197 protein-coding genes, 3 tRNA genes, 1 pseudogene and 2 riboswitches are annotated in these 205,896 nt (G+C 62.6%); of the genes and pseudogenes, 108 read left to right on the top strand and 93 right to left on the bottom strand.

The window, feature by feature from the left end:
• Together ACR0NB_RS13230 and ACR0NB_RS13225 are read right to left on the bottom strand one after the other, a co-directional pair.
• Positions 1-227: pseudogene (locus tag ACR0NB_RS13230) on the bottom strand (hypothetical protein); the annotation flags it as partial.
• A 53-nt stretch (positions 228-280) separates the two neighbouring features.
• On the bottom strand, positions 281-1,072 hold the full coding sequence (locus tag ACR0NB_RS13225; protein WP_480775912.1) for a uroporphyrinogen-III synthase: 792 nt from the start codon (positions 1,070-1,072) through the stop codon (positions 281-283).
• 19 nt (positions 1,073-1,091) lie between these two features.
• Between ACR0NB_RS13225 and tsaD the strand changes: the two genes are divergently transcribed.
• Genes tsaD through ACR0NB_RS13205 form a run of 4 tightly spaced genes read left to right on the top strand, consistent with a single transcriptional unit; the run spans position 1,092 to position 3,841 of the window.
• Entirely contained in the window at positions 1,092-2,189 is a 1,098-nt protein-coding gene (gene tsaD, locus ACR0NB_RS13220; RefSeq protein WP_480775911.1) for a tRNA (adenosine(37)-N6)-threonylcarbamoyltransferase complex transferase subunit TsaD, read from the top strand.
• Positions 2,186-3,148: an NAD(P)H-dependent glycerol-3-phosphate dehydrogenase gene (locus ACR0NB_RS13215; protein ID WP_480775910.1), complete on the top strand. Its 963-nt coding sequence runs from the start codon at positions 2,186-2,188 to the stop codon at positions 3,146-3,148. The genes tsaD and ACR0NB_RS13215 overlap by 4 nt, the downstream gene beginning before the upstream one ends.
• Position 3,149: 1 nt before the next feature.
• Positions 3,150-3,419, top strand: a complete 270-nt coding sequence (locus ACR0NB_RS13210; protein WP_170405519.1) for a YciI family protein — start codon at positions 3,150-3,152, stop codon at positions 3,417-3,419.
• Positions 3,419-3,841: an EVE domain-containing protein gene (locus ACR0NB_RS13205; protein WP_480636921.1), complete on the top strand. Its 423-nt coding sequence runs from the start codon at positions 3,419-3,421 to the stop codon at positions 3,839-3,841. The genes ACR0NB_RS13210 and ACR0NB_RS13205 overlap by 1 nt, the downstream gene beginning before the upstream one ends.
• A gap of 217 nt (positions 3,842-4,058) precedes the next feature.
• On the opposite strand, the gene ACR0NB_RS13200 is transcribed toward ACR0NB_RS13205, so the two are convergent.
• Positions 4,059-4,400 (bottom strand): DUF2853 family protein, encoded by a 342-nt coding sequence (locus tag ACR0NB_RS13200; RefSeq protein WP_480775909.1) that lies wholly within the window; start codon positions 4,398-4,400, stop codon positions 4,059-4,061.
• 188 nt (positions 4,401-4,588) lie between these two features.
• On the opposite strand from ACR0NB_RS13200, the gene ACR0NB_RS13195 reads away from it, so the two are divergent.
• On the top strand, positions 4,589-5,236 hold the full coding sequence (locus ACR0NB_RS13195; protein ID WP_170340633.1) for a DUF899 family protein: 648 nt from the start codon (positions 4,589-4,591) through the stop codon (positions 5,234-5,236).
• 54 nt (positions 5,237-5,290) lie between these two features.
• Here the strand turns inward: ACR0NB_RS13195 and ahcY are convergent, their stop codons facing one another.
• Both ahcY and ACR0NB_RS13185 read right to left on the bottom strand, forming a co-directional pair.
• Entirely contained in the window at positions 5,291-6,679 is a 1,389-nt protein-coding gene (gene ahcY, locus ACR0NB_RS13190; RefSeq protein ID WP_480775908.1) for an adenosylhomocysteinase, read from the bottom strand.
• A 99-nt stretch (positions 6,680-6,778) separates the two neighbouring features.
• Positions 6,779-7,093 carry a hypothetical protein gene (locus ACR0NB_RS13185; RefSeq protein WP_170361060.1) on the bottom strand — a complete coding sequence of 105 codons (315 nt, stop codon included), beginning with the start codon at positions 7,091-7,093 and terminating at the stop codon, positions 6,779-6,781.
• 204 nt (positions 7,094-7,297) lie between these two features.
• Here ACR0NB_RS13185 and ACR0NB_RS13180 point away from each other — a divergent pair, with 204 nt between their 5' ends.
• Positions 7,298-7,891 (top strand): HD domain-containing protein, encoded by a 594-nt coding sequence (locus tag ACR0NB_RS13180; protein WP_170368976.1) that lies wholly within the window; start codon positions 7,298-7,300, stop codon positions 7,889-7,891.
• A 294-nt stretch (positions 7,892-8,185) separates the two neighbouring features.
• Positions 8,186-9,259, top strand: coding sequence for an alpha/beta hydrolase (locus ACR0NB_RS13175; RefSeq protein WP_480775907.1), 1,074 nt, complete (start codon positions 8,186-8,188; stop codon positions 9,257-9,259).
• A gap of 50 nt (positions 9,260-9,309) precedes the next feature.
• Here ACR0NB_RS13175 and ACR0NB_RS13170 read toward each other — a convergent pair whose 3' ends face one another.
• Positions 9,310-9,864 (bottom strand): ActR/PrrA/RegA family redox response regulator transcription factor, encoded by a 555-nt coding sequence (locus ACR0NB_RS13170; protein ID WP_170368977.1) that lies wholly within the window; start codon positions 9,862-9,864, stop codon positions 9,310-9,312.
• 80 nt (positions 9,865-9,944) lie between these two features.
• Entirely contained in the window at positions 9,945-10,571 is a 627-nt protein-coding gene (locus tag ACR0NB_RS13165) for an SCO family protein (protein WP_170340640.1), read from the bottom strand.
• Positions 10,572-10,661: 90 nt separating this feature from the next.
• Here ACR0NB_RS13165 and regB point away from each other — a divergent pair, with 90 nt between their 5' ends.
• From regB to trxA, 8 genes are all read left to right on the top strand, one after another.
• Positions 10,662-12,059, top strand: coding sequence for a sensor histidine kinase RegB (regB, locus tag ACR0NB_RS13160; RefSeq protein WP_093963869.1), 1,398 nt, complete (start codon positions 10,662-10,664; stop codon positions 12,057-12,059).
• A gap of 66 nt (positions 12,060-12,125) precedes the next feature.
• Positions 12,126-13,634: a PAS-domain containing protein gene (locus ACR0NB_RS13155; protein WP_480775906.1), complete on the top strand. Its 1,509-nt coding sequence runs from the start codon at positions 12,126-12,128 to the stop codon at positions 13,632-13,634.
• 41 nt (positions 13,635-13,675) lie between these two features.
• Positions 13,676-14,146 carry a tRNA (adenosine(37)-N6)-threonylcarbamoyltransferase complex ATPase subunit type 1 TsaE gene (tsaE, locus tag ACR0NB_RS13150; protein ID WP_170456966.1) on the top strand — a complete coding sequence of 157 codons (471 nt, stop codon included), beginning with the start codon at positions 13,676-13,678 and terminating at the stop codon, positions 14,144-14,146.
• Positions 14,143-15,147, top strand: a complete 1,005-nt coding sequence (locus tag ACR0NB_RS13145; protein ID WP_480775905.1) for an aminoglycoside phosphotransferase family protein — start codon at positions 14,143-14,145, stop codon at positions 15,145-15,147. The genes tsaE and ACR0NB_RS13145 overlap by 4 nt, the downstream gene beginning before the upstream one ends.
• Positions 15,144-15,830: a nucleotidyltransferase family protein gene (locus ACR0NB_RS13140; protein ID WP_170391400.1), complete on the top strand. Its 687-nt coding sequence runs from the start codon at positions 15,144-15,146 to the stop codon at positions 15,828-15,830. The genes ACR0NB_RS13145 and ACR0NB_RS13140 overlap by 4 nt, the downstream gene beginning before the upstream one ends.
• On the top strand, positions 15,823-18,750 hold the full coding sequence (addB, locus tag ACR0NB_RS13135; RefSeq protein ID WP_480775904.1) for a double-strand break repair protein AddB: 2,928 nt from the start codon (positions 15,823-15,825) through the stop codon (positions 18,748-18,750). The genes ACR0NB_RS13140 and addB overlap by 8 nt, the downstream gene beginning before the upstream one ends.
• Positions 18,747-22,106, top strand: a complete 3,360-nt coding sequence (gene addA / locus ACR0NB_RS13130; protein ID WP_480775903.1) for a double-strand break repair helicase AddA — start codon at positions 18,747-18,749, stop codon at positions 22,104-22,106. The genes addB and addA overlap by 4 nt, the downstream gene beginning before the upstream one ends.
• Before the next feature lie 60 nt (positions 22,107-22,166).
• On the top strand, positions 22,167-22,487 hold the full coding sequence (trxA, locus tag ACR0NB_RS13125) for a thioredoxin (protein ID WP_093963876.1): 321 nt from the start codon (positions 22,167-22,169) through the stop codon (positions 22,485-22,487).
• A gap of 129 nt (positions 22,488-22,616) precedes the next feature.
• Here the strand turns inward: trxA and ACR0NB_RS13120 are convergent, their stop codons facing one another.
• Positions 22,617-22,811, bottom strand: coding sequence for a DUF1127 domain-containing protein (locus tag ACR0NB_RS13120; protein WP_093963877.1), 195 nt, complete (start codon positions 22,809-22,811; stop codon positions 22,617-22,619).
• A gap of 195 nt (positions 22,812-23,006) precedes the next feature.
• Between ACR0NB_RS13120 and hslV the strand changes: the two genes are divergently transcribed.
• Positions 23,007-23,564, top strand: coding sequence for an ATP-dependent protease subunit HslV (hslV, locus tag ACR0NB_RS13115; RefSeq protein WP_093963878.1), 558 nt, complete (start codon positions 23,007-23,009; stop codon positions 23,562-23,564).
• 3 nt (positions 23,565-23,567) lie between these two features.
• Here hslV and ACR0NB_RS13110 read toward each other — a convergent pair whose 3' ends face one another.
• Positions 23,568-24,809 carry an MFS transporter gene (locus ACR0NB_RS13110; protein WP_170361080.1) on the bottom strand — a complete coding sequence of 414 codons (1,242 nt, stop codon included), beginning with the start codon at positions 24,807-24,809 and terminating at the stop codon, positions 23,568-23,570.
• Positions 24,810-25,009: 200 nt separating this feature from the next.
• On the opposite strand from ACR0NB_RS13110, the gene hslU reads away from it, so the two are divergent.
• The 3 genes from hslU (at position 25,010) to ACR0NB_RS13095 (ending at position 28,732) form a co-directional block, all read left to right on the top strand.
• A complete protein-coding gene (gene hslU, locus ACR0NB_RS13105; RefSeq protein WP_480775902.1) occupies positions 25,010-26,317 on the top strand; it encodes an ATP-dependent protease ATPase subunit HslU in 1,308 nt (435 codons plus the stop codon).
• A 100-nt stretch (positions 26,318-26,417) separates the two neighbouring features.
• Positions 26,418-27,515, top strand: a complete 1,098-nt coding sequence (locus ACR0NB_RS13100) for an alpha/beta hydrolase (RefSeq protein ID WP_480775901.1) — start codon at positions 26,418-26,420, stop codon at positions 27,513-27,515.
• Between the two features lie 71 nt (positions 27,516-27,586).
• Positions 27,587-28,732 carry an MFS transporter gene (locus tag ACR0NB_RS13095; RefSeq protein WP_480775900.1) on the top strand — a complete coding sequence of 382 codons (1,146 nt, stop codon included), beginning with the start codon at positions 27,587-27,589 and terminating at the stop codon, positions 28,730-28,732.
• Here the strand turns inward: ACR0NB_RS13095 and ACR0NB_RS13090 are convergent.
• Genes ACR0NB_RS13090 through ACR0NB_RS13080 form a run of 3 tightly spaced genes read right to left on the bottom strand, consistent with a single transcriptional unit; the run spans position 28,729 to position 31,012 of the window.
• The gene (locus tag ACR0NB_RS13090) at positions 28,729-29,316 is read right to left on the bottom strand and encodes a Smr/MutS family protein (RefSeq protein ID WP_170600768.1); all 588 of its coding nucleotides are present in this window, start codon (positions 29,314-29,316) and stop codon (positions 28,729-28,731) included. The two genes, ACR0NB_RS13095 and ACR0NB_RS13090, sit on opposite strands and share 4 nt — an antisense overlap.
• Positions 29,316-30,356 (bottom strand): murein transglycosylase A, encoded by a 1,041-nt coding sequence (mltA, locus tag ACR0NB_RS13085; RefSeq protein WP_480763909.1) that lies wholly within the window; start codon positions 30,354-30,356, stop codon positions 29,316-29,318. The genes ACR0NB_RS13090 and mltA overlap by 1 nt, the downstream gene beginning before the upstream one ends.
• Positions 30,353-31,012: a Tim44/TimA family putative adaptor protein gene (locus ACR0NB_RS13080; RefSeq protein WP_170340666.1), complete on the bottom strand. Its 660-nt coding sequence runs from the start codon at positions 31,010-31,012 to the stop codon at positions 30,353-30,355. Before ACR0NB_RS13080 ends, mltA begins: the two co-directional genes overlap by 4 nt.
• A 108-nt stretch (positions 31,013-31,120) precedes the next feature.
• On the opposite strand from ACR0NB_RS13080, the gene ACR0NB_RS13075 reads away from it, so the two are divergent.
• Both ACR0NB_RS13075 and secB read left to right on the top strand, forming a co-directional pair.
• Positions 31,121-31,615, top strand: coding sequence for an FxsA family protein (locus ACR0NB_RS13075; protein ID WP_170342605.1), 495 nt, complete (start codon positions 31,121-31,123; stop codon positions 31,613-31,615).
• A gap of 54 nt (positions 31,616-31,669) precedes the next feature.
• A complete protein-coding gene (gene secB, locus ACR0NB_RS13070; RefSeq protein WP_170342607.1) occupies positions 31,670-32,170 on the top strand; it encodes a protein-export chaperone SecB in 501 nt (166 codons plus the stop codon).
• A gap of 25 nt (positions 32,171-32,195) precedes the next feature.
• On the opposite strand, the gene dnaQ is transcribed toward secB, so the two are convergent.
• From dnaQ to ACR0NB_RS13050, 4 genes are read right to left on the bottom strand one after another with little or no spacing between them, the layout of a single operon-like run.
• Positions 32,196-32,918: a DNA polymerase III subunit epsilon gene (gene dnaQ / locus ACR0NB_RS13065; protein WP_480775899.1), complete on the bottom strand. Its 723-nt coding sequence runs from the start codon at positions 32,916-32,918 to the stop codon at positions 32,196-32,198.
• Positions 32,911-33,504 carry a dephospho-CoA kinase gene (coaE, locus tag ACR0NB_RS13060; RefSeq protein ID WP_170529497.1) on the bottom strand — a complete coding sequence of 198 codons (594 nt, stop codon included), beginning with the start codon at positions 33,502-33,504 and terminating at the stop codon, positions 32,911-32,913. The genes dnaQ and coaE overlap by 8 nt, the downstream gene beginning before the upstream one ends.
• On the bottom strand, positions 33,501-34,334 hold the full coding sequence (locus ACR0NB_RS13055) for a shikimate dehydrogenase (protein WP_170433534.1): 834 nt from the start codon (positions 34,332-34,334) through the stop codon (positions 33,501-33,503). The genes coaE and ACR0NB_RS13055 overlap by 4 nt, the downstream gene beginning before the upstream one ends.
• Positions 34,331-34,930, bottom strand: a complete 600-nt coding sequence (locus ACR0NB_RS13050; protein ID WP_480775898.1) for a Maf family protein — start codon at positions 34,928-34,930, stop codon at positions 34,331-34,333. Before ACR0NB_RS13050 ends, ACR0NB_RS13055 begins: the two co-directional genes overlap by 4 nt.
• A 403-nt stretch (positions 34,931-35,333) precedes the next feature.
• Between ACR0NB_RS13050 and ACR0NB_RS13045 the strand changes: the two genes are divergently transcribed.
• From ACR0NB_RS13045 to ACR0NB_RS13015, 7 genes are all read left to right on the top strand, one after another.
• Positions 35,334-35,783: a CopD family protein gene (locus ACR0NB_RS13045; RefSeq protein ID WP_170342619.1), complete on the top strand. Its 450-nt coding sequence runs from the start codon at positions 35,334-35,336 to the stop codon at positions 35,781-35,783.
• 135 nt (positions 35,784-35,918) lie between these two features.
• Complete coding sequence (gene rho, locus ACR0NB_RS13040; protein WP_093963893.1) at positions 35,919-37,190, top strand: transcription termination factor Rho; 1,272 nt, start codon at positions 35,919-35,921, stop codon at positions 37,188-37,190.
• 31 nt (positions 37,191-37,221) lie between these two features.
• The gene (mnmE, locus tag ACR0NB_RS13035; RefSeq protein WP_480775897.1) at positions 37,222-38,508 is read left to right on the top strand and encodes a tRNA uridine-5-carboxymethylaminomethyl(34) synthesis GTPase MnmE; all 1,287 of its coding nucleotides are present in this window, start codon (positions 37,222-37,224) and stop codon (positions 38,506-38,508) included.
• A 3-nt stretch (positions 38,509-38,511) separates the two neighbouring features.
• A complete protein-coding gene (gene mnmG / locus ACR0NB_RS13030; protein WP_480775896.1) occupies positions 38,512-40,389 on the top strand; it encodes a tRNA uridine-5-carboxymethylaminomethyl(34) synthesis enzyme MnmG in 1,878 nt (625 codons plus the stop codon).
• Complete coding sequence (gene rsmG / locus ACR0NB_RS13025; RefSeq protein ID WP_480775895.1) at positions 40,386-41,009, top strand: 16S rRNA (guanine(527)-N(7))-methyltransferase RsmG; 624 nt, start codon at positions 40,386-40,388, stop codon at positions 41,007-41,009. The genes mnmG and rsmG overlap by 4 nt, the downstream gene beginning before the upstream one ends.
• The gene (locus tag ACR0NB_RS13020) at positions 41,002-41,805 is read left to right on the top strand and encodes a ParA family protein (protein WP_315901682.1); all 804 of its coding nucleotides are present in this window, start codon (positions 41,002-41,004) and stop codon (positions 41,803-41,805) included. The genes rsmG and ACR0NB_RS13020 overlap by 8 nt, the downstream gene beginning before the upstream one ends.
• A 20-nt stretch (positions 41,806-41,825) precedes the next feature.
• On the top strand, positions 41,826-42,722 hold the full coding sequence (locus tag ACR0NB_RS13015) for a ParB/RepB/Spo0J family partition protein (RefSeq protein WP_480633842.1): 897 nt from the start codon (positions 41,826-41,828) through the stop codon (positions 42,720-42,722).
• Here the strand turns inward: ACR0NB_RS13015 and ACR0NB_RS13010 are convergent.
• The 4 genes from ACR0NB_RS13010 to rph are packed head-to-tail and all read right to left on the bottom strand — an operon-like array spanning position 42,712 to position 45,536.
• On the bottom strand, positions 42,712-43,065 hold the full coding sequence (locus tag ACR0NB_RS13010; RefSeq protein ID WP_170370392.1) for a YbaN family protein: 354 nt from the start codon (positions 43,063-43,065) through the stop codon (positions 42,712-42,714). The genes ACR0NB_RS13015 and ACR0NB_RS13010 overlap by 11 nt on opposite strands.
• Positions 43,066-43,067: 2 nt before the next feature.
• Complete coding sequence (gene hemW, locus ACR0NB_RS13005) at positions 43,068-44,222, bottom strand: radical SAM family heme chaperone HemW (RefSeq protein WP_480775894.1); 1,155 nt, start codon at positions 44,220-44,222, stop codon at positions 43,068-43,070.
• On the bottom strand, positions 44,212-44,826 hold the full coding sequence (gene rdgB / locus ACR0NB_RS13000; protein ID WP_170391381.1) for an RdgB/HAM1 family non-canonical purine NTP pyrophosphatase: 615 nt from the start codon (positions 44,824-44,826) through the stop codon (positions 44,212-44,214). The genes hemW and rdgB overlap by 11 nt, the downstream gene beginning before the upstream one ends.
• Complete coding sequence (gene rph / locus ACR0NB_RS12995; RefSeq protein WP_170433554.1) at positions 44,823-45,536, bottom strand: ribonuclease PH; 714 nt, start codon at positions 45,534-45,536, stop codon at positions 44,823-44,825. Before rph ends, rdgB begins: the two co-directional genes overlap by 4 nt.
• Before the next feature lie 113 nt (positions 45,537-45,649).
• On the opposite strand from rph, the gene hrcA reads away from it, so the two are divergent.
• A complete protein-coding gene (gene hrcA / locus ACR0NB_RS12990; protein ID WP_170342649.1) occupies positions 45,650-46,714 on the top strand; it encodes a heat-inducible transcriptional repressor HrcA in 1,065 nt (354 codons plus the stop codon).
• A 10-nt stretch (positions 46,715-46,724) separates the two neighbouring features.
• On the top strand, positions 46,725-47,288 hold the full coding sequence (locus ACR0NB_RS12985; RefSeq protein ID WP_093963902.1) for a nucleotide exchange factor GrpE: 564 nt from the start codon (positions 46,725-46,727) through the stop codon (positions 47,286-47,288).
• 35 nt (positions 47,289-47,323) lie between these two features.
• On the opposite strand, the gene mutS is transcribed toward ACR0NB_RS12985, so the two are convergent.
• Positions 47,324-49,939 (bottom strand): DNA mismatch repair protein MutS, encoded by a 2,616-nt coding sequence (gene mutS / locus ACR0NB_RS12980; protein WP_480775920.1) that lies wholly within the window; start codon positions 49,937-49,939, stop codon positions 47,324-47,326.
• Between the two features lie 160 nt (positions 49,940-50,099).
• Between mutS and ACR0NB_RS12975 the strand changes: the two genes are divergently transcribed.
• Positions 50,100-52,355, top strand: a complete 2,256-nt coding sequence (locus ACR0NB_RS12975) for an NADP-dependent malic enzyme (RefSeq protein WP_170342651.1) — start codon at positions 50,100-50,102, stop codon at positions 52,353-52,355.
• A gap of 4 nt (positions 52,356-52,359) precedes the next feature.
• Positions 52,360-53,232, top strand: a complete 873-nt coding sequence (locus ACR0NB_RS12970; RefSeq protein ID WP_480775893.1) for a ribokinase — start codon at positions 52,360-52,362, stop codon at positions 53,230-53,232.
• Here ACR0NB_RS12970 and msrA read toward each other — a convergent pair.
• The 4 genes from msrA to ACR0NB_RS12950 form a co-directional block, all read right to left on the bottom strand.
• Entirely contained in the window at positions 53,229-53,894 is a 666-nt protein-coding gene (msrA, locus tag ACR0NB_RS12965) for a peptide-methionine (S)-S-oxide reductase MsrA (protein WP_480775892.1), read from the bottom strand. The genes ACR0NB_RS12970 and msrA overlap by 4 nt on opposite strands.
• A 95-nt stretch (positions 53,895-53,989) precedes the next feature.
• On the bottom strand, positions 53,990-54,271 hold the full coding sequence (locus ACR0NB_RS12960; protein WP_005979840.1) for an SCP2 sterol-binding domain-containing protein: 282 nt from the start codon (positions 54,269-54,271) through the stop codon (positions 53,990-53,992).
• A gap of 80 nt (positions 54,272-54,351) precedes the next feature.
• Entirely contained in the window at positions 54,352-54,750 is a 399-nt protein-coding gene (locus ACR0NB_RS12955; RefSeq protein WP_480775919.1) for a DUF1810 domain-containing protein, read from the bottom strand.
• A 32-nt stretch (positions 54,751-54,782) separates the two neighbouring features.
• On the bottom strand, positions 54,783-56,009 hold the full coding sequence (locus ACR0NB_RS12950) for an argininosuccinate synthase (RefSeq protein WP_480775891.1): 1,227 nt from the start codon (positions 56,007-56,009) through the stop codon (positions 54,783-54,785).
• 134 nt (positions 56,010-56,143) lie between these two features.
• Between ACR0NB_RS12950 and ACR0NB_RS12945 the strand changes: the two genes are divergently transcribed.
• Both ACR0NB_RS12945 and ilvA read left to right on the top strand, forming a co-directional pair.
• On the top strand, positions 56,144-56,911 hold the full coding sequence (locus ACR0NB_RS12945; RefSeq protein WP_480775890.1) for a hypothetical protein: 768 nt from the start codon (positions 56,144-56,146) through the stop codon (positions 56,909-56,911).
• A 59-nt stretch (positions 56,912-56,970) separates the two neighbouring features.
• Entirely contained in the window at positions 56,971-58,197 is a 1,227-nt protein-coding gene (ilvA, locus tag ACR0NB_RS12940; RefSeq protein WP_480775889.1) for a threonine ammonia-lyase IlvA, read from the top strand.
• 4 nt (positions 58,198-58,201) lie between these two features.
• On the opposite strand, the gene ACR0NB_RS12935 is transcribed toward ilvA, so the two are convergent.
• Positions 58,202-58,528: an Hpt domain-containing protein gene (locus ACR0NB_RS12935; protein ID WP_170370385.1), complete on the bottom strand. Its 327-nt coding sequence runs from the start codon at positions 58,526-58,528 to the stop codon at positions 58,202-58,204.
• Positions 58,529-58,685: 157 nt separating this feature from the next.
• Here ACR0NB_RS12935 and ACR0NB_RS12930 point away from each other — a divergent pair, with 157 nt between their 5' ends.
• Positions 58,686-59,951: a PP2C family protein-serine/threonine phosphatase gene (locus ACR0NB_RS12930; RefSeq protein ID WP_480636970.1), complete on the top strand. Its 1,266-nt coding sequence runs from the start codon at positions 58,686-58,688 to the stop codon at positions 59,949-59,951.
• On the opposite strand, the gene ACR0NB_RS12925 is transcribed toward ACR0NB_RS12930, so the two are convergent.
• Positions 59,948-60,391: an NUDIX hydrolase gene (locus ACR0NB_RS12925; RefSeq protein ID WP_170340705.1), complete on the bottom strand. Its 444-nt coding sequence runs from the start codon at positions 60,389-60,391 to the stop codon at positions 59,948-59,950. The genes ACR0NB_RS12930 and ACR0NB_RS12925 overlap by 4 nt on opposite strands.
• 76 nt (positions 60,392-60,467) lie before the next feature.
• On the opposite strand from ACR0NB_RS12925, the gene hslO reads away from it, so the two are divergent.
• The 8 genes from hslO to ACR0NB_RS12885 all read left to right on the top strand — a co-directional run bounded on the left by hslO (position 60,468) and on the right by ACR0NB_RS12885 (position 69,715).
• Positions 60,468-61,454: an Hsp33 family molecular chaperone HslO gene (gene hslO, locus ACR0NB_RS12920; RefSeq protein WP_093963913.1), complete on the top strand. Its 987-nt coding sequence runs from the start codon at positions 60,468-60,470 to the stop codon at positions 61,452-61,454.
• Positions 61,444-62,043, top strand: coding sequence for a CoA pyrophosphatase (locus tag ACR0NB_RS12915; RefSeq protein WP_480775888.1), 600 nt, complete (start codon positions 61,444-61,446; stop codon positions 62,041-62,043). Before hslO ends, ACR0NB_RS12915 begins: the two co-directional genes overlap by 11 nt.
• Entirely contained in the window at positions 62,040-63,194 is a 1,155-nt protein-coding gene (locus ACR0NB_RS12910; protein ID WP_480775887.1) for a CCA tRNA nucleotidyltransferase, read from the top strand. Before ACR0NB_RS12915 ends, ACR0NB_RS12910 begins: the two co-directional genes overlap by 4 nt.
• Before the next feature lie 191 nt (positions 63,195-63,385).
• Entirely contained in the window at positions 63,386-65,236 is a 1,851-nt protein-coding gene (locus tag ACR0NB_RS12905) for an ABC transporter ATP-binding protein (RefSeq protein ID WP_480775886.1), read from the top strand.
• The gene (locus ACR0NB_RS12900) at positions 65,233-67,065 is read left to right on the top strand and encodes an ABC transporter ATP-binding protein (RefSeq protein ID WP_480775885.1); all 1,833 of its coding nucleotides are present in this window, start codon (positions 65,233-65,235) and stop codon (positions 67,063-67,065) included. Before ACR0NB_RS12905 ends, ACR0NB_RS12900 begins: the two co-directional genes overlap by 4 nt.
• 39 nt (positions 67,066-67,104) lie before the next feature.
• The gene (locus ACR0NB_RS12895) at positions 67,105-68,334 is read left to right on the top strand and encodes a class I SAM-dependent RNA methyltransferase (protein ID WP_480775884.1); all 1,230 of its coding nucleotides are present in this window, start codon (positions 67,105-67,107) and stop codon (positions 68,332-68,334) included.
• 20 nt (positions 68,335-68,354) lie between these two features.
• Positions 68,355-69,140: an ion transporter gene (locus ACR0NB_RS12890; protein WP_170364389.1), complete on the top strand. Its 786-nt coding sequence runs from the start codon at positions 68,355-68,357 to the stop codon at positions 69,138-69,140.
• Positions 69,141-69,196: 56 nt separating this feature from the next.
• Positions 69,197-69,715 carry a L,D-transpeptidase family protein gene (locus ACR0NB_RS12885; RefSeq protein WP_093963918.1) on the top strand — a complete coding sequence of 173 codons (519 nt, stop codon included), beginning with the start codon at positions 69,197-69,199 and terminating at the stop codon, positions 69,713-69,715.
• Here ACR0NB_RS12885 and ACR0NB_RS12880 read toward each other — a convergent pair.
• From ACR0NB_RS12880 to cysQ, 7 genes are all read right to left on the bottom strand, one after another.
• Positions 69,699-71,135 carry a nodulation protein NodH gene (locus tag ACR0NB_RS12880; protein WP_480775883.1) on the bottom strand — a complete coding sequence of 479 codons (1,437 nt, stop codon included), beginning with the start codon at positions 71,133-71,135 and terminating at the stop codon, positions 69,699-69,701. The two genes, ACR0NB_RS12885 and ACR0NB_RS12880, sit on opposite strands and share 17 nt — an antisense overlap.
• Before the next feature lie 6 nt (positions 71,136-71,141).
• On the bottom strand, positions 71,142-72,845 hold the full coding sequence (locus tag ACR0NB_RS12875) for a DUF5927 domain-containing protein (RefSeq protein ID WP_480775882.1): 1,704 nt from the start codon (positions 72,843-72,845) through the stop codon (positions 71,142-71,144).
• A complete protein-coding gene (locus tag ACR0NB_RS12870) occupies positions 72,842-73,828 on the bottom strand; it encodes a glycosyltransferase family 2 protein (protein ID WP_480775881.1) in 987 nt (328 codons plus the stop codon). Before ACR0NB_RS12870 ends, ACR0NB_RS12875 begins: the two co-directional genes overlap by 4 nt.
• A gap of 185 nt (positions 73,829-74,013) precedes the next feature.
• Positions 74,014-75,057: a glycosyltransferase family 2 protein gene (locus ACR0NB_RS12865; protein WP_480634033.1), complete on the bottom strand. Its 1,044-nt coding sequence runs from the start codon at positions 75,055-75,057 to the stop codon at positions 74,014-74,016.
• A 7-nt stretch (positions 75,058-75,064) separates the two neighbouring features.
• Positions 75,065-76,048, bottom strand: a complete 984-nt coding sequence (gene galE, locus ACR0NB_RS12860) for a UDP-glucose 4-epimerase GalE (RefSeq protein ID WP_480775880.1) — start codon at positions 76,046-76,048, stop codon at positions 75,065-75,067.
• Positions 76,049-76,121: 73 nt separating this feature from the next.
• Complete coding sequence (locus ACR0NB_RS12855) at positions 76,122-76,922, bottom strand: 3-deoxy-manno-octulosonate cytidylyltransferase family protein (RefSeq protein WP_480775879.1); 801 nt, start codon at positions 76,920-76,922, stop codon at positions 76,122-76,124.
• Positions 76,922-77,719: a 3'(2'),5'-bisphosphate nucleotidase CysQ gene (gene cysQ / locus ACR0NB_RS12850; RefSeq protein ID WP_480775878.1), complete on the bottom strand. Its 798-nt coding sequence runs from the start codon at positions 77,717-77,719 to the stop codon at positions 76,922-76,924. Before cysQ ends, ACR0NB_RS12855 begins: the two co-directional genes overlap by 1 nt.
• A gap of 122 nt (positions 77,720-77,841) precedes the next feature.
• Here cysQ and ACR0NB_RS12845 point away from each other — a divergent pair, with 122 nt between their 5' ends.
• Positions 77,842-78,663 (top strand): ABC transporter permease, encoded by an 822-nt coding sequence (locus ACR0NB_RS12845; RefSeq protein ID WP_093963926.1) that lies wholly within the window; start codon positions 77,842-77,844, stop codon positions 78,661-78,663.
• On the opposite strand, the gene ACR0NB_RS12840 is transcribed toward ACR0NB_RS12845, so the two are convergent.
• Positions 78,660-79,262, bottom strand: coding sequence for an alpha-ketoglutarate-dependent dioxygenase AlkB family protein (locus tag ACR0NB_RS12840; RefSeq protein WP_170342689.1), 603 nt, complete (start codon positions 79,260-79,262; stop codon positions 78,660-78,662). The genes ACR0NB_RS12845 and ACR0NB_RS12840 overlap by 4 nt on opposite strands.
• Positions 79,263-79,475: 213 nt before the next feature.
• On the opposite strand from ACR0NB_RS12840, the gene dnaK reads away from it, so the two are divergent.
• The 13 genes from dnaK (at position 79,476) to radC (ending at position 91,031) form a co-directional block, all read left to right on the top strand.
• A complete protein-coding gene (gene dnaK / locus ACR0NB_RS12835) occupies positions 79,476-81,383 on the top strand; it encodes a molecular chaperone DnaK (RefSeq protein ID WP_170342692.1) in 1,908 nt (635 codons plus the stop codon).
• A 74-nt stretch (positions 81,384-81,457) separates the two neighbouring features.
• Positions 81,458-82,600 (top strand): molecular chaperone DnaJ, encoded by a 1,143-nt coding sequence (gene dnaJ / locus ACR0NB_RS12830; protein ID WP_170361153.1) that lies wholly within the window; start codon positions 81,458-81,460, stop codon positions 82,598-82,600.
• Positions 82,601-82,726: 126 nt separating this feature from the next.
• Positions 82,727-82,829, top strand: a riboswitch (TPP riboswitch).
• Between the two features lie 46 nt (positions 82,830-82,875).
• Entirely contained in the window at positions 82,876-83,679 is an 804-nt protein-coding gene (gene thiD, locus ACR0NB_RS12825) for a bifunctional hydroxymethylpyrimidine kinase/phosphomethylpyrimidine kinase (protein ID WP_170600940.1), read from the top strand.
• Positions 83,676-84,653, top strand: coding sequence for an FAD-dependent oxidoreductase (locus ACR0NB_RS12820; RefSeq protein ID WP_480775877.1), 978 nt, complete (start codon positions 83,676-83,678; stop codon positions 84,651-84,653). The genes thiD and ACR0NB_RS12820 overlap by 4 nt, the downstream gene beginning before the upstream one ends.
• Entirely contained in the window at positions 84,637-84,831 is a 195-nt protein-coding gene (gene thiS / locus ACR0NB_RS12815; protein WP_170342698.1) for a sulfur carrier protein ThiS, read from the top strand. Before ACR0NB_RS12820 ends, thiS begins: the two co-directional genes overlap by 17 nt.
• A 2-nt stretch (positions 84,832-84,833) precedes the next feature.
• Complete coding sequence (locus ACR0NB_RS12810) at positions 84,834-85,604, top strand: thiazole synthase (RefSeq protein ID WP_480775876.1); 771 nt, start codon at positions 84,834-84,836, stop codon at positions 85,602-85,604.
• Positions 85,601-86,197, top strand: coding sequence for a thiamine phosphate synthase (locus ACR0NB_RS12805; protein ID WP_480775875.1), 597 nt, complete (start codon positions 85,601-85,603; stop codon positions 86,195-86,197). Before ACR0NB_RS12810 ends, ACR0NB_RS12805 begins: the two co-directional genes overlap by 4 nt.
• Positions 86,194-87,156: a ThiF family adenylyltransferase gene (locus ACR0NB_RS12800; protein WP_480775874.1), complete on the top strand. Its 963-nt coding sequence runs from the start codon at positions 86,194-86,196 to the stop codon at positions 87,154-87,156. The genes ACR0NB_RS12805 and ACR0NB_RS12800 overlap by 4 nt, the downstream gene beginning before the upstream one ends.
• 20 nt (positions 87,157-87,176) lie before the next feature.
• Positions 87,177-88,112, top strand: coding sequence for an ABC transporter substrate-binding protein (locus tag ACR0NB_RS12795; protein WP_170370370.1), 936 nt, complete (start codon positions 87,177-87,179; stop codon positions 88,110-88,112).
• Positions 88,109-88,783, top strand: a complete 675-nt coding sequence (tenA, locus tag ACR0NB_RS12790; protein ID WP_170370369.1) for a thiaminase II — start codon at positions 88,109-88,111, stop codon at positions 88,781-88,783. The genes ACR0NB_RS12795 and tenA overlap by 4 nt, the downstream gene beginning before the upstream one ends.
• A complete protein-coding gene (locus ACR0NB_RS12785; protein WP_480775873.1) occupies positions 88,780-89,508 on the top strand; it encodes an ABC transporter ATP-binding protein in 729 nt (242 codons plus the stop codon). Before tenA ends, ACR0NB_RS12785 begins: the two co-directional genes overlap by 4 nt.
• Positions 89,505-90,239 carry an ABC transporter permease gene (locus tag ACR0NB_RS12780; protein WP_480775872.1) on the top strand — a complete coding sequence of 245 codons (735 nt, stop codon included), beginning with the start codon at positions 89,505-89,507 and terminating at the stop codon, positions 90,237-90,239. The genes ACR0NB_RS12785 and ACR0NB_RS12780 overlap by 4 nt, the downstream gene beginning before the upstream one ends.
• A gap of 36 nt (positions 90,240-90,275) precedes the next feature.
• Positions 90,276-91,031, top strand: a complete 756-nt coding sequence (gene radC, locus ACR0NB_RS12775) for a RadC family protein (protein ID WP_480775871.1) — start codon at positions 90,276-90,278, stop codon at positions 91,029-91,031.
• Between the two features lie 3 nt (positions 91,032-91,034).
• On the opposite strand, the gene ACR0NB_RS12770 is transcribed toward radC, so the two are convergent.
• From ACR0NB_RS12770 to secA, 3 genes are all read right to left on the bottom strand, one after another.
• A complete protein-coding gene (locus tag ACR0NB_RS12770) occupies positions 91,035-92,591 on the bottom strand; it encodes a phosphate ABC transporter substrate-binding/OmpA family protein (protein ID WP_480775870.1) in 1,557 nt (518 codons plus the stop codon).
• Positions 92,592-92,615: 24 nt separating this feature from the next.
• Complete coding sequence (locus ACR0NB_RS12765) at positions 92,616-93,533, bottom strand: hypothetical protein (protein WP_480775869.1); 918 nt, start codon at positions 93,531-93,533, stop codon at positions 92,616-92,618.
• A 100-nt stretch (positions 93,534-93,633) separates the two neighbouring features.
• Positions 93,634-96,339 carry a preprotein translocase subunit SecA gene (secA, locus tag ACR0NB_RS12760; RefSeq protein ID WP_170373173.1) on the bottom strand — a complete coding sequence of 902 codons (2,706 nt, stop codon included), beginning with the start codon at positions 96,337-96,339 and terminating at the stop codon, positions 93,634-93,636.
• 176 nt (positions 96,340-96,515) lie between these two features.
• Between secA and ACR0NB_RS12755 the strand changes: the two genes are divergently transcribed.
• The 3 genes from ACR0NB_RS12755 to mutT are packed head-to-tail and all read left to right on the top strand — an operon-like array spanning position 96,516 to position 99,051.
• Positions 96,516-97,364: a peptidylprolyl isomerase gene (locus ACR0NB_RS12755; protein WP_170370363.1), complete on the top strand. Its 849-nt coding sequence runs from the start codon at positions 96,516-96,518 to the stop codon at positions 97,362-97,364.
• 6 nt (positions 97,365-97,370) lie between these two features.
• Positions 97,371-98,597: a bifunctional glutamate N-acetyltransferase/amino-acid acetyltransferase ArgJ gene (gene argJ, locus ACR0NB_RS12750; RefSeq protein ID WP_480775868.1), complete on the top strand. Its 1,227-nt coding sequence runs from the start codon at positions 97,371-97,373 to the stop codon at positions 98,595-98,597.
• 55 nt (positions 98,598-98,652) lie between these two features.
• The gene (gene mutT / locus ACR0NB_RS12745) at positions 98,653-99,051 is read left to right on the top strand and encodes an 8-oxo-dGTP diphosphatase MutT (protein WP_480775867.1); all 399 of its coding nucleotides are present in this window, start codon (positions 98,653-98,655) and stop codon (positions 99,049-99,051) included.
• Between the two features lie 150 nt (positions 99,052-99,201).
• Here the strand turns inward: mutT and ACR0NB_RS12740 are convergent, their stop codons facing one another.
• Positions 99,202-100,020: a bestrophin-like domain gene (locus ACR0NB_RS12740; RefSeq protein WP_170342728.1), complete on the bottom strand. Its 819-nt coding sequence runs from the start codon at positions 100,018-100,020 to the stop codon at positions 99,202-99,204.
• A gap of 409 nt (positions 100,021-100,429) precedes the next feature.
• On the opposite strand from ACR0NB_RS12740, the gene ACR0NB_RS12735 reads away from it, so the two are divergent.
• The 10 genes from ACR0NB_RS12735 (at position 100,430) to ACR0NB_RS12690 (ending at position 111,344) form a co-directional block, all read left to right on the top strand.
• Positions 100,430-102,373, top strand: a complete 1,944-nt coding sequence (locus ACR0NB_RS12735) for an AMP-binding protein (protein ID WP_480775918.1) — start codon at positions 100,430-100,432, stop codon at positions 102,371-102,373.
• 77 nt (positions 102,374-102,450) lie between these two features.
• Positions 102,451-103,272: an ABC transporter ATP-binding protein gene (locus tag ACR0NB_RS12730; RefSeq protein WP_170364002.1), complete on the top strand. Its 822-nt coding sequence runs from the start codon at positions 102,451-102,453 to the stop codon at positions 103,270-103,272.
• Positions 103,273-103,301: 29 nt separating this feature from the next.
• Positions 103,302-104,288 carry a branched-chain amino acid ABC transporter permease gene (locus ACR0NB_RS12725; protein ID WP_170340766.1) on the top strand — a complete coding sequence of 329 codons (987 nt, stop codon included), beginning with the start codon at positions 103,302-103,304 and terminating at the stop codon, positions 104,286-104,288.
• 3 nt (positions 104,289-104,291) lie between these two features.
• Positions 104,292-104,549: a hypothetical protein gene (locus ACR0NB_RS12720; protein WP_170340767.1), complete on the top strand. Its 258-nt coding sequence runs from the start codon at positions 104,292-104,294 to the stop codon at positions 104,547-104,549.
• Between the two features lie 3 nt (positions 104,550-104,552).
• Positions 104,553-105,629 carry a branched-chain amino acid ABC transporter permease gene (locus ACR0NB_RS12715; protein WP_005979938.1) on the top strand — a complete coding sequence of 359 codons (1,077 nt, stop codon included), beginning with the start codon at positions 104,553-104,555 and terminating at the stop codon, positions 105,627-105,629.
• A gap of 71 nt (positions 105,630-105,700) precedes the next feature.
• On the top strand, positions 105,701-106,984 hold the full coding sequence (locus tag ACR0NB_RS12710) for an ABC transporter substrate-binding protein (RefSeq protein ID WP_170391347.1): 1,284 nt from the start codon (positions 105,701-105,703) through the stop codon (positions 106,982-106,984).
• An 83-nt stretch (positions 106,985-107,067) separates the two neighbouring features.
• Complete coding sequence (locus tag ACR0NB_RS12705) at positions 107,068-107,901, top strand: ABC transporter ATP-binding protein (RefSeq protein WP_170342738.1); 834 nt, start codon at positions 107,068-107,070, stop codon at positions 107,899-107,901.
• A 19-nt stretch (positions 107,902-107,920) separates the two neighbouring features.
• Positions 107,921-109,138: a phenylacetate--CoA ligase family protein gene (locus ACR0NB_RS12700; protein WP_480775866.1), complete on the top strand. Its 1,218-nt coding sequence runs from the start codon at positions 107,921-107,923 to the stop codon at positions 109,136-109,138.
• Between the two features lie 114 nt (positions 109,139-109,252).
• Entirely contained in the window at positions 109,253-110,920 is a 1,668-nt protein-coding gene (locus tag ACR0NB_RS12695; protein ID WP_480775865.1) for an ABC transporter permease, read from the top strand.
• Between the two features lie 73 nt (positions 110,921-110,993).
• Positions 110,994-111,344 (top strand): DUF2794 domain-containing protein, encoded by a 351-nt coding sequence (locus ACR0NB_RS12690; RefSeq protein ID WP_093963950.1) that lies wholly within the window; start codon positions 110,994-110,996, stop codon positions 111,342-111,344.
• Here the strand turns inward: ACR0NB_RS12690 and ACR0NB_RS12685 are convergent.
• The 3 genes from ACR0NB_RS12685 to ACR0NB_RS12675 form a co-directional block, all read right to left on the bottom strand.
• On the bottom strand, positions 111,341-112,078 hold the full coding sequence (locus tag ACR0NB_RS12685; protein ID WP_480775864.1) for a C40 family peptidase: 738 nt from the start codon (positions 112,076-112,078) through the stop codon (positions 111,341-111,343). The genes ACR0NB_RS12690 and ACR0NB_RS12685 overlap by 4 nt on opposite strands.
• Positions 112,075-113,457: a leucyl aminopeptidase family protein gene (locus ACR0NB_RS12680; protein ID WP_480775863.1), complete on the bottom strand. Its 1,383-nt coding sequence runs from the start codon at positions 113,455-113,457 to the stop codon at positions 112,075-112,077. Before ACR0NB_RS12680 ends, ACR0NB_RS12685 begins: the two co-directional genes overlap by 4 nt.
• Positions 113,458-113,518: 61 nt before the next feature.
• The gene (locus tag ACR0NB_RS12675; RefSeq protein ID WP_170340773.1) at positions 113,519-113,908 is read right to left on the bottom strand and encodes a hypothetical protein; all 390 of its coding nucleotides are present in this window, start codon (positions 113,906-113,908) and stop codon (positions 113,519-113,521) included.
• A gap of 142 nt (positions 113,909-114,050) precedes the next feature.
• Here ACR0NB_RS12675 and ACR0NB_RS12670 point away from each other — a divergent pair, with 142 nt between their 5' ends.
• From ACR0NB_RS12670 to ACR0NB_RS12650, 5 genes are all read left to right on the top strand, one after another.
• The gene (locus ACR0NB_RS12670; RefSeq protein ID WP_093963954.1) at positions 114,051-114,701 is read left to right on the top strand and encodes a carbonic anhydrase; all 651 of its coding nucleotides are present in this window, start codon (positions 114,051-114,053) and stop codon (positions 114,699-114,701) included.
• A 61-nt stretch (positions 114,702-114,762) separates the two neighbouring features.
• Positions 114,763-115,740 carry a sodium-dependent bicarbonate transport family permease gene (locus ACR0NB_RS12665; protein WP_170340783.1) on the top strand — a complete coding sequence of 326 codons (978 nt, stop codon included), beginning with the start codon at positions 114,763-114,765 and terminating at the stop codon, positions 115,738-115,740.
• 4 nt (positions 115,741-115,744) lie between these two features.
• On the top strand, positions 115,745-116,056 hold the full coding sequence (locus ACR0NB_RS12660; protein WP_093963956.1) for a P-II family nitrogen regulator: 312 nt from the start codon (positions 115,745-115,747) through the stop codon (positions 116,054-116,056).
• 198 nt (positions 116,057-116,254) lie between these two features.
• Positions 116,255-118,300 carry an acyltransferase family protein gene (locus ACR0NB_RS12655; protein WP_480775862.1) on the top strand — a complete coding sequence of 682 codons (2,046 nt, stop codon included), beginning with the start codon at positions 116,255-116,257 and terminating at the stop codon, positions 118,298-118,300.
• A gap of 162 nt (positions 118,301-118,462) precedes the next feature.
• Entirely contained in the window at positions 118,463-120,382 is a 1,920-nt protein-coding gene (locus ACR0NB_RS12650; RefSeq protein ID WP_480775861.1) for a DUF3604 domain-containing protein, read from the top strand.
• A gap of 52 nt (positions 120,383-120,434) precedes the next feature.
• On the opposite strand, the gene ACR0NB_RS12645 is transcribed toward ACR0NB_RS12650, so the two are convergent.
• The 4 genes from ACR0NB_RS12645 to ACR0NB_RS12630 form a co-directional block, all read right to left on the bottom strand.
• Entirely contained in the window at positions 120,435-120,857 is a 423-nt protein-coding gene (locus ACR0NB_RS12645; protein ID WP_170600849.1) for a hypothetical protein, read from the bottom strand.
• 487 nt (positions 120,858-121,344) lie between these two features.
• On the bottom strand, positions 121,345-122,367 hold the full coding sequence (locus ACR0NB_RS12640) for an aspartate-semialdehyde dehydrogenase (RefSeq protein WP_480775860.1): 1,023 nt from the start codon (positions 122,365-122,367) through the stop codon (positions 121,345-121,347).
• 103 nt (positions 122,368-122,470) lie between these two features.
• Entirely contained in the window at positions 122,471-123,502 is a 1,032-nt protein-coding gene (locus ACR0NB_RS12635) for a glycosyltransferase family 4 protein (RefSeq protein ID WP_170582313.1), read from the bottom strand.
• A 20-nt stretch (positions 123,503-123,522) separates the two neighbouring features.
• Entirely contained in the window at positions 123,523-124,695 is a 1,173-nt protein-coding gene (locus ACR0NB_RS12630) for an MFS transporter (protein ID WP_170341450.1), read from the bottom strand.
• Between the two features lie 136 nt (positions 124,696-124,831).
• Between ACR0NB_RS12630 and ACR0NB_RS12625 the strand changes: the two genes are divergently transcribed.
• A complete protein-coding gene (locus ACR0NB_RS12625; RefSeq protein WP_480775859.1) occupies positions 124,832-125,974 on the top strand; it encodes a DUF3095 domain-containing protein in 1,143 nt (380 codons plus the stop codon).
• Positions 125,975-125,981: 7 nt separating this feature from the next.
• On the opposite strand, the gene ACR0NB_RS12620 is transcribed toward ACR0NB_RS12625, so the two are convergent.
• Both ACR0NB_RS12620 and ACR0NB_RS12615 read right to left on the bottom strand, forming a co-directional pair.
• Positions 125,982-126,749, bottom strand: a complete 768-nt coding sequence (locus tag ACR0NB_RS12620; RefSeq protein ID WP_480775858.1) for an HpcH/HpaI aldolase family protein — start codon at positions 126,747-126,749, stop codon at positions 125,982-125,984.
• The gene (locus ACR0NB_RS12615) at positions 126,749-128,182 is read right to left on the bottom strand and encodes a pyridoxal phosphate-dependent decarboxylase family protein (protein ID WP_480775857.1); all 1,434 of its coding nucleotides are present in this window, start codon (positions 128,180-128,182) and stop codon (positions 126,749-126,751) included. The genes ACR0NB_RS12620 and ACR0NB_RS12615 overlap by 1 nt, the downstream gene beginning before the upstream one ends.
• 776 nt (positions 128,183-128,958) lie before the next feature.
• On the opposite strand from ACR0NB_RS12615, the gene ACR0NB_RS12610 reads away from it, so the two are divergent.
• Positions 128,959-129,657: a fumarylacetoacetate hydrolase family protein gene (locus ACR0NB_RS12610; protein ID WP_480775856.1), complete on the top strand. Its 699-nt coding sequence runs from the start codon at positions 128,959-128,961 to the stop codon at positions 129,655-129,657.
• Positions 129,658-129,682: 25 nt separating this feature from the next.
• Here the strand turns inward: ACR0NB_RS12610 and ACR0NB_RS12605 are convergent, their stop codons facing one another.
• On the bottom strand, positions 129,683-130,927 hold the full coding sequence (locus ACR0NB_RS12605; RefSeq protein WP_480775855.1) for a winged helix-turn-helix domain-containing protein: 1,245 nt from the start codon (positions 130,925-130,927) through the stop codon (positions 129,683-129,685).
• The gene (locus ACR0NB_RS12600; protein ID WP_170342776.1) at positions 130,902-131,927 is read right to left on the bottom strand and encodes a LacI family DNA-binding transcriptional regulator; all 1,026 of its coding nucleotides are present in this window, start codon (positions 131,925-131,927) and stop codon (positions 130,902-130,904) included. The genes ACR0NB_RS12605 and ACR0NB_RS12600 overlap by 26 nt, the downstream gene beginning before the upstream one ends.
• Positions 131,928-132,041: 114 nt before the next feature.
• On the opposite strand from ACR0NB_RS12600, the gene ACR0NB_RS12595 reads away from it, so the two are divergent.
• Positions 132,042-132,118 (top strand) — tRNA-Arg (locus tag ACR0NB_RS12595).
• 586 nt (positions 132,119-132,704) lie between these two features.
• Here the strand turns inward: ACR0NB_RS12595 and ACR0NB_RS12590 are convergent.
• Together ACR0NB_RS12590 and ACR0NB_RS12585 are read right to left on the bottom strand one after the other, a co-directional pair.
• Positions 132,705-134,090, bottom strand: a complete 1,386-nt coding sequence (locus tag ACR0NB_RS12590) for a peptidase M16 family protein (RefSeq protein WP_480775854.1) — start codon at positions 134,088-134,090, stop codon at positions 132,705-132,707.
• A 1-nt stretch (position 134,091) separates the two neighbouring features.
• On the bottom strand, positions 134,092-135,381 hold the full coding sequence (locus ACR0NB_RS12585; protein WP_480775917.1) for a M16 family metallopeptidase: 1,290 nt from the start codon (positions 135,379-135,381) through the stop codon (positions 134,092-134,094).
• 317 nt (positions 135,382-135,698) lie between these two features.
• Here ACR0NB_RS12585 and ACR0NB_RS12580 point away from each other — a divergent pair, with 317 nt between their 5' ends.
• A complete protein-coding gene (locus ACR0NB_RS12580) occupies positions 135,699-137,024 on the top strand; it encodes a sensor histidine kinase (RefSeq protein WP_480775853.1) in 1,326 nt (441 codons plus the stop codon).
• Entirely contained in the window at positions 137,021-137,677 is a 657-nt protein-coding gene (locus tag ACR0NB_RS12575; RefSeq protein WP_170529549.1) for a response regulator, read from the top strand. Before ACR0NB_RS12580 ends, ACR0NB_RS12575 begins: the two co-directional genes overlap by 4 nt.
• A gap of 61 nt (positions 137,678-137,738) precedes the next feature.
• On the opposite strand, the gene ACR0NB_RS12570 is transcribed toward ACR0NB_RS12575, so the two are convergent.
• From ACR0NB_RS12570 to ACR0NB_RS12560, 3 genes are all read right to left on the bottom strand, one after another.
• Positions 137,739-138,467 carry a hypothetical protein gene (locus ACR0NB_RS12570; protein WP_174820348.1) on the bottom strand — a complete coding sequence of 243 codons (729 nt, stop codon included), beginning with the start codon at positions 138,465-138,467 and terminating at the stop codon, positions 137,739-137,741.
• Between the two features lie 201 nt (positions 138,468-138,668).
• On the bottom strand, positions 138,669-139,577 hold the full coding sequence (locus ACR0NB_RS12565; protein WP_480775852.1) for a c-type cytochrome: 909 nt from the start codon (positions 139,575-139,577) through the stop codon (positions 138,669-138,671).
• A 13-nt stretch (positions 139,578-139,590) separates the two neighbouring features.
• Complete coding sequence (locus ACR0NB_RS12560) at positions 139,591-140,058, bottom strand: c-type cytochrome (protein ID WP_170364019.1); 468 nt, start codon at positions 140,056-140,058, stop codon at positions 139,591-139,593.
• Between the two features lie 86 nt (positions 140,059-140,144).
• On the opposite strand from ACR0NB_RS12560, the gene ACR0NB_RS12555 reads away from it, so the two are divergent.
• Positions 140,145-140,990 (top strand): LysR family transcriptional regulator, encoded by an 846-nt coding sequence (locus ACR0NB_RS12555; protein WP_480775851.1) that lies wholly within the window; start codon positions 140,145-140,147, stop codon positions 140,988-140,990.
• Between the two features lie 2 nt (positions 140,991-140,992).
• Here the strand turns inward: ACR0NB_RS12555 and urtE are convergent, their stop codons facing one another.
• The 6 genes from urtE to ACR0NB_RS12525 all read right to left on the bottom strand — a co-directional run bounded on the left by urtE (position 140,993) and on the right by ACR0NB_RS12525 (position 147,584).
• Positions 140,993-141,700, bottom strand: coding sequence for an urea ABC transporter ATP-binding subunit UrtE (gene urtE, locus ACR0NB_RS12550; protein WP_170340825.1), 708 nt, complete (start codon positions 141,698-141,700; stop codon positions 140,993-140,995).
• The gene (urtD, locus tag ACR0NB_RS12545; protein ID WP_170340827.1) at positions 141,690-142,430 is read right to left on the bottom strand and encodes an urea ABC transporter ATP-binding protein UrtD; all 741 of its coding nucleotides are present in this window, start codon (positions 142,428-142,430) and stop codon (positions 141,690-141,692) included. The genes urtE and urtD overlap by 11 nt, the downstream gene beginning before the upstream one ends.
• Positions 142,427-143,680 (bottom strand): urea ABC transporter permease subunit UrtC, encoded by a 1,254-nt coding sequence (gene urtC, locus ACR0NB_RS12540; protein WP_480775916.1) that lies wholly within the window; start codon positions 143,678-143,680, stop codon positions 142,427-142,429. The genes urtD and urtC overlap by 4 nt, the downstream gene beginning before the upstream one ends.
• A 10-nt stretch (positions 143,681-143,690) precedes the next feature.
• Positions 143,691-145,646 carry an urea ABC transporter permease subunit UrtB gene (urtB, locus tag ACR0NB_RS12535; protein ID WP_480775850.1) on the bottom strand — a complete coding sequence of 652 codons (1,956 nt, stop codon included), beginning with the start codon at positions 145,644-145,646 and terminating at the stop codon, positions 143,691-143,693.
• A gap of 67 nt (positions 145,647-145,713) precedes the next feature.
• The gene (gene urtA / locus ACR0NB_RS12530) at positions 145,714-146,988 is read right to left on the bottom strand and encodes an urea ABC transporter substrate-binding protein (RefSeq protein WP_480775849.1); all 1,275 of its coding nucleotides are present in this window, start codon (positions 146,986-146,988) and stop codon (positions 145,714-145,716) included.
• A 287-nt stretch (positions 146,989-147,275) separates the two neighbouring features.
• Complete coding sequence (locus ACR0NB_RS12525) at positions 147,276-147,584, bottom strand: hypothetical protein (RefSeq protein ID WP_480775848.1); 309 nt, start codon at positions 147,582-147,584, stop codon at positions 147,276-147,278.
• A gap of 289 nt (positions 147,585-147,873) precedes the next feature.
• Here ACR0NB_RS12525 and ACR0NB_RS12520 point away from each other — a divergent pair, with 289 nt between their 5' ends.
• Positions 147,874-149,385: an FAD-binding domain-containing protein gene (locus ACR0NB_RS12520; protein ID WP_480775847.1), complete on the top strand. Its 1,512-nt coding sequence runs from the start codon at positions 147,874-147,876 to the stop codon at positions 149,383-149,385.
• A gap of 6 nt (positions 149,386-149,391) precedes the next feature.
• Positions 149,392-149,544: a DUF2256 domain-containing protein gene (locus tag ACR0NB_RS12515; RefSeq protein WP_217353607.1), complete on the top strand. Its 153-nt coding sequence runs from the start codon at positions 149,392-149,394 to the stop codon at positions 149,542-149,544.
• Here ACR0NB_RS12515 and ACR0NB_RS12510 read toward each other — a convergent pair.
• From ACR0NB_RS12510 to ACR0NB_RS12475, 8 genes are all read right to left on the bottom strand, one after another.
• Complete coding sequence (locus tag ACR0NB_RS12510) at positions 149,541-151,085, bottom strand: cryptochrome/photolyase family protein (RefSeq protein WP_480775846.1); 1,545 nt, start codon at positions 151,083-151,085, stop codon at positions 149,541-149,543. The two genes, ACR0NB_RS12515 and ACR0NB_RS12510, sit on opposite strands and share 4 nt — an antisense overlap.
• A 135-nt stretch (positions 151,086-151,220) precedes the next feature.
• Positions 151,221-151,296, bottom strand: a tRNA-Thr gene (locus ACR0NB_RS12505).
• Between the two features lie 196 nt (positions 151,297-151,492).
• Entirely contained in the window at positions 151,493-153,421 is a 1,929-nt protein-coding gene (gene dxs, locus ACR0NB_RS12500) for a 1-deoxy-D-xylulose-5-phosphate synthase (RefSeq protein WP_480775845.1), read from the bottom strand.
• Between the two features lie 15 nt (positions 153,422-153,436).
• Positions 153,437-154,303, bottom strand: coding sequence for a polyprenyl synthetase family protein (locus ACR0NB_RS12495; protein ID WP_170405743.1), 867 nt, complete (start codon positions 154,301-154,303; stop codon positions 153,437-153,439).
• Positions 154,303-154,545, bottom strand: coding sequence for an exodeoxyribonuclease VII small subunit (locus ACR0NB_RS12490; RefSeq protein ID WP_005979588.1), 243 nt, complete (start codon positions 154,543-154,545; stop codon positions 154,303-154,305). Before ACR0NB_RS12490 ends, ACR0NB_RS12495 begins: the two co-directional genes overlap by 1 nt.
• Positions 154,542-155,468, bottom strand: coding sequence for a histone deacetylase family protein (locus ACR0NB_RS12485; protein ID WP_170405746.1), 927 nt, complete (start codon positions 155,466-155,468; stop codon positions 154,542-154,544). Before ACR0NB_RS12485 ends, ACR0NB_RS12490 begins: the two co-directional genes overlap by 4 nt.
• Positions 155,469-155,539: 71 nt before the next feature.
• Positions 155,540-156,241 (bottom strand): response regulator, encoded by a 702-nt coding sequence (locus ACR0NB_RS12480; protein ID WP_170405750.1) that lies wholly within the window; start codon positions 156,239-156,241, stop codon positions 155,540-155,542.
• A complete protein-coding gene (locus ACR0NB_RS12475) occupies positions 156,238-156,750 on the bottom strand; it encodes a MarR family winged helix-turn-helix transcriptional regulator (protein ID WP_093964014.1) in 513 nt (170 codons plus the stop codon). The genes ACR0NB_RS12480 and ACR0NB_RS12475 overlap by 4 nt, the downstream gene beginning before the upstream one ends.
• Before the next feature lie 158 nt (positions 156,751-156,908).
• Here ACR0NB_RS12475 and ACR0NB_RS12470 point away from each other — a divergent pair, with 158 nt between their 5' ends.
• The 4 genes from ACR0NB_RS12470 to ACR0NB_RS12455 all read left to right on the top strand — a co-directional run bounded on the left by ACR0NB_RS12470 (position 156,909) and on the right by ACR0NB_RS12455 (position 159,702).
• Positions 156,909-157,775 carry a branched-chain amino acid aminotransferase gene (locus tag ACR0NB_RS12470; RefSeq protein WP_170361299.1) on the top strand — a complete coding sequence of 289 codons (867 nt, stop codon included), beginning with the start codon at positions 156,909-156,911 and terminating at the stop codon, positions 157,773-157,775.
• Positions 157,776-157,883: 108 nt separating this feature from the next.
• Positions 157,884-158,834 carry an AraC family transcriptional regulator gene (locus ACR0NB_RS12465; RefSeq protein ID WP_170451704.1) on the top strand — a complete coding sequence of 317 codons (951 nt, stop codon included), beginning with the start codon at positions 157,884-157,886 and terminating at the stop codon, positions 158,832-158,834.
• Positions 158,835-158,943: 109 nt separating this feature from the next.
• A complete protein-coding gene (locus ACR0NB_RS12460; protein WP_170369040.1) occupies positions 158,944-159,309 on the top strand; it encodes a hypothetical protein in 366 nt (121 codons plus the stop codon).
• A gap of 186 nt (positions 159,310-159,495) precedes the next feature.
• Complete coding sequence (locus ACR0NB_RS12455; RefSeq protein ID WP_170457117.1) at positions 159,496-159,702, top strand: hypothetical protein; 207 nt, start codon at positions 159,496-159,498, stop codon at positions 159,700-159,702.
• A gap of 4 nt (positions 159,703-159,706) precedes the next feature.
• Here the strand turns inward: ACR0NB_RS12455 and cobO are convergent, their stop codons facing one another.
• The 5 genes from cobO to ACR0NB_RS12430 form a co-directional block, all read right to left on the bottom strand.
• Positions 159,707-160,306: a cob(I)yrinic acid a,c-diamide adenosyltransferase gene (cobO, locus tag ACR0NB_RS12450; RefSeq protein WP_170342842.1), complete on the bottom strand. Its 600-nt coding sequence runs from the start codon at positions 160,304-160,306 to the stop codon at positions 159,707-159,709.
• Between the two features lie 56 nt (positions 160,307-160,362).
• Entirely contained in the window at positions 160,363-161,298 is a 936-nt protein-coding gene (locus ACR0NB_RS12445) for a DMT family transporter (RefSeq protein ID WP_170342844.1), read from the bottom strand.
• 32 nt (positions 161,299-161,330) lie between these two features.
• Complete coding sequence (locus ACR0NB_RS12440) at positions 161,331-162,005, bottom strand: HD domain-containing protein (RefSeq protein ID WP_170373195.1); 675 nt, start codon at positions 162,003-162,005, stop codon at positions 161,331-161,333.
• Complete coding sequence (gene aroC / locus ACR0NB_RS12435; protein ID WP_170340855.1) at positions 161,989-163,089, bottom strand: chorismate synthase; 1,101 nt, start codon at positions 163,087-163,089, stop codon at positions 161,989-161,991. The genes ACR0NB_RS12440 and aroC overlap by 17 nt, the downstream gene beginning before the upstream one ends.
• Before the next feature lie 94 nt (positions 163,090-163,183).
• Complete coding sequence (locus tag ACR0NB_RS12430; RefSeq protein WP_170342850.1) at positions 163,184-163,624, bottom strand: 6,7-dimethyl-8-ribityllumazine synthase; 441 nt, start codon at positions 163,622-163,624, stop codon at positions 163,184-163,186.
• 117 nt (positions 163,625-163,741) lie between these two features.
• Positions 163,742-163,896, bottom strand: a riboswitch (FMN riboswitch).
• Positions 163,897-163,950: 54 nt separating this feature from the next.
• On the opposite strand from ACR0NB_RS12430, the gene ACR0NB_RS12425 reads away from it, so the two are divergent.
• Positions 163,951-164,565, top strand: coding sequence for an FMN-binding negative transcriptional regulator (locus tag ACR0NB_RS12425; protein WP_480775844.1), 615 nt, complete (start codon positions 163,951-163,953; stop codon positions 164,563-164,565).
• Positions 164,566-164,582: 17 nt separating this feature from the next.
• Here ACR0NB_RS12425 and ACR0NB_RS12420 read toward each other — a convergent pair whose 3' ends face one another.
• Positions 164,583-165,026: a c-type cytochrome gene (locus ACR0NB_RS12420; protein WP_170433664.1), complete on the bottom strand. Its 444-nt coding sequence runs from the start codon at positions 165,024-165,026 to the stop codon at positions 164,583-164,585.
• Between the two features lie 461 nt (positions 165,027-165,487).
• Between ACR0NB_RS12420 and petA the strand changes: the two genes are divergently transcribed.
• The 6 genes from petA (at position 165,488) to ACR0NB_RS12390 (ending at position 169,755) form a co-directional block, all read left to right on the top strand.
• On the top strand, positions 165,488-166,048 hold the full coding sequence (gene petA, locus ACR0NB_RS12415) for a ubiquinol-cytochrome c reductase iron-sulfur subunit (protein WP_093964025.1): 561 nt from the start codon (positions 165,488-165,490) through the stop codon (positions 166,046-166,048).
• Between the two features lie 12 nt (positions 166,049-166,060).
• Positions 166,061-167,392 (top strand): cytochrome b, encoded by a 1,332-nt coding sequence (gene petB, locus ACR0NB_RS12410; protein ID WP_093964026.1) that lies wholly within the window; start codon positions 166,061-166,063, stop codon positions 167,390-167,392.
• 18 nt (positions 167,393-167,410) lie between these two features.
• Entirely contained in the window at positions 167,411-168,196 is a 786-nt protein-coding gene (locus tag ACR0NB_RS12405) for a cytochrome c1 (RefSeq protein WP_480775843.1), read from the top strand.
• 207 nt (positions 168,197-168,403) lie between these two features.
• Positions 168,404-168,655: a PepSY domain-containing protein gene (locus ACR0NB_RS12400; protein WP_480775842.1), complete on the top strand. Its 252-nt coding sequence runs from the start codon at positions 168,404-168,406 to the stop codon at positions 168,653-168,655.
• A 6-nt stretch (positions 168,656-168,661) separates the two neighbouring features.
• Positions 168,662-169,237, top strand: a complete 576-nt coding sequence (locus ACR0NB_RS12395) for a cytochrome b/b6 domain-containing protein (RefSeq protein WP_480775841.1) — start codon at positions 168,662-168,664, stop codon at positions 169,235-169,237.
• Positions 169,234-169,755 carry a helix-turn-helix transcriptional regulator gene (locus ACR0NB_RS12390; RefSeq protein WP_480775840.1) on the top strand — a complete coding sequence of 174 codons (522 nt, stop codon included), beginning with the start codon at positions 169,234-169,236 and terminating at the stop codon, positions 169,753-169,755. The genes ACR0NB_RS12395 and ACR0NB_RS12390 overlap by 4 nt, the downstream gene beginning before the upstream one ends.
• Positions 169,756-169,761: 6 nt before the next feature.
• On the opposite strand, the gene mtaB is transcribed toward ACR0NB_RS12390, so the two are convergent.
• Both mtaB and dapF read right to left on the bottom strand, forming a co-directional pair.
• Positions 169,762-171,018, bottom strand: a complete 1,257-nt coding sequence (gene mtaB, locus ACR0NB_RS12385) for a tRNA (N(6)-L-threonylcarbamoyladenosine(37)-C(2))-methylthiotransferase MtaB (protein WP_480775839.1) — start codon at positions 171,016-171,018, stop codon at positions 169,762-169,764.
• On the bottom strand, positions 171,018-171,857 hold the full coding sequence (gene dapF / locus ACR0NB_RS12380) for a diaminopimelate epimerase (RefSeq protein ID WP_170582374.1): 840 nt from the start codon (positions 171,855-171,857) through the stop codon (positions 171,018-171,020). Before dapF ends, mtaB begins: the two co-directional genes overlap by 1 nt.
• Positions 171,858-172,068: 211 nt before the next feature.
• Here dapF and ACR0NB_RS12375 point away from each other — a divergent pair.
• Positions 172,069-172,144: transfer RNA gene (locus ACR0NB_RS12375), tRNA-Lys, on the top strand.
• Positions 172,145-172,182: 38 nt separating this feature from the next.
• Here ACR0NB_RS12375 and ACR0NB_RS12370 read toward each other — a convergent pair.
• The 5 genes from ACR0NB_RS12370 to ACR0NB_RS12350 are packed head-to-tail and all read right to left on the bottom strand — an operon-like array spanning position 172,183 to position 176,371.
• Positions 172,183-172,704 carry a DUF3833 family protein gene (locus ACR0NB_RS12370; RefSeq protein ID WP_170364402.1) on the bottom strand — a complete coding sequence of 174 codons (522 nt, stop codon included), beginning with the start codon at positions 172,702-172,704 and terminating at the stop codon, positions 172,183-172,185.
• 8 nt (positions 172,705-172,712) lie between these two features.
• Positions 172,713-173,330, bottom strand: coding sequence for a DUF3833 domain-containing protein (locus tag ACR0NB_RS12365; RefSeq protein ID WP_480637063.1), 618 nt, complete (start codon positions 173,328-173,330; stop codon positions 172,713-172,715).
• The gene (locus ACR0NB_RS12360) at positions 173,327-174,550 is read right to left on the bottom strand and encodes an MFS transporter (RefSeq protein ID WP_480775838.1); all 1,224 of its coding nucleotides are present in this window, start codon (positions 174,548-174,550) and stop codon (positions 173,327-173,329) included. Before ACR0NB_RS12360 ends, ACR0NB_RS12365 begins: the two co-directional genes overlap by 4 nt.
• A complete protein-coding gene (locus tag ACR0NB_RS12355; protein ID WP_170360385.1) occupies positions 174,550-175,086 on the bottom strand; it encodes a hypothetical protein in 537 nt (178 codons plus the stop codon). Before ACR0NB_RS12355 ends, ACR0NB_RS12360 begins: the two co-directional genes overlap by 1 nt.
• Entirely contained in the window at positions 175,037-176,371 is a 1,335-nt protein-coding gene (locus ACR0NB_RS12350) for an NAD(P)/FAD-dependent oxidoreductase (RefSeq protein ID WP_480775837.1), read from the bottom strand. The genes ACR0NB_RS12355 and ACR0NB_RS12350 overlap by 50 nt, the downstream gene beginning before the upstream one ends.
• A gap of 239 nt (positions 176,372-176,610) precedes the next feature.
• On the opposite strand from ACR0NB_RS12350, the gene ACR0NB_RS12345 reads away from it, so the two are divergent.
• Positions 176,611-177,336, top strand: coding sequence for an SDR family NAD(P)-dependent oxidoreductase (locus ACR0NB_RS12345; protein WP_170364049.1), 726 nt, complete (start codon positions 176,611-176,613; stop codon positions 177,334-177,336).
• A gap of 3 nt (positions 177,337-177,339) precedes the next feature.
• Here the strand turns inward: ACR0NB_RS12345 and ACR0NB_RS12340 are convergent, their stop codons facing one another.
• Together ACR0NB_RS12340 and ACR0NB_RS12335 are read right to left on the bottom strand one after the other, a co-directional pair.
• Entirely contained in the window at positions 177,340-178,992 is a 1,653-nt protein-coding gene (locus tag ACR0NB_RS12340) for a Y-family DNA polymerase (RefSeq protein WP_480775836.1), read from the bottom strand.
• Between the two features lie 66 nt (positions 178,993-179,058).
• A complete protein-coding gene (locus ACR0NB_RS12335) occupies positions 179,059-179,346 on the bottom strand; it encodes an I78 family peptidase inhibitor (RefSeq protein ID WP_170341819.1) in 288 nt (95 codons plus the stop codon).
• Positions 179,347-179,476: 130 nt separating this feature from the next.
• Between ACR0NB_RS12335 and ACR0NB_RS12330 the strand changes: the two genes are divergently transcribed.
• Positions 179,477-180,589 (top strand): S-(hydroxymethyl)glutathione dehydrogenase/class III alcohol dehydrogenase, encoded by a 1,113-nt coding sequence (locus tag ACR0NB_RS12330; protein ID WP_170364051.1) that lies wholly within the window; start codon positions 179,477-179,479, stop codon positions 180,587-180,589.
• 69 nt (positions 180,590-180,658) lie between these two features.
• On the opposite strand, the gene ACR0NB_RS12325 is transcribed toward ACR0NB_RS12330, so the two are convergent.
• From ACR0NB_RS12325 to ACR0NB_RS12315, 3 genes are all read right to left on the bottom strand, one after another.
• On the bottom strand, positions 180,659-181,612 hold the full coding sequence (locus tag ACR0NB_RS12325) for a DMT family transporter (protein ID WP_170364052.1): 954 nt from the start codon (positions 181,610-181,612) through the stop codon (positions 180,659-180,661).
• Positions 181,613-181,727: 115 nt separating this feature from the next.
• On the bottom strand, positions 181,728-182,141 hold the full coding sequence (locus tag ACR0NB_RS12320) for a group III truncated hemoglobin (RefSeq protein WP_480775835.1): 414 nt from the start codon (positions 182,139-182,141) through the stop codon (positions 181,728-181,730).
• Between the two features lie 16 nt (positions 182,142-182,157).
• A complete protein-coding gene (locus tag ACR0NB_RS12315) occupies positions 182,158-185,112 on the bottom strand; it encodes an error-prone DNA polymerase (protein WP_480775834.1) in 2,955 nt (984 codons plus the stop codon).
• A 183-nt stretch (positions 185,113-185,295) separates the two neighbouring features.
• Between ACR0NB_RS12315 and ACR0NB_RS12310 the strand changes: the two genes are divergently transcribed.
• Positions 185,296-185,901: a PIN domain-containing protein gene (locus ACR0NB_RS12310; protein ID WP_480775833.1), complete on the top strand. Its 606-nt coding sequence runs from the start codon at positions 185,296-185,298 to the stop codon at positions 185,899-185,901.
• Between the two features lie 139 nt (positions 185,902-186,040).
• Here the strand turns inward: ACR0NB_RS12310 and ACR0NB_RS12305 are convergent, their stop codons facing one another.
• Positions 186,041-187,033 carry an ABC transporter ATP-binding protein gene (locus ACR0NB_RS12305; protein WP_480775832.1) on the bottom strand — a complete coding sequence of 331 codons (993 nt, stop codon included), beginning with the start codon at positions 187,031-187,033 and terminating at the stop codon, positions 186,041-186,043.
• 89 nt (positions 187,034-187,122) lie between these two features.
• Between ACR0NB_RS12305 and ACR0NB_RS12300 the strand changes: the two genes are divergently transcribed.
• The 3 genes from ACR0NB_RS12300 to polA all read left to right on the top strand — a co-directional run bounded on the left by ACR0NB_RS12300 (position 187,123) and on the right by polA (position 190,720).
• On the top strand, positions 187,123-187,299 hold the full coding sequence (locus tag ACR0NB_RS12300; protein ID WP_005980050.1) for a zinc-finger domain-containing protein: 177 nt from the start codon (positions 187,123-187,125) through the stop codon (positions 187,297-187,299).
• Between the two features lie 81 nt (positions 187,300-187,380).
• Entirely contained in the window at positions 187,381-187,851 is a 471-nt protein-coding gene (locus ACR0NB_RS12295) for a hypothetical protein (RefSeq protein ID WP_170582395.1), read from the top strand.
• 70 nt (positions 187,852-187,921) lie between these two features.
• A complete protein-coding gene (polA, locus tag ACR0NB_RS12290; RefSeq protein WP_480775831.1) occupies positions 187,922-190,720 on the top strand; it encodes a DNA polymerase I in 2,799 nt (932 codons plus the stop codon).
• Positions 190,721-190,769: 49 nt separating this feature from the next.
• Here the strand turns inward: polA and ACR0NB_RS12285 are convergent, their stop codons facing one another.
• Together ACR0NB_RS12285 and ACR0NB_RS12280 are read right to left on the bottom strand one after the other, a co-directional pair.
• Complete coding sequence (locus tag ACR0NB_RS12285) at positions 190,770-191,000, bottom strand: DUF2798 domain-containing protein (RefSeq protein WP_170340948.1); 231 nt, start codon at positions 190,998-191,000, stop codon at positions 190,770-190,772.
• Between the two features lie 76 nt (positions 191,001-191,076).
• Positions 191,077-191,829: a hydroxypyruvate isomerase family protein gene (locus ACR0NB_RS12280; RefSeq protein ID WP_170360413.1), complete on the bottom strand. Its 753-nt coding sequence runs from the start codon at positions 191,827-191,829 to the stop codon at positions 191,077-191,079.
• Positions 191,830-192,003: 174 nt separating this feature from the next.
• Between ACR0NB_RS12280 and ACR0NB_RS12275 the strand changes: the two genes are divergently transcribed.
• Positions 192,004-192,948 (top strand): DMT family transporter, encoded by a 945-nt coding sequence (locus tag ACR0NB_RS12275; protein WP_170341836.1) that lies wholly within the window; start codon positions 192,004-192,006, stop codon positions 192,946-192,948.
• Here the strand turns inward: ACR0NB_RS12275 and ACR0NB_RS12270 are convergent.
• Complete coding sequence (locus ACR0NB_RS12270; protein ID WP_480775830.1) at positions 192,945-193,520, bottom strand: DUF1285 domain-containing protein; 576 nt, start codon at positions 193,518-193,520, stop codon at positions 192,945-192,947. The genes ACR0NB_RS12275 and ACR0NB_RS12270 overlap by 4 nt on opposite strands.
• A gap of 65 nt (positions 193,521-193,585) precedes the next feature.
• Between ACR0NB_RS12270 and ACR0NB_RS12265 the strand changes: the two genes are divergently transcribed.
• The 6 genes from ACR0NB_RS12265 (at position 193,586) to ACR0NB_RS12240 (ending at position 203,020) form a co-directional block, all read left to right on the top strand.
• Entirely contained in the window at positions 193,586-194,593 is a 1,008-nt protein-coding gene (locus ACR0NB_RS12265; RefSeq protein WP_149774202.1) for an AAA family ATPase, read from the top strand.
• Positions 194,590-195,465 carry a DUF58 domain-containing protein gene (locus ACR0NB_RS12260; protein ID WP_480775829.1) on the top strand — a complete coding sequence of 292 codons (876 nt, stop codon included), beginning with the start codon at positions 194,590-194,592 and terminating at the stop codon, positions 195,463-195,465. Before ACR0NB_RS12265 ends, ACR0NB_RS12260 begins: the two co-directional genes overlap by 4 nt.
• Positions 195,462-198,224, top strand: a complete 2,763-nt coding sequence (locus ACR0NB_RS12255) for a DUF4159 domain-containing protein (RefSeq protein WP_480775828.1) — start codon at positions 195,462-195,464, stop codon at positions 198,222-198,224. The genes ACR0NB_RS12260 and ACR0NB_RS12255 overlap by 4 nt, the downstream gene beginning before the upstream one ends.
• A complete protein-coding gene (locus ACR0NB_RS12250) occupies positions 198,221-200,263 on the top strand; it encodes a DUF7408 domain-containing protein (RefSeq protein WP_170341847.1) in 2,043 nt (680 codons plus the stop codon). The genes ACR0NB_RS12255 and ACR0NB_RS12250 overlap by 4 nt, the downstream gene beginning before the upstream one ends.
• A 72-nt stretch (positions 200,264-200,335) precedes the next feature.
• Positions 200,336-202,549, top strand: a complete 2,214-nt coding sequence (locus ACR0NB_RS12245; RefSeq protein ID WP_480775827.1) for a response regulator — start codon at positions 200,336-200,338, stop codon at positions 202,547-202,549.
• Between the two features lie 9 nt (positions 202,550-202,558).
• Entirely contained in the window at positions 202,559-203,020 is a 462-nt protein-coding gene (locus ACR0NB_RS12240; protein ID WP_480775826.1) for a VOC family protein, read from the top strand.
• Here the strand turns inward: ACR0NB_RS12240 and yaaA are convergent.
• Positions 203,011-203,781: a peroxide stress protein YaaA gene (gene yaaA, locus ACR0NB_RS12235; protein ID WP_480775825.1), complete on the bottom strand. Its 771-nt coding sequence runs from the start codon at positions 203,779-203,781 to the stop codon at positions 203,011-203,013. The genes ACR0NB_RS12240 and yaaA overlap by 10 nt on opposite strands.
• A 34-nt stretch (positions 203,782-203,815) precedes the next feature.
• Positions 203,816-205,855: a DNA helicase RecQ gene (recQ, locus tag ACR0NB_RS12230; protein WP_480775824.1), complete on the bottom strand. Its 2,040-nt coding sequence runs from the start codon at positions 205,853-205,855 to the stop codon at positions 203,816-203,818.
• Positions 205,856-205,896: the final 41 nt, after the last annotated feature.

Below are 205,896 nucleotides of genomic sequence, written 5' to 3'. Positions count from 1 at the left end.
GCTTCGGCTTCGGCTTCGGCTTCGGCTTCGGCTTCGGCTTCGGCTTCGGCTTCGGCTTCGGCTTCGGCTTCGGCTTCGGCTTCGGCTTCGGCTTCGGAAGGGCTTTGTTCAACCCGATCTTCCGGGTCAAGCGAGTAGGCGTCAGTCTTGGCGTCGACCGCTTCGGGCACCTCCTCGACCTTGGGGTCGTCGGCCGGTTTCTGGTCTGTGTCTTTCTTGGCAGCCACCGTCACTTCCCCCTGTCGATTCCCATAAAACCTGACGCGCAGACGCGTCCAAGTTAATCCGCGCCCATCGCACCCTCAAGCCGGATCGCGTATTTAACGAGTTTTTTCACGGCTTTCCGCATTTTCTTGGGGGTCGGGCGTTTGGCAATCCGCAAACGGGCAATCGCCAAGTTTTCAAGGGGCTCGGCGGTCGGTCCGCTCATCGCTGCGACCAAAAGCGGTGCCGGTCCGGGCCAAAGTTCGGCAAATTGTCGCGCGGTCCGCGGCGAGAACAAGGGCGCAATCACCGGGTCCGAACCAGCCGCAGCCGCCTGGGCCTCGGGCGTCAAAGGCAGCAGCTGCTGGCGATAGACCGGCTGTTCCCGCACGGTCAGCCCCAGTTCGGTCAGCCGGGCCGCGATGTTTCCCCGGCTGTGTTCGCCGCGCAGATGCAGCAGCGGGCTGTCCGGGCGCTCTTTGAGCAGTTTGGCCACCAGCTCCTCGGCGGTTTCGCCGGCCATCCGGGCCTCCCACCCCGCCTGGCGGGCCGTTTCGGTGGTGGCCGGCCCCACGCAATAGGCGGGCAGATCCCGGCGCACATCCTGCGCCGCGGCGGCCGCCACGCCATTGGCCGAGGTGAAGATCAGGCCCCGAATTCCAGTCGTGTCCACCGCCTGTTCCATCGGTTGGATATCCAGCAGCGGGGAATAGACCACCTGAACCCGCGACCGCAAACGTTCGGGCAGCTGCGCCACGAACCTTTCCGAGGCGGCGCGGGGGCGGGTCATCAACAGGTACACGGGCGGGCGTTCGGGCCTTGAGGATTGTTTGCTGCGGCGCAGGGTGATACCCCGCGACCAGATCATGATGCAATGGTTCAGGCCGATGGTGCAAACACTTACCGTTCTGGGATTGGAAAGCAGCTGCGACGACACGGCGGCGGCCGTGGTGCGGCAGACCGAGGGCGAACCGGCGCAGGTTCTGTCTTCGGTCGTGCATGGCCAGACGGAGCTGCACAGCGCCTTCGGCGGCGTGGTGCCCGAGATCGCGGCCCGCGCGCATGCCGAAAAGCTGGATGTCTGCGTGCAGCAGGCGTTGGAGCAGGCGGGCCTGACGCTGCAGGATATGGACGCCGTGGCCGTGACCGCCGGGCCGGGGCTGATCGGCGGGGTCATGTCGGGGGTGATGTGCGCCAAGGGGATCAGCGCGGCCACAGGTCTGCCGCTGATCGGCGTCAACCACCTGGCCGGCCACGCGCTGACCCCGCGGCTGACGGACGGGATCGCCTTTCCCTACCTGATGCTGCTGGTGTCCGGCGGGCATTGCCAATACCTGATCGCCCACGGCCCCGAGCAATTCACCCGGCTGGGCGGCACCATCGACGACGCCCCGGGCGAGGCCTTCGACAAGACCGCGCGCCTGCTGGGCCTGCCCCAGCCCGGTGGCCCCTCGGTCGAGGCCGAGGCGCGCGAGGGCGACCCCAAACGCTTTCGCTTCCCGCGGCCGCTGCTGGACCGGCCCGGATGCGATCTGTCCTTTTCCGGTCTCAAGACCGCCTTGATGCGGATGCGCGACCAGATTGTGGCCGAAAAAGGCGGACTGACGCGTCAGGACCGCGCCGATCTGTGCGCCGGGTTCCAGCAGGCGGTTGTGGATACGCTGGCCGAAAAGACCCGCCGCGCCATCGCCCTGTATCTTGAAACCAACCCGGCCGAGCCGGTCATCACCGTGGCCGGGGGCGTTGCGGCCAACACAGCCATTCGGTCTGCGTTAGAGTCTGTTTCCGCGGATGTCGGCGCGCGGTTTACCGCCCCTCCGCTGCACCTGTGCACCGACAATGCGGCGATGATCGCCTATGCGGGATTGGAACGATTCCGGCTGGGCGCGCGTGACGGGCTGGACCTGACCGCCCGTCCCCGCTGGCCGCTGGACCAGACTAGCCCGGCCATGCTGGGCGGCGGGCGCAAGGGGGCCAAGGCATGAGCGTCTCGGTCCTTGGGTCGGGCGCCTTCGGAACCGCGCTGGCGATCTCACTGGCGGGCAAGGGTCCGGTCACCTTGTGGGCCCGGTCGGGCGAACGGGCGCAGACGATGCAGGCGACCCGCCGCAATAATGCCCGCCTTCCGGGTGTCACCCTGCCCGACGCCATCACGGTGACCGCTGAAATCACGCTGGCCTGTCAGAGCGACGTGGTGTTGTTGGCTGTGCCCATGCAAAAGCTGCGCGATGTCCTGTCGGACCATGCGGCGGACTTGCAGGGTCGCACCCTTGTGGCCTGTTGCAAGGGTATCGAGCTATCCACCGGCCTCGGTCCGATTGCCGTGATCGAACAGGTGCTGCCCAGCGCCCGCACTGCATTGCTGACCGGGCCCAGCTTTGCCGATGACATCGCGCGCGGGTTGCCCACGGCGCTGACCCTGGCCTGCGGCGACGCAAAGCTCGGCGCCCGGTTGCAACAGGCGCTGACCACCGCCAACCTGCGGCTCTACCGGACCACCGACGTGACCGGGGCCGAGTTGGGCGGGGCGCTGAAGAACGTGATGGCCAACGCCTGCGGGGCCTGCATCGGCGCGGGTCTGGGGGACAGCGCCCGCGCGGCCCTGATGACCCGCGGCTTTGCCGAGATGCAGCGCTTTGCCGCGATGCGCGGCGCCCGGCCCGAGACCCTGATGGGCCTGTCGGGTCTGGGCGATCTGGTCCTGACCTGCTCGTCCGACCTGTCGCGCAACTTCCGGTTCGGCCTGTCGCTGGGCCGCAACGAGACCTTTGACGCCGCGACCACCGTCGAAGGCGTGGCCACGGCAAATGCAATGGCCGCCATCGCCGCGGCCGAGGGGCTGGACATGCCCATCTGCCAGACGGTGGCGCAGCTCAGCCGTGGCGCCTACAGTGTCGCCGAGGCCCTGCAATCCCTGCTCAATCGCCCACTCAAGGAGGAATGACATGCTTATCGCCCTGATCGCCCGGGACAAGGACGGCGCGCTGCAGACCCGGCTGGACAACCGCGCCGCGCACTTGGCCTATATCGAAGAAACCGGCGTGGTCGCGCAGGCCGGGCCGCTTCTGGACGGCGATGCCATGATCGGGTCGCTGGTCATTCTGGATGTCGCGGACCTGGCCGCCGCACAGGCCTGGGCCGACAACGACCCCTATGCCAAGGCCGGTCTGTTCAAATCGGTCGAACTGATCCCGTGGAAAAAGGTCATCGGCTGATGGCGTATTGGCTGTTCAAATCCGAACCCTCTACCTGGAGCTGGGACCAGCAGGTCGCCAAGGGCGACACTGGCGAGGAATGGGACGGGGTGCGCAACTATCAGGCCCGCAATTTCATGCGGCAGATGAAGCTGGGCGACCGGGGGTTTTTCTATCATTCGCAGAAGGACAAGGCGATCGTCGGCATCGTCGAGGTCTGCGCCGAGGCCCACCCCGACAGCACCACCGACGACGACCGGTGGGACTGCGTGGACATCAAGGCGGTGCGCCCCTTCGCAAAACCGGTCACGCTGGACCAGATCAAGGCCGATCCACGGCTGGCCGATATGGTGCTGGTCAAGAACTCGCGCCTGTCTGTGCAGCCCGTCTCGGATGCTGAATGGGCGGTGATCTGCGAACTGGGCGAGACCCAGACGGATTGAGAAAAAGGGAAGGCCCTGACGATGCAGAACCTTCCCTACCCCGCGTGCTCCCTACTCACCACACGCAAAGAAATCTCTGGTTCTGACCGTCCTGGTCACGAGGCGAATGTAGCCTAACGCGCGGCTGTTTTTCAAACGTGAAATCAATAGATTATGATTCAAATGCAAAACGCCCGCCGAACCAGTCGGGCGGGCGTTTCCGAATGTCGCGGCGGAATCAGCCGTAGACCGACTCTTTGCCGAAATGCTTGGTCAGCATGTAATAGACCACTGCGCGGTATTTGTTGCGCTCAGACATGCCATAGGTCTCCATGACCTTGTTGATCGCTGCCATCAGCTCGGGGCCATCCGACAGGCCCAGTTTCTTGATCAGAAAGTTGTTTTTGACGGTCTCCAGCTCACCTTCCTGGCTGGCGGCGACGGTCGCGGCATCCGCGTCATAGATGGCCGGGCCGCATCCAATGGTAACCTTGGTCAGCAGGTCAATGTCCGGCGTCATACCGCATTTGTTCTTCAGATCATCCGCGTATTTGGCGATCAACTCGTCACGTTTTCCCATTGTCCTCTCCTGTGTGGGTTGGGTTCCGGCCTTTGCGGCGCTGGCTGAACGGTAACGGCTGACAGCTTTTCAACAAAGGGAAAAATCCGACGGTTTCCCCCCAAGGCAGGGATACGCGCACCTTCGGGTTGATCATTGTTTCAGTTTTATTTAACATTTTAGTTAATCTTTGAGTCGAGGAGACTGCCATGACCATCGCCCTACCGAACGAAAGCGCCGAATACCGAACCGCCCGAAATGCTCTGTTGGCCGCCGAAGCCGATCTGCGTGCGCGGGTCGAGGAAGTGGCCGCGCTGCGCCGGACCTTGCCCAAGGGCGGCCAAATCCCGCAGGATTACGCTTTTCGGGACCTCGGGGGCAAAATTGCCCCGATTTCAAGCCTGTTCGGTGATCATGACACTCTGGTCGTGTATTCGCTGATGTTTGGCCCCAAGGCGCAGGACCCCTGCCCCATGTGCTCGGCCTTTCTGGACGGGCTGACCGGGCAGGTCGCACATCTGACCCGAAAAACCGCCTTTGCGGTCGTGGCGCAGAATACACCGGATGCCTTGGCTGCGCTGAGCCGGCGCATGGGCTGGCAGGATCTGCCGCTGTATTCCGCGTTGGATACAACGTACCAGCAAGACTATCTGGCCGAGACCGAGGACGGAAACCAGTTGCCGATTCTGAACGTGTTTCAACGCGATGCGGATGGCATTCACCATTTCTGGAGCTCCGAGCTGTTCTTTCAGCCCAGCGACTGGCATCCACGCCATGTCGATGCTGCCTGGCCCCTATGGAACATTCTGGACCTGACGCCGCAGGGGCGCGGCGATTTCGTGCCGCCGCTCCGATGAGCGCAACAAAAAAGGCGGCCCAAATGGCCGCCTTCTCCGCGTATTTCTGACGGATCAATACCGGTAATGCTCGGGCTTGAACGGGCCTTCGGGCGTAACGCCGATGTAATCCGCCTGTTCCTTGTCCAGCTTGGTCAGCTTGACGCCGATCCGGTCCAGATGCAGGCGTGCAACCTTCTCGTCCAGGTGCTTGGGCAGGATATAGACCTTGTTCTCGTACTGGTCGCCTTTGGTGAACAGTTCGATCTGGGCCAGAACCTGATTGGTGAACGAGGCCGACATCACGAAGGACGGGTGTCCGGTGGCATTGCCCAGGTTCAACAGACGGCCTTCGGACAGCAGGATGATGCGGTTGCCCGAGGGCATCTCGATCATGTCCACCTGGTCCTTGATGTTGGTCCATTTGTGGTTTTTCAGGCTGGCCACCTGAATCTCGTTGTCGAAATGGCCGATATTTCCGACGATGGCCATGTCCTTCATCTCGCGCATGTGCTCGATGCGGATCACGTCCTTGTTGCCGGTGGTGGTGATGAAGATGTCGGCGGTCGAAACCACGTCTTCCAGCAGAACCACCTCGAACCCGTCCATGGCGGCCTGCAGGGCGCAGATCGGGTCGACCTCGGTCACCTTCACGCGGGCGCCCGCGCCGCGCAGCGAGGCGGCCGAGCCCTTGCCCACGTCGCCATAACCGCAGACCACGGCAACCTTGCCGGCCATCATCGTGTCAGTGGCGCGGCGGATACCGTCGACCAGCGATTCCTTGCAGCCGTACTTGTTGTCGAACTTCGACTTGGTGACGCTGTCATTCACGTTGATCGCCGGGAACGGCAGTTGGCCGTCCTTGACCAGCTGATACAGGCGGTTGACGCCGGTGGTGGTTTCCTCGGACACGCCCTTGATCTGATCGCGTACCTTGGTGAACCAGCCCGGGCTGGCGGCCATCCGCTTCTTGATCTGCGCCTTGATGACTTCTTCCTCTTCCGAGGACGGGACGGGGATGATGTCCTCGCCCGCTTCGGCGCGCGCGCCCAGCAGGATGTACAGCGTGGCGTCGCCGCCATCATCCAGGATCATGTTCGGGCCGTCTTCGAACAGGAAAGACTTGTCGAGATAGTCCCAATGCTCTTCCAGAGTCTGGCCCTTGATGGCAAAGACAGGAATGCCCGCCTCGGCGATGGCCGCTGCCGCATGGTCCTGGGTCGAGAAGATGTTGCACGACGCCCAGCGCACATCCGCGCCCAGCGCGACCAGTGTTTCGATCAGCACGGCAGTCTGGATCGTCATGTGCAACGACCCGACGATGCGCGCCCCTTTCAGCGGCTTGTTGTCGCCGTATTCCGAACGCAGAGCCATAAGGCCCGGCATTTCGGTTTCCGCGATATCCAATTCCTTGCGGCCGAACCCGGCCAGTGAAATGTCTTTGACGATGTAGTCGCCAGCCATCAGATGCTCCATTCCGATCAACAACGGTTTGGGCAGCCCCTAACACCGTTGGGGAAAAGTGGCAATGTGGGTGGCAGTGGACCGCGAGCGGCGCTCAGTTCAACTGGGCGTCCCCTCGGCTTGAATCTTTGGGATCGCTTCAAAGAAATCGGTGCCGGCGGCGACAATGCAGCTGATGCCGTTGGCGTGGGTCACCAGAACGGTATAGGTCCCGCTTTCGCGTGAGGCCCATACCTCCATGACCGTTTGTCCGCCTCGCGAGTTCTGCAAGCCGCCAAAGGCAAGCTCCTCTGAATAGGATTGCTGCAGTTTGGCGATCACATCTCCGCGCAAGGCACAGTTCTGTGCCAATGCAGGCGGCGCTGCCGCAGCCATTCCAAAGACAAGTGCCAGTCCGAATACACGCTTGAACATGACAGGCTCCTTTCGGTTGGGTTTCAATCCGAGAGGGGCACACTGGGAGGAGCGCGTGCCCCCCTCAGTCTTCATGTCGTGATCACAAGGTGCCGGTTCAAAGCACGATTGCTCAAGAAATTGTTGGCAGCCAGTGATCAGGATGGCTTAAGCATAGCACAAAACCGGGTCTCGGGCACGGTGGGCAACATGGGGCATGGCAGAATGGCAACACAACCTAGGGCATGGCAACGGATGCTGTCGGGCCGCAGGCTGGACCTGCTGGACCCGACGCCGGTGGATATCGAGATCGAGGATATCGCCCATGGGCTGGCATTCGTGGCCCGCTGGAACGGCCAGACGGCGGGTGATTTCGCCTATTCCGTGGCCGAGCATTCCCTGCTGGTCGAAGAGCTGTTCGGCCGGATCGCCCCCAAGGCGCCGGTGAAATGGCGGCTGGCGGCGCTGCTGCACGATGCGCCGGAATATGTGATCGGCGACATGATCTCGCCGGTGAAGGCCGCGGTCGGCCCGGGCTACGGCGCGCTGGACGACCGGCTGGCGGCGGCGATCCACATCCGCTTTGGCCTGCCCGCGGCGGTGCCGAAAACGGTGAAACGTCAGATCAAGAAGGCCGACAAAATCAGCGCGTGGATGGAGGCCACCCAGATCGCGGGATTTTCCGAGGCCGAGGCGACCAAGTTCTTTGGCCGACCGGACGCGGCGGTGATGGAGGGGTTGCAGATCACACTCAGGCCACCGGTTGATGTGCGGCAGGCATATACGGCGCGCCATGCGGAGCTGCTGGCGGAGCTTTGAAACTCGAATGGCAACGGAATCTTGCTTGCCCCCAGCCGCATATTTGCCTTTGCGGCGCCCACGCAGTCCGTGTGTCTAAACTCCGAAGAACGGCCTCATTTACTCAATATCGTACCGCAGAGAAGACACTGCTTGAGCCAAAAAGAGCGGCTCCGGCGTTCGTCGGTTGACAGAAGAACGACACCGTCAGTCTAATGAGGCGCAACCGAGCCGAGTGATCGTCGTTGTATGAAACGCCTCAGAATTGGAACTTCGGATCTACCGCGCGCATTCCGGCTTCTGTGTTTATCCACGATGATGTTGCTGGGAGCGGCTTCGTGCGGCCGCCCGCCGGAATTGGTAGGGATCGATAATCCAAGACTTCCTGCATCTGAGGTAAAAGAGGCCAAGCGCCAAACAGTCTTCATTGCCACGACGCGTCAAGCGTCCGGTGCAGAAGGGGTCTTCTTTTCCGGTGACCGCGGTGAGGGTTTGGGCTTGGCTTCAGTAGTCGTCACCATCCCGCCAATTCACAAAGCAGGGAAAATTGAAAGAGCCAGCTCTCTGCCACCTATTGCCTCAAAGCACTTCACCATAGTTGAACCAAAAGTCTATGTTTCGGAAGCCGCCTTTGTTTCTGAAATTGACAATCAGTTACTGAACCTCAGCGTTTCCGACAGAAACGTTCTGGTCTTTGTGCACGGCTACAACACGACCCTGAGCGATGCCATCCTTAGATTGGCACAGTTTGTCGAGGATACCGAGTATGACGGGATCCCCGTATTGATGTCATGGGCGTCTGCTGCAGAGACTCTGAAATACGTCTACGATATCAACAGCGCCCTCGCTGCCAGATCAGACTTTTTGAAAGCCGGTGAGATCATTTCGCGATCACAGGCTCAACAATTTGACATACTCGCGTTTTCGATGGGAGCGTTCCTTACGATGGAAGCCATCTCACAAGCCGAAATTGCTGGCGAGTTTAATCCCAACAAAAAAATTCGAAACATAATTCTGGCGGCACCCGATATCGATTTGGCGGTATTCGAAAGCCAGCTCTCAACTATCACCCACGACAATCAGAAAATCTTTGTTCTCGTATCCTCGGACGACGGAGCCTTGAGTTTTTCGAAGTTCATTTCTGGCGGAGTCGACCGTGTTGGCGCGGCCGATGCCGCCGAACTCGCAAGGTCAGGAGTCACCGTTATTGATCTCAGCCAAGTACAGGACTCTCAAAGCACAAGTCACTCGAAATTTGCTTCGTCCCCTGAGGTGGTTCGAATTGCTGGTGAAGCGATCCGCACAAGCAGACGGGCCGGCAGGCGTTCCACTACAGAACTTCAGGACCTTATTGGCGAAGGTTCAGTGGAAGTTGTAGGCGAACCTTAATTTCTTGATTTCCCAAGCCTGTTGCCAGAATAGTGCCGATCGGCAAAAAGCTACCGCGGGCTGCGTTTCGCCAGAATCCGCTGCAAGGTCCGGCGGTGCATGTTCAGACGCCGCGCTGTTTCCGAGACGTTTCGGTCACACAGCTCGTAAACCCGCTGGATGTGCTCCCACCGCACGCGGTCGGCGCTCATGGGGTTTTCGGGGGGCGGGGGCAGTTCGTCGCCCTTGGCCAGCAGCGCGTTGGTGATGTCGGTGGCGTCGGCAGGTTTCGACAGATAGTCGGTGGCGCCGATTTTCACCGCCGCCACGGCAGTCGCAATTGCACCGTATCCGGTCAGAACCACGACCCGGCTGTCGGGGCGCTTTTCCCGCAGCACCTCGACCACGTCCAGCCCGTTGCCGTCCTCGAGCCGCAGGTCCACCACGGCAAAGGCAGGCGGGCGGGCGGTGGCGATCGCGCGTCCGGCGGCGACGGAACCGGCGGTTTCCACCTCGAACCCGCGCTTTTCCATCGCTCTGGCGAGACGTCTCAGAAACGGCTCGTCATCATCCACCAGAAGCAGGGATTTGTCGGGGCCGATGTCAAGCTGAGCAATGTCTGCCATGGTGTGGTCTTTCTGCTATTTCATGCCGGTAGGCTTTGAGATGAGTATTAGCAGCGCCACACCAAAGGTCAAACCGACGGTTACTCTGCCGCCTGGTCCACAAAGCAGGCAACGGTGTCGGCCATCTGCTCGGCCGTCGCGTCGCGTTTGAAAAACTCAAGGAACCCGTCCTGCGGCGTAACGAGGTAGGTAAATGTCGAATGGTCGACCAGGTAGTACTCGTCGCTCTTGTCCTGGGCCTTGTAATAGGTCTTGTAGGCCTGGCTCGCGGCCTTGACCTGTTCCGGCGTGCCGGTGAGGCCAATCATCTTTTCATGCAGGTTGTAGGCAAAATCCCCCACGACGTCGGGGGTGTCCCGGTCTGGGTCCACCGAGATGAAGATCGGAGTGACCGAATAACCGCGCTCGGTCAGCAGGTCGACGGCCTCGGCATTGCGGGTGGTGTCCAGCGGACAGACATCGGGGCAGAAGGTATAACCGAAATAGATCAGCGAGGGCTCGGTGATCACGTCCTTGTCGGTCACGGTTTCACCCTTGGAGTTGATCAACTCGAACGGGCCGCCGATGGTTGCGGTACCGCCTGCAATCTGGCTGGACCGGCACTGCGCAAACTTGTCGTCCGAACCGCCGCCGCGCGTCATCAGCCACATGGCGCCCAGGCCCACGGCCAGCACGACGGTTGCAAGAATGGCATAAAGGCGGGTCATGGCGAAATTCCTGACACATGGGGTTGTTGATCGGTTCGGCCGGGACACCTATCAAGTTGACCAGCGGACGCAACAGGACATAATCGCCCGATGACGGATTCCAACACCAGCCTCTGGCGCGGACAGGAACGCAGCAGCTGGATCCGGCTGCGCACGCTGATCCTGCTGCGGTGGGTGGCAATCATCGGCCAGATCACGGCCATCACCGTGGCCCAGCAGACCTATCACGTCCAGCTGGAGCTTGGGCTGTGCTACCTTGCCATCGGTGTTTCGGTCATGGGCAACCTGACCGCCATCCTGCTGTTCCCGCAGAACAAGCGCCTGTCGGAATTCGAAAACTTCCTCATGGTGATGTTCGACCTGCTGCAGCTGGCTTTCCTGCTGTATCTCACAGGCGGTCTGAACAACCCGTTTGCCCTGCTGTTGCTGGGCCCCGTGACGATCGCGGCCAACGTCATGAGCACCCGGTCGACCCTGATCATCGGGGGCGCCGCAATCGTGCTGGCGACGCTTCTGGCCCAGTTTCACCTGCCGCTGCGCACCGATCTTGGCCTTGTTCTGGACATCCCCGATATCCTGCTGTTCGGCAACTGGGCCGCGATCGTGATCGCGATCGTATTCATCGGCGCCTACTCGCACCGCATCAGCGCCGAGGTTCAGTCGATGTCCGAGGCGCTGGCCGCCACCCATATGGCCCTGGCGCGCGAGCAGAAGCTGACCGACCTCGGCGGCGTTGTCGCCGCCGCCGCGCACGAGTTGGGGACGCCACTGGCCACCATCAAGCTGACCAGCTCGGAACTGATCGAAGAGTTGGACGACCGCCCGGACCTGAAAGAAGACGCCGCCCTGATCCGCGAGCAGGCCGACCGCTGCCGCGACATCCTGCGCGACATGGGTCGGGCCGGCAAAGATGACCTGCACCTGCGCCAGGCACCTTTGTCCGCCGTGATCCACGAGGCGGCCGAGCCCCATATACACAGGGGCAAACAGGTGCATTTTGACGAAGGCCCCGGGCCTGACGGGGATGTCCAGCAGCCCTCAATCCTGCGCAAGCCCGAGATCATTCATGGCCTGCGAAACCTGATCCAGAACGCCGTGGACTTTGCCCGCGCACAAGTCTGGGTCGAGGCCGAATGGACGCCGGACCGGATCACCGTCAGCATCATGGATGACGGGCGCGGTTATCCGTCACACATCATCGGCCGTATCGGTGACCCGTTCATGCGCCGCAGACGCGCCGAAAGCGATCTGCGCACACGCCCCGAATACGAGGGTATGGGGTTGGGCCTATTCATCGCAAAAACGCTCTTGGAGCGCAGCGGCGCCGAACTGAAATTTGCAAATGGGTCAGACCCTTACCAGGCGGTGACGGACCAGGCCGAGCGACGCGGCGCAATCGTGCTGGTGACATGGCCGCGCAAGCTGATCGATGCGCAGACCGGCGACAACCCGGTTCCGTCGGGCGTGAACGAACGGTTTCAGGTCTGAGTTAAGACACCGTTAACTATTTCAGCGCAAAGTCGGGTCCGGTTTGTTTTTGGGGTAGGCGGCACTGTGGCCGACTGGATCATACTTGCGGCGATCAGCCTGGTTTCGTCGGGCTTTGCCCTGCAGTGGCTCATGCCGCGCCGTCCGCGGCGTGGTGACAATTTTGGTTTGTCTGCGCCGGCTTCGTTGTTGGATGCGGTGTTTTTGTTCAACGGAAGCCGCCTGATCAGCCACTCCGACATCGCCCTGTCCGGGTTCGAGGCGGTGAATGACTGGGATGATCTCAGGCGCCTGCTCCAGCGCGACTTTCCGGCCTTCCCCGAGACTTACGAAACCGTCAGCCAGCAAGGCAATATCGTGGTTTCGGCCATAGATTGTACGGTCGAGCGCGAGGTTCGGTGTGAATGGATCGACGGCATCGTCCGGGTGCAGTTGCGTGATCTGACCGGCATCACCGAACCGACAAGGAGGGATCCGAACGATCCGATCCGCCTCGCCATGGATCGCGCGCCCTACCCCGTGTGGCTTCTGGATCATGCCAACAAGGTTAGATGGTGCAACGCCGCCTATGTCGCGCTGGCCCGCAAGGCGCGCGGGCAGGACACGGATCTGACCCAACCCATGTTCCCTGAACTGACTGAAGACGCGCGGCCCGGCAAGAAGACCCGCGTGTCAATTCCGGTGAAGGACAGCAGCAGCAAGCTGTGGTTTGATCTGACGCGTGTGGCGCTGGACGAAGGTCACCTGCATTACGCGGTCGACGTAAACGCCATTGTCGAGGCCGAGACCGCCCAGCGCAAATTCGTCCAGACGATGACGAAAACCTTTGCGCAGCTGTCGATCGGCCTGGCAATCTTTGATCGAAACCGCCAGTTGGCGCTGTTCAACCCCGCCTTGATCGACCTGACCGCATTGCCGCCCGACTTCCTGAGTTGCCGGCCGAATATCTCAAGCTTCTTTGACCGCCTTCGGGATCAGCACATGATGCCCGAACCCAAGAACTACCGCAGTTGGCGCCGGCAGATGAACGATCTTCTGGAAGCGGCCGAGGACGGAAATTATCAGGAAACCTGGTCACTGCCGTCGGGCTCAGTCTATTCGGTCAGCGGTCGCCCCCATCCCGACGGCGCCGTCGCCTTCCTGTTTGAGGACATTACGGCCGAGATCACCCTGACCCGCCGGTTCCGGTCCGAGATGGACCTTATGCAGTCAATCCTCGACAAGCTTGCGGACGCGGTCGCCGTTTTTGCCGATGACGGGACACTGGCTTTCACCAACTACGCCTACCAGCTGCTGTGGGGAGACTCGGACGAGGTCGGCTTTGAACCAGCCACGGTTCTGGACGTCACGCGCCAGTGGCAGTCGCAATGCCAGGCCAATCCAATTCTGGGTGACATTCGGGACTTTGTCGAAATGCGCAACAACCGGGCCGAGTGGAGCTCGGATCTGTACAAGCGCGACGGCACCCGGCTCTTGTGTACGGTCAGCCCGATCCAGAACGGCGCAACCATCGTCCGGTTCACGGTCGAACACGCGCTTGGAGAAACGCCGGATATGTTGCAGATCACCGCCTGAACCGGGTTGCAGAGGGTTCGGCCCCCGTTCATTGTGGCGCCATGAATTCGCCCGCTTCGATCACTCTGACATCACCGGAAGAAACCGCCGATCTGGCCAGCCGCCTGTCCGCCCATTTGGCGCCCGGCGACGTTATTTTGCTGGACGGCCCAATCGGCAGTGGCAAAACCCATTTTGCACGCAGTCTGATCCAATCGGCCCTGCCTGTGCCCGAAGATGTGCCATCGCCCACATTCACGCTGGTTCAGGTTTACGATGGTGAAGCCGGCGAAATCTGGCACTCCGATCTGTACCGGCTTACCTCGGTGGATGAGATCGAGGAATTGGGCCTGACCGGGGCCTTTGATACGGCGATCTGCCTTGTGGAATGGCCTGACAAGCTGGGTCCGCTACAACCGGCCTCGGCCCTGTTGGTGCAGTTTTATGCCGACCCCGCTGCCGAAGAAACCAGACACCTGACCCTGACGTGGTCCGACCCCAAGTGGACCGAAAAACTGAAGAGGATCGCATGACCAACCGCGCAGTTCTGGCCGAGGCGCTGATCGCACAGACCCCTTGGGCCAAAGCCTCTCGCGCGCCGCTGGCCGGAGACGCCTCGAACCGCCGGTATGAACGCCTGACCGACCCGGATACCGGGCGGACCGCCGTTTTGATGGACGCGCCCCCGGACAAGGGGGAAGACGTGGAACCGTTTGTCAGGGTGGCAGAATACCTGCGGTCCGTCGGTCTGAGCGCGCCCGAGATTCTGACCGAGGACGCCGAGAACGGGTTCCTCCTGCTGGAGGATTTCGGCGACGATCTGCTTGCCCGCCTGATCGAGAGACAACCGGAGGTCGAGCGTGAATTGTACGAGGCCGCAACCGACGTGCTGGTCCATCTGCACTCTGGGCCCCTGCCCTCGTTGGACAGCTATGACCCGTCCCTCATGGCGGAATTGTCGGCCCTTGCCTTCACCAAATATACCCAAGGGATACAAGGCGCCTATGACGTAGACGCCCACGATCGTTTTCAGCATCGGTTCGCCGACATATTGCTGCAGGAAACCTCGGGCACGCGGGTGGTGACCCTAAGGGACTACCATGCCGAGAACCTGATCTGGCTGCCTGAGCGCGACGGGGTTCGCCGGGTCGGCCTGCTGGATTTTCAAAGCGCAATGCTGTGCCATCCCGCCTATGACCTGATGTCGTTGCTGCAGGATGTCCGCCGCACTGTCCCGGCCGCAATCGAGATGAGCATGGTCAACCGCTACATCACGGCAACAGGTGTGGATGACCACGATTTCCGCACGGCGTACAGTGTCCTCGGCGCCCAACGCAACCTGCGGATACTGGGTGGATTTGCCCGCCTTGCCACCGACTATGGCAAACCGCATTACGTGGATCTTATCCCGTCGGCCTGGGCTCATCTGATGCGCGATCTCGAGCATCCGGCGCTGGTCTCGGTCGCGGATCTGGTTCGGCAGGCGCTGCCATCCCCAACGCCCGAAAACCTTGCAAGGCTGAGGGCCGGATGACCGATACACCCGAGGCCATCATGCTGTTTGCCGCCGGTTTCGGCACCCGCATGGGCGCGTTGACCCGCACCCGACCCAAGCCGCTGATCCCGGTGGCCGGACGGCCGCTGATCGACCATGCGCTGGACCTGACGGATGCGCTAAGGCCGCGCCGGGTGGTCGCGAACCTGCATTACCTGGCTGATCAGCTGACAGATCATTTGGCGCCACGTGGTGTCCTGCTTTCACACGAACAGCCGGACATCCTGGAAACCGGCGGCGGATTGCGCGCGGCCCTGCCGCTGCTGGGTCCGGGGCCGGTTTTTACGATGAACACCGATGCGATCTGGTCCGGGCCCAACCCTTTGGAGTTGCTGAAGGCGGCTTGGGATCCGGCGCGGATGGACGCTCTGTTGATCTGCGTGCCGATCGCACAGACGATCGGACATGCAGGCCTCGGAGATTTCAGGATCGACCCCCAAGGCCGGCTTGAACGCGGGCCGGGTCACGTCTATGGCGGCATTCAGATCCTGAAGACCGACGGTCTGGCGGACATTCCGGAAAAAGCGTTCTCGCTCAATATCTTGTGGGACCGGATGCACCGCGATGGCCGGCTGTACGGTCTGCAGTATCCCGGGCGCTGGTGCGATGTGGGCCGGCCCGAAGGCATCGCCCTGGCCGAGGAGATGCTGGCCGATGTTTAACCCCAGCGCCACCCCCCGGGTCTTTGCGGTGCCGCCCGGTGCGGATTTTCCGCAGGCACTGGTGCGTGGGCTGCGGGCGCGCTGCGACGGCCACCCGCCCGAGGCACTGGCCCGCGTGCAACTGGTGCTGAACACCCGCCGCATGGCCCGCCGCGTGCGCGAGCTGTTCGATCAGGGTCCGCCCTGCCTGTTGCCCCGCATTTCGCTGGTGACCGATCTGGGCGAAAGCGTCGATCTGGATCAGGTACCGCCCGCCGTGCCGCCCTTGCGTCGCCGGCTGGAACTGACGCAACTGGTGGCGCGACTTCTGGACCAGCAACCGGACCTGGCCGCACGGTCCTCGCTGTTCGACCTGTCCGACAGCCTCGCCGCCCTGATCGAAGAGATGCAGGGCGAAGGCGTCCCGCCCGAGGCAATCCGGCAGCTGGACGTGACCGACCTGTCGGGCCATTGGGCACGGGCGCAGGCCTTCATCGGCATCGCCGACCAGTTCCTGAAGACCGAGGATGGCAGCCTGGACGTGCAGGCCCGCCAACGCCGCGTGGTCGAGAACCTGATCGCCCGCTGGCAGGACGCGCCGCCGCAACACCCGGTGATCCTGGCCGGGTCCACCGGCTCGCGCGGGACCACGCTGATGCTGATGCAGGCGGTGGCGCGGCTACCGCAGGGGGCGCTGATCCTGCCGGGGTACGATTTCGACCAGCCCGCCCATGTCTGGGAGCGGCTGGATTCGGCAATGACCTCGGAGGACCACCCGCAATACCGGTTCCGCAAGCTGATGACCGAACTGGGGATCGGGCCGGCCCAGATTGCAGCCTGGACCCCGGACCAGCCCCCCTCGCCCGCGCGCAACCGTCTGGTTTCATTGGCATTGCGCCCGGCCCCGATCACCGATGCCTGGATGAGCGAAGGCCCGCAGCTGCGCGATCTGGATGCCGCGACTCGCAACATCACCTTGGTCGAGGCGCAATCGCCGCGGGCCGAGGCGCTGGCCATCGCCCTGCGCCTGCGGCAGGCGGCCGAGACCGGCCAGACCGCCGCCCTGATCACCCCCGACCGGATGCTGACCCGCCAGGTCAGCGCTGCGCTGGATCGCTGGAACATCCTGCCCGATGACAGCGCCGGCCTGCCGCTGCAACTGTCGCCACCGGGCCGGTTCCTGCGCCATGTGGCCGGGCTGTTCGCGCGCCGTCTGGATGCCGAGGCACTGCTGACCCTGCTGAAACACCCTTTGTGTCACAGCGCCGGCGACCGCGGCGCGCATCTGTTGCACAGCCGCGATCTGGAACTGCACCTGCGCCGCAACGGCCCGCCCTTCCCCGACAGCGCCAGCCTGACCGGCTTTGCCGTGGAAAAAGACGTGCCCGATGCGTGGGTTCGGTGGCTGATCCGCAATTTCTGCGACCAGCAGATCAGCGGCACCCTGCCCCTGACCGACTGGGTGCAGCGTCTGCGCGATCTGGCCGAGGCGATTGCCGGTGCCGGAACCGACGACGCGGGCGAGTTGTGGGACAAGAACGCAGGCCAAGCGGCGCTGGCGGTAATCTCGGGCCTGGCGGACGAGGCCGAGCATGGCGGCAAGGTGACGGCGCTGGATTTCGCCGATCTGCTGGGTGCGCTGCTGGCCGGGCAAGAGGTCCGCGACCGCGATGCCCCCCACCCGCGGATCATGATCTGGGGCACGCTCGAAGCGCGCGTGCAGGGTGCCGACCTGCTGATCCTGGGCGGGTTGAACGAAGGCAGCTGGCCCGAGGCTCCCGCGCCAGACCCCTGGCTGAACCGCCAGATGCGCGACCGTGCCGGCCTGCTGCTGCCGGAACGACGCATCGGCCTGTCGGCCCATGATTTCCAGCAGGCCATCGGCACGCCCGAGGTCTGGCTGACCCGCGCGGTCCGTTCGGATGATGCCGAAACCGTTCCGTCACGCTGGCTGAACCGATTGACCAACCTGTTGCAGGGCCTGCCGGATCAGGGCGGCCGCGCGGCGCTGGAACAGATGCGCGACCGGGGCAAGACATGGCTGCGCTGGTCCGAGATGCTGGAACAGGCGCCCCGGATCGCCGCCGCACCGCGCCCCTCGCCGCGCCCGCCGGTGGCCGCGCGCCCGCGCCGCCTGTCGGTGACCGAGATCAAGCGGCTGATCCGCGACCCCTATGCGATCTATGCCAAGCACGTTCTGCGCCTGAAACCGCTGGACGCGCTGGTACAGGCGCCCGACGCCCTGCTGCGCGGCATCGTGATCCACGAGATCCTGGAACATTTCGTCAAGGACAGCGTGCTGGACGGCGCGCTGCTGACCCGCGACAATTTCCTGAAACGGGCCGAGGCGTTGCTGGATGAGCATGTCGCCTGGCCCACCGCCCGGAAACTTTGGCTGGCGCGGCTCGAGCGGATCGCCGACGACTTTCTGCGCGCCGAGGTCAGCCGCCGCAGCGACGGCGGCCCGATCGCGTTCGAGACCAAGATGCGCCTGACGCTGGAACCGCTTGGGTTCACCCTGAATGGCCGCGCCGACCGGATCGACCGCAACAGCCGCGGCGCCCTGACCATCATCGACTACAAGACCGGAACGCCGCCCTCGGAATCGCAGCAGGCCAAGTTCGACAAACAGCTGCTGATCGAGGCCGCGATGGCCGAGCAGGGCGGGATCGACGGATTTGACCCAATGGCCGTGGCCAGCGCCGTTTTCATCGGTATGGGCGGCACCTACAAAGAGGTCTCGGCACCCTTGGACAAAGAGCCGCCCGACAAGGTTCTGGCCGAGCTGACAGAGCTGATTTCAACCTATTTAGAGCCTTATCAGGGGTTCTCCTCGCGCCGGATGATGCACAAGGACAGCGACGTGGGCGATTATGACCACCTGGCGCGGTTCGGCGAATGGGACCGCACCGCCGAAACCAGGCCCGAGGATCTGACATGACCCCGCGCGACGAAGCGACCGAACGGCAGGTTCAGGCAGCGCGGCCCGATGCGTCGACCTGGCTGGCCGCCAATGCGGGCTCGGGCAAGACCCGGGTTCTGACCGACCGCGTGGCGCGGCTGCTGCTGGACGGGGTTCAGCCGCAGCACATCCTGTGCCTGACCTACACCAAGGCCGCCGCCAGCGAGATGCAGAACCGCCTGTTCAAACGGCTGGGCGAGTGGGCGATGCTGGACGACGCGGCATTGCTGCGGCAACTGACCGAACTGGGCGTCGAAGGGGTGATCGACCCCGACCGCCTGGCCCGTGCCCGCACCCTGTTCGCGCGCGCCATCGAAACGCCGGGCGGGCTGAAGATCCAGACGATCCACTCGTTCTGCGCCTCGCTGCTGCGGCGGTTCCCGCTCGAGGCCGGGGTCAGCCCGCAGTTTTCCGAGATGGAAGACCGCGCCGCGGCCCTGCTGCGCGAGGAAATCGTCGAGGATTTCGCCGAAGGCCCGCAGGCGCGCCTGATCGAGGACGTGGCCCGCCACATCACCGATACCGGCTTTGACAAGCTAACCGCCGCGATCGCCCAGAAGCGCACCCTGTTCACGCCCGCGCTGCAATGGCCCGACCTGCTGGCCCGTTTTGGCCTGCCCGAGGGGTTCGACGAGGACGCGCTGTTGGCGCAGGTGTTTCTGGGCGGCGAGGTCGAGCTGATCCGGTCGATCCTTCCGGCGCTGGCGGGCGGCGGCAAGACCGACGCCAAGGCGGCCGAGAAACTGTCGGGCTTCACCGAACCCGCCTTGGGTCAGTTGCCGGTGCTGGAGGACGTGTTTCTGACCGGAAAATCCGCCAAAGAGCCCTTTACCGCCAAGATCGGCAACTTTCCCACCAAGGCGCTGCGCGAAGGGGTTCTGGCGGGGCAGATGGATTCGCTTGAGTCGCTGATGCGCCGGGTCGAGGCCGCGCGGGAAGGGCGCCTGGCGCTGGCAGCAGCCCGCAAATCCATGGTGCTGCACCGCTTCGCGGCGGCATTCCTGCCGGAATACGAGCGCCGCAAACAACTGCGCGGCTGGTTGGATTTCGACGACCTGATCCTGCGCGCGCGCCTGCTGCTGAACGATCCGGCGGTGGCCGCTTGGGTGCTGTACCGGCTGGATGGCGGCATCGACCACATCCTGGTGGACGAGGCGCAGGACACCAGCCCCGATCAATGGGATGTGGTCGAGAAACTGGCGCAGGAATTCACCAGCGGCGAGGGCGCACGGTCCGAGGTCGAGCGGACGATCTTCGTGGTCGGCGACAAGAAACAGTCGATCTATTCCTTCCAGGGGGCCGACCCGCAGGCCTTTGACCGTATGCAGGCCGAGTTCGGGCGGAAACTGCAGGAATCAGGCTCTAAACTGTGGGATTGGACGCTGGAATACTCGTTCCGTTCCTCCAGCGCCATCCTGTCGCTGGTCGATATCCTGTTCGAAAACCGCGCCGAGGCGGGGTTTCAGAAAGAATCTCAGCACCGCGCCTTCAAGGCCGATCTGCCGGGCCGGGTCGATCTGTGGCCTGTAGTGGAAAAGGTCGAGGACGCGGACGAGGGCGACTGGACCGACCCGGTCGATCGGCCCGCGGCGCAGCACCACACGGTGATCCTGGCCAACCAAATCGCCGCGCGCATCAAGGCCATGATCGACGCCGGCGAAACCATCCCTGAAGACGGCCCTACGCGCGGCACATTCGTGCGCCGCAAGGTGCGGCCGGGGGATTTCCTGATCCTGGTACAGCGCCGCTCGGACCTGTTCGCCGAGATCATCCGCGCCTGCAAGGCCCAAGGTTTGCCGATCGCAGGGGCCGACAGGCTGAAGGTGGGCGCGGAACTGGCGGTCAAGGATCTGGCCGCGCTGCTGAGCTTTCTCGCCACGCCCGAGGATGACCTGTCGCTGGCCACGGTGCTGAAATCGCCGCTGTTCGGTTGGTCCGAGCAGATGCTGTTCGACCTCGCTCATCGCCGGCAGGAAAAGTACCTGTGGGCGGCGCTGCGCCAACGAGCCGGGGATTTTCCCGAAACGCTGGCCGTGTTGAACGATCTGCGCGGGCAGGTGGACTTTCTGCGCCCCTACGACCTGATCGAACGGGTGCTGACCCGCCATGACGGCCGCCGCAAGCTGTTGGGTCGTCTGGGCGCCGAGGCCGAGGACGGCATCAACGCGCTGCTGTCGCAGGCGTTGGCCTATGAGCGGTCGGACATTCCCAGCCTGACCGGTTTCCTGGTCTGGATGCAGACCGACGACCTTGAGATCAAGCGCCAGATGACCGGCGTGGGCAACATGATCCGGGTGATGACGGTGCATGGCTCGAAAGGGCTGGAGGCGCCGATCGTGATCCTGCCGGACACAGGCAAGCGGCAGCCGCCCCGCGATGCCGAGATCATGGTCGCCGACGGAACGCCGCTGTGGAAGGTGCCCGCCGTCTTGTCGCCCGGCCTCATCGCCCGCGCCCGCGAAGACGCGCGCCAACGCGAGGAAAACGAGCGGCTGCGTTTGCTGTACGTCGCGCTGACCCGGGCCGAGAAATGGCTGATCGTGGCGGCTGCCGGCGATCTGGGTCGGGACGGGTCCAGCTGGTACCAACTGGTCGAAGAGGCGATGGGCCGGGCAGGGGCCGCCGAGATCCCCGGCACCGGTATCCACCGTCTGGCGCATGGCGATTGGGAGGGTCTCCAGCTGGACCATCGCGCGACCCCGGAACCGGTGCAGGACACCCTGCCGGACCTGTTCCACCGGCCCGCGCCCGAGCCGATGCCCGATGCTGAGACGCTCAGCCCGTCCGATCTGGGCGGGGCCAAAGCCCTGCCGGGCGAGACCGGGCTTGAGGAAGAGGCCGCCAAGCTGCGCGGCACCCGCCTGCACCTGCTGCTCGAACATTTGGCCCAGGCGCCGCGCGACCGGTGGGATCAGCTCTGCGCCCGGCTTCTGCCCGATATGCAGGACGGTGACCGCCGCGACCTTCTGGCCGAGGCGTCGGGCGTGCTGACCGCACCGGACCTTACCCCCGTCTTTGCCCCGGACGCGCTGGCTGAGGTGCCGGTCTCGGCCACTCTGGACGGTCGCCGGATCCACGGGGTGATCGACCGGTTGATCGTGACGGATGACGTGGTGCAAGTCATTGATTTCAAATCAAACGCCACGGTTCCCGATCGGGCCGAGACCTGCCCCGAGGGCCTGTTGCGCCAGATGGGCGCCTATTCCGCCGCGCTGTCGCAGATCTATCCCGACCGCGAGATCCGCACCGCGATCCTGTGGACCCGGACGGCGCGCCTGATGTGGCTGCCACACGATCTTGTGACAGATGCGCTGGTGCGGGCCCAGATATCTTGACCTCCCCAATGGGCGCACCTACGTTCGACTCCCAACCGCATGTCATTCAGGAGACAGAATATGTCGACCGTAGCCGTAACCGACGAAACCTTTGACGCCGAAGTCAAGAACTCGGACGTCCCCGTCGTGGTGGATTTCTGGGCCGAGTGGTGCGGACCCTGCAAGCAGATCGGCCCCGCTCTGGAAGAGCTGGCGGCCGAATACGGCGGCAAGGTCAAGATCGCCAAGGTCGACGTGGACAGCAACCCCAACTCGGCCGCAGCCATGGGCGTACGCGGAATTCCGGCGCTGTTCATCTTCAAGGACGGTCAGGTGGTTTCGAACCGCGCAGGCGCTGCCCCGAAGGCCGCCCTGCAAAGCTGGATCGACGAATCCATCTGATACCGAACGGAACTCAACAAAAGAAGGCGCTCCTCATCGGGCGCCTTTTTTGTGCATGGTCTGCGCAAAAAGAAAAAGCCGCCCGGAAACCCAAGCGGCCATTCGTCTTTAGTCGAATTCGGTCTGAATTCAGATCTTGGCGATATCTTCGCGGACCAGACCGATATCTTCCAGCTGGGCATCGCTCAGTTGCGACAGCAGCTTGCGGGTCTTGCGGGCGGTGTTCCATTCGGCGACAGCTTCGAAAGCGTGCGAGATGCCGTCCACTACACGCAGGATGGTAGCTGCTCCGAGCGGCGCATGGATGTTTGCGGTGGTTGCCATTTGCGCATTCCTTTTTTGAAACAGCCGACCCTGTGTCGGTTGTAAGCCTCATCTAGTCTTGCGACAGGCGACTCACAATTGCTGGTCCGACAACCCCGTGATGCACGGATTGCATATCTTTTGGGCAGTTTGAGAACGGGTTGCGCGGATCGCGCCTCCGGCCCATATAGGGCATCAACGGATACGGAGGTTTGAATGGCGGAGAACGACTTTCCCGGTTGGCACGGCACCACGATCATCGGCGTCAAGAAAGGCGGCCAGATCGTCATCGCGGGTGACGGGCAGGTCAGCCTGGGCCAGACCGTGATCAAGGGCACCGCCCGCAAGGTGCGGCGCCTGTCGCCCGGCGGGTTCGAGATCGTCGCCGGGTTCGCCGGCTCGACCGCCGACGCCTTCACACTGCTGGAACGGCTGGAAGCCAAGCTGGAGGCCACGCCCGGTCAACTGGCCCGCGCCTCGGTCGAGCTGGCCAAGGACTGGCGCACCGACAAGTACCTGCAGAAGCTTGAGGCGATGCTGATCGTCACCGACGGCCGTGACCTGTTCGTGATCACCGGGGCCGGGGACGTGCTCGAACCGGAACATGACGTGGCGGCGATCGGGTCGGGTGGCAACTTTGCCCTGGCAGCCGCGCGCGCGATGATGGACAGCGACAAGTCGGCCGAGGAGGTTGCCCGCGAGGCCATGGCAATTGCCGCCGACATCTGCGTCTACACCAACGGCAACCTGACGGTTGAGAGCATTTCGGGCTAGGGGTCAGGCCAGCAGGGCCGAAATCTCCTTGCCCTTCCACCGGCGGTGCATCCCGATCAGCCCCAGAATGGCCGAAGCGATCACGATGTAATAGGGCAGGCGGATATCGATGCTCATCAACCCGCCGCCGATCAGCGACATGATTCCACCCGCCAGGCAGAACACGGCCGTGGTTACGCCCATGACCCAGCCCTGATCCGCCTCGCTGACCGACGAGGAGAACAGGCCCAGAAGGGTCGGGTAGGCCACGCCGAACAAGAAATAGAACAGGAACACCGGCACGTAGCTGAGCACGCCGCTGGGGCTGAAGGCAAAGGCAAAGCCGCAGATCACCATGACGATCAGCGAAACATATATGATGTTGTGCTTGCTGAACCGTTCCTGCGCGGGTTTCACGAGAAACGTACTGGAGAAGGCCAGCGCCACACCAATGACGACCATGGCCATGCTGCCGCCGATCACGCCGTAACCAAAAGCGCTGGTCAGGAAATTGTCCACAAACACGTAGAAGGTGACGTTCGCGATCATGAAGAACGCGTAGACGGGCAGGATCTTCAGAACCATGGGGTGGCCACGTACGGCGACCAGGCTGTCGGTCACATCGCGGGGGCGAAAGACGAAGGGTTCGCGTTCGGTTCGGGTATCCTTGAAAAAGAACAGCACCAGCAGGATCGCGATAAGCACCAGGACAAACGCGCCGTAGAATGGGGTCTTGAGCGTGGCAACGCTGCCCAACAGCGCCGCATCCGACAGGACCGCTCCGATGATCGGGCCGCCGACCAGGCCAAAGCTGACCCCTGTCACGATATAACCCATGTTCCGGTCACGATCGGCCGCATCCGTGCTGCCGTCGATCATGGCCGCCTGCGCAATGGGCTGGTTTCCGGCCGTGAACCCGGTGATCGACCGGCCCACGATCAACAGGATCAGGCTGTTGAGATACAGCGCCGCAATGGTGATCGCATAGCCGGCCAGCGCGCCGCCCAGGCAGACCAGAAGTGCATTCTTGCGCCCGATGGAGTCCGAAACTTTCGAGACATAGACGACGCCCAGAAACCAGGACAGGAAGAAACACCCGATCACCAGACCGTAGTAGAAGTGACGGCTGCCCATTGGCGTGCTTTCCGGCAGAAAGCCCGATTTCGTCTCCATGATCAGCGAGTTGATGATCGGAAAAACCAGCCCTTGGCCGATCAAGTCCACGAACACCACGAACAGCAGGGTAATCTTGGCAATCTTGGACATTTCACTCTCCGGGTCCCGCGCACATTCCGCCAACCCTATCAGAGGACACCGAAATCTCCCAACACGGAGGTCAGGAAAGAATTGCATTGGCGCCGGGTCATTGTTAACCAACGCGGCCAAATGTGCGGTCTCGGTTGTTTTTGCCGACCCCGTGCTTACCTAAGCCGCAGCTGACTGCCGACCATCGAAAGGACTGCCCTGTGACCGACCTGACCCCGCGCGAGATCGTCTCGGAACTGGATCGTTTCATCATCGGGCAGAAGGATGCCAAGCGCGCTGTCGCCGTGGCCCTGCGCAACCGCTGGCGGCGCAAGCAGTTGCCGGATGACATCCGCGACGAGGTCTATCCCAAGAATATCCTGATGATCGGCCCCACCGGCGTGGGCAAAACCGAGATCAGCCGCCGCTTGGCCAAGCTGGCCCGCGCGCCTTTCATCAAGGTCGAAGCGACCAAATTCACCGAAGTCGGCTATGTCGGCCGCGATGTTGAACAGATCATCCGCGATCTGGCCGATGCCGCTATCATCCAGACCCGTGAATACATGCGCGAAGAGGTCAAGGCCAAGGCGCATCAGGCTGCCGAGGACCGCGTGATCGAGGCCATCGCCGGCTCGGACGCCCGCGAGAGCACCCGCGAGATGTTCCGCAAGAAGCTGAAATCCGGCGAGCTGGACGACACGGTGATCGAGCTTGAATTGGCCGACACGTCCAACCCGATGCCGATGTTCGACATTCCCGGCCAGCCGGGCGGTCAGATGGGCATGATGAACCTGGGCGACATTTTCGGCAAAGCTTTCGGCGGGCGCACCGTCAAGCGTCGCATGACCGTTGCCGAAAGCTATGACATCCTGATCGGGGAAGAGGCCGACAAGTTGCTGGATGACGAGGCCGTCACCCGCGCGGCGCTGGAATCGGTCGGGCAGAATGGCATCGTATTTCTGGACGAGATCGACAAGGTCTGCGCCCGGGCAGAAACCCGCGGCGGGGATGTCAGCCGCGAAGGGGTGCAGCGCGACCTGCTGCCGCTGATCGAAGGCACGACCGTGTCCACCAAGCATGGCCCGGTCAAGACCGACCACATTCTGTTCATCGCCAGCGGCGCGTTCCATATCGCCAAGCCTTCGGACCTGTTGCCGGAACTGCAGGGGCGTCTGCCGATCCGGGTCGAGCTGCGTGCGCTGACCGAAGAGGATTTCGTTCGCATCCTGACCGAGACGGACAACGCGCTGACCCGCCAGTATACGGCTTTGATGGGCACCGAAAACGTTACCGTCAGCTTTACCGAGGACGGGATCGCCGCGCTAGCCCGGATCGCCGCCGAGGTGAACCAGAGCGTCGAGAATATCGGCGCCCGGCGCCTGTACACCGTGATGGAGCGCGTTTTCGAAGATCTGTCCTTTGTCGCGCCGGACCGTGCCGGTGCGGAAATCGTGGTCAACGCGGCCTTTGTCGATGAAAACCTTGGTGAGCTGACCAAATCCACGGACCTGAGCCGTTACGTTCTGTAACATGATCAGCCGGTTTTTGCCGGTTGGTCCTGCGCAATTATCTGGACGCGTCGGCAGGTTACGCTATGCGTAGCACGTACTGTTGGTCTGGGATCGTTCCGTGCTGCGCTATCTGATCGTTTTCGTCACCGTTTCCGTTTTGGGAGGCTGCGTTGACCGATCCATCTCGGTCACCTTGCCCGAGGCGTTGGACGTCGGCACGGCGCAGACCGTGTTCGCGGCCACCACCCGCGCACGCGAGGCCGATGGCTCATACGGGTATCGTCGCGCTGACCGCCTGCAATTCCTCGAAACCACCGTCTCGATCCCGCCGAACCACCGCCCCGGGACGCTTGAGTTTTCCTATTCGGACCCTAACCCGAGCCGGCAGTTCGTTTTGGCCGGTGTGCGCGAATTTCCGTCCGAGCAGGATCTGAAAGCACGGCTGAACGGCGCCAAGGAAGTCACGATATTTGTTCATGGCTACAACGCCACCCAGACCGAAACCGTTTTTCGCGCGGCTCAATTGGCTCACGACATCGGCCTGCCCGGCAAGACGTTGGTCTATTCCTGGCCCAGCCGAGGGGCCGGGTCGGGCTATGCCTATGATCTGGACAGTATGCTGTTTGCCCGCGACGGGCTGCAACAAACCATATCTACGCTGAAATCCCTGGGCGTCCCGCGCGTGCTGATCGTTGCGCACTCGATGGGAGGCGCGCTGACCATGGAGATGATGCGCCAGGCCGAGCTGCGCGAGCCAGGCTGGTCGCGGCGCAATCTGGAAGGTGTGTTGCTGATCTCGCCCGATCTCGACGTTGACGTGTTCCGGTCGCAAATGGCGGTGATCAAGTCTCCGCCCGAGCCATTCGTGATCATGGTCTCGCGGAAAGACAAAATCTTGAACGTGTCCGGACGCCTGCGCGGAACTGCCAAAGGCGAGCGGCTGGGCAACATCAGCTCGACCGAGAAGCTGGCGCAGTACCCGGTCAGCATCATCGACACCACGGCCTTCAACAAGGATGCGGAGTCCTCGCATTTCGTGGCCGCCACATCTCCGGCACTTCTGTCGATTCTCAACGCGGCGGGCCGGGTCAGCAGGACCTTTGGCCGGGATCAAGGCGGCATTGATCTTCTGGTGCCGCCGGTCGTGCGAAACGATGCCGGCGCGACCGAGGTTGTTCTGACCGAAACCGGGCAGGTGCGGGTCAGCACTCCGTGATAGGGCGAGGGGTCCGCCTTTTCCTTGCGGACAATGCTCCGTGGTTGGGCGCGGGGGTCTTGCTGACCTTCATGTCCAGTTTCGGGCAGACCTTTTTCATTTCGATCTTCGCCGGGCAGATCCGGGCCGAGTTCGGCCTCAGCCACGGCGCATGGGGCGGTCTTTATTCCTTGGGCACGACTGTTTCCGCGATTGTCATGATCTGGGCCGGAGGGCTGACCGATATTTATCGTGTCCGCGTGCTGGGTCCGGCCGTCCTGCTTGGGCTTGCGTGTGCTGCGCTCGCGATGGCGGTCAATCATTGGGTGATCCTGTTGCCCGTGGTCATCTTTCTGCTGCGTCTGTTCGGCCAGGGCATGTGCAGCCACATTGCCATGGTTGCGATGGCCCGGTGGTTCACGGCCACGCGGGGCAGGGCACTCTCCATCGCAACGCTGGGATTTGCCGTCGGTGAGGCCCTGCTGCCCGTGCTGTTCGTCGCCGCCATGGCCTTTGTCGACTGGCATTTTCTTTGGGCGATCTCCGCCGCCATCGCGTTGTTGGGAATACCGGCGTTGATGCGGATGCTGCGTCAGGAACGAACACCACAAAGCCTGGCTCGGGAAACCAGCGCGACCGGGATGCTTGGGCGGCACTGGACACGGCGCGAAACGCTATTGAACCCGCTTTTCTGGTTCATGATGCCGGCGCTCATGGGTCCTTCGGCATTTATCACTGCGTTCTTCTTTCACCAGGTCCATCTGGCGCAGACCAAGGGCTGGGCCCATATCCAACTGGTTGCGTTGTTTCCGATCTATACCGGGGTGTCGATCTTGGCGATGTTCGCCTCGGGCTGGGCGCTGGACAGATGGGGCACGGCGCGGATGATGCCCTTCTATCAACTTCCGATGGCCGCCGGGTTTGCACTGTTTGCGTTCGTCCAGACAATCCCCGGCGCCGTTATCGGTTTGTCCTGTCTTGCCATTTCGGTCGGCGCCAACAGCACGCTGCCCGCCGCGTTCTGGGCCGAGTTCTACGGCACCCGTCACATCGGCGCGATCAAGGCGATGGCTGCCGCCGTCATGGTGCTGGGGTCTGCTGTCGGGCCCGGCCTGACTGGCGGGCTGATCGATCTGGGCGTGCCGCTCAGCACGCAGTTCCTGTGGATCGCCTGGTTCTTCGTGGCAACGTGCGGCATAGTCTGGATCGGTATTCACAGGGCCCGGCGGCTGCTTTAGCGGATCCGCCTAAGATACACATAGTAAGCCCCATCACCGCCATGGCTGATATGGGCCGGACTGACCTGAAGAACCGCTTGGGCCAAGGGAGGCAAATTCAACCACTGAGGCACCTGGTTGCGCAGCACGCCGCGGGGCGTCGGGATTGGGCCGGGTTCGTCCCTGTCCTTGCCTTTGCCGGTGACCACCAGAACCAGTCGTTTTCCCGATGCCTGCGCCGACAGGATGAACCGGATCAAAGCAGGATGGGCCGTGTCGACCCGCATTCCGTGCAGATCCAGCTTGCCTTCGGGCTTTAGCTTGCCGCGTATCATCCGCGCAAAGGCCTTGCTGTCCATCTGTACGGGTGCGGCGCGCAGGCTGTCGCCGATTGCGGGCTTCAAGCTGTGGCCGCGTCCATTTGTCGGTGCATTCTGACCCAGTTCAAAGGCGTCTATCCGCGCTTTGGGGGTTTTTCGCGGCTTGGGTTTCGGCAATGTCGATGGGTGAACGGATTGGGGAATCTCCGGGTGCAGCCGCTCGGTCTGCCGGGTCACCTTGTGCCACAATTCAATCTCGTCTTCGGTCAGCTTGCGGCGGGTCATCAGAACTCATCCGGCAGCATGGCATAAGCGCGTTGGATCGGCAGCAGAACGATCATGCGACCGGGATCCTTGAGCCGGCCTGCTGCCTGTCCTGCGGCGTCCCCGGTTCCGAAAAAGATGTCGGCCCGTTGTGCGCCCTTGATTGCCGAGCCGGTGTCCTGTGCGATCATCAAGCGCCGCAGCGGAGTCTTGCCGTCTTTTTCGACCCAGACCGGCGCACCCAACGGGGTATAGGCCGGGTCCACGGCGATGCTGCGCATTGCGGTGATCGACCGGTTCATTGCGCCCAAAGGACCGCGGTCTGCAGCCACCCGCGACACCTCGCGGAAAAAGACGTAGGACGGGTTGTGCATCAACAGCTCGGCCCCAATCTCGGGGTTCTTGCGCACCCAGGACTGGATCATTCGGGCGCTCACATCATGCGCACCCAGAATACCGCGCCGGACCAGCTCAACCCCAACCGACCGATAGGGGTGGCCGTTGGCCCCGCCATATCCGACACGCACCGAACTGCCATCCGGCAAACGGATGCGCCCCGAGCCTTGAATCTGTAGAAAGAACAACTCGACCGGGTCATCGACCCAGGCGATTTCCAAGCCCCGGCCCTTCATCACGTCACTGGTCAGCAGTTCGCGCCGGCTGAGCCATTGCCCGGCCGCCCGCGCCTCGGGCGGCATCTTGTAGACCGGGTATCTGTAGGTTTCAGTCCGCATCCGCGAGCCGTTCAATTCCGGTTCAAAATATCCGGTGAACAGCGGGGCCTTTTCATCCTCGATCAGGATGGGCCGGAAGAACAGTTCGAAAAAGGCGCGCGCGGCATCGGGCTCGTATGTCCGTGCGGCTGCACACAACGAACGCCAGTCCGGATCGTCCAGATCCCCGCAAGTGTCCAGAAAAACGGACAAAGCCGCGCCGTGGTCATCCTCGGCCCAGCCATCAAGGTCAGCAAATGACAGGATGGATCGCGTCGCCTCAGCTCCGGCGGCATTGGCGGCGGTCAGAACCGCCACCAGCATTAGCGACCGGAGCGTTCCGATCATGCGTCCGTGGCGACAAGCAGCCAGTTCGGATCATCCGCGCCCATGACGCGAGCAAAGGTCCAGCTGTCCTTTTGGCGCTTGATCGTGTTGGGGCTGCCTTCGATGATGTCACCGCCCCGGTCACGCACGACCGACGTCAGCTCGCCGACGAACCGCACGGTGATCTCGGCGCGGTTGGAATCCTTGTCGAATTGTGCATCCACCAGGCCCATCTCACGGACACCGATGAACTCGGCCTCGATCGTCAGGCCCTTGTCTTCGCGATCGGCGACAACCGACACGAAGGTTTCGAAAACTTCCTCGGACAGGAAGGGTTGGATTTCATCCAGGTTGCCCCGCTCGAACCCCATGACGATCAGCTCATAGGCGCCACGGGCGCCCTGCAGAAACTCGCTGACCGAAAAGCTCGGCTCGACACGCTTCATCGCAGCCAGCGTCTGCGCCAATTCGCTGTCTTCGGGAACATGGTCGGTAATGTCACGATCCGGACCGCCGTCGATCACTTCGAAATCACGACGCGACTTCCCGGTGTCGGGTTGCTGCGGCACCGGTGGTTTTTCAAAGCCTTCGCGCGTGCCCAGCACGCTTCTGAGACGCAGGATCAGGAAGATGGCTATGCCAGCCAGCACCAGAAGCTGGATCAGGGGTGAGTTCATTTCGTCCTCTTTTCAGCACCGAGACTTTGTACACGCGGCCTCGTGTCACTATGTAGGTGACAGTTGGTGGCAAGTCCACAGCCCGGCCTATGGGAAAGGATAGCGCATATGTATCTGTTCTTGGCATTTTTATTGGTGCCGATCATCGAAATCGCCCTTTTTATCCAGGTCGGCGGTCTGATCGGCCTGTGGCCGACGCTGGCAATCGTGGTTTTGACCGCCTTTCTGGGTACTGCGATGGTGCGGACACAAGGTCGCATGGCGATGGGTCAGCTACAGCGCGCCTTTTCCGAACTGGACGACCCGACCGAACCGCTGGCCAATGGTGCGATGATCCTGCTGTCGGGTGTTCTGCTGATGACACCCGGGTTCTTCACCGACGCAATCGGCTTTGCGCTGCTGGTTCCCGGGGTGCGGGCCGCGGTTTTTCGGTATCTCAAGTCGCGGGTCACGATTACCCAGTTCCAGATGGGCCCCAGCCCGCAAGACGGGGCGGCGCGCGATCCGTTCGGTGGGGATGACATCATAGATGGAGAGTATTCGGAAGTGCGCACAAAACCCGCGCAACCGTCGAAATGGGTGGAAGGGCCGCACCAGCATTGAGGTGCCCGGCCCAACTTGATAAGCAGTGGCGAATTTAAATTTTGGAGCGGATCCATGACCGAAGAAACCGCCGCCGGCACAACCGAGCCTCAGGCAGCCCCCCAAATCCAGATGCGCATTCTGGGACAGTTCATCCGGGACATGTCCTTTGAAAACGTGATGGCGCAAAAAGGCGTCTCGGGCGACGTGCAGCCCGAGATCTCGGTCCAGGTGAACCTGGATGCGAAAAAGCGCTCGGCCGACCACCAATACGAGGTGTCGATCAAGCTGAACCTCAAGTCCAAGGCCAAGGGTCTGGAGGACATCCTGTTCCTGTGCGAGATCGATTATTGCGGCCTGTTCCACGTAGAAGGTGTGCCGAATGATCAGTTGCACCCGTTCCTGATGATCGAATGTCCGCGGATGCTGTTCCCGTACCTGCGCCGCATCGTCAGCGACATCACCCGCGACGGTGGCTACCCGCCGGTCAACCTCGACAACATCGATTTCGTCGGCCTGTACCGCAACGAGTTGATGCGCCGTCAGGCCGAAGCGTCCGACAAAACCGAAGCGTGACTAGGCAACCCGCATCTGACCCAGGTCAGGTGCGGGACCACAGGGCGTTTTCGCCCAGCTTTTCGACAAATGCATCATGCGCAGCACGCTCATCCTCGGTAATCCGGGGCTGCAGTGGGTTGGGCCGAGGACCGGGGCGCCAGATGTCGCCACCGGTTGAACTTTCGGCAGACGCCGAGGACAGGCCGAAATCGGGTTGGCGCCCGCCGATAAGTTCCAGATAGACCTCTGCCAGGATTTCCGAGTCGAGCAACGCGCCGTGCAGAACCCGGTTCGAGTTGTCGATGTTGAACCTCCGGCACAAGGCATCCAGCGAGGCGGGCGAGCCGGGAAACCTCTTGCGCGCGATCGCGAGCGTGTCCAGCGCCTGCTCTATCGGGATCGGAGGCAGACCCATCCATCCCAATTCGGCATTGAGGAACTTCATGTCGAATGAGGCGTTGTGGATCACCAGCCGCGCATCCCCCACGAAATCGCGGAAGGCCTGCCCGACCTTCGCAAAGACGGGTTTGTCCTTCAGGGTGATCTGGCCGGGTTCGGGTTTTTGCGGCGGCTCCAGCAGGTCAGGGCCGATGCCGTGCACGCCGAAGGCCTCGGCCGGCATCGAGCGTTCGGGGTTGATGTAGACGTGATAGGTCTCGCCCGTGGCGACGTGGTTCCACAGCTCGATAGCCCCGATCTCGACGATCCGGTCGCCGCTTTCGGGATCGAATCCGGTGGTTTCCGTATCCAGTACGATTTCACGCATCTGTCAGTCCTGCCCTGATCTGCCTGACCACATCCTGCACCTGTGCGCGGGCATGGTCCAGAGTGTCGGTGACGATCACGAAATCCGCCCGCGCGCATTTTTCGTCATTCGGCATCTGCTTGGCGCGGATCTGCTCGAACTGCGCCTCGGTCATCGTGCCCCGCGCCATGACGCGGCTTTTCTGCTCGTCCGGGGGGATCGAAACGCAGGCCACCGCATCCATCTGCGCGTCGCCGCCGGTTTCGAAAAGCAATGGGATGTCAAAGACAAGGATGTCCGACTTGGCCGCCTGTCGAAACGCCTCGCGATCCTGGGCCACCAGCGGGTGCACGATGACTTCGATCCGTTTCAACGCGGTCGGATCGGCACCGATGATCCGTTTCAGGACATCACGGCTGACAGCGCCATTCTCGATGGCCTCGGGAAATGCCGCTCGGATCGGCGCGACCGCCGCGCCGCCGGCCGCGTACAGCCGATGCACCGCGGCGTCGGCATCCCACACGGCGCAACCTTCCTGCGCGAACAGGTCGGCGGTGGTGCTTTTGCCCATGCCGATCGACCCGGTCAGACCCAGCGCAAAGCTCATCCCAGAACCGCTGCGCGGGTTTCTTCCGTAACCTCGGGGCGCAAGCCGAACCACCGCTCGAACCCGGGCACCGCCTGATGCAGCAACATGCCCAGCCCATCGACGACGGTACAGCCCGCAGCCTCGGCCTGTTCCAGAAGGCGGGTCTTCAACGGCGTGTAGACCAGATCAGTCACCACCGTTCCCGGCTGCAACCCGTCCAGCGGGACGCGCAGCTCGGGCTGACCCTGCATACCCAGCGACGTGGTGTTCACCACCAGTTCGGCGTTTTCGATCACGTTTCCGGCCTGGACCCAATCGACCACGGTGATGCGCTGGCCAAATTCCTCTTTAAGGTGATCGGCGCGCGACCGCGTGCGGTTGGTCAGCAGGATCTCCGGCACGCCGGCCTCGGCCAGCGCCTGCAGCACCGCCCGCGCGGCCCCGCCCGCGCCGAACACCACCGCCGGGCCATCCTGCGGCACCCAATCCGGCGCGCCCGCGCGCAGGTTCTGCATGAACCCGTACCCGTCGGTATTGTCTGCGTGAATCGAGCCATCGGACCGGAACACCAGCGTGTTCGCCGCCCCGACCACCGAGGCGCGGTCCGACACATGATCGGCCAGGCGCAACGCGGCCTCTTTGTGCGGAACAGTAACATTGGCCCCCACGAACCCGGCCTTGGGCAAGCAGCGCAGGACCGTTTCAAGATCGGCAGGCGCAACATCCATCGGCACATAATGGCCCGGCAAACCATAGGTCTTCAGCCAATAGCCATGCAGGGCAGGCGATCGGGAATGGGCAATCGGGTGTCCGATGACTCCGGCCAGTGGAATGCGTTTGTCGGTCATTGTTCGATCACCCCTCGGACCGCTAGAAAATTGAGCAGCTCCAGCAGGGGCATACCCAAGACGTTAAAATAGTCGCCGTCAATGCTGCTGAACAGGCGCACACCCTCTTCTTCCAGCTTGTAGGCCCCGACCGCATGGCGAATGCTGTCCCAGTTGCGCGCGACATAGCCCTTCAGATAGGCATCCGAACTGGCGCGCATCCGCAACCGCACCTGACCGACATGGCGCCAGACCGGTTCGCCGTTCTGATAGATCACCGCCGCCGACATCAGCATGTGACGCTTGCCGCGCATCGCCTTCAACTGCGCCAGCGCCACTTCGGGCGTTTCGGGCTTGGACAGCAGGCGTCCGTCGAAATCCAGAACCTGGTCACAGCCCAGAACCATCGCGCCGGGCGTCTTGTCACTGATCTTGCGCGCCTTGAGCTCGGCCAGAGCGTCGGCGATGTCGCGGGGCGGCGCGCCCTCAGCCAGAAGCGCGCGTTTGGCGGTATCCTCGTCCACGCGGGCGATCTGGACGGAAAACGGCACTCCGGCGTTCCGCAGTAACTGCGCGCGGATCTCGGACCCCGAGGCAAGAACGATGGGGACAGTCATGTGGAAAACCCCGTGGGCAAGTTGATCATTGGTTTTGAACGGTTTGTATGGTTTTCCAGTTGACACGCAAGCCCGCGATTTCGGCCTGAAACTTCCCCGAGTCGCTCAAAGACTGTCCGGTCGGGACAAGGATAACTCGGGATCTTGGGATTTCCTGTTCATCAAAAGATGTCCCTTGAGTTATCCCCAAGTCAGATCCGCGGTGTGTAACTTAACTTTTTGTTTTTATTACGTAAAAACTGAAATCACCAGAATCGCCCAGTTTTGGAATTTATTCATCCACCTGGGGAAAACTGGCGGACAAAACAATAATCCACGGATTTTGCCCACCCTACAAAACCATCATCCTTTCTCTTTTCTATTTTTTTTATTAGGGAGGGTCCGACCAGTGCCGGGAAACCCGATGACCGATCTTCTCTTCACGCTGTACCCTTGGGTGAAATCGCTTCACATCATGGCGGTGATCTCGTGGATGGCGGGTTTGTTCTATCTCCCGCGTCTGTTCGTCTATCACGTTGAAAAGGCGCAAGCGGTAGACGGCGCGCCTGAGATATTCTTTGAAATGGAAGAAAAGCTGCTGCGCGTTATCATGCGGCCGGCGATGATCGTGGCCTGGGTCTGCGGCCTGATCATGGTGTTCACTCCCGGCATCGTCGGGTGGGACTGGTCATGGCCCTGGGTCAAGGGCGCTGCGGTGATCGGCATGACCTGGTTCCATCACTGGCTGATGGCCCGGCGCAAGGATTTCGTCGAAGGCCGCAATACGCTCACAGGGCGCCAGTACCGCATGATGAACGAGGTTCCGACCGTTTTGATGGTCATCATCGTTCTGGCGGTCATTCTGAAGTTCTGAGGGCCATTTCCGCACCGGTTTGACTCGGGCGGCGACCGGCCTTATGTAGGGTTCAACCCATCCGTCCGGATGGCGCATCTTCCTGTTTGAAATTCAACGCTGTGTCGCACCCTTGCGGCCAAGGTCCGTATCATCATGACAACCGAATCCCTGAATCTGGCCGATCTGAAGGCCAAAAGCCCCAAAGACCTTCTGGCCATGGCCGAAGAGCTCGAGATCGAAAACGCCTCGACCATGCGCAAGGGCGAGATGATGTTCCAGATCCTGCGCGAACGCGCGGATGAGGGCTGGACCGTGGGCGGTGACGGTGTGCTTGAGGTGCTGCAGGACGGCTTCGGCTTTCTGCGCTCGCCCGAGGCGAACTATCTGCCCGGCCCGGACGACATCTATGTCTCGCCCGAGATGATCCGCCAGCACTCGTTGCGCACCGGCGACACGGTCGAGGGCGAGATCAAGGCCCCCGAAGAGAACGAGCGATATTTCGCGCTGACGAAGGTGACCAAGATCAACTTCGAAGACCCGGAAAAGGCGAAACACAAGATCGCCTTTGACAACCTGACGCCGCTCTATCCGGACGAGCGGCTGAAGATGGAGATCGAGGACCCGACCATCAAGGACAAGTCGGCCCGGGTGATCGACCTCGTTGCACCGATCGGCAAGGGCCAGCGGTCGCTGATCGTGGCACCGCCGCGGACCGGTAAAACGGTGATTCTGCAGAACATCGCGCACTCGATCGAGCGCAACCACCCGGAATGCTACCTGATCGTCCTGCTGATCGACGAGCGCCCCGAAGAGGTGACCGACATGCAACGCTCAGTGAAGGGCGAGGTGGTATCCTCGACCTTTGATGAACCGGCGACCCGCCACGTAGCCGTGTCCGAGATGGTGATCGAAAAAGCCAAGCGCCTGGTCGAACATAAACGAGATGTTGTTATTCTTCTCGACTCGATCACAAGACTTGGTAGGGCGTTCAACACCGTGGTGCCGTCCTCGGGCAAAGTTTTGACCGGTGGTGTGGACGCCAACGCCCTGCAGCGGCCCAAACGATTCTTTGGTGCGGCGCGCAACATCGAAGAGGGCGGTTCGCTGACCATCATCGCCACCGCGCTGATCGACACCGGCAGCCGGATGGACGAAGTGATCTTTGAAGAATTCAAGGGCACCGGCAACTCGGAGATCGTTCTGGATCGCAAGATCGCAGACAAGCGGGTGTTCCCGGCGATCGACATCCTCAAGTCCGGCACCCGGAAAGAGGATCTTCTGGTCGACAAGGGCGATCTGGCCAAAACCTTCGTTCTGCGCCGTATCCTCAATCCGATGGGCACAACCGACGCGATCGAGTTCCTGTTGTCCAAGCTGAAACAGACCAAGACCAATTCCGAGTTCTTCGACTCGATGAATACCTGATACGGTCTTGTAACCGACGCGAGGCCTTCGAATGGATACGATATTCGCCTTGGCCAGCGCGCAAGGCAAGGCAGGGGTTGCTGTTATCCGCCTGTCAGGACCGCAGTCGCACCACGCGGCCAAGGTTCTGTCGGGTGGAGATTTGCCGTTGCGTGGCATGTGCCTGCGTGAGTTGCGGGCACCTGACGGGTCGCGTCTGGATGACGGGCTGGTCCTGACCTTCCACGGTCCGTCCAGCTTTACCGGCGAAGATGTGGCCGAGTTGCAGATCCATGGCAGCACGGCTTCGGTCAACGCGGTTCTGCGCGTCTTGTCCGAAATGCCGGATCTGCGACTGGCTGAGCCGGGCGAGTTCACCCGGCGTGCTCTTGAAAACGGGAAGATGGACCTTGCCCAGGTCGAAGGCCTAGCTGATCTGATCGACGCAGAGACCGAGGCCCAGCGCAAGCAGGCCCAGACCATCCTGGCCGGTGAATTGGGCGACTTGGCGGAACGGTGGCGGCGGGATTTGATCCGGGCGGCCTCGTTGCTGGAAGCCGTCATCGATTTTGCCGATGAAGACGTGCCAACGGATGTGTCACCCGAAGTCCGATCGCTTGTGACTACTGTCATGGCGGATCTGGAGCGGGAGGCGAAGGGCGTGAGGATTGCTGAGCGGATTCGCACCGGCTTTGAAGTGGCTATCGTCGGCCCGCCGAACGCGGGCAAGTCGACCTTGCTGAATGCGCTTGCGGGCCGAGAGGCGGCAATTACTTCGGAATATGCTGGCACCACCCGCGATATTATCGAGGTGCGGATGGATTTGGCAGGCTTGCCGGTCACGCTGTTGGATACGGCCGGGTTGCGCGAAACCGAGGATCATGTAGAGGGTCTTGGGATCGCTCTGGCCAGAAAGCGGGCGGAAGATGCCGACCTTCGCGTTTTTCTGACCGAGGACCCGCAAGCTTTGGGAATCGGTATGCAATCCGGCGACATCCAGGTGCTACCGAAGTCCGACCTTCGTTCAGACGGGACCGATGGTGTGTCGGGGAAGACAGGTCAGGGAATCGACCGCCTGATCCACAACATATCGGTAGTCTTGAGAGAACGAACCGCAAGTTCTGGTATTGCCACCCGGGAACGTCATCGTGTTGCAATGCTGAAATCCTCGGCCGCTCTGTCCGAATCGCTCAGCGTTCTGGATTCCGGCCCGGACCTGTACGATATTGCAGCAGAAGAGCTGCGAACCGCCATTCGCGCGTTGGAGTCTTTGGTCGGTCGAGTAGATGTGGAAAATCTGCTGGACGAAATTTTCGCCAGCTTTTGTTTGGGTAAATGAGGAGTGTTTCACGTGAAACATTCGGAGTTTGACGTCGTTGTTATCGGAGCGGGGCATGCGGGGGCCGAGGCGGCCCATGCCGCGGCCCGGATGGGTACGCAGACAGCTTTGGTGACACTTTCGGAAACCGACATCGGTGTCATGTCGTGCAATCCAGCGATAGGCGGACTTGGAAAAGGCCACCTCGTTCGTGAGATCGACGCGCTGGACGGCGTCATGGGGCGGGTAGCAGACCGGGCGGGAATCCAGTTTCGCCTTCTGAACCGTCGAAAAGGGCCGGCTGTTCAAGGGCCCCGTGCGCAGGCCGACCGCGCGCTGTACCGGGCTGCAATGCAACAGGAAACGACGGCGCGCAAGAACCTCGAGGTCATTTCCGGAGAAGTCATAGATTTCCGAATGGACGGTCATCGCGTTGCCGGGGTGGTTCTGTCCGATGGATCTGAAATCCCAGCGAAAGCGGTTATTCTGACCTCGGGAACGTTTCTGCGGGGCGTGATCCATATCGGCGATGTTCAGAGGCCCGGAGGCCGTATGGGCGACAGGCCGTCTGTACGACTGGCTGAGCGGTTGGATAGCTATGACCTGCCGATGGCGCGGCTGAAAACAGGAACGCCTCCTCGACTTGATGGACGCACGATCGACTGGGACGGATTGGAACGGCAGGACGGTGATGATGACCCGACCATGTTCTCATTCTTGTCCAAAACACCGGTGGCGCCGCAGATATCCTGCGGCATCACTCACACGAACGCGCAAACCCATGAAATCATCGAGAAGAACCTGAGTCGCTCTGCGATGTATGGGGGGCATATCGAGGGAGTGGGGCCGCGATACTGCCCTTCGATCGAAGACAAGATCGTTCGGTTTGCGGATAAGGACTCTCACCAGATTTTCCTGGAGCCTGAGGGCGTCAATGACCACACGGTGTATCCAAACGGGATTTCGACCTCGCTGCCGCAGGATGTCCAAGTCGAGTATGTCCGATCCATCAAAGGCCTTGAGTCGGCAGTGATCCTGCAGCCGGGCTACGCCATTGAATACGACTATGTGGACCCGCGTGTGTTGAACGCGTCCCTGGCCTTGCCGGAGATCCCGGGACTATATCTTGCAGGGCAGATCAATGGAACCACAGGATATGAGGAGGCGGCCGCTCAGGGCTTGGTCGCAGGCCTGAATGCCGCGTTGGAAGTTCATGGGCGAGATGCGATTCATTTTACCCGAGCAAATAGCTATATTGGTGTCATGATCGACGATCTGACTACACGGGGCGTGGCGGAACCGTATCGGATGTTTACCTCGCGTGCCGAATTCCGTCTGTCCTTGCGCGCGGACAATGCGGATCAACGCCTTACACCGCAAGGCCTGGGAATTGGGTGTATTTCGGATCATCGCCGCCTGGCTTTTGAAACCAAAATGGAAAAGCTGAGCGCTGTGAAGTCAGTATTGACCGAACGGACCTATACCCCCAAGGAAATTCGCGCAGCTGGGATCGAATTGAATCAGGATGGTAACCGCAGGGACGGAATGGCAATCTTGGCATTTCCGAACGTGTGCTTCGAGGATCTTGTGCCGCTGATCCAGCAGCTGGACGATGTCGACCAAGACACCCGTCGGCAGATCGAAAGGGACGCGCTCTACGCTAACTATATAGCTCGGCAACAACGAGACGTCGAAGCCATGAAGCGCGACGAAACCCATGCCATACCCGCGGATTTTGACTATTCCTCGCTCACAGGTCTTTCGAATGAGTTGAAGCAGAAGCTGTCAGCCGCGCGGCCAGAAAACATTGCCCAGGCGAGCCGCGTGGAGGGTGTTACGCCTGCTGCTTTGACCTTGGTACTGGCAAAACTCAGAAGCAGTCAGAGAGCAAAAAAGGCATGAACGGCGACTCGTGCGCTTCGCCTGATAGCTTGAGTGTTTCACGTGAAACATGCGAAAAGCTGTCAATCTTTGTCGATCTTCTGCGGAAGTGGAATCCAAAGATTAACTTGGTTTCGCGCAGCACTTTGCCTGAAGTTTGGTCGCGGCACGTAAAGGATTCGATCCAGGTCTTTCATTTGGTTGAGCCGAAGAATCACTGGGTCGATCTGGGAAGCGGTGGAGGATTTCCGGGGCTGGTCTGCGCGATACTGGCCTCTGAAGCTTCGCCTGAGACGGAATTTACCCTGGTTGAGAGCGATCAGAGAAAATCGGCGTTTTTGCGCACCGTCATCCGTGAAACCAAGGCCAACTGCTCGGTGATTTCAAAGCGGATTGAGGCTGTTGAACCCTTGGGCGCTGATGTCCTCTCCGCAAGGGCGCTCGCAGACCTGACGACGTTATTGTCATTTTGTGACAGGCATTTAAAGGAAGATGGAGTGGCCGTGTTTCCCAAAGGTGCCACCTGGAAAAAAGAAATCGACGCGGCACAACGGGAATGGAATTTCACCACGGAGACGGCTAATAGTTTAACTGACCCCCAGGCTGTCATCCTGAAGATCAAAGGAGTCTCACGTGGTTGATCTGTCGCGCCCTGCAGGACCTCGTATCATGGCGGTTGCCAATCAGAAGGGTGGGGTTGGCAAGACCACGACAGCGATCAATCTGGCGGCGGGTTTGGCCGAGGCGGGATGCAAGGTTCTGGTCGTGGATCTGGACCCGCAGGGAAATGCGTCCACCGGGCTTGGAGTCGAGGATCGTGATTGGACCACGTATGATTTGATCTTGGACGAGGCGCCCTTGGAGGCTGTCGTACAGGAAACCGAAATCGAAAACCTCAGTATCGTTCCGGCCACGGTTGACCTCAGCTCGGCAGATATTGAGCTGATCTCGAATGAAAAACGCAGCTACTTGCTGCACGACGCGCTCAGGCAACCGGCGATCGACAAATTCGGTTTTGACTTCGTTCTGATCGACTGCCCGCCGTCCCTCAATCTGCTGACAGTCAACGCAATGGTGGCGGCGCATTCGGTGTTGGTTCCGTTGCAAAGCGAGTTCTTTGCGCTGGAAGGCCTTTCGCAACTGATGCTGACGATCCGAGAGGTTCGCCAGTCCGCGAATCCAGACCTCAGAATCGAAGGTATTGTGTTGACCATGTATGACAACCGCAACAACTTGTCCCGGCAGGTCGAAAAGGATGCGCGTGACAATCTGGGAGAGATGGTATTTAAAACCAAGATACCCAGAAATGTCCGGGTCAGCGAAGCGCCGTCATTTGCACTTCCGGTCCTTCAATATGACTCGGGGTCTCTGGGGGCGATGGCGTACCGGCATCTGGCACGCGAAATCATGCAAAAGAATAAGAAAGTGGCTGCCTGAGCGGCTGTCAGGAGGGCGAAGTGAGCGCCAGAAAAGGAAAACCTCGCGGATTGGGGCGCGGCTTATCCGCCTTGATGGCGGATGTATCACAGGATCCTGAAGGCCGGGTCACGGCTGAACCACGTCGGCCGGACATGAAGGTTCCGATCGAGAAGCTGCGGGCAAACCCGAATCAGCCGCGCCGCACATTCTCGCAGGATCAACTGGACGAGCTTGCTGCCTCGGTCAAAGAGAAAGGGATCATCCAGCCCCTGATCGTTCGCCCGGTCGGCGGCGGCGAATATGAAATCGTCGCGGGTGAGCGCCGCTGGCGCGCCGCGCAGATGGCACAGTTGCACGACATTCCGGTCGTCGTGCGCGAATTTGACGACACCGAAGTACTTGAAGTCGCCATCATCGAGAATATCCAGCGCGCTGATCTAAACGCCGTGGAGGAGGCCGCTGGCTACAAGCAATTGATGGATCGGTTCGGCCACACCCAGGAAAAGTTGGCCGAAGCCCTGGGCAAAAGCCGCAGCCATATTGCCAACCTTCTGAGGCTGCTGTCCCTGCCGGGTGACGTTCAAGCCCTTGTTATTGAAGGTAAACTTTCGGCCGGACACGCACGCGCCCTTATCACGGCGGATAACCCGTCCGAACTGGCGAAAATCGTCGTGAAAGACGGCTTGTCAGTTCGCGCGACCGAGGCGCTGGTCAAGAAGCAGCAACAGGGCGACAAAGATCGTCCCGCACCGCGGTCGCGTGACCTGAATGCAGGTAAGGACGCGGATACGCGGGCCTTGGAAAAAGACCTTTCCGCGATTCTGGCGATGAAGGTGGTCATCAACCACAAGCCCGGAACCGAGACCGGGCAGGTCGTGCTGACCTATGAAAACCTGGATCAACTGGATGATCTCTGCGCCAAGCTCAGCCGTTAGGGCGTGACCAGATAAAGATCATCACCGCGCCCAAGGTCACGGCCTGAATAATCAGCACATGGCTGGGCACAGAGACCAGAACCGACAAACCAAAGACGGCGGCAACCGACAGGGTCGCCGCCTTTTTTGCGGCTGGCCGGATCGCGCCCGAGGTTTGCCAATCAAGGATCAACGGGCCGAAGGTTCGGTGAGACATCAGCCAGTCGTGCAGGCGGGAAGAAGAGCGCGCGAAACAGAAGGCGGCCAACAGTAGGAACGGAACGGTAGGCAGCAGGGGCAGGGCAACACCGATCATGGCCAACGCGACGCAGAGCAATCCAAATGTGGCCCACAAATAGTGCATGACTAATCCAGCAACTCACGGATCACCGCATTGAGAACCGCGCGGCCGTCAGCAGTGGCGGAAACGCGGTGTCCGTCTTGGGCGATCATTCCGATGTCTTGCAGATAGTCCAGTTTGGTTTGCGGCAAAGGGTGCCCGGACAGGCGATTGAAGAGCTCCATATCTAGACCCTCAGTCAAGCGAAGACACATCATGAGGTATTCATTCGCTTGTTCTTCTGCGGTCAGGGGGAGCCGCGACCTTTCGCCATTTCCTTGCATGGCGGCAGTCAGCCACGCGGTCGGTGCCAGATGGGTTTCGGTTGCGATCCGTTGGCCATCCACCGTGATCCGCCCATGGGCGCCCGGTCCGATGCCGACATAGTCGCCATAGCGCCAATAGATCAGGTTGTGCCGAGACTCGGCCCCGGGAACGGCGTGGTTCGACACCTCGTAGGCGGGCATGCCGTGGGCTTCGCAGATCTCTTGCGTGGCCAGATACATGTCGGCGGCGCTGTCGTCCTCGGGCAGGCCGCGCAACTTTCCGACCGAATAGCGGTCGCCGAAGGCCGTGCCGGTCTCGATGGTCAGCTGGTACAGCGACAGATGGTCGATCGCCATCGACAGCGCCTCGGTCAGCTCGGCGCGCCAGGCCTCAAGCGTCTGGTACTGGCGGGCATAGATCAGGTCAAAGCTGACCCGGTCGAAACAGGTGCGGGCGATGTCGAAGGCCGCGCGTGCCTCGGCCACGCTGTGGATGCGGCCCAGCCGCCGCAGATCTTCGTCATTCATCGCCTGAATGCCCATCGAGATCCGGTTCACACCGGCATCGCGATAGGCGGCGAACCGTCCGGCCTCGACCGAGCCGGGATTGGCCTCGAGCGTGATTTCCATGTCATTGGCGGGCCGCCAAAGGCTGCGGGCGGTGTCGATCACGGCGGCGACGGTTTCGGGCGCCATCAGCGACGGGGTGCCGCCGCCGAAGAAGATCGTGTTCAGAACCCGGTCAGGGGTTTCGGCGGCCGCGCGCTTCAGCTCGGACAGATAGGCGTCAAGCCATTGTTTTTGATCAATATTTCTGGAAACATGGCTGTTGAAATCGCAATAGGGGCACTTGGCCTCGCAAAAGGGCCAATGCACGTACAGGCCAAAGCCCCCGTTGCGCCAATCATCCGCCAAAGCAGCCTTTCACGAACAGCTCGACCGCGCGACCACGATGGCTGATCTTGTTCTTTTCCCAGCGATCCATCTCGGCAAAGGTAATGTCGAATCCTTCAGGGACGAACATGGGGTCATAGCCGAACCCGTCCTTGCCGCGTATCGGCCAGACCAGATGACCGGGCGCGACGCCCTCGAACACCTCGTCATGGCCGTCGGGCCAAGCCAGTACCAGCGTACAGCGGAACTGGGCAGTGCGAGGATGCGGGGCGTTGCGCGCCTCAAGCTCGGTGTGGGCGCGGGTCATGGCCATCAGGAAATCGCGGCCATTTCCGGTTTCGGCCCAGTCGGCGGTGTACACGCCCGGCGCGCCGTCCAGCGCATCGATGGTGATGCCGGAATCGTCGGACAGGGCGGGCAGGCCGGTGGCCTGTGCGGCGGCGTGGGCCTTGATGCGCGCGTTGCCGACGAACGTGTCCTCGGTCTCTTCGGGTTCGGGCAGGTTCATCTCGGCCGCGCCCACGACGGTCACGCCAAAGGGCTCGAGCAGATGGGCCATCTCCTCGAGCTTGCCTTTGTTGTGCGAGGCCACCAACAGCCGATCACCTTCGAACCGGCGGGTCATGCGGTGGCGGCCTTTTGCGCGGCCACCAGCTCGGACACGCCTTTTTCGGCCAGTTCCATCAGCTGATCCATCTGCGCGCGGCTGAAGACGGAACCTTCGGCGCTCATCTGCACCTCGATCAGTTTGCCCGAACCGGTCATGATGAAGTTGCCGTCAACGCCGGCCTCGCTGTCTTCGGGATAGTCCAAGTCCAGAACGGGCTGGCCGGCATAGATGCCGCAGGATACGGCGGCAACCGGATCAACCAACGGGTCCGAGATCACGTCGCCGGCCTTCATCAACTTGTTCACCGCCAGCCGCAGCGCGACCCAGCCGCCGGTGATCGAGGCGCAGCGGGTGCCGCCATCGGCCTGCAGTACGTCACAATCGACGGTGATCTGGCGTTCGCCCAGGGCGACGCGATCCACCCCGGCGCGCAGGGCGCGGCCGATCAGGCGCTGGATTTCCACGGTCCGGCCACCCTGTTTGCCGCTGGCGGCCTCACGCCGCATCCGGGTGTTTGTCGCGCGGGGCAGCATGCCGTATTCGGCAGTGACCCAGCCCAGGCCCGACCCCTTGATAAAAGGCGGCACGCGATCCTCGATCGTGGCGGTACACAGAACATGGGTGTCGCCGATCTTGATCAGGCAGGAACCTTCGGCATGTTTGGTAAACCCGGTCTCGATTGAAACCGGGCGCATTTCGCTTAAATCTCGTCCAGAGGGTCGCATGAGATATCCTTTGTCTGCTGGCTTGGGGATAACGCCCGGCATGGCAGCGATGCAACCCCGATTGACCTTTCTGTTGGCAGCTATTTAATGACCACCCAGCAAGGGAACCACCGATGAGTGAAGCGAGCAAAATTCTGGACGAGTTGAACGACCGGTCGCGGGAAGTGTTTCGCCTGATCGTCGAAAGCTATCTGGAAAGCGGCGAACCTGTCGGCAGCCGCACCCTCAGCCGGTCGCTCAGTGAAAAAGTCAGCGCGGCAACGGTTCGCAATGTCATGCAGGATCTCGAGTTTCTGGGCCTTTTGGGCAGTCCGCATGTCAGCGCCGGCCGGGTGCCCACACAGGTTGGGCTGCGCATGTTCGTCGACGGCCTGCTGGAAGTTGGCGACCTGGGCGAGGACGACCGCAAGAAGCTGGATGAGACGCTGGGCAGCAATTCCGGTGATGTCAGCGGTATGCTGGATCGCGTCGGGGCCGCCTTGTCGAACGTCACGCATGGCGCGTCGCTGGTGCTGACACCCAAGCACGAATCCGAAATCAAGCATATCGAGTTCGTTTCCCTGGGCCATGACCGGGCCCTGGTGGTATTGGTTTTCGCAGATGGCCATGTGGAGAACCGGCTGTTCACGCCACCACCGGGTCAGACGCCCAGTTCGATGCGTGAGGCGGCCAATTTCCTGAACGCCCTGATCGAGGGCCGGAAACTGTCCGATGTGCGCCGGATGATCCAGACCGAGATTGCGGCGCGCAGGCAGGAGATCGACGTGCTGGCCCGCGAGCTTGTGGAAAGCGGCCTTGCGGCCTGGGAGGGCGAGGCGTCGGACTCGGCGCGTCTGATCGTGCGTGGTCGGGCGAATCTGCTGGGCGACACCGGTCAGGAAGAGGAGCTGGAGCGAATCCGGGTCCTGTTTGACGATCTGGAACGCAAGCGTGACATAGCCGAATTCCTCGAATTGACCGAGGAAGGCGAGGGTGTGCGCATTTTTATCGGCTCGGAGAACAAACTTTTCTCACTTTCGGGTTCCTCTTTGGTGGTGTCTCCTTATATGAACGCTGATCGAAAGATAATCGGCGCCGTTGGCGTGATCGGGCCGACCCGTCTGAACTATGGGCGGATCGTGCCGATCGTGGACTACACGGCGCAACTGGTTGGGAAACTGATTTCCGATCGGAGCTAGAGGGTAAAAGATGGCAGAGCCGAAGAACGAAGACTTTCTGGACGACATTGCAACTGCCGAGGCGGAAGAACTGGCCGAGGAGATGGCCGAGATCAGCGAAGAAGCGCTGGAACTGGATGCCCTGAAGGCCGAGCGCGACGAGTTGCGCGACAAGTTCATGCGCGCCCTGGCGGATGCGGAAAACGCACGCAAGCGTGGCGACAGGGCCCGCCGTGAGGCCGAACAGTATGGTGGGTCCAAATTGGCGCGCGACATGCTGCCGGTCTACGACAACATGAAACGAGCGCTCGAGGCGGCTACGGACGAGCAGAAAGAGGTCGCAGCCGGCCTGATCGAAGGTGTCGAGCTGACCATGCGCGTGTTGAAGGACGTATTCCAGAAACACGGGATCGAGGTGATCACACCCGAGGTTGGCGACAAGTTCGACCCGAATCTGCACGAAGCCATGTTCGAAGCCCCTGTGCCGGGCACCAAAGCGGGCGAGATCATCCAGGTCTCGGCCGAAGGGTTCATGCTGCATGACCGCTTGCTGCGTCCGGCGCAGGTGGGGGTCAGCTCGACCCCGGCCAGCTGACGGGCCAGTGCTTCACTGACAATTGAATGGGGCGGTCAGGATTTGGCCGCCTCTTTCAGTTTGTAGATCAGGTCCAGCGCTTCGCGCGGGGTCAACTCGTCCGGCAGGATCTGGTCCAGCATGTCGGTGATTGGCGAGGCCTTCGCAACCGGTGGCGGCGGGGGCGGTGCTGCGGAAAACAGCGGCAGATCATCGATCAGCGCTTTTTGCTTGCCGCCCTCGCGCTCGGTCTTCTCCAACTGGTCCAGAACCACCCGTGCGCGCTCGACGACCGAAGCCGGCAAGCCCGCCAGTTGCGCGACCTGCACGCCATAAGACCGGTCGGCCGCGCCTTTGTGGACCTCGTGCAGGAAGATCACCTCGCCCTCCCATTCCTTGACCGCGACGGTGGCGTTTTCGACGCCCTCCAGCTTGCCGGCCAGCGCGGTCAGTTCGTGGTAATGGGTGGCGAACAGGGCGCGGCAGCGGTTGGCGGCGTGCAGATGTTCCAGCGTGGCCCAGGCGATTGACAGGCCGTCATAGGTGGCGGTGCCGCGCCCGATTTCATCGAGGATCACCAACGCCCGGTCATCGGCCTGGTTGAGGATGGCCGCGGTTTCCACCATCTCGACCATGAAGGTCGACCGGCCCCGCGCCAGATCGTCGGAGGCGCCCACGCGGCTGAACAACTGGCTGACCAGTCCGATATGCGCGCGTTCGGCTGGAACGAAACTGCCCATTTGCGCCAGCAGCGCGATCAGCGCGTTCTGGCGCAGGAAGGTCGATTTACCCGCCATGTTCGGACCGGTCAGCAACCAGATGGCCGCTCCGTCCTCTGCGCTGAGGTCGCAGTCATTGGCGATGAAAGCATCACCGGATTGCTGGCGCAGCGCGTGTTCCACCACCGGGTGGCGGCCCGCGACGATATCAAAGGCGCGCGAACCGTCCACCTGCGGTCGGCACCAGTTCTCGCCCCGCGCCAGGTCGGCCAGCGCGGTGGTCAGATCCAGCTCGGCCAGCCCGCGCGCGGCTTGATTGATGCGGGCATCATGCGCCAGAATCTCGTCAGACAGCCTTTGATAGAGCCGCTTTTCGATCTCAAGCGCCAGGTTGCCGGCGTTCAAGATGCGGGTTTCGATCTCGCTGAGCTCAACCGTGGTGAACCGCACCTGGTTGGCGGTGGTCTGGCGGTGGATATAGGTCTCGCTGAACGGCGGGTTCAGCATCTTTTCGGCATGGGTGGCCGTGGTTTCGATGAAATAGCCCAGCACGTTGTTGTGCTTGATTTTCAACGAGGCGATGCCGGTATGTTCCGCGTATTTCTGCTGAAACCCGGCAATGACCGAGCGGCCTTCGTCGCGCAGGGTGCGGGCCTCGTCCAGTTCTGCGTCGAAACCGGGGGCGATGAAGCCGCCATCGCGCGCCAGCAGCGGCGGGTCGGCGACCAGCGCCTGATCCAGCAGGTCGAGCAGGTCGTCGAAGCCCACAAGGTTCTGCACCGCGGTCGCCAGCAGCACCGGCAGGTCCTGACCGGCGCAGATCTCGGCAATCGCCTGCGCCTGCGCCAACCCGTTGCGGATGGCGGCCAGATCGCGCGGGCCGCCACGCTCGAGCGACAGGCGCGACAGGGCGCGGTCCAAATCGGGCGTCTTGCGCAAGGCTTCGCGCAGATCGGCGGCGATCAGGCTGTCCTGCGCGGCAAAATCGACCGCGTCCAGCCGCGCATGGATCACACCCAGGTTGCGCGAGGGGCTGGACAGCCGTTGTTCCAACAGGCGCGCGCCGCCCGGGGTCACGGTCCGATCCACCACCGACAGCAGCGATCCGGCCCGTCCGCCCGACAAAGATCGCGTAAGTTCAAGGTTGCGGCGGGTGGCCGCGTCGATCTGCACGACGCGATCCTCGGATTCTTTCATCGGCGTCTGCAGCAGCGGCAGTTTGCCCTTTTGCGTGATCTCCAGATAGTCGATCAGCGCGCCCATGGCCGAGATCTCGGCCCGGCCAAAGCTGCCGAACGCGTCCAGCGTGCCCACGTGAAACAACCCGCAGATGCGTTTTTCTGCCGCAGTGCTGTCAAAACTGGCCCGCCCGATGGGGGTGAGCGCGATGCCCAGGTCCTGGACCGTGTCGCGCAGACCGGCCTCAGTGCCGTCGGCCACGATCAGCTCGGACGGGGCCAGCCGGGCCAGCTCGGGGCTGAGGCGGACCGAGGTCAGCGGCATCACGTGAAACGCCCCGGTCGAGATGTCGGCCCAGGCCAGCGCGGCCTCGTCGCGCACCTCGGCATAGGCGGCCAGAAAATTGTGGCGGCGCGCCTCCAGCAGGGCGTCTTCGGTCAGGGTGCCGGGGGTGACAAGGCGCACGACATCGCGCTTTACCACCGATTTAGAGCCTCTTTTTTTGGCCTCGGCCGGGCTTTCCATCTGTTCGCAGACGGCGACGCGAAAGCCCTTGCGGATCAGCGTCAGCAGATAGCCCTCGGCCGAATGCACCGGCACGCCGCACATGGGGATGTCGTCGCCATTGTGCTTGCCGCGCTTGGTCAGGGCGATGTCCAGCGCCTCGGCGGCGTTCACGGCGTCTTCAAAGAACATCTCGTAGAAATCGCCCATGCGGTAGAACAGCAGGGCGTCTTTGTGGGCCTCTTTGATTTCCAGGTATTGCGCCATCATCGGCGTGACGTTGGACAAGGCTGCTCCCCTCTGGCGTATTCCGGCGCGACCTTACAAATCCCCCAACCGCGACGAAAGGTGAAATCGCATAGTCGTTGAGGCGCGCCCGCGCCTGCGGTATGAGGCGAAAAGCCCCGAAGTCATGGAACCGACCGTCAAAATGCCCAAAGCGAAGATCACCAAAGAAGAGGCGCTGGCCTTTCACCTGGAACCCACCCCCGGAAAGTGGGAGGTGCAGGCCACCGTTCCCATGACCACGCAGCGCGATCTGTCGCTGGCCTACAGCCCCGGCGTGGCGGTTCCGTGTGAAGCCATCGCCGAAAACCCCGAGACCGCCTATGACTATACCAACAAGGGCAACCTTGTGGCCGTGATCTCGAACGGGACGGCGGTTCTGGGGCTGGGCAACCTGGGCGCTCTGGGGTCCAAGCCGGTGATGGAGGGCAAATCGGTCCTGTTCAAGCGCTTCGCCGACGTGAACTCGATCGATATCGAACTGGACACCGAGGACCCCGACGAATTCTGTCGCGCGGTCAAGCTGATGGGGCCGACCTTCGGCGGCATCAACCTGGAAGACATCAAGGCGCCCGAGTGCTTCATCATCGAACAGCGCCTGAAGGAAGAGATGGACATCCCCGTCTTTCACGACGACCAGCACGGCACGGCGGTGATCTGCGCGGCGGGGCTGATCAACGCGCTGCACATCTCGGGCAAGAAGATCGAGGATGTGAAGATCGTCCTGAACGGGGCCGGAGCGGCAGGGATCGCCTGTATCGAACTGCTCAAGTCGATGGGCGCCCGGCATGAAAACTGCATCGTCTGCGACACCAAGGGCGTGATCTACCAGGGCCGGACCGAGGGGATGAACCAGTGGAAATCGGCGCATGCGATTTCGACCGAGCTGCGCACGCTGGAAGAGGCCATGAAGGGCGCAGACGTGTTTCTGGGCGTATCCGTCAAAGGCGCGGTCACGCAGGAGATGGTCGCCAGCATGGCCGACAATCCGGTGATCTTCGCCATGGCCAACCCCGATCCGGAAATCACCCCGGAAGAGGCGCACGAGGTGCGCGTTGACGCGATCGTGGCCACCGGGCGCAGCGACTACCCCAACCAAGTCAACAACGTTCTGGGCTTTCCCTACCTGTTCCGCGGGGCGCTGGACATTCACGCCCGCGCCATCAATGACGAGATGAAGATCGCCTGCGCCCACGCGCTGGCCCGTCTGGCGCGCGAGGATGTGCCCGACGAGGTGGCGCTGGCTTATGGCAAATCGCTGACCTTCGGGCGCGACTACATCATTCCCACGCCATTTGATCCGCGCCTGATCTATCGCATTCCGCCGGCCGTGGCGAAGGCGGGGATGGACACCGGCGCGGCCCGGCGGCCGATCATCGACATGGAGGCCTATGAGTTGAGCCTCAAGTCGCGCATGGACCCGACCGCCAGCATTCTGCGCGGCCTGAACGCCCGGGCCCGCGCGGCGCAAAGCCGGATGATCTTTGCCGAGGGCGACGATCCGCGGGTTTTGCGCGCGGCGGTGACGTATCAGCGGTCGGGCTTCGGCAAGGCGCTGGTCGTGGGCCGGCCCGACGACGTGAAGACCAAGCTGGAAGCCGCCGGTCTGGGCGACGCGGTGCGCGAATTGGAGGTGGTCAACGCCGCCAACACCACGCATCTCGATGCCTACAAGGACTTTCTGTACCAGCGGTTGCAGCGCAAAGGCTTTGACCGCAAGGACATCCACCGCCTGGCCGCGCGCGACCGGCATGTGTTCTCGGCCCTGATGCTGGCGCATGGGCATGGCGACGGTCTGGTGACCGGGGCCACCCGCAAATCGGCGCATGTGCTGGACCGCATCAGCCATGTGTTCGACGCCGACGCCGCCCATGGTGCCGCCGGGATCACCGCGCTGCTGCACAAGGGCCGGATCGTGCTGATCGGCGACACGCTGGTGCATGAATGGCCCGACGAGAACGATCTGGCGACGATTGCCGAACGCGCCGCCACGGTTGCCCGCCACATGGGGCTGGAGCCTCGGGTGGCCTTCGTCAGCTTCTCGACCTTCGGCTATCCGGTCTCCGAGCGGACCGAAAAGCTGTACAAAGCCCCGCAAGTGCTGGAGGCGCGAGGCGTCGATTTCGAATACGAAGGCGAAATGACCGTCGACGTGGCGCTGAACGCCCACCAGCAAGAGGCCTATCCCTTCTGCCGCCTGACCGGGCCGGCCAACATCCTGATCGTGCCCGCGCGGCACTCGGCCTCGATTTCCACCAAGCTGATGCAGGAGATGGCCGGAGCCACGGTGATCGGCCCGATCCTGACCGGCATCGACAAGCCGATCCAGATCTGTTCGACCGGCTCGACCGCGAATGACATCCTGAACATGGCCATCCTGGCCTCGTGCGACATGGCGTGATCCGATGGCAATCTGGAACCTGGGCTCGATCAATGCCGACATGGTTTATGCGCTGCCGCACCTGCCGGCGCCGGGTGAAACCCTTGCGGCCAGCGGTTTGCAGCGGTTTCTGGGCGGCAAAGGCGCGAACATGTCGGTTGCGGCGGCGCGGGCCGGGGCGCATGTGCGCCACATCGGCGCCGTGGGGGCCGACGGGCTGTGGGCGCGCGACCGGTTGACCGAATACGGGGTCGACACGCGGCACATCGCGCAGGTCGATCAGCCCACGGGCCATGCGATCATCGCCGTGGATGCGCAGGGCGAAAACCTGATCATCCTGTACCCCGGCGCCAACCACGCGATCGGGGCCGATCAGGTTTCCGCCGCACTGGCAGCCTCTGACACGGGCGATCTTCTGGTGTTCCAGAACGAAACCAGCGCACAGGTCGCGGCCGCGAAACTGGGCCGCGAGCGGGGTCTGACGGTGTGTTATGCCGCAGCCCCCTTCAGCGCAACGGCGGTGCAGGCGGTGCTGCCCTATCTGGATTTCCTGATCCTGAACGAGGTCGAGGCCGCCCAGCTGCAACAGGCCACAGGGATGGCTCCGGCCGATCTGCCGGTCGAGCATGTGATTGTCACGCTGGGGTCAAAAGGCGCCCGCTATCATCAACGCGGGCAGGCGGCGGCAGAGTTTCCCGCCCACAAGGTCAAGGCCGTGGACACGACCGGGGCCGGGGACACCTTTACCGGATATGTTCTGGCGGGAATGGACCGGGGGATGCCGATGGCGCAGGCCATCACCCAAGCCAACCGGGCCGCTGCCCTGATGGTGATGCGGCCTGGTACGGCGGACGTCATTCCCGATCTGAAAGAGGTGCGCGAGGCCGCGCTGGATTAAGATCCGGCAAACGGCGCGGCGTTGCCCCACAATAGCCGGACCCGTGCATCGCGGCCGCAGGCCTTGCGATAGGCCTTGTAGGCATTCAGCTGGCGTTTCGGCCCGAACCGGGTGAACACCAGCTTTTTGCCCTTGTAGTAATCCTGATGATAGGCCTCGGCCGGATAGAACGCCCCAAGCGACAGGACCGGAGTCACGATGGCCTGACCCAGCGCACGCTGTGCTTCGGCCTTGCTGCGTTCGGCCAAAGCTTTTTCGCCTGTGTCAGAGACGAAAATCGCGGTGCGATAGCTGTCGCCCCGGTCACAGAACTGTCCACCGGCATCAGTGGGATCGACCGAGCGGAAAAACAGGTTCAGCAGGGTTTCACGGGAAACGCGGGCCGGATCGAAGGTGATCTGCACCGCCTCGTAATGGCCGGTGCCGCCGCTCGTGACCTGGCTGTAGGTGGGGTTCGGAGTCGTGCCGCCGGTGTAACCCGAAACCGCCTCGATCACGCCGGGCACGGATTCGAAATCGGCCTCGACGCACCAGAAACAGCCGCCCGCCACGGTCAGCGTCTCGGTTCCGGCCGCCGGGGAAGGCTGAGCGCGCAGGATCAGCGCCAGCGCAATCAGCGCAAACAGAAGGGTCAGCTTGATCTGGTCGAGGCAACGGGTCATGGCGGATCTCCTTTCCGCCTCAGGCTGCCGCGCAACGGGGCGGCTGGCAATCGGCTGAAACCGTTTGTCACGCGGTGGTGAGACGAGTTTATCGCCTAGCCCAGCAACTGCCCCAGCTTCATCGCGACGCCCATGTCGCCCGAGATCTTGAGCTTGCCCATCATCACCCCTGTCATCGGGTTCAGCTTGCCGGTCAGCAGTTTGCCCAGGTTTTCGCGCGAGATGCGGATGGTGCAATCGGTCTCGCGGTCCTGGGTGGTGGCCGTATTGTCGGCCAGCACGATCACGCCATCGGCGCCGCAATCAAATTTCAACGAGCCGTCAAAGCGTTTGTCGGCCAGCCCTTTTTGGATTCCCTCGGCGATCTCCTGCAGCATCACTGCCTCCCTTTTTCGCACTTGCGTTCGGGGTGACAGAGGGCAGGGGCCGGGGCAAGCGTGACCTTACGGGAAACCGCTCAGCCCAGGGCCTGCTGTGTGCGCGGGCAGGGCTGCCCGTCATAGAACGCGCCCAGAACCTCCTGGAATTCAGGCGGAGCATCGGGCACGGCGGCGAACAGGGTCATGGACGACCGCAGCTTCTTGGCATCGACCTTGCCCAGAATCTCGGCCGGGTCCTTGCCCGCGTGGGTCAGCATCAGCCGGGCCACCTCGGTCAGGCGGCGGCGCAATTCGGGATGGACCAGGTAGGCCGCAGCCTCGTCCAGATCCTCGATCCCGTAGAGCTGCGACATATGCGACTGGCCCAGCTCGGCCAGTTGCGGAAAGACGAACCACATCCAATGGCTCGTCTTCTGCCCCTGTTCCAATTCGCGCAGGACATCGGACCAGACCGTGTCCTGCGCTTCGATGAACATTTCCAGTTCGTCATTTATGCCGTCATCCTCGGTCACTTGGACAACCGCTTGTCGCGCGCCGCCAGCAGCTTGAGCCGCAGTGCGTTCAACTGGATGAAGCCCGCGGCGTCTTTCTGGTCATAGGCGCCAGCGTCTTCCTCAAAAGTCACATGCGCCTCGGAATACAGCGAGTGATCCGACCAGCGGCCCACGGTCGAGGCCAGACCCTTGTAGAGTTTCACGCGAACGGTGCCGGTGACATGTTCCTGGCTTTTGTCGATGGCGGCCTGCAGCATTTCGCGCTCGGGGCTGTACCAGAAGCCGTTGTAGATCAGCTCGGCATATTGCGGCATCAGCTGGTCCTTCAGGTGCATCGCGCCGCGGTCCATGGTGATGGATTCGATGCCGCGATGCGCTTCCAGCAGGATGGTGCCGCCCGGTGTTTCATAGATGCCGCGCGATTTCATGCCCACGAACCGGCCCTCGACCAGATCCAGACGGCCGATGCCATGCTTGCCGCCGTATTCGTTCAGCTTGGTCAGCAGGGTGGCGGGGCTCATCGCCTCGCCATTGATGCTGACCGGGTCGCCTTTTTCAAAGCCGATCTCGATATATTCGGGCTCGTTCGGGGCGTCCTCGGGGTGGACGGTACGCTGATAGACATAGTCGGGCGCCTGTACAGCGGGGTCTTCCAGAACCTTGCCCTCGGACGAGGTATGCAGGAGGTTCGCATCCACCGAGAAGGGTGCCTCGCCCCGCTTGTCTTTGGCGATCGGGATCTGGTGCGCCTCGGCAAATTCCAGCAGCTTGGTGCGGCTGCTCAGGTCCCACTCGCGCCAGGGCGCGATCACCTTGATGTCAGGGTTCAGCGCATAGGCCGCCAGTTCGAACCGCACCTGGTCATTGCCCTTGCCGGTGGCGCCATGCGCCACGGCGTCGGCGCCGGTTTCCTCAGCGATCTCGATCAGGCGCTTCGAGATCAGCGGCCGCGCGATGGATGTGCCCAGCAGGTACAACCCTTCGTACTGCGCATTGGCGCGGAACATGGGGAAGACGAAATCGCGGACGAACTCTTCGCGGATGTCCTCGATATAGATGTTCTCGGGCTTGATCCCCAGCAGCTCGGCCTTCTGGCGGGCAGGCTCAAGCTCTTCGCCCTGACCCAGGTCGGCGGTGAAGGTCACCACCTCGCAGCCATACTCGGTCTGCAGCCATTTCAGGATGATCGAGGTATCAAGGCCACCGGAATAGGCCAGAACAACTTTCTTGGGCGCGGACATCTGACTTCCCCTTATGCGTAAGACGATTGGCCCCTAGCGGGTTTTCGACGTGGGGGCAAGAAGCTGTGGATTGACCGGGCGGCGGAATTGCAGTCAAACGGTATCAACCATGGATTGATTAAGGAAATTTCGGAATGCTCGGATGGAATATTTTTTCCCACTCGCTTCGGATGGTTTTTGGCAATCTCAAGCAGGTGGCGCAAATCGTTATCGGTCCGGCCGTAATCGGAACGGTTGCGATCATCGGACTGTTCATGGTGTCCGGAATTCCACTTGAGGCATTTGATGACAATCCGAACGGGCTTCCGCCGGGAGTGAACCCGGGGGCCCTTATTCTGTTCGCGTTTCTCGTGTTCGTCGTGATGGTCCTCATCATGGGCTGGATCGCGGTGGCCTGGCACAGATACATTCTTCTGGAAGAGTATCCTTCCGGCGTGCTGCCCACCTTTCGGTTCGATCGCATTCTGGCCTATTTCGGACGCGGGCTGATGCTGGGGATCCTGATGGCAATTGCGTTTCTGCCGATGGGGATCCTGACAGGCATGCTGGGCGAAGGACTGATCGCCGTTTCGATCATCCTGACCATCGGCTACCTGGTTTTCCTGGCTATTTGCTTCTATCGGCTGTCGATTATCCTGCCGGCTGCGGCAATCGGCCAGCCGATCACGCTGACCGAGGCTTGGAACAACACTCTGGGCACCGCAGGAACAATCGTCGTTCTTATCGTGGTCTCGTTCCTGTTTCAGTTCCTTGTTCAGCTGGCGATCGGAGTTTTGTCGATCATTCCGGTATTGGGTGTATTGATCGCCCTGTTTTTCGGGATCCTGATCCTGCCGATGATCAACGTCAGCATCCTGACTACGATGTACGGCGTGTTCATCGAAAAGCGCGAACTGGGCTGATCGCTCGTACACCGATGTATTCCTTGCCCTTGTCGGCCTGATGGGGCAGGGAATGCGGCATGAGTGATTTCATGACCCGCGCCCGCGCCGCCGAACAGGCGATGCGCACCGTGTTTCCTGCAACACCGTTGCAGCGCAATGCCCATCTGTCCGAGAAATACGACGCCGACATCTGGCTGAAACGCGAAGACCTCAGCCCGGTGCGGTCCTACAAGATCCGTGGTGCGTTCAACGCCATGCGCAAGCAGCAGGGACAGGACCTGTTCGTCTGCGCCAGCGCTGGCAACCACGCGCAGGGCGTGGCCTTTATGTGCAAGCACATGGGGGTCAAAGGCGTGATCTTCATGCCGGTGACGACACCTCAGCAAAAGATCCAGAAGACCCGAATCTTTGGTGGCGACAACGTCGAGATCCACCTGACCGGCGACTATTTCGACCACACGCTCGCCGCGGCTCAGGACTGGTGCGCGCAGCAGGGTGGGTATTTCCTGTCGCCCTTCGACGATGACGACGTGATCGAGGGGCAGGCCTCATTGGCGGTTGAAATTGAGGAACAGTTGGGCCGCCTGCCTGATCACGTGGTGTTGCCGGTGGGCGGGGGCGGCATGTCCTCGGGTGTGGCGACGTGGTTCGGCGACCGAACCCATTGCCTGTTCGTCGAACCCGCAGGCGGAGCTTGTCTGCGCGCGGCGCTGGCGGCGGGCCATCCGGTGTCGCTGGACAAGGTGGACAATTTCGTTGACGGCGCGGCGGTGGGCCGGATCGGGGACAAGCCGTTCCAGCTGTTGCGTGACCGGCACCTGTCGGACGTGATCGTTCTGTCCGAGGACCGCATTTGCACCACCATGATCGAGATGCTGAACGTGGAAGGCATCGTGCTGGAACCCGCCGGGGCCTTGGCGATCGAGGCGGTGGGAGACATCCAAAGCTTTGTGCGCGGCAAGACGGTCGTCTGCGTCACCTCGGGCGGGAATTTCGATTTCGAGCGTCTTCCCGAGGTCAAAGAGCGCGCACAGCGCTATTCGGGCGTCAAAAAATACTTCATCCTGCGCCTGCCGCAGCGCCCCGGAGCACTGAAGGAATTTCTGAACATCCTCGGCCCCGAAGATGACATCGCCCGGTTTGAATACATGAAGAAATCGGCGCGCAATTTCGGCTCGGTCCTGATTGGGATCGAGACCAGCAAGCCGGACAATTTCCTGCGCCTGTTTGCGCATCTGGACGATGCCGGGTTCGTCTATACCGACATCACCGAGGACGAGACGCTGGCGCAGTTCGTGATCTGACCGATTACAGGTTGTCCTTTAGGCCGGACATGAATTCCGCGCGCGAGCGGTCAAAGGCCGCGATGACCGCGTCCAGATCGACTTCCGCCCCATGGCCCGCAGCAGCGCGCCGTTCGCCATCCTGACAGAGTTTGGACAGACTCTCAAAACCAAGGCTCAATGCACTGCCTTTGAGGAAATGCAGGTTCTGCTCAAGCGCGGATCGGTCAGTGTCCGACGTCAAGCGGCCCATGACCTCACCGACTTCATCCAGAAAAATCCGGACGACCTCGTCGAACTCCTCGGCCCCGACTTCATCACGCAGCTGGCGCACCCTTGGCCAGTGTATCATCACCGTCCTCCACCTTGACCGGTATCGTCTCTGAATACCGGTCAGGTGTAAAATCCGGGTTAAGCCGCTGCGGTGAATAGCTTTCATCGGTTGTTAAGCTGAGCGCCGTAGCTTTGCCCCACCCCCGTTGGAAAATGCGCAGAGGTTTCGCGTGCGAGTGTCCAGCCAAATTGAGGCCAAGGCTGACCTGGATTTTGGAGCTATCCGGACGGTGCTGGTGGTCGATGACAGCCGCCTGCAACGCCGTATTCTGGTGGCGTCGCTGAAGAAATGGGGATTCACGGTTGTCGAGGCCGACAGCGGTGAAGAAGCGATCGAGATCTGCAAGAAGGGCCTGCCCGATCTGGTGCTCAGTGACTGGGTGATGCCGGGCATGGGCGGGCTGGAATTCTGCCGCGCGTTCCGCGCGTTGGAGAACGACCAGTACACCTATTTCATCCTTCTGACCTCAAAAAGTGAGAAGCAGGAAGTCGCGCGCGGTCTGGATGCCGGTGCGGATGATTTCCTGATCAAACCGCTTGAAGCAGACGAGTTGCGGGCCCGCATTTCGGCAGGGGCCCGCATTCTCGATATGCAGCGCGAGCTTTCGGACAAGAACCGGTTGATCGAAACCGCTTTGTCCGAACTGCGCCTTGCGCATGACGCCATCGACAAAGATCTGATCCAGGCGCGCAAGATACAGGAATCACTGGTGCCGGAACTCTATCGGGAATTTGGCAGGTCCCGGGTCAGCCTGCTGCTCAAACCCTGCGGCCACATCGGGGGTGACCTGGTGGGGATGTTTTCGCCGGGCGCGAACCGGATCGGGTTCTACAGCATCGATGTCTCCGGCCACGGTATCACGTCAGCAATGATGACGGCGCGGTTGGGCGGGTATCTGACCAGCCAGCATTTCGATCAGAACGTCGCAATGGAGAAGCGGTTCAACAAGTTCTACGCCTTGCTGCCACCCGAGCAGGTAGCCGCTATCCTGAATGCCCGCCTGATGGCCGACACGGGGATCGAGGAATATTTTACCATGGTCTACGCCATCGTGGATCTGCGCAACGGCCACCTTAGAATGGTTCAGGCTGGGCACCCCCACCCACTGCTGTTGCGCCGGACCGGCCGGGCGGAGTTCCTTGGGGATGGCGGCCTGCCCATCGGATTGCTGCCCGATGTGGCGTTCCAGCAGACCGAAACCTATCTGCAGCGCGGTGACAAGCTGCTGTTGTACTCGGACGGCTTCACCGAATGCCGTGTCAAAAACGGTGATCTTCTGGATGAGGACGGGCTGCAACGGATGGCGCTGGAATGCCTAGGAGCGAACAGCGGGCCCGAGTTTCTGGACGACATGTTCTGGCGATTGACGCAGGGCATGCCGCCGGGAACGGGGATGGAGGATGACGTTTCAGCCGTGTTTTTCGAGTACAACGGAAACTAAAGCCCGGATAGATGCAGCCGCGCGAAGTGCCGGTCGCCTGCATTGCCCAACATGTGAACCGCATCGCCGGTGTTCATCCAAACCGCCTCGTGAAAGGGTTCGGTCGGTGGTCCTTTGCGTTGAACCGGGCGAGCGCGGTAGATCAGACAGACCTTCTCGGCCCACAAATCATATTCGGGCATGTAGGTGAACCGCCGGAACGCACCAACCCGCCGCGGGTCCGCGATCGACCAACCGGTTTCTTCGAACACCTCGCGATGCAGGGCGACAATTGGCGACTCGCCCGGGTCGATCCCGCCTCCGGGCAGCTGCAAGTCGGGTCCGGGTTCAGTCTGGCAGGTCAGCAGCAGGCTGGCCCCGCGCGGCAGCAGCGCATAGACGCCGACCCGGCGCGTGTATTTCCGCCCCGGTTCCGGGGTTTCGCCGAACCGTCTGATCATGTAAGGACCCTTTCAACCCCGAATGTACGACCTATATGGTGGCGATATGCCAACTTGCGGCGCTTAAGGAAACCCCATGTCTCTTGGAACGAAAATCGCGTGGGACGATACCGTCCTGCCCTTTCAACTTGATGTATCGGATATGCGTGGCCGCGTGGCCCGGCTGGACGGGGTGCTGGACGGCATCCTGAAGCAGCACAACTACCCCGCGCAGGTCGAGGCGCTGGTGGCCGAGATGGCCTTGCTGACCGCGCTGATCGGCCAGACCGTCGCGCTGCGCTGGAAGCTGTCGCTGCAGGTTCAGTCCAAGGGGCCCGTGCGGATGATCGCCACCGACTATTACGCCCCGCGCGAAGAGGGTCAGCCCGCGCAGATCAGGGCCTATGCCAGCTTTGACCGCGACCGTCTGACCGAAGGTGCGCCCTTTGATCAGGTGGGCGAGGGATACTTTGCGATCCTGATCGACCAGGGCAAGGGAACGCAACCCTATCAGGGGATCACGCCGCTGGCCGGAGGATCGCTCAGCGCCTGTGCCGAGGCGTATTTCGCGCAGTCCGAACAGCTGCCGACCCGCTTCTCGCTCAGCTTTGGCCGGTCGACCGAGCCGGGTGTGGGCGAACGCTGGCGCGCCGGCGGCATCATGCTGCAGCACATGCCAAAGGCGTCTCCGTTTGTCGCCAGCGGCGAGGGTACGGGCGAAGTTCTGACAGCCGCCGATCTGGTCGATGGTCAGGAAGAAGAGAACTGGGGTCGGGTCAACATCCTGCTGGACACGGTCGAGGATCTGGAAATGATCGGACCATCCGTGGCGCCGACCGACCTGCTGGTGCGCCTGTTCCACGAGGAACAGCCCCGCGTGTACGAGGCCCAGTCGGTGCAGTTCGGCTGCACCTGCTCCGAGGACCGCGTGCGTCAAAGCCTGTCGATCTACTCGGCCCAGGACATCGAGAAGATGACCACGGATGAAGGTACCGTAACCGCCGACTGCCAGTTCTGCGGCGCGCATTACGTGCTGGATCCGAAATCCGTCGGGTTCGAGGCAGAAGATCCGGATGCCGGCTGACCTGATCCCGCGTCTGAGCGCGGCGCTGGCCCGTCCCGGTGACGGGTCCAGCGACTTCGACCTCAATCCCGGGACGGTTCTGCCTGCGGGGCGCAAGCTGCGCCCCGCGGGTGTTCTGATCGCCGTGGACCTGGCCCGCGACGATCCGCGCCTGATCCTGACCAAGCGGTCTTCGGCCCTGAAACACCATCCGGGGCAGATCGCCTTTCCGGGTGGCAAACAGGACGACACCGATGCGGATGTGACCGCCACCGCCCTGCGCGAGGCGCAGGAGGAGATCGGCCTGCCGCCGGACCTGCCACGCATTCTGGGTACCTTGCCGGTGCATGAAACCGTCACGTCATTCGCCGTGACACCGGTGGTGGCGGTTCTGGAGCGCGGCTTTGACCCGGTGGCCGAACCGGGCGAGGTTGACGAAGTATTTTCGGTTCCTCTTGCGCATGTGCTGAACCCTGCGAATTATGTGGTTGAATCGCGCATCTGGCGCGGAACACGGCGGTATTACTTCGCGGTGCCCTATGGCCCCTACTACATCTGGGGCGCTACGGCCCGCATGTTGCGCGGGCTGGCGGCACGGATGACCGAATGATGCGGATCACCGAAGACTGGATCACGAACCCGGCCACGCAGAACGTGTGTGCGGCGCTGACCGAGGGCGGCGCGCAGGCGCTGTTCGTGGGGGGGTGCGTCCGCAATGCGCTGCTGGGGGCGCCGGTCTCGGATCTCGACATCGCCACCGATGCCCGCCCGCAGCAGGTAATGGACCTGGCCGAACGGGCCGGGCTGAAGGCGATTCCGACGGGGATTGATCATGGCACCGTGACCGTGGTCAGCGACGGCATACCGCATGAAATCACCACCTTTCGCCGCGACGTCGAAACCGACGGGCGGCGCGCGGTCGTGGCCTTTTCCAACCAGGTGGAAGAGGACGCCGCCCGCCGCGATATTACGATGAACGCGCTCTATGCCCGCCCCGACGGCACCATTCTGGACCCGCTGGGCGGCCTGTCCGACCTGCAGGCGAGGCGCGTGCGGTTCATCGGCGCGGCCCAAGATCGCATTCGCGAGGACTATCTGCGCTCGTTGAGGTATTTCCGGTTCCACGCCTGGTATGGCGATGCGCAGGCCGGGATGGACCCGGATGCGCTGGCGGCGATTGCGGCCGATCTGGACGGGCTCGACCGGCTGTCGCGCGAACGGGTCGGAGCCGAGATGCTGAAACTGCTGGCCGCGCCCGATCCGGCCCCATCGGTGGCCGCCATGCGCAGCATCGGCGTTCTGGCGCATCTGCTGCCTGGCGCCGACGATCGGGCGCTGCCGATCCTGATCCATCTTGAATCGCAGGCCGGGCTTGCCCCCGACGCGCTGCGCCGTCTGGCAGCCATCGCGGGGCCCAAGGTTGCCGGGACTCTGCGCCTCAGCAAGGCGCAACTGGCCCGCCTGACCCGGATCCGGGACGGCGCGCAGGGCGGTGCCGGGGCGGCCGAATTGGGGTATCGGCTGGGCCAGCCGGACGGACAGGACGCGGCCCTGCTGCGCTGCGCCTTTCTGGAACAGCCCTGGACGGCTGAGACGGGCGCGGCCGTTGAAAAAGGGGCCGCGGAGTCATTCCCGGTCAAGGCCGCCGATCTGCTCGGGCGGTACTCCGGCCCTGCGCTGGGCGCGAAACTGGCCGAACTGGAAAGCCGCTGGATCGCCTCGGACTTCACGCTGGACCGGGACGCGCTGCTGCAAGTTTGACGGGAGGTCTCAAAAGGGGATGACAAGCCTTTGGGTTTCCGGCTAGGGTGCGCCTGTCACATGGATGGAGGACTGCGAATGTACTACGGGATCTGGTTCGGCTAAAGCCAGGACACCTGACCCGTACGGGTGGTGTTTTGGCGCCATCTGCTTTCGCATTTTCAATTTTTCTGCTCAATCGGAGCACCTCCATGTTTCGCTTTTTCGAAAACCTCGTAGACCCTTTTGTTGCCTATGAAGAGGTCGACCGGCCGCCGACACGGCTGTGGCCCTTCATGCTGGATTATTCCCGCCCTTTTCGGCGTGTCTTCTTCTGGGCCGCGCTGATGTCGATCATCGTGGCCGCGGTCGAGATCGGGCTGATCTATTACATGGGCCGGGTCGTCGACCTGCTGGGCGGATCACCGTCCGAGGTCTGGCAGGCCCACGGGACCGAGCTGGTCCTGGTCGCGCTGTTCATCCTGTTCCTGCGACCTATCCTGCATGTGCTGGACGTGTTGCTGCTGAACAATGCGATCCTGCCCAATTTCGGCACGCTGATCCGCTGGCGGGCGCACAAGCACGTTCTTCGCCAGTCGGTCGGTTGGTTCGAGAATGATTTTGCCGGGCGTATCGCGAACCGCATCATGCAAACCCCGCCGGCCGCGGGCGAGGTGGTGTTCCAGGTGTTCGATGCGATTTCGTTCTCGCTGGCCTATCTGATCGGCGCGGCGATCCTGCTGATGGCCGCCGATCCACGCCTGCTGCTGCCGTTGCTGATCTGGTTCGCGCTCTATGCGCTGCTGGTGCGCTGGACGGTGCAGCGGGTGGGGCCGGCGTCGCAGGCCGCGTCCGATGCGCGGTCTACGGTGACGGGCCGGGTGGTCGACAGCTATACCAACATCCATTCGGTGAAGATGTTCGCCCATGCCCGGCAGGAACTCGATTATGCACGGGAAGCGATCGAGGAGACCCGGCGCACCTTCCAGATCGAAATGCGTATCTTCACCATCATGGATGCCGTTCTGGTCGCGCTGAACGGCGTGCTGATCATCGGTGTGGTCGGCTGGGCCATTTACCTGTGGATGCAGGGCAGCGCCTCGGTCGGGGTGGTGGCGGCGGCCACCGCGCTGACGCTGCGGCTGAATGCCATGACCGGCTGGATCATGTGGGCGTTGACCAGCTTCTTCCGCCAGCTGGGCGTCGTGGCCGAGGGGATGGAGACCATCGCCCAGCCCGTCGACCTGCTGGATGCGCCGGACGCCAAGCCGCTGCAGCTGACCGATGGCCGGATCGAGATCCGCGACCTGTCGCACCATTATGGCCGCGAGACCGGCGGGCTGGACCATGTCAATCTGACCATCCAGCCGGGCGAAAAGGTCGGGTTGATCGGGCGCTCGGGGGCCGGGAAGTCGACCTTGGTCAAGCTGCTCTTGCGGTTCTACGACGTGGAAAGCGGTGCGATCCTGATCGACGGGCAGGACATCCGCATCGTTACCCAGGACAGCCTGCGCCGCAATATCGGCATGGTTCAGCAGGACAGCGCGCTGCTGCACCGCTCGGTGCGCGACAACATCCTGTATGGCCGCCCCGATGCCACCGAAGACCAGATGATCGCCGCCGCCAAGCAGGCCGAGGCGCATGACTTCATCCTTGATCTGCAGGACCCGCAGGGCCGCACCGGCTATGACGCCCATGTGGGCGAGCGCGGCGTCAAGCTGAGCGGCGGGCAGCGGCAGCGGGTGACGCTGGCGCGGGTGATCCTGAAGGACGCGCCGATCTTGTTGTTGGACGAGGCCACATCCGCCCTAGATTCCGAGGTCGAAGCCGCAATCCAGGAGACGCTGTACGGCATGATGCAGGGCAAGACCGTGATCGCCATCGCGCACCGGCTCAGCACCATCGCCCAGATGGACCGCATCCTGGTGATGGACGGAGGCCGGATCGTCGAGGAAGGCACCCATGCCGATCTTCTGGAGCAGGGCGGTCTTTACGCCCAGTTCTGGGCGCGCCAATCTGGCGGCTTCATGAACCCCGAGGCCGCGGACGAGGCAGCAGAATGACGGTCGCAGACCTGATCAAACCGTTTGAACCCACCCAGACGCCCCCGCCGCAAAGGCTGGGGGCGTTCATTCGCTGGTGCCTGACAGGGGCCTGGCCCATGTTGTTCGCCGCCGCGCTGTTTTCCGCGCTGGCAGGTGCAATGGAGGCCGGAACCGCCTGGATACTGGGCTGGGTGATCGACATGGCGACCGCCAGCGGACCCGAGAACTTTCTGACACCGCGAAACCTGTGGATGATCCTGGGCGCTGTGGCGTTCTTCATGCTGATCCGGCCGCTGCTGTTCGGGCTGTCCTCGGTGTCGAACAACTATATCGTCATGCCCAACATCCCGCCGCTGGTGCTGGCCAAGCTGAACCGCTGGACCCTGGGCCAGTCGGTCACCTATTTCGACGACGATTTTGCCGGTCGCATCGCCCAGAAACAGATGCAGACGGCCAATGCGCTGACCTCAGTCGTTTCGGAAACTATCAGCGCCATCGTCTTTGCCTTGGCCTCGCTTGTGGGGTCTTTGCTGTTGTTAGGGTCTATTCATCCTCTGGTCATGCTGCCCTTCGTGGCTTGGCTGGCGGTGTATTTCCTGCTGGTGCGCTGGTACCTGCCGCGCATCCGCACACGCTCGGCCGCGCGGGCCGGGGCGCGGGCGACGGTGTCGGGGCAGGTTGTGGACACGATCACCAACATCAAGACGGTCAAGCTGTTTGCCCATTCCGAATTCGAGGATCAGGCCGCCCGCGACTCGATGGTTGCGCTGCGCGACAAGTCGCTGGCCTTTGGCAAGCTGTCGGCCAGTTTCCGGTTCATTTTGATGACCTTGGCGGGGCTTCTACCGGTTCTGCTGTTGGGCGCCACCTTGTGGCTGTGGCAAGCCGGGTCGGCTACCACCGGGGATATCGTGGCGGCGGGCGCCATCTCGATCCGCATTGCGCAGATGACGGGCTGGGTAAGCTTTACTCTGATGGGGATCTACGCCCATGTGGGCGAGATCGAGAACGGCATGAAAACCCTGGCGCGGCCTGACCGGGTCGAGGATGCGCCGGACGCCACCGAGTTGACGGTGCCCGAGGGCCGGATCGAGTTTCGCGATGTCAGCTTTGCCTATGGTCGCGACGTGGGCGGGGTCTCGGACCTGACACTGACGGTGCAGCCGGGCGAAAAACTGGGGATCGTCGGTGCCTCGGGGGCGGGGAAATCCACCTTGGTTTCGCTGCTTCTCAGGCTCTATGACAGGGAAAATGGGCAAATTCTGATCGACGGGCAGGACATCGCCGGTGTCACGCAGGACAGCCTGCGCCGCCAGATCGGCATGGTCACGCAGGAAACCGCGATGTTCAACCGCTCGGCCCGCGACAACATCCTGTACGGCCGGCCCGATGCCAGCGAAGACCAGATGATCGCCGCTGCCAAAAAAGCCGAGGCGCATGATTTCATCCTCGATCTGCAGGACGGGCAGGGGCGCAAGGGTTATGACGCGCATCTGGGCGAGCGCGGCGTCAAGCTGAGCGGCGGCCAGCGTCAGCGCATCGCTTTGGCCCGGGCGATCCTGAAGGACGCGCCGATCCTCGTGCTGGACGAGGCCACCTCGGCGCTGGATTCCGAGGTCGAGGCCGCGATCCAGACCGCGCTGCACCGGGTGATGGAGGGCAAGACCGTTCTGGCCATCGCCCACCGCCTGTCCACCCTCAGCGAGATGGACCGGATCATCGTTCTGGATCACGGGCGCATCGTGGAAAGCGGTCCGCATGACACCCTGCTCGCGCAGGGCGGGTTGTATGCGCGGTTCTGGCACCGCCAGTCGGGCGGGTTCATCCAGACCGAGGCCGCCGAATAAGGGTTTTGTTGCCGCATCAGCCCGGCTATCAGGCAGGCCATGACGCAGGAATACACCATTCTCCGCCTCGGGCATCAGGGCGACGGCATCGCCGAGGGCCCGGTCTATGCCCCCCGAACGCTGCCCGGAGAGCGGGTCACCGGCGCGCTGGACGGCTCGGCGCTGACCGATATCAAGGTGCTGACGCCGTCGGACGATCGGGTCAAGCCGCCCTGCCGCCACTACAAAAGCTGCGGCGGCTGCCAGTTGCAGCACGCCTCGGACACCTTCGTGGCCGATTGGAAGGTCGAGGTGGTGCGTACCGCCTTGGCCGCTCAGGGGCTGCAGGCCGAGATGCGCCCGATCTTGACGTCGCCACCGCAGTCGCGTCGCCGCGCCACCATCGCGGTGCGCCGCACCAAGAAGGGCGCGCTGGCGGGGTTCCACGGGCGCGCCTCGGACGTGATCACCGAGATTCCCGATTGTCAGCTGCTGGACCCGGCGCTGACCGCTGCCATCCCCGTGGCCAAGGCGCTGGCCGAACTGGGCGGCAGCCGCAAGGGCGTGTTGTCTGTCACCCTGACCCTGTCCGAAGCCGGACTGGACGTGGCGCTGCAGGGCGGCAAGCCGCTGGATGGCCCGCTGGAACTGGCGTTGGCGCAGGCGACCGAGCAGCACAGTCTGGCGCGGCTGGCCTGGGATGGCGAGGTGATCGCCATGCGCAACCCACCCGCACAGCGTTTCGGCACCGCGCAGGTGGTCCCGCCGCCGGGGGCCTTCCTTCAGGCCACGAAAGATGGAGAACAGGCTCTGACACAGGCAGTTTTGGAGATCGTCGGCCCGGTCAAGCGGGTGGTTGATCTGTTCGCGGGCTGCGGCACGTTCTCGTTGCCGCTGGCGCAACGGGCCGAGGTTCATGCCGTTGAAGGCGCGGCCGACATGACCCGCGCGCTGGATCAGGGCTGGCGCAAGTCCACGGGATTGAAACAGGTCACGACCGAGGCGCGCGACCTGTTCCGCCGCCCCTTGATGCCGGACGAGCTGCGCCGCTTTGACGCCGTGGTTCTGGACCCTCCGCGCGCCGGCGCCGAGGCCCAGGTGGCCGAGCTGGCTCAGGCCCGCCGTCCGGTCATCGCCTATGTGTCCTGCAACCCTGTGACCTTCGCGCGGGATGCAAAAATTCTGGTTCAGGCGGGCTATGCCCTTGAATGGGTCCAAGTGGTTGACCAATTTCGATGGTCATCCCACAGCGAACTGGTGGGCAGCTTCAAACTGGCAGAGAATCCATGATCCGACAGGAGACCCTTCGCATGACGATCCGGCAGCGCCTGCAGGCCTTTGTCGAAAACCCGCGGTTTTCGCAATTCATCACCGGCGTCATCTTGGTGAACGCGGTTCTGCTGGGCATGGAAACCTCGGACGGCCTGATGGCGAAATTCGGGCCGGTGATCGTGCTGCTCGACACCATCTGCCTGACCATCTTCGTGGCCGAGATCGCAATGAAACTGGTGGCCAACGGGCGCCGTTTCTTTCTCAATGGTTGGAACATCTTCGATTTCGTGATCGTCGGCATCGCCTTGGTGCCCGGCGGTGCGGGTCTTTCGGTGTTGCGTGCGCTGCGGATCCTGCGGGTGCTGCGGGTGATCTCGGTCGCGCCACGTCTGCGCCGGGTGGTCGAGGGGTTCATCTCGGCCTTGCCGGGCATGGCAAGCGTGTTCCTGTTGATGGCGATCCTGTTCTATATCGGCGCGGTGATCTCGACCAAACTGTTCTCGGACAGCTTTCCGGAGTGGTTCGGTGATCTGGGTCTGTCGGCCTATACCCTGTTCCAGATCATGACGCTGGAAAGCTGGTCGATGGGCATCGTCCGCCCGGTGATGGAAGTCTATCCCTACGCCTGGCTGTTCTTCGTGCCCTTCATCATGGTCACGACCTTTGCGGTCGTGAACCTGCTGGTCGGCTTGATCGTGAATTCGATGCAGGATGCCCACCACGCCGAGGATGAAGTCAAGACGGATGCCTATCGGGACGAGGTGCTGGACCGGCTGGAGTCGATCGAACGCCGCCTGACCGAGCATATGAACAGCAAAAAGTGATTTCCGTTTCTGCCGGATTTTGGCATTATGCGAAAAAACGAGCAGGCAGTGAAATCATGGATCGTCGAGCATTTGGATTGGGTGCACTGGCAACACTGAGCCTTTCGGCTTGTGGAAGTGCGGGCCCCCGGTTTCTGACCTACAACGGACCCGAGGTGACATCCATTGTGGTGAACAAGGGCGCGCGCAAGATGTACCTGCTGCATCACGAGCAGATCTTGCGTGAGTATGATGTCGAGCTTGGGTTCGCTCCAAGCGGCACAAAGGTCAAGCGCGGAGACGGTCGCACACCCGAAGGCACCTACCTGATCGACCGCCGCAACCCTCGCAGCCGATATCACCTGTCGCTGGGGATTTCCTATCCCAACAGCCAGGATATCGCCAAGGCAAAGGCGATGGGCTTCGACCCGGGTGGAGACATTTTCATTCACGGCCAACCGAACCTGCGCAAGGAGTTCAAGCGCGCGAAGAAGACGCCGGATTGGACCGCTGGCTGCATCGCCGTCAAGAACGAAGAGATCGAAGAGATCTATGCGATGGTGAACGAAGGTACGTTGATCACCGTGCGTCCCTGATAGGCCGCCATTTCCCGAATCCGAACTGCAGATAATCGCGCTGATAGGTTTCCTCGGCCAGCGCCTCGAGCTTGTCATCGTAGATCTGATCCAACGAATAGGGCTGGTCCGGCGCGGGCACGCCGGGCTTCGGCGGTGCATTGTGCCCCAGGCCGCGGGCCAGATCCGGTAGCGCGGTGGCCATCTCTTCCTCGTGCAGTATGAGATCGGGCAGGGCAAAGCCCGCAATCCCCTCCAACATGCGGGCCTGCGTGCACCACAGCCCGTCGACACGGATCGGGGTCTGGCCAGAAAGATTCAGCTGCAGAAACTCAAGAAACGCCGAAAACGCCTGATAGTGCTGCTCGAGCGAATAGTTTCCATCGCGCACCTGGCCCGGGATCGGCAACTTGAACCCGTTGCGCAGCCGGTTGCGGATTCCGGCATATGCGCCGGGCCCGGTGCCCAGGATCCGTTCGCAAAACACCGAATGTGCCCGCGCTAACGGGTGTCGCAGGACCGTGAATTTCCGGTGACCCGGATGCGCCTTCATCCAGCGCCGCACCTGTTTCTGGTTTCGGTCGGTGATCAGCTCGCCGCCATCCAGATCGGACATCCATTGGGCCACGATCTGTTCCGGTCCACCACGGATCGGCAGATACATCAGCGGCGTTTCCGCGGCCGCGATATGACGCGAAACGGCTGGCCCCCGTCGCGGTTCAAAGTTCGGCGTTCGGTGCAGGTTGAACCGGTCCAGGGCCGCTAGGGCCGCATCCATGGCTTCGGGATTGGTCACCTTGGACAAAGCCGGTTCCGGGTTCTGAGGTTTGAGATCCGGGGCCAGTTGATCCAGACGCGCCTCAACCCCCAGCCATGCCGCCAGTCCGTTCAGAACATCCAGTTGGGTCAGATCCTCGTAACCGATGTAAAATGCGGTCTGGCCAGTTTTTTGCAGCTGATTGACTAAACTCAGCTGAAACGCCTGCTGCTCATCCACGTAGTCCCGAAACTCGTCCCCATCAAACGCAACCTTGGTGGCGCGCCTGCGTTTCACGTTGGTCAGCATCCACTGTTGGGTCTCCCGCGCAATCTTGAGCGAGATGTAGCTGTCCAACGGGTTGCGGTTGAGAATGATCTTTGCGCAGCGCGGATCGTTCAGCGCCATCGCCAGGGCCCGCGGGTCGTGCGAGTGAAAAAACCGGAACCCGTGCAGACCCTCCGGCGCGGAACGCATCGCTTCGATCAGGCGGTCCGGCGCAGCATCCCTGTCTTCCAGTGAAAATCCCAGCACTTCGGTTGCTTTCGGGTATCCGATGAAGTGCGGATTGAACGCCTCGCCATGACACTGCACGCCGTCCAACGCATTCAAATTTGCCTCCAGCAGGTTCGACCCGGTGCGCATTTCGGCAAGAATGATGAAATAGTCAAAGTCGGTCGGCATGCGGGGTCATTGCACCAGGTAGGGCTTGCGATACGGGCGGGTCTGATTACCGAATACATCGTCGGCAGGAAAGTCGCCCATCAGGTGAGGGTGCATTCCCTGGTTCTTGAGGTTTTGCAGGAACTTTCCAAACCCGGCCAGATCAACCATCGTCGGCGCCTCGATCAGATGGCTGGGCTGCGTCGCGCCCATCTCCTCAAGAACGGTTTGCAGATGTTCCATCGGAGATTCAACGAATTCGGCCATTGACCAAACATGCACGCGCGCTTTGGTCCACACGGAATCGAGCACCTCAAGCTGTTCGGTCTCGATCTTTTGCAGGCGGGCCGCTTCGGAGCGGATGTCGGCGAAATTCATGTTCGACCGAAACAGCGGAACAGCCCAGGCCCCGGTGACCACGCAGACCTGTGCGTTCTTGTCTCTCGCCAGAAACCAATTGATCTTCTGGGTGTCAGCCGGACCGAATTGAAAGCACTGGCGTTCGCCCCGGGTGTTCCAGATCAGGTTCGACAGAAACGCCGTCGGATTGTAGTCGCGCAAAATGGCGTTGTCGCTGAGGGACCCGTTCAGGATGGTCTCTCCTTCGGCGAATTCGGCGCGCTTGGGGTTGAACAGATGCCCATGGACGCGGGCGCCTGACGCATTGCCCAGCCAGCTTTCAAAGCCCTCAAACAACTCGGAAAAACCCTGAAACACGGAGTAAGGAAACGCGGTCAGGCCGTTTTCGCTGCCATGGCGGGGAAAACGGCTTTGCATGTACAGGCCGTCGCGGCCGCGGGTACGACGCTCGACCGCTTTGGAGAAAACGCGGTCGATCTTGCCGGGATTGGGCTCGGCGGGTTTTCCGGCGAGGGACTGATCGTTCAGAAACGCCTGATAAAGCCGGTCGGCGCGCGGCCAGATCTTGCGGGCGACGAAACAATCGGATCGACGCAGCAACTGCAGGTGATCGTCATAGAAGATGTGCGGGCGGCCCTGATAGTCGAACTTCGACAGGGTCAGCGATCGGCTTTCGATCTGAGTGGAATAGAGCCGCGCCAGCGTCTGGAAATAGCTTTCGTCGGGGATCCAGACATGCCGGAAATATCGATCATAGACCTCTCGCTTGGGGTCTTGCAGGATCGCGGTCAGGGTCTGCCTCGTCAGGCACCACCACTGGCTGCCCATATGCGGGATCAGCCCGTTGGGGATTGTCCGTCGATATCCGACCGCGCGCTGAAGCTTGACGAAGCGGTCAAACAGCTTGCGGTGTTTGCGCCACGAGAAGGGAAACCGCAGGGTAAAGCGTTCAAGGTCCAGCCCGCCCACGGTCCAGCTGACATCGGCGGTGGTGGCGCTTTCAATGAAATCCACGCGGGGCCGGTCGCTCAGGTAATCGATCAGGTCCTGAACCGGGCGCAATGGCAGGCAAGAGCCGGATGACAGAAAGACATGGCGTATGTCGGGAAAGCGCTCCAGCATCAGCGTCGCGGCCGATTGCGAAGCGGCAACGATGCCCCAGCCGCCCCACTCGCAGATCTGGCGGTCGCAGAACAGGATCAACGGATCATCCCCGCAGGCCGCGACAAAGTCTTTGAACACGGCCGGGTCGACCTTGCGGTCGACGTGGATGACCACCGGACAACCCGCCGCGGTCCAGCGCCGGGCAACCTGCTCAGCCCGGTCCAGCGCAGTGTGGACCAGCATCACGATGCCCAGGGTCCCGCTCATGCCCAGTTCCCTTTGGACATCAGACCCAGGATCTCAAGTTGGCGCCAGTTGATGTATTTCTCGGACCATTTGCACCAGAAAACCGGCTTGCTCTCCAACTGGTCGACATAGGCCCTGTATTCGCCGGACGCGCGGTAGTGCTCACCGCGCTGCAGTTCTTCGCGGGCTTTGTCACCCAGCGTGTTGATCAGCTTGGCATGCAGCAATGCGCCGCTGGTTTTCTCGCCGCCCCACTCGTCATAGACTTGGTTCAGGCCGCGCGGCAGCAGCGCATGGGTCGAGCTGACATAGACATAGCGCCGATCCCACTTGACCAGAGGGATCTTGTTCAGCGCGGGCGCTTTCGCGGGCTTGTCCTGAAAGAAAACCCTTGCCCGTGGCCCGCCCTGGATCCACAGGTTTCCGTAGGCGGGGTTCTTGGTGATCATGTAGTTGCCCGAGTCGAACCATGCGGCAATCTCGAACGGGTCCTGCCCCTCGTGATAGGTGGCGTCCTGTATCGGCCCCTCGGGATACATGTCCAGCAGCATCGTCCCGAAACTGCGCACCCCGGTGCCGTCCAGCCAGTCGGTCAGGGCGTCGATGGGACGTGTGTCGCAGAACGGATAGATCAGGAACTCGTCCGGATCTACGGTCAGGACCCAGTGTCCATGGGCGTATTTCCGCAGCAAGTAGTTGGACCAGTCGATCCCGAATGTAGAACGGCGATAGCTGGCATTCGTATACCAGACCGAGACATCGGGCTGCGCCTTGAGATAGCCCAGCGTGCCATCCGTGCTGTCATTGTCGACGAACAGGAAATGCCGGACGCCCAGCTTGCGGTAATAGTCCAGAAAATAGGGCAGGCGGATCTTTTCGTTGCGCACGACGCTCATCAGCAGAACATCACCGGACCGGATCTGCCGGGTGTTGTTGCGGACGGTGCGCAGATCGCGTCTTCGGCGGATGCAGCGCACAATACGGCGCTTGCGCCGCAGTCTCATCCGGTAAGAATCCAAAAGGCTCACGCGCTGCCCAACCTTCTTGTAATACGCGAGCATGTCCGGGGCCCGCATTTGGTCAGACGGGAGCCGGACACTAACGTTTTATGACATTTTCGCACCTTGCGAAGCAATGTATTTAAGAGCCGTTAGCCAAGCATGGGTTTTTGGGGCACAGGATTCCCCGTTCACGTCCACCCGCCCGCTGACAGCAGTCCAAGGCTCTGCAGATGCGCCCAGCCTGAATACCGTTCTGATTGTGGAGTCCAAAGGTCGGGCCCGGCAATGATGCCATCATAGTATGGCCCGAATTGGTCGGGATCATGAAAATGCTGGCGCCTTTGTTTTTCGATGCGCGACTTCTCGACGACTTGCGGCAGGAATTTCGTGTGCAACAGGACGCCCGAGGGGGTTTGCCCGGAAGGCCCGCCATAGGCAAAATTCAGGTGTCGGGGCAGGGCCGAGTGACAGGAGTTCACGAAGGCATAGCGACGGTCCCACTTCACCAACGGAATCTTGTTCAGGGTCGGAGACCGGTCCGGGCAATCGGCAAAGAAGGCGCGTTCGCGAACGCCGCCTTGCACCCACAGGTTTCCCAGCGGCTCTTGCCGGCGGGCCCTGTAAGGGCCGGAATCGAACCAGTTCAAAGTTTCGGTCGGGTCGGTCTCGGGATCATAGGGCGCCGCGCCCAACGGGCCTTTCGGGTATAGATCAAGCATCAGCGCGCCAAAGGCCGGCTGTCCGATTTGGTCCAGCCATCCCGTCAGATCGTGCAGGTCGCGGCCGTCGTGATGGGCATAGATCAGCAGTTCGTCCGCATCCACCATCAGCGTCCAATGACCATGGCCATGCCGCATCTGCAACCAAGTCAGCCAGTCCAGCCCGAACCGAGCCTCGCGATAGCTGGCCTGCGTTTGCCACAGCGACACGTCCGGCTGGTTCAGCAGATAGGTGGTCGAACCGTCATCGCTGCCGTTGTCGACCATCAGGAAATGATCGACCCCCAGCCGGCGATAGTGGCGCAAGAACCAGGGCAGGCGCTCGATCTCGTTGCGCAGGGTGGTAAAGGCCAGAATGTCGGTGGGCGCGATCAGCCGGGTCTTGTCCGACACCGGCGTCAACGCGTGGCGGCTGCGGAAGGACCGCCACAGCAAACGCTTGCGCTTCAGGCGCAGACGGTATCTGCGAACCCAGCCCGGGGCGTTTTCGTCATGGTGGTGCGCGGCGCCCATGGCATGATCACTTTTCGTAGTGGCCATTCTGATGCCAGCGCCAGGCATCGGCGATCATCACTTCCAGCCGCGACCGTTTGGGCCGCCAGCCCAGTTCGGCCTCGGCCCGGGTCGAGCCTGACACCAGCTTGGTGCAGTCGCCCGGCCGGCGCGGACCGGTGATGAAGGGCACCTCGCGATTGGTCACGCTGTGCGACTGCGCGATCACCTCTTGCACCGAAAACCCGGTGCCGGTGCCCAGGTTGAACACTCGGCTGCCCTTGCCCTGTTCCAGCCAGCGCAGGCCCAGCACGTGCGCATCCACCAGGTCGCAGACATGGACATAGTCGCGGATGCAGGTGCCGTCGGGCGTGTCGTAATCGGTGCCATAGACGGTCAGAGCGTCGCGCTTCCCGTCGATCGCGTCCAACAACAGCGGAACCAGATGGGTCTCGGGGCGGTGGAACTCGCCCACGTCGCCGTCAGGGTCGGCACCGGCCACGTTGAAATAGCGAAAGATCACGTGGTTCAGCCCGTGCGCCTGTTCGAAATCGCGCAGGATGTCCTCGATCGCGCGTTTCGAGGCGCCATAGGCGTTCAACGGGTGTTGCGGCGTGGTTTCGTCCAGCACCACGTTGTCGTGGTCGCCATAGGTTGCACAGGTGGACGAGAACACAAAATCCAGGCAGCCGGCGGCCACGGCCGCCTCAATCAGGTTCAGCGATCCGGTGACGTTGTTGCGCCAGTACCGGCCCGGCTCGCTCATGGCTTCGCCGACCTGGCTGAGCGCGGCAAAATGCATCACTGCCGCCGGCTGGTACTTGGCAAAGACCTGCTCCAGCCGCGCGCGGTCCAGCAGATCGCCCTGTTCGAAGGGGCCGAATTTCACCGCATCCTGCCAGCCGGTGACAAGGTTGTCATAAGTCACGGGCACATAGCCCGCCTGCGCCAGTGCCTTGCAGGCATGAGATCCGATATATCCGGCGCCGCCGGTCACGAGTATGTTTGTCATCCGTGGTCCTGCCGAATGTCTGCCCGTCATGGATTAGCTGCCCGGCCGCCCGCGCGGAACGGGGAATTTGCGCCTATTCCAACCCCATCGCGGCCATCATGCTTTCGATCCTGGCCACGTCCTGCGGATTGTTCAACTCCCAGAACTGACGGCCTTTTGCCTCGACCTCGACACACAGAACCTTGCGCCCGTTTTCCATGAACCGCAGCTGTTCCAGCCCTTCGAACCGTTCCAGCGGCCCGACCGGCCAGCCCGGATAGGCGGCCAGCGCGTCGGGCCGGTAGGCGTAGACGCCCACATGGTGGAACACCGGCGTCGGATCCGACCCGGCATAGGTTTCGGCGGTGAAGGGGATCACTTCCTTCGAGAAATAGAGCGCGCTGTGATCGGTCGCGAAGACGGCGGTGGTGCCGCCCACCCGGCCATGCCTGCGGTCGTTCAGCAGCCCGTTCAGCGCCTCGCCGTCGCACCGCAGCACCGGCGTGGCCACGCCGGCCTCGGGCGCGGCGCGCAGGCCATTGACCAGATCCTCGATGAACCAATGCGGGGTCAGGGGGGCGTCGCCCTGCAGGTTGACCACGATCTCGTAGCCGCCGCCCAGCCTGTCATGCGCCTCGGCGCAGCGTTCGGTGCCGTTGGCGCAGCTTTCTGAGGTCATCACCACCTCGGCGCCAAAGCCCTCGGCCGCGGCGCGGATGCGGTCGTCATCGGTGGCCACCACCACCCGGTCGACGTCTGAGACCGACATGGCCGCGCGCCACGACCGCTCGATCAGGGTCATGGACCTTCCCGTTGCGCCGGTCAGCGGCACCAGCGGCTTGCCCGGATAGCGGGTCGAGGCATAGCGGGCAGGGATCGCGATCAGAACCGACATCAGGCCTCCTTGAGTTCGACGCCCGGGGCATAGGCGATGAAGAACGGGTTGGCATAGCCCTCCTTGCCGTAGGTCAGCGGCGTGTGGTCGTCAAAACGCACCACGTGGCCCCCGGCACCGGACAGCACCGCGTGGCCAGCGGCGGTGTCCCACTCCATCGTGCGGCCCACGCGCGGGTAGAGGTCGGCCTCGCCCGTGGCCACCAGGCAGAATTTCAGGGACGAGCCCGCCGACTTGCTGTCCTTGACCTGGTATTTGTTGATGTAGTCATCCGTGGCCTGATCGCGATGCGATTTCGAGGCCACCACCAAAAGCGCCGAATTGTCCGGTTCAGAGACTGAAATCGGGGTCAGAGTGCCCGGTTTGTCCTTGTCCAGGGCGCCGGTTTCCTCGACCGAGCGGCCATCGGCCAGGGTATAAAACATGCGCCCGCGGGCCGGGGCATAGACCACGCCGCGGGTGGGCACACCGTTTTCGACCAGCGCGATGTTCACGGTGAAATCGCCGCGCCGGTTGATGAATTCCTTGGTGCCGTCCAGCGGATCGACGATCAGAAAGGTGTCGCCCTGCTTGCTGTGCGATGCGGCCTGTTCCTCGGTCACCAGCAGGATGTCGGGGAAGGCGGCGCGCAGCCCGGCCGAGATCAGGGCATCGGCAGCTTCGTCGGCTTCGGTCACGGGGCTGGAATCGGACTTGACCTTCACGTCAAAATCATCGGCATCGTAGATCTCCATGATCTTGTCGCCCGCTTCCAGGGCCAGGCGTCTGATCACGGGGATGAGGTCGTCATAGGTCACAAAAATGCTCCGTTTCCATGGTTTGTTGATCCGAAAACCTGACGAACTTATGCTGTGCCGGATACGGAACGGCAAGGAATTCGTGCCACGCTGGCGGAACAAAACCGGGAAAGAGCGTTCGAGTGTTCTATTACAAGCGAAGCAGCAGCCTTGTGGGTGGGGCATTCAACCTTGCGGAACTGGTGTTTCATGCCGTTGTCCGCAACATCCGCTCGCAGCATTCCAACGCCGTAATCGCCATCATGATGAACATCGTCCAGGTCGTTTTGATGGCGACCGTGTTCTATTTCATCATGTCGTTTCTGGGCGGACGGGTTGCCAAGATACGGGGTGAGTTCATCCTGTACATCCTGTCCGGCATCTTTCTGTTCATGACGCATATCAAGTCCGTCGGTGCGATCGCGGGGCTTGGAGGCACCAACAATCCCATGATGCTGCATTCGCCGATGAACATGATGGTTCTGCTATTGGCCGCCGCCTTCGGGACCTTGTACACGCAGGTCGTTTCAATCCTGGTGATCCTGTTCGTCTACAGCGTCGCGGTCAATCCGATCGAGATGCAGGACCCGGGCGGCGCGTTCGCGATGCTGATCCTTGCGTGGTACACCGGCTGCGCGGTCGGTCTGGTCTTCATGGCGCTCAAGCCGTGGATGCCGCAGACCTCCACCATTCTCAGCAATGTCTATCGCCGGATGAACATGATCTTCTCGGGCAAGATGTTCGTGGGCAATGCGCTGGGCGGATGGATGCTGGCCATGTTCGCCTGGAACCCGTTGTTTCACGTGATCGATCAGTGCCGCGGTTTCGTGTTTCGCAACTATTTTCCGCGCAATTCCAGCTGGGAATATGCGCTTTGGGTCGGTATCGCCCTGATGATGATCGGGTTGCTGGGAGAGTTCTTTACCCGCAAGCACATCTCGAAAAGCTGGGATGCGCGCCGTTAGGTTGCCACGCGCAGCGTCAGGTTGATCCGGCCCCCTTTGGGCAGCAGGCGCGAAGAGCCGAAGCGGATCCGGTCGATACCGTGATAGGCCAACCGGGCGGGACCGCCCATGACGACCACGTCGCCGGAACTCAGCCAGACGGACTCGGTTTTGCCGCCGCGGGTCGTGTTGCCGATCCGGAACAAGGCGTCATCGCCCAACGAAACCGACAGGACCGGCCACGAGAAATCGGCCTCGTCCTTGTCCTGGTGCATTCCCATCTTTGCGCCTTCGCCGTAGTAGTTGATCAGACAGCAATCGGGATCTCGATCGGTTCCGGCAAGGTCGCGCCAGATCGACAGGATCGGGTCCGGAATGGCAGGCCACGCCATGCCCTTGGGGTGCGCGTCTTGGTACCGGTATCCAGCCCCGTCCGACACCCAGCCCAGGGTTCCGGCAGACGTCATGCGAACCGACATTTTGCGCCCCGAAGCGGTGCTGGGATGAAACAGCGGAGCGGCTTTCAGAATCGGCCGCAGTAGCTCGATGATCTGCCGCTGAGCAGCGCCGTCCAGATGGCCTTTTCGGATGTCGAACCCCCGTAAATTCAGGCGCGTCATGACAGAAACCTCATTCCTTTCGAAATCCTTGCCAAAAAAGGCCCAAGATTCCCGAAAACCTGCATTTCACAACGCTTGCAGGCCTCAGGCCTCGCCCTTATATACGCCGGGACGCGCGATGGTGTAGACCTGTCGCGCCCAGCAGATCGGGGCAGGGATGCCGTAACGGGTTCCGGCCTCGGGACATCGCCTTGAAAAGAAAGGGATCGAAAAATGGGAAAAGTAATCGGTATTGACCTCGGGACCACCAACTCGTGCGTAGCCATCATGGACGGCGCGCAGCCGAAGGTCATCGAAAACGCGGAAGGGGCGCGGACCACGCCCTCGATCGTCGCCTTCACCGAAGACGAGCGACTGGTCGGGCAACCGGCGAAACGCCAGGCGGTCACCAACCCCGACAACACGATTTTTGGCGTCAAGCGCCTGATCGGGCGTCGTGTGGATGACGCAGAAGTCCAGAAGGACAAGAAAATGGTGCCCTACGCCATCGTCGATGGCGGCAACGGCGACGCTTGGGTCGAGGCCCGCGGGCAGAAATACTCCCCAAGCCAGATCTCGGCCTTCATCCTCGGCAAGATGAAAGAAACCGCCGAAAGCTATCTGGGTGAAGAAGTCACGCAGGCCGTGATCACCGTTCCGGCCTATTTCAACGACGCTCAGCGTCAGGCCACCAAGGACGCCGGCAAGATCGCCGGTCTGGAAGTGCTGCGGATTATCAACGAACCGACTGCCGCCGCGCTGGCCTATGGCCTGGACAAGCAGGACAGCCAGACCATCGCGGTCTATGACCTTGGCGGTGGTACCTTCGACGTGACCATTCTGGAAATCGACGACGGCCTGTTCGAGGTCAAGTCGACCAATGGTGACACCTTCCTGGGTGGTGAAGACTTTGACATGCGCATCGTCAACTACCTGGCCGACGAGTTCAAAAAGGAACACGGCGTCGACCTGAGCCAGGACAAGATGGCGCTGCAGCGTCTGAAGGAAGCCGCAGAGAAGGCCAAGATCGAGCTCAGCTCGACCACCCAGACCGAGATCAACCAGCCGTTCATCTCGATGGGCGCGAACGGTCAGCCGCTGCACATGGTCATGAAGCTGACCCGTGCCAAGCTGGAATCGCTGGTCGGCGACCTGATCAAGAAGTCGCTGAAGCCCTGCCAGGCCGCTCTGAAAGACGCCGGCATCTCGGCCAGCGATGTGGATGAGGTTGTTCTGGTCGGTGGTATGACCCGGATGCCGAAAGTCATCGAAGAGGTGACCAAGTTCTTCGGCAAGGAGCCGCACAAAGGTGTGAACCCGGACGAAGTCGTGGCCATGGGTGCTGCGATCCAGGCCGGTGTTCTGCAAGGCGACGTCAAGGACGTGGTTCTGCTGGACGTGACCCCGCTGTCGCTGGGCATCGAAACTCTGGGCGGCGTGTTCACCCGCCTGATCGACCGCAACACCACGATCCCGACCAAGAAGTCCCAGGTCTTCTCGACTGCCGAGGACAACCAGAACGCCGTGACCATCCGGGTGTTCCAGGGTGAGCGTGAGATGGCTGCGGACAACAAGATCCTGGGCCAGTTCAACCTTGAAGACATCCCGCCGGCCCCGCGCGGCATGCCTCAGATCGAGGTGACCTTCGACATCGACGCCAACGGCATTGTTTCGGTTTCGGCCAAGGACAAAGGCACCGGCAAGGAACAGAAGATCACGATCCAGGCCTCGGGCGGACTGTCGGAAGAAGACATCGAAAAGATGGTCAAGGACGCCGAGGAAAACGCCGAAGCCGACCGCAAGCGCAAGGAGCTGGTCGAAGCCAAGAACCAGGCCGAAAGCCTGATCCACGCGACCGAGAAATCGATCGAGGAGCATGGCGACAAGGTCGATCCGTCGACCATCGAGGCCATCGAACTGGCGCTGGCGGCCCTCAAGGACGAGGTCGAGTCGGACAATGCCGACAAGATCAAGGCTGGCATCCAGAACGTGACCGAAGCGGCCATGAAACTGGGTGAGGCGATCTACAAGGCGCAGTCCGAAGAGGCCAGCGACGAACCGGCAGCCGCGGATGCGGGTCCCGGCGATGACGACATCGTCGATGCCGAGTTCGAAGACCTGGACGATGACAAGCGCAACTAACGGGTAACCGGGCCAATTCGGGCCGGTCCGGATGCCGGGCCGGCCCGTTTACGTTGAGGCAGAAGGAAATACCGATGTCAAAACGCGACTATTACGAAGTGCTCGGCGTGTCCAAGGGTGCTTCGGCGGATGAGATCAAGAAAGCTTTTCGCCGGAAGGCGAAAGAGCTGCACCCCGATCGCAACAAAGACAACCCGGATGCCGAGGCCCTTTTCAAAGAGGCCAACGAGGCCTATGACGTTCTGCGCGACGCTGACAAAAAGGCCGCGTATGACCGGTTCGGCCATGCTGCGTTCGAGAATGGCATGGGCGGCGGCCAGCGTGGTGGCGGCTTTGGATCGGGCGATTTCTCCAGCGCGTTTTCCGATGTGTTCGATGACCTGTTCGGCGATTTCATGGGTGGACAGCGTGGCGGTGGCGGACGCCGTGCCGCTCGCGGTTCGGACCTTCGCTACAACCTGAGGGTTTCGCTGGAAGAGGCTTATTCCGGCCTGCAGAAAACCATCAACGTGCCGACAGCCGTGGCCTGTTCGTCCTGCGAGGGCACCGGCGCCGAGGGCGGAGTTGAACCAACCACCTGCCCGACCTGTTCCGGCATGGGTAAGGTGCGCGCGCAACAGGGCTTTTTCACTGTCGAGCGCAGCTGCCCGACCTGTGCGGGTCTGGGGCAAATCATCAAAAACCCCTGCAAATCCTGCCACGGCTCGGGCCGGGTCGAGAAGGAACGCGCGCTGTCGGTCAACATTCCGGCAGGCGTCGAAACCGGCACCCGTATCCGTTTGGCGGGCGAGGGCGAGGCCGGAATGCGCGGCGGTCCTCCGGGCGATCTCTACATCTTTGTCGAGGTGACTCCGCACAAACTGTTCGAGCGGGACGGCCCGAACCTGTATTGCCGCGTGCCTGTCAGCATGGCGAAGGCGGCGCTGGGCGGCTCGATCGAAGTGCCCACCATCGACGGTGGCCGCGGCCGGGTGCAGATTCCGGCCGGCAGCCAGTCGGGCCGGCAGATGCGCCTGCGCGGCAAGGGTATGCCTGCGCTGCGGGGCGGCGGTATCGGTGACATGTTCATCGAGCTTGCGGTCGAGACTCCGGTCAACCTGACCGCGCGGCAAAAAGAGCTGCTGCAGGAGTTCGACGATCTGGGAGAGGACAACCACCCGGAATCGAAAAGCTTTTTCTCATCCGTCAAATCCTTCTGGGAAAGGATGCAAAGCTGATCCCAGCGTTCCAGAGACCGAAAGGCCGGCGTATCATCGCCGGCTTTTTTGTTTTCTAAGTCCAGTTTGGCCGGAAACTGCGCGGAATTGGCCCTTGATTCTCGGCCTCAGCCTTGAGAATGTCCGCGCCAACCGTTGGGGTGCCCCGGAACCGGGGCTGAGAGGCGCGAGCCAACCCATCGAACCTGATCCGGGCAATACCGGCGGAGGGAACGGTCTAAAACACTCAGACGTTTTCCATGCCCGCGTTGCCCCACATGCAAGAAGGGAGCGACATGGCGCATATCGCTTTGACCATCGCAGGATCCGACAGCGGCGGAGGGGCCGGTATTCAGGCCGATCTCAAAGCGATGTCGGCGCTGGGTGTGTTCGGTGCCAGTGTCATCACCGCGGTCACCGCCCAGAACACGCAGGCGGTCACCGCTGTGCATGGTATCCCGCTGGACGTGATCGCCGCGCAGATCGACGCGGTTCTGTCCGATCTGGACGTGCGCGCGGTCAAGATCGGCATGTTGGCCACGCCCGAGATCATCCAAACCGTCGCCGACGGCCTGTCCGGCTTTGCCGGGCCAATCGTGCTGGACCCGGTGATGATCGCCAAATCGGGCGATGCCCTGCTGGCGCGCGAGGCGGTGCAAACGTTGCGCGAGGTGCTGCTGCCCCGCGCCACCGTCCTGACCCCGAACCTGCCCGAGGCCGCCTGTCTGCTGGACCGGCTGGTCGCCGAAACGCCCGAGGAGATGGTCGCGCAGGGCCATGACCTGTGCACCCTGGGGGCTGGGGCCGTCCTGATGAAAGGCGGACACGGCAAGGGCGATACCTGCCATGATCTGCTGATCGATCAGAACGGCGTCATCGGTGAATTTACCGCGCCCCGTCAGGACACGCGCAACACCCACGGCACCGGATGCACCCTGTCCTCGGCCATCGCGGCCGGTCTGGCCAAGGGGCTGCCTCTGGTCGATGCGGTGGCGCAGGCGCATGACTACCTGCAAGGCGCGATCACCCGCGCGGACGAGCTGCAGGTCGGCTCGGGCCACGGGCCGGTGCATCATTTCCACCGGGTATGGCCGGCGTGACGGTCTGGTCGGTCATAGGTGCCGGCGTCGCCGGCTTGGCCGTGGCCTCGGAACTGGTGGCGCGGGGCGCGCAGGTACAGGTGTTCGATCCGGGCGGGCCGCCCGGTCCGCATGGGTGTTCCTGGTGGGCCGGCGGCATGCTGGCGCCGTGGTGCGAATATGAAAATGCCGAGGAACCGGTGCTGAGGCTGGGGCAGCAGGCGATCGACTGGTGGGCGGCCCGCACCCCGGTCGCGCGGCAGGGAACGCTGGTCGTGGCCAACACGCGCGACCTGCCCGACCTGCGCCGCTTTGCCCGCCGGACCGAGGGATTCACGCAGGTCGATCAAGCGAAAATCGCCAAATTAGAGCCTGATCTGCACGGGTTTTCCCAAGGCCTGTTCTTCGCCGACGAGGCCCATCTGGACCCTCGCCGGGCATTGCAGGACCTCTATCGCGGCCTGCAGGACAAAGGGGTCGAATTCCACCGCAAGCTGGCCCCGTCGCGGCTGGACAACGCCATCGATTGCCGGGGCTTGCACGCGCGCGACATCCTGCACGACCTGCGCGGCGTGAAGGGCGAGATGCTGGTGATCCGCTGCCCGGACGTGACGCTGACCCGACCCGTACGCCTGCTGCATCCCCGGATGCCGCTCTATGTCGTACCGCGGGGCGAGGGCATCTACATGCTGGGCGCCACGATGATCGAATCCGAGGACAGCAGCCGGATCACCGCGCGCTCGATGCTGGAACTGCTCAGCGCGGCCTATGCGCTGAACCCGGCCTTTGGCGAGGCCGAGGTGCTGGAAATCGGGGTCGATCTGCGCCCGGCCTTTCCCGACAACCTGCCGCGCATCCGCCGGCTGGGCCGGACGATCTATGCCAATGGCCTCTATCGCCACGGCTATCTGCTGGCGCCGGCACTGGCCCGGGGCGTGGCCGATCTGGCGCTGAAAAACACACATTCGGAGATGGTCGATGAAGATCGTGCTTAACGGCGAGCCGCGCGAGGTGCGCGCCGAAACCCTTGGCGAGCTGCTGGCCGAATGCGGCTTTTCCGGCCGCGTCGCCACCGCGGTGAACGAAGAATTCGTGCCCTCCAGCCTGCGCATCGCGCACAAACTGGCCGAGGGCGACAGGGTCGAGGTCGTCGCACCGATGCAGGGGGGCTGAAGATGAAAACGTTTTACGGTACCGAACTGCCAAACCCGCTGATGCTGGGCACCGCGCAATATCCCAGTCCGGCGATCCTGGAACAGGCGTTCCGGGCCAGCGGCGCGGGCGTGGCCACCGTCTCGTTGCGGCGCGAGGGCGCGGGCGGGGCCGGTCAGGCCTTTTGGTCGATGATCCGCGATCTGGGCGTGCTGATCCTGCCAAACACCGCCGGCTGTCACACGGTCAAAGAGGCCGTCACCACCGCCCACATGGCGCGCGAGGTGTTCGACACGTCGTGGATCAAGCTGGAACTGATCGGCCACACTGACAGCCTGCAGCCCGACGTGTTCCAACTGGTCGAAGCCGCGCGCATTCTGACTGACGAGGGGTTCCAGGTTTTCCCCTACACCACAGAAGACCTGATCGTGGCCGAACGCCTGCTGGCTGCCGGGTGCCAGGTGCTGATGCCCTGGGGCGCGCCGATCGGGTCGGGGCGGGGCTTGAACAACGAATACGCCCTGCGCGCGATGCGGGCCGAGTTTCCCGACGTGCCGCTGGTGGTGGATGCGGGCATCGGCCTGCCCAGCCACGCCGCCCACGCAATGGAGCTGGGCTATGACGCGGTTCTGCTGAACACCGCCGTCGCCCGCGCGGGCGACCCGGTGGCGATGGCGCAGGCCATGGCGCTGGCGGTGCAGGCCGGGCAACTGGCGCATCAGGCCGACCCGATCGAGCCGCGCGACATGGCCGAACCCTCGACCCCCGTGATCGGAAAGGCCTTTCTGTCATGACGCTCGACCGTTTCTATCCGATCTTCGATCATAGCGACTGGCTGCGGCGGATGCTGCCTCTGGGCGTGAAACTGGTGCAGCTGCGCATCAAGGATCAGCCCGACGCGGTGGTGCGTGCGGAAATCGCGACCGCGCAGGCCCTGTGCCGGGACCACGGCGCGGTGCTGGTGGTGAACGATTATTGGCAGGCGGCCATCGACTCGGGCTGTAACTGGATTCATCTGGGGCAGGAGGATCTGGACGACGCCGATCTGCCCGCCATCCGAAAGGCCGGGCTGAAACTGGGCGTGTCCACCCATGACGATGACGAGCTTGAGCGCGTGTTGTCGATGGATCCGGACTATGTGGCGCTGGGGCCGGTCTATCCGACCATCCTGAAAAAGATGAAATGGCACCAACAGGGTCTGCCGCGCGTGACCGAGTGGAAACGGCGCGTGGGTGACATCCCCCTCGTCGGCATCGGCGGCATGAGCGTCGAGCGCGCACCGGGCGTGTTTCAGGCCGGCGCCGACATCGTCTCGGTCGTCACCGACATCACCCTGAACCCCGACCCCGAAGCGCGGGTGCGCCAGTGGATCGAGGTCACACGATGAGCCGCTATGCACGACAGATGATCCTGCCCGAGGTCGGGGCCGAGGGGCAGAAGCGCCTGGCCCGCGCGCGGGTTCTGGTCGTGGGCGCCGGTGGGCTGGGCGCGCCCGTGCTGCCGCTGCTGGCCGGGGCCGGGGTGGGGCATCTGACCATCGTCGATCCCGATATGGTGGACCTGTCGAACCTGCACCGCCAGACGCTGTTCACCGAATCCGATTGCGGCCGCCCCAAGGCCGAAGTGGCCGCCGAACGCTGCCGGGCGCTGACCAGTGAGATCACCGTAGCGGCCAATAAACAGGCTCTAACACCGGCAAATGCCGCCGGTCTGGTGGCCGAGGCCGACCTGGTTCTGGACTGCGCCGACAGCTACGCGGCCAGCTATACGCTGTCGGATACCTGCCTGGCGCAGGGCAAGCCGCTGATCAGCGCCTCGGTCCTGGGTCTGTCGGGGTATGTCGGCGGGTTCTGCGGCGGCGCGCCGTCTCTGCGCGCGGTGTTTCCCGAAGCGCCCGACAGCGGGGCCAGCTGCGCAACTGCAGGCGTTCTGGGCCCGGTCGTGGCGATGATCGGCGCGATGCAGGCGCAGATGGCGCTGGGCGTGATCCTGGGCCTCGATCCCTCCCCGCTGGGCCAGATGGTGCAGGTGGACGGGCGCAGTTGCACCAGCAGCGGTTTCCGCTTTGGCACCGCGCCGGAACCCGACAGCCATTTCCCCTTTGTCGCGCCCGCGCAGCTGACCCCGGACGACCTGATCGTCGATCTGCGCAGCGTCGATGAAGCCCCCCAGCCGATCCACCCCAACGCCCGCCGAATGACGGTCGAGGCGCTGAAAACAGACCCTAACAAGGGCAACACTCTGGCCCTCTGCTGTGCCACTGGGCTGCGTGCCTGGCGCGCGGCCGAGGAACTCCACCCCCATTGGCACGGCCGGATCGTTCTGGTCGCCGCCGCAACGTCGTGAAGCAAAAGGAAACGCAGACCATGAAGAAACTGATCACCGCCCTTGCCTTGCTGGCCGCCGCGCCCGCCTGGGCGCAGGACAAGATGACCGTCCTGCTGGACTGGTTCGTGAACCCCGACCACGGCCCGATCATCGTGGCGCAGGAAAACGGCTATTTCGCCGAACAGGGGCTTGAGGTCGAAATTGTCCCGCCCGCCGATCCGTCCGCCCCGCCGCGCCTTGTGGCCGCCGGTCAGGCCGATCTGGCCGTGTCCTACCAGCCGCAGCTGCATCTGCAGATCCACGAAGGCCTGCCGCTGAAACGGGTCGGCACGCTGGTCGCCACGCCGCTGAACTGCCTGCTGGTTCTCGAGGATGGCCCGATCAAAACGCTGGCCGACCTCAAGGGCAAGAAGATCGGCTTTTCGGTCGCCGGTGTCGAAGAGGCGATCCTGACCGCGATGCTGAATGTGCATGGCGTGTCGCTGGACGATATCGAGATGATCAACGTCAACTTCTCGCTGTCGCCGTCGCTGATGACGGGGCAGGTGGATGCCGTGATCGGCGCCTTCCGAAATTTCGAGCTGAACCAGATGGACATCGAAGGCGTTCCGGGCCGCTGCTTCTACATCGAGGAAGAAGGCGTGCCTCCCTATGACGAGCTGATCTATGTGGCCAACCCCGAAACGATGGACAAGGACATGATTGCCCGCTTTCTGGCCGCAACCGAGAAGGCCACGCAGTATATCGTGAACAACCCGGAAAAAAGCTGGGAGATCTTCGCCGACACCTCGCCCGAGCTGCAGGACGAGCTGAACGCCCGCGCCTGGGTCGACACGCTGCCGCGTTTCGCGCTGCGCCCGGCGGGCTTTGATGCCGGCCGCTATGCCCGGTTCGAGGCCTTTCTGAAAGACTCCGGCATGATCGACAGCATCAACCCGGTCAGCGACATCACCATCGACGTGACCGCGCAATGAGCGACTATGGCAAAGCCTTCGCACTGATGCGCGATGCGGCGCAGGGGCCGTGGCGGGACTATACCCGCCACGCCTTTGTCGAGGGGCTGAAGGACGGCACCCTGCCGCGCGCGGCGTTTCTGCATTACCTGCGGCAGGATTACGTGTTCCTGATCCATTTCTCGCGCGCTTGGGCGCTGGCGGTGGTGAAATCGGAAACTCATGCCGAGATGCTGGCCGCGTCGCGTACGGTGAACGGGCTGATCAGCGAAGAGATGAAGTTGCATATCGGCATTTGCGAGGCCGAGGGCATCAGCCAGGACGAGCTGTTCGCCACGCCCGAACGCCCCGAGAACCTGGCCTATACCCGCTATGTGCTCGAGGCCGGTTACAGCGGTGATCTGCTGGACCTGCTGGCGGCGCTGGCGCCCTGCGTGATGGGATACGGGGAAATCGGCACCCGGCTGGCGGCCGAGGCCGCCTCGGACACCTATCGCGACTGGATCAACGCCTATTCCAGCAGTGAATATCAGGAAGCCTGTCAGGCTGTGGGTGAACTGCTGGATTCGGCTCTAACAAGGCGACTTGGGGCGGATTTTCGTACCACACCGCGTTGGGATCGCCTGTGCCAGACCTTCCGCACCGCGACCGAGCTCGAGGTGAATTTCTGGCAGATGGGTCTGACCCCATGACCCCGCCCCCCGATCTGACCCTCAGCGGACAGGCCAGCATCGACGGCGCGCCCTTGTTCGCGCCGCTGACTCTGTCGCTGAAGGCCGGGCAGTGGACCTGTCTGCTGGGCGGATCGGGGGTCGGCAAGACCACGGTTCTGCGCCTGATCGCCGGGTTGGTGACCGGGGCCGAGTTCACCGGCGAGATCCGCGCCAGCGACGGGCTGCCGGTGGCCGAGCGCGTGGCCTACATGGCGCAGGACGATCTGCTGCTGCCCTGGGCCACGGTCGCGCAGAACGTGGCGCTGGGCGCCCGGCTGCGCGGCGAACGGGTCGATCAGGACCGCCGCGCCCGGCTGATCGAACGGATGGGGCTGCAAGACCACATGACCAAGAAGCCCTCGGAACTGTCCGGCGGGCAGCGTCAGCGCGTGGCATTGGCCCGGACCCTGATGGAAGACAAGCCGATCATCCTGCTGGACGAGCCGTTCTCGGCGCTGGATGCGCGCACCCGCGCCGACATGCAGGACTTGGCCGCCGAAGCGTTGCAGGGACGGACCGTTCTGCTTGTCACCCATGATCCGGCCGAGGCCGCGCGTCTGGGTCAGTCGATCATGGTGATGACACGACACGGCCTGACCCCGTGCCAGCCGCCCCATGCGCCGGTACCGCGCCGGGTGGACGATCTGGAAACGTTGGAAACGCAGGGCGCGCTGCTGAAGCTGCTGCGCGAGGAGGTGGCATGAAAACGCTCTCGGCCCTTGCCGCAACGTTGTTTGCGCTGGTCCTCTGGCAAGCGATCGTCACCCTGACCGGCCTGCCGAAATTTATCCTGCCCGGCCCGGCATTGGTGGCCGAGACCTGGTGGGAAAACCGCTGGCTGATCGCCGAACACACCTGGATCACCGCCATCGAGGTGCTGATCGGTTTGGCCTGCGGCACCGTGCTGGGCGTCGTCACCGCGCTGCAGCTGGCCAATTCCCGCGCCGCGCGGGTGCTGGTGCAGCCGATGCTGGTTTTCACCCAGGCGCTGCCGGTGTTCGCGCTGGCGCCGCTGCTGACCCTGTGGCTGGGCTATGGGCTGTGGTCCAAGGTCGCGATGGCGGTGCTGATCATCTATTTCCCCATCACCTCGTCGTTTTTCGACGGGCTGATGCGCACGCCGCCCGGCTATCTGGATCTGGCCCGCACCATGCAGGCCAGCCCGCGCAGCGTGTTGTGGCATATCCGCATCCCGGCGGCGCTACCCTCGCTGGCTTCGGGGATGCGGCTGGCGGCGGTCTATGCCCCGATCGGGGCGGTGATCGGCGAATGGGTCGGCTCGTCGCAGGGGCTGGGATACCTGATGCTGCTGGCCAATGGTCGCGCCAAGACCGACCTGATGTTCGCTGCGATGCTGACGCTGGGGGTGTTCTCGATCCTGCTGCATCTGGCCGTGCGCCGCGCCACGGCCCGCATGGCCGGTGAGGCGCGTTAACCATTCGGAAACCGATTCTGGGGCAATCATGGGCGCATGACCAAGGACGCTTTTGCCGAAGCCCCATCGCTGTTCGAAACTGACGAAGCGCCGGTGACGCCGCTGCCCACGGGTCGGCTGCCCTCGTATATCAAGGACCACCGCAAGCGCCTGCGTGAACGGTTCATGTCGGGCGGCGCCGGGGCGATGCCGGATTACGAGTTGCTGGAACTGGTCCTGTTCCGCTCGATCCCCCGGCAGGACGTGAAACCGCTGGCGCGGCTGCTGCTGGATACATTCGGCGATTTCAACCGGGTGCTGACCGCCCCTGTGGAACGCCTGCGTCAGATCAAGGGCGTGGGCGATACGGTCATCACCGACCTCAAGATCCTCGAGGCCTGCGCCCATCGCATGGCCCGCGCCCGGGTGATGCAGCGGCATGTGATTTCCAGCTGGGACGCGTTGCTGGATTATTGCCACACCACCATGGCGCATCGCGAGATCGAGCAGTTCCGCGTGTTCTATCTGGACCGCAAGAACGTGCTGATCGCGGACGAGGAGCAGGCCAAGGGCACCGTCGATCACGTGCCCGTCTACCCGCGCGAGGTCGCCAAGCGCGCTCTGGAGCTGAACGCCTCGGCGCTTATCCTGGTGCACAACCACCCGTCGGGCGACCCGACGCCGTCGCAGTCGGATATCGACATGACAAACCGCATCAACAATGCCTGCGCCGCACTGGGGCTGACCTTGCACGACCACCTGATCATCGGAAAATCGACCGAACTGAGCTTCCGCTCTGAAGGTTATCTCTGACCGCTAGCGCACCCAGACTTCGACCCGGCGGTTGGCCTTGCGGCCCCATTCCGTGTCGTCGCAGGCCATGGGCATGGCTTCACCGAATCCTTCGACGGCGATCTCGACGGTTTCTGGTACTGCGGTCTCGATCGCGGCCAGGATCGCGTTCCGCACGGTCTGTGCGCGCCGCAAGGCGATGCGGGCATTGGTTTCCGCGGCACCGTCCCCGTCACTGAAACCGACGAAGACCAGTTTGCGCCCGTCATACTGGCCCGATTCAAGCGCCTGCGCCATTTGCAGGATGTTCGATCGCGACTGCGCGTCTGGCCGCGACGATCCCGGCTCGAACCGGAAAGACACCGACAGGCGCGACAGCGGGCGCAGAGTTTCGATCATCCGTTGCAGTTCTTCCAGACCCACCTCGGACCCACCCGAGGTGATGGCGTTGGCCAACCGGTCGCCCTGAAGCCCAAGACGTACCAGTTCGTGGGACTGGTCGACGAAACCGGCTTGCCGGATGACCATCTGTGCCTCGGGGCTTTGGACATAGGCCAGAAACTGGCGGGCGATCTTCGGCAGGCGCCGCTGCGGTAGATACAGGAACATCGGCAGGGTCAGCGGATAGTCCTCGGTCTTGATGGCGGCGCGCGTGGCGCGCAATGCGTGACCGCATCCGCCGGACAGCGGCAGACTGCGCACGTTTTGCGGGTCAGCGTGGCTGACGATACCGAGTGCGAAGGGATCGCGCGCAACCGCTGCTGCCAGTTCCGCGCTGCGGGTGTGTCGGATCACGTCCTCATGCGCCTGCACACCGGCTGGCTGCATCACCTGATCTTGCACGGCCTGACCAACGCCTGTTGTCACATCCGGCAGATGAACGGCGATGGGGGCATCCGGGCCACCGAGCTGTGCCCAGTTGGCGACCTCGCCATTTATGACCCGCGCCAGGTCCGAAACCGAGATCTGCTGGATCGGATTGTCCAATGAGACCACCGGCACCAGCGCGCCAAGGGCCACCACCCGCGATCGGCGCGGTCGGGACAGGTCGCCCAGACCGTTTTCCTGCGCCGCCGCGGCCTCCTGCGGGCGGATTTCGCGCATCGCCAAAGCGATGTCTGCCTGATCGGCGGTCAGATCGGCAAAACCGCGGTCGGTGTCCGAAACGCGCAGGAAAAACCGCGCCAAAGGTGCAGTCCGATCCGGCTGCGTCAGGGCAAAGACAAGCTGCGCAGGGTCCGTGCCTTCGCTTAACACGTTCAGGTTTTCTCGTTGCGCAAAGCCTTCGATCAGGGCCGGAAGTAGGGATTCGGCCATCACCGATGCGCCAGAGAAGTTCACTTCGGCCACAAAGTCGATCAGGTTGGGGCAAGCCGGACCGTCGCAGGTGACGCCGGATCCATCCACCGTCAATTCGCCGAACTGGGTGTCCACACGGTAGAACTCACCATCAAACCCCAACAGGTTCCCGGTGATCTCGACCTTGCCGTCATGCGAGGTCAGCGTGATGTCCTGAGCGAGGGCGCCTGAAGCGCCAGCCATCAACGACAACACCGTCATCGTCGCGTGAAGATACTTCATAAAGACCTGTAGACCTGCCTGCCGTTACTTTGCGGCGATTGTCAGGTCTTGGAACAGATTATTCAACACCAGAAAGTCCTGTCCGCTGTCGCAGGCCGGCAGGGTGATCGACAGCTCTCGCGACCGCAGCCCTTGATCGTCCAGCAACTCGAGCGCTTGCAGATCCAGGTCCTGCCCACAATTTCGGGGAGTCACTTCGGCCTCGACGCTCAGGGCGACGGTGCCATTTGCCTCGGCCAGGTTGCGGGGGACCGAATAGATCTCGACATTGCGCTCGCCGGCCATGCCGAAGTGGACAACCTGCCCGGTGCCGGAGCTGCCGGCGTTCGACCAGACATGCCCGGCCTCGCCATAGGATGCACCGAACTCCAACGCGTGCAGTTGCAATTCGGTGTCCCCCATCCATTGCAGCGCAACCCGGTCATAGTCTGAAAAATCAGGAATGTGAGTGGTGGCGACAGTGCCGCGCTGGTTTTTGAACGAGATCAGGAAAATGGCATATTCCGACAGGGCGGGAATGGACAGGTCCAGACGACCGTTCTTGTCGGTTCTGGCGCTGAACGTCATGCCGCTGTGGTGCAGCTCGACGGTTTCATCGGGATTGCAGGGGGCCTTCAGGGTCAAACGTGCTGTCGCGTAGGGGGCTGCCATTGCGCGGGCCCGGAGATCGCAGTTGACCTGCGCCTGGGGAACGGCAGGCTCAGCCCGAGGCGGAACCTTGGCCGAGGGTTCGGGGGCCGTGGACGCATTCGGCGTCGCCGAAGTCAGAACGATACCTTCCAACCCGGCAATCACGGTGCCTTCTCCAGACGGCTGGATCATCGCTTGACGTGTTTCCTGCACGTCCGGCTGCGAGGCCGGTCCGTTCTGCATCAGGTAGCCGATGGCCAAGGCGCATGCGACCGTGCCACCTGTGGTCACGTAGTTCCGTATTACAAACAAGACACCCTCCCCAGTTGAAGGAGCGAGTCGGAGAGTGCTTAACAATCGCGGCCAATATGTGGCCGCGACGCGGACTCATTATGTCGGGAATCTGACCGGATCAGGCAAGCCGACCATGGCAGTGCTTGAATTTCTTTCCGGACCCGCAGGGGCAGGGATCGTTGCGCGACGGATTACCCCAGGTTGACGGGTCGTCCTCGACAAAGCCGGGCCGCGCATCGCCCGAGGCCTGCGCCTCGGCCACCGCTTCGGCCTGTTCGGCGGCTTTTTTGATCTGGGCCTGCTGCGCCTGCATCTGTGCCAGCATCTCGCGCTGCTCTTCTTCGGTCAGCGGGCGGACGCGGGCCAGTTGCTGGGTGACCGTTTCGCGCAGGCTGTCGAGCATGTTCTCGAACAGCTGGAAGCTTTCGGTCTTGTATTCGTTCAGCGGATCGCGCTGGGCGTAACCGCGGAAGCCCACGACCGAGCGCAGATGTTCCAGGGTCAGCAAGTGCTCGCGCCACTTGCTGTCGATGGTCTGCAGCAGCACCTGCTTTTCGATGTTGCGCATGTTCTCGGGGCCGAAGGCGGCAGCCTTCTGGGCCATCATCTCGTCGGTGGCCTTGATCAGGCGCTCGCGAACCACGTCGTCGTCGACCCCATCCTCGGCCGCCCACTCCTGAACCGGAACATCAATGTTCAGCTTTTCCTTGAGGGCCGCGTGCAGCCCGTCGGTGTCCCACTGATCGGCGTAGGTTTTGGGCGGCATGTACTGGTCGATCAGATCGTCGATGACCTGTTCGCGCATGTCCGAAACGATTTCGGACAGATCGTCGGTCGACATGATTTCGCGTCGCTGGTTGAAGATCACCTTGCGCTGATCGTTCATCACGTCGTCGAACTTGAGAACGTTCTTGCGCATGTCGAAGTTGCGGCCTTCGACCTTGGCCTGCGCACGTTCCAGCGATTTGTTCACCCAAGGGTGGACGATCGCTTCGCCTTCTTTCATGCCCAAGGTGGTCAGAACCTTGTCCAGCCGTTCTGAGCCGAAGATGCGCATCAGGTCGTCTTCCAGGCTGAGGAAAAACACGGTGCGGCCCGGGTCGCCCTGACGGCCCGAACGGCCGCGCAGCTGGTTGTCGATGCGGCGGCTTTCGTGGCGCTCCGAGGCCAGAACGAACAGACCGCCGGCCTCAAGCACCTTTTGCTTTTCTTCCGCATGGCGCGCCTCTTCCCGGGCGCGCAGTTCGGCCGGGTCGGCGTCGGGGTTTTCGGCCAGCGCCTGCATGACGCTCATTTCAACGTTGCCGCCCAGCTGGATGTCGGTGCCGCGGCCGGCCATGTTGGTGGCGATGGTTACCGCGCCCAGACGTCCGGCCTCGGCCACGATCTGGGCCTCCTGCTCGTGCTGGCGGGCGTTCAGGACGTTGTGCTTGATGCCTTCCTTGGTCAGCATCTCGCTGAGCATCTCGGACTTCTCGATCGAGGTGGTGCCCACCAGAACCGGCTGGCCCTTGGCGTTGGCCTTCTTGATCTCTTCGATCATGGCCGCGTATTTCTCGGCCGCGGTGCGATAGACCTGATCATCCTCGTCGACACGGGCGATCGGCTTGTTGGTCGGCACTTCAACCACGCCGAGGCCGTAGATTTCGGCGAATTCCTCGGCCTCGGTCAGGGCGGTACCGGTCATGCCGGCCAGCTTGTCATAGAGGCGGAAATAGTTCTGGAAAGTCACGCTGGCCAAAGTCACGTTTTCGGGCTGGATCGGCGCGCCTTCCTTGGCTTCGATCGCTTGGTGCAGGCCTTCGGACAGACGGCGGCCCGGCATCATGCGCCCGGTGAATTCGTCGATCAGAACCACGTTGCCGTCGCGTACGATGTAGTCCTTGTCCCGCTGGAACAGCTTGTGCGCACGCAGGCCCTGGTTGACGTGGTGCACCACCGTGGTGCTTTCAGGGTCGTACAGCGACTGGCCCTCGGGCAGCAGGCCACTGGCGTGCAGCTGCTCTTCGAGGAACTCGTTGCCTTCATCGGTGAAGGTCACGCTGCGCGACTTCTCGTCGATCGTATAGTGATCGTCCTGCAAGGACGGGATCAGACCGTCGATGGCCGTGTAGAGATCGGACCGGTCCTGAGATGGACCCGAGATGATCAGAGGGGTCCGTGCCTCGTCGATCAGAATCGAGTCGACCTCGTCCACGATCGCGAAATTGTGGTGCTTCTGGTAGACCTCGTTCAGATCCGCTTTCATGTTGTCGCGCAGATAGTCGAAGCCCAGCTCGTTGTTGGTGGCGTAGGTGATGTCACAGGCATAGGCCGCTTTTTTCTCGGCATCGGGCTGGCCCGACCAGATCACGCCGGTGGTCATACCCAACGCGCCGAACACGTTGCTCATCCATTCGGCGTCACGCTTTGCCAGATATTCGTTGACCGTGACGACATGCACGCCCTTTCCGGTCAGTGCGTTCAGATAGGCGGGGAAAGTGGCGACCAGGGTCTTGCCTTCGCCGGTCTTCATCTCGGCGATGTTGCCCTGATGCAGGAAGATGCCGCCCATGAGCTGCACGTCAAAGGCCCGCAAACCCAGCGCGCGCTTGGCGCCCTCACGAACGTTGGCGAATGCCTCGGGCAGCAGGTCGTCCAGGCTCTCACCCTCGTTGGCCCGCTTGCGCAGCTCTTCGGTCTTGGCTTTCAGATCGTCATCCGAGAGTTTTTCGAACTCCGGCTCCAGCGCGTTGATCTTTTCGACCAGCGGGCGGGTTGCCTTGATCTTGCGGTCGTTCGGTGTTCCGAACACCTTTTTGGCAAGCGTACCGAGTCCCAGCATGTTCACTCCAGCGGATCTTTTCTTGTCTTGGTTGCGACAGGCTTGCCCACCTTGCGCGCAACCCATAGATAGCTGGGAGGAAAAGATGGTCCTGTCAAAGGCTGCAAGCGATGTAAGCGGCAGGTTCCAGAGTGTCAACGCCACGCCCTGTCGCGGCCAGAATATAGGATGAATTCATGCCCAAAGGTCTCACTTTTCTGCCATCGCTGGCTCTTGCGGCCATGATGGCCCTGCCTGTCGCCGCTGAAACCGAACACTCTGCCGATACGGTTGTGGCGCGCGTCAACGGCGACGAGATCACTTTGGGTCACGTGATTGCCACTGCGGCTGGCCTGCCGCCGCAATATCAGCAGTTGGAAGACGAGGTCCTGTACCAGTTCATCGTCGAGCAGCTGATCCAGCAACAATTGCTCAGCCAGGAGCAGGAAGACTTGACCCGCCTGAACGCGCTGATGCTGACCAACGAAGAGCGCTCGCTGAAGGCGGTGCAGACGGTGAACCAGATCACCGATGCCGAGGTGACCGACGACGCGATCCAGGCCGCCTATGACGCGCAGTTCGCGGACTTCCAGGGCGAGGACGAGTTCAACGCCAGCCACATCCTTGTCGCGACCGAGGAGGAGGCCAAAGAGATCAAGGCGCAACTGGATGACGGCGCCGATTTTGCCGAGCTGGCCAAAGAGAAATCAACCGGCCCGTCCGGTCCCAATGGCGGTGCGCTGGGCTGGTTTGGCAAGGGCCAGATGGTGCCCGAATTCGAACAGGCCGTGATCGGGCTGGAAAAAGGTCAGGTCTCGGACCCGGTACAGACCCAGTTCGGGTGGCATGTCGTGATCCTGAACGACAAACGCAAATCCGAAGCGCCCGAGTTTGCGGCGGTGCGGGATGAACTGGCCCAGTCCGTCCGTCAGGAGGCCATTCAGGCCAAGATCGACGAGCTGACCCAGGCCGGCAGCGTCGAGCGCCCCGAGGTCGAGGGCCTGACCCCGGACGTGGTCCGCAAGCTGGACCTGGTTCAGGAGTAACCCGGCGTGGCCAAGATCACCAAGGTGTCTCCGCTGGCCCCCGCGGCCTTCCCTGATCTGCCGGTCATCGACGGTGTGCGGTTCGCCACCGTCGCCGCCGGGGTGCGGTATCAGGGCCGCACCGACGTGATGCTGGCGGTGCTCGATCCGGGCACCGCGATGGCGGGGGTGTTCACCCGCTCGGCCACCCGTGCGGCGCCGGTGCTGGATTGCCAGGACAAGATCGGCGGGCCCAGCGACGGGCCGGCGGCGATCCTGGTGAACTCGGGCAATGCCAACGCCTTTACCGGGCAGTACGGGCGGGCCTCGGTCGAGCAGATCACCGAAGCCGTGGCGCAGGCGACCGGTGTGGCGCAGAACCGCGTGTTCACCTCGTCCACCGGGGTGATCGGCGAGCCGCTGCCGCATGACCGGATCGTGGCCCGGCTGGACGAACTGACCGACGGCCTGCGCGCCGACGCGTTGGAAGAGGCCGCGCGGGCGATCATGACCACCGACACCTTCCCCAAAGGCGCCAGCGCGCAGGTCGAGATTGACGGCAAAACAGTCTCTATTGCGGGGATTGCCAAAGGGTCGGGCATGATCGCGCCCGACATGGCGACGATGCTGGTCTATATCTTCACCGATGCGAATATCGACCAATCAGCGCTGCAACGGATGCTGGCCGAGCAGACCGACCGGACCTTCAACTGCATCACCGTGGACAGCGACACCTCGACCTCGGACAGCCTGCTGCTATGCGCGACCGGCGCGTCGGGCGCGGATGCCACCGGCAATGCCGATTTCGCGCGGGCGCTGGAATCGGTGATGCTGGATCTGGCGCATCAGGTGGTGAAGGACGGCGAAGGCGCCACCAAATTCGTAGAGATCCGCGTGACCGGCGCCGCCTCGGACGCCGATGCCAAAGTCCACGGCATAGCCATCGCCAATTCACCGCTGGTCAAGACCGCCATCGCGGGCGAGGATCCGAACTGGGGCCGGGTCGTCATGGCTATCGGCAAATCCGGCGCGGCGGCCGATCGCGACACGCTCAGCATTTCCTTCGGCGATATCCTCGTGGCCGAAAAAGGCTGGGTCAGCCCGACCTATCGCGAGGAAGACGCCGCCGCCTACATGAAGGGCCAGGAACTGGTGATCGCGGTCGATCTGGGGCTGGGCGAGGGCAAGGCCACTGTCTGGACCTGCGATCTGACCCACCGATACATCGAGATCAACGCGGATTACCGGTCGTGACATCAGAGCTATTCGAGCAGAAGTGGAGCCCGATTTTGCGTCCGGGATTGCGACCATGAAAACGGTTCTCGTCTCTGCCGTCGCCTTGATCGACGTGGATGGGCGGGTGCTGCTGGCGCAGCGCCCGGAAGGCAAATCCATGGCTGGGCTGTGGGAATTTCCCGGCGGCAAGATCGAGACGGGCGAAACCCCCGAGGCCGCCCTGATCCGCGAATTGCACGAGGAACTGGGCATCGACACCTGGGCCTCGTGCCTTGCACCGCTGACCTTTGCCAGCCACAGCTATGACGATTTCCATCTACTGATGCCGCTGTTTGCCTGCCGCAAGTGGCAGGGCATTCCGCAGTCGAAAGAGGGTCAGGCGCTGAAATGGGTGCGGGCGAACGATCTGCGCAACTATCCGATGCCGGCGGCAGATGTTCCACTGATCCCGATTTTGCGGGATTGGTTGTAGGGCGCAAAGCCAAGGACGTTCGAGTTGATAGGTCTGGATGTCTTGTATGCGGGACGAACTCGACATTCGCGGCAAGCGGCTTGAGCCGCCCAAAAACAACAAACGAAACCGCCCTACGCGGTTATCTAAGCTGTGTGTTCAGGCTAACCCTCAAAATGATCTTTCGATCACCTTTTCAAGTGAAACTGGTGTGACTTTAACAATCCGCTCGAATGGATTCCCCATAACGACGATTCCAAAAAGCACTGCTCCGTTCAATGCCGCAAACATCGCCATCACCGCCGTAGAAGCACTACTCAAGGGGTATGCTAGCAAACAAATCGCAGTAAAAACAAAACCGACTGAAGCGATCGTCCAGAATAGCCGGGTTGGGCCAGACAGGACATTCAAACTGAGAGTGGCACGGGTCTCTTGCACAACCAGATGACTGGTAAGAAGGTCTTCTGCAATCGGTTCGTTTGCGTTTGACCGCAGATGTATCAAGCCAGTACCGATCTCACGCATTAGCGCGTCTGCTGCCAACGAAAGCTCGCCTTTCCTGAGAAGGGGCCATTCCTCATTGACTAAGACGTTTGCCAGTTCCGCCACTTTGGCTCTTATGATCGCAGCTTCCGGGTCGCTCGACCAACCCAAGCCTTTATAAATTCGCTCTATTTCTATGGCCTGCTGGTTGGCAACAGATCTCAATTCGGTGAAGTCGTCTCGAGTTACGCTAAAGCCAAGTGTCAGCAACAGCGAGTGTATCACTGATATTCTGAATGCGCCCCAATCAAGAATCTTGATGTGTTCGTCGGCAATTCGGTTGTGTATCACGGCGTACATCAGGCGGTACAGCAAAGTTGTGACGAGGGTGAAGCATGCGACACACAGCAAGAATACGGGTATCAGATCATTAGAAAAGGCCAAGGTCCGTACCTTTCGATCACTTTTTCGCCGCTCAACACCCACTTTTGAATGAGCATCCAGCAACTTTATATTGGAAACGTACGATCGCAAACACTGCTACTTTGGGTCGCCGAGGACAAACGTCAGCTTCGAGCTCGAAGCTGCCATTTATCACGCTCTGCATATACGACCGTTATCATATTCTCTTTAGCGTTTCGGCGTAGAAGCAGAATGCAAACCCACGCCGCTCTTTTTTGAAGCGTGATGTTCCGATTTGTACAAGACGTACAAATCGGAACATCACCCCGGCATCCCTGTTACAATTCGTAAGAATTGAGAAAACATCACGAAAAAGTTGACGCTGATCGTCCTCCTTGTCCTTAATCGGGGCAGCGGCGCGCGGGTCTGACCCGGCGACGTCGTTCCGGCCCAACCCGGGGCCGGATGGGGAGGAGAGATAGAATTGGCTCAGACGCAGTCGGGCGCCGAGGGGATGCACTCCCTTCCGGCGCTGCTACACCGCAATGCGACGCAGTTCGGGGATGCCCCGGCCTACCGCGAAAAGGAATTCGGGATCTGGCAGTGCTGGACCTGGGCGGAAACGGCCGCCGAGATCCGTGCGCTGGCTCTGGGGTTCCTGGAGCTTGGCGTTGAAAAGGGCGACCATATCGCCGTGATCGGGCGCAACCGCCCGGCGCATTACTGGTCGATGGTCGCGGCCCAGATGGTGGGCGCGGTGCCGGTGCCGCTGTATCAGGACTCGGTCGCCGAGGAGATGGCCTATGTGCTGGAACACTGCGGCGCGAAATACGTGGTCTGCGGCGACCAGGAACAGGTCGACAAGGTCATCGAGATCCAGCAGGACCTGCACCAGGTCAAGCACATCCTGTACACCGACAAGCGCGGCATGCGGAAATACGACCACAGCCAGATGAACGCGCTGAGCGACATCATGGCTGAGGGGCGCGCCGGGCACCACCGGTTCGATGCCGAGCTGGACCGCCGCATCGCCGAGATCACCTATGACGACACCTGCGTGATGCTCTATACCTCGGGCACAACGGGCAAGCCCAAGGGCGTGGTTCTGTCGAACCGCAACGTGATCGAAAGCGCAAAGAACTCGGCCGAGTTCGACCACCTGACCCGCAACGAGGATATCCTGTCCTATCTGCCGATGGCTTGGGTGGGCGATTTCATCTTTTCGGTCGGTCAGGCCTATTGGTGCGGGTTCTGCGTGAACTGCCCCGAAAGCGCCGACACGATGATGACCGACCTGCGCGAGATCGGCCCGACCTACTTCTTCGCGCCGCCGCGTGTATTTGAAACCCAGCTGACCAACGTGATGATCCGGATGGAGGATGCCAGCCCGATGAAGCAGCGGATGTTCCGCTATTTCATGGATCACGCCAAAAAGGTCGGCGGGCGCATCCTGGACGGCCACCCGGTCGGACTAATGGATCGCCTGAAATACGCGATCGGAAATGTCCTGGTTTACGGACCGCTCAAAGATACGCTGGGCTATGGCCGGTTCCGTGTCGGATACACCGCGGGCGAGGCGATCGGGCCCGAAATTTTCGATTTCTACCGCTCGCTGGGGATCAACCTGAAGCAGCTTTATGGTCAGACCGAGGCGACGGTGTTCATCACCGTCCAGCCCGACGGCGAGGTGCGCGCCGATACAGTCGGTGTGCCTGCGCCCGATGTCGAGCTGAAGATCGCCGAGAATGGCGAGATCTTCTATCGCTCGCCCGGCGTGTTCGTTGAATACTTCAAGAACCCCGAATCCACCGCCTCGACCAAGGACCCCGAAGGCTGGGTGGCCACGGGCGACGCGGGGTTCATCGAAGAAAGCAGCGGCCATCTGCGGATCATCGACCGCGCCAAGGACGTGGGCAAGATGGCTGACGGCTCGATGTTCGCGCCGAAATATGTCGAGAACAAGCTGAAGTTCTATCCCGACATCCTCGAAGTGGTGCTGTTCGGCAATGGCCGCGACCGCTGCGTGGCCTTCATCAACATCGACCTGACGGCGGTGGGCAACTGGGCCGAGCGCAACAACATTGCCTATGCCTCGTACCAGGAACTGGCGGGCCATCCGCGGGTGCTGGAGACGATCCGCAGCCATGTGGAAGAGGTCAACAAGTCGGTTGCCGCCGACGAGATGCTGTCAGGCTGCCAGGTGCACCGGTTCGTGGTGCTGCACAAGGAACTGGACCCCGACGATGGCGAGATCACCCGCACCCGAAAGGTGCGCCGCAAGTTCGTCGAAGACAAATACGCCGACATCATCGCCGCGCTTTATGACGGGTCCGAGACGGTCTCGACCACGACCGAGGTGACCTATGAGGACGGGCGCAAGGGATCGATCAGCGCCACGCTGCAGATCGTCGACGTGCCGGTCGTTCCGGTGTCGCATCAGAAGGTGGCCGCGGAATGAGGCCGGTCGTGCGCCGCTCGGCCTGCGGCCATCGCCCCGCCCGCCGTCCCGTTCACCCGCAGTTTGAGGAGTAGACGATGCTGGATGCATCCGACGACGGATATGTCACCGAGGATGGCCGCAAGATCGGCGGCGTGGTGATGGAGATGAAGAACATCACCCTGCGCTTCGGCGGCGTGGTGGCGATCAAGGACATCTCGTTCGACATTCGCCAGGGCGAGATCCGCGCGATCATCGGTCCGAACGGCGCGGGCAAGTCCTCGATGCTGAACGTGATTTCCGGTTTCTACATTCCGCAGGAGGGCGAGGTCTGGTTCCATGGGGCGAAACGCCCGCAGATGAAACCCTATGAGGTGGCCCGCCAGGGCATCGCGCGGACCTTTCAGAACATCGCCCTGTTTGAAGGCATGAGCGTTCTGGACAACGTGATGACCGGCCGCCTGAACTTCATGAGGACAAACATTCTGCAGCAGGCGATCTGGCGCGGCAAGGCCGAGGCGGAAGAGGTGGAAAACCGCGAGGCGGTGGAAAAGATCATCGACTTTCTGGAAATCCAGCACATCCGCAAGACGCCGGTAGCGCGCCTGCCCTATGGCCTGAAGAAGCGCGTCGAACTGGCCCGCGCGCTGGCCGCCGAACCCAAGCTGCTGCTGCTGGACGAGCCGATGGCGGGCATGAACGTCGAAGAAAAAGAGGACATGAGCCGGTTTATCCTGGACGTGAACGACGAGTTCGGCACGACCATCGCCCTGATCGAGCATGACATGGGCGTGGTGATGGACCTGAGCGACCGCGTGGTCGTGATGGATTACGGCAAGAAGATCGGGGACGGCACGCCCGACGAGGTGCGCAACAACCAGGAAGTCATCGACGCCTATCTGGGGGTCAGCCATGACTGAGCACCGCACAGAATTGAGGGGAGGCGCAGATGCCTGATCAGTTGATTTTCGCGATGGAGGTCTTTCTGAACGGCCTCATGGCCGGGGTGCTGTATGCGCTGGTCGCGCTGGGCTTTGTGCTGATCTACAAGGCGTCGGGGATCTTCAATTATGCCCAGGGGGTTATGGCCCTGTTTGCGGCGATGACGCTGGTGGGGATCATGAACGGGCAAGTTCCGTTCTCCCATCTGATCAACGCGATCTTCGGCACGCATATTCACTACTTCGGCTGGAACGTGCCGGCGCTGCTGGCCATTCTGCTGACGATGGGCGTGATGGTCCTGCTTGCCTGGGCGGTGCAGCGCTTTGTCATGCGCCACCTTGTGGGGCAGGAGCCAATCATCTTGTTCATGGCCACCATCGGTCTGGCCTACTTCCTGGAAGGCGTGGCCGACCTGATGTGGGGGTCCGAGATCAAGACGCTGGATGTGGGTCTGCCGCAGGGCATCAACCTGTGGATCGACGAGACCACCTACAACATCTTCGGCTACGGCTTCTTCATCGACAATCTGGACATCGTGGCGACGGTCATCGCGGCGCTTCTGGTGGCGGCACTGGTCGCGTTCAGCCAGTACACCAAGCAGGGCCGCGCCATGCGGGCCGTGGCCGACGACCACCAGGCCGCGCTGTCGGTGGGGATCTCGCTGAACTTCATCTGGATCATGGTCTGGTCGGTGGCGGGGTTCGTGGCGCTGGTCGCTGGCATCATGTGGGGCACCAAGTCGGGCGTGCAGTTCTCGCTGTCGCTGATCGCGCTCAAGGCGTTGCCGGTGTTGATGCTGGGCGGCTTCACCTCGATCCCCGGCGCCATCGTCGGCGGGCTGATCATCGGCGTGGGCGAGAAGCTGTTCGAGTTCGCCGTGGGCCCGCTGGTGGGCGGCGCGACCGAGAACTGGTTTGCTTATGTGCTGGCGCTGATCTTCCTTGTGTTCCGGCCGCAGGGCCTGTTCGGCGAGAAGATCATCGAGAGGGTGTAGGCCATGACCAAGCTGATCGCCATCATCAACGTGATCGCATGGGCGGGGTTCTGGGCCTTTGGGTACATCGCCCTGACCTCGAACGATCTGACCGCCAATCAGCTGACCGTGGCCGCGCTTTTGGCCTTTGCCGGGCTGGTGATGGGTGTTCTGGCCTACATGAAACTGGTGCGCGCCTCAGAGGCGAGCGGATATGCCAAACGGTCCAACCAACTGGACGCCGAAGCCCGCAACCGGGCGCAGGAACAATGGGGAAAGTAAGACATGTTCTATCGTGAGGCCGGAGACTTCAAGACCTCCTACAGGGACGACAACCAGACTTTCCCGATCAAGTTCGACCGGTATCGGTACTACGTGGTGCTGGCGGTGGCGTTCGGGATCATCCCGTTCATCATCAACGACTACTGGGCCAACGCGCTGCTGCTGCCCTTCCTGATCTATGCGATCGCGGCGATCGGGCTGAACATTCTTGTGGGCTATTGCGGGCAGGTTTCCTTGGGCACCGGCGGGTTCATGGCCGTGGGCGCCTATGCCTGCTACAAGCTGATGACCGCCTTTCCCGACGTGTCGATGTTCATCCATGTGATCCTGGCCGGCGGCATCACCGCCATCGTAGGCGTGCTGTTCGGCCTGCCCAGCCTGCGGATCAAGGGGTTCTACCTCGCGGTGGCGACGCTGGCGGCGCAGTTCTTCCTGGTGTGGCTGTTCAACCGGGTGCCGTGGTTCTACAACTATTCGGCCTCGGGGCAGATCAACGCGCCGGAACGTGACGTGTTCGGCATCATCATCACCGGCCCCAACGCGCCGGCCTGGGCGACCTATCTGTTCTGCCTGATCTTCCTGACCGCCTGCGCGATCATCGCCCGCAACCTGACCCGCGGCACCACCGGGCGCACCTGGATGGCGATCCGCGACATGGATATCGCCGCCGAAATCATCGGTGTGAACCCGTTGCGCGCCAAGCTCAGCGCCTTTGCCGTCAGCTCGTTCTTCGTGGGCGTGTCGGGCGCGCTGTTCTTCGCCATCTACCTGGGCGCGGTCGAGGTGGGCGAGGCCTTCGGCATCCAGAAATCCTTCCTGGTGCTGTTCATGGTCATCATCGGCGGGCTGGGCTCGATCTTCGGATCCTTTGCCGGCGCGGCCTTCCTGGTCCTGCTGCCGGTGGTGCTCAAGGTCGTGGGCGCGGACATGCTGGGCTGGCCCACCGACATCGTCGCGCATCTGCAGCTGGTGATCGTGGGCGGGCTGATCATTCTGTTCCTGATCCTCGAACCGCACGGTCTGGCGCAGCTGTGGCGCGTCGCCAAGGAGAAACTGAGACTCTGGCCTTTCCCGCACTAGGGACCGGCCCAATCAAGAAAGGGGCGCAAAGCCCGAACCAACATCGGACAAACCAAGGGAGGAGACACCCGATGAACAAGAAACTGGCAACCATGGCGCTGGGTGCGCTGATGGCCGCAGGTCCGGCAATGGCCGACCTCGTGTTCCCGTCACTCAGCTACCGCACCGGGCCTTACGCCGCGGGCGGCATCCCCTTCGCGGATGGCTACGCGGACTATTTCACTCTGCTCAACGAGCGGGACGGCGGCATCGGTGGTGTTCCGGCCAAGGTCATCGAGTGCGAAACCGGTTACAATACCGAGAAGGGTGTCGAATGCTATGAATCGACCAAAGGCGAAGGTGCGCTGGTGTATCAGCCGCTGTCGACCGGTATCACCTATCAGCTGATCCCGAAAACCACCGCTGACGACATCCCGATGCACACGATGGGATATGGCCGTACCTCAGCCAAGAACGGCAAGGTGTTCAGCCACACGTTCAACTACCCCGCCAACTACTGGGACGGTGCCTCGGGTGCGGTCAACTATCTGCTCGAGGAAAACGGCGGTGATCTGAGCGGCAAGAAGATCGCGCTGGTCTATCACAACTCGGCCTATGGCAAGGAGCCGATCCGCACGCTGGAAGAGCTGTCCAAGAAGCACGGCTTCGAGCTGGTGGCCCTGCCGGTTGATCACCCTGGCCAGGAGCAGAAATCGCAGTGGCTGCAGATCCGCCGCGATCGTCCCGATTATGTCCTGATGTGGGGCTGGGGCGTGATGAACCAGGTGGCCATCCAGGAAGCTGCGAACATCCGGTTCCCGATGGAAAACTTCATCGGCATCTGGTGGTCGGGCGCTGAACATGACGTGATGCCCGCCGGTGCGGCTGCGAATGGCTACAAGGCGCTGACCTTCCACAACGTCGGCTCGGACTATCCGCTGTATGACGACCTGCAGAAATACGTCATCGATGCGGGCAAGGCCGCCGGTGCCGGTGATCAGGTCGGTACGGTCCTGTACAACCGCGGTCTCTATGCTGCGATGCTGGCCGCCGAAGCCGCCAAAAAGGCACAAGAAATCTCGGGCAAGGCTGACATCACCTCGGGCGACATGCGCGACGGTATGGAAGCACTTGAGATGACCGAAGCGAAGATGGCCGAACTGGGCCTGCCGAACTTTGGTCCGACCTTCTCGGTCAGCTGTGAAAACCACGGCGGGGATGCCCTTGTGGGCGTGACCCAGTGGGATGCAGACAGCAAGACCTGGACTCTGATCTCAGAGTTCAAGGCTACCGATACGGACGTGATCGGCCCGCTGATCGAGGAAGACTCGAGCGCATACGCGGCTGAGAACAACATCGAACAGGGCTGCAACTAAGCGGCACGAACACCGGGGCGGCGGCTGACCGCCGTCCCGAACCGGACAAGCCCCGAACGGGGCAGGCATGAGGACACGCGCTGATGCTGGATGCGGCACAAACCACTGACGTGCAGGCGGAAACCCTGCTTGAGGTCAACAATATCGAGGTGATCTACAACCACGTGATCCTCGTGCTGAAAGGCGTCAGCCTGACCGTGCCCAAGGGCGGGATCACCGCGCTGCTGGGCGGCAACGGGGCCGGCAAGACGACGACGCTCAAGGCGGTGTCGAACCTGCTGCATTCCGAACGCGGCGAGGTCACCAAGGGCTCGATCAAGTATCGCGGCCAGAACGTGCACGAGAGCGATCCGGCCGATCTGGTGCAGAAGGGCGTCATCCAGGTGATGGAGGGCCGCCACTGTTTCGAACATCTGACCGTCGAGGAAAACCTGCTGACCGGGGCCTATACCCGCAAGGACGGCAAGGCCGCCATCCAGCAGGATCTCGAACTGGTCTACAACTATTTCCCCCGCTTGAAAGAGCGGCGTCGGTCACAGGCGGGCTATACCTCGGGCGGGGAACAGCAGATGGTCGCCATGGGCCGCGCGCTGATGAGCCGCCCCGAGACGATCCTGCTGGACGAGCCCTCGATGGGCCTTGCGCCGCAGCTGGTCGAGGAGATCTTCACCATCGTGAAGGACCTGAACGAACAGGAAGGCGTGTCCTTCCTGCTGGCCGAGCAGAACACCAACGTGGCGCTGCGCTTTGCCCATTACGGATATATCCTGGAATCGGGGCGCGTGGTGATGGACGGCCCTGCCGCCGAACTACGCGAGAACCCGGACGTCAAGGAGTTCTACCTCGGCATGTCCGACGAAGGCCGCAAGAGCTTCCGCGACGTGCGGTCCTATCGTCGCCGCAAGAGGTGGCTGTGAGCGGATGGAGGATCTGGCGATGACATACTACGACGCTCTGGAAACCCGTTCGGCCGATCAGCGCGCCGCCGAGCAATCGACCGGTCTGCGCGAACAGCTGGCGCGGGCGAAATCCGCGCCCGGGTTCGCGGCCCATTTCGCCGATGTCGATCTGGATGCGGTCCAGACCATCGCCGATCTGCCCAGGCTGCCGGTTCTGCGCAAGTCCGACCTGACCAAGGCGCAGGGTCAGCACCCGCCCTTTGGTGGCTTTACCGTCAAACCTGCGCATGGCTTTGCCCATGTGTTCCAGTCGCCCGGCCCGATCTATGAACCCGGCGGGGTCGATCACGACTGGTGGCGCATGGGCCGGTTCCTGCATGCGGCGGGCGTGGGCGGGGGCGATATCGTGCAGAACTGTTTTGGCTATCACCTGACACCCGCGGGCATGATCTTTGAAAACGGCGCGCGTGCCGTGGGCGCCGCCGTGCTGCCCGCGGGCACCGGCCAGACCGAACTTCAGGTCACCGCCGCGCGCGACGTGGGCTGCACCGCCTATGCCGGCACGCCCGATTACCTGAAGGTGATCCTGGACAAGGCCGACGAGATGGGCGTCGCTCTGAATTTCTCGAAGGCTGTCGTGGGCGGCGGGGCACTGTTCCCCAGCCTGCGCCAGGCCTATGCCGATCGCGGAATTTCCTGCCTGCAATGCTATGCCACGGCCGATCTGGGTAACATCGCCTATGAAAGCGCCGCGATGGAGGGCATGATCATCGACGAGCATGTCATCGTCGAAATCGTGACCCCCGGCACCGGAACACCGGTGGCGGAAGGCGAGGTCGGCGAGGTCGTGGTGACCTCCCTCAACCCCGACTATCCGCTGATCCGCTTTGCCACCGGTGATCTGTCGGCGGTGCTGCCCGGGCAGTCGCCCTGTGGCCGCACCAACCTCCGCATCAAGGGCTGGATGGGGCGCGCCGATCAGACCACCAAGATCAAGGGCATGTTCGTGCGCCCCGAACAGGTGGCCGCGCTGGTCGCCAAGCATGACGAGATCGTCAAGGCCCGCGTCATCGCTGCCCGGCAGGGCGAGATGGACACGATGACCGTGCAGATCGAAAGCCCCGGCGGCGATGACGGCACCTATGCCAAGTCGGTGGTCGAGGTTCTCAAGCTGAAGGGCACCGTTCAGGTGGTGCCACCCGGCACGCTGCCCAAGGACGGGCTGGTGATCGAGGATCAGCGCGTCTACGACTGATCCGGCCCGGGGTTCTGCGGCCAAATGCGCCGCAGAATCCTGTGCCTGCCCACTGGCGTTTCCGAGTTTTTTGGTCGATTAAAGGGGAACCGCAACCTTTGCCGACCCGAGGCCATGGCCCAGATCGAATTCTCAGAACATGGATCGCGCAACCGTGGGGCCTTGGGCACCCGGTTCGTCGGGGCCTTGGCCTATCTGGTTGCAGCAGCCTGCCTGTTGCCGATGGTCGCCGTGGTGCTGGCGGCCGTCACCGGCGGCACTGACACGATCCGGCATCTGCTGGACACGGTCCTGCCCGGCTATGCGGCCACCACGCTGATCCTGGTCTCATTGGTTTCGGTGGGAACATTCGCCATCGGGGTCGGGGCCGCGTGGCTGGTCACCATGACCCGTTTTCCCGGCGTACGCCTGTTCGAGGTGGCATTGGTGCTGCCGCTGGCCTTTCCGGCCTATGTGCTGGCCTATGCCTATACCTTCATCCTCGATCATCCCGGCATCGTTCAGGCCACGCTGCGCCAGGTGACCGGCTGGGGCCCGCGCGACTATTGGTTCCCCGAGATCCGCTCGACCGAGGGCGCGGCGGTGATGCTGATCCTGGTGCTGTACCCCTATGTCTATCTGTTGGCGCGCGCGGCCTTTCTGCAGCAAAGTGCCACCGCTTTTCTGGCGGCGCGGGCGCTGGGCAGCAGCCCGTGGTCGGCCTTTTGGCGGGTATCGCTGCCGATGGCGCGGCCCGCGATTGCCGGTGGCGTGCTGCTGGCGGTGATGGAGACCATCGCTGATTTCGGTACGGTCGCCTATTTCGGGGTTCAGACCTTTGCCACCGGCATCTACACCAGCTGGTTTTCGATGGCCGACCGCGCGGCGGCGGCGCAGCTGGCGCTGTGCCTTCTGGCCTTTGCGCTGGTGATGGCCGTGACCGAGCGCACCCAGCGCGGCAAGGCCAAATACTACCAACCCGGCAAACGCCACGCGGCATTGCCCGCTGCACAGCTGAGCGGCTGGCAGGCTGTGGCGGCATGGGTTTTATGCGCCATTCCGGTTTTGTTCGGCTTTCTACTTCCGGTGATCGTGCTGACTCAGATGGGATTGGAGTCCGAGCAGAACCTGCTTTCGGCCCGCTATCTCGGGTTCATTCGGAACTCTCTGACTCTGGCAGGAACGGCGGCGGTGATCACCGTCTGCGCGGCGGTCTGCGTCGGGTTCTTCCAACGGCTGAGACCCGGGCGCGGTTCGGCCATGGCGGCTTATGCGGCGCGGTTGGGCTATGCCGTGCCAGGCGGCGTGATCGCGGTGGGGCTGATCGTGCCTTTTGCCGGGTTCGACAATGCGCTGGACGCCTGGATGCGGCAGACCTTCGGCGTGTCGACCGGGTTGCTGGTCACCGGCTCGATCTGGTTGTTGGTGGCGGCCTACATGGTGCGCTTCCTCGCGGCCGCGCTCAGCGCTTATGAAAGCGGTCAGAGCACCGTTCATGCAAATATGGATGCCGCTGCCCGCTCGCTGGGGCAGACGCCATTGGGCACGTTGCGTCGGGTGCATCTGCCGATCCTCACGCCCTCGCTGCTGACGGCGCTGCTGATCGTATTCGTGGACGTGATGAAGGAACTGCCGGCCACGCTGATCATGCGGCCCTTCAACTTTGACACGCTGGCGGTTCAGGCCTACCGGCTGGCCTCGGACGAACGGTTGGAGGGCGCTGCCGTTCCGTCGCTGGTGATCTTGGCCGTGGGCCTGCTGCCGGTGATCCTGATCTGCCGCCAGGTCGGGCGCCGGCACTGACGGGCGGTTCAAAAATACCACACCATGTCGTGACAGGCTTGATCTGATCGCATTTTCCGGCAAGGCTGAAGTCATGAACATGCAGCCTCCCAGCCGGAACCCTGCAAGCCCGGTCCAGATGCCGGTGGCCTTCAACCGGCAAGAGATGTCACAGATTCTTTCCGTCTATGGACGGATGGTCGCCGCCGGAGAATGGCGTGACTACGGAATATCAAATCTGCGCGACGTTGCCATATTCTCGATCTTCCGACGTACGGCCGAGCACCCGATCTATCGTGTTGAAAAACACCCCCGGCTGCGTTCAAAGCAGGGGATGTATTCGGTGGTGGGCATGGACGGGCGCATCCTGAAACGCGGGCACGACCTGCGCGCCGTCCTGCGGGTGCTGGAGCGCAAGCTGATCCGCTCGGTCGACCCGGATTAGAGCCGCTTTTGCGCCGTGACCGGCCCGTCACCCTGGGTCTCGATCCGGGCAATGGCCTGGTCCATCGGTTCAAAGACCACCGCCATGTGATGGGCATTGGCATGCAGCAGCATGTTGTCGCCGGACACCCAGGCCACATGGCCTTTCCAGAACAACAGATCGCCACGCTGCGCCAGGGTGCCTTCGGGCAGTGCGGTGCCAAGCTCCCGCTCCTGGTCGCCGCTGTCGCCAGGGCAGGCAACGCCGCAGGCCAGCAGCCCGGCCTGAATCAGGCCTGAACAATCCAGCCCCCACCGGCTGTTTCCACCCCAAAGATAGGGTGTGCCCAGAAACAGCTCGGCCACCGCGACCGGGTCGTTCAGCAGGGTTCCGACCGGTTTGACATGCACTGCGGGGATGAACCCAAGCTCGGTCTCGACAAAGCGGTCCTGCTGCGACAGCACCACGATCCTGCTGCCAAAGCTCAGGCTGACCCGGTCCGGGCTTTTGATGTCGGGTTCCGAATAGGCATGGGTCGCCGGGGCCCAGATCCAATGCGTGGCCGGGGCGTCGGGGCCCAACTGGTCCGCGCGCAGCCAGCCTTGATACCCATCCTTGTCGGAATCCACCCGGCACCAGCCGCCGGACTGTTCGGTGACGTCCAGGCCGTCGCCATACAGCAGCTGCCGGTCGCGCGGGCCCTTGGGGTTGCGCAGCAGGTCCACGACGGGGCGGATGACGCGCGCGCGGTTCACAGGCCCAACATCCCGGGCAGGGCGGTCAGCAGGGCGCGCGGCCCTTGTCCCAACCCGCCTTTGCTGCGGCCGGGCTCTTTGGCCTTTTGCCATGAATAGATGTCGAAATGCATGTACCGGCTGTTTTCCACGAACCGCCGCAGGAACAACGCTGCGGTGATCGACCCGGCAAACCCGCCCGCCGGCGCGTTGTCGAGATCGGCGATCCCCGGCTCGATCAACGTCTCATAGGGCGTGTGGAACGGCATCCGCCAGACCGGGTCAGCCGCCTGAACGGCGGCCTGCGACAAGGCCTGCGCGGCGGCATCGTCATCGGTATAGAACGGGGCCAGATCCGCCCCCACCGCCACCCGCGCCGCGCCGGTCAGCGTCGCCATCGAGATCACCAGATCCGGCGCGCCCTCATCCGCCAGCGCCAGCGCGTCGGCCAGAACCAGCCGCCCCTCGGCATCGGTGTTGTTGATCTCGACCGTCAAGCCCTTGCGTGAGGTCAGGATGTCGCCGGGCCGGAACGCGTTGCCCGCCACCGCGTTTTCCACAGCCGGAATCAGCACCCGCAACTGCAGCGGCAGATCCAGCGCCATGATCATGCGCGCCAGTCCCAGCACGTTCGCCGCGCCGCCCATGTCCTTTTTCATCAACCCCATCGAGGCACCGGGCTTCAGGTTCAACCCGCCGGTGTCAAAGCAGACGCCCTTGCCGACCAAGGTCAGCTTCGGACCGCTTGTGCCCCAGGTCATCTCAATCAGGCGCGGAGCCTGTTCAGCGGCCCGACCCACCGCGTGGATCATGGGAAAGTTCTGTTCCAGCAAGCTGTCGCCAATGGTGACGGCACAACGAGCCCCGTACTCCTGCGCCAGCGTTTCAACGGCGTCTTGCAGGGCCTGAGGTCCCATGTCGGCCGTCGGAGTGTTGACCAGGTCACGGGTGAGAGCTTCGGCATTGGCCATGATCTCAATCTGCGGAGCATTCACACCGTCCGGCGCGACCAATCGGGCCTTTGCGCCGGACTGTTCGGCATATCGGTCGAAACTGTACCCGGTCAGCAACCAGCCCAAGGCTTCGATTTCGGCTCTGTCTGTCGGCAAACCGGATGCAATCCGGTAAGTGCCTTCGGGCAGAACCTCGGCGGCGGCGGCAAGCGGAAAGCGTACCCGAGCGCGCCGGGTGTCGGTTCCATAGCCTGCCAGCGCGAATTGCGGCGCGCCCGTCGGTCCGGGAACCAGCAGAACCTGCCCGATTGCGCCGGTGAATCCGTTCGCGGCTACCCAAGCCCGTGTCTCATCGGGCTGAGACTTCAGCCATGGCTCGAGCCCGTCCTGCGCAAGAACATGCAGATCAATGGCAGGGGCATCGGAAGGTGCAAAAGACAGGGACATGGGCGCCTCGGACTGTTCTGGTGACGCCTACACTAGCCGCCTGTTGTTCGCCCGCAACCCGTCATATCGAAAGATCCTGTTGATCCCATACAGCGGTCAGCGACCGCTCGCCCACCCGGATCAGTCGGCTGAGCGTAGCTCCGGTCGCCACCGCATCGCCGGCATCTACCGTCCGGGCCACGTCGCCGGCGACCCGGGCCAACGCCGTCATGCCGACCTGTTCGGATATTGCGACCAGAGACTTGGCGCATTTGCGCAGCCCCGCCCAGTCGCGTTGACGCCAGAGCCGTTCACAATTCGACAGGCGTACTGCCAGTTCCTCGACCGTTCGGCATAGAACGTCGACCGCGTTCGTGTCACCCAATTGCCGATACAGTCCGTTCAGCCGGTCCGGATCCAGACGCACGGACTCCTTCTGTTCAAGCGTGACGATCTTGTCCACCTCATTCACCCCAATCTTTCTGCCCCCACGGCATCTGCGAACCTGTCACAAAAGACCTTTGCAATTCCTTTCGGCCAATCGGGATAATGTCTCGAATTTTGCTCGAACTTGCGTTAGATCGGCGGTCGAACTGCAAATTTGGGAAAACGCGATGCACCACGCCAAACCTCTGCCGAGCTATCTGGTCAAACGGTACCACGGTTGGAAAGCCACGTCCTATTCCGAGAACCAGGCCTGGTACCGCCGGCTGGCGACCGAGGGTCAGCGTCCGCGGGCGATGGTGATTTCCTGCTGTGACAGCCGGGTCCATGTCACCTCGATTTTCGGGGCCGACCAGGGCGAGTTTTTTATCCACCGCAATATTGCCAACCTAGTGCCGCCCTACGAACCGGACGGCGAGCGCCACGGCACCAGTGCAACCATCGAATATGCAGTGACGGCATTGAAAGTGGCGCATCTGATCGTACTGGGACATTCGCAATGCGGCGGGGTGCAGGGCTGTATCGACATGTGCAAGGGCGAAGCGCCGCAACTGGAAGCCAAAGAGAGCTTTGTCGGACGCTGGATGGACATCCTCAAGCCGAAATTCGATCTGGTCTCCGATGTCGAGGACCCCGCCGAACAGGCGCGCCAGTTCGAGCGTCAGGCGGTTGTCGCGTCGCTCGAAAACCTGATGACCTTCCCGTTCGTGGCCGAGGCCGTACAGAACGGCTCGATATCGCTGCACGGCTTGTGGACCGACATCGGCGAAGGCGGTCTGGAGTATTATGATCCGTCAGGAAAAAAATTCCTGCCGGTTTAGTCTTTAAATCGGAAAAACGCACCCTAATTGAACGTTAGTTCAATTAGGGTGCGGTGACTGTATGGAAAACCTGTTGTCTCTGGCGGCCGACAATCTGGTCTCGCCGATCATTCTCAGTTTTGTGCTTGGTCTGTCAGCGGCATTGGCCCGATCGGACCTTACAATTCCCGAGGCCATCGCCAAGGCGATGTCGATCTATCTGCTGTTTGCGATCGGCTTCAAGGGTGGTGTCAGTGTTGCCGCACACGGGATCGACGCCACGCTTGGCTTGTCCCTCATTGCAGGTGTCATTCTGTCCGCATTGCTGCCCCTGGTGGCGTTTGGCCTGTTGCGTGTGCTGACCAACCTGGACCATGTCAACGCCGGCGCGGTCGCAGCGCATTACGGCTCAATCTCGATCGTCACATTCGTGGCCGGTACGTCGGTTCTGGAAAGTCAGGGCCTGATGTACGAGGGCTATATGGTGGCCGTTGCGGCGGCGATGGAAGCGCCGGCGATCCTGTCCGCTCTGTGGCTGATCTCCCGCGGCGGCGGAGCCCGCCGGATGGACTCGGATCTCTGGCGCGAGATTGCCCTCAATGGTTCGATCGTTCTGCTGGTCGGGTCGTTTGCAATCGGCTGGATCACGGGCGAGGACGGTCTGGCCGAGATCAGCAGCTTCGTGGTCGCACCGTTCAAGGGGGTTCTGTGCCTGTTCCTGCTGGACATGGGTATCGTTGCCGGGCGCGGATTGCGTGCCGGGCGCGGGCTGATCACGATGGGTCTGCTTGGCTTTGGCGTGCTGATGCCCCTGATCGGGGCCGGTGCCGGGTTGGTGGCCGCGCTCCTGTTGGGTCTGTCCACCGGTGGAGCGGTGTTGCTGATGGTGTTGGGCGCCTCCGCCTCGTACATCGCGGTTCCGGCGGCGATGCGCGTGGCCGTGCCCGAGGCGAACCCGTCCATCTATCTGACCCTGTCTTTGGGCGTCACGTTCCCATTCAACCTGGCGCTGGGCCTGCCGATCTACGTCTCGGTCGCCCGGGCCGTTACCGGAGGATAAAGCGATGCAGACACATGATGCCAAACGGGTCGAGATCACCATCGAAGCCATCGTGAAGTCCCGTCTGACGGATGCTCTGGTCGATCAAGGTGTGACCGGGTTCACGATCCTGCCGGTGCTCGGCGGATCGGGACGATCGGGTGAATGGAGCCGTTCTGGCCAGGTCAGCCGCGCCAGCGGGATGGTCCAGGTCATCTGCATCATTCGCCCCGATCGCTTGGACGGGCTGCTGAGCGCGATCCTTCCCGTACTTGATCGCCATATCGGGGTTGTAAGCGTCACCGATTGCCAGGTTCTGCGGGCCGAGCGTTTCTGACCCGGAGATCTTGGGATCGGATGCGCGCCTAACTACCGGATTCATGGCGTGGACCCATGCACGATGTGCGGAGCGAACAGGCAAACCCCTGTTCGCAAAACCACACATTTTCCTTCAGAGCGGGCTGACTGACAAACATCGTTGATGGCACCCCGGACGGGCGCTAGCATTTCAGCCAGCATCTTGAGGTTGGCCGTATTGAGCATCGCCTACAGAAGGGAAATTGACGGCCTTCGGGCAATTGCCGTGTTGCCAGTGGTCTTCTACCACGCCGGATTGTCATGGCTGTCCGGTGGGTTTCTGGGTGTTGATGTCTTCTTCGTCATCAGCGGCTACTTGATCACGTCGCTTCTGATCGGGGATATTCAACGCGGACGGTTGTCCATCGTTGATTTCTACGAAAGGCGAGCCAGGCGGATTCTTCCGGCCCTTTTTGTGGTTCTGGCCGTGACGACCTGCCTGGCGTGGATCTGGATGCTGCCGGCCGATCTCAGGGTCTATTCGCGAAGCCTGTCATCCGTCGCGGTATTCCTGTCGAACGTCTTCTTCTTCCGGAACAAGGACTATTTCGCGGATGAATTCGACATGCATCCGCTCCTCCACACCTGGAGCCTTGCGGTGGAAGAACAGTTCTACCTGCTGTTTCCGCTACTGCTGCTGTTTCTGTTTCGAAGAGGGACCCGGACCTGCATCATTGGCCTAACGGTGTTGCTTTTGGCTAGTCTGTTGCTGGCGCAGTGGACATCGGAAAACGAACCGAGGGCAGGGTTCTACCTCATCTATACCCGCGCGTGGGAGCTTTTGGCCGGCGCGATATGCGCCTTCGTTCCGCGGCAGGACAAGGGGCGTTTCTCGACTGTGCTGCCCCTGCTGGGCATGGCCGGGCTGCTGGTGTCTTACGTGATGTTCGACCGGTACATGCCGCACCCGTCAATCCTTACGGCCGTGCCCGTTCTGGGAACCGTTCTGGTCATCCTTTTCGCCAGCCAACGGGACCCGGTGGGGGCGCTGTTGTCGTCTCGGATCATGGTCTGGATCGGCCTGATCAGCTACAGCCTTTATCTGTGGCACTACCCGTTGTTGGTCTTTGCCAAGATCCGGAGTGTTCCGGCCCCAACGCCGCTGACCATCGCCAGCCTTGTTGTGCTGGCCTTTGTGCTCTCCGCCTTGACATGGCGCTTCGTCGAGCAACCCTTTCGCCGTCGCAGGGAAGGTCTGTTCAGCCGCCGGGGGATCTTCATCGGAAGCGCCGCGATATCGGCTTTGGTGTTCTCGGTCGGGGTGTTGATCTTCGCAACCGATGGCGCGCCCGATCGCAAGGCGCTGCGCGATCTCGATCTGCCAAGGCTGACCGAAAGCCTGGCTCCGAACCGCGGTTTGAGCAATGAATGCAACGGTCGGATGCCGGTGCCGGACAGCTGTGCGACTTCCGAGTCTCCCAAGGTTGCGGTTTGGGGGGACAGTTTCGCCATGCATCTGGTGGTCGGCCTGACCGCGGCCTATCCCGAGCTTGGGGTCGTCCAGCTGACCAAGTCGCTCTGCGCGCCGATCGCCGGTATCGCCTTTGCCGATCGCGGCCGGACCGGAGAATCCCCGCAAGCCTGTCTGGATTTCAGCGACCAGGTGCTGGATTATGTCACTTCGACCGACAGCATTGACTATGTCATCGTCTCATCGCCGTTCTACTACCTGTTCGAGCCCGGCGGACTCGCCGCCGTTGACGGTGCAATGGACCCCGAAGGCCCGCAGAGCACGGTTCTGCGGAACCTGGAAAAAACGCTCGAACGGCTTGTGTCTGCCGGTAAAACCCCGATCGTTGTGTCTCCGCCCCCCTCGAATGGCCAAAACCTGGGCTATTGCGCGGTGAATGCAGAACTCCGAGGCGCTGACCCGGATCTGTGCGACTATTCGTTCGCGGACATACAGCCGGAGCTTCTTGAGGTTGCCGAGATGCTGCACCAGCTCGAGGGCCGCCACAAGGTCGTCTGGCTGGATCGGATTCTCTGCGATTCCGACGGCATGTGCCGCGCCAGCGACGGCACGACGGCATACTATCGGGATGGTCGCCATCTCTCGAAAGAAGGTTCGCGCGAACTTGGGTGCCGCACCGGTGGATGGTTCCTGTTCGGGGACGAACCTGACGGGCCAGCCGACACTGGCGCTGTGGGTCCTGCTAATGACCGTCCCTGCAGCCAACTTCAACAGAACGCCGACCTGGCCCAGAGAGACTCGAACGGAGAGTGATTCCTCAGCCCTGCATTGGTCTGCCGCCTGCGCGCTGAACCATTGCAGCGCGAGGTCCGGGTTGTGTCGATAGTAAATTTTATTCGAATATCCAAATCCGTGATAGGCTGCCGTCATTTCCGGAACCAACCGAATGGAAATGACACACCTGGGAGGGATTTTATGACCAAGTCTTTCGCAATCGTTTCACAACGTCCCTTGTGGACATTGGCCTGTCTGGCCGCGCTGACCGCCACATCCGTGTCCGCGCAGGAATTCCAGACCGAGCAGGACAGCACGGACGTCGTATTGGCGCCTGATGATTTCTCTCCCTATGCGGGGCGGAACTTTCCCCAACGGCCGCTGTGGGGAGACTCGCATCTGCATACTTCGGTTTCGGTTGATGCCGGCACGATGACCCGGCTGACCCAGGAACAGGCGTTTCGCTTTGCCCGCGGCGAAGAGGTCACGACAACCCACGGCCTTCGGGCCAAGCTGTCCCGTCCGCTCGATTGGCTGGTCGTCTCGGACCATGCCGAGATGTATGGGCTGATGCCGCAGCTGCTGGCCGGAGACGCCGAGGTTCTGGCGACACCTCAGGGCAAGGCCTGGTACGAGGCGCTGACGGCGGGTGACAGCCAGCTTGCGTTTGACACGGCAATGGAGATCGTCGCCTCGTTGTCGGATGACGTCCCGCCCATCGACAACCCGAAGGCCATCAAGCATGCGTGGGAGGCGTACACGGCCCTTGCGGACAGCTTCAACGAGCCGGGAGTCTTTTCAGCCATCATCGGTTATGAATACACAACCGAGGGCGCCAACAACCTGCACCGGAACGTGCTGTTCCGCGATGGGCGCGACCGGGCCAACCAGACCCGCCCGTTCTCGCAATACGACAGCAAGAACCCCGAGGACCTGTGGGCCTTTCTGGCCGAATATGAGGAAAGGACAGGCGGCGAGGTCCTCGCCATCGCGCACAACGGCAACCTGTCGAACGGGCGGATGTTCTCTCTGAACGCCTACGATGGATCCGCACTGACCCAGGAGATCGCAAGCCTGCGCGCCCGGTTCGAGCCGCTGTACGAACCGACGCAGATCAAGGGCGACGGTGAGGCGCATCCGTTCCTCAGCCCCGATGACGAGTTCGCAGATTTCGACACATGGGACGCGGCCAATCTGAACGGAACCGAGTTGAAGCAACCCGAGATGCTGGCCGGTGAATACGCGCGCGAGGCTTTGAAGCGCGGGCTCAAGATCGAACAGGAGCTGGGTGTTAACCCGTTCAAGTTCGGGATGGTCGGCGCGACGGATTCGCATACCGGTATGGCAACGGCGCAGGAAGACAACTTTTTCGGCAAACATTCCGGGGTCGAGCCCGGGCCGAACCGTTGGGAACACCTAGTAATCGAAGCACCCGACCCAGAGCTGTCGATCTATGGCTGGAAACAGGCCGCTGGTGGACTGGGTGCGGTCTGGGCGACGGAAAACACCCGCGAGGCGATCTTTGACGCGATGCAGCGCAGGGAGACCTACGCGACCACGGGGTCGCGTATGGGGGTTCGGTTTTTCGGCGGTTATGACTTCACCGATGAGGATGCCGCAAGCCGTGTTCCTGCGGACGCCGGCTATAAAAAAGGCGTACCGATGGGGGGCAACCTGCAGGCGTCTCCCGATGGGCTGGCTCCGAACTTCCTTGTTTTTGCATTGAAGGACCCGATTTCCGGCAACCTGGATCGCATCCAGATCGTCAAGGGCTGGGTCGATGCTGACGGGGCCTTGCAGGAGAAAGTCTACAACGTCGTCTGGGCCGGCGATCGCCAGCTGGACGAGAACGGCAAACTGCCCGAAGTCGGCAACACCGTCGATGTCGAAAACGCCACTTGGACCAACACGATCGGGGCAAGTGAGTTGATCACCACGTGGCAGGATCCGGATTTCGACCCCAACCTGTCTGCGTTCTACTACGCCCGTGTGATCGAGATCCCGACCCCCCGCTGGACCGCCTACGAGGCCCAACGGTTCGGGATCGAGATGCCGGACTATGTTCCGATGATCACGACCGAACGGGCCTATACGTCGCCGATCTGGTATACCCCCGGATAAACGGTCGTTCCGTTGAACGAAGCCCCGCCTCGCGCAGGCGGGGCGGTCTTGTTCATTCGGCTGGGTTGGGGTTGCCGGCCACCGGCCTGCGGTTGTCCGCGTCTATCGCTCCGAAACCGTGACGCAGCAGGATGAACACGAACAGGACCATGGTCAGAACAGCCAGAAGCGATCCGATCTGGGCAAGGGTTTCGCCCCTTTCTGTAATTGCCAGCACGATCCCGGGAACGAGCACCAGCACCGTTGCCACGGACAGCCCATAGTGGAGTTTCGCCAGACCGCTGCGCGCCGCCTCGGGGGTCAGAGCGTAGTAGAATCCGAACACTGCCAGCGCAACGAACCCGATCAGGTTCAGGTGGCCATGTGCCGGGGACAGCGTGTGATCATGGCTGGCGGACATCTGGATTCCCCACAACATGCCCAAAACGGCAAATATGGCTGCGGTGGTCAGAAAAATGATGGGCAATCTGGTCATAACGGTCTCCTTTGAATACTCGATGAGCCGCACGGGGCGTTGAAAACTGGGTTTGCCAAAAATAGGTGTGTTCTGACGCGGGCATCCGAACCACGCTGCCCAACCCGGCCCGAACCGTCTGGCAGTGCGGCGTCGAGCACTAAAGGTCAGAAAAACATCGGCCTAGTCAGCGGTTCCAGAGCACGTGGGATCGCGCGGTGTCGAACCCCGGTTCCTGCGACAGGTCAGGTTCTGTTTGGTCAATCATGGCTCGTTTCCCCTCGGCTGAGATTGAAACGAAGGCGCCTTCAATGGGCGGAAAAATACCAGCAGCTGTGAAATATGAAAAATTGATTATGTGAATAATAGCTATTCACCTGGCGAATTTGCTATTGCTTGCGCAGAACCTGCGGTGATGCCTGGCGCGCCTTCCTTCTCGCATTGCAAAAAATGAAAAAACCCCGCAGCCCATGCCGCGGGGTTTTAAGACTTCAGTCTGGTCCGGCTATCAGCCCTTCTTCATGACCTCGCGGCCCAGCAGCTCGGCGATTTGCACTGCATTCAGGGCCGCGCCCTTGCGCAGGTTGTCCGAGACACACCACAGGTTCAGGCCGTTTTCCACGGTTGAGTCCTGACGGATCCGGCTGATGAAGGTGGCGAAATCGCCGACGCATTCAACCGGCGTGACATAGCCACCGGCCTCGCGCTTGTCGATCACCATCACGCCTGGCGCTTCGCGCAGGATGTCACGGGCCTCGTCCTCGTCCAGGAATTCCTCGAACTCGATGTTCACCGATTCCGAATGCCCGACAAAAACCGGCACCCGCACACAGGTCGCGGTGACCTTGATCGACGGGTCGACGATCTTCTTGGTCTCGACGACCATCTTCCACTCTTCCTTGGTCGACCCGTCTTCCATGAAGACGTCGATATGCGGGATGACGTTGAAGGCGATCTGCTTCTGGAACTTCTTCGGCGCAACCTCGTTGATCGGGTTGTAGACGGCCTTGGTCTGGTCCCAAAGCTCATCCATGCCTTCCTTGCCGGCGCCCGACACCGACTGATAGGTCGAGACCACGACGCGCTTGATCTTGGCGCGGTCATGCAGCGGTTTCAGCGCCACCACCATCTGCGCGGTCGAGCAGTTGGGGTTGGCGATGATGTTTTTGTTCTTGTAGTCGTGGATCGCCTGCGGATTGCACTCGGGCACGATCAGCGGGATCTCGGGGTCGTAGCGATAGAGCGACGAGTTGTCGATCACCACGCAGCCAGCCGCGGCCGCTTTGGGGGCGTAATCCTTGGTCGCGGCGGACCCCACGGCAAACAGAGCCATGTCCCAGCCGGTGAAATCGAAAGTGTCCAGATCCTGGGTCTTGAGTGTCTTGTCGCCAAAGCTGACTTCGGTGCCCAGCGAACGACGGCTTGCCAGAACGGCAATTTCGTCCACGGGGAACTGGCGTTCAGCCAGGATGTTCAGCATTTCGCGGCCCACGTTACCCGTGGCGCCGACGACAACGACGCGATAGCCCATGTCTAGTCTCCTGAATTAAGGACGCGCGTTCATAGCCGCGTTGCAGAAAATAAAAAAGGGCCTTCACGGCGGAATTGACCGAATGACGCAGTTTTGCGGCGACTCAGGCCTTCAGCAGCTGCTGATAGAGCGCAACAAGGGCCTGCGCCTCGCCGTTGATGTCGAAATTCCGTTCCACATGGGCGCGGGCGGCCCGGCCTGCGCGGGCCAGGGAATCACGGTCCGCCAGCATCTCGGCCGCGGCCGCGGCCAGCGCCGGAATGTCGCCCGGAGGCACCACCCGACCCAGCGTCGGGTCGGTCACGATCTCGGAGAATGCGCCCACATCGGTGGCCACCACCGGCACACCGCAGGCCATCGCTTCGAGGGGGGTCAGTCCGAACCCCTCCCAGCGTTGGGGGGCGATGAACAGATCCAGCACCTGGTACCATTGGGCAATCTTGTCCACGGTGACCTCGGGCTTGAACAGGATGCGGTCGGACAGGCCGGCTTGGGCCACCTTGTCCTTCAGTTCGGTCAGGAAAGCGCTGTGTTTCTCGGTCGCGCGGCCCATGACGATGCCATGTACGTCGGGGACCTGCCCGCACAGGTCGATCATCGCATCGACGAAGGCGTCGGTGCCTTTCTGGTGGCGGATGCGGCCATAGCAGCCCAGCAGCAGCCCGTTGGGCAGGCCCATTTGCGTCCGCAGCCCCGCCTTGTCGGCGGGTGGCGTGAAATCCTGCAGGTTGATGCCGTGCATGATCACCTGCGCGTCGCGCTCGAGGTATCCGGCCGTCTTGCGCGAGGTCGCCACCACCGCGTCCATCTTGCCGATCAGCCACTTGGTATAGCCCGTGTGCGCCCGCTGCGAGGCGCTGGTGAACAGCAGTTTCAGCCGCAGCCGCAGCAGGTCGCGCAGGATCAGGCCAAGCAGCATCTCGGTGTTGCGGCGGGCGTGCCAGACCCGCAGCGTCTTGCGCGACAGAAAGGGCAGGCGGCCCAGCGGGATGTGCGGGATGTCCGAAGGCAGACCCGGACCGGTGGCTGCGATGTCGATCCACTGTGCCTGCAACGGCACCAGCCGCGCGATCGTGGCGGTCACGCCGGACAGGCGGCGTTTGAGGTTTGGGGCAATAACAACGGGGTCGTTCACGGCGCGCGCTCCTGCGGGTCTCACTCCATGCTGTCACGGCTGAACAGGTAGATCACGCAGCCGATCGTCAGCGTGACGGCAAAGAAGGCGAATATCGCTGTGTAGGGTGCGGTTGGCCCCATGTCCACCGTCGCCGCATGGATGCGGCCGGTGGCGAATTGCGCCAGCCCCACGCCGCCGATCCCAAACAGGTTCAGCAGGGTCACGCCGCGCCCCACCAGATGCGCCGGGATGAAGGCGCGCCCATGCGCCATGATCACCGGGAAGGATGCCCCCAGAAACCCGATCAGCGCCATCAGTAGAACCGACAGCCAGACGGCCTCGGCGACCCACAGCCCCAGCAGCCCCAGCGCCAGCACCGCCAGCGCGTTGCCGCCGAAGATCACCCATTTTCGGGTGTTCAGCAGCCGGTCCAGCGGCCCATAGGCAAAGGTGCCCGCGATCATCGCGGCGCCCATGACCAGCGTGGCCTGCCCGATCTGGGTGGCGCTCAGCCCGAACACGTCCAGCAGATAGGGGCCGGCCCACAGCCCCCGCAGCGCGGCCGAGGGTGCATAGGCCACCAGCATCAACGGCAAAATCGCCCACAGCGCAGGTTCGCGCAGCAGGTCCAGAACCGACCCTTTCTGCTCTGACACCACCCGCGCGGGGTCTTTGACCGTCACCCAGATGCCCACGGCCACGGCGCCCGAGATCGCGGCCAACCCCGCCAGCGTCGCGCGCCAGCCCATCAGCTCGACCGCCAGCGCCGTAGGGTACGAGGCCACGAGGTTGCCGACCGACCCCACGCCCAGCATCACCGCGGCCAGGGTCGCGAACTTCGCGGGCGGGTATTCGCGGGCAAAGATGAAATACGAGGCCATCAGAACCGGCGAACACCCGACCCCGATCAACGCCATCGCCACCGCCACATGCAGGGGCGTCGCGGCCAGCGCGAACACCGCGGCCCCACCCGCGCCGCCGATCAGTAGCAGAACCGCCGCCGTCTGCCGGGGGCCAACCCGGTCCAGCGCCCAGCCCACCGGGATCTGCATCGCCGCAAATACCAGAAACCACAGACCCGAGGCCCAGGCCAGATCTTCGGGCGTGGCGCCGATGTCTCGCGCCAGATCGGCAGTCAGAACCGCAAGGAACGCGCGGAAGAACTGGCTGAGGACATAGGCCAGACACAAGATCACCAAACCTGCCTGCATGTCGGTCTCCTTGCCGTCCGCCTTGGTGGGATGCTTGGCACGTCCCGATGCCATGCACAAGCGCGTGTGATATGTTGCAGTATCGGGAAACGCCCCCGCACTACGCTATCATTGCGGCAAGCAAACGGGAGGGACAATGAAGACCGCCGATATCGGATTCTACGACCGCGTACCCATTACACGCGACTTTCTTGCGCTGTCGGATCCGGAACAATTCACCCCGGTCCCGGATGACTGGATCGTGGGCGTCGCCGATATCGTGGACTCGACCGGCGAAATCGCGCGTGGTCGCTACAAGACGGTGAACATGGTGGGCGCGGCGGTGATCTCAGGCATGATCAACGCGCTGAGCGGGCGAGTTTTTCCCTATGTATTTGGTGGCGACGGCGCCGGATTTGCCATCCCGAAGGACGATGCCGACATGGCGCGCGACACCTTGGCCGCGCTGCGCAGTTGGGCGGAAACCGAGTTCGGCATCGCGCTGCGTGCGGCTTTAGTTCCTGTGTCCGACCTGCGCGCGGAGGGGCTCGACTTGCGGGTGGCGCGCTATGCGCCGTCCTCGGGGGTGGATTACGCCATGTTCACCGGTGGCGGACTGGCCTGGGCCGAGGCGCAGATGAAGGCTGGCCGGTACGAGGTTCCGCCCGCCGGGTCCGACGCGCAGCCCGACCTGACGGGACTGTCCTGCCGCTGGTCCAACAGCCCTGCGCGGCATGGGCAGATCGTGTCACTTGTCATCCAGCCCACTGCGCAGGCGACAGAACGCGATTTTGCTGATCTGGCGCAATCAGTTCTGTCCGCATCCGAGGCTCTGGAGCGCGCGGGCCATCCCGTGCCGGCCGGCGGCCCTCCGATCAAGTGGCCACCTCCGGGTCTTGCACTGGATGCCCATGTCTCGCGCGCTGGGCGCAATCTGGCCGTGCGCAAGGCCGCGCTGCTTGTGCAGAACCTGCTGATTTGGCTGCTGTTCAAATCAGGCAAGCAACTGGGCGAGTTTGAGCCGGGCCACTACAAGAACATGGTCAGCCGAAATGCGGATTTCCGCAAGTTTGATGACGGGTTGAAGATGACGCTGGATTGTGACGACGAGACCCTGTCGCGCATCGCCCGGACCCTTGAGGATGCGCGCGGACGCGGCAAAATCAGATATGGCATCCATTCCCAGCAAGAGGCGATGATGACCTGCTTCGTGCCCGCCGCCACGCGCGACGATCACGTACATTTCGTCGATGGTGCATCGGGCGGCTATGCGCAGGCCGCCGCCGAAATGCAGGGATGAGCCGCTCTCAGGGACGCCATTTCGCGGCCAGCCCGCGGGCGGCCTGAGCCAGCAGCATGACGTCGATACCGACCGCCAGGAACTGCGCGCCCATGTCCCGATACGCTTGAACCGCTTCATCATTGGTGCCCAGAATACCCGGCGCCTTGCCTGCTGCCCGGATCCGTTTCAAAGCATCCGCGATGGCGGTGCGGACCTCTGGCACCGTGCTGTCGCCTTTGTAACCCATGTCGGTGGACAGATCGGCCGGGCCGATGAAAACGCCGTCCACGCCCTCGACCTGAAGGATGTCGTCCAGCGCGGCCATGCCCGCGAGGTTTTCCACCTGAACCAGCAAACAGATCTCGGGGTCGGCCGTGGCCACGTGATCGGGGATCGTGCCGTACATTGTCGCCCGTGTTGCGGCGGCCCCGACGCCCCGCACACCTTTGGGCGGATACTGGCAGGCCCGAACCAGCTCGCGCGCCTGTTCCGCGCTTTCGACCATCGGCACCAGAATGGTCTGGGCGCCGGCGTCCAGCACGGTCTTGATCATCCAGGTCTCGCCGATGGGCAGCCGCACCACCGCGTGCGAAGGGCTGTTGGCCAGCGCAATCAGCTGATCGCGGATCGAACGGATGTCATTCGGCGCATGTTCGCCATCGATCACCAGCCAGTCAAAGCCCGCGGTTCCCATGATTTCCGCGGTGATGGCTTCGGCAAAGCTCATCCAGCAGCCGATCTGCATTTCGCCCTTTATCAGAGCCTGTTTGAAAGGGTTTTTGGGGGCGGGCATCAGCGGTCCTCCTGCGGGGGTGTGGGCAAGGTGCGGGCGATTTCGGTGATCACGTCAAAGGCCATCCGGACATCCTCCTCGGTGGTTTCGAACTGGCCAGCCTGAAAGCGGATGACGATGTCGCCTTCGACTCGGGTCTGGGTCAGATAGATGCGCCCGTCATCGTTGATGGCGTTCACCAGCCGCAGATTCAGGTCGTCCAGATCCGCGGCGCCGGGTGGCTCATATCGGAAGGTCCACAGGGACCACATGGGCGGGGTGGCGATCCGGAAATCCGGCTCGGCCGCCAGCCGGTCATGCAGGTCGCGCGACCAGTTGACGTGGTTGCGCAGCCGCGCGCGCAGCCCCTCTAGCCCATAGGCGCGGATCACGAACCACAGTTTCAGCGCCCGGAACCGGCGGCCCAGCGGCACCGACCATTCCGAGTAGTTGATGATCCCGTCCTTGCCGTGGGTTTTGAGGAATTCGGGGCTGATCGCCAGCGTCTGTACCAGATCGTCGGGGTCTTTCAGGAAATGCGCGCAGCAGTCGAACTGAACCCCCAGCCATTTGTGCGGGTTGAAAACGATGCTGTCGGCCTGGCCGATCCCCGGCCAATAGTGGCGGTATTCGGGGCAGATCATCGCCGACCCGGCCCAGGCTGCATCCACATGCGTGTACAGCCCATATTTCTGCGCGACTTTCAGACACTCATCCACCGGATCGGTCGCGCCGGTCCCGGTACCGCCGACGCACATGATCACCCCTGCGGGGTGAAGTCCGGCGTCCAGATCGGCCCGGATCGCGGCCTCAAGTGCGGCGGGGTCCATCCCGCGCCAGTCACCCTTGATCGGGACGCGCACCAGGTTGTCCTGCCCGATCCCGGCCACCCAGATGGCGCGGTCGATTGATGTGTGCACCTCGGACGAGCAATAGACGCGCAAGGGTGTCTGCCCAAACAGGCCCTGACGGTTGCCCTGCCAGTTCAGCGCCTTTTCCCGCATGGTCAGAACGGCGGCCAGCGTGGCCGATGAGGCTGAATCCTGGATCACCCCTGCAAAGCCTTCTGGCAGGTCCAGCGCCTGCCGCAGCCAGTCCATCATCCGGGTTTCCATCTCGGTCGCCGCGGGCGAGGTCTGCCACAGCATGCATTGCGGCGCGATCGCGCTGGCCAGAAACTCGGCCAGCACCGACGGCGCCGAGGCGTTCGAGTTGAAATAGGCGAAGAAGCGCGGGTGCTGCCAATGGGTGATGCCGGGCATCACGATCCGCTCGAAGTCTTGAAAAATCCCTTCTATCGGTTCGCCATGCTCCGGCGCCTTCGCGGGAAGCGCGTTCAGCACCTCGCCGGGCTCGGTCCGGGCGCGCACCGGGTGCTGGCCGACGGTTTGGTGATAATGCTGCGTCCACTCGGAAATGCGTTTGCCCCATTCCGAGAATTCATCCCATCTCATCTGCCTTGCCTTCCGCCTTCGCATCTTTCGCGGGCAAGTGATGGCGATGCAGGCGGGCAGGTCAATCAAATTCCGGACGACGATGGCGCTGTGAGGTGGGACCGTGGCGGCCGTTCGATCCAAACTCAGGCTCTAATAAAGAAAATCGCACCGGCTGTGCGGATCGGAGAACCCCGCCGGAGAAACTAGGGGTCGACTCCGGCGGGGTGGCCAGACGGTGTCTGAAGTTATTTGCCTGGCCCGGGGCCGAAGAATCCCTGTGTTGAAGGGTTCCGGCCCTGAATCGGAGAATGTGAGGCGCCCAAATTGCACCCCGACAGCGCAGCCCAAGCACCCAGGGGGATGAGGCCAGAGCGGCGGTTCTCCGAAACCGTAATATTTCCTTGGTATTCGCGACGGTCGCACGCTGATGCACCACGCTTGATTGGCTGGGCGCGCCGACCGTCTGAAAGAAAATCTAGCGCGCCTGACCGCGAAACCAAGCCGCAATAGGGGAACGCGGCCCGCGGGCCTGTTGTGCTGCCTTCGAATATCTGCCCGATATGTCCGTTCATGATGCGCGGCCTGTGCGGTTTTTCAAACAGGGCGGTCCCAAGTTTCCCTAAAATAAAGACGGATAGTCTGCGCGGATGAAACTGGCTTGCGCCCAGATCCGCGGCCTTGGCAACTTCGCGCCGAAACGTCCAGACGGGCCGGCAATAATCGGCGTGTTTGCTGGGTTGAACGGCGGTGTGTCTCGTTTAGTCTGCGCGGCAATGTGAAGGAAAGGATGCAACATGGCCAAATCTCTGTTTTCCCTGCCGGACGTGGTGCAGATACCAGTGGTTGGAGAGGCCAACACCTATCCGGTGGGGCGTATCTTTTGCGTCGGACGGAACTATGCCGCCCATGCGGCCGAGATGGGAAATGAGGTCGACCGTGAAGCGCCGTTCTATTTCACCAAGTCTCCGCAGAACGCCATTCTTACCGGGCAGACCGTGCCTTACCCGCCGGGCACCGAGAATTATCACCACGAAATGGAACTGGCTCTGGCCATCGGTCGCCCGGTGTTTCAGGCGACGTCGCAGCAGGCTTGGGATGCCGTGTTCGGATATTGCTGCGCTCTGGACATGACCCGGCGCGACCTGCAGATCCGCGAGCGCAACAAGCAGCGCCCCTGGGATCTGGGCAAGGATGTGGAAAACGGCGCGGTGTTCGCGCCGCTGACCCGCGCCTCCGATTGGGCGCCGACCGATGACATCCGCATCCATCTGAGCGTGAACGGTGAGGTCCGGCAGGACGCCACCCTGTCCGAGCTGATCTGGAAGATCGACGAGATCGTCATGCACCTGTCCCGGTTCTATCACCTGCGGCCCGGCGACCTTATCCTGACCGGAACGCCCGCCGGTGTCGGCCCGGTCGTCGCCGGAGACGAGCTGACCGGCGGTATCGACGGGCTGGACCTCATCCGCCTGACCCTCGGACCGGCGGAATAGACCCTAAAAAGAGATTTTTAGCTGCTCAAACAGGCGCGCGCAGCCAATCTGCGGCAAAGGAGACCTGATCCAGCCCGGCAAAACGGCGTACCCGGTCCAGCTCGGCCTCGAGCCGCCGCGTGCGGGCGTCCGACCACCGGACCCCACGCTCGGGCCAAAGGGCGCGGACCCGCAAGGTGCTTTCGTCGCGATGGGCCTTCATGTCGATCCGCCCGATCAGGCGGTCTTTCTCGAGAAGCGGAAAGACGTAGTAACCATAGATCCGCTTGGCTTCGGGCACGAAGACCTCGATCCGATAGTGGAAGCCGAACAGGCGTTGGGCGCGGTTGCGGTCGCGCAGCATCGGGTCGAACGGGCTGAGCACACGGATCCGCCGCGGCGCGGGGGCAGGGTCGGCAACCCGGTCCGTCAGATCGGGTCGCGCAAACACGCGGCGCATTCGACCATCAGCGCATTCCACTTCGATTTCCTGCAAATCCCCCCGTGTCAGAGCCTGTTTGCACCACGCTTTCGCCTCGGCAGCGGTGACCGTGTCCCAAAACGCGGCCAGTTCGCCCGAGGTGGCAAAGCCCAACCGGTCGAGCGCCGCATGGCACAGCCAGTCCACCGTCGCTTGATGATCGCACTCCATGACGCCGGGGCATAGATGGGTATCGATCACGCGCTCGGTCAGGTCGTATTGCTTTTGAAACCCTCGGCGCCCTACCACCGTCAGCGCGCCCGAGCGCCACAGGTATTCCAGTGCCGTTTTCGAGGGATGCCAATCCCACCACCCGCCCGAGCCCTTTTTCTCATCCTGCCCCAGATCGGCCGAGCACACCGGGCCGTGGTCGCGGATGTGCCGCAGCACGGTTTCGAACTGCTGTTCGAACCCGTCGCGCCGCCAGTTGCGCCAGCGGGCCCGCAGCATCTCGGCGTCGCGCTGGAAGCGCAGGTGCCAATGCGGGTAGAACCCCATCGGGATCACGGCGGCGTCGTGGGTCCAGTGTTCGAACAGGCTGCGGTCGCGCTCGTACAGGCGCTTGAGGTCGTTCGGCCGATAGGATGGGCGGCGCGAGAACAGGATCATGTCATGGGCGCGCGCCACGGTGTTGATGCTGTCGAGCTGCACGAAACCCAGCCGGTGGATCAGATGCAGCAGATCGGGCCCTTTGGCCGGACCTGCGGGCTGTTCCGCCAGCGCGTGACGGTCCATGAACAACGCACGGGCGGTTCGATTGTCGAGTTGTTGCAGCTTGCCCCGTTCAGCGCCGCTTGAGCGTGTCGCCATAGCTGATCTTGGGGGTCAAGGTTATGCGTGTTTCGATCTCGGTATTCGGGTCGGCCAGTTGGGCGGCGATGATTTCCGCCGCCTTGCGACCGATTTCAAGCCGGCAGGCGTCCATGGTGGCCAGCTTGCGCGGCAGACCCTGCAGCAGTTCGACGTTGTTGAATCCCGCAAGGCCGATCTGTCCGGGCACGTCGATACCCTGCTCAAGCAGGTACAGCAGCCCGCCCGCGCCGATCATGTCGTTGGAATAATACAGGAAATCCAACTCTGGGGAGCGTTCTAGCATGGCTTTGGTCATCTCGCGCCCCTTGGCCAGGGCCGAACCGCCGGAATAGAACTCTCGGTCCTCGATCTCGATCCCGTGCTTGCCTAAAACTTCGGTGAAGCCCTCGAACCGTTTGCGCGCGCGGTGGTCCAGCGGCATCTTGGTGCCCATGAAGCCGATATGCTGATACCCGGCCTTCAGGATTGCTTGCGCCATCTCGCGCCCGGCCCGGCGGTGCGAAATGCCCACCATCGCGTCCACAGGCTTGCCGTCCGTATCCATTATCTCGACCACCGGAATGCCCGCCGAATCCAGCATGGCCCGCGCGGCCTCGGTGTGTTCCAGCCCGGCGATGATAACGCCCGACGGACGCCACGAGAGCATCTCGTACAGGACCTTTTCCTCTTTTTCCGGCAGATAGTCGGTGACGCCGACCACGGGCTGCAGCTCGGTATCCTCAAGCACCTGGTTGATGCCGGTCAGCACCTCGGGGAAGACCATGTTCGACAGCGACGGGATGATCACAGCCACCAGGTTCACCCGGCTCGAAGCCAGTGCCCCAGCGATCTTGTTGGGCACGTATCCCAGCTCTTTCGCGGCGGCCAGAACCCGGGTGCGGGTCGCGTCCGACACATCGCCCCGATTGCGCAGGACCCGGCTGACCGTCATTTCCGACACACCGGACGCTTCTGAGACATCACGGAGAGTAAGCGGGCGTTTCGTTTCTGTTGTCACCGGGGATACCTGCATTGTTGTTTCCCCGATGCTAGCGCGAACAGGGCAATCTGTTCAACTGTTGTGCAAAGGTCATGACAAGCCGAAAAAACCCGGCTACAGAAGGCGCCGCGCGGCCCCGTGGCTCAACTGGATAGAGCAGCCCCCTCCTAAGGGGCAGGTTGCAGGTTCGAATCCTGCCGGGGTCGCCAGCAACTCAGCGCGAGTCGGGTTTCGGGTTCGGTTTCACCGCTCAACCGCGATGGCGCGCTTACTTCGTACAAGCAGTCCTGGCGATCCTGTTTGCCGTGCATACACTTCTTTTGGTGCAGTCGCCCTGAGAGTTTCTGCCTCTCTCAAATCTGCATTCTGGTGCGGTTTTGGACCAGCCTCGGCTCGTCGTGCATTTGGTATTCCCAGTGCATTGCGCTCCACCGCAGGTTTTCGGCTGCCATTTTCGGTAGGAATCGTATGAGCGCCACCCCTCTGGGCATGCTCCGCCCGCGAACGCGCAAGCGGTCTTTCCCTTGATCGTGACTGTTTTTCCTCCCGCGCTATTGCACTCTGCTGCCGTTGGGGCCGCACTTCCGGGAAGTGGCGATACCAACACCAAACACAGGCCAACCAAAGATAGTATCTCAAGAACACGCATTGCGTTCTCCTTGCTGCGCGACGGGCAAGTCCAAGCTTACGTGACCGGCAGACAATCCCAAAGGGTCAATCCCGCGGTACCTTCGAGACGATGTATCGCGGGGATCATCTGGTCTTTGAAGCACCGCAGCAATGGCCCGCGGACAGTCAGTATTCCGCGTTTGACAGCTTGTTAATGCAATCCCTGATCGGTGCGCCTTTGGGCAGGGCACAGTACCCGTCCGACCGCATGTCGGCCGACGGGGAAACACCTCCTCCGATCAAGATCACGAGGAACTCTTCAATCGGGGGCAACAGCGTATCGGCGTTCTCAATCGTCTCTTCGGTCGAGACTGTCCGGAATGCCTCAAACAGTGGAAGGGTGATTTCGCCTTCTACGCCGTCGGGATGTTCGTCCAGAAACTGGCGCGCGCCCCAGTCAGGGTCTGTGAAGAATCTGTGATAGTAGGTGCGGTCCAACCGATCTTTCTGGATTTCCAGACTTTCCGGGACAACGCCCCCGTCGCGGACGCCCTGATAGATTTCCATGATCTTGCCGTGGACCTCGGGCCATGCGCTGGCTTCGACGGTCGCGCTCAGCGCGATCACGGCCTTGTTCTTGCCCACGACCACAAAGTCCGAACGTGGATCGTAAGATGCACGCATGGACTGGCGGATGACCCGAAACATCTCCGAGCCCTGATTGGCGCCGATGTAGTCAACAAGAAGGTTCGAGCCAAGCTGGTCCTGTGCGTTCGAAAACGCCTTTGCATTGGCAAGCAGGATCAACATTTCGGATGCGTCGGGATCGGCGAGATGCACGATACCTTTGGGCAGGGCAAAGGGCGCCCCGTTCGCGCCCGTCCACCCTTCGGCCCATTTGCTCAGGGCGCGCCCCAGCCGGAACCGCGCGCCCGGCAGCGAATTGATCAATCGGACGGTGCGGCGCGTTACCTCTTCTTCCTCTGATCTGAGGATGACCTGAGCAGGTCGTCCGAACTGAAAGTCGGTTTCAAGGGTTTCTTCGTCCGTGGCGGCAGGGTCGAATTCCAGATAATTGGTAATCTCGTTCAACACATCCGACGGCTGTCTGGTTCTGGTCGAGATAACTGGGCGAGACGTCTCAAGCTCTCGTGCGTACCAGTTTGGTGTGTATCGGGGTTCGAGCAATACGTTCTCGAGGTGCACCAGGACTTCCGGGAAGACGTCGCTTGGCGCCGAGACGGTGAGCGTCAGGTTCTTGCCGCTTCTGCCGATTTTCTGTTCGACACCTTTCAGCTTCAGGAACGAACTGACTTCGTAGGATGAGCGGGTCGAGGTCCCACCTGTCACCACGCTCGCAATGGCGGCGGACATGGCGGCAGTGCGGTCCAGCGTCGGGTGGTCAATCGTCCAAACCAGGGTCAGCGCGGACGTGCCGTTCTCAAGCGGAGAGAGCTCGACCAGTTTCGTTTCGCCTGCAGTCGCAATCAGTTCCGCCTGTGCCCGCTCACCTGGCAGCAAGGTAAGCGCCGCAAAGAGAACTGTGAGAAGCCGGCCCTTGAAAACGCGCATGTCAGTCGGCTTTCTCTGCAAGAACGAAAGATGTCGCCGAGGGCCGCAAGACTTTTTCCGCAAAATCGATAACTTCTTGATCTGTGGTGTTGCTCAGTGTTTCGGCAAAGACCGACGGGCTGATGGGCGGGAATCCGTCGGCGGCGACGTTCTGCAGAAACCACAGAAAGGCCGAAGGACGGCGGGCCATGTTCTGAGACCAGACCACCTCCTTTTGACGGAGCTCATGAATTTCGTATTTGCTGATCGGCTCGTCCAGCAAGCCAGCCAAGGTCTCGGTCAGCAGATCCTTGGCTTCATCCACGCTGAAGCCGGGCATGAGTTGCAGGTCGATCACCAGTTCAACATCGGCATTCTTCGCAAAATACCAGTTGACGCCATGGTTGAGTATCCGCGTGTCCTCGTGGCGCAGGACCTTGGCGATCCGTTCGTTCAGGATCCCGCTTGCGATGAAGAACGCGCCTTGCATGTCGATGCTCGTGGAGCGGTCTTCGAATTCCACGAATTTTGCGAACAGCACGGTGTCGCGTTGTAACCGATCCGACTGCAGGCGCACGACGGACTGTTTCCCGGGACCCGGCTTATGATCCAACCACGGTTTTTTCGGAGCGTCAGATGGTTCGGTGTCGCCAAACACCCGCGCCACCAGTTCTTCGGCCCGGGCTGGGTCAATGTTGCCGGAGACGATCAACGTCACGTTGGACGGCACATAGTGTTCCTTGTGAAACTGATAGGCCTTCTCGAGGCTCAGCTTGGGCAGATCCTCGACGGTGTTGTCTGCCCGGCCGCGCAAGGTGCCGTAGAGGTTTTGAAGTGCCATTCGGCTGAGCCAGCGAAACGGATATTGCCGTTCACGCAGCAAGGTCTCCCGCTGAACGATAGCGACTTCGCTCTCCGCAAATTGCCTGGATACGGATGGCGTGTCCAGAACGGCGCGGGAAAGCCGCAACAACATCTCCGCCTCGGATGGCAGCCCGGAATTCGTGTACACGGTCGCGACATTGTGCGTGGTGGCGTAGATGTCGCGCTCGCGCGGTTTTCTGAGAATGGTGGCGTCGGCCGAGAACGCGGCGAGATGCTCGGTCAGATGGGCTGTGCCGGACGGGTCCGGGTCGTCATACGACCCCGAAAGAACAATCAACTGAACATCCACGCGGTCGAAGGTGTCCACTGGAACCACATATGCCGCGTGCAGCCCGCCCTTCTGGGCAAGCGGAATGATGCTCTGTGCCTGAGCGGATCCGGAAAATACCAAAAAGACGATCGACAAGAAAAATACGGCGGCGCGCATCAAAATCCTTTGAACTATTAGATTTTCGCAGAAACGCCGGTCAACCGACGCTCAACCAAAGGGGTAACGGTTGTGTCAATGCTTGCGAGGCGCGGGGTGTTTTTCAAGTCGTAAAAGGCATTGCAAATCGGGGTGTGTTTCTGAGGCTGCGGGCGGCGCTTGCTGGGGCAAACATCTGGATCACGTCAGACCAAGGTCTGTGGTGCGATTTTTGAATGTGGGTCATAGTCGGGGCCAAGATGAGGACGAAAGTTGCTGAACCGACGATTGGGAATTGGTCGTTGTCGCGAGTTTTTCTTGCGGCAAGCATCCTTGTGATGGGATCTGCAACCGCGATCGTCGGTGTATGGGTTTCAAATCGAATCCAGAACGCGGTTGTGCAGAACTCGGCCAATTCGGCGGCGCTGTATATGGAAAGCATCGTCTCACCTCTCAGCCAGGAACTGGCTTTGGGTGACCGCCTGTCCGAACAGGCGAGGCGGGCGCTGGACGAGATATTCATGACCCAGCCGATGCGCGATCGTATCGTATCATACAAGTTCTGGAAGCAGGGCGGTGTGGTCGTACACGCCTCGGACACAAGCATCATCGGTAACCGTTTCGAGCCGACGGGCGACCTTCAGCGCGCCTGGATCGGCGAAATCTCGGGCTCGTTCGAGGAACTGGATCACGATGAAAGCGCTGCCGAAGCGGCCTTGGGGATACCGCTGCTCGAGGTCTACAGCCCCATTCGTGAACTGTGGTCCGGTGAAATCATTGCCGTGGCCGAGTTCTATGAAAGGGCCGATCAATTGGAGATGGATCTGGCAAAAGCCAGGCGCACAAGCTGGTTGGTGGTCGGTTCCGCCTTTCTGGCAAGCACGGTTGTCCTTTTTTGCATCGTTGCGATCGGGGACAACACCATCCGGCGGCAGGCGCGGCTATTGAAGAAACGGCTGGCAGAAAGCGAAAGGATGGCTGCGCAGAATGCGATGCTGCGGTCGCGGGTGGTCGAGGCCTCGGGCCGGTATACCGCGCAGACGGACCGGTTTCTGAAGAAACTCGGCGCCGAACTTCATGACGGCCCGGCGCAGTACCTTTCACTTGCCGCCCTTCGGTTGGAGGCCGCGTTTTCGGACAGATCCCCAAAACCCAAGGAAGCCGAAGAAATCCAGCAGTCGCTGCAGAAGTCCTTGACCGAAATTCGCGCGCTGTCCCGCGGACTGTCCGCACCCGATATCGACAACCTGACCTTGGTGGATGTCGTAAAAAGAGCGGTCGAGGACCATGCGGAGCACAGCCCGTTGCGGCCTGAAATCTCGTTTCATGGCAGTGAGATGCCGGATTTGTCGGTGTCTGACAAACTGTGCGTTTTCCGCTTTCTTCAGGAAACACTCTCGAATACCGCGCGATATGCCCCGCAGTCCCGCTGCAGCGTCACCTGCCATGTTCGCGACGATTGCATTGTCATTCAGGTCAAGGACGATGGACCCGGCTTTGATCCTTTGGACGGCACTGTTCTGCGCGATGATGGCGGCCAGGGGCTGCTGGGGCTGCGCGATCGGGTCGAGAGCATCGGCGGCAGGTTTCAGGTCTCGTCCAGTCCCGGCCAGGGCACCACCGTCGAAATGACCCTGTTTCCCAACAAAACGAGCTCACCATGACCAAGACACTTGTCATAGCAGATGATCATCCGATTTTCCGGGATGGGCTGCGGCGGACCTTGGATGAGGCAGAAGGGTTCGAAGTTCTCGCGGCCGGATCCAGCGCCGACGAAGCGGTTGCGCTTGTCGCTCAGCACCAGCCCGACATCGCAATTCTCGATCTCTCGATGCCCGGAGGTGGGATCAACGCGACACGCCGGATCGCCGCAATGGAAAAACCGCCCTGCATCGCGATTCTGACGGTTTCGGAGAACAGCAGCGATGTTGCCGATGCACTCGAGGCCGGAGCGATTGGGTATATTGTCAAAGGCGTAACCGCGAGCGAACTGACCGCCTCCCTGCATAGCATCGCCGCGGGGGAGGGGTTCGTTTCGCCGGGGCTGGCTTCGCGGGTACTGCTTCAGATCAACAACGACGCAAGCCCTGCGAACAGCAGCGATGTCCTGGATGATCTCACGCATCGCGAAGAGGAGATACTCAGGCGCGTGGCCAAGGGTTTGAGCAATCGCGAGATCGCCGTGGAACTGGATCTTCAGGAAAAGACCGTGAAACACTATATGACGGCGATCCTGTCCAAGCTGCACGCGCGGAACCGGGTCGAGGCCGCGCTTATCGCGCACGACGCGTGGGGCAAGAAAAACAAGCCCGCATAGCCTGTGAACGCCGAAACGGCCTCTCCGACCGAGTGACCGTCCGGGAAATTCGCGCTGTTCGTCAGTTCGCGACCGATTGCAGCCTCCGGATGTCTGCGGCCGTGGCTGTTCTTTCCACAACGGTCCGGTTGAAGGGGTCTTTCAGCTCGTAGCGCCCGAACTCGATCTCTTCTTTCCAGCCGTTGGCGTAGTTGACTTCGATGTTGTTGCCTTGACGTTCGATCTTTGTGGGGCGGCTTCCGGCCGTACCACCTTGCCCGGATGCGCTTACATTCTTGATCGAAATGCCGTTCGCCAGGGAACGAAGCCTTGAGATATCGGCACCTGTGGCTGGCCGTTCCTCAACGGTCCGATTCTGAGCATTCTTTCTCTCGTATCTGCCGTTTTCGATTTCTTCCTTTGTTCCGTCCGCATAGCGAACTTCGATCCCGTTCGCAGTTGTCTCGACCTTGGTTATGCCGGCCGACCCGGTCGCGGCGCTTCCGGATTGCGACGATCCCTTTTTGCTGCCGCTGCGACTTGATCGATCGTCGTCATCGTCGTCGTCATCATCCCGATCATCATCGTCGTCGTCATCCCGGTCGTCGTCATCATCGTCCCGATCGTCATCGTCATCATCGTCGTCCCGACCGCTGCCACTCTTGCCTTTGCCGCTTTTCGCAAACGCGTAAGCGGGCTCAAGCTGTAAGCCGCCCTCGGTGCTGAACTTGGGAGTGTATGGCGCCGCCGAAATCAACGTCGCCAGTGCCACAGTGCTGAGAAGTTGTCCCAGTTTCCGGTTCGCAATCATTTCAGCCTCCTTTGCTGTTCGACAAATGTCTGGTTGTCGAAGGGAGGCTAAAGCGGGTTGGATCCGTCCACATCGGGCTTAGGTCTGACGAATTTCCAACCAAACGTCCGAAGGGGGAAGCGAAAAGGCACAAGGTGCCAAGATCACGTCGAATGGCGAACCGCCAAGGCTCGTAGGTTGCCGGGGGATGTGGGCGTCGGCTCAGTCTGTTGTGGCGTCGTTGGCCAGTACCGGAACAACCTTGAGATATGCGGCAATCGCCAACCGGTCCTCATCGGACAGACGGGAAGTGTTCTCGATGACCTCGGCCATCTCTCCGCCGGCGCTGTCATAGTCCGGAGTGAAACCGGACTTCAGATATTCGGCGATGTCGGCTTCGGACCAATCCAGGTGGTTGGTGGTCAGGCCGGGAATGCGCCCTTTTCCGCTGGGATTTGGCGCACCCGTCAGCCATTGATCCCGGCTCAAGCCGCCAAGGCCATCTCTGGGCGTGTGGCACTCGGCGCAATGGCCCAAGGCTTCGACCAGGTAGCGTCCGCGCTGCTGCTGCACATCAAGATCACCGTCCACCACCCACCCTGGTTCAAGGTAGAGAAGCTTCCAGCCGCCCAAGCTTCGCCGGATGTTGAAGGGGAAACCGACCTCGTGCGCTCTGCTTTCCTGCGAGGCGGCCGGCAAGGTGCCGAGGAATGCGCGCAGCGACACGACATCCTCCGGCGTCATGTTCGTATAGGTCGTGTAAGGGAAGGCCGGGTAATAGTGTTGCCCGTCCGGCCCGGTTCCGTAGATCAGGGCATCCGCCAGTTCCAGCGCCGACCATGACCCAATCCCGGCTTCTGGGTCGCTGGATATGTTCGGAGCTATGAACGTACCGAAATCTGTCTCGAACCGGCGTCCGCCCGCCAGCACCAGCTTTTCCTCACCCTCGGAGTTCGGCGCTGAATGGCACGAGGCGCATCCGGCCGCAAAGAACACGGTCTCGCCCCTGACAAGATCAGGGGCAATACCGTCCAACTCGGCCGGATCGACGTGTTGCGGTCGGGTCAGAACCAGACCGGTCAGCCCGGCCACGACCGCGACGCCCGCGGCAATCGACAGAAGCCGCCGCACCGTCAGGGCCTTGTCAGTTCTTTGGGGCTCTGTATGCCTTGTGACATGCCGAACAGGCTCCACCCAATGGTCCCATCGCTGCTTTCAGCGCTTCGACATCTTGCCCGGCGGCGGCCTGCATCGCAACCGCGGCTTCAGCCATTGCCTTGCCCTTGGCGCTGACATCCGGGAAGTTCTCCCAGATCGCCGGAAGCGCACGAGAAGATGGGTCGGAGACATTGTCGGACCCGGCTGGCCACATGGCCGACTGATCGATCTGCGTCACGGCAACCAGGTTGTTTGCCGCGCGCGTCGCGGCCTCGGCGTTGTATTCCACCTCGCCCTTGGCCATGCCGCCAAGCGTGCCCAGATTAAACGCATACAGCTGCATGACGGCCTTCCGCGCCTTGACGGCCGGGTTTTCGCTTTCCTGGGCTACGGCCGTGCCAATTACGGCCACAGAAATCAAACTCGCCGCAAGGATTGAGAATTTCTTGATCATGGTATCTCTCCCACATGAATGTGCCGAATGGTAACTTGATCGAAATTTCTTGTAATTGTTTATTTCTCTGCGTTTCTTGTTAACTTATGAACAATCAAAACTGGGATGACATCCGATACGCACTCGCCGTAAGCCGGCACGGCTCCTTGAATGCAGCGGCCACAGCGCTGGGCGTGACCCATGCAACGGTGCTGCGCAGGGTGGCCGCGTTTGAACGACGCCATGGGTGCGTGATCTTTCAAAAGAACCCGACGGGCTACAGCACGCTGCCCGAGGCCCAGGCCATTCTTTCTGCCATGGAAAATGTCGAGGATGCGGTGCTTTCGGTTGAACGGGCAATCGTGGGCGCGGACCGTTCGCCGACCGGGCGGGTGCGGATTGCCTCGACCGACAGCCTTTGCCAGCTTGTTTTGCCCGGGATACTGAACCGCATTTCTGCGCTTTATCCGGGTTTGGAACTGAGTCTGCTGAGCGGGAACAATCACCATGACCTGTCGCGGCTGACCGCTGACATTGCCGTGCGTCCATCAATACGCCTGGGCGAAGACTTGGTGGGCGAGCGGGCTGGCGCGTTGGCCTTCGGGGTCTACGACGATGGGTCCGCCAACCGAAAATGGATGCGTTTGGACGGGGCGCTGAGCGGTTCGGTCCCGGCCAGATGGATGGCCGAACATGTGCGGGATGAAGACACGACCATCGGCGCGGACAGTTTTCTTGTGCTCCAGCAGATGGCTGCGACAGGTGTCGGCAAGGCATTTTTGCCGACGTTCATCGGTGATGCGGACCCGCGGTTGCGGCGGGCGCCGGACATCGATCCGAAAATCGAGGTTCCTCTGTGGGTTGCCACGCTTGAAGAGATTGCGCGCACACCGCGGTTTGCCGTCGTGCAGCGGGCCTTGGTGGAACACCTGCCCGAAGCACTGGGCCGGTAAGATCAAACCGAAACGGCCGCCCTGAGCTGCTGCTGACCAAGTTCGGATTTTGATCCTTTCAGGAATGGCGACCCGCGTTCCAGCACCAGAAAACTGTCGCCCAGAGAATACGCGAAATCAAAATACTGCTCGACCAGGACAATCGCCATCTCACCTTGATCGCGCAACAGGCGGATGACTTCGCCGATCTGCTTGATGATGTTGGGCTGGATGCCCTCGGTTGGTTCATCCAGCAAAAGCAGCCTGGGTTTCGTGATCAAGGCCCGCGCAATTGCGAGCTGCTGCTGCTGACCGCCTGACAGATCACCACCGCGCCGCGACAGGAACTCTTTGAGAATCGGGAACAGTTCGAAGATGTAATCAGGTATCCTGTGTTCGCTGCGGGGCAGGCAGGCAAAACCGGTTTCCAGGTTCTCGCGGACCGTCAGAAACGGAAAGATTTCTCGTCCTTGCGGAACATAGGCCACACCTTTTCGAGCCAGCTCATAGGATGTGGCCTTGCCGATCTGCTCGCCGCCAAGCCGGTATTCACCGCCGCTGCGGGGGTGCGTTCCGGAGATGGCTTTCAACAGGCTGGTCTTGCCGACGCCGTTGGTGCCCATCACGCAGGTGACCTGACCCTGACGTGCGGTGATGTCGATCCCGCTCAGGATCTGGCTGCCGCCGTAGTGCAGGGACAGGTCCGAGATTTCCAGAAGCTCAGCGGCCAAGATACACCTCAATCACTTTGTCATTATTGGTGACGTGGTCCAGCGACCCTTCGGCCAGAACTGACCCTTCGTGCAGCACCGTGACCTTGCAGTTCAGGCGGCGGACGAACTCCATGTCATGTTCAACCACCACCACGGCGCGGGTTTTGGCGGCCGCGACAAGAATGTCGGTTGTGTGCTCACGCTCGGCGGGGGTCATTCCGGCGGCCGGCTCATCAACCAGCAGCAACTGCGGATCCTGCGCCAGCAGCATGCCGATCTCAAGCCACTGCTTCTGCCCGTGGCTCAACTCACCCGCCTTGCGGTTCAAGGCATTCTGCAGTCCGATTTCCTCGGCCAGGTCAGCGACCTTCTGATGATCCGACTGTCCGGCCCGAAACCGCAGGACCGCCAGCGGGCCGCGTTTGTTCCTGAGGGCCAGCATCAGGTTCTCGCGAACGCTCTGGTCCTCGAAGACGGTGGGGCGCTGGAACTTTCGGCCGATGCCGGCCTGGGCAATCTGGCTTTCGCTCATCGACAGGAGCGACACGGATTTGTCGCCCCACAGAACATGGCCGTCATCCGGTTTGGTCTTGCCGGTAATGATGTCCATGAACGTCGTCTTGCCCGCCCCGTTCGGGCCGATGACCGCGCGCATTTCGGCTGGTCCAATCTGAAATGTCAGGTTGTTGATGGCTTTGAATCCGTCGAAGGTTACGGACACGCCGGAGACTTCAAGCAACGTACTCATTCGTCGGCCTCCTTTTCGCGCAACGACCCAAGGTCCGGGCCCAGATCGGCGCCGTGGCGGTCCGGGGCGCGCCGCTCGGCAAACTTGTCGATCAGGCCGCCGATGCCCCGAGGCGCAAACAGCGTGACCGCGACAAATGACAGCCCAAGCAGGATGGTCCACCAGTCGACCCATTGGATCGTGTAGAACCCCAGCGAGATGTCGGGGGCCTGACCACCCGTGAACCAGGTGGACAGCAGAGAAACGAATGCCGCGCCGATCACTGCTCCGTACAGACGGCCCCGTCCGCCGATCGCCACCCAGACAGCCAGGTAGATTGATGCAATGGGCGCGATCTCGGCTGGATTGATGATGCCGGCTTGGGGGTAATACAGGGCACCTGCGATGCCGCAGATCACGGCGGTGAAGGTGAAGATGAACAGCTTGTAGGCTTCGACCGAATACCCAAGGAACCGAACCCGGCTTTCGTCGTCCCGGATGGCGCGAATGACCGATCCGAACTTGCCGGACACCATCCAGGCGCAGACCAGATAGCCCAACCCCAGCGCCATGGCCGACGCCCAGAAGAACAGGATCGAAACCGTCGATTGCGGCACCGAATCCAGACCCGGCAGATTCTGCAGACCGGACAGGCCGTTGTTCCCGCGCAGTCCGCTGTCGTTCTGAAACAGGTACAGAGACAGCGCCAGCGTCATCGCCTGTGTCAGGATCGACAGGTAGACCCCGGTCACGCGGCTGCGGAAGGCCAGCCACCCGAACACAAGGGCCAGCAAGCCGGGCACCAGTACGACCGCAGCCAGTTGCAAGGGCAGCGAATGCGCAACAGCCCAGATCGGTGGGAACTCGGATGCGCCGACGACTCCGAAGATCTGGGTGGCGATGCCGTCGGAGACTTCCTGGGCCGTTGGTGGCAGGGCCGAGGACGCGAGGCTTTCGATCACGATGATCTCGGTCCGCGCATACATCAGCCACATGCCGATGGCGTATCCGCCGATACCGAAGAAGGCCATATGCCCCAGGGACAGGATGCCCGTGTAGCCCCACACCAGGTCCATCGCCAGGGCCGCAAGGCACAGGCAGAGGGTCTTGCCCAATGTCTTAACGAAGCTGGTGGATATCAGGCCGATCCCGAACCCTTCGCCCAGCACTGTTATGGTCGCCGTGAACAGGGCCAGAATGATCAAGAAGATCGCGACCGAGGGATAGCGCAGCACAAATGGCTTTCGCATCGGGCTGGCTGTGGATGTCATGTCAACCATATCACGCTTCCGCCGCCCGACCCTTGAGCGCGATGATGCCGCGCGGCCGGAATTGAATGAACAGGATAATGAACAGGATCATGTAGGTCTGCGCCGCCAGGGTATTGGACGGGTTGAACCATTCGATCCCCTTCTGCAGCGTGCCGACCATCGTGGCCCCCAGCAGCGTCCCCCAGATGTTGCCCACACCGCCCACGACCACTGTCATGAAGCTTTGCACGATATAGTCGGATCCCATCTCGGACGTGACCTTGGCGTAAAGTCCGATTGCCACGCCGGCAATGCCCGCGATGCCCGAGCCAAAGCCGAAGGTCAGCATGTTGATCCGGTCGGGATTGATACCCATCGAGGACGCCATGCGCGGGTTCTGCGTCACGGCGCGCACCTCAAGCCCCAGCCGGGTCCGGTTCATGACGATGAGGAAAAGCGCGAGGAACAGCAGCGCCATAACAAAGATCGCGATGCGGATGTAACTGATGGAGACGATATCGTTCAGCACCATCGAACCGTCCAGCCAGGCCGGGGCGGTCAGGGGACGCGCCTGGGTTCCAAAGATGTTCTTGGCCAGTTGCTGCAGCGCGATGGAAACCCCGAAGGTCGCAAGCAGCGTCTCCAGCGGACGGTGATACAGCCAGCGAATGACCAGACGTTCCAGCAGAACACCGGCGCCGAAGGTCACCAGGAATGCGCAGGGAATGGCGACAATGATCGACAGGGTCAGGTCCGGAATGAACAGTTGAACCACATATCCGGTATAGGCGCCCATCATGATGAACTCACCATGCGCCATGTTGATGACGCCCATGACGCCGAAAGTGATGGCAAGGCCGATGGCGGCAAGGAAATAGATCGAGGCGAGCGACAGCGCATCCAGAACCAGATCCGCCGTCTGGTTGAGAGCGACTTGCGTCTCGATATTGTCCAGCACGGCCTGCGCCGCCAGCGCCACCGGCAACGGCGCCGAGGTGTAGACTCGGTAGAACTTGTACTGTTGCACAGCCTCTGCGATGTCGTCCTGCGTCACTAGCGGAGCGGCGAGCCCCTGATCGGCCAGCAGCTGGTATGCCGCTTGTCGTGCCGCATCTTCGTCCAGACTTGCCACCTGTACGCCTGCGACCCTGTCACCGTCGATATTCGAAATCAGGGTCTCTTTAATGGTGCCGTCGTCTACCAGGGCCGGTGCCAACCCGTTTTCGACCAACAGGTCATAGGCCTGTTTCTGTGTCAGTTCGTCCGACCCGGCCTCGATGGTCACAGCGCCATCCGGAACCGTGTCGGACACCTTGATTTCAGATGCAACAAGGGGATTGAGCGTTGCGCGCACGTCAACGCCCAGATCGCCGGCGAAGCTGTCGATTGCAGCCAGCCTTGCGACCGCGTCATCATCAAACCGGATCGTCAACAGACGCTCGAGCCGGTTCTTGCGGGCCCGCAGATCCGCGTCCTGCTCTCCGGCAATGGCGCCGCGCAGGGCGGATAGGTGCGAGGGTTCCGCGTCCCGCTCGATCGCCGTCAGCGCTGCGCTTCGGTTCAGCGGGTCGGGGTCGTTCAATTGAAACTGCACCAGCGCCGAAGCGATCAACCCGCGAATGCCCGAGTTCGGCTTGAGTTGTTTGTAGTCCTTCTTGTCGACGACACCGATCTCGGCCCCGTCTGAGATGTCGAAAACCCGCAAACCGCCATCGGCTTTGGACGCAAATACGAAAAGGCCCGTATCCCGGTTGAACCACATGTCCTTGGCCTGCCACCGGTCCAGGACGGTTTGTGCCTCGGGCAATCCACTCTGCGCCAGAGCGTCAATTGCCGGGCCAATCGTCTTGCGAGAGGATTTTTGAATGACCTCCGCATGGGCCCGCAAAAGCTTCTGGACCGGCGCGTCGGAGGATTGGGCTTGCAAAAGACCAGGGGCCACGAACAGCAGCAGGGCAAACAAAGCCCGGCAAATCGAAAGCGTCATTTGGGGAGACCTCGGCATTGGGCCCCGGGGCACACGTGACGCGCCCCGAGGTGTTCCGGTTCAGATCTTAGTAGTTCGATTTGATCTGTACGCAGCTTTTCGTTTCGGTGTTGTACATACCGCAACCCAGCTCTTTCCAATCCGAGACCAGAACCGCGGATTCGGGCAGGTAGTCCGTCCAGGCATCGCCCGGAACCTCTTCGGTCTGGCTGATGATGTCGAACTGACCGTCTTCCTGGATTTCACCGATCAGAACCGGCTTGGCGAGGTGGTGGTTCGGCAGCATGACGGCCGTGCCGCCCGTCAGGTTCGGGAATTCCTGGCCGTACATGGCTGCGCGCACGGCATCGACATCCGTCGAGCCCGCCTCGGTCGCGGCGTTCACCCACATGTTGAAGCCGATGTAATGCGCTTCCATCGGATCGTTGGTCACCCGATCTTCGCCCATGCGGGCTTTCCAGGCGGCAACCCAGGCCTCGTTCGCTTCGCTCTCTGCCGACTGGAAGTAGTTCCACGCGGCCAGATGTCCGACAAGGTTGGTCGTGTCCAGGCCGGCCAATTCTTCCTCGCCGACCGAGAAGGCAACTACTGGGATGTCATCGGCCGAGATACCTGCGGCGGCCAGTTCCTTGTAGAAGCCCACATTCGCGTCGCCGTTGATGGTCGAGATGACGCCGACTTTCTTGCCGTCCGCGCCCAGCGCAACAACATCCGCCACGATCTTGGACCAGTCGGAATGGCCAAAGGGCGTGTAGTTCACGAAGATGTCCTCTTCGGCGATGCCTTTCTGCTTCAGATAGCTTTCGAGGATGTTGTTCGTCGTGCGCGGATACACGTAGTCGGTGCCCAACAGGGCGAATTTCTCGACCCCCAGTTCCTCAAGGAAGTAGTCCGTTGCCGGGATCGCCTGCTGGTTCGGTGCGGCACCGGTGTAGAAGACGTTCTTCGAGCTTTCTTCGCCTTCGTACTGAACCGGATAGAACAGCAAACCGTTGAGCTCTTCGATGACCGGCAATACGGATTTGCGGGACACCGATGTCCAGTTGCCAAAGATCACGTCAACTTCGTGTACGGTCAGCAGTTCGCGCGCTTTCTCGGCAAACAGCGGCCAGTCCGAGGCGGGGTCGACAACTACGGCTTCCAGCTCGCAGCCCAGCAGGCCACCAGCTTCGTTCTGCTGTTCGACCAGCATCTCCATCGTGTCTTTCAGCGTGGTCTCGGAGATGGCCATCGTGCCGGACAATGAGTGCAGAACGCCCACTTTGATCGGGCAATCGGCCAGCGCGGGCAGGGCGGTTGCGAACAATACAGAAGCAGTAGTGTTGAGTAGTTTGGAGTGCATCAGCGTTTCCTTTTGTGCGATGCGCAGCAGGCTTGTCCGGAACGTCGAAACATCCCATATACCCCCCACGCTTAATTGCGGTGTGCGAGGGCGTCATCAGGTTCCTAGGCCGGGCACCTTCGCACATTTTCCAAGCCGTCTTTCGGCGCACCACATTGCTAGGTCAGCTTTTGCCGGGGCTCAGAGTCCGGTGGCGTGAGTTTTTGGATTGATTCAGCGTGTTGCCCAAATTTGCGGCGGTGCCGCATGGTTCGCCCAAAAATGCGGCGCTGCAGCGAAGAGTGGTCTTAGACGCCGCCCAGTATCAGCAGGCTGCACTGATCGAGAAGGTCGCTGGCCGTTTGCCGCGCGGCGCTGGCCGCCGTGATGTCCGAGCCAAAGGTTGCCGTATGGAGCAAGCGCGCATGGGCGTGTTTTGAGTTCACCCGGTGGCTCACGACCAGTTCGGCCTCCTCTGCCGTCACGGTCGCCTCAAGCAAGGACACGAAGCCGCCGCGAAGCAACTCATAGTCCTGCGCCTTGGGGTCGTTCAGAAGCCAGGCATGCTCCATCTCGGCCGAAAAACGCCCGGCGCAGCCGGCAAACGATTTGACCATGTCGGTTTCAGCATGAAGCAATCCGATGGATGAGAAAGTGCATAGTGCTGAAACGAAAATAGTTTTCAAAGCGCCCATGTTTTGATCATTGCAACCGAAAAAGCGCCCGTCAAGGCAGCGCTTTGTGAACTGGCCTGCCCATTTCCCGAAAGGCTTCGGTCGCACCGGGCCATGACGGAACCGGTTCCGCGCGGTTTTTGCGTCCCGGCCCTGCCGGGGCGTATTGCACCCGGTTGAGGGCTGGCCGGACCAGACTAGCTATTGCCCAGATTTGGTTCGGAGAACGGTTTTGCAGATCGTCTGGTTCAAGCGGGATCTCAGGGTGCAGGACAATCGTGCCCTGGCTCAGGCGGCACAGCGGGGGGCGCTGGTGCCGCTTTACGTGGTTGAACCCGATCTTTGGCGTCAACCCGACATGTCCGCTCGCCAATGGGCGTTCATCCACGAAACCCTGGTCGAGCTGCGCAGGCAGCTTGCGGAACTGGGCCAGCCTCTGGTCGTACGGATGGGCGAGATGCTGTCGGTTCTGGACGATCTTGCGCAAAGTTTCGACCTTACGGCCCTGTGGTCGCATGAAGAAACGGGAAACGACTGGACCTTTCAGCGGGACAAACGCGTGGCGTCCTGGTGCCGAACCCAGGGTATTCCCTGGCACCAGCCGCGCAATCACGGGGTTCGCCGCCGTCTGGCGTCGCGCGATGGCTGGGCCAAAGAGTGGGATCGCTTCATGAGCGAACCGATCACGCCCGCACCCATATTGCGGCCCATCCCGATGGACCCGGGTGGGATCCCGTCCAGCGGGGAACTGGGGTTGCGCCCGGACCCATGTCCACGGCGCCAGTCGGGCGGCCACACGGCGGCGTCGGACCGGTTGACCACATTCCTGAGCACGCGCGGCCGGACCTATCGCAGCGCGATGTCCTCACCTCAGCTGGGGGAACATGCGTGTTCGCGCCTGTCTCCGCATCTGGCGTGGGGAACGCTGTCGATGCGCGAAGTGATGCAGGCCACATGGGCGCGGCAAAAAGCGTTGAGCCACACCCCCGACAAACAGTGGCGGGGGGCGATGTCCTCGTTCGAAGGCCGGCTGCATTGGCACTGCCACTTTATCCAGAAACTGGAGGATGACCCCCGGATCGAGTTCCAGAACGTGCATCGCGCTTATGACGGGATCCGCCCCTTGGCCCCGGATTCGCATCGGCTGGAGGCCTGGGCCAACGGTGAGACCGGCCTGCCATTTGTTGACGCATGCATGCGGTACTTACGGGCAACGGGGTGGCTCAACTTTCGAATGCGCGCGATGGTGATGGCGACGGCCAGCTATCACCTGTGGCTTGACTGGCGCGCGCCCGGTGAGGTTCTCGCCCGCCTGTTCACCGATTACGAACCGGGCATCCACTGGAGCCAGGTGCAGATGCAGGCCGGCACCACGGGTATCAACGCGCTGCGGATCTACAACCCGGTGAAGCAGGGCCATGATCAGGACCCGACCGGGACTTTTACCCGCCGTTGGTTGCCGGAATTGGCGGATATCCCGGATCGCCATCTGCAAGAGCCGTGGAAGGCCAAGAATGCAGGTGCCGTGCTGGGCAAACGCTACCCGATGCCCATCGTTGATCACGTCGCGGCGGCCCGATTCGCCCGGGATCGGATCTGGGCGGTGCGGCGCGGGGAAGGTTTCCGGGACGAGGCTGCGAAGGTCTTGGCCCGGCATGGCAGCCGCAAAGGGCGCTTGCGGAAAGGAAACAGCCGTGCGACCACCTGCAACCCGGCGCAATTGTCATTGGATCTGGGGGACTAGATGCGGATGCGGAAAAAGTCGGATCTTCCGACGAAAACCTGCGCCACATGCGGGCGCCCTTTCACCTGGCGGCGAAAATGGGCCAAGGTCTGGGACGAGGTCCGCCACTGCTCGCAGCGTTGCCGCCGAGCCCGATCGTCTTCGACCGGCCAACGCTAGAGGCTGTCGAGTATCTCGCGCGCGCTGTCGCGGTATTGGGCCTGTTTTTCGGGGTCCATCCGGTCCCAGGTTCGGTAGGCATGGCCCAACCTGGGATTGCCACGCAGCTTGTCGGCGTTGCGTGCTAGGAAATCCCAGTACAGTGGATTGAAAGGGCAGGCATTCGCACCGAACTTGCGTTTCACGTCATAGCGGCAATGCGAACAGTGATCCGACATCTTGTTGATGTAGTTTCCGCTTGCTGCGTAGGGTTTTGACCCAAGCAATCCGCCATCGGCGAATTGGCTCATTCCGATCACGTTGGGGGCCTCGACCCATTCATACGCATCGGCGTAAACCGCCAGGTACCACTCGTGGACTTCGTGCGGATCGACCCCGGCCAGCATCGCGAAGTTGCCAGTCACCATCAGACGCTGGATATGGTGGGCATAGGCGTGGTCGTGCGTCTGCCCGATTGCGGCCGCCATGCAGGCCATTTCCGTTTTGGCCGTCCAGTAGAAATCCGGCAGCGGGCGGGTTGCCCCGAAATGGTTGCGCTCCGTGTACCCGGGCATGTTCAGCCAATAGAGGCCCCGAACATATTCTCGCCAGCCGATGATCTGACGGATAAAGCCCTCGACCGCATTCAAAGGCGCGCGGCCTTCATAGTAGGCACGCTCGACCTGCCGGCAGATCTCCATCGGCCCCAGCAGACCCGCGTTCAGGTGATGCGACAGGACCGAGTGATAGAGGAACGGTTCTGCCTGTAGCATTGCGTCCTGATGGTCCCCGAACAGAGGCAGAGCGTGTCCCACGAAATGGTCCAGCGCCTCGAGCGCGCCGGCGCGGGTCACCGCGAACCAGAACGGGCGCAGCTGTCCGAAGTTGTCGCCAAACTGGGTTTCGACAAGGCTCAGAACCTCGGTGGTGATGTCATCCGGCTCAGATCGGGGCGGTTGGGGCATGAACAGATCGGCAGTGGCGGGCTTGCGGTTTTCCGCATCAAAGTTCCAGCGCCCGCCTTCGGGTTGGTCGCCGTTCATCAACAGCCCCGTTTTGCGCCGCATCTCGCGATAGAAATATTCCATCCGCAACTGCTTGCGTCCGTCCGCCCAATTGCGGAACTCCTGATGCGTGGCGACAAACCGGTCATCTTCCAGCACATGTAGATCGGTTTGGCTTTGGTCCGCCCATTCCAGCAAGGCGGTTTTCAGCCGGTACTCGCCGGGCTCGGTCACCTGAACGTTTGTAATCGACAGATCCGCGATGGCCCGCGCGATCTCGCCTGTGATGGAGCCGGTATTGTCAGGGTCATCCAGTTTGACATAGCGAACTTGCCACCCCGCCTCACCGAGCTCATCTGCGAAATGGCGCATCGCCGAAAAGACAAACGCGATCTTCTTTTTGTGATGCGGAACATATCCCGCCTCGTCCGCGGCTTCGGCCATCAACACCGTGTCGCGCGCCTTCTCAGCCTGGCTCAAGGCGCTTAAGCTTTGGCTCAGTTGGTCGCCCAGAACCAGGATGAGCCGGCTGGGGGAGCGTTCGTTTGTCTGCGTCATTTCCGTCGAGTTAGGGCCGCCTCGCGGATGAGCAACCTAAACTTCTGGAAAGGTTGAACGGCAGATAAATTGCGAAACCGAAGCAACAGACGGGAAAACTGGCGGCAAACCAGAGAAGTTTGTTCCAAGAAGCTATGGTGCCGCTGAAGGGACTCGAACCCCCGACCCCATCATTACGAATGACGTGCTCTACCAGCTGAGCTACAGCGGCCCATTTTTCGACGCGCACCCGTGCCGGTGGGGGCGCGGTATGCGGTGCGAAGGATCGTTTAAACCGTCCAACGGGCGTAGGCAAGACCGGTTGTTGACCCCGATGTGAGGTTTTGCTGGTGGGCGACTGGCCTTGTTCACCCGTCGTTCGACCCGAGTGCCGCTCGGGCCGAGGGCAGCCGACGATCCGGTCGGGATCAGGCGCGTTTTTCGCCGATTGATGCGATGCCCAGTACGGCAAGCACCTTGGCTTCGATATTTTCGGCGTTCATGCCTGCGACCGCGTACATGTCGGCGGGGCTGGCCTGGTCGATGAAAATGTCCGGCAGCACCATCGAGCGGTATTTCAGTCCGCGGTCGAACACGCCCTCATCGGCCAGCAGCTGCGCCACGTGGCTGCCGAACCCCCCGATGGCGCCTTCCTCGATGGTGATCAGCGCTTCGTGGTTGGCGGCCAGGTCCAGGATCAGGTCGCGGTCCAGCGGCTTGGCGAACCGGGCGTCGGCGATGGTCGGGGTGATACCGCGCGCGGCCAGAGATTCGGCGGCCTTCTGCACCTCGGCCAGCCGCGTGCCGAAAGACACGAGCGCCACCCGCGCGCCCGACTGGATCAGGCGGCCCTTGCCGATTTCCAGAACCTGTCCACGTTCGGGCAGATCGACGCCCACGCCCTCGCCCCGCGGATAGCGGAACGCGATGGGGCCGTCGTCATGGGCGACGGCGGTGGCGACCATGTGCACCAGTTCGGCCTCGTCGGCGGCGGCCATCACCACCATGCCCGGCAGGTTGGACAGGTAGGCGATGTCGAACGACCCGGCATGGGTCGCGCCATCGGCACCCACCAGCCCCGCGCGGTCGATGGCAAAGCGCACCGGCAGGCGCTGGATCGCCACGTCGTGCACCACCTGGTCATAGCCGCGCTGCAAAAACGTGGAATACATCGCGCAGAACGGCTTCATCCCACCCGCCGCCAGCGCGGCCGAGAACGTGACCCCGTGCTGTTCGGCAATCGCCACGTCGAAACAGCGCGACGGGTAGCGTTCGGCGAACAGGTTCAGCCCGGTGCCGTCGGGCATCGCCGCAGTCACCGCCACGATCTTGTCGTCCCGGCTGGCCTCGTCCACCAAGGTTTTGCCGAAGACCGAGGTGTAGGACGGCGCGTTCGACGGCGCCTTCTGCTGCTTGCCGGTGACCACGTCGAACTTGGCGGTGGCATGGCCCTTGTCGCGGGCCTGCTCGGCCGGGGCATAGCCCTTGCCCTTTTTGGTCAGCGCATGGATCAGAATTGGCCCGGTCGCCCGCGCCTTGACCGTACGCAGCACCGGCAGCAATTGGTCCAGGTCATGCCCGTCGATCGGGCCGACATAGGAGAATTCCAGTTCTTCGAACAGCGTGCCGCCCACGGCCATGCCCTTGAGCATCTCCTTGGCGCGCTTGGCGCCTTCACGGAACGGTTCGGGCAGCAGCGACACCGCCCCCTTGGCGGCGGCCTTTAGATCGTGGAACGGCTCTTCGGCATATATGCGCGAAAGATAGTTCGACAGCGCACCCACGGGCGGGGCAATGCTCATCTCGTTGTCGTTCAGGATCACGATCAGGCGTTTTTTCAGGTGGCCGGCGTTGTTCATCGCCTCGAAGGCCATGCCGGCCGACATCGACCCGTCGCCGATCACGGCGATCGCGTCGCCCAGCCCCTCGGGCGTGACCCCGCCCAGGTCGCGCGCCACGGCAAAGCCCAGCGCCGCGCTGATTGAGGTCGAGCTGTGCGCCGCGCCGAACGGGTCATAGGGGCTTTCGCTGCGCTTGGTGAATCCGCTCAGGCCATCCTTCTGGCGCAGGGTGCGGATGCGGTCGCGCCGCTCGGTCAGGATCTTGTGGGGATAGCACTGGTGCCCGACATCCCAGATGATCTTGTCGCGCGGCGCGTCGAACACCGCGTGCAGGGCCACGGTCAGTTCCACCACGCCCAGCCCCGCGCCCAGATGCCCGCCGGTCACCGAGACGGCCGAAATCGTCTCGGCCCGCAACTCGTGTGCCAGCTGATGCAGCTGCGCGTCCGAAAACTGCTTGAGATCCGCCGGGCGGTTCACAAGGTCCAGAAGCGGGGTGTTCGGACGGTCTGACATGGCATCCCTTACGGTTCAGCTTTCACGCGCAATAACGAAGCGGGCGGCGTCCTTCAAGGTTTCGGCCCGTGCTCCGTAACTGTCGAGGGCGGCGCAGGCTTCATCGACCAGCTCCGCCGCGCGCGCCTTCGCCGCATCCAGACCCAGCAGCGAAACGAAAGTTGCCTTGCCCGCATCGGCATCCTTTTGCAGGCGCTTTCCCGCCTTTTGGGCATCGCCCTCGACATCCAAGATGTCGTCGGCGATCTGGAAAGCAAGACCCAGCGCCCGGGAATACAGACGCATGTGTTCGGGGCTTTCGCCGGCCAGACGGGCTCCGGCGCAGCCGGACCATTCGATCAGCGCCCCGGTCTTGCCGGCCTGCAGCCGGGTGATGTCCTCCAGCGAGAGCGGTTGCTGCGCCGTTTCGGCAGCAATGTCCAGCGCCTGCCCCAGCACCATGCCCTGCGCGCCCGCCGCCTGCGCCAGCGTCAGGGTCAGGTCGGCACGGATCTCGGCCGGCCCCACTTCGGGGCGGGCGCACAGCTCGAACGCCAGCGCCTGCAAAGCGTCACCAGCCAGCACCGCGATGCCGTCGTTCCATTGCTTGTGCACGGTCGGACGGCCGCGCCGCAGGTCGTCATCGTCCATGCAGGGCAGATCGTCATGCACCAGGCTGTAGGCGTGCAGCGCCTCGATCCCGGTGGCGGGCCAGATCGCGCAGGTGTCGTCCATCCCGTGCAGCCGGGCGCTTTCCAGCACCAGAAATCCTCGCAGCCGCTTGCCGCCCTGCGTGGCATAGGCCATCGCGCGGGTCACATCGACATCGTCCAGCGCGCCCAGAACCAGATCGAACTGCGCCTGGATCAGCGCAGCATCCTGCACCAGCCTTGCGGAAAACATTACAGACCTTCGACAGGGGTCGTCCCGGTGGGCTGCCCATCGGCATCCAGCGTGATGGCGGCCACTTTCTCCTCGGCGCGCTTCAGCTCGTCCTCGCAGCGTTTCTTCAGCTTGGCGCCGCGCTCGTACAGGGCGATCGACTGGTCCAGCGCTACGTCGCCGCGCTCCAGTTGGCCGACCACGGCCTCCAGCTCTTTCATCGCCTGTTCGAATGTCATCTGTTCAACGGGGGTCTCGGTCATCGGGCTGCCTTCATCAGTTCTTCAACATGGGCGCGTGTGGCCTTGGCCAGTGCGTTCAGATCATACCCGCCTTCCAGAGTCGAGACGATACGGCCCCCACACAGCTCATCTGCGATCCGGCACAGCTGAGCGGTGATCCAGGCGAAGTCGTCGGTGGACCAGTTCAGATTGGCCAGCGGGTCGTCCTGATGGGCGTCGAATCCGGCCGAGATGATGATCAACTCGGGCTTGAACGCGCGCAGCCGTGGAAAGGCTTGTGCTTCGTAGGCCGCGCGCATCTCGGCCCCGGCGGTGCCGGGGGCCAGCGGGATGTTCACGATGGTGTCGTGCTCACCGGTCTCATCCGGCCGTCCCGAGCCCGGCCACAGCGGCATCTGCTGGCTGGTGATCACCAACGCCCGGGCCTCGTCCCACAGCAGATCCTGCGTGCCATTGCCGTGGTGCACGTCGAAATCCACCACCGCGACCCGATCCAGTCCGTGATGATCCAGCGCATGTTTCGCCGCCAGAGCGGCATTTCCGAACAGGCAGAACCCCATGGCGGTTTCACGTTCGGCGTGATGGCCCGGCGGCCGAATGGCGCAGAACGCATTTGGCGCCTCACCGCCCAGCACCATGTCCACCGCCCGCACAACGGCCCCCGCCGCCCGATAGGCCGCATCGACCGAGCCGGGTGACATGAACGTATCCCCGTCGATCTGGCGGAACCCTTCGGTCGGGCGGCTGTCACGGATTTCGCGAATGTAACTCTCGGGATGGATGCGCAGCAGATCGTCATCCGCCGCCAGCGGCGCGGTCACCCGCTGCAGGTCCAACGACTCCAGCGCATGCAGGATATGTTCCAGCCGGGCCACCCGCTCGGGGTGCCCCTCGGGGGTGACATGACCCAGACAGTCGGCATGCGTCAAAACAGCGGTCTTCATGAATATCCCCCAACTTCATCTGGCCAAAAATATCCTCGCCGAAGGCAAGAAAACGCCGGGCGGCGGCAAAATCAATCCGGCGCCAGCATATATCCCGCACCCCGCACCGTCTGCAGATAGCGCGGCTGCTTCGGGTCCTGCTCGATCTTGCGGCGCAGGCGCGTGATCTGCACGTCCACTGCGCGTTCCTGCGCCTGTCCCTTGTCGCGCCCCAGATCCTCGACCAGCTTCGACCGGCTGATCGGCTCGCCCGGCTGGGCCGAGAAGATCTTCATCAACTGGCTTTCGGTGGCGGTCAGCCGCACCGGCTCTTCGCCCTGCCACATCTCGCCGCGTTCGATGTCATAGCGGATCGGCCCCAGATGCAGGATCTTGGCAGCCGTATCCTGCACGGTGGTTTCCGGCATCCGCCGCAGGATCGCGTTGATCCGCAGCAGCAGTTCCTTGGGCTCGAACGGCTTGGCCAGGTAATCGTCTGCTCCGGCTTCCAACCCGGCGATCCGGTGCTCGGTCTCGCCGCGTGCGGTCAGCAGCAGGATCGGCGTGTCATGCGTCTCGCGCAGGGCCCGGGTCAGGCTGACGCCATCCTCGCCCGGCATCATCACATCCATCACGATCAGGTCGAAATCCAGCCCCGACAGGACCCGCCGCGCATGGGCGGCATCACGCGCCGCCGTCACCAGAAATCCGCTGCGCATCAAGAACTTCTTGAGCAGATCACGGATGCGTTCATCGTCATCGACGATCAGAAGGTGGGCGTCCACATCGCTCATGAAGTTGAATCCCGCAGTTTCACATAGGCTCGACGCATATCAGCATCCATCATCGCTTCAAGAACTTTGCGGAACCCGGCAACCGCCTCGGGGCCGGCATCTTTGTAGGCCGCGCGCATACGGGCGCGCTGGGCGTCCGACAGCTGCGACTCGAGCGCCTTGCCCTTTTCGGTCAGGTACAGGTGGCGTTCGCGCTTGTCGACGGTGCCGACCCGGCTCTCGACCAGGCCGTCGTCGATCAGCGTGCGCAGCACCCGGTTCAGCGACTGCTTGGTCACCCCCAGGATCGCCAGCAGGTTGTTCACCGTGGTGCCAGGCGCACGGTTGATGAAATGGATCGCCCGGTGATGCGCCCGGCCATAGGCCATTTCGCTTAGGATGCGGTCGGGGTCGGCGGTAAAGCCACGATAGGCGAAGAACATCGCCTCGATCCCCTGGCGAAGCTGTTCATCCGTCAGAAACAACAGGCTTTCTCCGCCAAAGACCGGGGCGGGGCGGATCTCGGACATATCGGGCCTCATTCGTTACACGCCCCGACTTTAAGTCAGCGTTATTGACATTCCAAGGGCGGACAGGTATCGAATCGCAGTTTTTGCGCAATTTTGTGTCCGAGTCGGACCTAAGTAGCGCAACAATCGGAAATGTGGCCCGGGTCAGGAGGTTTCGGATGGCGGGATATGACGATCGTGACGGTGTCATCTGGATGGATGGCGAATTTGTGCCCTGGCGCGACGCCAAGGTGCATGTCCTGACCCATGCGATGCACTATGCCAGCTCGGTCTTCGAGGGCGAACGCGCCTATAACGGCAAGATTTTCAAAAGCCGCGAACATTCCGAGCGGTTGATCAAGTCGGCCGAGGCGCTGGACATGCCGATGCCCTACACGGTCGATCAGATCGAGGCGGCCAAGACCGAAACGCTGGAAAAAAGCGGCCTCAAGGACGCATATGTGCGCGCGCTGGTCTGGCGCGGTTCGGGCGAGGACATGGGCGTGGCCTCGGCGCGCAACCCGGTGCGCATGGCCATCGCGGTCTGGCCCTGGGGCGCCTATTACGGCGACGCCAAGATGCAGGGCGCCAAGCTGGACATCGCTGAATGGAAGCGGCCCAGCCCGGAAACCATCCCGGTCCATGCCAAGGCGGCGGGGCTGTACATGATCTGCACCATCTCCAAGCACAAGGCCGAGGCCAAGGGCTGTTCGGATGCCTTGTTCATGGATTACCGCGGCTATGTGGCCGAGGCGACCGGTGCCAACGTATTCTTCGTCAAGGATGGCGAAGTGCATACACCGCTGGCCGACTGCTTCCTGAACGGGATTACCCGCCAGACGGTGATCCAGATGCTGAAAGACAAAGGCATCACCGTACACGAACGCCACATCCTGCCCGAGGAGATGGCCGAATTCGAACAGTGCTGGCTGACCGGCACCGCGGCCGAGGTCACGCCGGTGGGCCAGATCGGTGAGTATACCTTCGAGGTCGGCGACCTGACCCGTGAGATCGCCAACGATTACGAACAGCTGGTTCGCAGCTGATCCGACATCCGCTCGGGCGGTGGCCGACCGGCCTTGCCGCCCGTCCGGGGTTTGTTGCAGATCGTCCGCTGCGCTGGACGATCGGGTGCGAATCCGTATCCTTGGCGCATGTTGGACCTGCTCAGCGATATCCTGACGCGCCTGTCTTTGCGGGGCACCCTGTATTTCCGGACCTCGTTCACGCCGCCCTTCGGCGTGCAGGTGCCTGCATTCGAAAACGTCGCCCGGTTTCACTTCGTCCAGCGCGGAGAGCTGAAGGTGCATGTGTCCACCACCGGCGAGACCCTGCGGTTGCGGCAGGGGGATCTGATCCTGATCCCGCACGGGGCCGCACATGCGCTGCTGTGCAGCGAGGTCCGGCCCGTGGATGCTCTGCCGCTGGAGCAGGTTCTGGACCGGGCCGGCTACAAAGGTGACGGTGTGCTGGTCTATGGCGGAGCCGAGCAGGACCGTGACACCCAACTGATCTGCGGGCATTTCTCGTTTGCCGGTCCGGCCGGGCGGCGCGGCACCGGGCACATGCTGATCGATCGCCTGCCGCCCTATATCCTGATCGAGAATTACGGCGAATCCGCCGGGGCCTGGATCGAGGCGACGCTGCGGATGATCGAATCCGAGGTTGCGGGCGCCCGGATCGGCGGTGACCTGATCGCGCTGAAACTGTCCGAGGTTCTGTTCGCCCAGGCGATCCGCGCCTATCTGGAACATCAAAGCCCCACCGATGCGGCCCTGTCGGGCTTCGCCGATCCACGTATATCACGCGCGCTGGGCGCCTTTCACCGCGACCCGGCCCGCGAGTGGAGCGTGGCATCGCTGGCGCGTGAAGCCGGCATGTCGCGCACGACATTCGCACAGCTGTTCACCCAGAAGATGGGCACCACGCCCATGCAATACCTGACCGACTGGCGTATGCAGATCGCCTGCCACGGACTGATCGAAAGCCGCTGGAACGTGGCCGACGCGGCGGCTCAGGTCGGCTATGCCTCCGAGGCAGCGTTTTCGCGGGTGTTCAAGAAGCAGATCGGTCTGTCTCCGGCCGCCTACAGGGCGATGCACTGATCCGGCGATTCGACGGACGATCTGCAAGATATCCCAAACGATCTGGGCTGCTGCGTTCGGGCTGGCGAACATATCCTTGATCCATCGTCAATCAAGGAAAGGAAACATCATGTCTCTGCGTTTCGTTACCCGCACCATTCATGCCTATCTGGACTACCCGGTGGCACTTGCCCTGATGGGGCTGCCTTTTGCCCTGGGACTGGGCGCGTCGAACCCGATTGCGCTGTGGCTGTCGGTGGCCACCGGCGTGGCGGCTTTCGTGCTGACGGTGCTGACGGATCATCACCTAGGCGTCTGGCGCGTGCTGCCCTACAGGTTTCACCTTGCCGTCGATCTGCTGGTGGGGCTCACCTTCCTGTTCGCGCCCAGCCTGTTCGGCTTCACCGGTCTGGATGCGGTCTACTACTGGCTGAATGGCGCCGCTGTGGTGGCCGTAGTCTCGCTCAGCGCGCCCGACCAGACAGCCACCGCCTGACCCCTTGCTCCGGCCATTTGGCCGGGGCGAATTTTGGTCTTGAAAAGTCCGACAGAAATTGTCAGTTATAGGCCAACGCCAGATACGCCGGTATCAAGCCTTTGATTCCGAGACGGCCTGCGCGCCAAGCCGAACATCTGCGAGGGCGCGCCACCGTCTCGGAAACGATTTCGGAGAGGCCACGCGATGCGCGACCCGATACTCGAACTTCTGTCCAGTTCAGACCTGCCCCTTGGCAGCGGGTGTTGCGCCGATGGCGACCTGGTGGCCTACCTGGACTGCAAGTGCCAGGACGGACGCTGTGATCGGGCGGCCGGGGTTGCGGACGCCCGGATCGCCACTGTCCCCCAGAGCACGCCGGCGGCACCGGCAAGTGGAGACGCCCTGCGCTGACCGATCAGAAATCGACGCCGCGCTGGGCCTTGATGCCGGCCTGAAACGGGTGCTTTTCCTCGGTCATTTCGGTGACCAGATCGGCATAGTCGCGCAGCGCCTGCGGCGCGTCGCGCCCGGTCAGGAACACGCTGGTCCGGTCCGAGCGGGCCTTCAGCCCCTCGATCACCGCGTCCACCGACAGGTATTCATAGCGCAGGGCGATGTTGATCTCGTCCAGCACCACAAGGTCATAGTCGCCGCTGGCCATCAGGTCGCGCGCCTTGTCGAAGGCGGCGGTGGCGGCGGTGATGTCGCGGTCGCGGTCCTGGGTGTCCCAGGTGAAGCCTTCGCCCATCGTGTGCCAGGTGACCAGATCGCGCTCTTCGAAGAACCGCCGCTCGCCAGTCTTCCATTTGCCCTTGATGAACTGCACCACGGCGACCTTCTGGCCCCAGCCCAATGCGCGGATCACCACGCCGAACGCGGCCGAGGATTTGCCCTTGCCCTTGCCGGTGTTGATCAGCACCAGCCCGCGGCCGGGATCCACGGCCTCGGACACTTTCTTGCGGTGCTGGGCCTGCACCTGTTGCATCTTCTGTTTGTGGTCCTGTGCGTCGCTCATGGCAAAACCTCGTTGATTGTCCGCGCCAACCTAGGCGATGGGCGCGAAAGGTAAAGTCAGGGTTTGTGATCGGTCAGCGACCGCGCCTTGCCGCGTTCCAGACCCAGCTGGTGTTCGCGCCAGATCACCACCGCATTGCCGGCGATCACCAGTGCCGCCCCCAGCAGGATCGCCAGGGTCGGCAGTTCGTCGAACCAGACATAGCCGATGAAGATCGCAAACAGCATCGACGTGTAGTCATAGGGCGCCAGCATCGAGGCCTGCCCGAACCGGTAGGACGAGGTCACCAGAATCTGCGCGACGCCGCCGATCAGCCCCATCGTAATCAGGATCAGCAGCTGGTTCAGGGTCGGCATGGTCCAGCCCCAGAACACGGTCAGCGCCGACAGCAGCGTGGCGGTCATCGAGAAATAGAAGACGATCGCGGCGGGGTGGTCGACCTGCACCAGTTGCCGGATGTGGATCTGCACGAAGCCACGGGCCACGGTCGCACCCAGCACGCACAGCGCGCCGATCGTGGCCCCGGTGCCCAGATCGGCCGAGCCCAGCCGCGGCCAGATCATGATCAGCACGCCCAAGAGCCCGATCGCCACCGCGCCGATGCGGATCAGGCGGATGCGCTCGCCCAGCAGCAGCGCCGCCAGGATCAGGGTGAAGATCGGGGTGGCATAGCCGATCGCCGTAACCTCGGGCAGGGGCAGCAGGCTGAGCCCGGTGAAGGTCAGGCCCATGGCGGTGGTGCCCAGCACCCCACGCCAGAAATGGCCCATGGGCTTCCTGACGACAAAGCCCTGCGCCAGTTCCCCGCGCGAGATCAGCCAAGCCACGATCACCGGCACCGCGAAAAGCGAACGGAAAAACACCATCTGGCCCGGCGGGAAATCCGCCGACAGCGCCTTGACCAGCGCCGACATCGCCGTGAACAGGAACAGCGCGCTGAGTTTCAGCGTCACGGCCAGCAAAGGGCGATGAGAGGTCATGGATTGGGCCATCGGCGCGACCCTGCCCCCTTGCGCGGCAAAGATCAACGGGTCGGATTGGGGCGTGTCCAGCTGTCGGGCAGCGGGCTGCCGATCTCTTCGGCAAACTCGGTCAGAAACCGAATCATGCGCCGGACCCGTTGCTGCGCGATCTGCCGTCCGGCCTCGGTCAGCATGTCGTCGGGCAGGGCCAGCAGCTTCACCTTCCAGTGGTCGATCGAATAGTGCAGATCGTCCAGCGGACGGTGTGATGCGAACGGATCGGCCGGATCATAGAGCGTCCGCCCCAAAGCACCGGACACCGAGAAATTCCGCGCGATCCCGATGGCGCCCAGCGCATCCAGCCGGTCGGCATCGCGCAGGATGCGCGCCTCGGGCGTCTCGGGCGGGATGTTGGCGGAAAAACTGTGCGCCTCGATCGCGTGGCGGGTGGCGGCGATCTGGGCATCGCTCAGGCCCAGTTCCCGCAGAACAGGCTCGGACTCCTCGGCCGACCGGCGCGAGGCCAGGTGTCGGTCGGGGTCGTTCTTGGGCAGGTTGACCAGATCGTGCAGATAGCAGGCCGCCAGCAGCACGGTCCTGTCGGTTTGCGCATCGGCGATGGCGCGGGCATTGACCCAGACACGGTCCAGATGGGCCAGGTCATGGGCCGGGTCGGTGATCATCCGCTGCGCGACGACCGCGCGTAGGCGGTCGCGCAGCTCAGCCAATCCGTCCACGGTTCTCACCGATCTGGCCCCGATGCAGCAGCAGGTGGTCCAGGATCACGCAGGCCATCATCGCCTCGCCCACCGGCACGGCGCGGATGCCGACGCAGGGGTCGTGGCGGCCCTTGGTGATGATCTCGGTCTCTTCGCCCGATTTGGTGATGGTCTTGCGCGTGGTCAGGATCGATGAGGTCGGTTTGACTGCAAAACGCACCACGATGTCCTGCCCGGTCGAGATACCGCCCAGAATGCCGCCTGCATGGTTCGAGCTGTATTGCGGGCCGTTCTGGCCCATGAAAATCTCGTCGGCATTGGCCTCGCCGGTCAGTTCGGCGGCGGCCATGCCTTCGCCAATCTCGACGCCCTTGACCGCGTTGATCGACATCATCGCCGCGGCCAGATCGGTGTCGAGCTTGCCATAGACCGGCGCGCCGAGGCCCGCTGGAACGCCGCGCGCCACCACTTCGACCACCGCGCCGACCGAGTTGCCGGATTTGCGCAGATCGTCCAGATAGGCCGCCCAGTCCTCGGCGGCTTGTGCATCCGGGGTCCAGAACGGGTTCTGTTCGATCTGCGCCCAGTCAAAGTTGGCCCGGTCGATCCGGTGCGGGCCGATCTGGGTCATGTAGCCGGTGATCTGGACATTGGGCGCGATCTGTTTGATCGCCTCGCGCGCCAGCCCGCCCGCGGCCACCCGCGCCGCCGTTTCCCGGGCCGAGCTGCGCCCGCCGCCGCGATAGTCGCGGATGCCGTATTTCTGCCAATAGGTAATGTCGGCATGGCCGGGGCGGAACTTGTCCATGATGTCCCCGTAGTCCTTCGAGCGTTGATCGGTGTTCTCGATCATCAGCTGGACCGGGGTGCCGGTTGTCTGGCCCTCGAACACGCCTGACAGGATCTCCACCTGATCGGGCTCGCGCCGCTGGGTGGTGAACTTGTTCTGGCCCGGTTTGCGCTTGTCCAGCCAGTGCTGGATCATACCCTCGTCGATCGGGACGCCGGGCGGGCAGCCATCCACCGTGGCGCCCAGCGCGGGGCCGTGGCTTTCACCCCAGGTGGTGACGCGGAAAAGGTGTCCAAAGCTGTTCATCGACATGGGGCGTGCTCCTTTGAGGGTCGTGATTAACGGCGAGAGCCTGCCGCCTCAAGCGGATTTGCGGTTGGGGCATCGCTGCCCCAACCCAGTGTGCTTAGGCAGCACGGGTCAGTGCGGCGCGGGTTTCGACGATTTTCAGCGCCGCCCGAGCTGCCTCGCGCCCCTTTTCCACGAAATGCGCGCGGTAGATGGCGTTGTGATGGTCGGTTTCCTGGTACTGGTGCGGCGTCAGCGACACCGACAGGACCGGCACGCCGGTTTCCAGCCCCGCGCGCATCAGCCCGTCAACCACGGCCTGCGCCACGAAATCGTGCCGGTAGATGCCGCCATCGACGACAAAAGCCGCGCAGGCCACGGCGGCATAGCGGCCCGTCCGGGCCAGGTCGCGGGCCAGCAGGGGCATTTCAAACGCGCCCGGCACGTCGAACACATCGACCTGATCGGCGGGGATCAACTCCAGAAAACCGTCCAGCGCGCGGTCGACGATATCGGCATGCCAGTTGGCTTTGACGAAAGCATAGCGGGTGTGTGTCAACGTGATCTCCTTTCAGCTTGGTGGCCTGCTGGCGGGTGCGAAGGGTTTCGCGGCCAGCGCGGCATGACACGTCACCCAAGGCGATCACGGACAGACGCGCCCTTGGCGAGGCGCGCTGCTCGTTCTCTTTCATCCGGACTTTAACCGTCGGCTCTGGCCTCTCACCAGATCTGCTGACACTCTGTCGGTTGAATGACAGAGCCGCTCGCGGGCTGGCGGGTCTGGGCCCGCATACCGCCGGTGGGGAATTCCGCCCCGCCCTGAGAACGGCGCGACCTTGCCAAGCGTGCGCGCGATCTGCAAGACCTGTCTGCAGGAGGACGGCCATGCACCCCAACCCAGCCTTTCGCGCCGAGGACCGCGCGCGCCATGTGGAGTTTGCCCGCAGCCGGGGATTCGGCGTACTGGCGCTGTCGGTCGACGGCCCGCCATTGATCAGCCATGTGCCCTTTCTGCTGTCCGAGGATGGCGCGGTGGCCGAACTGCATCTGGTGCGTTCGAACCCGATCGTGCGGGCGCTGGCCAACCCGCAGGAGGCGCGGATCGCGGTTCAGGGGCCCGACGGCTATGTCTCGCCCGATTGGTACGGGGTCGCGGATCAGGTGCCCACATGGAACTATGTGGCGGTCCACCTGACAGGCCGGCTGGAATTGCAGCCCCAGGACCGGCTGCGCGATCTTCTGGATCGGCAATCGGCCTTTTTTGAGCAGCGGCTGCAGCCCAAGCCGCCCTGGCGCGCGGACAAGATGGACCCGGCGGCGCTGGAGCGCATGATGCGCATGATCGTGCCCTGCCGCATGCAGATCACCCAGATCGACGGCACCTGGAAACTGAACCAGAACAAGCCCGAGTCGGCGCGGCTGGCCGCGGCCGAGAATGTCGAGCAGTCCGGGATCGGCACCGAGCTTGGTCAACTGGCCGCCCTGATGCGGGACAGTTGACCGGCGCCGGGTTGGGTTCAGTCGGTGAACGTGGCCAGATAGGCGGCGATATCCTCGGCGCCTGTCTTCAGCTTGACGCTCATGTTCGGGCGGGCGGTGTCGTCATTCAGGAAGTCCTGAATGAACCCGATCGGGTCGCGGGCGTAGGCGGCGATATTTTCCTGCGTCCAGACCAGGCCGTTTTCACCGGCGCGGATCATGTCATCGGTGAACATGCCGATGGGCAGCCGTTCACTGCCGTTCAGATAGTCGTTTTCGGTTCCGGCGGCCCTGCCGACCACACCATAGAGATTCGGGCCGGTGATGCCGCCTTTGATCAGAACCTCGCCATCCTTGATGATGGCGTGACAGGACGAGCAGCGGTTGTAGAGTTTCTCGCCGCGCGCTGCGTCGCCTTCGGCGGCGGCCTGGTGTGCGGCGGTGAACGCGAGCAGCAGAATGGCATTTTTTGACAAAGTCATTTGGGTCCTCATTCAGATCGGTCGCGCGCCCGCCGCCTTTGCGTGAAAAACCCCGGGGTCGCAACCGGGAAATTCACCACAAAGAAATCTAAAAAATGATTTCAAAATAGATGTTTACATGAAAAAAAATGACCCGGAACCGCGCGGTCCGGTTGCTGTCGTGTGTGCCACGCGCCGGGCACCCGAGTGAACAGATGCCCGACCGGGCCGGGGGCGAAGGGTCAGAGAATCACCTGCGAAGTGATTCGCGCCTTCGAACGGCGTTTTTCGCAACACCCGAGGAAGTTCTTGAAAAATGACCGCTTCATTGTGACATGAATGCCCAGATGCGGCGTAGTGCGCGCCTATGACCGCTGGACGAACCGATTTCCGCCAGCTAGATACCCGCGATGAGACGCCGCTTTGATGCGGTGCTGATGCATGTTTGCCCGTAGCCGGGCGCTGGAATCGGAGAAAACCTCGTGTCCCACGCAGAAGACCACGAAGGCACCCGCAGAGATTTCCTCTACTACGCCGCCGGCGGCGCAGGTGTCGTTGCAACGGGAGCCGCCGTTTGGCCCCTGGTCAACCAAATGAACCCCTCGGCAGACGTTCAGGCGCTGTCCTCGATCCGCGTGGATGTCAGCGGCGTCGAGATCGGCACCCAGATCACGGTCAAGTGGCTGGGCAAGCCCGTCTTCATTCGTCGCCGTACCGAAGAAGAGATCAACTGGGGCCGCGAAGTGCCGCTGGAGGATCTGCCGGATCAGAACGACCGGAACGAAAACAAGCCGAACCTGCCCGCGACCGACGAAAACCGGACGCTGGACGAAGCTGGCGAATGGCTGGTGATGATGGGCGTCTGCACCCATCTGGGCTGTGTTCCTTTGGGCGACGGCGCTGGTGATTTCCACGGGTGGTTCTGCCCGTGCCACGGATCGCACTACGATACGGCGGGCCGTATCCGCAAAGGTCCCGCTCCGGAAAACCTGCATATCCCGGTCGCCGAGTTCCTCGACGAAACCACCATCAAGCTGGGTTAAGGAGACGCGCTCATGTCCGGTATCCCGCACGATCACTATGAACCGAAGACCAACGGCGAGAAGTGGCTGAACAGCCGTCTGCCCATTGTCGGTCTTCTATACGACACTTTGATGATCCCCACCCCGAAGAACCTGAACTGGATGTGGATCTGGGGCATCGTCCTGACCTTCTGCCTGGCGTTGCAGATCGTCACCGGCATCGTTCTAGTGATGCACTATACCCCGCATGTCGATCTGGCCTTTGCCAGCGTCGAGCACATCATGCGCAACGTAAACGGCGGCTACATGCTGCGGTACCTGCACATGAACGGCGCGTCGCTGTTCTTCGTGGCGGTCTATATCCACATCTTCCGCGGCCTGTTCTACGGTTCGTACAAGGCGCCGCGCGAAGTGACCTGGATCATCGGCATGCTGATCTACCTGATGATGATGGGCACCGCCTTCATGGGTTATGTTCTGCCTTGGGGTCAGATGTCCTTCTGGGGCGCCACCGTGATCACCGGCCTGTTCGGCGCGATCCCCTTCGTGGGCGAAGCGATCCAGACCTGGCTGCTGGGCGGACCGGCCGTCGACAACGCGACGCTGAACCGCTTCTTCTCGCTGCACTATCTGCTGCCCTTCATCATCGCAGGGCTGGTCATCGTGCATATCTGGGCCTTCCACACCACCGGCAACAACAACCCCACGGGTGTTGAAGTTCGCCGCACGTCGAAAGCCGAGGCCGAGAAAGACACGCTGCCGTTCTGGCCCTATTTCGTGATCAAGGACCTGTTCGCGCTGGCCGTCATCCTGGTCGTGTTCTGGGCAATCGTCGGCTTCATGCCGAACTACCTGGGCCACCCGGACAACTACATCGAAGCCAACCCGCTGGTCACGCCCGCGCACATCGTGCCCGAATGGTACTTCCTGCCGTTCTACGCGATCCTGCGTGCCTTCACCAGCGAAGTCTGGGTCGTGCAGTTCGCCAGCTTCATCACTGGCGGCATCATCGACGCCAAGTTCTTTGGTGTTCTGGCGATGTTCGGTGCAATCCTGGCAATGGCGCTGGCGCCGTGGCTGGACACTTCGACCGTGCGTTCGGGCAAGTACCGCCCGATGTTCAAATGGTGGTTCTACCTTCTGGTCATCGACTTCTTTGCCCTGATGTGGCTGGGTGCGATGCCGGCGGAAGAGCCCTATGCGACCTTCTCGCTGATCGCGTCCGCCTACTGGTTCGCCTATTTCTTCGTGATCCTGCCGATCCTGGGTGTCATCGAAAAGCCCGATGCCCAGCCGGAAACCATCGAAGAAGACTTCAACGCGCATTATGGCAAGGCTGACGCCGACGCCACGCCGGCCGAGTAAGAAGAGGGACCGGAAACCATGTTCAAGAAACTTGCAATCGGTGCCGCGTTTGCCATCGCCCTTGCTCCTGCTGCGGTATCCGCAGCCGGAGGCGGCGAGCAGCATATCGAGGACTTCGACTTCTCGTTCGAAGGGGCCTTTGGCGCTTACGATCAGAACCAGCTTCAGCGCGGCCTGCAGATCTATACCGAGGTTTGCGCGGCCTGCCACGGTCTGAAATACGTTCCGCTGCGCGACCTCACGGCGCTGGGCTACTCGGAAGAAGAAGTCATCGCTTATGCCGCCGGCACATTCGAGGTGTTCGATCCCGAGCTGGATGATTTCCGCCCGGCCAGGCCGACCGATCACTTCCCGGCCAACGATGCCGTGGGCGCACCTGACCTGAGCCTGATGGCCAAGGCACGTGCAGGCTTCCACGGCCCCTACGGTCTGGGGATCAACCAGCTGGTCAAAGGCATGGGTGGCGCTGAATACATCGCGTCGCTGCTGGACGGTTATACCGGCAAGGAAAAAGAAGAGGCCGGCACGATCCTGTACGAAAACACCGCCTTCCCGGGCGGCTGGATCTCGATGGGTCCGCCGTTGTCTGACGAACAGGTCGAGTTTGCCGACGGACACGAAAACACCGTCGAGGCCATGTCCCAGGACGTCGCTGCGTTCCTGATGTGGGCCGCCGAACCGAAAATGATGGATCGCAAGGCCTCGGGCTTTGTCGGGGTACTGTTCCTGACCATCATGTCGGTGCTTCTCTACTTGGTGAACAAGCGTCTGTGGGCGCCGGTCAAAGGCAAAAAGTCGGTCTGACCTAAAGGTCACCTGCAATAGCAAGACAACCCCGCGCATGGCGCGGGGTTTTTTCTTTGTACGGTCGGAAACTCGCCGAACTGGGCATCAGCGCGGGCTTATTCACAGCTTTTAAGCGGAATGCGCATGGCGTCGGCGGGGTCGGCTGCTCAGGTTTTCGACAGCGTCAGGCGGTCTGACGCAGGATCGAAACCGAGGAGACCCGACATGAAACTACCCATACTTGCAGCCGCGTTGCTTGTGGCCACTCCCGTTCTGGCTCTGGATCTGGCGCCGGATACGGAACTGGGCAAGACCGAGGCCGAGGTGCGCACCGCTCTGACCGTGCTTGGCTATGACGTGCGCAAGATCGAAATGGAGGACGGTGAAATCGAGGCCTATGTCGTGAAAGACGGACAGATGGCCGAGGTCTATGTGGACCCCGCGTCCGGCAAGATCAAAAAGATCGAGGACAAGTGACCGGCAATGTCCGAGTCCATCCAGTACGAAAGCGGGCGCGAGGGCGCCCGCACCATCCGGGTCTGGGACCCTTTGGTCCGCCTGATCCACTGGTCGGTGGTTCTGGGCATTCTGCTCAACGCCGCTGTGACCGACCCTGAGGGGCTGCTGCATGAATATGTCGGATATGCCGTTCTTGGGCTGGTTCTGCTGCGCCTGGCCTGGGGCGTCCTTGGGCCGGCACCGGCCAGGTTCTCGGCATTCCCGTTCAGCCCGAATGCTGCGGTCCGACATGTACGTGACACCGTTCGGGGCGACCGGTCGGTTCACCTGTCGCACAATCCTCTGGGCGCGCTGATGGTCTACAACATCTGGATGACGTTGGGCGTCATCTGCGCCACAGGCATCATGATGCGTACCACGGCCTTCTTCGGGGTGGGTTGGGTCGAGGATGCGCACGAGCTGGCGTTCAACTGGCTGATGCTAAGCGTTGTTCTGCACGTGCTTGGCGTGCTTTTGGACCAACGTCGAACCGGTGTCGCACTGGTCAAAGCCATGGTATCAGGAGACAAGAATATTCCTGATGGCTGGTCGACCAAATGATCAAATGGATCACCGAAAACCTGCGGTCCGGCGATGCGGATGCACGCCGGGCCGTTCTGATGGGGGCGATGATCGTGGTTCAGGGTCTATGTGCCGCATTCTACATGGGCGATGCCATTCTGGACCTCGATGGCAGCGAGCCTCTGGCGCATCTCGTTTTGGAATCCCTGGTCGCGACCGTCCTTTGCCTTGGCGTCCTGTTCTTCATGCTTGAGCTGCGCAGGTTGCTGGCGCGAATGGACCAGACAAAACAAGGCCTGCGCGCGGCGCAGGGAGAAATGAGCGCCGTGATCGACACTTTCTTTACCCGCTGGGGCCTGACCAGCGCCGAGCGCGAAGTGGGCCTGTTGATCCTCAAGGGCGTCGACAATGAGAATATCGCTCGGATCCGAGGCCGCGCCGTGGGTACCGTTCGCGCGCAATCGGCTTCGATCTATGGAAAAGCCGGCGTGGACGGACGCGCTCAATTGATCAGTGTTTTCATGGAAGAGCTTCTGGCGACTGACGGGCCTGCCTGAGAGACGTCAGGCCACCAGCTGCTGATCGCGAACCCCGGTGATGGCGGCAGTCACGATCTGTCCTTCGGGTTGCGCGTTCGCAAATGTCACTTCGGTGAACTGCTCGGTCCGGCCCATGTGGGGATTTTCCATCAGTATGTGATGGGTCTTGCCCAGCTGGGCTTCCAGGTGTCTGGCTACCTGCGCGTCACCCGCCTCACGTAGCCTGGCCGCACGTTGCTTTGTCACCTTGCCGTTGACCTGCTGCGGAATGCGCGCCGCCGGCGTGCCTTCGCGCTTGGAATAGGGGAAGACGTGCAGCCAGGTCAGGTCGCAGTCGGTGACCAGTTTCAGCGAGTTCTCGAAATGGGCCTCGGTTTCCGTCGGAAAGCCCGCGATGATGTCGGCACCAAAGGTGATCTCGGGGCGCAGCCTGCGGGCCTCTTCGGTGAAGCGTATGGCGTCGTCGCGCAGGTGGCGGCGCTTCATCCGTTTCAGGATCAGGTCGTCACCATGCTGCAGCGACAGGTGCAGATGCGGCATCAGGCGCGGCTCGGTCGCGATGGCCTGCATCAGGTTCTCGTCCACCTCGATCGAATCGATCGAGCTGATGCGCAGGCGCGGCAGGTCGGGCACCAGTTTCAGGATGCGCATGACCAGATCGCCCAGCTTGGGCTGCGCGGGCAGATCAGCGCCCCATGAGGTCAGATCGACCCCGGTCAGCACGACTTCGTTATAGCCCCGGTCCACCAGCCGCTTGATCTGGTCCACCACCACGCCCGCCGGGACGCTGCGCGAGTTGCCGCGGCCATAGGGGATGATGCAGAAGGTGCAGCGATGATCACAGCCGTTCTGGACCTGCACATAGGCGCGCGAGCGGGTGCCGAACCCGTCGATCAGGTGCCCTGCCGTTTCTGTGACCGACATGATGTCGTCGACCTGCACCGTCTCGGTCTCGCCGATGAAATCGGCGGCCATGCCCTTCCAGGTCTCGGGGCGCATCTTTTCGGTGTTGCCGATCACCGCATCGACCTCGTCCATCTCGGCAAAGGTCTGCGGTTCGGTCTGGGCGGCGCAGCCGGTGACGATCAACCGGGCGTTGGGGTTCTCGCGGCGCAGCTTGCGGATCTCCTGCCGGGCCTTGCGGACGGCTTCGGCGGTGACGGCGCAGGTGTTCACGATCACCGCGTCCGTCAGCCCGGCCTGCTGCGACAGCTCCTTCATCGCCTCGGTCTCATAGGCGTTGAGCCGGCAACCCAGCGTGGTGAATTTCGGCGGGTTCATCACAGCGGCTCCAGAAACTCGGGCGTCAGCGTGCCCGAGAAGACATGGCAGGTGGGGCCGGTCATCCAGACGCCGTCCTCGCGCCAATCAATCCAGATGGTGCCGCCGTCCAGGTCGATCTGCACCTTGCGCCCGGTCAGGCCGCGCCGCGCCGCTGCCACCGCCGTGGCACACGACGACGAGCCCGAGGCCAGCGTGATTCCCACGCCGCGTTCCCACACCCGCATGCGGATGTGATCCGGCCCGATGATCTGGGCGACCTGCACATTGGTGCGCTGGGGATAGAGCGGGTGATGCTCATAGCGCGCGCCGAATTCCTCCAGCGGAATCGCCTCGGCGTCTTCGACGAAGAAGGTGCAATGCGGGTTGCCCATGCCGGTGGCCACCGGTCCGCCTTCGATCGGCAGTTCCAGCGTATCCACCTCTTCGGCCAATGGAATGTCGGCCCAGTCCAGCTGTGGGTGCCCCATGTTGACCGAAGTCAGCCCGTCGCCCGCGTCCCGCGCCTGCAGCGTGCCGTGGCTGGTGGTCAGCGTCAGTTCGGATTTGCCGCTTTCCTGCATCAGGAACCGGGCGATGCAGCGGGTGGCGTTGCCGCAGGTGGCCGAGATCGACCCATCAGCATTGTAGAACACCAGATGCGCATCCGATTCGCCGTTTTCGATGACGGCCAGCTGGTCGAATCCGACCCCGAACTGCCGGTGTCCGATCCCGCGCGCCAGCGCCGGCGTGATCTGCACCGGATGCGCGCGCGCGTCCACAATGACGAAGTCATTGCCAAGCCCGTGCATCTTCATGAAGGGCAAACCGGTGTCGGATCGTTGCTGCATGGCGGGCATATAGCCTTGCCGCAGACATGAATCCAGCCCGGCGCGAAGATTCCTGAAAAAAGGGGTTGACCCCCCGCCGCCTCAACCCTAATTAGGCCGCCTATCGGGACGCCGGGAACACAATGATTTCAGGCGGAACGCGGTGCGAAAAAGGGCTTGTACCCGGTCGGGAAAATGCCTTAGACAGCGCCACGGATCGCAAAGATCCGATGAAAAGAGTGGGCCGTTAGCTCAGTTGGTAGAGCAACTGACTTTTAATCAGTGGGTCGCAGGTTCGAATCCTGCACGGCTCACCACTTTTTCCAAAGACTGATTAGGACGCCGCGCCGAGCGGTTACTTCTTTTCGAAGAACAACACGACTTCCCCCAGCCGGATGCCAAAGCGCGAGACATAGGCGCGGTTCAGCAGGCGGTCATCGTCCAGCAGCCACATCCAGTCGTCGAAATCGACGCGCATCGTGCCGTCCTTCACCGGCAGGTCGATGCGGTATTTCCAGTTGAACGTGTCGCCACGCTCGGTTCCCGACGCGGTGCCCAGAACGCCGGGCGCGGTGCCGGTCCAGGTATCCTCGCCGGTTTTGGTCAGGGTCCAGATGCGCTGTTCGGTGGCGCCGTCGTCATAGACGAAGTCTTCGACCAAAGTCAGGGTCTGGCCATCCCATGTCCCGTTGATGTCGACCGTGAACCGCCGCGGGATGTTGCCCAGAACGTCCTGGAACTGCCCATAGGCCACGGTGTGGCCCTCAAAGAACTCTTCGAGGTTCAGCTGGCGGTCCGACAGGAAAGTGGTCGGGACTTTCGGTTTGAAGGCACAGGCCGCCGTCAGCAGCAGGCACGCGAAGGCCAGTCGTTTCATGAGCCGGGTCATTGCAGGGCCCTCGGGTCGGCCGTGCGGTCATGACCGTTTGCGCCGGGCACATGCGCGGTCTTTTCTGGCGGGGCGGGGCGCATCGTGGCGACCAGCTCGGCCACCTTCAGGCCGAACTTGCGCATTTCCGAGCGGTTCATGATCGCCCCGCTCTCGGTCAGGTACATCCAGTCGGTGACGTCCAGGGTGTGGCCTCCGGCGTCTTCGGGCAGAACGATGCGATAGGTCAGCTTGACCGTCGCGCCCGAGATCGCACCGCGGCCTTCGCCGACGATGTCGTCGGCGGTTGCGGTAAAGCTGTTGCCTGTGCCCATGGTCAGGTACCATTTGCGGGTCATCTGCTTGCCGTTCGAATAGGTGAAATACTCGGTCAGGGTGCCGGAATTGCCGTTCCATTCCCCGATCATCCGCGCCACGAAGCTGTTCGACATCTTGCCGGTCGGGCCATAGATCAGCCCTTCTGACAGGATCTCCCCGTTCAGATTATCCTTCAGCGAGAAATCGGGGCCGGTTCCGGCATAGTCCGACGGCGATTGCGCACGAAAGCTGAGAAGGCGGGTTTTGACCGCGATCAGGGCCAATACGGCCAGTGCGGCAATCAGAAGGAATGTCATTTTGCGGGTACCTCTGTAGGCAGCGTCAGGACCATTCCGAACGCGCCGAGTTTCAGGATGCAGGGCAGCACGGCATAGGCCAGGTTGAGCGTTTCCAACGCCTGCGCCGAATTCGTCTGACCGGGCACGAAGCCGCTGCGTTCCAGCAGCGGAAGGGTGAAGAATGCGGCCAATGCCAGCCCCAGTTTGCCGGCGAAAGACCAGATGCCAAAGGCGGCCGAGGCATTCAGCCCCGCGCGTGTCAGCACCACCGAGAACATGGCCGGCAGAACCACCATGTCCGCCCCCAGCGCCGCCCCCGACGCCAGGCAGATAACCGCAAACCCGGCCAGGTTGCCGGGCGCCAGAATGGCAGCGCCGACAAAGCCCAGAATGGCAAGCGGCATCGCGATGATCAGAGTCTGTTTCGGGCCGATCCGGTTGCTGAGCCGCGCCCAGAGCGGCACTGTGGCCCCGGCGCTGAGGAAGAACAGGATCAGCAGCGGCCCGGCCTTGCCCGGCAATTGCAGCCGGTCCTCGACGAAGAACAGGAACAGGGTCGAGGTGATCGCAACCGGCAGGCTGTTGACCAGCGCCAGCGCCAGCAGACGCAGGGCCCCGGCCTGACCCAGCCCGTCGAAGGACAGGCCCTGCCCGGTGACGGGCGCGCGCCGCCAGATCGGCAATGTCAGCATCATGGTGACCAGCGCCAACGCGCCCAGAAACAGCCCGAAGGCCGGATAGCCCTGCGCGCCCGCGCCCAAAGCCACGAACAGCGCCGGTGCGCTGGCGGCCAGAACCACGCCGGCCAGTTGCCCGCCCTCTCGAAAGGCGGCGAGGGTCATCAACTCGCGCGGGGTGGCCTGTTTCGCCAGCGTCGCGCTGCGGCCGTAAAGCAGGATCGTGCCCAGGCTGTAGGCGGAAAACAGCAGGATCAGGATCGCCACGAGGACGCTGACGCTCGCCCCCTGCGGCAGCGAAAACAACAGCGGAAAACCGACCGCCAGACCTCCGGCGGCCAAGACGGCAAAACCCATCTGCGCGCCGGGCCAGCGGTCAATGGCCCAGCCGATCAGCGGGTCTTGCACCAGATCCACCAGCCGGATCAGCAGCAGAACCGTGCCGATCACGCCCAGGCCGATCCCGAGGTTCACCGCCGCGAAACGCGGCAAGTGGATGTAGAGCGGGATACCCGCCGCAGCAAGCATCAGCGCATAGAGGCTGACACGCGGATACAGCATCACTGACCCCGCAGCTGACGCGTAAAGGCGGCGGACCGGGTGTTGTTGCCCAGAAAGATCGACATGAAACTGCGCTTGATCCCCGGATAGGAGAGGGTGCAGGTCTTGCGCCCGTTGCGCCAGAACTCGATCGCGTCGGGGCCTTTGGTGACGGCCAGGTAGCTGTCACCGGCGCCGACCGCCTGATAGCAGGTTTTCAACTGCGCCTCGATCGGGGCGCTGTTGCCCTGCCGGGCCATCTCGTCCAGCGTGGATTCGATCAGCGCCTTCTGCTTCAGCGATTTCCGATAGGTCAGCTTCAGCCCGAAATCCTGCGACCAGCTGAGCGGGCCGCCGCCTTTGGTGAACAGCTGCGCGTCGTAGATCGGCAGACCGAGGAACCGGAAGGTGGCAGTGCCACGCAGCTCGGCATCGGGCAGCAGGTTGGTGACGGGGGTGGCCGCAAGCCCGGCAGGGGCCAGCAGAACCAGGCTCAGGATCGCTGCGTTACGGGCTGGCCGTAACCGGGACAGCGACGCTTGGATCAGATATCGCATTTTCAGCTCCGTTGGTTTGCGGATCGCCGGTCAACAGCCCGACCACGTGCATCGCGCTTGCGATTCCGTCTTCGTGGAACCCGTGCCGGTTGTAGGCGCCGGCGAACCAGGTCCGGTTGCGGCCCTGCATCTCGCGGATCTGGCCCTGCGCTTTCAGCGCGGCCTTGTCGAACACCGGATGGGCGAATTCCACCTCGTCATAGATTTTGTCTGGCGCGATGTCGGAAGACGGGTTCAGGGTGACGAACAACGGGTCGCTTTCAGGGATGTTCTGCAACCGGTTCATCCAATAGGTCACGCCCACGTTGCCCGCCTGCGAGCGGTAGGTCCAGCTGGACCAGCAGGCGCGGCGGCGCGGCATCTGGCTGGGGTCGCAGTGCAAGACCGCGCGGTTGGGCTGATAGCGGATCGCGCCCAGCGCCGCGGCCTCGTCGGTGGTGGCGTTCTGGCCCAGAATGGCCAAGGACTGGTCGGAATGGGTGGCCAGGATGATCTCGTCATACTGATCCGAGCGGCCCTGGGCCTGAACGGTCACGCCCAAGGCATCGCGTTCGACGTTAGAGACCGGCGCGCCCAGGCGGATGTCGCAACCCCGGCCGCGCAACGCGGATTCGATCCGGCGGACATATTCGATGCTGCCACCCTTTACCGTCCACCACTGGTGCTGGGCGCCGCGTTTGCTGGACAGCAAGGCGTGGTTGCGGAAGAACTGCACCAGCGACCGCGCCGGAAACTGATCGACGAACTCCACCGGAGTTGACCAGATCGCGCCGCACATCGGCATCAGGTAATTGTTGCGGAACCAGTGGCCCAGCCGCATCTGGTCAACCAGCTCACCAATCGTGGTGTCATCATCCCGGGCGGCCTCGGGCGCTTCTTTGCCAAAGCGCAGGATGTCGGCGATCATCTTGTAGTAGGAGGGCCGCACGAGGTTGCGCTTCTGCGCGGTGATGGTGCGCAGATTGTTCAGGCCATATTCGATGCGACCATTGTCGATGGTGGCGCCAAAGCTCATCTCGCTTTTGATGACCGGCACGTCCAACTCGCCAAACAGCTTGGTCAGGTAGGGATAGGTGGCGTAGTTGAAAACGATGAACCCGGTATCGACAGGTTGGTCGCCGTTGCGCCCGGCCATCACCGTGCGCGCATGTCCGCCCAGACGGGGTTCGGCCTCATACAGGGTGACGTCGTGGCTCTCTGACAGGTAATAAGCCGCTGATAATCCTGAGATGCCTGCGCCTACAATTGCGATTTTTTTCCGTACGCCCCGGGTTTCGTCGAACATGCCATCCTCTTTATGCGACATTTTACAATAAGATACGCAGGGTAGGCCGGAGCGGATCAAATCCGGGCCATGTTTTTACATGTTTCCCGCTGATCGGCGGGCTGTGCGTCAGGATTGCATCAATCGCGTTTGCTGGTGATCCGAGGTATGCCCTTCCGCGTAATGAAAGGTGTTATGATCGAGACAACCCAACCCAAGACCGCGGCTGTTCACGCTTCGGCACGTGTGAACCGCCCGGCATGAGCAGTTTTGACGGAAAAACCTACTGGATCATCGGTGCCAGCGAAGGTCTGGGCCGGGCGCTGGCCGAAGGCTTGAGCGGTCAGGGCGCGCACCTTGTGCTGTCCGCGCGCAATGCCGAGCGGCTGGAGCAGATCTGCGCCGCGCTGCCTCATGCCCGCGCAGTCCCGCTGGACGTGACCGATCTGGCGCAGGTGCGCCGCGCCGTCGCCGATATCGGCCCGGTCGATGGTCTGGTCTACAACGCCGGGGCCTATGAGCCGATGCGCGCGCAGGACTGGAAGACCGAAGCCGCGCTGGCCATCAGCGACGTGAACTATTCAGGCGCGCTGCGGGTTCTGGGGGAAACCGTGCCGGCCATGGTGAAGGCGGGGCGTGGCGACATTACCCTGATCGGGTCGCTGGCGGGCTATCACGGACTGCCTGCGGCGATCGGGTACGGGTCCAGCAAGGCGGCGCTGATCTCGCTGGCCGAAACGATGCGGCATGACCTGGCCGGAACCGGGGTGACGGTGCGCATCGTCAATCCGGGGTTCATCAAGACCCGGCTGACCGACAAGAACAGCTTCAAGATGCCGATGCTGATGGAGCCCGAAGACGCCGCGCAGCGCGTGCTGCGCGCAATGGCGCGCCGGCGCTTCCGTACCGACTTTCCGGCGCCGTTTTCGTGGGTCATCCGGCTGATCGACTACCTTCCGGATCTTCTGGTCTATCGTGGAAAATAGACTCTAACCAAAGAGTCCCTGACAGAACCAGCCCGCCGACATGGTGCCGCCATGGCCGTAGAACAGCCATAGCCGCTCGCCCTGTTCGGTCACCACCACCCAGTAATCGCGCACGCCGCTGCGCCAGTTGGGGTCGTCCAGCCACCATTCCGGGGCGATCCGCTCCGGGCCGGTGGCCTGCGCCAGGTGCCAGTCGCGCCCGCGCCAGCGGAAATTGGCGGGCACATCGGGACGGTCGGGGGCCATCACCGGCTCGGGCCGCCACATCAGCAGGGGGCGCGGGCGCGGCGGGGCGGGCCAGTCGCGCGCCGGTTCCGACCAAGCCGCCGCCAGCGTCTGTGCGGTTTTCTCGGGGATGTGCGAGGCCGCCGGGTGCTGCCGCGTGATCGCCTCGAGCCCCACCCGCGCGCCCAGCTTTCCGATCAGATCGTCCAGCGCCGTGTTCCCTTCCAGCCGGTTGCGCACGGCGCGGCTGGCCTCGGCATGGCCGGTCAGGGTGCGGGCATGCACCGGCTCGGTCTGCACCGCCGCAAGGCGCAGCATGTCGATGCCATAGCCCGCATCGATCTGATCGATTTTCATCTCTAACAAAGGGCGAATGCGGTGTTTGTCATGGCTCGGCCGGGCCAGCCCGATCTCGATGATCTCGGCCGCCTGATCGGTGCGGTGCGCCTCGAGCCGCAGGGTCCGCGCCCCGCGCGCCTTTTCTTCCAGCCGGGCGCACAGGGTCGGCAGCATCCGGTCGATGGCGGCCATCACGTCCTCGGCCAGACCGATCGGGTTGGGCAGGGTCATCCGCACCGCAAAGTGATGCGGGGGCCGCGCGGGCGAGACCGGCTCGGGCGCGCTGCCCATCGCCTGATCCAACCGCAGAACCAGCCCGCGCCCGAACCGGCGGGCCAAACTGGCACGCGGCTGGCCCAGCAGATCGCCGATCCGCCGCAGGCCCAGCCGGTTCAGCTGCGCCACGGTCTGGTCGTCCAGCCGCAGCGCCGCGATGGGCAGGGGGGCGAGCGCGCCATAGGCCTGCCCCGGCGGCGCGATCCGGGCCCCGCCGCCCACGGCCACCACCTGCGGCGCGGCACCGCCCTTGGTCCAGTGCCGCCGCTTGCCGGCGCGGGCGCGGGTGGCGCGGGCCTCTTGGGAGATGGCGTCGCCGCTGCGGTCCGAGGTGGCCTCTTGCCCGGCATAGCGCGCCAGCGCCCAGGCCGCGCCCAGCGTGTCGGCAATGCCCATCTGCACGCTCAGACCCATGTCGGCGCAGTCGGTCTCGATCACGTCCAGCAGCGCCTCTTCGCCGCCGAACAGGTGGGCGCAGCCCGACAGATCGACGATCAGGCCATCGGGCGCCTCTTCGGCGACCCAGGGGCTGAACTTGCCCGCCCAGCGGCGCAGCGCGGTCAGAAAAGCAGCCTCGGCCGGGGCGTTGCGGGGGCGGGTGACAAGGGCCGCGCACATGGCATGGGCATCGCGCACCGGCTGGCCCACGCGCAGACCGGCGGCCTGTGCATCAGTGTTCAGCGAGGTGATGACCTGCATGTTCGACTGTTCGGCCACCACCGCCAGCGGGCCTGTATGCAGGCCCCGCGCGGCGCGGATCAGCCGTTCGGCCCCCAGACGGGGGAACCACAGCGAGAGTATTCGGCGTTTGGGCATCGGGCAGACATCAAAGTGTTCTCATTTTGTTCTTATCTGAGAATCATGCCCCGAGTCGAGTCCGCCTTATCCGCAGGTCAGCCGCTGAATGACCCCGGCTCCGTTCACATAGACGTTTAGCCGGTCGATGCGGTAATCCTGCGTGGCGATGTCATCGGGGCCCAGAACGCGGCTCCGTTCCGGCAGGCTGGCCTGAATGGTCGAGACCGGTTGCCCCACGGACTGGGCAAAGGGTTCGCCCTTGCAGAAGGCCAGATCCACCGGGGCGGCATCCACCTCGGCAGAGCCCGGTTCGGGCAGGTCGGTTTCGGCGCAGGCGGCCAGGACGATCAGGATCGGGATGAACCGGTACATTGGCGCTCCTCTTTTCGGCAATGTCGTTTCTGAAATATCAAAAGCTTACAGAGACTGCCATGAAAGCGCAGTTGAAAACACCCTGTATTTGACGCAGGGTCGGGTCAAACAAGACAGGGAGACAAGCAACATGCGAACCCGTGCCGCCGTCGCCGTTCAGGCGGGCAAGCCCTTGGAAGTGATGGACGTGAACCTCGAAGGCCCCAAGGCGGGCGAGGTTCTGGTCGAGATCAAGGCCACCGGCATCTGCCATACCGACGAATTCACCCTGTCGGGCGCCGACCCCGAAGGCCTGTTTCCGGCCATTCTGGGCCATGAGGGCGCGGGCGTCGTGGTCGAGGTCGGCCCCGGCGTGACCAGCCTGAAGCCGGGCGATCACGTGATCCCGCTCTACACTCCCGAATGTCGCGAGTGTGAATACTGTCTGCACCCCAAGACCAACCTGTGCCAGGCCATCCGCGAGACGCAGGGCAAGGGTTTGATGCCCGACGGCACTTCGCGGTTTTCGACGTTGGATGGGGATCCGATCCTGCATTACATGGGCTGCTCGACCTTTTCGAACCACACGGTTCTGCCTGAAATCGCGTTGGCCAAGGTGCGCGAGGACGCGCCGTTCGACAAGATCTGCTATATCGGCTGTGGCGTGACCACCGGCATCGGCGCCGTGATCAACACCGCCAAAGTCGAGATCGGCAGCCGTGCCATCGTGTTCGGCTTGGGCGGCATCGGACTGAACGTGATTCAGGGCCTGCGTCTGGCCGGGGCCGATCAGATCGTCGGCGTTGACCTGAACCCCGCCAAGGTCGAGATGGCCAAAAAATTCGGCATGACCGATTTCGTCAACCCGTCCGAGGTCGAGGGCGATCTTGTCCCCTATCTGGTGAACCTGACCAAGGGCGGCGCGGATTACACCTTTGACGCCACCGGCAACGTGCAGGTGATGCGCGCGGCGCTGGAATCGGCGCACAAGGGCTGGGGCGAATCCATCATCATCGGCGTGGCGCCCGCGGGGGCCGAGATCTCAACCCGTCCGTTCCAGCTGGTCACCGGCCGATCGTGGCGCGGCACCGCATTCGGCGGCGCACGTGGGCGCACGGACGTGCCCAAGATCGTCGACTGGTACATGGAAGGAAAGATCGAGATCGACCCGATGATCACCCACACCATGGGTCTGGACGACATCAACACCGGCTTCGACCTGATGCACAAGGGTGAAAGCATCCGGTCTGTGGTAGTTTACTGACGCTTGGTTCACCTTGACAAAATGGGACGGCGCAGTCGATCTGCGCCGTTTTTTTTGTGGCGGCTCAGCTCAAGACTGGTCGGTGTTCGACTTTGGCCTTGCTGACGCGCCCGTATCTACGCGTGGCGAACGCACACGTAGAACCGGTTTGTTCGTGGACACGTCTGCCCGGCTTTCGCGCCAGACGACGAAGATGCCCGATGCGATGATGATCGCGGCCCCCACGGCCACCCATTTGTCGGGCTTTTCGCCAAAGAACACTGCGCCGAAGATCGTGGCCCAGATGATCTGGCTGTACTGGCTGGGTGCAACCACGCCTGCTGGTGCCGCGCGATAGGCCAGGATGATCAGGTGCTGGGCGATCACCGAGAACACGCCGACCAAGGCCATCATCGCCAGATGGATCAGCGAAGGCGGCTGATAGACCGCTGGTTGCGCAAGGCTCATGACCGCGATCGCCAGCAGCATCGGATAAAGGATCAGCACCGCCGAGCGTTCCTCGTTTCCGATCTTTCGCACCAGCACGGATGCGAAGGCGCTGCAGAACGCGGCCGTCAGGGCGGCAAGGTGGCCGAGGGTGATCTCGGTCGCGCCGGGGCGCAGGACGATCAGTACCCCGATCAGGCCCACGCCCACTGCGGCCCAGCGTTGGGCGCGCACGACCTCGCCCAGAATCGGGATCGACAGGACGGTGACGATTAGCGGAAAGGAAAACAGCAGCGAATAGACTTCGGCCAGGGGCAGGACCGAAAAGGCGTAGAAGGCACAGGACATACCCGTGACCATCAGCCCCGAGCGCAGCATGACCAACCAAGGATGGCGGGGCAGGAAGTTTCCAGTGGCCTTGTCCGCAAGAATCGTGACCGCCATCGGCACAAAGGAGAACAGCGTGGCGAAAAAGATGATCTGCAGCACGGAATAGGTGCCGCCCAGCGTCTTGATCAGCGCGTCATGGGTGGCAAAGACGGCAAACCCGAGAAAGGCAAATCCAAGTCCCTGCAGGGTCGAGTTCTGTGTGCTCATCTGGCTGGTCCCGGGCGATTGGATGCTTTGGCAGGTGTCTGAGGCCTGATTAAACCCAATCGGCAGAGTCGGATAGTCCAAACTTTACCGCTAACATGTCTGCGGGGCCGGCCGTTCAGCGCAGGATCGGCGGAGCCCCGGCCGGTTGGCGGGCGACCGCGACACCGGCCTGCATCCCCGCGCCGATGCGGCGGGCCAGCGCCACCCAGGGCGTGGCCGTTTCCGGGGGCAGGGTGCCGTGGGCGACCTCTTCGAACAGGTCCAGCCAATGGGCAAACATTTCGGGTTTCACGTCCGGACGCTCGATATGCACGCGCTGCGGATTGCCGCTGTAGACGCGCTCGTACAGGATGGCGTTGCGCCAGAAGGCGGCGATCCGGTCCTCATGCGCGGGCCAGTCGGTGACGTGGCGGTTGAAGATCGGGCCCAGCAGGGCGTCCTGCCGGACGCGGGCGTAGAATGCGGTGACCTGCGCTTGGATCTGGTCGGGCGTGGCGGGAAAACGTGGGGGCAGCACGGGCCGGGTCATGGTCGGGGCTTTCGATTCAGGCTCTGTTCCGGGCAGATACCGCGTTTTCCGGCCCGGATGCAGGGGCGGAATTGTCGCGCTGCCCCGGCGTCAGCAGGTGCCGCAGCAGGGCCACGGGATGCGCGCGCAGGCTCAGGCGGGTGGCGACGTAATCCTCGACCACCTGCTCGCCCAGCGACATCTGCGGCAGATGGGCGGCGGGTTCGTCCAGCGCCTCGCCTTCCAGATCCTGCGCGAACAGGGGCAGGGGTTTGGCGGTGGCGATCGCCTTGGCCTGCCACAGCGCCTCGCGCCGGGTCAGGCCGCAGGCGGCAAAGGCATCGGCCTCGGCCAGACGCTCGATCACCGAGGGGCCAAGGCCCGCGCGGCGCCAGACGTCGTCAACCTGGTGGTAGCCGTTGCCGCGCGCGGCGGTCAGCCAACTGGCGTCCTCTTCGCTCAGGCCCTTGATCTGGCGAAAGCCCAGCCGCAGGGCCAGCCCGCCATGGCCGTCTGGCTCCATCACGTTGTCCCAGAAGCTGGCATTGATGCAGACCGGACGCACTTGCACGCCATGCTCGCGCGCATCGCGCACGATCTGGGCGGGGGCATAGAACCCCATTGGTTGCGAATTCAGCAGCGCGCAGGCAAAAATCCCCGGATGGTGGCACTTGATCCAGGCGCTGGCATAGACCAGCAGCGCAAAGCTGGCCGCATGGCTTTCGGGGAAGCCGTAGGAGCCGAACCCCTCGATCTGCGAGAAACAGCGCTCGGCAAATTCGGCGTCATAGCCGTTGCGCTGCATCCCGCGCAGGAACAGGGTGCGGAATTCGCTGACATTGCCGTGCTTCTTGAAGGTCGCCAGCGACCGCCGCAGCCGGTCGGCCTGTTCGGGGGTGAAGCCCGCGCCGACGATGGCGATCTGCATCGCCTGTTCCTGAAACAGCGGCACGCCCAGCGTCTTGCCTAGCACCTCGCCCAGCGCGTCCGAGGGGAAGCTGACCTCCTCCTCGCCGTTCCGACGCCGGATATAGGGATGCACCATGTCGCCCTGGATGGGGCCGGGGCGAATGATGGCGACCTCGATCACCAGATCATAGAAATTGCGCGGCCGCATCCGGGGCAGGAAGTTCATCTGAGCACGTGATTCCACCTGGAACACGCCCACCGAATCCGCGCGGCACAGCATGTCATAGACCGCCGGGTCCTCGGGCGGCAGGGTGGCGAGCGTGTAACTCGTCTGATGGTGCTGGGCGATCAGGTCGAAGGCCTTGCGGATGCAGGTCAGCATGCCAAGGCTCAGGACATCGACCTTGAGGATGCCCAGGGAATCGATGTCGTCCTTGTCCCAGCAGATGACGGTGCGGTCCTCCATCGTGGCGTTCTCGATGGGCACCAGCTCGTCCAGACGGCCCTCGGTGATGATGAACCCGCCCACATGCTGGGACAGGTGGCGGGGGAAGCCGTTGATCTGATGAACCAGTGTCAGAGTCTGTTTCAGGCGGCGATCCTCGGGGTCGAGGCCGATCTCGCGCATTCGTTCGGCCTCGAGACCCGCGGTCGAGAAGAACCCCCACAGCTGCGAGGACAGGGCGGAAATCGTGTCCTCGGTCAGGCCCATGGCGCGGCCCACCTCGCGGATGGCGCGCTTGCCGCGATAGTGGATCACCGTGGCGCACAGCCCCGCGCGGTGGCGGCCATAGCGTTCATAGATGTGCTGGATCACCTCTTCGCGGCGTTCATGTTCGAAATCCACGTCGATGTCGGGCGGCTCGTCCCGCGCCTCGGAGACGAAGCGTTCAAAGACCATGGTGCCCATCTCGGGGCTGACCGAGGTGACGCCCAGGCAATAGCAGACCACCGAATTGGCCGCCGAGCCGCGCCCCTGGCACAGGATCCCGCGGCCGCGGGCGAACTGCACGATGTCGCGGACGGTCAGGAAATAGGGCTCGTATTTCAGCTTGCCGATCAGGGTCAGCTCATGCGCCAGCATCGCCTTGACCTTTTCGGGTGCGCCGGCGGGATAGCGCCAGGCCAGCCCCTCATGCGCCAGACGGTGCAGGCGCTGGGTGGGGGTTTCGGTGCCGCTGACCTCGCTGGGGTATTCATAGCGCAGCTCGTCCAGCGAGAAGGTGAGTTCCTGGCTGAGCGCATACGCGCGGGCCACGGCGCCTTCGTGCCCCTTGAAGATGCGCAGCATCTCGGCCTCGGACCGCAGGCGCTGTTCGCCATTGGCCAGCGCGTGACGGCCCAGATCGTCCACCTTGCGGCGCAGCCGGATCGCGGTCAGCACATCGGCCAGCCGGCGGCGCGAGCCGTGATGCATCATCGGCGCGGCGCTGGCGATGGTGAGCAGGCCCAGATGGCGCGATTCAGTCTCTAACAAATGGAAAAACATCGAATCCGCCCCGTCATAGCGCGGATGCATCAGCAAATGCATGCGCCCGGCAAAGCGGCGCGTCAGCTGTTGCGCCTGTGTCCGCCATCCGCTCGCGCCGCCGGTCGGACGGCCCGCCTGTGGCCAGAGCAGCAGGTGGAGGCCGTCGGAAAACTCCAGCAGGTCGGACAGGTGCAGGATGCAGTCGCCCTTGGCCGCGCGCAGCCGTCCGGTGGACAGAAGGCGGCACAGGCTGGCCCAGCCCTGCCGGTTGAGGGGCAGGGCGGTGACGGGCGGGGCGTCGGTAAAGATCAGCCGCGCCGCCGGGATCAGGCGCGGCACCGCATGCACCGGGAACGAGGGCGGTTTCGGGATGTGATCGGGGCAGGGCGGGCCGATGGGCGTGTTCCGCTCCTCCCACGCGCGGCGTTCGCGGACCTTGCGGGCGATCTCGCGCGCTTGGGTGTGGGCGCGGACGATGCCGGCCACCGAGTTGTCATCGGCGATGGCGATGGCGGGCAGGCCCAGGGTGACGGCGCGCTCCATGTACTCCTCGGGGTGCGAGGCCCCGGTGAGAAAGGTGAAGTTCGACGTGATCGACAGCTCGGCATACATGGCGAGTCGTCATTATATTCTTGTTTTGTTCTTTTTCGAGTCCTTGTCTGCATTGCGCAGGAATTGGGTTGTCGATTCAGGTGCGGTGAAGGTTTGGTTCGAGCCCACAGCGGATAAAGGTGCTTCCTATTGATCTTATCCAGTAATCTGTATTTGATTCGAACTCGAATTGGAGCACGGCCTTTGAAAAAAAACTTTATCCTGATCGACTTCGAAAATGTTCAGCCGAAGAACCTTGAACTCCTCAGTGGGCATGACTGCAAGTTAATTGTCTTCGTTGGCGCTAACCAAAAGAGTGTACCTTTTGACTTCGCAAAAGCACTTCAAAGCTTAGGAGAAAGTGCTGGTTATAAGAAGATAACAGGTAACGGCTCAAATGCCTTAGACTTCCATATCGCTTTTTATTTGGGAGAACTCGCGGCCAACAATGCCGATGCATACTTTCATATTATTTCTCGTGACAAGGGCTTCGACCCTTTGATTGCACATTTGCGACAAAGGAAGATCCCTGCTCTCCGTCATATTGACATATCCGAAATCCCATTCGTCAAAATCTCGAACGCAAGTTCGTTAGATCAAAAAATTGATGCGATTGTTGACAGTTTGCAGTCTAGAGGAACTTCGCGTCCAAGGAAGATCAAAACCCTAAAAGGAACGGTGAATGCCCTTTTTCGAAAGACCTTGGAACACGAAGAACTAGAAACGCTAGTTGGCGAGTTAATAAGACGTGGTCATGTTGTCTGCTCTGACCAGTCAGTCAGCTACGGCCCCCGTATAGTCCGACACTGACCTGCATCTCGGCTGGGAATTGCGTGTTCTGGATGACCGCTTGGCTCGCAATGCCGTCACTCAAGGACGGCACGGCGAATGGACTTATGATGTTCGAAAAAAACCTCATCTGACCATGCCAAAGTGGCACGGGGTATGGTCACAGCTTAACCCGGTGCAGGCCCCGGCGCGGCTGGTCCTGATCGTCGGCCGGGGCATCGTCGGAGCGTGAGGAGGTCAGGGCGAGGAAAACGTCCTCGAGGTCGGCCTCTTCGGTGCGTACGTCGCGGATGCGGATGCCGGCCTGACGGACCGCCTCGAGCACCTGCTCGGCGCTGGTTTCCGGGCTGCGGTAGTGCAGGGCCAGGCTGCCGTCGTCGCGCAGGCTGGCCTGAACGCCGGGGGCGGTGGGCAAGGCGGTCACGGCGGCCTCGGGGGTGATGACCATGGTTCGGCCGTCCATGCGGCCCAGCAGGTTGGCGGTGCTGTCCTGCGCCACCTTCTCGCCGTGGTTGATGATGGCGATCTCGTCGCACATCTCCTGCGCTTCTTCCAGATAGTGGGTCGTCAGGATGATGGTCATGCCCTGCTGGTTCAGCTTGCGCACATTGGCCCACAGCATCTGGCGCAGTTCGATGTCCACGCCGGCGGTGGGTTCGTCCAGCACCAGGATTTTCGGGTGGTGCACCAGCGCCTTGGCCAGCAGCAGCCGCCGCCGCATCCCGCCCGACAGCGTGCGGGCATAGGCCTCGGCCTTGTCGCTGAGGCCCACCATTTCGAGGATCTCGTCGCTGCGGCGTTGCGATTTCGGCACGCCATAAAGCCCCGCCTGCACTTCGAGCGCGCCACGGGGGGTGAAGAACGGATCGAGGTTCAGCTCTTGAGGCATCACCCCGATGGCGGCGCGGGCCTGGCGCGGGTTGCGGTCCTGGTCATAGCCCCAGATCGTCACCTGGCCTGCGGTCTTAATCACCAGCCCCGCCAGAATGTTGATCAGGGTCGATTTGCCGGCCCCGTTCGGCCCCAGCAGGCCAAAGACCGATCCGCGCGGGATCTCCAGATCGATGCCCTTCAGCGCATGTTTCTCGGGCTGGCCCTTGCCGCCGCGATAGGTTTTGCGCAGGCCGCGAAGGCTGATCGCTGCATCGGTCATTGCTGGCTCTTGCCCCCGGTTTCTTGATCGCTCATAAACGCACCTAATGCATGCCCGCGAGGCCGACAACCAGTGAAGGATCGCACGCCGTGACAATCGAAGCTCCGGAAACCAAGATCGTCGAGACAAGCCGTGTCGCCTGTGATGGCGGCGAGGGCGCGCTGGGCCATCCGCGCGTCTGGTTGCAGATCCCCGAGGATCAGGGCTGGGTCGAGTGCCCCTATTGCGATTGCAAGTATGTTCTGAAGGACGCACAGCAACACTGATTGCCTGCCCAACCGCGGTCCGCCCAAATCTCGCCGCGATTTTCACCTAGTGCGTTGGTGTGACCAACGTGGGTGCGAATGATGACCGATATGACTGCTGCTGATACCGGCAATCCGGTTTTTGGATGGGCTGGCTTTTGCCTTGCGGCACTGGCCCTGTTCGCAGCCTTGTTCGTGTTCTGGGCAGGGCCGTTTGCGCCGCAGCAATCCTCCGGCGTGACGCTGGGCGAACTGGCCGCCGAGTTGGGAAAATCGACCCTGCGGGCCGCGGCGGGGATGGAGCAGCCCGCGCCGGTCGCGCCCACCCGCGATCTGGATGACTTTCTGCAGATCGGCGTCGCCATGCTGGGCGGGCTGGCGATCGTCGTCTCGGTCGTCGGCATCCTGCGGCACGAAAAACGCCGCCCGGCCATCGCCGGTGTGGTCATCGGAACGGGTGCGATCCTGTTCCAGTTTTTCGCGATGGCGTTTTTCGCGTTTCTCGGCGCGCTGGTCATCATGTCGCTGCTGAACAGTTTCTCGGATGTTTTCAGCGGCCTGTTTGGCGGCTAGGGCGCGTTCCTGACTGGTCACCCGGCTGCCCCTGTGGCAGAACCGTCCCTGACCGACAGGGAGAGCGCGCATGAGCAAATTCGGAAAAGGCTGCCATCTGCATCTGATCGACGGATCGGCCTTCATCTTTCGCGCCTATCACGCCCTTCCGCCGCTCACGCGGAAATCGGACGGGCTGCCGATTGGCGCCGTTTCGGGCTTTTGCAACATGCTGCAGCGGTACGTGGATGGCGACCACGGCCCCGATGCGCCGACCCATCTGGCAGTGATCTTCGACAAGGGCTCGCACACCTTCCGTAACGACATGTACGACCTCTACAAGGCCAACCGCGAGGCGATGCCCGAGGACCTGCGCCCGCAGATCCCCCTGACCCGGCAGGCGACCGAGGCCTTCAACATCGCCTGCAAAGAGCTGGAGGGGTACGAGGCCGACGACATCATCGCCACGCTGGCCTGCCAGGCGCGCCAGGCCGGGGGGCGGGTGACCATCGTCAGTTCCGACAAGGACCTGATGCAGCTGGTGGGCGACGGTGTCGAGATGCTGGATGCCATGAAGAACAAGCGCATCGACCGCGAAGGGGTGTTCGAGAAATTCGGCGTCTATCCCGAGCGCGTGGTGGATGTGCAGGCGCTGGCCGGCGACAGCGTCGACAACGTGCCGGGTGCGCCGGGGATCGGGATCAAGACGGCGGCGCTGCTGATCAACGAGTTCGGCGATCTGGAGACGCTGCTGGACCGCGCCGAGGAGATCAAGCAACCCAAGCGCCGCGAAACCCTGATCGAGAAGCGCGACCAGATCGAGTTGTCGAAGAGGCTGGTGCAGCTGGATTGTGAGACACCGCTGGACTTCACGCTGGATGATCTGGAGCTGCGCGATCCCGATCCGGACAAGCTGATGGAGTTTCTGGCCGAGATGGAGTTCCGCACTCTGACCAAGCGGATCGCCGACAAGCTGGGCGTCGAACCGCCGGTGATCGCGGACACTCCGGCGCCGGCGGCAGATGAGCCGCAGGCCGAGGACATTCCGTTCGATGCCAGCAAATACGAATGCGTGCGCGATGCGGCCGCGCTGCGGAAATGGATCGATCAGGCCTATGAGCGCGGCTGGCTGGCCGTGGACACCGAGACCACGGGCCTGAACGAAATGATCGCCGATCTGGTCGGCATCTCGCTGTGCATCGAGCCAGGCGAGGCCTGTTACATCCCGCTGACCCACCGCGACGGGGCCAGCGACGACCTGTTCGGCTCGGACGCGCTGGCCGAGGGGCAGATGCCGCTGGATGAGGCGCTGGAGATGCTCAAGCCGGTGCTGGAGGATCCGTCGATCCTGAAGATCGGGCAGAACATGAAATATGACGCCAAGATATTTGCGCGCTATGGCGTGGGTGTGGCCCCGATCGACGACACGATGCTGATGTCCTATGCCATGCATGCGGGCGAGCATGGGCATGGCATGGACACCCTGTCCGAACGCTACCTGGGCCATACGCCGATCCCGATCAAGCCGCTGCTGGGCTCGGGCAAATCGGCGATCACCTTCGACAAGGTGCCGATCGACGAGGCCACCGCCTATGCCGCCGAGGATGCGGACATCACCCTGCGCCTGTGGAAGCTGTTCAAGCCGCAGCTGCACCGGGTTCAGGTGACCACCGTCTATGAAACGCTCGAGCGCCCCCTGGTGCCGGTTCTGGCCGAGATGGAGATGCATGGCATCAAGGTCGACCGTGACGTGCTGAGCCGAATGTCGAACGCCTTTGCACAGAAAATGGCTGGTTTAGAGGCTGAAATCCACGAGCTGGCCGGAGAAACCTTCAACGTCGGCTCGCCCGCGCAGCTGGGCGAGATCCTGTTTGAAAAGATGGGTCTGGAAGGCGGCAAGAAGGGCAAGACCGGCAAGTATTCGACCGGTGCCGACGTGCTGGAAGATCTGGCGACCGAGCATGAACTGCCGCGCCGTGTGCTGGACTGGCGGCAACTGTCCAAGCTGAAATCGACCTATACCGACGCACTGCAGACCCATATCAACCCCGACACAGGACGGGTGCATACGTCCTATGCCATCACCGGGGCGAACACGGGGCGTCTGGCCTCGACCGACCCCAACCTGCAGAACATCCCGGTGCGCACCGAAGAAGGCCGCCGCATCCGCGAGGCCTTCATCGCCGAGCCGGGCAATGTTCTGGTGTCGCTGGACTATTCACAGATCGAGCTGCGCATCCTGGCCCATATCGCCGACATTCCGGCCTTGAAACAGGCCTTTGCCGACGGGCTGGACATTCACGCCATGACCGCGTCGGAAATGTTTGACGTGCCGCTGGACGAGATGACGCCCGAGATCCGTCGCAAGGCTAAAGCGATCAATTTCGGCGTGATCTACGGCATTTCGGGCTTTGGCCTGGCGCGCAACCTGCGCATTCCACGGGCCGAGGCGCAGGGCTTCATCGACCGCTATTTCGAACGCTTCCCGGGCATCCGGCGCTACATGGATGACACCATCGCTTTTGCCAAAGAGCATGGCTATGTGCAGACCCTGTTTGGTCGCAAGATCCACACGACAGAAATCAATGCCAAGGGGCCGCATGCGGGGTTTGCCCGCCGGGCGGCGATCAACGCGCCGATCCAGGGCACGGCGGCGGACGTGATCCGGCGGGCGATGGTGCGGATGCCCGAGGCGATCGACGGGCTGCCGGCCAAGATGCTGCTGCAGGTGCACGACGAACTGCTGTTCGAAGTGGCCGAGGATGCGGTGGACAAGACCATCGAGATTGCGCGCGACGTGATGGAAAACGCGCCCGATCCGGCGGTGAAGCTGGACGTGAAACTGACGGTGGATGCGGGCAAAGGCGCCAACTGGGCCGAGGCGCATTAGGCAAGCGCCGTGCCGCTCTTCAGGCCCGGCGGGCCATCTTCGCGGCAGGTCAGGCCTCGGGCCTGACCAACAGCGCGACCAGCCGCCGGGTCAGCGGGGCCATGACCAGAACCACCGCAAACGCCACCGGCCAGCTGATGCTCCACGCGCCCATCCAGCTGGCAAAGGTCTCGGGGCCAAGCCCGATCTCTTTGACCGTTGCGATGCAGGTCACGATGCAGGACATCAGCCCCGACAGGATCAATCCGAACAGGACGGGGGCAAAGCGGGCGGGGATCATGCGGCTGTTCCTCTACTGAATTGCCGCTTCGTATGCGATATCCAAGATGTGATTTCCAGTGCGCAGGTGCACAGGCCTATCGCATCCAGTGCAGAGAGGCGTCGGTGCGCCGCGTCGAGGGCGTGTATTCGGCGCTGACCCAGCCATCATAGCCGCTGTCGTCGATCGCTGCGAACAACGCGGGGAAATCGGTCTCGTCCCGGCCAGGTTCCGACCGGTCGGGGGCCGATCCGATCTGAACATGTACGATCCGGTCGCGGAATCTGTCCCAGATGGCCTGTGCATCGCCATGGATCATCCGGGCATGAAAGCTGTCGAATTGCAGGCCCACATTCGGACGGTCGATCCGGTCCAGGCAAGCGGCGGCCAGATCATAGTCGTTGAGGAAGTATCCGGGCTGCGAGACCGGGTTCAGCGGTTCGATCGTGAACCGTTGATGCGGCGCAAAATCCGCAGCCCATTGCAGATTGCGCACAAAACAGTCCCGTGCGTCCGCCCCCGAGGCATAGCCCGCCATCACGTGGATCAAACCGGGCTTCAGCGCCTCGGCATAGCGCAGGACGCGGCGGATGTCGGACTGGAACCGCCCTTCGCCCCCCGGAACAGCCGCATAGCCCGGCTGGCCGCCGGTATAGTTGGGCGGCGGCGCGTTGATCAGCACCAAGTCCAGACCGTTGGTCATCAATGCGCGGCGTGTTTCCTTGGCCGCCAGGTCATAGGGAAACAGGATCTCGACTGCCTTGAACCCGGCATCCGCGGCCGCCTTGAACCGGTCGAGGTAAGGCAGCTCGGCAAAGAGCAGCGAGATATTGGCGGCAAATCGGGGCATTGTCCTCTCGGTCCGATGGCGTGCTGACCTTAGTCGTGGGCGGCGCGCAGAGAAAGGGTTTGAAAACGACAATATGTCGAAAATCGGCCAGACCGGCGCGGGCCGAATGTGAAGGGTCGGGGTATTGCAGCGAATCATTTTCGTAGCGCTGCACCAACAAAAGGATCGAAACCGATGGCCATGAGTCCGGACCCCGTTCGCGGGCCCAGTTTCGCTGTGCCCGGTGCGCGGCAATCCGCCTTGTCCGGAAACGGGCTGGCGGTGGCGTCGATGCTGACCTGGGCGGCCGGATTCCCGGCGGCCGAAATCCTGCTGCAGACCTGGCCGCCAGTTGCCTTGCTGGCTGCGCGGCTGATGCTGGCGGTGGCCGTGATGATCCCGATCTGGCTGTGGATCGATGGCGCAGATGCGGTGCTGCGGGCGCGTTGGGCCCATGCGATGAGAGTGGGCGGGTTTGGACTTGGCTTGGGCATGTTCCTGATCATCCTGGCGCAGAAACTGACCGATCCCGTAACCGTTGCCATCATCGCCTCCTGCGCGCCTTTGATTGCGACACTGCTCGAGCTGGCTGCGGGAACGCGCAGATTGCGGTGGAACTTCGCGCTGGGGGTTGCCGTTTCGATCATAGGCGGCCTGATCGCAACCAGCGCGGTGGCGCCGGCCCAGCTGGGACTGGGCGCGCTTTGCGCAATCGCCTCGACCGCGCTGTTCTGCTGGGCCAGCATGGCGACCGCGCGGGACTTCCCGGACCTCAGCCAAACCGGACGTACCACGATCACGCTGATCGGCGGCACGTTCATGGCCGGCGCGCTGTTCTATCTGTCGAGCGTCCTCGGGTTCGAAGTCTGGCCATCGTCGCCGATCGACCCGCAGCAGGCAGGAATGCTGGCGATCTACGCCGTGATCTCTCTCGGCCTCAGCCAGGTCCTGTTCATCGCTTCGATCGGCCGGCTGGGTGTTGCTCTGGCGTCATTCCACATCAATGTGGCCCCGTTCTACGTGATGCTCATCATGGTGGTTCTGGGTTCGGAGTGGAACTGGACCCGGGCGCTGGGCGCCGGAGTCGTGGCGCTGGCGGTTGTCCTTGCGCAAGACCGTCCCGCAAGACGGGTTGCCTAAGGCGTTTCCTCGGCGCGACCCAAGACAAAGAACTGCCCGCCGGACCAGACCCCGACCTGCCCGGCGCGTTCCGTCGCAATGTCCACAAGGCGGTAGAAACTCTTGCGGTCGATCCGCGCCTCGAGGTTTGATCGCACCAATATATAGGGTCTGGGTTCGTTTGTTTCCGGGTCGATGGCCACCCGTATCGGGTGATCCGGACCCGCCGACACCGTATCGCCGACATGGGTGGTAAAGGTCAGAACCTGATCCGCGTCCGCGCCGGTCCGGTCGAAATCGACCGCCACAAACGGCGCGTCTTCGACCGTGATGCCGACCTTTTCGACCGGGGTGACCAGAAAATAGGCGTCCCCTTCTTTCTTAAGAATTGAGGAAAAAAGCTTCACAAGCTCGAACCGGGTGATGGGCGACCCTAGGTAATACCAGGTGCCATCGCGCGCGATGCGCATGTCCAGATCGCCGCAGAACGGAGGATTCCAGCTGTCGACAGGGGGCAGACCCCGCGGTTTGGCCGCCTTGACCGAGGCCGCCAGACCCTCAGGGGACGGTTTCACAGGATTTTGTCCGCTCATTGTTTTTGCCATTTCCTCTCAGCGCGATACACTTCAACCATAATAAGTCCACGGAAGGGAAAGTCATGACCGAACCTGCCGACCTCGTCTCCGAGATCGAAGCGCTGGAAGAGAAACTGCAACAGGCCAAATCCTCGATCACCCGCCGCTTCATCGGGCAGGAGAGGGTCGTCGACCTGACGCTGACAGCGCTGCTGTGTGGCGGTCATGCCCTGCTGATCGGGCTGCCGGGCCTCGGCAAGACGCGGCTGGTCGAAACCCTGTCGACGGTCATGGGCCTTCATGGCAACCGCATCCAGTTCACCCCTGACCTGATGCCGGCCGACATTCTGGGGTCTGAGGTTCTGGACACCGCCGAGGATGGCAGCCGACATTTCCGATTCATTCCCGGCCCGATCTTCTGTGAACTCTTGATGGCGGACGAGATCAACCGCGCCAGCCCGCGCACCCAGTCGGCGCTGCTGCAGGCGATGCAGGAACGCACGGTGACCGTCGCGGGCGAGGATCGCGCGCTGGGCGTGCCGTTCCATGTGCTTGCCACCCAGAACCCGATCGAACAGGAGGGCACCTATCCGCTGCCCGAGGCCCAGTTGGACCGTTTCCTGGTGCAGATCGACGTGAACTATCCCGACCGTCAGACCGAGCGTGACATCCTGCTGGCCACCACCGGCGTGGCCGAGGAGGAGGCGCACCAGATCTTCACCAAGGAAGAATTGCTGGCCGCGCAGGTTCTGTTGCGCCGGATGCCGGTGGGCGAGTCGGTGGTCGAACTGATCCTGGATCTGGTGCGCGCGTTCCGCCCTGAAGAACCCGGCGTGTCCGAGCGTGTGTCCGAGACCGTCGCCTGGGGCCCGGGTCCGCGCGCGGCGCAAGCGCTGATGATGACGGTGCGGGCGCGGGCGATGCTGCAGGGCCGGCTGGCCCCCAATGCCGAAGACGTGCTGGACATGGCGCGCCCGGTGCTCAGCCACCGGATGGCGCTGAACTTTGCCGCGCGGGCGCGCGGTGACAGCCTGGCCGACCTGATCGAAACCACCGCGGCCGGGCTTGTCCGGGCCGAGGCGGCGGCGTGAACGCGGCCCGCACCCTTCGCGAAAGATCCGAGGCCGAGGCGTCCCGGCTGCCGCCGCTGTTGGCGCGGGCCGAACATCTGGCCGGAACCGTGCTGCTGGGCGATCACGGCCGGCGGCGTTCGGGGTTGGGCGATGATTTCTGGCAATACCGGCCGGCGCAGATTGGCGACAGCCGGCGGATGATCGACCATCGGCGCTCGGCCCGCGGCGATCAGCAATATGTGCGCGAACGCGAATGGCAGATCGCCCAGTCGATCATGCTGTGGGTCGATCAGGGCGCCTCGATGCGCTTTGCGTCCGACAAGTCGCTGCCGACCAAGGCCGACCGCGCCCGCCTTCTGGGGCTGGCCACGGCGATCCTGCTGGTGCGCGGGGGCGAGCGTGTGGGCCTGACTGGAACCACCCTGCCGCCCCGGCGCGGCAACGCCCAGATCATCCGGCTGGCGCAGGCCCTGTCCGAAGATACCGAGGCCGATTATGCCCCGCCCGAGCACCGCGCCATGATTCCCCATGCCCGTGCCGTGTTCATCTCTGACTTCCTCGGCCCGCTGGACGAGGTCGAACTGGCCCTGACCAAGGCCGCCGATCGCGGCGTGCGCGGTGTGCTGCTGCAGGTCCTGGACCCGGGCGAGGAGAACTTCCCCTATCGTGGGCGCACCATCTTCGAAAGCGTCGGCGGCACGGTCCGGCACGAGACACTGAAGGCCGGCGACCTGCGCGAGCGCTATCTGGCGCGGCTGGCGCGGCGAAAGGATGACCTGACCCGCCTGTGCCGCGTCACCGGCTGGCAGCTGGGCCTGCACCATACGAGCGACAGCGCGCAGGCGGCCCTGTTGTGGCTCTATCGTGCGCTGGACGGAGGGGCGCGATGACGGTTCTGGCGGGCATCGGCTTTACCGCACCATGGGTGCTGCTGGGTCTTCTGACCCTGCCGATCCTGTGGCTGATCCTGCGCGCCGTGCCGCCCGCGCCGATCCGCCGGCTGTTCCCGGCGGTGACCCTCTTGCTGGGCCTGAAGGACGACGAGAGTGTATCCGACCGCACCCCGTGGTGGCTGCTGCTGCTGCGGATGCTGGCGGCGGCGGCGATCATCATTGGTCTGGCCGGCCCGGTGCTGAACCCGTCGCGCGACCAAACCGGATCGGGGCCGCTGCTGCTGGTGCTGGATGCCAGCTGGGCCGGGGCCACGCGCTGGCCCGCCACGCTGGAGCAGATCGACGCGCAGCTGACCGAAGCCGGGCGGGCCGGGCGCCCGGTGTCGATCCTGCGACTGACCGAGCCGGAACCGCCGGTTTTCCAGGCCGCCGAAGCCTGGCGCAACCGCCTGCCCGGGCTGGTTCCGCAGCCGTGGCAGCCGGACGCGGCGCAGATCGAACAGGCGCTGGCCGACCTGTCGGCGGTCGAGGGCGGGTTCGACACGCACTGGTTCACCGACAAGCTGGACTATCCGGGCCGTGAAACCCTGCTGTCTGCACTTCAGGCGCGGGGCGCGGTCACGGTCTATCGCGCGGCGGCGCCGATCCTGGCGCTGCGGCCGGCCACCTATCAGGACGGGGCGATCCGGCTGACCGCGGTGCGCGCCACACCCGGTCCGGCGCAGACCGTCACCATCAATGCGCAGGGGCGCGACCCTGCGGGCGTGATGCGCCTGCTGCAATCGGTCGAGGTCAGCTTTGACAGCGGCGCGACCCAGGCGCAGGCCGATCTGGCGTTGCCGTCCGAACTGCGCGCCCGCATCACTCGGTTCGAGCTGCAGGGCCAGCGGTCGGCCGGGGCGGTGTCGCTGACCGATGACAGCCTGCGCCGGCGCGAGGTCGCCCTGATCGCCGGAACCGTCAATCGCGAGGGGCTGGAGCTGTTGTCGCCGCTGCACTACCTGACGCAGGTGCTGATCCCCACCGCCGATTTCGTCGAGGGCGGGCTGACCGAGGTTCTGCCCGCCAACCCGGATGTGATCGTGCTGGCCGATGTGGCCAAGCTGACCCCCAGCGAACAGGCCGGTTTGGTCGAATGGGTCGAACAGGGCGGGCTGTTGCTGCGCTTTGCCGGTCCGCACATGGCAGGCAGCGATCTGGGCCGCGATGCCGAAGACACGTTGCTGCCGGTGCGGCTGCGCAGCGGTGGCCGCTCGGTCGGCGGCGCGATGAGTTGGGGCGAAGCCAAGGGGCTGGCGCCTTTCCAGGAAGGCTCGCCCTTTTACGGGTTGCGCATTCCAGACGACGTGACCGTCAGCACCCAGGTGATGGCGCAGCCCGACCCGAACCTGGCCGACCGGGTGATCGCCGCGCTGTCGGATGGCACCCCGCTGGTGACGCGCAAGCCACTGGGCCTGGGTCAGGTGGTGCTGTTCCACGTCACCGCCGATGCCGAATGGTCGACTCTGCCGCTGTCGGGCCTGTTCGTCGAAATGCTGGACCGGCTGGCCGTGGCCTCGGCCGCCAAGACGCGGCAGGTCGAACAGCTGCAAGGCACCACGTGGGAGCCGATTCAGGTGATGGACGGGTTCGGAACCCTGTCTGATGCGGGCAATCTGGCCGGTGTCGATGGCCCGGCGCTGGTGTCCGGCGCCCTGGGGCCCGACCTGCGCCCGGGTCTGTATGAAAGCGGCAAGCAGAAGCTGGCCCTGAACGTGTTGAACGAGGATAGCACGCTGCGCCCGATCAGCTGGCCTGCGGATGTTCCCATCAAGGGGCAGGAGGTCAGCGCCGAAACTCCTATCGGGGGCCTGCTGCTGAGCCTGGCCCTGATCCTGCTGACGGCTGACGTCGTGGCCTCGCTGGCGCTGTCGGGGCGTCTGGGGCTGGCGCGGGCGGCGGCGGTCGCACTTGGCGCGCTTCTGATCGCACCGCAAGCGCAGGCGCAGACGCCCGAGGAGACCGAATTCGCGCTGCAGGCAACCAAGGAATTGGTGCTGGCCCATGTACTGACCGGCAATGCCCAGATTGACGACGTCGCCCATGCCGGGCTGCGCGGCCTGTCGCAAACTCTGTTTTATCGCACGTCCGTCGAACCGGCCGAGCCTATGGGCGTGGACCTCGAACGTGATGAACTGGCCTTCTTCCCGCTGCTCTACTGGCCGATCACACCGGATCAGCCCCAGCCTTCGGCCGAAGCTTATGCCAAGCTGAATGGATATCTGCGGTCGGGCGGGATGATCCTGTTTGACACGCGGGACGCCAACATCGCCGGGTTTGGCGCCTCGAGCCCCAATGGCCGCAAGCTGCAGCAACTGGCTGCTCCGCTGAATATCCCTGCGTTGGAGCCTGTTCCGCGCGATCACGTCCTGACCCGTGCGTTCTACCTGTTGCAGGATTTCCCCGGTCGCTTTGCCGGAACCGAGGTCTGGGTCGAGGCCGCGCCGCTGGACGCCGAACAGATCGAAGGTATGCCCTTCCGCAACCTCAACGACAACGTCACCCCGGTGGTGATCGGTGGCAACGACTGGGCCGGGGCCTGGGCAATCGACGGGAACGGGCAGGCGCTGCTGCCGGTCGGGCGCGGCTATGCCGGAGAACGCCAGCGCGAGCTGGCCAACCGGTTCGGCGTCAACCTGGTCATGCACGTGCTGACCGGGAACTACAAATCCGATCAGGTGCACGTGCCTGCTCTGCTTGACAGGTTGGGCCAATGACCGGTTCCGTCATCTTTGACCCGCTGATCCCGTGGCCCGTGCTGGTGGTCATCGGTTCGATCGCTTTGGCCGCGACGGTTCTGGCGCTATGGCGCGGGCTGTCGGGTTGGGCGTTGCGCGGACTGGCGGCGCTGGTGCTGCTGGCGGCTTTGTCCGGCCCTGTCTACCAGATCGAGGACCGCGCCCCGCTGACCGACATTGTGTTGATGATCGAGGATGAAAGCGCCAGCCAAACCCTGTCGGACCGCGCCGAACAGACCGCGCAGACCGCCGAGGCCCTGGCCGCCGAGATCGAGGCCCGCGACAACACCGAACTGCGCCGCATCACCGTGGGCGACGGCGACGGGGACGAAGGCACCCAGGTGATGGCGGCGCTGAATGCCGCGCTGGCCGAGGAACCGCGCGCCCGGATCGCCGGAATTCTGGTCCTGTCTGACGGCATCGTGCATGACGTCGATCAGGCCCCCGACCTGCCTGCGCCGATGCACCTGTTGCAGACCGGTCGCGCGCAGGACTGGGACCGCCGCCTGATCGTGCGCAATGCGCCGGCCTTTGCCATCATCGATGAGCCCGTCACTCTGACCTTGCGGGTCGAGGACAGTGGCGCGGTGCCCGCCGGTCCGGCGTCCGCCCCGCTCGAGATTGCGGTGGACGGGGGCGAGCCGCAGCAGTTCAGCATCCCGATCGGTGTGGATGTCGAACTGCCGGTGACCTTGCCCCATGGCGGGCGCAACGTCATCCAGTTCACTGTGCCACAGGCCGATGGCGAACTGACCGACCGCAACAACACCGCCTTGATCCAGATGAACGGCGTGCGCGACCGGCTTCGGGTTCTGTTGGTCTCGGGCGAGCCGCATCCGGGCGGACGAACCTGGCGCAATCTGCTGAAATCCGACAGCTCGGTCGATCTGGTGCATTTCACCATCCTGCGCCCACCCGAGAAACAGGACGGGGTTCCGGTGGACGAACTGTCGCTGATCGCATTCCCCACGCGCGAGTTGTTTCTGGAGAAGATCAACGATTTCGACCTGATCATCTTTGACCGCTACAAGCGGCGCGGCATTCTGCCGGCGATCTATCTGGACAACGTGACCAACTACATCAATGACGGCGGTGCTGTGCTGATTGCGGCCGGGCCTGACTTTGCCACCGCCGACAGCATCTTCCGTTCGCCCCTGTCTGCGATCCTGCCGGCGCAACCCTCGGCCCGGGTCATCGAAGAGCGCTACGTGCCCACGGTGACAGACCTGGGCCAGCGTCATCCGGTGACCGCCGATCTGGGTGAGACGGGAGACTGGGGCGCATGGCTGCGGCAGATCGACGTAAAACAACGCTCGGGTGAGTTGCTGATGACCGGCGTCGACGACCGCCCGCTGTTGGTGCTGGACCGGGTGGGGGAAGGGCGCGTGGCGCTGCTGGCCTCGGACCACGCCTGGCTGTGGAGCCGTGGCTACGAGGGCGGTGGCCCGCAGTTGGAATTGCTGCGCCGCCTTGCCCACTGGATGATGAAAGAGCCCGAGCTTGAAGAAGAGGCGCTGTGGGCCGAGGCCAACGGGCAGTCAATGCGCATCATCCGCCAGACCCTGAACGAAGAGGTGGGCCCCGTCACGGTCACCCGACCCAATGGCGACACGCTTGAAGTGCCCTTGCGCGAATTGTCCCCCGGTCGGTTCGAGGCGCAGTATTTCGGCCCTGAAATTGGGCTTTATCGCCTGCAGGAAGGTGAGCTGTCCTCGGTCATCGGCCTTGGCCCTGCGGCGCCGCGGGAATTCGAACGCACCATCGCAACAGCCGAAATCCTTGAACCGGTCATGGCCGGGATGCGCGGCGGGGTGATCCGGGTCGAGGACGGGCTGCCGGCAATCCGCAACGTGCGCGCCGGGCGTCCTGCGGCCGGGCGTGGCTGGATCGGTCTGACCCCGCGCGAGGCATATGAAACCCGTGACGTGACCCAGGCCGGACTGTTGCCTCCCTGGCTGGTGCTGCTGCTGGCGGGTGGCTTCCTGCTGGCGGGCTGGCTGCGCGAAGGACGGCGCTGACCGGCCTTTGGTCTTAAACAGATTTTCACGGTCTGCGGGAATGCTGATCCCGAACCGACCGGGAAGATGACCATGAGTCTTGCAGAAAAACTGGCACAGGAACGGCGGGCGCGTCTGGCCGCCGAACGCTTGCTTGCACTCAAGCAGAGTGAACTGTCCGAGGCCAATCGCAAGCTGGGCGAATATGCGATGGCCCTGACCAAACGTATCGGCGAGACCGAGGCCGAGGTCGAATCCGTGCGTGGCGAGAATGAAAAGGTCAAATCGGACCTGACCGTTGCAAATGCCAAGATCGAAGTGGCCGAACGCCGCCTCTGGCATTCGATCCAGACGATCCAGGACGGTTTCGCCTTCTTCGACGGCAGTGATCGGTTGATCAGCGCAAATACGGCCTATCTGAGCGTGTTCGAAGGACTGGACGAGGTCGCGCCCGGGATTTCATACCCCCGCATTCTTGATCTGCTGACCACAGAGGGCATCATCGATATCGGGTCGGAACCGGCCGAGGCGTGGAAAACCCGCATGATGCGCCGCTGGACCCGGATCAACCCGCCGCCCGAAGTGATCCAGCTGTGGAATGGGCAATATATCAAGCTGATCGACCAGCGCGGCCAGGGTGGCGATGTGGTCAGTCTGGCCCTGAACATCACGGCCTCGGTCCAGCATGAGGCGCAACTGCAGGCCGCGCGCGAAAAGGCCGAGGCCGCCAACCGGGCCAAGTCGGCTTTCCTTGCCAATATGAGCCATGAGATCCGGACCCCGATGAATGGCATCGTCGGGATGACCGACCTGCTGTCGGAAACCCCTCTGAATGAGGAGCAGAGGCTTTATGTCGAGACAATCCGAAATTCGGGGGACGCGCTGCTGGTCATCATCAATGACGTTCTGGACTATTCCAAGATCGAAGCGGACAAGCTTGTGCTGCATCCGGAGGGTTTCGATCTTGAGCGTTGCATCCTCGAAGTTGCGATGCTGCTGCAGCCCACGGTGCGCGACAAGGGGCTGACCTTGCTGGTCGACTATGACCTGTTCCTGCCGACGCTGTTCGTGGGTGATCCGGGCCGGGTGCGTCAGGTGCTGACCAATCTGGTGGGCAACGCGGTCAAATTCACCGCCCAGGGCCATGTTCTGATCCGGGTCACCGGAGTACCGCATGCCGATCAGAAGACCTGCGACATCCACATTGCGATCGAAGACACCGGAATCGGCATCGAAGCGGACAAGATCGAGCACATATTTGGCGAGTTCAATCAGGTTGAAAACGAAAAGACCCGCGCCTTTGACGGCACTGGCCTTGGTCTGGCCATCACCAAACGCCTGATTACCTTGATGGGTGGCTCGATCTGGGTCGAGAGCGAGGCCGGCAAGGGATCGTGCTTTGGGTTCCGCATCACGCTGCCCACCGCCGAAGGCCCTCAACCGGCTCCGCCTGCCTTGGCGGACAGGCTGAAACATGTCCTCGTGGTCGAGGATCTGGCGGTCAATCGGGCCATTCTGAACAAGCAGCTGCGGCGTTTGGGGGCCGAGGTAACGGTTTGCGCCACAGGCACCGAAGCGCTGAGCGCGGTGGATGCGTCGGTCGACCTGATCCTTTGCGATCACGATCTGCCTGACATGGACGGGCTGGATTTGGCGGAAACTCTGCGCAAGCGAAGCTGGTCCGACGTTCCGATCGTGCTGATGTCCGCAAACCCGGCCATCGTACACGCCGATCCGAACCATCGGCTGATACAAGGGGTGGTTCAGAAACCGATCCCTCGGGCCGAGCTGTTCTCGCGGCTTCAGGCGCTGGGCGCGGCTGTGTTGCCTGCGCCTGTTTCCCCGCCCTGCCGCGCAGAGCCGGCCCAATCGTCCGGCGGAAACACGAAGCTGCGCAAGATGCGGGTTCTGGCTGCCGAGGACAATCGCACCAACCAGTTGATCCTGAGCAAGATGACCAAGGATCTGAACATAGACCTCAAGCTGGTGGCCAACGGGCTTGAGGCTGTCGAAGCCTTTGCGGAATTCGCGCCGGACCTGATCCTTATGGACATCTCGATGCCCAAGATGGACGGAAAGCAGGCCACGGGTGAGATTCGCCGACGCGAAATCGGCACAGGGCAGCATGTGCCGATCGTGGCGCTGACCGCTCATGCTTTGGCCGGTGACGAGCACAGCATCCTTGGGGCCGGGTTGGATCACTACCTGACGAAACCGCTTCAGAAGAAGCTGATTTGCGAGATGATCCAGTCCAACTGCCCGACGGATGCGCAACCTGTCATTGTCGAGCCGGCCGGTGCGGTCTAGGCTGACGCCATGTCACAGGAACGAGGTTTTCGCCCCCGCGCTTTGGGTGAAATCGCAATACGCTGCGCCGACATGGCAGCAATGGTTGATTTCTATGAAAACGTCATCGGGCTGACCCGCCTGCACGGCGGCCATAACAGCGCCATCACATTCTTTCGGATTGCGGATGGGTTCGAAGGACACACACAGGTTCTGGCGCTTTTTCACCATGGGGCAGCGCCGCGGCCGGGTTTGCACCCCACCGGTGCCGACAAACCCGTGACCGGGGCGCAATCGTCGCTGCACCATGTCGCCTTGTCTCTTCCCTTTGCGGAACAGGAGGCCGTCATGCGCTGGTATGACCAAATCGGCCAGCCCTATCGCGTCGAACGGTTCGGCTGGATCGGTTGGCGCGGAGTATTTACTGCGGGCCCCGAGGGCAACACGGTCGAACTGGTGGCGTATGATGCCTCGATGCTGGATCAGGCCTGATAGGGGCGCACGAATACCGGTTTGTCCGGTTCCGATAAATCAGACCGGTACACATAGCCGCCGGTGTCGAAATCCCGCAGGCCCTTCGGATCGGTCAGCCGGTGCTGGATGATGTACCGCGCCATTGAGCCGCGAGCTTTTTTGGCAAAGAAGCTGACGATCTTGGGTGCGCCGCCCTTGTCCTCCATAAAGACCGGGGTGATGACCCGCAGTTTCAGCGCCTTGGGGGCCACCGCGCCGAAATATTCCTGGCTGGCGCAGTTCACCAGCGTGTCGGTGCCGATCTCCTCGGCCTGCGCGTTCAGCGCCTTGCTCAGCTGGTCGCGCCAGTAGTCATACAGGGTCTTGCCGCGCCGGGTCTTCAGCCGGCTACCCATTTCCAGCCGATAGGGCTGAATGGCGTCCAGCGGGCGCAGCAGGCCGTAAAGCCCCGACAGGATGCGCAGATGATCCTGCGCCCAGGCCAGTTCGTCGGCGTCCAGCGAGGCGGCCTCGAGCCCCTGATAGGTGTCGCCCGCAAAGGCCAACGCGGCCGGGCGGGTGGTCTCGGGCGGCGGGGTATCGGCAAAGGTGCGGAACCGGTCGCGGTTCAGCCGGGCCAGATCGTCGCTGAGGCTCATCAGCTTTTTTAGATCTCCCAGCGTCAGGTTGCGCGCGGTTTTCGCCAGCCGGATCGCGTCGTCCTGAAAATCGGGCTGGGTCGGCGTCGCGTCCCGTTCTGCCCAGTCCAGCCGTTTGGCCGGAGAGATCACCACCAGCATATCTACCCCCTTGTACGTGCCTGCCCGCCGATACCTAGCCCGCCGCGCGCAGCACGTCCAGAAAGGCGGCCGCGAAACGTTCGGCGCGGCGGTCGCCCAGAATCTGCTCCAGCGCGCGGTCGTCGTCGGGCCGCATCTGCGCAACCTTCGCCAGTTGCGCGGCCGAACAGCTCAATGGTTTGTCGATCCCGTCCGGGCCTCGGGCCAGCTGTGCCTGCACCTCGAGCAGACGGTCGTAGATATTGCCCTGTTCACGCCCGGCCAGCTTGCGGCGCGCCGGGTGGACCGCCTGCGCCTCGCCCGCGATTACTTCGAGGAAGGTGTCGCCATAGCGGTCCAGTTTTTTTGCGCCCACGCCGCCGATCCGGGCCATCTCGTCCAGGGTCATGGGGCGTTTTTCCGCCATCTCGATCAGCGTTCGGTCAGGGAAGATGACATAGGCGGGCACGCGGGCGGCCTCGGCCAGGGCGCGGCGCTTGGCCTTGAGCGCCGACAGCAGGGGCGCATCCTCTTCCGAGACCATCATCTTGACCGCGGGCCGGCGGGTGGCCTTGCGCAGCGTATCCTTGCGCAGGGTGATCTGCGCCTCGCCCTTCAGGATCGGCTTGGCGGCCTCGGTCATGCGCAGGGCGCCGTGGCGTTCAGGGTCGGGGCGGACCAGGTCATGGCCCATCATCTGCCGGAAGATCGCCTGCCATTGCGGGCGCGACCAGTCCTTGCCGATGCCATAGGTGGGCAATTCGTCATGCCGCCGGGCGCGGATCTTGTCGGTGTCATTGCCCAGCAGGATGTCGATCAGGTGGCCCGAACCGAACCATTCCTCGGTGCGCAGGATCGCCGACAGGGCCATGCGCACCGGGGTGGTGCCGTCGAACAGCTCGGGCGGGCTGTCGCACAGATCGCATTTGCCGCAGGGCTGGGCCTCTTCCCCGAAATAGCCCAGCAGGGTCTGCCGGCGGCAGTGCAGCGCCTCGGCCAGACCCAGCAGAGCGTTCAGGCGGGCATGGTCGGCGGCGCGGCGTTCGGGCGGGGCCAGCCCCTCGTCGATCTGGCTGCGGCGCAGGCGGATGTCGTCGGGGCCGAACAGGGTCAGGGTCTCGGCCGGGCCGCCGTCGCGGCCGGCGCGGCCGATTTCCTGGTAATAGGCCTCGATCGATTTGGGTAGGTCCGCATGGGCGACCCAGCGGATGTCGGGCTTGTCGATGCCCATGCCAAAGGCCACGGTGGCCACCACGATCAGCCCGTCCTCGCGCGCGAAGCGGGTTTCGACGATGCGGCGGTCCTCGGCCTCCATCCCGCCGTGATAGTGGCAGGCGCTGTGGCCCTGTTCGCGCAGGGCCTGCGCCAGCACTTCGGTCTTGTTGCGGGTGCCGCAATAGACGATGCCCGACTGGCCGCGACGGGCATCGGCGAAATCCAGGATCTGCTTGCGCGGGCTGTCCTTGGCGGCAAAGGCCAGATGGATGTTCGGCCGGTCGAAGCCGCGCAGGAACTTGCGCGGGGGCGTGCCGTCGAACAGTTTCTCGACGATCTCGTCCTGTGTTTCCGCATCCGCCGTGGCGGTGAAGGCGGCCAGGGGCACATTCAGCGCGCGCCGCAGCTCTCCGATCCGCAGGTAGTCGGGGCGGAAATCATGGCCCCACTGGCTGACGCAGTGCGCCTCGTCCACGGCGATCAGGCTGACATTGATCCGCCGCAACATGCCCAGCGCCGAGCCAGCGGCCAGCCGTTCGGGCGCCATATACAGCAGTTTCAGCCGCCCGGCCTCGAGCGCCTCCCACACGGCATCGGTTTCCTCGGGCGTGTTGCCCGAGGTCAGCGCGCCGGCCTCGACCCCGGCCTCCTGCAGCCCGCGCACCTGGTCGCGCATCAGCGCGATCAGCGGCGAGATCACAACGGTGACGCCGTCACGCAGCAGGGCAGGCAGTTGATAACACAGAGATTTGCCGCCCCCGGTGGGCATGATCGCCAGCACGTTCTCGCCGGCGGTCACGGCATCGACGATCTCTTCCTGCCCGGGGCGGAACTCATCGAATCCAAAGACATCTCGCAGCAGAGGCGCGGCGTCGAACATGTGCGGGGGTGCCCTGTTTCAAGATTTGACTGCTCTTGAAC

It is taken from the genome of Ruegeria sp. CG3 (genome assembly GCF_056537205.1).
Note: the sequence above shows the minus strand (reverse complement) of the source record. Positions and strands in the feature narration are given on the sequence as shown.

Coding starts and splice junctions, on each gene's coding strand:
- ACR0NB_RS13225 (WP_480775912.1), bottom strand. CDS start 1,072: ATGATCTGGTCGCGGGGTATCACCCTGCGCCGCAGCAAACAATCCTCA.
- tsaD (WP_480775911.1), top strand. CDS start 1,092: ATGGTGCAAACACTTACCGTTCTGGGATTGGAAAGCAGCTGCGACGAC.
- ACR0NB_RS13215 (WP_480775910.1), top strand. CDS start 2,186: ATGAGCGTCTCGGTCCTTGGGTCGGGCGCCTTCGGAACCGCGCTGGCG.
- ACR0NB_RS13210 (WP_170405519.1), top strand. CDS start 3,150: ATGCTTATCGCCCTGATCGCCCGGGACAAGGACGGCGCGCTGCAGACC.
- ACR0NB_RS13205 (WP_480636921.1), top strand. CDS start 3,419: ATGGCGTATTGGCTGTTCAAATCCGAACCCTCTACCTGGAGCTGGGAC.
- ACR0NB_RS13200 (WP_480775909.1), bottom strand. CDS start 4,400: ATGGGAAAACGTGACGAGTTGATCGCCAAATACGCGGATGATCTGAAG.
- ACR0NB_RS13195 (WP_170340633.1), top strand. CDS start 4,589: ATGACCATCGCCCTACCGAACGAAAGCGCCGAATACCGAACCGCCCGA.
- ahcY (WP_480775908.1), bottom strand. CDS start 6,679: ATGGCTGGCGACTACATCGTCAAAGACATTTCACTGGCCGGGTTCGGC.
- ACR0NB_RS13185 (WP_170361060.1), bottom strand. CDS start 7,093: ATGTTCAAGCGTGTATTCGGACTGGCACTTGTCTTTGGAATGGCTGCG.
- ACR0NB_RS13180 (WP_170368976.1), top strand. CDS start 7,298: ATGGCAACACAACCTAGGGCATGGCAACGGATGCTGTCGGGCCGCAGG.
- ACR0NB_RS13175 (WP_480775907.1), top strand. CDS start 8,186: ATGATGTTGCTGGGAGCGGCTTCGTGCGGCCGCCCGCCGGAATTGGTA.
- ACR0NB_RS13170 (WP_170368977.1), bottom strand. CDS start 9,864: ATGGCAGACATTGCTCAGCTTGACATCGGCCCCGACAAATCCCTGCTT.
- ACR0NB_RS13165 (WP_170340640.1), bottom strand. CDS start 10,571: ATGACCCGCCTTTATGCCATTCTTGCAACCGTCGTGCTGGCCGTGGGC.
- regB (WP_093963869.1), top strand. CDS start 10,662: ATGACGGATTCCAACACCAGCCTCTGGCGCGGACAGGAACGCAGCAGC.
- tsaE (WP_170456966.1), top strand. CDS start 13,676: ATGAATTCGCCCGCTTCGATCACTCTGACATCACCGGAAGAAACCGCC.
- ACR0NB_RS13145 (WP_480775905.1), top strand. CDS start 14,143: ATGACCAACCGCGCAGTTCTGGCCGAGGCGCTGATCGCACAGACCCCT.
- ACR0NB_RS13140 (WP_170391400.1), top strand. CDS start 15,144: ATGACCGATACACCCGAGGCCATCATGCTGTTTGCCGCCGGTTTCGGC.
- addB (WP_480775904.1), top strand. CDS start 15,823: ATGTTTAACCCCAGCGCCACCCCCCGGGTCTTTGCGGTGCCGCCCGGT.
- addA (WP_480775903.1), top strand. CDS start 18,747: ATGACCCCGCGCGACGAAGCGACCGAACGGCAGGTTCAGGCAGCGCGG.
- trxA (WP_093963876.1), top strand. CDS start 22,167: ATGTCGACCGTAGCCGTAACCGACGAAACCTTTGACGCCGAAGTCAAG.
- ACR0NB_RS13120 (WP_093963877.1), bottom strand. CDS start 22,811: ATGGCAACCACCGCAAACATCCATGCGCCGCTCGGAGCAGCTACCATC.
- hslV (WP_093963878.1), top strand. CDS start 23,007: ATGGCGGAGAACGACTTTCCCGGTTGGCACGGCACCACGATCATCGGC.
- ACR0NB_RS13110 (WP_170361080.1), bottom strand. CDS start 24,809: ATGTCCAAGATTGCCAAGATTACCCTGCTGTTCGTGGTGTTCGTGGAC.
- ACR0NB_RS13095 (WP_480775900.1), top strand. CDS start 27,587: ATGTCCAGTTTCGGGCAGACCTTTTTCATTTCGATCTTCGCCGGGCAG.
- ACR0NB_RS13090 (WP_170600768.1), bottom strand. CDS start 29,316: ATGACCCGCCGCAAGCTGACCGAAGACGAGATTGAATTGTGGCACAAG.
- mltA (WP_480763909.1), bottom strand. CDS start 30,356: ATGATCGGAACGCTCCGGTCGCTAATGCTGGTGGCGGTTCTGACCGCC.
- ACR0NB_RS13080 (WP_170340666.1), bottom strand. CDS start 31,012: ATGAACTCACCCCTGATCCAGCTTCTGGTGCTGGCTGGCATAGCCATC.
- ACR0NB_RS13075 (WP_170342605.1), top strand. CDS start 31,121: ATGTATCTGTTCTTGGCATTTTTATTGGTGCCGATCATCGAAATCGCC.
- secB (WP_170342607.1), top strand. CDS start 31,670: ATGACCGAAGAAACCGCCGCCGGCACAACCGAGCCTCAGGCAGCCCCC.
- dnaQ (WP_480775899.1), bottom strand. CDS start 32,918: ATGCGTGAAATCGTACTGGATACGGAAACCACCGGATTCGATCCCGAA.
- coaE (WP_170529497.1), bottom strand. CDS start 33,504: ATGAGCTTTGCGCTGGGTCTGACCGGGTCGATCGGCATGGGCAAAAGC.
- ACR0NB_RS13055 (WP_170433534.1), bottom strand. CDS start 34,334: ATGACCGACAAACGCATTCCACTGGCCGGAGTCATCGGACACCCGATT.
- ACR0NB_RS13050 (WP_480775898.1), bottom strand. CDS start 34,930: ATGACTGTCCCCATCGTTCTTGCCTCGGGGTCCGAGATCCGCGCGCAG.
- ACR0NB_RS13045 (WP_170342619.1), top strand. CDS start 35,334: ATGACCGATCTTCTCTTCACGCTGTACCCTTGGGTGAAATCGCTTCAC.
- rho (WP_093963893.1), top strand. CDS start 35,919: ATGACAACCGAATCCCTGAATCTGGCCGATCTGAAGGCCAAAAGCCCC.
- mnmE (WP_480775897.1), top strand. CDS start 37,222: ATGGATACGATATTCGCCTTGGCCAGCGCGCAAGGCAAGGCAGGGGTT.
- rsmG (WP_480775895.1), top strand. CDS start 40,386: ATGAACGGCGACTCGTGCGCTTCGCCTGATAGCTTGAGTGTTTCACGT.
- ACR0NB_RS13010 (WP_170370392.1), bottom strand. CDS start 43,065: ATGCACTATTTGTGGGCCACATTTGGATTGCTCTGCGTCGCGTTGGCC.
- rdgB (WP_170391381.1), bottom strand. CDS start 44,826: ATGACCCGCCGGTTCGAAGGTGATCGGCTGTTGGTGGCCTCGCACAAC.
- rph (WP_170433554.1), bottom strand. CDS start 45,536: ATGCGACCCTCTGGACGAGATTTAAGCGAAATGCGCCCGGTTTCAATC.
- hrcA (WP_170342649.1), top strand. CDS start 45,650: ATGAGTGAAGCGAGCAAAATTCTGGACGAGTTGAACGACCGGTCGCGG.
- ACR0NB_RS12985 (WP_093963902.1), top strand. CDS start 46,725: ATGGCAGAGCCGAAGAACGAAGACTTTCTGGACGACATTGCAACTGCC.
- mutS (WP_480775920.1), bottom strand. CDS start 49,939: ATGATGGCGCAATACCTGGAAATCAAAGAGGCCCACAAAGACGCCCTG.
- ACR0NB_RS12975 (WP_170342651.1), top strand. CDS start 50,100: ATGCCCAAAGCGAAGATCACCAAAGAAGAGGCGCTGGCCTTTCACCTG.
- ACR0NB_RS12970 (WP_480775893.1), top strand. CDS start 52,360: ATGGCAATCTGGAACCTGGGCTCGATCAATGCCGACATGGTTTATGCG.
- msrA (WP_480775892.1), bottom strand. CDS start 53,894: ATGACCCGTTGCCTCGACCAGATCAAGCTGACCCTTCTGTTTGCGCTG.
- ACR0NB_RS12960 (WP_005979840.1), bottom strand. CDS start 54,271: ATGCTGCAGGAGATCGCCGAGGGAATCCAAAAAGGGCTGGCCGACAAA.
- ACR0NB_RS12955 (WP_480775919.1), bottom strand. CDS start 54,750: ATGTTCATCGAAGCGCAGGACACGGTCTGGTCCGATGTCCTGCGCGAA.
- ACR0NB_RS12950 (WP_480775891.1), bottom strand. CDS start 56,009: ATGTCCGCGCCCAAGAAAGTTGTTCTGGCCTATTCCGGTGGCCTTGAT.
- ACR0NB_RS12945 (WP_480775890.1), top strand. CDS start 56,144: ATGCTCGGATGGAATATTTTTTCCCACTCGCTTCGGATGGTTTTTGGC.
- ilvA (WP_480775889.1), top strand. CDS start 56,971: ATGAGTGATTTCATGACCCGCGCCCGCGCCGCCGAACAGGCGATGCGC.
- ACR0NB_RS12935 (WP_170370385.1), bottom strand. CDS start 58,528: ATGATACACTGGCCAAGGGTGCGCCAGCTGCGTGATGAAGTCGGGGCC.
- ACR0NB_RS12925 (WP_170340705.1), bottom strand. CDS start 60,391: ATGATCAGACGGTTCGGCGAAACCCCGGAACCGGGGCGGAAATACACG.
- hslO (WP_093963913.1), top strand. CDS start 60,468: ATGTCTCTTGGAACGAAAATCGCGTGGGACGATACCGTCCTGCCCTTT.
- ACR0NB_RS12915 (WP_480775888.1), top strand. CDS start 61,444: ATGCCGGCTGACCTGATCCCGCGTCTGAGCGCGGCGCTGGCCCGTCCC.
- ACR0NB_RS12910 (WP_480775887.1), top strand. CDS start 62,040: ATGATGCGGATCACCGAAGACTGGATCACGAACCCGGCCACGCAGAAC.
- ACR0NB_RS12905 (WP_480775886.1), top strand. CDS start 63,386: ATGTTTCGCTTTTTCGAAAACCTCGTAGACCCTTTTGTTGCCTATGAA.
- ACR0NB_RS12900 (WP_480775885.1), top strand. CDS start 65,233: ATGACGGTCGCAGACCTGATCAAACCGTTTGAACCCACCCAGACGCCC.
- ACR0NB_RS12895 (WP_480775884.1), top strand. CDS start 67,105: ATGACGCAGGAATACACCATTCTCCGCCTCGGGCATCAGGGCGACGGC.
- ACR0NB_RS12890 (WP_170364389.1), top strand. CDS start 68,355: ATGACGATCCGGCAGCGCCTGCAGGCCTTTGTCGAAAACCCGCGGTTT.
- ACR0NB_RS12885 (WP_093963918.1), top strand. CDS start 69,197: ATGGATCGTCGAGCATTTGGATTGGGTGCACTGGCAACACTGAGCCTT.
- ACR0NB_RS12880 (WP_480775883.1), bottom strand. CDS start 71,135: ATGCCGACCGACTTTGACTATTTCATCATTCTTGCCGAAATGCGCACC.
- ACR0NB_RS12875 (WP_480775882.1), bottom strand. CDS start 72,845: ATGAGCGGGACCCTGGGCATCGTGATGCTGGTCCACACTGCGCTGGAC.
- ACR0NB_RS12870 (WP_480775881.1), bottom strand. CDS start 73,828: ATGAGACTGCGGCGCAAGCGCCGTATTGTGCGCTGCATCCGCCGAAGA.
- ACR0NB_RS12865 (WP_480634033.1), bottom strand. CDS start 75,057: ATGGGCGCCGCGCACCACCATGACGAAAACGCCCCGGGCTGGGTTCGC.
- galE (WP_480775880.1), bottom strand. CDS start 76,048: ATGACAAACATACTCGTGACCGGCGGCGCCGGATATATCGGATCTCAT.
- ACR0NB_RS12855 (WP_480775879.1), bottom strand. CDS start 76,922: ATGTCGGTTCTGATCGCGATCCCTGCCCGCTATGCCTCGACCCGCTAT.
- ACR0NB_RS12840 (WP_170342689.1), bottom strand. CDS start 79,262: ATGACGCGCCTGAATTTACGGGGGTTCGACATCCGAAAAGGCCATCTG.
- dnaK (WP_170342692.1), top strand. CDS start 79,476: ATGGGAAAAGTAATCGGTATTGACCTCGGGACCACCAACTCGTGCGTA.
- dnaJ (WP_170361153.1), top strand. CDS start 81,458: ATGTCAAAACGCGACTATTACGAAGTGCTCGGCGTGTCCAAGGGTGCT.
- thiD (WP_170600940.1), top strand. CDS start 82,876: ATGGCGCATATCGCTTTGACCATCGCAGGATCCGACAGCGGCGGAGGG.
- thiS (WP_170342698.1), top strand. CDS start 84,637: ATGAAGATCGTGCTTAACGGCGAGCCGCGCGAGGTGCGCGCCGAAACC.
- ACR0NB_RS12810 (WP_480775876.1), top strand. CDS start 84,834: ATGAAAACGTTTTACGGTACCGAACTGCCAAACCCGCTGATGCTGGGC.
- ACR0NB_RS12805 (WP_480775875.1), top strand. CDS start 85,601: ATGACGCTCGACCGTTTCTATCCGATCTTCGATCATAGCGACTGGCTG.
- ACR0NB_RS12800 (WP_480775874.1), top strand. CDS start 86,194: ATGAGCCGCTATGCACGACAGATGATCCTGCCCGAGGTCGGGGCCGAG.
- ACR0NB_RS12795 (WP_170370370.1), top strand. CDS start 87,177: ATGAAGAAACTGATCACCGCCCTTGCCTTGCTGGCCGCCGCGCCCGCC.
- tenA (WP_170370369.1), top strand. CDS start 88,109: ATGAGCGACTATGGCAAAGCCTTCGCACTGATGCGCGATGCGGCGCAG.
- ACR0NB_RS12785 (WP_480775873.1), top strand. CDS start 88,780: ATGACCCCGCCCCCCGATCTGACCCTCAGCGGACAGGCCAGCATCGAC.
- ACR0NB_RS12780 (WP_480775872.1), top strand. CDS start 89,505: ATGAAAACGCTCTCGGCCCTTGCCGCAACGTTGTTTGCGCTGGTCCTC.
- radC (WP_480775871.1), top strand. CDS start 90,276: ATGACCAAGGACGCTTTTGCCGAAGCCCCATCGCTGTTCGAAACTGAC.
- ACR0NB_RS12770 (WP_480775870.1), bottom strand. CDS start 92,591: ATGAAGTATCTTCACGCGACGATGACGGTGTTGTCGTTGATGGCTGGC.
- secA (WP_170373173.1), bottom strand. CDS start 96,339: ATGCTGGGACTCGGTACGCTTGCCAAAAAGGTGTTCGGAACACCGAAC.
- ACR0NB_RS12755 (WP_170370363.1), top strand. CDS start 96,516: ATGCCCAAAGGTCTCACTTTTCTGCCATCGCTGGCTCTTGCGGCCATG.
- mutT (WP_480775867.1), top strand. CDS start 98,653: ATGAAAACGGTTCTCGTCTCTGCCGTCGCCTTGATCGACGTGGATGGG.
- ACR0NB_RS12735 (WP_480775918.1), top strand. CDS start 100,430: ATGCACTCCCTTCCGGCGCTGCTACACCGCAATGCGACGCAGTTCGGG.
- ACR0NB_RS12730 (WP_170364002.1), top strand. CDS start 102,451: ATGCTGGATGCATCCGACGACGGATATGTCACCGAGGATGGCCGCAAG.
- ACR0NB_RS12725 (WP_170340766.1), top strand. CDS start 103,302: ATGCCTGATCAGTTGATTTTCGCGATGGAGGTCTTTCTGAACGGCCTC.
- ACR0NB_RS12720 (WP_170340767.1), top strand. CDS start 104,292: ATGACCAAGCTGATCGCCATCATCAACGTGATCGCATGGGCGGGGTTC.
- ACR0NB_RS12715 (WP_005979938.1), top strand. CDS start 104,553: ATGTTCTATCGTGAGGCCGGAGACTTCAAGACCTCCTACAGGGACGAC.
- ACR0NB_RS12710 (WP_170391347.1), top strand. CDS start 105,701: ATGAACAAGAAACTGGCAACCATGGCGCTGGGTGCGCTGATGGCCGCA.
- ACR0NB_RS12705 (WP_170342738.1), top strand. CDS start 107,068: ATGCTGGATGCGGCACAAACCACTGACGTGCAGGCGGAAACCCTGCTT.
- ACR0NB_RS12700 (WP_480775866.1), top strand. CDS start 107,921: ATGACATACTACGACGCTCTGGAAACCCGTTCGGCCGATCAGCGCGCC.
- ACR0NB_RS12695 (WP_480775865.1), top strand. CDS start 109,253: ATGGCCCAGATCGAATTCTCAGAACATGGATCGCGCAACCGTGGGGCC.
- ACR0NB_RS12690 (WP_093963950.1), top strand. CDS start 110,994: ATGAACATGCAGCCTCCCAGCCGGAACCCTGCAAGCCCGGTCCAGATG.
- ACR0NB_RS12680 (WP_480775863.1), bottom strand. CDS start 113,457: ATGTCCCTGTCTTTTGCACCTTCCGATGCCCCTGCCATTGATCTGCAT.
- ACR0NB_RS12670 (WP_093963954.1), top strand. CDS start 114,051: ATGCACCACGCCAAACCTCTGCCGAGCTATCTGGTCAAACGGTACCAC.
- ACR0NB_RS12665 (WP_170340783.1), top strand. CDS start 114,763: ATGGAAAACCTGTTGTCTCTGGCGGCCGACAATCTGGTCTCGCCGATC.
- ACR0NB_RS12660 (WP_093963956.1), top strand. CDS start 115,745: ATGCAGACACATGATGCCAAACGGGTCGAGATCACCATCGAAGCCATC.
- ACR0NB_RS12650 (WP_480775861.1), top strand. CDS start 118,463: ATGACCAAGTCTTTCGCAATCGTTTCACAACGTCCCTTGTGGACATTG.
- ACR0NB_RS12645 (WP_170600849.1), bottom strand. CDS start 120,857: ATGACCAGATTGCCCATCATTTTTCTGACCACCGCAGCCATATTTGCC.
- ACR0NB_RS12640 (WP_480775860.1), bottom strand. CDS start 122,367: ATGGGCTATCGCGTCGTTGTCGTCGGCGCCACGGGTAACGTGGGCCGC.
- ACR0NB_RS12630 (WP_170341450.1), bottom strand. CDS start 124,695: ATGCAGGCAGGTTTGGTGATCTTGTGTCTGGCCTATGTCCTCAGCCAG.
- ACR0NB_RS12625 (WP_480775859.1), top strand. CDS start 124,832: ATGAAGACCGCCGATATCGGATTCTACGACCGCGTACCCATTACACGC.
- ACR0NB_RS12620 (WP_480775858.1), bottom strand. CDS start 126,749: ATGCCCGCCCCCAAAAACCCTTTCAAACAGGCTCTGATAAAGGGCGAA.
- ACR0NB_RS12615 (WP_480775857.1), bottom strand. CDS start 128,182: ATGAGATGGGATGAATTCTCGGAATGGGGCAAACGCATTTCCGAGTGG.
- ACR0NB_RS12610 (WP_480775856.1), top strand. CDS start 128,959: ATGGCCAAATCTCTGTTTTCCCTGCCGGACGTGGTGCAGATACCAGTG.
- ACR0NB_RS12605 (WP_480775855.1), bottom strand. CDS start 130,927: ATGGCGACACGCTCAAGCGGCGCTGAACGGGGCAAGCTGCAACAACTC.
- ACR0NB_RS12590 (WP_480775854.1), bottom strand. CDS start 134,090: ATGCGCGTTTTCAAGGGCCGGCTTCTCACAGTTCTCTTTGCGGCGCTT.
- ACR0NB_RS12585 (WP_480775917.1), bottom strand. CDS start 135,381: ATGCGCGCCGCCGTATTTTTCTTGTCGATCGTCTTTTTGGTATTTTCC.
- ACR0NB_RS12580 (WP_480775853.1), top strand. CDS start 135,699: ATGGGATCTGCAACCGCGATCGTCGGTGTATGGGTTTCAAATCGAATC.
- ACR0NB_RS12575 (WP_170529549.1), top strand. CDS start 137,021: ATGACCAAGACACTTGTCATAGCAGATGATCATCCGATTTTCCGGGAT.
- ACR0NB_RS12570 (WP_174820348.1), bottom strand. CDS start 138,467: ATGATTGCGAACCGGAAACTGGGACAACTTCTCAGCACTGTGGCACTG.
- ACR0NB_RS12560 (WP_170364019.1), bottom strand. CDS start 140,058: ATGATCAAGAAATTCTCAATCCTTGCGGCGAGTTTGATTTCTGTGGCC.
- ACR0NB_RS12555 (WP_480775851.1), top strand. CDS start 140,145: ATGAACAATCAAAACTGGGATGACATCCGATACGCACTCGCCGTAAGC.
- urtD (WP_170340827.1), bottom strand. CDS start 142,430: ATGAGTACGTTGCTTGAAGTCTCCGGCGTGTCCGTAACCTTCGACGGA.
- urtC (WP_480775916.1), bottom strand. CDS start 143,680: ATGACATCCACAGCCAGCCCGATGCGAAAGCCATTTGTGCTGCGCTAT.
- urtB (WP_480775850.1), bottom strand. CDS start 145,646: ATGACGCTTTCGATTTGCCGGGCTTTGTTTGCCCTGCTGCTGTTCGTG.
- urtA (WP_480775849.1), bottom strand. CDS start 146,988: ATGCACTCCAAACTACTCAACACTACTGCTTCTGTATTGTTCGCAACC.
- ACR0NB_RS12525 (WP_480775848.1), bottom strand. CDS start 147,584: ATGGTCAAATCGTTTGCCGGCTGCGCCGGGCGTTTTTCGGCCGAGATG.
- ACR0NB_RS12515 (WP_217353607.1), top strand. CDS start 149,392: ATGCGGAAAAAGTCGGATCTTCCGACGAAAACCTGCGCCACATGCGGG.
- ACR0NB_RS12510 (WP_480775846.1), bottom strand. CDS start 151,085: ATGACGCAGACAAACGAACGCTCCCCCAGCCGGCTCATCCTGGTTCTG.
- dxs (WP_480775845.1), bottom strand. CDS start 153,421: ATGTCAGACCGTCCGAACACCCCGCTTCTGGACCTTGTGAACCGCCCG.
- ACR0NB_RS12495 (WP_170405743.1), bottom strand. CDS start 154,303: ATGTTTTCCGCAAGGCTGGTGCAGGATGCTGCGCTGATCCAGGCGCAG.
- ACR0NB_RS12490 (WP_005979588.1), bottom strand. CDS start 154,545: ATGACCGAGACCCCCGTTGAACAGATGACATTCGAACAGGCGATGAAA.
- ACR0NB_RS12485 (WP_170405746.1), bottom strand. CDS start 155,468: ATGAAGACCGCTGTTTTGACGCATGCCGACTGTCTGGGTCATGTCACC.
- ACR0NB_RS12480 (WP_170405750.1), bottom strand. CDS start 156,241: ATGAGCGATGTGGACGCCCACCTTCTGATCGTCGATGACGATGAACGC.
- ACR0NB_RS12475 (WP_093964014.1), bottom strand. CDS start 156,750: ATGTCCGAGATCCGCCCCGCCCCGGTCTTTGGCGGAGAAAGCCTGTTG.
- ACR0NB_RS12470 (WP_170361299.1), top strand. CDS start 156,909: ATGGCGGGATATGACGATCGTGACGGTGTCATCTGGATGGATGGCGAA.
- ACR0NB_RS12465 (WP_170451704.1), top strand. CDS start 157,884: ATGTTGGACCTGCTCAGCGATATCCTGACGCGCCTGTCTTTGCGGGGC.
- ACR0NB_RS12460 (WP_170369040.1), top strand. CDS start 158,944: ATGTCTCTGCGTTTCGTTACCCGCACCATTCATGCCTATCTGGACTAC.
- ACR0NB_RS12455 (WP_170457117.1), top strand. CDS start 159,496: ATGCGCGACCCGATACTCGAACTTCTGTCCAGTTCAGACCTGCCCCTT.
- cobO (WP_170342842.1), bottom strand. CDS start 160,306: ATGAGCGACGCACAGGACCACAAACAGAAGATGCAACAGGTGCAGGCC.
- ACR0NB_RS12445 (WP_170342844.1), bottom strand. CDS start 161,298: ATGGCCCAATCCATGACCTCTCATCGCCCTTTGCTGGCCGTGACGCTG.
- aroC (WP_170340855.1), bottom strand. CDS start 163,089: ATGTCGATGAACAGCTTTGGACACCTTTTCCGCGTCACCACCTGGGGT.
- ACR0NB_RS12425 (WP_480775844.1), top strand. CDS start 163,951: ATGCACCCCAACCCAGCCTTTCGCGCCGAGGACCGCGCGCGCCATGTG.
- ACR0NB_RS12420 (WP_170433664.1), bottom strand. CDS start 165,026: ATGACTTTGTCAAAAAATGCCATTCTGCTGCTCGCGTTCACCGCCGCA.
- petB (WP_093964026.1), top strand. CDS start 166,061: ATGTCCGGTATCCCGCACGATCACTATGAACCGAAGACCAACGGCGAG.
- ACR0NB_RS12405 (WP_480775843.1), top strand. CDS start 167,411: ATGTTCAAGAAACTTGCAATCGGTGCCGCGTTTGCCATCGCCCTTGCT.
- ACR0NB_RS12400 (WP_480775842.1), top strand. CDS start 168,404: ATGAAACTACCCATACTTGCAGCCGCGTTGCTTGTGGCCACTCCCGTT.
- ACR0NB_RS12395 (WP_480775841.1), top strand. CDS start 168,662: ATGTCCGAGTCCATCCAGTACGAAAGCGGGCGCGAGGGCGCCCGCACC.
- ACR0NB_RS12390 (WP_480775840.1), top strand. CDS start 169,234: ATGATCAAATGGATCACCGAAAACCTGCGGTCCGGCGATGCGGATGCA.
- mtaB (WP_480775839.1), bottom strand. CDS start 171,018: ATGAACCCGCCGAAATTCACCACGCTGGGTTGCCGGCTCAACGCCTAT.
- dapF (WP_170582374.1), bottom strand. CDS start 171,857: ATGCCCGCCATGCAGCAACGATCCGACACCGGTTTGCCCTTCATGAAG.
- ACR0NB_RS12370 (WP_170364402.1), bottom strand. CDS start 172,704: ATGAAACGACTGGCCTTCGCGTGCCTGCTGCTGACGGCGGCCTGTGCC.
- ACR0NB_RS12365 (WP_480637063.1), bottom strand. CDS start 173,330: ATGACATTCCTTCTGATTGCCGCACTGGCCGTATTGGCCCTGATCGCG.
- ACR0NB_RS12360 (WP_480775838.1), bottom strand. CDS start 174,550: ATGCTGTATCCGCGTGTCAGCCTCTATGCGCTGATGCTTGCTGCGGCG.
- ACR0NB_RS12355 (WP_170360385.1), bottom strand. CDS start 175,086: ATGCGATATCTGATCCAAGCGTCGCTGTCCCGGTTACGGCCAGCCCGT.
- ACR0NB_RS12350 (WP_480775837.1), bottom strand. CDS start 176,371: ATGTTCGACGAAACCCGGGGCGTACGGAAAAAAATCGCAATTGTAGGC.
- ACR0NB_RS12345 (WP_170364049.1), top strand. CDS start 176,611: ATGAGCAGTTTTGACGGAAAAACCTACTGGATCATCGGTGCCAGCGAA.
- ACR0NB_RS12340 (WP_480775836.1), bottom strand. CDS start 178,992: ATGCCCAAACGCCGAATACTCTCGCTGTGGTTCCCCCGTCTGGGGGCC.
- ACR0NB_RS12335 (WP_170341819.1), bottom strand. CDS start 179,346: ATGTACCGGTTCATCCCGATCCTGATCGTCCTGGCCGCCTGCGCCGAA.
- ACR0NB_RS12330 (WP_170364051.1), top strand. CDS start 179,477: ATGCGAACCCGTGCCGCCGTCGCCGTTCAGGCGGGCAAGCCCTTGGAA.
- ACR0NB_RS12325 (WP_170364052.1), bottom strand. CDS start 181,612: ATGAGCACACAGAACTCGACCCTGCAGGGACTTGGATTTGCCTTTCTC.
- ACR0NB_RS12320 (WP_480775835.1), bottom strand. CDS start 182,141: ATGACCCGGCCCGTGCTGCCCCCACGTTTTCCCGCCACGCCCGACCAG.
- ACR0NB_RS12315 (WP_480775834.1), bottom strand. CDS start 185,112: ATGTATGCCGAGCTGTCGATCACGTCGAACTTCACCTTTCTCACCGGG.
- ACR0NB_RS12305 (WP_480775832.1), bottom strand. CDS start 187,033: ATGACCGATGCAGCGATCAGCCTTCGCGGCCTGCGCAAAACCTATCGC.
- ACR0NB_RS12295 (WP_170582395.1), top strand. CDS start 187,381: ATGACCGATATGACTGCTGCTGATACCGGCAATCCGGTTTTTGGATGG.
- polA (WP_480775831.1), top strand. CDS start 187,922: ATGAGCAAATTCGGAAAAGGCTGCCATCTGCATCTGATCGACGGATCG.
- ACR0NB_RS12285 (WP_170340948.1), bottom strand. CDS start 191,000: ATGATCCCCGCCCGCTTTGCCCCCGTCCTGTTCGGATTGATCCTGTCG.
- ACR0NB_RS12280 (WP_170360413.1), bottom strand. CDS start 191,829: ATGCCCCGATTTGCCGCCAATATCTCGCTGCTCTTTGCCGAGCTGCCT.
- ACR0NB_RS12275 (WP_170341836.1), top strand. CDS start 192,004: ATGGCCATGAGTCCGGACCCCGTTCGCGGGCCCAGTTTCGCTGTGCCC.
- ACR0NB_RS12270 (WP_480775830.1), bottom strand. CDS start 193,520: ATGAGCGGACAAAATCCTGTGAAACCGTCCCCTGAGGGTCTGGCGGCC.
- ACR0NB_RS12265 (WP_149774202.1), top strand. CDS start 193,586: ATGACCGAACCTGCCGACCTCGTCTCCGAGATCGAAGCGCTGGAAGAG.
- ACR0NB_RS12255 (WP_480775828.1), top strand. CDS start 195,462: ATGACGGTTCTGGCGGGCATCGGCTTTACCGCACCATGGGTGCTGCTG.
- ACR0NB_RS12250 (WP_170341847.1), top strand. CDS start 198,221: ATGACCGGTTCCGTCATCTTTGACCCGCTGATCCCGTGGCCCGTGCTG.
- ACR0NB_RS12245 (WP_480775827.1), top strand. CDS start 200,336: ATGAGTCTTGCAGAAAAACTGGCACAGGAACGGCGGGCGCGTCTGGCC.
- ACR0NB_RS12240 (WP_480775826.1), top strand. CDS start 202,559: ATGTCACAGGAACGAGGTTTTCGCCCCCGCGCTTTGGGTGAAATCGCA.
- yaaA (WP_480775825.1), bottom strand. CDS start 203,781: ATGCTGGTGGTGATCTCTCCGGCCAAACGGCTGGACTGGGCAGAACGG.
- recQ (WP_480775824.1), bottom strand. CDS start 205,855: ATGTTCGACGCCGCGCCTCTGCTGCGAGATGTCTTTGGATTCGATGAG.